The sequence below is a fragment of the Promicromonospora iranensis genome (genome assembly GCF_028994775.1).
In the GTDB taxonomy this organism is placed as follows: domain Bacteria; phylum Actinomycetota; class Actinomycetes; order Actinomycetales; family Cellulomonadaceae; genus Promicromonospora; species Promicromonospora iranensis_A.
On the sequence record NZ_JAJQMN010000003.1, the window covers coordinates 286,618 to 491,729 of the forward strand.

At 71.2% G+C, this 205,112-nt stretch carries 182 protein-coding genes, 5 tRNA genes, 1 other RNA gene and 2 pseudogenes (1 of these 190 running past the window's edge); 84 read left to right on the plus strand and 106 right to left on the minus strand.

What is annotated here, in order from left to right; genetic code table 11:
• The 9 genes from LUU90_RS06675 to LUU90_RS06715 form a co-directional block, all read right to left on the minus strand.
• Nucleotides 1–596 carry the 5' end (the start) of a GTPase gene (locus tag LUU90_RS06675; protein ID WP_275002572.1) on the minus strand. It extends 1,159 nt beyond the left edge of the window, so the window shows 596 of its 1,755 coding nt (coding positions 1–596); its start codon is at nucleotides 594–596; its stop codon lies off the left edge, out of view.
• Nucleotides 593–2,650, minus strand: coding sequence for a dynamin family protein (locus LUU90_RS06680; protein ID WP_275002574.1), 2,058 nt, complete (start codon nucleotides 2,648–2,650; stop codon nucleotides 593–595). Before LUU90_RS06680 ends, LUU90_RS06675 begins: the two co-directional genes overlap by 4 nt.
• Nucleotides 2,651–2,704: 54 nt before the next feature.
• Nucleotides 2,705–3,592: a hypothetical protein gene (locus tag LUU90_RS06685; RefSeq protein WP_275002575.1), complete on the minus strand. Its 888-nt coding sequence runs from the start codon at nucleotides 3,590–3,592 to the stop codon at nucleotides 2,705–2,707.
• Between the two features lie 145 nt (nucleotides 3,593–3,737).
• Complete coding sequence (locus LUU90_RS06690) at nucleotides 3,738–4,691, minus strand: phosphotransferase (protein WP_275002576.1); 954 nt, start codon at nucleotides 4,689–4,691, stop codon at nucleotides 3,738–3,740.
• A 131-nt stretch (nucleotides 4,692–4,822) separates the two neighbouring features.
• Entirely contained in the window at nucleotides 4,823–6,505 is a 1,683-nt protein-coding gene (gene ettA, locus LUU90_RS06695; RefSeq protein WP_275002577.1) for an energy-dependent translational throttle protein EttA, read from the minus strand.
• 127 nt (nucleotides 6,506–6,632) lie between these two features.
• Nucleotides 6,633–7,187: a single-stranded DNA-binding protein gene (locus LUU90_RS06700; RefSeq protein ID WP_275002578.1), complete on the minus strand. Its 555-nt coding sequence runs from the start codon at nucleotides 7,185–7,187 to the stop codon at nucleotides 6,633–6,635.
• Between the two features lie 55 nt (nucleotides 7,188–7,242).
• The gene (locus tag LUU90_RS06705) at nucleotides 7,243–8,823 is read right to left on the minus strand and encodes a GTP-binding protein (RefSeq protein ID WP_275002579.1); all 1,581 of its coding nucleotides are present in this window, start codon (nucleotides 8,821–8,823) and stop codon (nucleotides 7,243–7,245) included.
• Nucleotides 8,820–10,499, minus strand: a complete 1,680-nt coding sequence (locus tag LUU90_RS06710; protein ID WP_275002580.1) for a GTPase — start codon at nucleotides 10,497–10,499, stop codon at nucleotides 8,820–8,822. The genes LUU90_RS06705 and LUU90_RS06710 overlap by 4 nt, the downstream gene beginning before the upstream one ends.
• A 133-nt stretch (nucleotides 10,500–10,632) precedes the next feature.
• A tRNA-Arg gene (locus LUU90_RS06715) sits at nucleotides 10,633–10,706 on the minus strand.
• 100 nt (nucleotides 10,707–10,806) lie between these two features.
• On the opposite strand from LUU90_RS06715, the gene LUU90_RS06720 reads away from it, so the two are divergent.
• From LUU90_RS06720 to LUU90_RS06735, 4 genes are all read left to right on the plus strand, one after another.
• A complete protein-coding gene (locus LUU90_RS06720; RefSeq protein WP_275002581.1) occupies nucleotides 10,807–11,289 on the plus strand; it encodes a group I intron-associated PD-(D/E)XK endonuclease in 483 nt (160 codons plus the stop codon).
• A 139-nt stretch (nucleotides 11,290–11,428) separates the two neighbouring features.
• The gene (locus LUU90_RS06725) at nucleotides 11,429–12,112 is read left to right on the plus strand and encodes a TetR/AcrR family transcriptional regulator (RefSeq protein ID WP_275002582.1); all 684 of its coding nucleotides are present in this window, start codon (nucleotides 11,429–11,431) and stop codon (nucleotides 12,110–12,112) included.
• A complete protein-coding gene (locus LUU90_RS06730) occupies nucleotides 12,109–12,993 on the plus strand; it encodes an alpha/beta fold hydrolase (RefSeq protein ID WP_275002583.1) in 885 nt (294 codons plus the stop codon). Before LUU90_RS06725 ends, LUU90_RS06730 begins: the two co-directional genes overlap by 4 nt.
• A gap of 85 nt (nucleotides 12,994–13,078) precedes the next feature.
• Nucleotides 13,079–14,221, plus strand: a complete 1,143-nt coding sequence (locus LUU90_RS06735; RefSeq protein ID WP_275002584.1) for a winged helix DNA-binding domain-containing protein — start codon at nucleotides 13,079–13,081, stop codon at nucleotides 14,219–14,221.
• A 12-nt stretch (nucleotides 14,222–14,233) separates the two neighbouring features.
• Here LUU90_RS06735 and LUU90_RS06740 read toward each other — a convergent pair whose 3' ends face one another.
• Complete coding sequence (locus LUU90_RS06740; RefSeq protein ID WP_275002585.1) at nucleotides 14,234–15,049, minus strand: ABC transporter permease; 816 nt, start codon at nucleotides 15,047–15,049, stop codon at nucleotides 14,234–14,236.
• Nucleotides 15,049–16,023 carry an ATP-binding cassette domain-containing protein gene (locus LUU90_RS06745; RefSeq protein ID WP_275002586.1) on the minus strand — a complete coding sequence of 325 codons (975 nt, stop codon included), beginning with the start codon at nucleotides 16,021–16,023 and terminating at the stop codon, nucleotides 15,049–15,051. The genes LUU90_RS06740 and LUU90_RS06745 overlap by 1 nt, the downstream gene beginning before the upstream one ends.
• Nucleotides 16,024–16,112: 89 nt before the next feature.
• Between LUU90_RS06745 and LUU90_RS06750 the strand changes: the two genes are divergently transcribed.
• Nucleotides 16,113–17,234 carry a TetR/AcrR family transcriptional regulator gene (locus LUU90_RS06750; protein ID WP_275002587.1) on the plus strand — a complete coding sequence of 374 codons (1,122 nt, stop codon included), beginning with the start codon at nucleotides 16,113–16,115 and terminating at the stop codon, nucleotides 17,232–17,234.
• A gap of 30 nt (nucleotides 17,235–17,264) precedes the next feature.
• Here LUU90_RS06750 and LUU90_RS06755 read toward each other — a convergent pair whose 3' ends face one another.
• Nucleotides 17,265–18,053 carry a helix-turn-helix domain-containing protein gene (locus LUU90_RS06755; RefSeq protein WP_275002588.1) on the minus strand — a complete coding sequence of 263 codons (789 nt, stop codon included), beginning with the start codon at nucleotides 18,051–18,053 and terminating at the stop codon, nucleotides 17,265–17,267.
• A gap of 86 nt (nucleotides 18,054–18,139) precedes the next feature.
• Between LUU90_RS06755 and LUU90_RS06760 the strand changes: the two genes are divergently transcribed.
• From LUU90_RS06760 to LUU90_RS06780, 5 genes are all read left to right on the plus strand, one after another.
• Entirely contained in the window at nucleotides 18,140–18,541 is a 402-nt protein-coding gene (locus LUU90_RS06760) for a nuclear transport factor 2 family protein (protein WP_275002589.1), read from the plus strand.
• 135 nt (nucleotides 18,542–18,676) lie between these two features.
• Nucleotides 18,677–20,320 carry an ATP-dependent DNA ligase gene (locus LUU90_RS06765; protein ID WP_275002590.1) on the plus strand — a complete coding sequence of 548 codons (1,644 nt, stop codon included), beginning with the start codon at nucleotides 18,677–18,679 and terminating at the stop codon, nucleotides 20,318–20,320.
• 154 nt (nucleotides 20,321–20,474) lie between these two features.
• On the plus strand, nucleotides 20,475–21,506 hold the full coding sequence (locus LUU90_RS06770) for a ferric reductase-like transmembrane domain-containing protein (protein ID WP_275002591.1): 1,032 nt from the start codon (nucleotides 20,475–20,477) through the stop codon (nucleotides 21,504–21,506).
• Between the two features lie 128 nt (nucleotides 21,507–21,634).
• On the plus strand, nucleotides 21,635–22,951 hold the full coding sequence (locus LUU90_RS06775) for a hypothetical protein (protein ID WP_275002592.1): 1,317 nt from the start codon (nucleotides 21,635–21,637) through the stop codon (nucleotides 22,949–22,951).
• A gap of 51 nt (nucleotides 22,952–23,002) precedes the next feature.
• Entirely contained in the window at nucleotides 23,003–24,232 is a 1,230-nt protein-coding gene (locus LUU90_RS06780) for a sulfotransferase family protein (RefSeq protein ID WP_275002593.1), read from the plus strand.
• A gap of 57 nt (nucleotides 24,233–24,289) precedes the next feature.
• Here LUU90_RS06780 and LUU90_RS06785 read toward each other — a convergent pair whose 3' ends face one another.
• The 7 genes from LUU90_RS06785 to LUU90_RS06815 form a co-directional block, all read right to left on the minus strand.
• Nucleotides 24,290–26,044: a dipeptide ABC transporter ATP-binding protein gene (locus LUU90_RS06785; protein WP_275002594.1), complete on the minus strand. Its 1,755-nt coding sequence runs from the start codon at nucleotides 26,042–26,044 to the stop codon at nucleotides 24,290–24,292.
• A complete protein-coding gene (locus LUU90_RS06790; protein ID WP_275002595.1) occupies nucleotides 26,041–26,883 on the minus strand; it encodes an ABC transporter permease in 843 nt (280 codons plus the stop codon). Before LUU90_RS06790 ends, LUU90_RS06785 begins: the two co-directional genes overlap by 4 nt.
• Before the next feature lie 8 nt (nucleotides 26,884–26,891).
• Nucleotides 26,892–27,875, minus strand: coding sequence for an ABC transporter permease (locus LUU90_RS06795; protein WP_425596202.1), 984 nt, complete (start codon nucleotides 27,873–27,875; stop codon nucleotides 26,892–26,894).
• Entirely contained in the window at nucleotides 27,872–29,539 is a 1,668-nt protein-coding gene (locus LUU90_RS06800) for an ABC transporter substrate-binding protein (RefSeq protein ID WP_275002596.1), read from the minus strand. The genes LUU90_RS06795 and LUU90_RS06800 overlap by 4 nt, the downstream gene beginning before the upstream one ends.
• 143 nt (nucleotides 29,540–29,682) lie before the next feature.
• Nucleotides 29,683–29,982: a hypothetical protein gene (locus tag LUU90_RS06805; RefSeq protein WP_275002597.1), complete on the minus strand. Its 300-nt coding sequence runs from the start codon at nucleotides 29,980–29,982 to the stop codon at nucleotides 29,683–29,685.
• Between the two features lie 2 nt (nucleotides 29,983–29,984).
• A complete protein-coding gene (locus LUU90_RS06810; protein ID WP_275002598.1) occupies nucleotides 29,985–30,254 on the minus strand; it encodes a hypothetical protein in 270 nt (89 codons plus the stop codon).
• 142 nt (nucleotides 30,255–30,396) lie between these two features.
• Entirely contained in the window at nucleotides 30,397–31,854 is a 1,458-nt protein-coding gene (locus LUU90_RS06815) for a M15 family metallopeptidase (RefSeq protein ID WP_275002599.1), read from the minus strand.
• A gap of 188 nt (nucleotides 31,855–32,042) precedes the next feature.
• Here LUU90_RS06815 and LUU90_RS06820 point away from each other — a divergent pair, with 188 nt between their 5' ends.
• The 14 genes from LUU90_RS06820 (at nucleotide 32,043) to LUU90_RS06885 (ending at nucleotide 46,164) form a co-directional block, all read left to right on the plus strand.
• On the plus strand, nucleotides 32,043–33,263 hold the full coding sequence (locus LUU90_RS06820; protein ID WP_275002600.1) for a toxic anion resistance protein: 1,221 nt from the start codon (nucleotides 32,043–32,045) through the stop codon (nucleotides 33,261–33,263).
• Nucleotides 33,264–33,283: 20 nt separating this feature from the next.
• Entirely contained in the window at nucleotides 33,284–33,859 is a 576-nt protein-coding gene (locus LUU90_RS06825) for a hypothetical protein (RefSeq protein ID WP_275002601.1), read from the plus strand.
• Nucleotides 33,856–35,268, plus strand: coding sequence for an AAA family ATPase (locus LUU90_RS06830; protein WP_275002602.1), 1,413 nt, complete (start codon nucleotides 33,856–33,858; stop codon nucleotides 35,266–35,268). The genes LUU90_RS06825 and LUU90_RS06830 overlap by 4 nt, the downstream gene beginning before the upstream one ends.
• A complete protein-coding gene (locus LUU90_RS06835) occupies nucleotides 35,265–36,569 on the plus strand; it encodes a hypothetical protein (RefSeq protein WP_275002603.1) in 1,305 nt (434 codons plus the stop codon). Before LUU90_RS06830 ends, LUU90_RS06835 begins: the two co-directional genes overlap by 4 nt.
• Nucleotides 36,566–37,591, plus strand: coding sequence for a glutamate ABC transporter substrate-binding protein (locus tag LUU90_RS06840; protein ID WP_275002604.1), 1,026 nt, complete (start codon nucleotides 36,566–36,568; stop codon nucleotides 37,589–37,591). Before LUU90_RS06835 ends, LUU90_RS06840 begins: the two co-directional genes overlap by 4 nt.
• The gene (locus LUU90_RS06845) at nucleotides 37,588–38,691 is read left to right on the plus strand and encodes a hypothetical protein (protein WP_275002608.1); all 1,104 of its coding nucleotides are present in this window, start codon (nucleotides 37,588–37,590) and stop codon (nucleotides 38,689–38,691) included. Before LUU90_RS06840 ends, LUU90_RS06845 begins: the two co-directional genes overlap by 4 nt.
• The gene (locus LUU90_RS06850) at nucleotides 38,688–40,970 is read left to right on the plus strand and encodes a serine/threonine-protein kinase (RefSeq protein WP_275002609.1); all 2,283 of its coding nucleotides are present in this window, start codon (nucleotides 38,688–38,690) and stop codon (nucleotides 40,968–40,970) included. Before LUU90_RS06845 ends, LUU90_RS06850 begins: the two co-directional genes overlap by 4 nt.
• A gap of 119 nt (nucleotides 40,971–41,089) precedes the next feature.
• On the plus strand, nucleotides 41,090–42,202 hold the full coding sequence (locus tag LUU90_RS06855; protein ID WP_275002610.1) for a PP2C family serine/threonine-protein phosphatase: 1,113 nt from the start codon (nucleotides 41,090–41,092) through the stop codon (nucleotides 42,200–42,202).
• A gap of 25 nt (nucleotides 42,203–42,227) precedes the next feature.
• Nucleotides 42,228–43,520, plus strand: a complete 1,293-nt coding sequence (locus LUU90_RS06860) for a VWA domain-containing protein (RefSeq protein WP_275002611.1) — start codon at nucleotides 42,228–42,230, stop codon at nucleotides 43,518–43,520.
• Nucleotides 43,517–44,398, plus strand: coding sequence for an FHA domain-containing protein (locus LUU90_RS06865; RefSeq protein ID WP_275002612.1), 882 nt, complete (start codon nucleotides 43,517–43,519; stop codon nucleotides 44,396–44,398). Before LUU90_RS06860 ends, LUU90_RS06865 begins: the two co-directional genes overlap by 4 nt.
• 158 nt (nucleotides 44,399–44,556) lie before the next feature.
• Nucleotides 44,557–44,736: a hypothetical protein gene (locus tag LUU90_RS06870; protein ID WP_275002613.1), complete on the plus strand. Its 180-nt coding sequence runs from the start codon at nucleotides 44,557–44,559 to the stop codon at nucleotides 44,734–44,736.
• 315 nt (nucleotides 44,737–45,051) lie between these two features.
• Nucleotides 45,052–45,201, plus strand: a complete 150-nt coding sequence (locus tag LUU90_RS06875; RefSeq protein ID WP_275002614.1) for a hypothetical protein — start codon at nucleotides 45,052–45,054, stop codon at nucleotides 45,199–45,201.
• Between the two features lie 179 nt (nucleotides 45,202–45,380).
• Nucleotides 45,381–46,016: an oligoribonuclease gene (gene orn / locus LUU90_RS06880; protein ID WP_275002615.1), complete on the plus strand. Its 636-nt coding sequence runs from the start codon at nucleotides 45,381–45,383 to the stop codon at nucleotides 46,014–46,016.
• Nucleotides 46,017–46,088: 72 nt separating this feature from the next.
• Nucleotides 46,089–46,164, plus strand: a tRNA-His gene (locus tag LUU90_RS06885).
• A gap of 84 nt (nucleotides 46,165–46,248) precedes the next feature.
• On the opposite strand, the gene LUU90_RS06890 is transcribed toward LUU90_RS06885, so the two are convergent.
• Nucleotides 46,249–47,145 (minus strand): ATP-grasp domain-containing protein, encoded by an 897-nt coding sequence (locus LUU90_RS06890; RefSeq protein ID WP_275002616.1) that lies wholly within the window; start codon nucleotides 47,143–47,145, stop codon nucleotides 46,249–46,251.
• A 67-nt stretch (nucleotides 47,146–47,212) separates the two neighbouring features.
• Nucleotides 47,213–48,283 (minus strand): ABC transporter ATP-binding protein, encoded by a 1,071-nt coding sequence (locus tag LUU90_RS06895; protein ID WP_275002617.1) that lies wholly within the window; start codon nucleotides 48,281–48,283, stop codon nucleotides 47,213–47,215.
• A 41-nt stretch (nucleotides 48,284–48,324) separates the two neighbouring features.
• Here LUU90_RS06895 and LUU90_RS06900 point away from each other — a divergent pair, with 41 nt between their 5' ends.
• Nucleotides 48,325–48,984: an ABC transporter permease gene (locus tag LUU90_RS06900; RefSeq protein ID WP_275002618.1), complete on the plus strand. Its 660-nt coding sequence runs from the start codon at nucleotides 48,325–48,327 to the stop codon at nucleotides 48,982–48,984.
• Nucleotides 48,981–49,664 carry an ABC transporter permease gene (locus LUU90_RS06905; RefSeq protein ID WP_275002619.1) on the plus strand — a complete coding sequence of 228 codons (684 nt, stop codon included), beginning with the start codon at nucleotides 48,981–48,983 and terminating at the stop codon, nucleotides 49,662–49,664. Before LUU90_RS06900 ends, LUU90_RS06905 begins: the two co-directional genes overlap by 4 nt.
• 2 nt (nucleotides 49,665–49,666) lie before the next feature.
• Here the strand turns inward: LUU90_RS06905 and LUU90_RS06910 are convergent, their stop codons facing one another.
• Nucleotides 49,667–50,263 (minus strand): TetR/AcrR family transcriptional regulator, encoded by a 597-nt coding sequence (locus LUU90_RS06910; protein ID WP_275002621.1) that lies wholly within the window; start codon nucleotides 50,261–50,263, stop codon nucleotides 49,667–49,669.
• Between the two features lie 62 nt (nucleotides 50,264–50,325).
• Between LUU90_RS06910 and LUU90_RS06915 the strand changes: the two genes are divergently transcribed.
• Together LUU90_RS06915 and LUU90_RS06920 are read left to right on the plus strand one after the other, a co-directional pair.
• Entirely contained in the window at nucleotides 50,326–51,153 is an 828-nt protein-coding gene (locus tag LUU90_RS06915) for an SDR family NAD(P)-dependent oxidoreductase (protein WP_275002622.1), read from the plus strand.
• 129 nt (nucleotides 51,154–51,282) lie between these two features.
• Complete coding sequence (locus LUU90_RS06920; RefSeq protein ID WP_275002623.1) at nucleotides 51,283–52,317, plus strand: glycine betaine ABC transporter substrate-binding protein; 1,035 nt, start codon at nucleotides 51,283–51,285, stop codon at nucleotides 52,315–52,317.
• 142 nt (nucleotides 52,318–52,459) lie between these two features.
• Here the strand turns inward: LUU90_RS06920 and LUU90_RS06925 are convergent, their stop codons facing one another.
• Together LUU90_RS06925 and LUU90_RS06930 are read right to left on the minus strand one after the other, a co-directional pair.
• Nucleotides 52,460–54,058: a dihydrolipoyl dehydrogenase family protein gene (locus LUU90_RS06925; protein WP_275002624.1), complete on the minus strand. Its 1,599-nt coding sequence runs from the start codon at nucleotides 54,056–54,058 to the stop codon at nucleotides 52,460–52,462.
• Nucleotides 54,059–54,181: 123 nt separating this feature from the next.
• Nucleotides 54,182–56,578 carry a Tex family protein gene (locus LUU90_RS06930; protein WP_275002625.1) on the minus strand — a complete coding sequence of 799 codons (2,397 nt, stop codon included), beginning with the start codon at nucleotides 56,576–56,578 and terminating at the stop codon, nucleotides 54,182–54,184.
• Nucleotides 56,579–56,787: 209 nt separating this feature from the next.
• On the opposite strand from LUU90_RS06930, the gene LUU90_RS06935 reads away from it, so the two are divergent.
• Nucleotides 56,788–58,179: an OFA family MFS transporter gene (locus tag LUU90_RS06935; protein ID WP_275002755.1), complete on the plus strand. Its 1,392-nt coding sequence runs from the start codon at nucleotides 56,788–56,790 to the stop codon at nucleotides 58,177–58,179.
• 2 nt (nucleotides 58,180–58,181) lie between these two features.
• On the plus strand, nucleotides 58,182–58,340 hold the full coding sequence (locus LUU90_RS06940) for an MFS transporter small subunit (protein WP_275002626.1): 159 nt from the start codon (nucleotides 58,182–58,184) through the stop codon (nucleotides 58,338–58,340).
• A 68-nt stretch (nucleotides 58,341–58,408) separates the two neighbouring features.
• On the opposite strand, the gene LUU90_RS06945 is transcribed toward LUU90_RS06940, so the two are convergent.
• Entirely contained in the window at nucleotides 58,409–58,900 is a 492-nt protein-coding gene (locus LUU90_RS06945) for a MarR family winged helix-turn-helix transcriptional regulator (protein ID WP_275002627.1), read from the minus strand.
• 30 nt (nucleotides 58,901–58,930) lie between these two features.
• Here LUU90_RS06945 and LUU90_RS06950 point away from each other — a divergent pair, with 30 nt between their 5' ends.
• Complete coding sequence (locus LUU90_RS06950; RefSeq protein WP_275002628.1) at nucleotides 58,931–59,794, plus strand: alpha/beta hydrolase fold domain-containing protein; 864 nt, start codon at nucleotides 58,931–58,933, stop codon at nucleotides 59,792–59,794.
• 223 nt (nucleotides 59,795–60,017) lie between these two features.
• Nucleotides 60,018–60,521: an RICIN domain-containing protein gene (locus tag LUU90_RS06955; protein ID WP_275002629.1), complete on the plus strand. Its 504-nt coding sequence runs from the start codon at nucleotides 60,018–60,020 to the stop codon at nucleotides 60,519–60,521.
• A 27-nt stretch (nucleotides 60,522–60,548) separates the two neighbouring features.
• On the opposite strand, the gene fdhD is transcribed toward LUU90_RS06955, so the two are convergent.
• Nucleotides 60,549–61,361 (minus strand): formate dehydrogenase accessory sulfurtransferase FdhD, encoded by an 813-nt coding sequence (fdhD, locus tag LUU90_RS06960; RefSeq protein WP_275002630.1) that lies wholly within the window; start codon nucleotides 61,359–61,361, stop codon nucleotides 60,549–60,551.
• Between the two features lie 77 nt (nucleotides 61,362–61,438).
• On the opposite strand from fdhD, the gene LUU90_RS06965 reads away from it, so the two are divergent.
• Nucleotides 61,439–63,766: an FdhF/YdeP family oxidoreductase gene (locus tag LUU90_RS06965; RefSeq protein WP_425596203.1), complete on the plus strand. Its 2,328-nt coding sequence runs from the start codon at nucleotides 61,439–61,441 to the stop codon at nucleotides 63,764–63,766.
• Between the two features lie 62 nt (nucleotides 63,767–63,828).
• Here LUU90_RS06965 and LUU90_RS06970 read toward each other — a convergent pair whose 3' ends face one another.
• Entirely contained in the window at nucleotides 63,829–64,647 is an 819-nt protein-coding gene (locus LUU90_RS06970; protein ID WP_275002631.1) for a MerR family transcriptional regulator, read from the minus strand.
• A 104-nt stretch (nucleotides 64,648–64,751) separates the two neighbouring features.
• On the opposite strand from LUU90_RS06970, the gene LUU90_RS06975 reads away from it, so the two are divergent.
• A complete protein-coding gene (locus tag LUU90_RS06975; RefSeq protein WP_275002632.1) occupies nucleotides 64,752–65,570 on the plus strand; it encodes an SDR family oxidoreductase in 819 nt (272 codons plus the stop codon).
• A gap of 39 nt (nucleotides 65,571–65,609) precedes the next feature.
• A complete protein-coding gene (locus LUU90_RS06980; protein WP_275002633.1) occupies nucleotides 65,610–65,987 on the plus strand; it encodes a nuclear transport factor 2 family protein in 378 nt (125 codons plus the stop codon).
• Nucleotides 65,988–66,070: 83 nt separating this feature from the next.
• On the opposite strand, the gene LUU90_RS06985 is transcribed toward LUU90_RS06980, so the two are convergent.
• From LUU90_RS06985 to trmB, 3 genes are all read right to left on the minus strand, one after another.
• On the minus strand, nucleotides 66,071–67,705 hold the full coding sequence (locus LUU90_RS06985; protein ID WP_275002757.1) for a solute symporter family protein: 1,635 nt from the start codon (nucleotides 67,703–67,705) through the stop codon (nucleotides 66,071–66,073).
• An 11-nt stretch (nucleotides 67,706–67,716) separates the two neighbouring features.
• Complete coding sequence (locus tag LUU90_RS06990) at nucleotides 67,717–68,055, minus strand: DUF485 domain-containing protein (protein ID WP_275002634.1); 339 nt, start codon at nucleotides 68,053–68,055, stop codon at nucleotides 67,717–67,719.
• 124 nt (nucleotides 68,056–68,179) lie between these two features.
• Entirely contained in the window at nucleotides 68,180–68,995 is an 816-nt protein-coding gene (trmB, locus tag LUU90_RS06995; protein ID WP_425596204.1) for a tRNA (guanosine(46)-N7)-methyltransferase TrmB, read from the minus strand.
• A gap of 140 nt (nucleotides 68,996–69,135) precedes the next feature.
• Here trmB and LUU90_RS07000 point away from each other — a divergent pair, with 140 nt between their 5' ends.
• Nucleotides 69,136–69,417, plus strand: a complete 282-nt coding sequence (locus tag LUU90_RS07000) for a hypothetical protein (RefSeq protein WP_275002636.1) — start codon at nucleotides 69,136–69,138, stop codon at nucleotides 69,415–69,417.
• A 12-nt stretch (nucleotides 69,418–69,429) separates the two neighbouring features.
• On the opposite strand, the gene LUU90_RS07005 is transcribed toward LUU90_RS07000, so the two are convergent.
• A complete protein-coding gene (locus LUU90_RS07005; RefSeq protein ID WP_275002637.1) occupies nucleotides 69,430–70,032 on the minus strand; it encodes a TetR/AcrR family transcriptional regulator in 603 nt (200 codons plus the stop codon).
• 88 nt (nucleotides 70,033–70,120) lie between these two features.
• Between LUU90_RS07005 and LUU90_RS07010 the strand changes: the two genes are divergently transcribed.
• Nucleotides 70,121–71,119 (plus strand): alpha/beta fold hydrolase, encoded by a 999-nt coding sequence (locus LUU90_RS07010; RefSeq protein ID WP_275002638.1) that lies wholly within the window; start codon nucleotides 70,121–70,123, stop codon nucleotides 71,117–71,119.
• A gap of 37 nt (nucleotides 71,120–71,156) precedes the next feature.
• Here the strand turns inward: LUU90_RS07010 and LUU90_RS07015 are convergent, their stop codons facing one another.
• The 5 genes from LUU90_RS07015 to LUU90_RS07035 all read right to left on the minus strand — a co-directional run bounded on the left by LUU90_RS07015 (nucleotide 71,157) and on the right by LUU90_RS07035 (nucleotide 77,269).
• Entirely contained in the window at nucleotides 71,157–72,392 is a 1,236-nt protein-coding gene (locus LUU90_RS07015; protein WP_275002639.1) for a HupE/UreJ family protein, read from the minus strand.
• Nucleotides 72,389–76,309, minus strand: coding sequence for a metallophosphoesterase (locus LUU90_RS07020; RefSeq protein ID WP_275002640.1), 3,921 nt, complete (start codon nucleotides 76,307–76,309; stop codon nucleotides 72,389–72,391). The genes LUU90_RS07015 and LUU90_RS07020 overlap by 4 nt, the downstream gene beginning before the upstream one ends.
• Before the next feature lie 239 nt (nucleotides 76,310–76,548).
• Nucleotides 76,549–76,624 (minus strand) — tRNA-Lys (locus tag LUU90_RS07025).
• A gap of 106 nt (nucleotides 76,625–76,730) precedes the next feature.
• Nucleotides 76,731–76,806: transfer RNA gene (locus LUU90_RS07030), tRNA-Lys, on the minus strand.
• A gap of 100 nt (nucleotides 76,807–76,906) precedes the next feature.
• Nucleotides 76,907–77,269: a GroES family chaperonin gene (locus LUU90_RS07035; protein WP_425596209.1), complete on the minus strand. Its 363-nt coding sequence runs from the start codon at nucleotides 77,267–77,269 to the stop codon at nucleotides 76,907–76,909.
• 106 nt (nucleotides 77,270–77,375) lie between these two features.
• Here LUU90_RS07035 and bcp point away from each other — a divergent pair, with 106 nt between their 5' ends.
• The 3 genes from bcp to LUU90_RS07050 all read left to right on the plus strand — a co-directional run bounded on the left by bcp (nucleotide 77,376) and on the right by LUU90_RS07050 (nucleotide 79,270).
• Complete coding sequence (bcp, locus tag LUU90_RS07040; protein ID WP_275002641.1) at nucleotides 77,376–77,858, plus strand: thioredoxin-dependent thiol peroxidase; 483 nt, start codon at nucleotides 77,376–77,378, stop codon at nucleotides 77,856–77,858.
• A gap of 87 nt (nucleotides 77,859–77,945) precedes the next feature.
• Entirely contained in the window at nucleotides 77,946–79,157 is a 1,212-nt protein-coding gene (locus tag LUU90_RS07045) for an acyl-CoA dehydrogenase family protein (RefSeq protein ID WP_275002642.1), read from the plus strand.
• Between the two features lie 31 nt (nucleotides 79,158–79,188).
• Nucleotides 79,189–79,270 (plus strand) — tRNA-Leu (locus tag LUU90_RS07050).
• 82 nt (nucleotides 79,271–79,352) lie between these two features.
• Here the strand turns inward: LUU90_RS07050 and trxA are convergent.
• A complete protein-coding gene (trxA, locus tag LUU90_RS07055) occupies nucleotides 79,353–79,715 on the minus strand; it encodes a thioredoxin (protein ID WP_274995804.1) in 363 nt (120 codons plus the stop codon).
• A 157-nt stretch (nucleotides 79,716–79,872) separates the two neighbouring features.
• On the opposite strand from trxA, the gene LUU90_RS07060 reads away from it, so the two are divergent.
• Both LUU90_RS07060 and LUU90_RS07065 read left to right on the plus strand, forming a co-directional pair.
• Entirely contained in the window at nucleotides 79,873–80,445 is a 573-nt protein-coding gene (locus tag LUU90_RS07060) for an NUDIX hydrolase family protein (protein WP_275002643.1), read from the plus strand.
• Nucleotides 80,446–80,588: 143 nt separating this feature from the next.
• Nucleotides 80,589–81,545, plus strand: coding sequence for a hypothetical protein (locus LUU90_RS07065; RefSeq protein WP_275002645.1), 957 nt, complete (start codon nucleotides 80,589–80,591; stop codon nucleotides 81,543–81,545).
• A 48-nt stretch (nucleotides 81,546–81,593) separates the two neighbouring features.
• On the opposite strand, the gene LUU90_RS07070 is transcribed toward LUU90_RS07065, so the two are convergent.
• The 3 genes from LUU90_RS07070 to LUU90_RS07080 form a co-directional block, all read right to left on the minus strand.
• Nucleotides 81,594–83,240 (minus strand): ABC-F family ATP-binding cassette domain-containing protein, encoded by a 1,647-nt coding sequence (locus LUU90_RS07070; RefSeq protein WP_275002646.1) that lies wholly within the window; start codon nucleotides 83,238–83,240, stop codon nucleotides 81,594–81,596.
• A 194-nt stretch (nucleotides 83,241–83,434) separates the two neighbouring features.
• Nucleotides 83,435–85,105: a sodium:solute symporter family protein gene (locus LUU90_RS07075; protein ID WP_275002647.1), complete on the minus strand. Its 1,671-nt coding sequence runs from the start codon at nucleotides 85,103–85,105 to the stop codon at nucleotides 83,435–83,437.
• Nucleotides 85,102–85,446 (minus strand): DUF4212 domain-containing protein, encoded by a 345-nt coding sequence (locus LUU90_RS07080; protein ID WP_275002648.1) that lies wholly within the window; start codon nucleotides 85,444–85,446, stop codon nucleotides 85,102–85,104. Before LUU90_RS07080 ends, LUU90_RS07075 begins: the two co-directional genes overlap by 4 nt.
• Nucleotides 85,447–85,774: 328 nt before the next feature.
• Between LUU90_RS07080 and LUU90_RS07085 the strand changes: the two genes are divergently transcribed.
• The 7 genes from LUU90_RS07085 to LUU90_RS07115 all read left to right on the plus strand — a co-directional run bounded on the left by LUU90_RS07085 (nucleotide 85,775) and on the right by LUU90_RS07115 (nucleotide 92,222).
• On the plus strand, nucleotides 85,775–86,200 hold the full coding sequence (locus LUU90_RS07085) for a hypothetical protein (RefSeq protein WP_275002649.1): 426 nt from the start codon (nucleotides 85,775–85,777) through the stop codon (nucleotides 86,198–86,200).
• A gap of 9 nt (nucleotides 86,201–86,209) precedes the next feature.
• A complete protein-coding gene (locus LUU90_RS07090) occupies nucleotides 86,210–86,563 on the plus strand; it encodes a hypothetical protein (protein ID WP_275002650.1) in 354 nt (117 codons plus the stop codon).
• Nucleotides 86,560–88,323 carry a solute symporter family protein gene (locus LUU90_RS07095; protein ID WP_275002651.1) on the plus strand — a complete coding sequence of 588 codons (1,764 nt, stop codon included), beginning with the start codon at nucleotides 86,560–86,562 and terminating at the stop codon, nucleotides 88,321–88,323. Before LUU90_RS07090 ends, LUU90_RS07095 begins: the two co-directional genes overlap by 4 nt.
• On the plus strand, nucleotides 88,310–89,638 hold the full coding sequence (locus LUU90_RS07100; protein WP_275002652.1) for a histidine kinase: 1,329 nt from the start codon (nucleotides 88,310–88,312) through the stop codon (nucleotides 89,636–89,638). The genes LUU90_RS07095 and LUU90_RS07100 overlap by 14 nt, the downstream gene beginning before the upstream one ends.
• Before the next feature lie 4 nt (nucleotides 89,639–89,642).
• Nucleotides 89,643–90,458 (plus strand): LytR/AlgR family response regulator transcription factor, encoded by an 816-nt coding sequence (locus tag LUU90_RS07105; RefSeq protein ID WP_275002653.1) that lies wholly within the window; start codon nucleotides 89,643–89,645, stop codon nucleotides 90,456–90,458.
• Nucleotides 90,459–90,557: 99 nt separating this feature from the next.
• Nucleotides 90,558–91,763 carry a sulfotransferase family protein gene (locus LUU90_RS07110; RefSeq protein ID WP_275002654.1) on the plus strand — a complete coding sequence of 402 codons (1,206 nt, stop codon included), beginning with the start codon at nucleotides 90,558–90,560 and terminating at the stop codon, nucleotides 91,761–91,763.
• A gap of 54 nt (nucleotides 91,764–91,817) precedes the next feature.
• On the plus strand, nucleotides 91,818–92,222 hold the full coding sequence (locus LUU90_RS07115) for a DUF3054 domain-containing protein (RefSeq protein ID WP_275002655.1): 405 nt from the start codon (nucleotides 91,818–91,820) through the stop codon (nucleotides 92,220–92,222).
• 42 nt (nucleotides 92,223–92,264) lie between these two features.
• On the opposite strand, the gene rdgB is transcribed toward LUU90_RS07115, so the two are convergent.
• Nucleotides 92,265–92,933, minus strand: coding sequence for an RdgB/HAM1 family non-canonical purine NTP pyrophosphatase (gene rdgB, locus LUU90_RS07120; protein WP_275002656.1), 669 nt, complete (start codon nucleotides 92,931–92,933; stop codon nucleotides 92,265–92,267).
• Nucleotides 92,934–92,967: 34 nt separating this feature from the next.
• Nucleotides 92,968–94,398 (minus strand): MFS transporter, encoded by a 1,431-nt coding sequence (locus LUU90_RS07125; RefSeq protein WP_275002657.1) that lies wholly within the window; start codon nucleotides 94,396–94,398, stop codon nucleotides 92,968–92,970.
• 123 nt (nucleotides 94,399–94,521) lie between these two features.
• On the opposite strand from LUU90_RS07125, the gene LUU90_RS07130 reads away from it, so the two are divergent.
• The gene (locus tag LUU90_RS07130; RefSeq protein ID WP_275002658.1) at nucleotides 94,522–95,004 is read left to right on the plus strand and encodes a winged helix-turn-helix transcriptional regulator; all 483 of its coding nucleotides are present in this window, start codon (nucleotides 94,522–94,524) and stop codon (nucleotides 95,002–95,004) included.
• Between the two features lie 2 nt (nucleotides 95,005–95,006).
• On the opposite strand, the gene rph is transcribed toward LUU90_RS07130, so the two are convergent.
• Nucleotides 95,007–95,759 (minus strand): ribonuclease PH, encoded by a 753-nt coding sequence (gene rph, locus LUU90_RS07135; protein ID WP_275002659.1) that lies wholly within the window; start codon nucleotides 95,757–95,759, stop codon nucleotides 95,007–95,009.
• A 71-nt stretch (nucleotides 95,760–95,830) separates the two neighbouring features.
• Here rph and LUU90_RS07140 point away from each other — a divergent pair, with 71 nt between their 5' ends.
• Nucleotides 95,831–96,109: a hypothetical protein gene (locus LUU90_RS07140; protein WP_275002660.1), complete on the plus strand. Its 279-nt coding sequence runs from the start codon at nucleotides 95,831–95,833 to the stop codon at nucleotides 96,107–96,109.
• A gap of 6 nt (nucleotides 96,110–96,115) precedes the next feature.
• On the opposite strand, the gene LUU90_RS07145 is transcribed toward LUU90_RS07140, so the two are convergent.
• The 7 genes from LUU90_RS07145 to LUU90_RS07175 all read right to left on the minus strand — a co-directional run bounded on the left by LUU90_RS07145 (nucleotide 96,116) and on the right by LUU90_RS07175 (nucleotide 102,693).
• A complete protein-coding gene (locus LUU90_RS07145; RefSeq protein WP_275002661.1) occupies nucleotides 96,116–96,943 on the minus strand; it encodes an MBL fold metallo-hydrolase in 828 nt (275 codons plus the stop codon).
• Nucleotides 96,943–97,746 carry a glutamate racemase gene (murI, locus tag LUU90_RS07150; protein ID WP_275002662.1) on the minus strand — a complete coding sequence of 268 codons (804 nt, stop codon included), beginning with the start codon at nucleotides 97,744–97,746 and terminating at the stop codon, nucleotides 96,943–96,945. Before murI ends, LUU90_RS07145 begins: the two co-directional genes overlap by 1 nt.
• A 101-nt stretch (nucleotides 97,747–97,847) precedes the next feature.
• Nucleotides 97,848–98,618, minus strand: coding sequence for a DUF2017 family protein (locus tag LUU90_RS07155; RefSeq protein WP_275002663.1), 771 nt, complete (start codon nucleotides 98,616–98,618; stop codon nucleotides 97,848–97,850).
• Nucleotides 98,615–98,923 carry an ATP-dependent Clp protease adapter ClpS gene (gene clpS, locus LUU90_RS07160; protein WP_275002759.1) on the minus strand — a complete coding sequence of 103 codons (309 nt, stop codon included), beginning with the start codon at nucleotides 98,921–98,923 and terminating at the stop codon, nucleotides 98,615–98,617. The genes LUU90_RS07155 and clpS overlap by 4 nt, the downstream gene beginning before the upstream one ends.
• 127 nt (nucleotides 98,924–99,050) lie before the next feature.
• On the minus strand, nucleotides 99,051–100,499 hold the full coding sequence (locus LUU90_RS07165) for a nicotinate phosphoribosyltransferase (RefSeq protein WP_275002664.1): 1,449 nt from the start codon (nucleotides 100,497–100,499) through the stop codon (nucleotides 99,051–99,053).
• 86 nt (nucleotides 100,500–100,585) lie between these two features.
• Nucleotides 100,586–102,394, minus strand: a complete 1,809-nt coding sequence (locus LUU90_RS07170; RefSeq protein WP_275002665.1) for a DEAD/DEAH box helicase — start codon at nucleotides 102,392–102,394, stop codon at nucleotides 100,586–100,588.
• Nucleotides 102,391–102,693: a DUF3039 domain-containing protein gene (locus tag LUU90_RS07175; RefSeq protein WP_275002666.1), complete on the minus strand. Its 303-nt coding sequence runs from the start codon at nucleotides 102,691–102,693 to the stop codon at nucleotides 102,391–102,393. Before LUU90_RS07175 ends, LUU90_RS07170 begins: the two co-directional genes overlap by 4 nt.
• A 136-nt stretch (nucleotides 102,694–102,829) precedes the next feature.
• On the opposite strand from LUU90_RS07175, the gene LUU90_RS07180 reads away from it, so the two are divergent.
• On the plus strand, nucleotides 102,830–104,218 hold the full coding sequence (locus LUU90_RS07180) for an AAA family ATPase (RefSeq protein WP_275002667.1): 1,389 nt from the start codon (nucleotides 102,830–102,832) through the stop codon (nucleotides 104,216–104,218).
• Nucleotides 104,219–104,234: 16 nt separating this feature from the next.
• Here the strand turns inward: LUU90_RS07180 and nagB are convergent, their stop codons facing one another.
• The 6 genes from nagB to LUU90_RS07210 form a co-directional block, all read right to left on the minus strand.
• Nucleotides 104,235–105,014: a glucosamine-6-phosphate deaminase gene (nagB, locus tag LUU90_RS07185; RefSeq protein ID WP_275002668.1), complete on the minus strand. Its 780-nt coding sequence runs from the start codon at nucleotides 105,012–105,014 to the stop codon at nucleotides 104,235–104,237.
• Nucleotides 105,014–106,078, minus strand: a complete 1,065-nt coding sequence (locus tag LUU90_RS07190) for an ROK family protein (RefSeq protein ID WP_275002669.1) — start codon at nucleotides 106,076–106,078, stop codon at nucleotides 105,014–105,016. Before LUU90_RS07190 ends, nagB begins: the two co-directional genes overlap by 1 nt.
• On the minus strand, nucleotides 106,078–106,929 hold the full coding sequence (locus tag LUU90_RS07195; protein ID WP_275002670.1) for a carbohydrate ABC transporter permease: 852 nt from the start codon (nucleotides 106,927–106,929) through the stop codon (nucleotides 106,078–106,080). Before LUU90_RS07195 ends, LUU90_RS07190 begins: the two co-directional genes overlap by 1 nt.
• Nucleotides 106,926–107,879 (minus strand): carbohydrate ABC transporter permease, encoded by a 954-nt coding sequence (locus LUU90_RS07200; RefSeq protein ID WP_275002671.1) that lies wholly within the window; start codon nucleotides 107,877–107,879, stop codon nucleotides 106,926–106,928. Before LUU90_RS07200 ends, LUU90_RS07195 begins: the two co-directional genes overlap by 4 nt.
• Nucleotides 107,880–107,991: 112 nt before the next feature.
• Nucleotides 107,992–109,284 carry an extracellular solute-binding protein gene (locus LUU90_RS07205; RefSeq protein WP_275002672.1) on the minus strand — a complete coding sequence of 431 codons (1,293 nt, stop codon included), beginning with the start codon at nucleotides 109,282–109,284 and terminating at the stop codon, nucleotides 107,992–107,994.
• 105 nt (nucleotides 109,285–109,389) lie between these two features.
• On the minus strand, nucleotides 109,390–110,541 hold the full coding sequence (locus tag LUU90_RS07210) for an ROK family transcriptional regulator (RefSeq protein ID WP_275002673.1): 1,152 nt from the start codon (nucleotides 110,539–110,541) through the stop codon (nucleotides 109,390–109,392).
• 308 nt (nucleotides 110,542–110,849) lie between these two features.
• Between LUU90_RS07210 and LUU90_RS07215 the strand changes: the two genes are divergently transcribed.
• Entirely contained in the window at nucleotides 110,850–111,821 is a 972-nt protein-coding gene (locus LUU90_RS07215; protein WP_275002674.1) for a DUF4349 domain-containing protein, read from the plus strand.
• 29 nt (nucleotides 111,822–111,850) lie between these two features.
• Here the strand turns inward: LUU90_RS07215 and LUU90_RS07220 are convergent, their stop codons facing one another.
• The 10 genes from LUU90_RS07220 to LUU90_RS07265 all read right to left on the minus strand — a co-directional run bounded on the left by LUU90_RS07220 (nucleotide 111,851) and on the right by LUU90_RS07265 (nucleotide 125,323).
• Nucleotides 111,851–112,615, minus strand: a complete 765-nt coding sequence (locus LUU90_RS07220) for a MerR family transcriptional regulator (RefSeq protein WP_275002675.1) — start codon at nucleotides 112,613–112,615, stop codon at nucleotides 111,851–111,853.
• Nucleotides 112,608–113,855, minus strand: coding sequence for an MFS transporter (locus LUU90_RS07225; protein ID WP_275002676.1), 1,248 nt, complete (start codon nucleotides 113,853–113,855; stop codon nucleotides 112,608–112,610). Before LUU90_RS07225 ends, LUU90_RS07220 begins: the two co-directional genes overlap by 8 nt.
• Before the next feature lie 81 nt (nucleotides 113,856–113,936).
• On the minus strand, nucleotides 113,937–114,341 hold the full coding sequence (locus LUU90_RS07230; RefSeq protein ID WP_275002677.1) for a RidA family protein: 405 nt from the start codon (nucleotides 114,339–114,341) through the stop codon (nucleotides 113,937–113,939).
• A gap of 41 nt (nucleotides 114,342–114,382) precedes the next feature.
• Complete coding sequence (locus LUU90_RS07235) at nucleotides 114,383–115,606, minus strand: alanine racemase (RefSeq protein ID WP_275002678.1); 1,224 nt, start codon at nucleotides 115,604–115,606, stop codon at nucleotides 114,383–114,385.
• Between the two features lie 70 nt (nucleotides 115,607–115,676).
• Nucleotides 115,677–117,257: an N-acyl-D-amino-acid deacylase family protein gene (locus LUU90_RS07240; protein WP_275002679.1), complete on the minus strand. Its 1,581-nt coding sequence runs from the start codon at nucleotides 117,255–117,257 to the stop codon at nucleotides 115,677–115,679.
• Nucleotides 117,254–119,020 carry a beta-N-acetylhexosaminidase gene (locus LUU90_RS07245; RefSeq protein WP_275002680.1) on the minus strand — a complete coding sequence of 589 codons (1,767 nt, stop codon included), beginning with the start codon at nucleotides 119,018–119,020 and terminating at the stop codon, nucleotides 117,254–117,256. The genes LUU90_RS07240 and LUU90_RS07245 overlap by 4 nt, the downstream gene beginning before the upstream one ends.
• A gap of 69 nt (nucleotides 119,021–119,089) precedes the next feature.
• The gene (locus LUU90_RS07250; protein WP_275002681.1) at nucleotides 119,090–120,676 is read right to left on the minus strand and encodes an alpha/beta hydrolase; all 1,587 of its coding nucleotides are present in this window, start codon (nucleotides 120,674–120,676) and stop codon (nucleotides 119,090–119,092) included.
• 90 nt (nucleotides 120,677–120,766) lie between these two features.
• Nucleotides 120,767–122,647: a propionyl-CoA synthetase gene (locus LUU90_RS07255; protein ID WP_275002682.1), complete on the minus strand. Its 1,881-nt coding sequence runs from the start codon at nucleotides 122,645–122,647 to the stop codon at nucleotides 120,767–120,769.
• 110 nt (nucleotides 122,648–122,757) lie between these two features.
• Entirely contained in the window at nucleotides 122,758–123,495 is a 738-nt protein-coding gene (locus LUU90_RS07260) for a phosphotransferase (protein WP_275002683.1), read from the minus strand.
• 31 nt (nucleotides 123,496–123,526) lie between these two features.
• Nucleotides 123,527–125,323, minus strand: a complete 1,797-nt coding sequence (locus LUU90_RS07265; protein ID WP_425596210.1) for an HNH endonuclease — start codon at nucleotides 125,321–125,323, stop codon at nucleotides 123,527–123,529.
• 381 nt (nucleotides 125,324–125,704) lie between these two features.
• On the opposite strand from LUU90_RS07265, the gene LUU90_RS07270 reads away from it, so the two are divergent.
• Nucleotides 125,705–126,358, plus strand: coding sequence for a hypothetical protein (locus LUU90_RS07270; protein WP_275002685.1), 654 nt, complete (start codon nucleotides 125,705–125,707; stop codon nucleotides 126,356–126,358).
• Between the two features lie 549 nt (nucleotides 126,359–126,907).
• On the opposite strand, the gene ssrA is transcribed toward LUU90_RS07270, so the two are convergent.
• The 5 genes from ssrA to ftsE all read right to left on the minus strand — a co-directional run bounded on the left by ssrA (nucleotide 126,908) and on the right by ftsE (nucleotide 131,057).
• Nucleotides 126,908–127,276: a transfer-messenger RNA gene (gene ssrA, locus LUU90_RS07275) on the minus strand.
• 111 nt (nucleotides 127,277–127,387) lie between these two features.
• Nucleotides 127,388–127,864, minus strand: coding sequence for an SsrA-binding protein SmpB (smpB, locus tag LUU90_RS07280; RefSeq protein ID WP_275002686.1), 477 nt, complete (start codon nucleotides 127,862–127,864; stop codon nucleotides 127,388–127,390).
• Between the two features lie 90 nt (nucleotides 127,865–127,954).
• Entirely contained in the window at nucleotides 127,955–129,367 is a 1,413-nt protein-coding gene (locus tag LUU90_RS07285; RefSeq protein WP_275002687.1) for a peptidoglycan DD-metalloendopeptidase family protein, read from the minus strand.
• Complete coding sequence (gene ftsX / locus LUU90_RS07290; RefSeq protein ID WP_275002688.1) at nucleotides 129,367–130,278, minus strand: permease-like cell division protein FtsX; 912 nt, start codon at nucleotides 130,276–130,278, stop codon at nucleotides 129,367–129,369. Before ftsX ends, LUU90_RS07285 begins: the two co-directional genes overlap by 1 nt.
• 2 nt (nucleotides 130,279–130,280) lie before the next feature.
• Nucleotides 130,281–131,057, minus strand: coding sequence for a cell division ATP-binding protein FtsE (gene ftsE / locus LUU90_RS07295; RefSeq protein ID WP_275002689.1), 777 nt, complete (start codon nucleotides 131,055–131,057; stop codon nucleotides 130,281–130,283).
• Nucleotides 131,058–131,256: 199 nt separating this feature from the next.
• Here ftsE and LUU90_RS07300 point away from each other — a divergent pair, with 199 nt between their 5' ends.
• Entirely contained in the window at nucleotides 131,257–132,300 is a 1,044-nt protein-coding gene (locus tag LUU90_RS07300; RefSeq protein WP_275002690.1) for an NAD(P)-dependent alcohol dehydrogenase, read from the plus strand.
• 31 nt (nucleotides 132,301–132,331) lie between these two features.
• On the opposite strand, the gene prfB is transcribed toward LUU90_RS07300, so the two are convergent.
• The 3 genes from prfB to LUU90_RS07315 form a co-directional block, all read right to left on the minus strand.
• A complete protein-coding gene (gene prfB / locus LUU90_RS07305) occupies nucleotides 132,332–133,441 on the minus strand; it encodes a peptide chain release factor 2 (protein WP_275002692.1) in 1,110 nt (369 codons plus the stop codon).
• A 92-nt stretch (nucleotides 133,442–133,533) separates the two neighbouring features.
• Nucleotides 133,534–133,956, minus strand: coding sequence for an ankyrin repeat domain-containing protein (locus LUU90_RS07310; RefSeq protein WP_275002693.1), 423 nt, complete (start codon nucleotides 133,954–133,956; stop codon nucleotides 133,534–133,536).
• A 19-nt stretch (nucleotides 133,957–133,975) separates the two neighbouring features.
• A complete protein-coding gene (locus tag LUU90_RS07315) occupies nucleotides 133,976–134,485 on the minus strand; it encodes a hypothetical protein (protein WP_275002694.1) in 510 nt (169 codons plus the stop codon).
• Between the two features lie 226 nt (nucleotides 134,486–134,711).
• On the opposite strand from LUU90_RS07315, the gene LUU90_RS07320 reads away from it, so the two are divergent.
• Nucleotides 134,712–136,025 (plus strand): endo-1,4-beta-xylanase, encoded by a 1,314-nt coding sequence (locus LUU90_RS07320; protein WP_275002695.1) that lies wholly within the window; start codon nucleotides 134,712–134,714, stop codon nucleotides 136,023–136,025.
• A gap of 118 nt (nucleotides 136,026–136,143) precedes the next feature.
• Here the strand turns inward: LUU90_RS07320 and LUU90_RS07325 are convergent, their stop codons facing one another.
• Genes LUU90_RS07325 through LUU90_RS07350 form a run of 6 tightly spaced genes read right to left on the minus strand, consistent with a single transcriptional unit; the run spans nucleotide 136,144 to nucleotide 140,334 of the window.
• Nucleotides 136,144–136,584: a pilus assembly protein gene (locus LUU90_RS07325; protein WP_275002696.1), complete on the minus strand. Its 441-nt coding sequence runs from the start codon at nucleotides 136,582–136,584 to the stop codon at nucleotides 136,144–136,146.
• Nucleotides 136,581–136,964 (minus strand): TadE/TadG family type IV pilus assembly protein, encoded by a 384-nt coding sequence (locus LUU90_RS07330; RefSeq protein ID WP_275002697.1) that lies wholly within the window; start codon nucleotides 136,962–136,964, stop codon nucleotides 136,581–136,583. The genes LUU90_RS07325 and LUU90_RS07330 overlap by 4 nt, the downstream gene beginning before the upstream one ends.
• The gene (locus LUU90_RS07335) at nucleotides 136,961–137,149 is read right to left on the minus strand and encodes a hypothetical protein (RefSeq protein ID WP_275002698.1); all 189 of its coding nucleotides are present in this window, start codon (nucleotides 137,147–137,149) and stop codon (nucleotides 136,961–136,963) included. Before LUU90_RS07335 ends, LUU90_RS07330 begins: the two co-directional genes overlap by 4 nt.
• Nucleotides 137,150–137,189: 40 nt before the next feature.
• Nucleotides 137,190–138,107, minus strand: a complete 918-nt coding sequence (locus LUU90_RS07340; protein WP_275002699.1) for a type II secretion system F family protein — start codon at nucleotides 138,105–138,107, stop codon at nucleotides 137,190–137,192.
• On the minus strand, nucleotides 138,104–138,961 hold the full coding sequence (locus LUU90_RS07345; protein WP_275002700.1) for a type II secretion system F family protein: 858 nt from the start codon (nucleotides 138,959–138,961) through the stop codon (nucleotides 138,104–138,106). Before LUU90_RS07345 ends, LUU90_RS07340 begins: the two co-directional genes overlap by 4 nt.
• The gene (locus LUU90_RS07350; RefSeq protein ID WP_275002701.1) at nucleotides 138,961–140,334 is read right to left on the minus strand and encodes a CpaF family protein; all 1,374 of its coding nucleotides are present in this window, start codon (nucleotides 140,332–140,334) and stop codon (nucleotides 138,961–138,963) included. Before LUU90_RS07350 ends, LUU90_RS07345 begins: the two co-directional genes overlap by 1 nt.
• Nucleotides 140,335–140,513: 179 nt before the next feature.
• Here LUU90_RS07350 and LUU90_RS07355 point away from each other — a divergent pair, with 179 nt between their 5' ends.
• Complete coding sequence (locus LUU90_RS07355) at nucleotides 140,514–141,761, plus strand: aminotransferase class I/II-fold pyridoxal phosphate-dependent enzyme (RefSeq protein WP_275002702.1); 1,248 nt, start codon at nucleotides 140,514–140,516, stop codon at nucleotides 141,759–141,761.
• A 13-nt stretch (nucleotides 141,762–141,774) separates the two neighbouring features.
• Here the strand turns inward: LUU90_RS07355 and LUU90_RS07360 are convergent, their stop codons facing one another.
• Nucleotides 141,775–142,392, minus strand: a complete 618-nt coding sequence (locus LUU90_RS07360) for a LysE/ArgO family amino acid transporter (RefSeq protein ID WP_275002704.1) — start codon at nucleotides 142,390–142,392, stop codon at nucleotides 141,775–141,777.
• A 90-nt stretch (nucleotides 142,393–142,482) separates the two neighbouring features.
• Here LUU90_RS07360 and LUU90_RS07365 point away from each other — a divergent pair, with 90 nt between their 5' ends.
• Nucleotides 142,483–143,412, plus strand: a complete 930-nt coding sequence (locus LUU90_RS07365; RefSeq protein ID WP_275002705.1) for a LysR family transcriptional regulator ArgP — start codon at nucleotides 142,483–142,485, stop codon at nucleotides 143,410–143,412.
• 97 nt (nucleotides 143,413–143,509) lie between these two features.
• Nucleotides 143,510–144,112 (plus strand): LysE/ArgO family amino acid transporter, encoded by a 603-nt coding sequence (locus tag LUU90_RS07370; RefSeq protein ID WP_275002706.1) that lies wholly within the window; start codon nucleotides 143,510–143,512, stop codon nucleotides 144,110–144,112.
• Between the two features lie 21 nt (nucleotides 144,113–144,133).
• Here the strand turns inward: LUU90_RS07370 and LUU90_RS07375 are convergent, their stop codons facing one another.
• From LUU90_RS07375 to LUU90_RS07390, 4 genes are all read right to left on the minus strand, one after another.
• Nucleotides 144,134–145,444, minus strand: coding sequence for an LCP family protein (locus LUU90_RS07375; protein WP_275002707.1), 1,311 nt, complete (start codon nucleotides 145,442–145,444; stop codon nucleotides 144,134–144,136).
• A 179-nt stretch (nucleotides 145,445–145,623) separates the two neighbouring features.
• Entirely contained in the window at nucleotides 145,624–146,889 is a 1,266-nt protein-coding gene (locus LUU90_RS07380) for an LCP family protein (RefSeq protein ID WP_275002708.1), read from the minus strand.
• A 51-nt stretch (nucleotides 146,890–146,940) separates the two neighbouring features.
• Nucleotides 146,941–149,184 (minus strand): esterase-like activity of phytase family protein, encoded by a 2,244-nt coding sequence (locus LUU90_RS07385; RefSeq protein ID WP_275002709.1) that lies wholly within the window; start codon nucleotides 149,182–149,184, stop codon nucleotides 146,941–146,943.
• A gap of 64 nt (nucleotides 149,185–149,248) precedes the next feature.
• Nucleotides 149,249–150,508, minus strand: coding sequence for a multidrug effflux MFS transporter (locus LUU90_RS07390; RefSeq protein WP_275002710.1), 1,260 nt, complete (start codon nucleotides 150,506–150,508; stop codon nucleotides 149,249–149,251).
• Nucleotides 150,509–150,661: 153 nt separating this feature from the next.
• Between LUU90_RS07390 and LUU90_RS07395 the strand changes: the two genes are divergently transcribed.
• Nucleotides 150,662–151,417, plus strand: a complete 756-nt coding sequence (locus LUU90_RS07395) for an SOS response-associated peptidase (RefSeq protein ID WP_275002711.1) — start codon at nucleotides 150,662–150,664, stop codon at nucleotides 151,415–151,417.
• Nucleotides 151,418–151,420: 3 nt separating this feature from the next.
• A pseudogene (locus LUU90_RS07400) lies at nucleotides 151,421–152,233 on the plus strand (PDDEXK nuclease domain-containing protein); the annotation flags it as partial.
• 236 nt (nucleotides 152,234–152,469) lie between these two features.
• Here LUU90_RS07400 and aroA read toward each other — a convergent pair.
• Nucleotides 152,470–153,729 (minus strand): 3-phosphoshikimate 1-carboxyvinyltransferase, encoded by a 1,260-nt coding sequence (gene aroA / locus LUU90_RS07405; RefSeq protein ID WP_275002712.1) that lies wholly within the window; start codon nucleotides 153,727–153,729, stop codon nucleotides 152,470–152,472.
• A 58-nt stretch (nucleotides 153,730–153,787) separates the two neighbouring features.
• Complete coding sequence (locus LUU90_RS07410) at nucleotides 153,788–154,459, minus strand: HAD family hydrolase (protein ID WP_275002713.1); 672 nt, start codon at nucleotides 154,457–154,459, stop codon at nucleotides 153,788–153,790.
• A gap of 197 nt (nucleotides 154,460–154,656) precedes the next feature.
• On the opposite strand from LUU90_RS07410, the gene LUU90_RS07415 reads away from it, so the two are divergent.
• A complete protein-coding gene (locus LUU90_RS07415; protein ID WP_275002714.1) occupies nucleotides 154,657–156,318 on the plus strand; it encodes a lysyl oxidase family protein in 1,662 nt (553 codons plus the stop codon).
• A 59-nt stretch (nucleotides 156,319–156,377) separates the two neighbouring features.
• Nucleotides 156,378–157,163 carry a crotonase/enoyl-CoA hydratase family protein gene (locus tag LUU90_RS07420; RefSeq protein ID WP_275002715.1) on the plus strand — a complete coding sequence of 262 codons (786 nt, stop codon included), beginning with the start codon at nucleotides 156,378–156,380 and terminating at the stop codon, nucleotides 157,161–157,163.
• Here the strand turns inward: LUU90_RS07420 and LUU90_RS07425 are convergent.
• The 3 genes from LUU90_RS07425 to LUU90_RS07435 form a co-directional block, all read right to left on the minus strand.
• Complete coding sequence (locus LUU90_RS07425; protein ID WP_275002716.1) at nucleotides 157,151–158,230, minus strand: adenylate/guanylate cyclase domain-containing protein; 1,080 nt, start codon at nucleotides 158,228–158,230, stop codon at nucleotides 157,151–157,153. The two genes, LUU90_RS07420 and LUU90_RS07425, sit on opposite strands and share 13 nt — an antisense overlap.
• A gap of 63 nt (nucleotides 158,231–158,293) precedes the next feature.
• Nucleotides 158,294–158,590: a hypothetical protein gene (locus LUU90_RS07430; protein ID WP_275002717.1), complete on the minus strand. Its 297-nt coding sequence runs from the start codon at nucleotides 158,588–158,590 to the stop codon at nucleotides 158,294–158,296.
• A gap of 133 nt (nucleotides 158,591–158,723) precedes the next feature.
• Nucleotides 158,724–159,554: a biotin--[acetyl-CoA-carboxylase] ligase gene (locus LUU90_RS07435; protein ID WP_275002718.1), complete on the minus strand. Its 831-nt coding sequence runs from the start codon at nucleotides 159,552–159,554 to the stop codon at nucleotides 158,724–158,726.
• A gap of 119 nt (nucleotides 159,555–159,673) precedes the next feature.
• On the opposite strand from LUU90_RS07435, the gene LUU90_RS07440 reads away from it, so the two are divergent.
• The 3 genes from LUU90_RS07440 to LUU90_RS07450 are packed head-to-tail and all read left to right on the plus strand — an operon-like array spanning nucleotide 159,674 to nucleotide 162,047.
• Nucleotides 159,674–161,272, plus strand: coding sequence for an acyl-CoA carboxylase subunit beta (locus tag LUU90_RS07440; RefSeq protein WP_275002719.1), 1,599 nt, complete (start codon nucleotides 159,674–159,676; stop codon nucleotides 161,270–161,272).
• Between the two features lie 14 nt (nucleotides 161,273–161,286).
• Complete coding sequence (locus LUU90_RS07445) at nucleotides 161,287–161,811, plus strand: hypothetical protein (RefSeq protein WP_275002720.1); 525 nt, start codon at nucleotides 161,287–161,289, stop codon at nucleotides 161,809–161,811.
• Entirely contained in the window at nucleotides 161,808–162,047 is a 240-nt protein-coding gene (locus LUU90_RS07450; RefSeq protein ID WP_274996345.1) for an acyl-CoA carboxylase epsilon subunit, read from the plus strand. The genes LUU90_RS07445 and LUU90_RS07450 overlap by 4 nt, the downstream gene beginning before the upstream one ends.
• 61 nt (nucleotides 162,048–162,108) lie before the next feature.
• Here LUU90_RS07450 and LUU90_RS07455 read toward each other — a convergent pair whose 3' ends face one another.
• Both LUU90_RS07455 and LUU90_RS07460 read right to left on the minus strand, forming a co-directional pair.
• Nucleotides 162,109–164,307, minus strand: coding sequence for a trypsin-like serine protease (locus tag LUU90_RS07455; RefSeq protein ID WP_275002721.1), 2,199 nt, complete (start codon nucleotides 164,305–164,307; stop codon nucleotides 162,109–162,111).
• Nucleotides 164,308–164,407: 100 nt separating this feature from the next.
• Nucleotides 164,408–164,923 carry a hypothetical protein gene (locus LUU90_RS07460; protein WP_275002722.1) on the minus strand — a complete coding sequence of 172 codons (516 nt, stop codon included), beginning with the start codon at nucleotides 164,921–164,923 and terminating at the stop codon, nucleotides 164,408–164,410.
• Nucleotides 164,924–165,362: 439 nt separating this feature from the next.
• Between LUU90_RS07460 and LUU90_RS07465 the strand changes: the two genes are divergently transcribed.
• Complete coding sequence (locus LUU90_RS07465) at nucleotides 165,363–168,587, plus strand: ALF repeat-containing protein (protein ID WP_275002723.1); 3,225 nt, start codon at nucleotides 165,363–165,365, stop codon at nucleotides 168,585–168,587.
• A 65-nt stretch (nucleotides 168,588–168,652) separates the two neighbouring features.
• On the plus strand, nucleotides 168,653–169,297 hold the full coding sequence (locus LUU90_RS07470) for a hypothetical protein (RefSeq protein ID WP_275002724.1): 645 nt from the start codon (nucleotides 168,653–168,655) through the stop codon (nucleotides 169,295–169,297).
• Between the two features lie 37 nt (nucleotides 169,298–169,334).
• On the opposite strand, the gene LUU90_RS07475 is transcribed toward LUU90_RS07470, so the two are convergent.
• The gene (locus LUU90_RS07475) at nucleotides 169,335–170,522 is read right to left on the minus strand and encodes a S1 family peptidase (protein WP_275002725.1); all 1,188 of its coding nucleotides are present in this window, start codon (nucleotides 170,520–170,522) and stop codon (nucleotides 169,335–169,337) included.
• 446 nt (nucleotides 170,523–170,968) lie between these two features.
• Here LUU90_RS07475 and LUU90_RS07480 point away from each other — a divergent pair, with 446 nt between their 5' ends.
• Entirely contained in the window at nucleotides 170,969–172,651 is a 1,683-nt protein-coding gene (locus LUU90_RS07480) for a DUF885 domain-containing protein (protein WP_275002726.1), read from the plus strand.
• A gap of 82 nt (nucleotides 172,652–172,733) precedes the next feature.
• Entirely contained in the window at nucleotides 172,734–173,384 is a 651-nt protein-coding gene (locus LUU90_RS07485) for a Maf family protein (protein WP_275002727.1), read from the plus strand.
• A 44-nt stretch (nucleotides 173,385–173,428) separates the two neighbouring features.
• Here the strand turns inward: LUU90_RS07485 and LUU90_RS07490 are convergent, their stop codons facing one another.
• The gene (locus LUU90_RS07490) at nucleotides 173,429–174,403 is read right to left on the minus strand and encodes a hypothetical protein (protein ID WP_275002728.1); all 975 of its coding nucleotides are present in this window, start codon (nucleotides 174,401–174,403) and stop codon (nucleotides 173,429–173,431) included.
• A 428-nt stretch (nucleotides 174,404–174,831) separates the two neighbouring features.
• On the opposite strand from LUU90_RS07490, the gene LUU90_RS07495 reads away from it, so the two are divergent.
• The 4 genes from LUU90_RS07495 to LUU90_RS07510 all read left to right on the plus strand — a co-directional run bounded on the left by LUU90_RS07495 (nucleotide 174,832) and on the right by LUU90_RS07510 (nucleotide 178,361).
• Nucleotides 174,832–176,637, plus strand: a complete 1,806-nt coding sequence (locus LUU90_RS07495; protein ID WP_425596205.1) for an acetyl/propionyl/methylcrotonyl-CoA carboxylase subunit alpha — start codon at nucleotides 174,832–174,834, stop codon at nucleotides 176,635–176,637.
• A gap of 124 nt (nucleotides 176,638–176,761) precedes the next feature.
• A complete protein-coding gene (locus LUU90_RS07500) occupies nucleotides 176,762–177,226 on the plus strand; it encodes a hypothetical protein (RefSeq protein WP_275002729.1) in 465 nt (154 codons plus the stop codon).
• Between the two features lie 160 nt (nucleotides 177,227–177,386).
• Complete coding sequence (locus LUU90_RS07505) at nucleotides 177,387–177,887, plus strand: NUDIX domain-containing protein (RefSeq protein ID WP_275002730.1); 501 nt, start codon at nucleotides 177,387–177,389, stop codon at nucleotides 177,885–177,887.
• Nucleotides 177,888–177,896: 9 nt separating this feature from the next.
• A complete protein-coding gene (locus LUU90_RS07510; protein ID WP_275002731.1) occupies nucleotides 177,897–178,361 on the plus strand; it encodes a hypothetical protein in 465 nt (154 codons plus the stop codon).
• A gap of 45 nt (nucleotides 178,362–178,406) precedes the next feature.
• Here the strand turns inward: LUU90_RS07510 and LUU90_RS07515 are convergent, their stop codons facing one another.
• Nucleotides 178,407–179,975, minus strand: coding sequence for an NAD(P)H-quinone dehydrogenase (locus LUU90_RS07515; RefSeq protein WP_275002732.1), 1,569 nt, complete (start codon nucleotides 179,973–179,975; stop codon nucleotides 178,407–178,409).
• Nucleotides 179,976–180,063: 88 nt separating this feature from the next.
• Here LUU90_RS07515 and LUU90_RS07520 point away from each other — a divergent pair, with 88 nt between their 5' ends.
• Nucleotides 180,064–180,903, plus strand: a complete 840-nt coding sequence (locus tag LUU90_RS07520; protein ID WP_275002733.1) for a purine-nucleoside phosphorylase — start codon at nucleotides 180,064–180,066, stop codon at nucleotides 180,901–180,903.
• 5 nt (nucleotides 180,904–180,908) lie between these two features.
• Nucleotides 180,909–182,693 (plus strand): phospho-sugar mutase, encoded by a 1,785-nt coding sequence (locus LUU90_RS07525; protein ID WP_275002734.1) that lies wholly within the window; start codon nucleotides 180,909–180,911, stop codon nucleotides 182,691–182,693.
• 63 nt (nucleotides 182,694–182,756) lie between these two features.
• On the opposite strand, the gene LUU90_RS07530 is transcribed toward LUU90_RS07525, so the two are convergent.
• Nucleotides 182,757–183,827, minus strand: coding sequence for an LCP family protein (locus LUU90_RS07530; protein WP_275002735.1), 1,071 nt, complete (start codon nucleotides 183,825–183,827; stop codon nucleotides 182,757–182,759).
• Nucleotides 183,828–183,982: 155 nt separating this feature from the next.
• Here LUU90_RS07530 and LUU90_RS07535 point away from each other — a divergent pair, with 155 nt between their 5' ends.
• From LUU90_RS07535 to LUU90_RS07560, 6 genes are read left to right on the plus strand one after another with little or no spacing between them, the layout of a single operon-like run.
• Entirely contained in the window at nucleotides 183,983–185,260 is a 1,278-nt protein-coding gene (locus LUU90_RS07535) for a glycosyltransferase family 4 protein (RefSeq protein ID WP_275002761.1), read from the plus strand.
• Nucleotides 185,260–186,990, plus strand: a complete 1,731-nt coding sequence (locus LUU90_RS07540; RefSeq protein ID WP_275002736.1) for a glycosyltransferase family 4 protein — start codon at nucleotides 185,260–185,262, stop codon at nucleotides 186,988–186,990. Before LUU90_RS07535 ends, LUU90_RS07540 begins: the two co-directional genes overlap by 1 nt.
• Complete coding sequence (locus LUU90_RS07545) at nucleotides 186,987–187,886, plus strand: ABC transporter permease (RefSeq protein WP_275002738.1); 900 nt, start codon at nucleotides 186,987–186,989, stop codon at nucleotides 187,884–187,886. The genes LUU90_RS07540 and LUU90_RS07545 overlap by 4 nt, the downstream gene beginning before the upstream one ends.
• Entirely contained in the window at nucleotides 187,876–189,003 is a 1,128-nt protein-coding gene (locus LUU90_RS07550; protein WP_275002739.1) for an ABC transporter ATP-binding protein, read from the plus strand. Before LUU90_RS07545 ends, LUU90_RS07550 begins: the two co-directional genes overlap by 11 nt.
• 14 nt (nucleotides 189,004–189,017) lie before the next feature.
• Entirely contained in the window at nucleotides 189,018–190,196 is a 1,179-nt protein-coding gene (gene wecB / locus LUU90_RS07555) for a non-hydrolyzing UDP-N-acetylglucosamine 2-epimerase (RefSeq protein WP_275002762.1), read from the plus strand.
• On the plus strand, nucleotides 190,193–191,863 hold the full coding sequence (locus tag LUU90_RS07560) for a DUF6270 domain-containing protein (protein WP_275002740.1): 1,671 nt from the start codon (nucleotides 190,193–190,195) through the stop codon (nucleotides 191,861–191,863). Before wecB ends, LUU90_RS07560 begins: the two co-directional genes overlap by 4 nt.
• A 79-nt stretch (nucleotides 191,864–191,942) precedes the next feature.
• Here the strand turns inward: LUU90_RS07560 and LUU90_RS26485 are convergent, their stop codons facing one another.
• From LUU90_RS26485 to LUU90_RS07595, 7 genes are all read right to left on the minus strand, one after another.
• The gene (locus tag LUU90_RS26485) at nucleotides 191,943–192,461 is read right to left on the minus strand and encodes a CatB-related O-acetyltransferase (RefSeq protein WP_425596211.1); all 519 of its coding nucleotides are present in this window, start codon (nucleotides 192,459–192,461) and stop codon (nucleotides 191,943–191,945) included.
• A 128-nt stretch (nucleotides 192,462–192,589) separates the two neighbouring features.
• A complete protein-coding gene (locus LUU90_RS07570; RefSeq protein ID WP_275002741.1) occupies nucleotides 192,590–195,547 on the minus strand; it encodes an FkbM family methyltransferase in 2,958 nt (985 codons plus the stop codon).
• Nucleotides 195,540–196,010 carry a hypothetical protein gene (locus LUU90_RS07575; RefSeq protein WP_275002742.1) on the minus strand — a complete coding sequence of 157 codons (471 nt, stop codon included), beginning with the start codon at nucleotides 196,008–196,010 and terminating at the stop codon, nucleotides 195,540–195,542. Before LUU90_RS07575 ends, LUU90_RS07570 begins: the two co-directional genes overlap by 8 nt.
• 40 nt (nucleotides 196,011–196,050) lie before the next feature.
• Nucleotides 196,051–197,487 carry a glycosyltransferase gene (locus LUU90_RS07580; protein ID WP_275002743.1) on the minus strand — a complete coding sequence of 479 codons (1,437 nt, stop codon included), beginning with the start codon at nucleotides 197,485–197,487 and terminating at the stop codon, nucleotides 196,051–196,053.
• A gap of 41 nt (nucleotides 197,488–197,528) precedes the next feature.
• A complete protein-coding gene (gene wecC / locus LUU90_RS07585) occupies nucleotides 197,529–198,776 on the minus strand; it encodes a UDP-N-acetyl-D-mannosamine dehydrogenase (protein ID WP_275002744.1) in 1,248 nt (415 codons plus the stop codon).
• A gap of 11 nt (nucleotides 198,777–198,787) precedes the next feature.
• Entirely contained in the window at nucleotides 198,788–200,707 is a 1,920-nt protein-coding gene (locus tag LUU90_RS07590; protein WP_425596206.1) for a glycosyltransferase family protein, read from the minus strand.
• A 222-nt stretch (nucleotides 200,708–200,929) separates the two neighbouring features.
• On the minus strand, nucleotides 200,930–201,151 hold the full coding sequence (locus LUU90_RS07595) for a hypothetical protein (RefSeq protein ID WP_275002745.1): 222 nt from the start codon (nucleotides 201,149–201,151) through the stop codon (nucleotides 200,930–200,932).
• A 234-nt stretch (nucleotides 201,152–201,385) separates the two neighbouring features.
• On the opposite strand from LUU90_RS07595, the gene rfbA reads away from it, so the two are divergent.
• On the plus strand, nucleotides 201,386–202,249 hold the full coding sequence (rfbA, locus tag LUU90_RS07600) for a glucose-1-phosphate thymidylyltransferase RfbA (protein WP_275002746.1): 864 nt from the start codon (nucleotides 201,386–201,388) through the stop codon (nucleotides 202,247–202,249).
• 34 nt (nucleotides 202,250–202,283) lie between these two features.
• On the opposite strand, the gene rfbD is transcribed toward rfbA, so the two are convergent.
• Entirely contained in the window at nucleotides 202,284–203,123 is an 840-nt protein-coding gene (gene rfbD, locus LUU90_RS07605) for a dTDP-4-dehydrorhamnose reductase (protein WP_275002765.1), read from the minus strand.
• A gap of 90 nt (nucleotides 203,124–203,213) precedes the next feature.
• On the opposite strand from rfbD, the gene rfbC reads away from it, so the two are divergent.
• On the plus strand, nucleotides 203,214–203,828 hold the full coding sequence (gene rfbC, locus LUU90_RS07610) for a dTDP-4-dehydrorhamnose 3,5-epimerase (protein WP_275002747.1): 615 nt from the start codon (nucleotides 203,214–203,216) through the stop codon (nucleotides 203,826–203,828).
• A gap of 69 nt (nucleotides 203,829–203,897) precedes the next feature.
• Here rfbC and rfbB read toward each other — a convergent pair whose 3' ends face one another.
• Both rfbB and LUU90_RS07620 read right to left on the minus strand, forming a co-directional pair.
• The gene (rfbB, locus tag LUU90_RS07615; RefSeq protein ID WP_275002748.1) at nucleotides 203,898–204,893 is read right to left on the minus strand and encodes a dTDP-glucose 4,6-dehydratase; all 996 of its coding nucleotides are present in this window, start codon (nucleotides 204,891–204,893) and stop codon (nucleotides 203,898–203,900) included.
• Nucleotides 204,894–204,897: 4 nt separating this feature from the next.
• A pseudogene (locus LUU90_RS07620) lies at nucleotides 204,898–205,112 on the minus strand (UDP-glucose 6-dehydrogenase); the annotation flags it as partial.

Sequence of the window (205,112 nt, forward strand, 5' to 3'; positions counted from 1 at the left end):
ACCTCCGCACGCCCCGCGAGCGGACGCAGGAAGCCCTCGTGCAGTGCGGCGTCCGCGTACTTCTGCGGGTCGACCACCCAGACCAGCAGGTCAGCGCGCTGCACGAGCCGCTCGGCCCGCATCCGGTGCTCGGTCACCACCGAGTCGTGGTCCGGCAGGTCCAGCAGCACCAGCCCCGTGGTGTCCCCCACCGGTGTCCGACGCCGGAACGGTCCGGCGTCGACCGGCGGCGGTGACGGCTCGCCCTCCGCGGTCGGGGCGCCCACCTGGTGGCGCCGTCCGACCTCCAGCCAGTCCAGGAGCGGGTCCGCACCCTCGCCCCAGACGGCGGCCATGGGGTGCGACGTCGTCGGGCGCCGCACGCCCGGCTGCGCGACCGCGACACCTGCCACGGCGTTCAGCACCGACGACTTGCCCGATCCGGTCGCGCCCGCCAGCGCCACCACCGTGTGCTCGGCGGACAGGCCGCCCCGTTCCCGCGCCCGGGTCGCGACGGCACGCGCCGCGTCCAGCAGGGCCGGCTCGATACGGCCCTCCGCGACCTCGACGGCCGTCTCGAGGGCAGTGGTCCGGTCGGCCAGGTCGAGCCGGCTCATCGGTCGCCCTCCCCGAACAGGCGCTTCCAGAAGCCCTTCCGGGCCGGTTCCTCGGCGAGGTCGCTCCGGCCCGTCGCGAGGTCTCCGCCCGCCGACCGGGCCCGGACGCCGCGCAGGCCCCGACCCTCGGTGAGGTCCTCGGTGACCGCCGTCGTACCGGTGTCCGGGCCGACGTCGGCGGCGCGAGCCCGGTCGCGTCGTTCCGCCGAGGCGGCCAGGGCGACGGCGTCGGCCGCCGAACGCAGGCCGGCCCCGCCCGCCTCCGCCGAGCCCAGGGCGTCCAGCTGCGCCGTGTACCGGGCCGCCTGCCCGTCCATGACCGCCTGGATGCGGGCCCGCAGCCGGTCGCGGGCCTGCATGGCCAGGCGCCGTACGGCGTCCTCTCCGAATACCGCCTCCAACAGCCGCTGAGCGAGGACCGCCGAACCGCCCGCGATCCCGACCTCGATGCCCGTGAGCCCGCCCGTCGAGGCGAACACGAAGATCATCAGGGTCACACCGAGGCCGTTCACCCCGAGCGACAGGACCCGCGCGGTACCGCGCTTGGCCGCGCCCTGCTCACGCACGAGCTCCAGGACATCGCCCTGCCAGCCGCGGATCTGGCCGGCCACCTCGGCGCGGAGTGCCGCCGGCGTCCGTGACAGCTCCAGACCCTCCAGGAGGGCCGCACCGGCGGCGTCGCCCCGCCACGCCTGGTAGGACCGTTCGGCGGCGTCCTCGGCGGCGTCCAGCACCACGGACTCCAGGCCGTGGGCGATGGCCTGCTCGACCTGGGGCGCCTCCTTCGGCTTGCCGCGGAAGAACCCCGCGACGGCGTCACGGAACCGGCCGATTCCCTCCTCGATCGCGCGGAAGAACTCGCCGGTGCCCACGAAGTCCTGCCAGCGCGCGAGCACCTCGCCCCGCAGCAGCGCACCGTCCGACGTCGCCGCCTCCACATGGGCCACCGCGTCCGCGTAGGCACGGTCCACCGCGTGGCGCAGGCGGACGTCGGCCGCCTGCTGCTCGTCGGCGGCGTCGGCCAGGGCCCCCGCCCGCTCCACGAGGGAGTCCACGACGCCGTCGCGGGTCGCCGCGATGACCCGCCCGCGCGCTTCCGCGTCGCCGCCCAGCCCGGTGAGCCAGCGCGACACGTCCGAGACCGCCTCCTCCGGCAGCATCCCGTCGACCAGCTCGACCTCGGGGATGACGAAGAGCGCACTCTCCGCCAGGCCCTGCTCGACCATCATGTCCCGCAGGTCGTCGGCGGTGGCCTCGGCGCCCGGGTCCACGCGGTCCAGCACCATCGCCACCTGCGCCTTGCGCCCCGCGGCCTGCAGCAGCAGGTCCCACGGCACCGCGTCCGCGTACCGGGCCGACGTCGTGACGAACAGCCACAGGTCGGCCGCCCCGAGCAGCTGAGCCGCGAGGTCGCGGTTGGCCGTGTCCACCGAGTCGATGTCCGGGGCGTCCAGCAGGGCCAGGCCCTTCGGCAGCGCCTCGCTCGGCACGAGACGCAGGGTGCGGCTGGGCTCGGACGGCGTCCCGCCGTCCGACGGCTGGGCCACCCCGGACGCCGTCACGCGCGCCATGCCCGGCAGCACCCGGTCCGTGGAGAACCAGCGCGCGTCCAGCGGGTGGTGCACCAGCACCGGAGCCTTCGTCGTGGGCCGCAGCACACCCGGCTGGGTCACCACGTCGCCCAGCACCGAGTTCACGAGGGTCGACTTGCCGGCGCCCGTCGACCCGCCGACCACCACGAGGAGCGGCGCCTTCTGCGCACGCAGCCGGGGCAGGAGGTAGTCGTCGAGCTGGTCGGTGGCGCGCCGCAGGTCCGTGCGCGCCGTCTGCGCACCCGACGTCTCCAGCGGGAGACGCAGTGCGCCCAGCCGGGCTCGCAGGACCTCCAGGGCGCCGACCAGGCCGGAGCCGTCGCTGATCCGGTCTCCGGTCCCGTCAGCGGGCACCGCGGCCGGTCCGGAGGCGGTCCCCGGCTCGGCGGCTGCCGCCGGCTCGGGGGCAGTCGCCCGATCCGGTGCGCCAGGTGCAGCGGAGTCGTCGGGCTCATCGGTCATGGCGCCCAGTCTGCCGCAGACACCCTGGTCAGGCGCGATAGTGCGGCAAAAAGGTCAGCCGCCGAGGCGGGTACGCAGCCATTCGAGGGCCGCGTGCGCGACCTCGCGCTGCACGGCACGGCCGTGCGGCAGGCCCGGCTGGGGCGGTCGCATCGACTCGAGCACGAGCGCACCGGCGGTGACCGTCACCGCGCAGGTGAGCGCCTCGGGGTCGACGTCGGGCAGCGGATGCCGGTCCATGACGACCTCGGGCGGCGGGGCGCCGTCCACCCGGAGGTGCGGCAGCAGCAGCACGACGTCGAGGAACGACGCGCCGCGGGAGGGCATGAACCAGTCGACGGCGTGGGCACTGGTCGCGTCCCAGCCGTGGTCGGTGATGAGGATCGACTCGCGGCGCAGGGCGCCGTGGACGAGGTTCTTGCCGGACATGGCCTCGTCGGCGTAGCTCGCGATCTCCGCGAGGTGCTCGATCTTGTCGGACAGCCACGGTGTGAAGGCCGAGAGTCCTGGCGGCCGCATGGCGGCGATGGTGGCCCAGGCCTTGCTGTCGATCAGGTCGAGCGCGTCGGGCAGGCCCGGCGGGGCCTCGCTGGAACCGATCTGGATGGCGAGCTCGACCGCCGCGGCCAGGTCCGCCTCGTCCCACGGGTCGTGCGGCGGGCGGATGGGCTCGTTGCGGTAGCCGAGCACCACCCAGCGCCCGGCGCCCGGCAGCACCTCGTCGACGAACCACTCGCGAGGGAGCATCGGGACGTCGTCGGGCAGCGTGGCCACCGAGACCTCCTCGGCGGCCATCCGGTCCTGCGTCAGCGGCGCCTCCGGCCCGACGGCGCGGACGATCGACCGTCCGGAGGCTGTCTGCAGCACCTCCAGGGTGCCGGCCGGCTCGGTCCCGCTCATCGGAGCGGAGCCGATCACGCGTCCCCCCATGGTCTCGCTCACGCGGGAACGGACAGAGGGGGGGAGATCGGACCACGCCGGCCGCCGAACAGCACTCATGGCCGGAGTGTGCCCAACAGAAGTTCACCCTGCAAACCACAAACGGCGATGCGTGCACCACAACCGTGGTGCGCGACCTGCGGTGACGTCAAAATCCGAGCCGCGTCTGCAGCCAGGAGACCGCGGTGCGGGCCAGCCGGTGCTGGTAGGGACGCAACTCGGGCATACCGGCCGGCGGTGGCTCCATCGACGACTTCACGTAGTGGCCGGCGAGCACCGCGATCCAGCAGGTCACAGCATCCGGCTCCGTGCCGGGCGGTACGCCGTACCGGCGCAGCGTCGCCTCGGGCGGCGGCCCGTCGCCGGCCCGGACGTGCACCAGCATCGACACCAGGTCGAGGTACGGAGCCCCGACACTGCCCCGGATCCAGTCCGCGACCAGCGGCTTCTCGTCGGGCACCGCGGGAAGCAGGACGTTCTGCACGCGGAGCGTGCCGTGCTGGAGGCTCGTGCCCGTGATCGCGTCGGGCGCGTGCGAGGCGATCTCCGCGAGCCCTTCCAGCCGGTGCGCCAGCCACGGCGAGTGGTTCGCGAGCCCGTCGGGTCGCGTGTCCGCGAGGATCTCCCAGGAGTTCGTGGGGAACGTCTTCTCCTCGGGCAGGAACATCGGGTCGTCGGGGGCCTCGATCTCGCCGATCGAGCGCACCACCCGGATCAGGGAGGCGACGTCCTCCTCCGGCCACGACAGATCGATCGGCCGCACCTTGGCACGCATCGAGTAACCGATGGCCACCCAGGTGCCGAGGTTGGGCAGCACCTCGTCGATCGACCACAGCAGCTCGGGGTGGGGCGCGGCGTCGGGCAGCAGAGGCGACAGCGCGATCTCCTGGCGCAACAGGCTCAGCGGGCCGGGCAGCTCCGTGCCCAGCGCCTTGATGAAGGTGTTGCCCTTCGTCGTCTGCACCTGGAACTGCGCACCCGGCAGTATCCCGGAGTCGCCGGGATGCCTGGAGCCGATCACGCGGGCGCCGAGCAGGTGGGTGATGCGGTCTCGCAGCGGAGGCGGAAGGTCACGCCACCCGGGACGCAGGGCAGGGCTCACTGCGGCATCTTGTCGAAGATGTCCTAATGCGGCAAGGATAACCCTTTCGGACATATCTCTTTCCTGCGAAAGAGGGCTGTGGTCGGCGTTTGGAACGCCGGCCACAGCCCTCTCTCGTCAACCGTCAGCGGTCAGTCGCGGGTCAGCTTGCGGTAGGTGACCCGGTGCGGCCGTGCCGCGTCGGCCCCGAGGCGCTCGACCTTGTTGGCCTCGTACGACTCGAAGTTGCCCTCGAACCAGTACCAGTTGGCCGGGTTCTCCTCGGTGCCCTCGTACGCGAGGATGTGCGTCACCACGCGGTCGAGGAACCACCGGTCGTGCGAGACCACAACGGCACAGCCGGGGAACTCCAGCAGGGCGTTCTCCAGCGAGCCGAGGGTCTCGACGTCGAGGTCGTTGGTGGGCTCGTCGAGCAGCAGCAGGTTGCCGCCCTGCTTGAGCGTCAGCGCCAGGTTGAGGCGGTTGCGCTCACCACCGGAGAGCACGCCGGCCGGCTTCTGCTGGTCCGGACCCTTGAACCCGAACGACGCGACGTACGCGCGCGACGGGATCTCGACGTTGCCGACCTTGATGAAGTCGAGCCCGTCGGACACGACCTCCCAGAGCGTCTTCTTGGGGTCGATACCGCCACGCGACTGGTCGACGTACGAGATCGAGACCGTCTCGCCGATCTTGAGGTTGCCCCCGTCGAGCGGCTCCAGGCCCACGATCGTCTTGAACAGCGTGGTCTTACCGACACCGTTCGGGCCGATGACGCCGACGATGCCGTTCCGCGGGAGCGTGAACGACAGGCCGTCGATGAGCACGCGGTCGTCGAAGCCCTTCTGCAGGTTCTCGGCGTCCAGCACCAGGGAACCGAGACGCGGGCCCGCGGGGATCTGGATCTCCTCGAAGTCGAGCTTCCTGGTGCGGTCCGCCTCCGCCGCCATCTCCTCGTAGCGGGCCAGACGGGCCTTCGACTTCGTCTGCCGGCCCTTGGCGTTCGACCGCACCCACTCCAGCTCCTCCTTGAGGCGCTTGGAGAGCTTGGCGTCCTTCTTGCCCTGGACCTCGAGGCGGGCCTGCTTCTTCTCGAGGTACGTCGAGTAGTTGCCCTCGTACGGGAACAGACGCCCGCGGTCGATCTCGCAGATCCACTCCGCGACGTGGTCGAGGAAGTACCGGTCGTGGGTGACGGCGAGGACGGCGCCGGCATAGCCCGCGAGGTGCTGCTCGAGCCACAGCACCGACTCGGCGTCGAGGTGGTTGGTGGGCTCGTCGAGGAGCAGCAGGTCGGGCTTCTCCAGGAGCAGCTTGCAGAGCGCGACACGACGGCGCTCACCACCGGAGAGCACCGAGACGTCGGCGTCCGGCGGCGGGCAGCGCAGAGCGTCCATCGCCTGCTCGAGCTGGGAGTCGAGGTCCCACGCGTCGGCCGCGTCGATGTCCTCCTGCAGCGTGCCCATCTCGGCCAGCAGGGCGTCGAAGTCCGCGTCCGGCTCAGCCATGAGCGCGGAGATCTCGTCGAACCGCGCCTTCTTGGCGAGGATCTCGCCGACCGCCTCCTGGACGTTGCCCAGGACCGTCTTCTCCTCGTTCAACGGCGGCTCCTGCAGCAGGATGCCCACGGTGTAGCCCGGCGAGAGGCGCGCCTCGCCGTTCGACGGCTGGTCCAGCCCGGCCATGATCTTGAGGATCGTGGACTTACCGGCACCGTTCGGGCCGACCACGCCGATCTTGGCGCCCGGCAGGAAGTTCAGCGACACGTCATCGAGGATGACCTTGTCGCCGTGCGCCTTGCGCGCCTTGTACATGGAGTAGATGTATTCAGCCACTGCCTGTGTTCCACCGTTCACAGAAGGTACTTCGGACGGGTGCGCTCACGCGGAGCGGGTGCCGGGCAATCCCTGCGCGGAGGTTCTCCCCCGGCACCCGCGGACCGCGGAGCACGACTGCCCCAGCCTACGCGTTCACCAGCTCGCGCTGCCCGACGCCGGCGCCGTCACCCTCGTTGCCCTCGTCACCGAGGAGCTCGTCGCCGTCCGTGGACGTCAGGACGTCGAGGCCGAACGGGTCGACGTCGCCCGGCCGCGTCGCGGTCAGCCCACCGCCGTCCACCGGGGTGACAGGGGCTCCGTCCGGCACCGTGTCGTGGTGCACCACCCGGGTGAAGCCGACCTTGCCGCGCGTCGCGTCGACGCCGATCGCCGTCGCGACGATCACCAGGCCCGCACGCTGCTGACCGTCGGCACCGGTCCATTCGTCCAGCTCGAGCCGGCCCGTGACGACCACCGGAACGCCCTTGTGCACCGACTCGACGACGTTCAGCGCGGCCGTCCGCCAGGCCTTGACGGTGAACCAGAGCGTCGCTCCGTCGGTCCAGTCGCCGTTCTCGTTCACGTAGCGCCGGGTGCTGGCCACGCGGAACGTGGTCCATTCCAGGTTCTTGGCCGCGTTCAGGTGCAGCGCCGGCGTGCTGCCGGCGTTGCCCGACACGGTCACCGTGACATCGTTCATTTCTCAGCCCTCCTGGGTCGACGGGCCGGTCCCAGTGGCCGGCCCGTACCCAGCATCAGGCGCGAACGGTGCCCAGATCCGTGAGGCGGACGACTCCTGGGGACGAAGCCCTCATCGAGCCGCTTGTGGTCGTGTTCTCTTCCAGGCGCAGCGGTGCGGAGGGTCCGTCGTCGCGCGCACTCTGTGCGAGCTCACGCACGGCGCGGTGCTCGTCCAGCAGCTTCTGGGTGGGCGCACCGAGGGTCTGCTGCAGCACTCGTTCGATCGCCGCCCTGCCCGACGCGATGACACCCTGCGCCCGCCGGGCGCCCAGCGCGCGCCGCAGCTGCACGGCCACGAGGAACACCACGAGCGCTGCTGCCGCGGCCACGACGGCGAGCACACCGAGCGCCGTCGTCCAGGTCTCGTCCGCCGGCAGGATGCCCATGGCGGCCAGCACCGTGGCGATCCCGAGCACCACGGCGAACAGCACCGCCCCGAGCGCGAGCCGGCGGGTGAGACGCTGCGTCGTCGGGCCGCGGGTGTCCAGGGTGACGCCCTGCAGTGCTGTCGCCAACGCCGTCGCCACCTCCTGGGCGCTCGCCACGCTCGCCGAGAGCGACCGCTGCCAGCCGGGCTTGAGCGACTCCCCCGATCCGCTGAGCCATCGCGACCGGGACAGTGCGATCGAGTCCGGGTCGGGCGTGCGGAACTCGGGCGAGCCGTACCCGTTGCGCACCGCCGCGCCGACCTGCGCCGCGACGGACTCCAGGCCCGCCGCCCGCGCCAGGGCGTCCACCTCGCGCTCGAGCACCGTGTCGATGTGCCACGGCACCTCGGCGGGCGTCTGGCTCAGCAGCAGAGTCGCGGCCGCGTCGAGCTCACCGGCGGCCCGGCCCGCCGAGACCGACCGGCGGGCGACCGTCTGCTCCAGCAGCCCACGCAGGTCGGCGATGCCGATGTCCGTCTTCGTCGACGCCGCGACCACCGGGACGTTCTCCAGGCCGTCGTCGCGCAGCAGCCGCTTCACGTCGTTGACCAGGTTGTCGCGCTGGCCCACCGGGACCGTGTCGATCTGGTTCAGCACCACCACCGTCGACGCCTGCATCCCCGACGACTCACGCAGGTAGCCCGTGTGCAGCGCGTCGTCGGCGTACTTCTGCGGGTCCACCACCCACACGAGCAGGTCGACCAGCGGCAACACCTTGTCCACCACGTCCCGGTGACCAGGTGCCACGGAGTCGTGGTCGGGCAGGTCCAGCAGCACCAGTCCGGCGAGGCTCGCCTCGTCCGCCGCGTCGAGGTCCCCGGCTCGCGTGATGCGGCGTTCGCGCTCGACACCGAGCCAGTCCAGCAGCGCCGAGGCGTCGTCGCTCCACGAGCAGGCGGTGACCTTGGCGGTGGTGGGGCGCTTCACGCCGACGTCGGCGAACGTGAGGCGGGAGATCTTGTTGAAGGTGCTCGACTTGCCGGACCCGGTCCCGCCCGCGAGCGCCACCACCGTGTGGTCGACCCCGAGAGCGAGTCTTTCCCGTACGCCTGCGACGGAGCTGGCGACCTTGCCGAAGACTGCGTCGTCGAGGCGCGATCCCGCGATCTGGAGCGCTCGTCCGAGGTCCTCGGTGCGCGCGCTCAGTGTCGCGTCGTGGCTCGTCATGTCAGCCTCCTGAGCTCGGCCAGCCGCACGCGGAGCGGAGCGGCCGCGTCGTCGGCTAAGGCGGGGACGTCAAGGGCACTCTGGACAGAACGGGCCTCTTCCGCAACCGCTAGGGCCACCTTGTCGGCAAGTTCGCCCTGTAGTTCCTCGATGGCCTCGCCGACGGTCTCGCCGAGAACCCGGTCGATGAGCCGTGCGGAGTCGTCGTTCCCGAGGGCGGTGGCCAGCAGGAGGGTCGCGAGGCCGGTGTCGCCGAACGTCTTCCGGGCACCGGCGGCGCGGACCGCTGCGGCGGGTTCGGAGCTCTCGGCGGCCGTGGTGTCCATGCGGCTGACGATGTCCTCGGCCCGCGCGGCCCACGCGGCTGCGGTCTCCTGGCCCCAGGCGAGGCGGTCCTTGGCGCGCTCGGGGCCGTTGGGGAGGATCGTCTCCCCGGCGGGTGGTGCGCCGGGGCCGGCGAGGAGGCCGCGCAGGCTCTCCTCGGTGCGGACGCCGGCCGCCACGAACGCGCGGGCCGCGGTGGCCTCGACCTCCTCGCGTAGCCGGGCGAGCGCCGCCTCGCGGGCCTTGCCCGCGCGCTTGGTGGTCCGTGCGACGCCGTCGCGGACCGTCACGCGGGAGATCCGGTGGGTGCTCTCGAGCTCGGCGAACCGGGCGGCGACGGTGCCTTCGCCCGCCGCGCCGGACAGGACGGCGGTCCGTGCCGCCAGCTGCTCGTCCGGGACGACGGAGTCGACGGCGTTGCGCAGGTCGAAGGCGGCGGTGCCCTGGTCCTCGACGGCGGCGACGAGTCCCATCACCCAGTCGGGGAGGGCGCCGAGCGCACCTTTGAGCGTGCGCAGGATGATGGTCCGGGACCGCTCGGGTCCCGCCATCAGCCCGAGCCAACGCTGGATGGGCTCCACGAGCTTCGGGTCGAGCAGCCCTTCGTGCGGCCCGACGTCGGGCACGATGAACAGCGGGACGTCCTTCATGCCCCGTTCCTTCATCCGCGAGTTGAGGTCGGCGCGGATGGTGGTCAGGTTCTCCTTGGGGACCCGGTTGAGCACCATCGCGACGCTCGCCCCGCGCTCCTTCGCGCGGTCCAGGGCCTGCCAGGGCAGTGCGTCGCCGTACCGGGCCGCGGTGGTGACGAACAGCCAGAGGTCGGCGGCCTCGAGCAGCTGGTGAGCGGTCGAGCGGTTCTCCGACAGGAACGAGTCGAGGTCGGGCGCGTCCATCAGCGCGGTCCCGCGCGGTACGCCCTCGTGCTTGACCAGCCGGGCGAGCTCGGTGACGGGGCCCGGCGTGAGGGTGTCGACGTCGCGTGGGTGGACACCCACGACCGGCTCGCGGGTGGTCGGCCGCAGCACGCCGGCCTCGGACACCTCCTCGCGCAGCAGGCTGTTGAACAGGGTGGACTTCCCGGCTCCCGTGGAGCCCGCCAGCACGACGACGGCGGGGCTGGACAGTTCGGCGAGGCGCGGCAGGAGGTGCTCGTCGAGCTGCGCCAGGAGTCGCATCCGGGAGGCTTCGGCTTCTTCGGCGCTGTCGATGGGAAGGGGGAGCGTCGTGGACGCGACGTCGCGGCGCAGATCTCGGACGACGTCGTGCACCGTGAAGCCGAGCTGCTCCGCAACGTTCGGGTCCACACCACCCCGACGGCCGAGCACTGCGGAGCGTGTTCCTGGAGTCACGGCTTCATCCTGATAGGTCAAGTTCGTTCTGCCAACCCGTGCCGCACTGTTGGTATGCAGGAACACAGGAATTGTTGTACTGACAGAGCGGGACGGAAAGGATGAACCGTCGCGCTCCATGACAACAGATCGGTGCCCCCGGCAGGATTCGAACCCGCGACCTAGTCATTAGAAGTGACCCGCTCTATCCAACTGAGCTACGGAGGCAAGCGAAGCGAGTTTAGCCTAGGTCGGGCTGGACTTGACCATGCCAAATGAAGCGGTCGACGAGCCGAGCGATGGAGCACGCGTCCACTAGTTTGAGGCCATGCCACCACACCACACCAAGGACAAAGGCGACCTAGGTGTGGCCAAGGCCCACGCGGATGTTGTCAGCCAGGGCTTCATCGCCCTCTTCCCGGCGACCGAGCACGCGCCGTTCGACCTTGTCGCATACCGGGATGGCGCGTTCCACCGGATGCAGGTGAAGTACCGCACGGCTCGTGCAGGCGCGATCACGGTGCACTTCCGGTCCGTCTGGAACGACCGGCAGGGAACTCACACCAGACCGACGGACAAGAGCGCGATCGACGTCGTATGCATCTACTGTCCGGAGACGGACGCGTGCTACTACATCCGGCCGAGTGCCCACAGAGCCTCCGTCACTCTCAGGATCGCGCCGAGCAGAAACGGCCAACGGAACGGCGTGATCGACGCCCTCGCGTTCCGCAGCCTTGCCGACGCTCTCTCTCCCGCGCCACCGTCCGAGCTGGTCGACAGCGACGCCGCCCCGTTCGTCCAGCACCCCTGAGGTCTGCCGCAATGGGATTGAGTGCAGCCCGCTAGACCCCTGGACCCCGCACCGCCACCTTCTGACGCCACCCTTCTGGGCCCGTGTAGTCTTCGTAGTGACCCGAATATGCGTTTGAGTCACTACGAGAGGTAGCCACATGCCACGTCCGCTCGTCGCCGACCGTCGGGGCCGCATCCTCACGGCCGCGCGGGACCTGATCCTGAGCAAGGGCTGGGCGGACGTCACCGTGGCCGACATCGCGGCCGGCGCCGGGATCGGCAAGGGCGCCGTCTACCTGGAGTTCCCCGACAAGCCGGCCATCCTCGCGGCGGTCCTGAACCGCAGCATGCGACAGCTGACCGCCGAGGTCCACGACAGGGTGCTCACCGCACCCGACCTCGTGGACCTGCCCGCGGTGTACCGGTTCGCCGTCGAGGCCCTGCTGGGCGACCCGATGATGCGCGCGCTCTACCTGGGCGACCAGGCGGTGCTCGGCACGCACGTGCGCGACGTGACCGACGACCGCTACCTGCAGCGCCTCGGCTGGCTGACCGACTACGTCACCGGCCTGCAGCGCGCCGGCGTGCTCGACCCCGCGATACCCGCGGACACCATCGTCCGGGTCCTCAGCGTGTTCACGCTGGGCCTGGCGCATGCGCCCGGCGTGCTCGGCGCGACCGCCGCGACCGACCTGGCCGAGACGGTCGAGCTGTTCGCCGACCTCGTCGGCCGCGGGCTCGCCACGGACCTGCCGACCGATCCCGATGCGGCCCGTGCGGCACAGCTGACCCTGCTCGAACGCCTCGACGCCCAGCTCGACCTACTCAAGGAGCCCACGTGACCAGCCTCTTCGAGACCCACACCGACCTGACCGTCTCCGGCGGGCCGGTGCGGCACTACCAGGCCGGTGGCACAGGGCCGCCGGTCCTCCTGCTCCACGGCGCCATGCTGGACACCGCCCAGGGCGTCTGGCGGCGGGTCGCGCCCGCGCTGGCCGCCGACCATCGGGTGCACCTCGTCGACCTGCCGAGGCACGGCGGCAGCCGACCCTGGCAGGGCGTGCTCGACGACGCCTTCTACCGCCGGTTCCTCGACGAGCTGCTGGACGCCCTCGGCCTGCCACAGGTGGCCATGATCGGGCTCTCGATGGGCGGCGGCATCGCGACCGGCTACGCGCTGGACCATCCGGAACGGGTCAGCTCCCTGATCGCCGTCGGACCAGGAGGGATCGGCGCCCGCCGCCGGGCGCAGCTCCTCACCTGGCTGTTCCTGCGCGCACCCGGAGCCATGCGGCTGACCAGCCGGTACGTCGCCCGCCGTCCGGAGCTGGTCCGGAAGTCCATGCTCACCAGCCTCACCGCCGGCGCGAACACCCGCGACTTCGAGGACATCGTGCGCCTGGCCATCGAGGAAGCCCGGGCGAAGGACACGCACGGCGAGCCAGGGCTCGACGACTGGCAGACCCAGGCCTACGGACCGTTCTCGATGCGGCTGAACCTCCTGCCCGAGCTGTCACGCCTGACCGTCCCGACGCTGTGGGTCCGGGGCGACCAGGACTCGCTCGTGGGGGCCGACGAGCTGACCGCGGCGGCCGCGGCGGCACCCGGGTCCCGGCTGGTCACCGTCGCCGATGCCGGACACATCGTCACCTACGACCAGCCCGACGAGTTCACCCGGCTGGCCCGGGACTTCCTCGCCTCCACGCTCGACCCTCGGGCGTAGCCGGCTTCGGGCGTAGCCGGTGGCTACGCCCCAGCCCCGCGGTCGCCTGCCCGCTGAGTGTCAGACGTGGACGTAACCTTCCCGCATGCCCTCCGGACCGACCGAGCTCTCCCCCGTCGCCGCGCGCCGGCTGCGCCTGCGCACGCAAGGCCTCACCCTGCCCGACGGCGGTGCGGGTACCCCGGACCTCTCACCCGTGGACGTCGTCCGCCGGATGGTCGCGCTCCAGGGCCAGGATCTGCCGGCCGTGCTGCGGGCGATCGCCGTCCGGTCTCGTCAGGGCACCACGCTGGACGACGTCCGCGCCGCGTTCGACGCAGGCGAGCTCGTGCGCGGGTGGACCCAGCGCGGCACCCTCTTCGCGACCACGCCGGACGACCTGGCGGCGCTCCTCTCGCTCACCGGTGAGCGCATGCTGCGCGCGGGTCGCCGGGTCCGCGAGACCGAGGGTCTGGACGGCGACGTGGTGGCCCGTGCCGAGGCGGTAGCGCGGGAGGCGCTCAGGGCGTCACCCGACGGCGGCATCGCGCGCACCGCGATGATCGACCTGTGGCAGCAGGCGGGTGTACCCATCGAGGGGCAGCGGGGCTACCACCTGATCGCCACCCTCGGGGTCCAGGGCGTGCTGCACTGGGGTCCGTTCGCCGGGGCGCAGCAGCAGCTGGTCGAGACACAGGGCGCCGCACTCGGTGAAGTCCTGGCAGAGGAACCACACACGGCGCTGCGCCGCATCGCGCGCTCCTACTTCACCAGCCGGGGGCCTGCCACCACCGAGGACCTCGCATGGTGGCTCGGCCTGCCCAAGGTGCCGGTGCGCACCGCCGTCGCCGAGCTGCGTGCGGAACAGCCGGAGGCCGTCGTCGAGGTGGTCGTGGACGGGAAGGTGATGCTCGTCGGGCAGGAGCCGGACGGCCCTGGCGCCGGGTCGGTGCCCGGCCCCGGCACCGACCTCGACACACCGTCCGGCGTCGTGCTCGCGCCGGGGTTCGACGAGTTCGTCCTGGGCTACCAGGACCGCGAGCTGGTCGCGGACGCCGAGGCGATGCGCACCGTCGTCCCGTTCATCAACGGGATCTTCCGTCCAGCAGTCCTCCTGGACGGGCGCGTGGTCGGGACCTGGCGCCGCGCGCCCAAGTCGGGAGAGGCACCCTTCGAGCTCGTACCGGGGATCCAGCCAGACGCCCGCGCCGCGGTCGAAGCCGCGCTGGCCGGCTGGCACCTGGGCTGACGTTCGCGACCGTCACTGCTGCCGGCCGTAGGCGCGCACGGCGAGCGGGCAGAACACCACGAAGAGCGCCGCGCACCAGATGAGCGTCATGGTGACTGTGTCGCCGGCCGGGGCGCCGTTGAGCAGTGCCCGGCAGGCGTCCATGACATGGGTGACGGGGTTGATCTCCGCCCAGGACCGCAGCCAGCCGGGCAGGGTCTCGACAGGGGCGGCGAGACTGGTACCGAGCTGCAACGGCAGGAAGCTGATGAAGCTGATCGCCAGGACGGTCTCGGCGCTCCTGACCAGGACACCGACGAACACGGTGACCCAGCTCAGGCAGAAGCCGAACAGGATCGCCAGGCCGGCCGCGGCGAGGGCACCCGCGAGCCCGCTCTGCACGCGGAAGCCGAGCAGCGCGCCGATGGCGAAGAGGATGGCGACGGCGAGCAGGTACCGGACGATGTCGGCCAGCACGGAGCCGAGCAGGGGCGCCAGGCGGCTGATCGGCAGGCTTCGGAACCGGTCGGTCACACCGTTCTTGAGGTCGAGGTTGATGGCGCTCCCGGTCGAGACCATCCCGGCGAGCCCTGCGCCCATGACAAGGATGCCGGGAAAGAGGTACTGGAGGTAGGTGGTCGTGGAGCCGGCGACCGACCCGCCGAAGAGGTACACGAACAGCACCATGAACAGGGCTGGAGTGACCACCCCGTTGATGATGGGACCGGGGTTGCGGGTGGTCTTGGCGAGGCTGCGGCCGGCGAGCACGAGGCTGTGGCGGAGCCACGGCAGCGGCCGGGCGCGCGGCAGTTCGGTGGCAGGCGCAGCAGTGGGGGCGGTGGTGGTCATCAGGCGGCCTTCGTCGGTTCGGTGGCGTGCTCGGTGGCGGTAGTAGGGGCCCCGGTCAGGGCGAGGAACACCTCGTCGAGGCTGGGCAGGCGCAAGGACAGCTCCGAGACACCGATGCGCTGCTCGCGCAGTCGCGCGGCGATCTCGAAGAAGGCCTCGTCGCCGGTCACCGGCACGACGAGCTCGTGCCGGGTGGAGCGCTCCGGAGCCCGGCCGGCGACGTCGGCCAGGATGGTGGCGACCGCGTCCGTGTCGGTCGAGTCGTTCGGCCGCACGGTGATGGCATGCCCGCCGACCTGGCTCTTCAGCTCGGCCGGGGTGCCAGAGGCGATCACCCGGCCGTGGTCGATGACGGCGATGGCGTCGGCGAGGGCGTCGGCCTCCTCGAGGTACTGGGTGGTCAGCAGAACCGTGACGCCGTCGGCGCTCAGCCCTCGGATCATCTGCCACAACTCGTCCCGTTTGCCGGGATCCAGCCCGACCGAGGGCTCGTCGAGGAAAACCACCTCGGGACGCCCGACAAGGCTCGCCGCCAGGTCGAGACGCCGCCGCATGCCGCCGGAGTAGCCGGCCACCGGCCTCTTCGCCGCGTCCTCCAGCCTGAAGCGGGCCAGCAGCTCTTCGGCGCGCCGCACCGCCTGCGTCCGGGGTAGATCGAGCAGCCGGCCGATCATGACGAGGTTCGCCGACCCGGTCAGCTCCTCGTCGACGCTGGTGTGCTGGCCCGACAGCGCGATCCGCCGTCGGACCTGCCCCGGCCGCCGCACGACGTCGAACCCTGCCACCGACGCCGACCCGCTGTCGGGGCGCAGCAGGGTCGCCAGGATCCGGATCACCGTGGTCTTGCCCGCCCCGTTGGGCCCCAGCAGGCCCAGCACCTGGCCGCGCGGGACGGCCAGGCTCATGCCGTCGAGCGCGGCGACCTTGCCGAATCTCTTGGTCAGCCCTTCGGCCTCGAACCCATTCTCTGACATCGCAGCACCCTTCGTCCCGAATTCAGATGATGTGAACATCTGAATTTCCACAGTATCCTAATGGCACGAGGTTGAGGAAGGGAGCCGTGATGGTCCGGCTGACTCGGGTCCAGCAGCAGGAGCGCACTCGCGCGGCGGTGCTGGCCGCGGCACGCGAGGAGTTCGTCGAGCAGGGTTATGCCCTGGCGAAGATCGACCGGATCGCCGATCGCGCCGAGCTGACGCGCGGTGCGGTCTACTCGAACTTTCCGAGCAAGCGCGCGCTGTACCTGGCGGTGCTCGTCGAGATGGTCCGGAGCGCCGGGATCTCAGGACCGCCGGAGTCGCCCGCCTCTTTGACCGAGGCGCTGGGCGCGTTCGCCCGCACGTGGCTGGAGCGCCTGCCCCTGGCCGACGACACGGCCTCCGGCGGCCGCCTGCAGCTCCGCTCGCTCGTGGGCGTCGTCGACGAGCAGGGCCGGACCGTGCTGGCGCAGCTCGCCCGGCTGGAGGCGCTGCTGCTCGCCATCGGGCTGGAGTCCTGCGGGCCGGATCGCGAGCGCTCGCCAGATGGTGAGTCGGCGCGCCGGGTACGGCTGGCCGAGCTGGTGCTGACGATGCTGGGCGGCTCGGGCCTGCTGGCCGAGCTGGCGCCGGGGTTCGGCGACCCGTTCGACCGGGCGCGCGCCTGCGAACACCTGGCCGGGCTCGATGTGGCCGACGCCTGGGCGCCGTCGTACCTACCCCACGTCGAGCCCGGCGAGCCGGTGCGGGAGGAGTTGACGCCGCCCACGGGGCTCGTGGATCAGGTCATGGGCGGTCCGGTCCACCTCGGCGCCGACGGCCTGGTCACGGTACTGGGTGCCCACCGGCTGGGTGCAGCCGAGGAAGCCGTCCGCTCCGCCCGGCCCGGCGAGCAGGTCACGATGGTCGTCGTCACGAGCGACCCCGCCGAGACCGGGAACCTCGTGCGGCTCCGGGTCAGCGACCTCGCCGGCGCACTGCGCCGCGCGTTCGGCCCCGAGGCCTGGCAGCGCGTCCGGCTCGTGATCGACGACGATGCCGTAGCGGCGTCGGCCCTGGGCCTGCCGGATATCGACGACGACACGCAGGCAGCCGTGCGTGTCCAGGGCGGCGTGATCACCGCCCGAGCCCACGGGCTGGGCGCCGCATACGCGGCGGCGACGGCTGGCACGGGACAGAGGACACGGTCCCGCGAAGCCAAGACGTGATCCCGGCAAAGGCGGCCCTCGGCGCCGCGATCATCCTCGAACAGGCCGGGAGAACTCCGTGAAGTAGGCGGCGCTCTCCTCGTCCGCCGGGTAGTACGACTCGACAGCGATCTCGTCCAGCGTGATGTCCATCGGGGTGCCGAACGTGGTGATCGTCGAGAAGAGCCGCAGCTCGCGCCCGTCGATCCGGATGATCATGGGGATCACGACGTCGGACTCGGGCTCTATCGACTCGCCCGCCTCATCCGCGGGGCCTGGCGCCAACAGCTCCTCGTAGAGCGCGGTGAGCTCGGCGTCGGGCAGCGTGGCGAGCTGGCGCCTGACCCGGGAGCGGAACATCGCGCGCACGTCGGCCAGGTTGACGACGTACGAGGCGAGCCCGCGCGGGTCCAGCCCCAGCCGCACCAGGTTGACCGGCGGTCGCAGCAGGTCGGGCGCCACTCCGGCGAAGAACGGCTCGACGGCGCGGTTGGTCATCAGGATGTTCCACCGGCGGTCGAAGACCAGCGCCGGGTACGGCTCGTGCGCGCGGAGCACCCGCCCGACGGCGTCCCGGGCCGCCGACAGCGCGTCGCCGTCGAGCGGCCGCTCGGTGTACCGGGGCGCGAATCCGGCGGCGAGCAGCAGCCTGTTGCGATCGCGCAGCGGGACGTCGAGCTGCTTCGCGAGCCGGAGGACCATCTCGGCGCTCGGCCTGGACCTGCCGGTCTCGACCAGGCTGACGTGGCGGGCCGAGACGTCGGCGGCAATCGCGAGATCGAGCTGGCTGAGCCGACGACGGTGCCGCCACTGCCGCAACAGCTCCCCCACGGTTCCCATGGCAGGGAGTGTTGCTCAACTTGCGACCGAGCGCCATGAACTCCCAGTTCATCGACAATCACCGCAGTCACGCAAACACTGCCGTCATGACCACAAAAAACACGAGCACAGACAACAAGAGCATCGTCGCGGCCGCGTTCGGAGGGCTCGTCGAGACGGGGGACGTCGCCTCGGTCGAGCGGGTGCTGAGCGACGGCTTCGTCCATCACCGGCCCGACGCGACCTCCTCGACCAAGGCGGAATGGCTCGCCTCGATGCGAGCGTCGCTGGAGAACATCGCGGGCATGCGGGTCGAGATCAAGCACATGCTGGCCGACGGCGACCACGTCGTCATGCACTCGCGGCGGCGGCTTCCCGCCGGGCCGGAGATCACGGTCGTCGACATCATGCGGTTCGAGGAGGGGCTGATCGCCGAGGCCTGGGAGACGATCGAGCCGACGGCCGAGGCGGCGAGCCACCTGACCTGGTGGGCGCCCGGGGAACGCTGACCCAGCGAGGGCCGCCGAAATGACCTTGCACCTGCTGCCAAGATCCAGCCCAACCTGGCAGCAGGTGCATGGTCATCTCTGCACGATCCGCCGCAACAGAGCCGCGCTCAGCTCGAAACCGCGTCAAGATGGAGCATGCTGCTCGCCGAGGTCGCCGCCACGTCCGACGCCGTCGCCGCCACGCGATCACGCCTTGCCAAGCGCGCGGCCATCGCCGACCTGCTGCGCCGCACGGCCGCGGGCGGCCAGGCGGCGGGCAACCATGCAGCAGGCGACCAGGTCGGCGGCGACCCGAGCGGCGCCGTTGATGCCGCCACGGACATCGAGATCGTCGTCTCCTACATCGCCGGCGCCCTGCGTCAGCGTCGCACCGGCCTCGGCTATGCGGCGCTCCGCGACCTGCCGCCCCCGGCGGCCGACGCCACGCTCACGGTGCGCGACGTCGACGCGGCCTTCGCCGAGATGGCAGCGCTCGAGGGCACGGGGTCGGCGCAGGCCCGCTCGGTCGCGGCCGGAAAACTCTTCGGCGCCGCCACCGAGCGGGAGCAGGCGTTCCTCCGGGGCCTTGTCGCGGGCGAGCTGCGGCAGGGTGCGCTCGACTCGGTGGTGGTCGACGCCGTCGCCGAGGCCGCAGGGGTCCCGGCCGACGCCGTCCGCCGCGCCGTCATGATGCGCGGCGCGACCGGCCCGGTGGCGAGCGCCGTACTCCTCGCGGAGGATCCACAGGCCGTGCCGGCGACGTTCACGCTCGAGGTCGGCCGGCCGGTGCGACCCATGCTCGCCCAGTCGGCGCCGGACATCGCCGCCGCCTTCGAGAAGCTCGGCTCCGGCATCGGAGACGGCGACGACACCGAGCTGTGCGTGGACGTCAAGCTCGACGGCATCCGCATCCAGGCGCACCGCCTCGGCGACGAGGTCCTCGTCGTCACCCGCTCCCTGGACGACATCACCGAACGCGTACCCGAGATCGTCGAGGTCATGCGCTCGCTACCGTCCGATCGCCTCGTGCTCGACGGCGAGGCCCTGGCCGTCGGGGAGGACGGCGTGCCGAGGCCGTTCCAGGAGACCGCCGCGCGGTCCGCGACCCGGGAGGCGACACCGGGGACGACGTCGGAGGCGGAGCTCGCCTCGCAGCTCCAACTGACCCCGTTCTTCTTCGACGTGCTGCACGCCGACGGCCGCGACCTGGTCGACGCCCCGCTCCGCGAGCGCCTGGCGGTGCTCGACGAGGTGGCCGCACCCCACACGGTGCGCCGTCTGGTGACGCGCGACCCTGATGTCGCCGCCGAGTTCTTCGCGGGCGCGCTGCGTGAGGGCCAGGAGGGTGTCGTGGTGAAGTCCCTCGACACGCCCTACGCGGCAGGACGGCGGGGCGCGGGCTGGGTCAAGGTCAAGCCGCGCCAGACGCTCGACCTCGTGGTGCTCGCGGTCGAGCGGGGCTCGGGCCGCCGCCAGGGCTGGCTGTCGAACATCCATCTCGGTGCGCGTGATCCCGAGGGCGGGTTCGTGATGCTGGGAAAGACGTTCAAGGGCATGACCGACGAGACACTGAGGTGGCAGACCGAGCGGTTCACCGAGCTCAAGACCGATGACGACGGCTGGGTGGTGACCGTCCGCCCGGAGCAGGTGGTGGAGATCGCCTTCGACGGGCTGCAGCGTTCCACCCGGTACCCGGGCGGCCTCGCCCTGCGCTTCGCGCGCGTGCTCCGGTATCGCGACGACAAGAGCGCGGCGGAGGCCGACACGATCGAGACGGTGCGGACCTTGGCCGGCTTCTGACCAGCAAGGACGGCCCAGGTCCGTGACGCCCCGTCACGGGATCCGAGGGTTGGCATGCGTCCCGCTTCTCCGTAGGTTGTGTCCTGCTCGGGGCACGTCAGCACGCGTGGGCCGCCCTGTTCCGATCCGCCCGATGATGAGCGAGGGGAACCACATGAGTGACGTCCGGCAGGCCCGCGGCTGGTTCGACGGCGCAGCGTTCCGACAGGATCTCCGGGCCGCATGGCTCGACGCGTCGATCGCGCTGGTGATCACGCTGGCGATCTTCGCCTGGCTCACGTGGCGTGTGCACGCCGGGACGTCGGCGACGCTCGGCGTCATGCCGTACCTGGCGGGAGGTGCCGGGACCTACTGGATGTACTGGATGTGCCAGGCGTTCGGCTGGTCCGGCCTGCTGTGGGCCTGGATCACCGTCCTGTTCGGTCTGCTCCGGTCCAGCCGCCCACAGCCCTGGCTCCGCCTGTCGCCGCCGACCGTCGAGAAGCTCCATCGCACCACCAGCCTGACGACCGTGGTGCTCATGTTCGGTCACGCCTTCTGGTTCTTCGCCGAGGAGGTGCGCGGCAACGCCGAGGGCCTCGACCCGGCCGGCAACCTCTGGTACGCCTTCACGCGGGTCTTCGTGCCCGGTGTCTACCCCAGCGGCACGGGGGTCATCGCGATCGTCATCGGCCTGCTCGCCTTCTACCTGGCGATCCCGCTGGGACTGGCCTACTACGCGCGGCGTCGGATCGGCGCCAAGACCTGGCGGGTGCTGCACGCCTCGATCATCGTCGTCTACGTCCTGAGCGTCTGGCACACGCTGCTGTACGGCACGAACGTCTGGTACGACGGCTGGTTCCGCACCACCGTGTGGTTGCTGCAGCTGCCCGTCGCGGCGCTGCTGCTCGTCCGGCTCCTCGCCCCGGCACACCGGCCGGGTCAGCGACCCCTGGACACGGCGGGCCGCTGGGTGGCCCGCGGCGCGGTGGCGCTCTCGGTCGTCGTCGTACTCGCTGTGGCGGGATCGGGGCGTGATGGCGGCCGAACCCCCGGGGTCGACGGCGCCGAGCTCAACGTCACCCCCGTCATGGTGTGGACCGGCCTGGCCCTGTTCATCGCGGTGGTCGGCGTCGCGGTAATCCGTGCGCACCGCGTCGCCGCGCGGCAGCGCACCGTGGCGCGCGCGCCGGCCGACGTCGGCTGAGCCCTCTACCTGCGGACATCCGGCCGCCGGTTCCGCCGGGATGCCCGACGCCTCTCGACATATAGGTACATATCCGGCAGGGTTTGGCCAGGAACCACCCACCTGTACCCGACCCAGACGGGGACTCGATGCGCTCGACCTTGATCGACGGCGCTGCCGACACCGGCGCTGCCGTCAGCGGTGACTCCGGCGGCAGGCCCATGAAGCTCCACGACCCTGCCACCGTCACGGCCGTCTCCGAGCTGACCAGCTCGCCCGACTCCGGCGTCGTCCACGCCCGCCTGCGCGAGGAATGGGGGGACGTCGCCCCTGTCGAGCTGGCGCCCGGCGCCCGCGCCTGGCTCGTGACGGAGTACCGGACCATCGTCGCGATGGCCAGGGACCAGTTCCCGCTCACGACGACGACCCGGACCTGGAGCGGCCACGAACGCCCCGGACCGTCCGCCGACGCGCCGATGCTCCGGCCCCTCGCGGCCACCGACCGGCCGACGGTGGAGCACACGGACGGGAGCGTGCACGACAGGCTCCGCACCCCGCTCGACGAGGTGCTGGGCGTGATCGACGACGCCGAGGTCGCCAAGACCACGCGCGCCAGGTGCGAGGAGCTCATCGACGGGTTCGCCGCGACCGGCGTGGCGGACCTCGTGCGCGAGTACGTGGCGCCGCTGCCCCACCTGACGCTCGGCGTGCTCCTCGGCTTCGACACCGCGACCGCGCAGGAGGTGTTCGAGGCCGCCACACGCAGGGCGGCGGAACGCGACGCCGCATCGGCGGTGCACGAGGTGAGCTTCCTGCTCTCCGCACAGACGGCGGCCCGCCGACCCGACGGCGGGCCCACCCCCGCCGGACGCCTCGCACGGCACGCCGCCTACGCGAGCACCGCGGAGGCGGCGCACGGCGTCCTGTCGCTCACGGCAACCGCGACCCTCGGCATCCAGGCCTGGCTCGCGCAGACGCTCTACCTCTCTCTCACCGACGCACAGTTCGCCGCGCGACTCGCGGGCGGACGGCTCGGGACCGACGAAGCCCTCGACGAGGTCCTGTGGACGGCCTCACCGGTGAGCTCCCTGGCGCCGCGGATCGCCGTCGAGGACTTCCTGCTCGACGGCAAGCTCGTGCAGGCAGGGGACGCGATGCTGCTCGCCGTCGGGGCGGTCGGTTCGGACCCGAGCATCCGCGGCGCGGGCCCGTGGGACGGGTCCGGCGGCAGCGCCCACCTCGCGTTCGGCGTCGGCACCCACGCCTGCCCCGCGCCGCACCTCGCCCGGCTGATCGTCCGGACGGCGGCCGAGACCTTGCATCGCCGCCTCTCGCCCGCGCTCTCGCTGCGGCCGGAGGAGGTCCAGTGGTTGCCGGACTTCCGTTTCCGGCTGTTGGAAGCGCTCCCAGTTGTCTTCACCCCCGAGCAGCCTTCCCCGCCGGGGCCCGAGCCGTTCGTCCGGTGAACCACGAGGACACCGCACGACACGCCATGCCGATCGCACGAGAGGGACACCGTGAGCCGTACCACCCGAGCCTCCAAGGTTCTCAACACCGTCTTCGCCCCTGCGGGCCGGGGGCGCGAGGATCCGATGAACGCCTGGGCGAAGGCCTCCGCCCAGGTCGAGAGGGACGCGGGCACGCAGGACCGAGAGTTCGCCGACGGTCTCGGCGTCGTGATCTCCAGCATCGCCGCTGAACCCCGTCTGACGCCTCTGGGCTGGACGTTCGTGCTCGGCTCGATCAAGGACCGGTACGCCAACCGGCTGCGCATCAACAGGTTGCTGGTCGAGCACCCCGAGATCGCCGACGAGCCCATTGCCGACCCCGTGTTCGTGCTCGGGCTGCCCCGCACGGCGACCACGCTCGCCCATCGGGTGCTGGCCGCGTCGCCGGCTCACCGGGGCCCGCTCATGTGGGAGATGTCCCACACCGGGCTCGAGGACGCCGCCGTCGCGGCACGCGAGATCAAGAAGCTCAACCAGGGCAGCCAGCTCGTCACCGGCCTGTTCGCGCCAGGGCTCAAGCACATGCACCCGAGCCGTGCCGAGCACCCGGAGGAGTCGATGATGCTCCTTCCGCACGGGACCTTCTGGTCGCTGCTGCACGGCAGCGTGCCGGCCTACCGTGGCTGGTACGCGCGCCGCAGCGCGGAGGACCTGGCCGGCGACTACGCGTACCTGAAGCGGGGACTCCAGGTGCTCCAGCACGGCCGCGAGCGCAAGCGCTGGATCGTCAAGTACCCCGGACACCTGAACGACATGGCGGCGATCCAGGAGGTCTTCCCCGACGCGACCTTCGTGTGGACGCACCGTGACCCGGCCACCGTCCTCGGATCGACCTGCTCTCTCGTGGAGACCATGTGGTCGATGTACCAGAAGGACCCCGACCCCACGGAGGTCGGGCAGCTCGTGCTGGACACCATGGTCACCTGGGTGAACACCGCCCTGGAGTCCCGGCTCAGCATGCCGCCGTCGGCGATCGTGGACGTGCCGTACCACCGGCTGAGCGCCGACCCGCACACGGAGGTGCCGCGGCTCTACGCAGCGATCGGGGCAAAGTGGACGGCGGACGACGAGGCACAGCTCGAGCAGGTGCTCGCCCGGCCGGCGGGGACGCGCCCGCACCAGTACGACATGGGGCGGTACGGGCTGCACCCCGACCACGTCGAGGAGTCGTTCGCGTCCTACCTGCGCCTCCTGAACACGTTCGACGTGCTGGACGCGAAGCCGCAGGCGGAGATGTGACGCCTGCCGATACCGGCGGCTCGGGCCCGCGCGGAGCGGCCACCGTCAGGTGGAGGCTCAGTCCTGGCCGGCTTGGGCAGTGACAGGGGAGGCGTCCCGCAGCAGTCGCACGTAAGGGTGCTGCGGGTCGTCGAAGATCGTCGCCGCGGGACCTGACGCGACGATGCGGCCCTGCTGCATGACGGCGATGTCGTCGCTCATGTGCAGGGCCACGCCGAGGTCGTGGGTGATCAGGAGGTAGGCGAGGTTCCGCTCGCGCTGGAGCCGGTCGAGCAGGTCGAGCACCTGGGCCTGGACGGAGACGTCGAGCGCGGAGACCGGCTCGTCGAGGATCAGCACGCGGGGATCGGCCGCGAGCGCCCGGGCGACGGAGACGCGCTGGCGCTGGCCGCCGGACAGGTGCAGTGGGCGACGGGTGGCCACCGCCGGGTCGAGGCCCACGGTGTCCAGCAGGTCCGCGATCTCCGCACGGACAGATCCGGGACGAGTCGTCCGGCCCCGGGTGAGGGCGTCGGCGAGGACGGCGCCGACGGTCCAGCGGGGGTCGAAGGAGCTCAGGGCGTCCTGGAACACGGCGCCGACGAGGGGCCGGCGCGGGCGGCGCCGGGCCTCGGGCAGCGGGATCCAGGGTTCGCCGAGCAGGGTGACCGTCCCGGCGTCGGGCCGCTCCAGCCCGAGGAGGAGCCGGGCGGTGGTGGACTTGCCCGAACCGGACTCGCCGACCAGCCCGAGGGTCCGGCCGGCGCGGAGCGAGAACGACACGTCGTCGGCGGCGACGATCTCCCGCCCCGTGACGTGAAACGTCCGGGCGAGCCCGGCAGCCTCGATCAGCACGTCGGCGGAAGCAGGGCCAGCGGAAGCAGGGCCGGCGGAAGCAGGGACTGCTGCCTCGGGGGGAGCCTCTGCGAGTGGGGCCGAGAGGGGTGTGCCGCGAGGGCGGCCCGCCGGGACGGCGGCCACCAGCTTGCGCGTGTACGGGTGCCGGGGCCGCTCGAACACCTCCGCCGGGGTTCCCTCCTCGACGACCACCCCGTCGGTCATGACGAGCACCCGGTCGGCGATACCCAGCACCACCGACAGGTCGTGGCTGATGAGCAGCACTCCGGTGCCGTCGTCGCGCAGCTGACCCAGCAGCCGGAGCACACCGGCCTGGACGGGCTGGTCCAGTGCGGTGGTGGGCTCGTCGGCGACGACCAGCCGGGGTTCGCCGGCGATGCCCGCGGCGATGAGGGCTCGCTGCCGCTGCCCGCCGGAGAGCTGCCCGGGGCGCTGGCCGGCCCGCAGCTCGGCGTCGGGCAGGCCCACCCGTTCCAGGAGCTCGATGGTGCGCGTGCGGCGCGCGGCGGCGTCGAGGTCGGTGTGCAGGGCGAGCGTGTCGCCGATCTCGCGGCCGACCGGCCGCAGGGGGTCCAGCGAGACGAGCGCGTCCTGCGCGATGAGGCCGACGGTGCCGCCGCGCAGCCGGCGCAGGCGCCGTCCGGACAGCGAGAGGACGTCCTGCCCGGCGACGGTCAGCTCGGTGGCGGTCACCCGCGCGCCCTCCCCCGCGAGGCCGACGATGCTGCGGGCGGTGACGCTCTTGCCCGAACCCGACTCACCGACGATCGCGACGCACTCGCCGGCCGCCACCTGGAAGCTGACGCCGTCGACGACGCGCCGCTCGCGACGGCGGCCCCTGGCCCGCCGCTCCTGCTCGACGTCCCCCGTCCCCCGCCGGTCCGGGAACGCGACGACCAGGTCCCGGACGCTCAGCACGGGCTCGGCCGGCCCCGCCGGCCCCGTCCGCCCCATCTGCTCGATCGGCCCGCTCATGCGGCGCTCCTGTTCCGCTTCTGGATGCCGCGCCCGATGACGGTGGCCGCGGCGGCGCTGGCGACGATCGCGAGACCGGGGAAGAAGGTCATCCACCAGAAGTTCGCGATGTAGGTGCGGCCGGCGGCGAGCATCGCCCCCCACTCCGCGGCGGGCGGCACGGCGCCGAGGCCGAGGTAGCTCAGGGACGACACCCAGATGACTGCCTGCCCGAGCCCCAGGGTCGCGAGCACGAACAGCGCGGCGGTCACGTTGGGCAGGACGTGGCGGGTGATGATCCAGAACCGTCCGCGGCCCAGGACGCGGGCCGCCTCGACGAACTCGGCGGCCGCCGTCCGGCGGACCTGGGACCGGATGATGCGCGCGTACCCGGGCGCGGTGGCCAGGCCGACGGCGATGGTCGAGCTCAGCACCCCCGGCCCCGTGACGACGATGAACAGCAGCGCGAGCAGCAGGCCGGGGAACGCGAAGAGCACCTCGACGAGGCGCGTCGTGCCGAAGTCGAGCCAGCGCGGCCCGAGCCCCGCGACGAAGCCGAGCACGATCGCGAGGCCGATGCCGATCGCCGTCGCCAGCACGCCGATCCGCAGCGACTCCGCCGCCCCGTGGACCACGCGGGTGTAGATGTCCCGACCGGACTCGTCCGTGCCGAAGAGGTGCCCGGGCGACGGCGGCCGGAAGGCCTCGGTACGCGAGACGGCCAGCGGGTCACCCGGGGCGAGCAGGTTCGGCCAGAGCGCGGCGACGAGCAGGAGCAGCAGGACGACGCCGGCGATCGCCTCGGCGACCGTGGGCCGGAACGCCGTGGCACGGACGACGGCGCTGCGCAGACCGGTCATTCCCGCGCTCATTCGGTCACCGCCCGTCCCCGCGGGTCGATGGCCCGGTCGGCGAGGTCGGTCACCAGCGTCATGACCGTGTACGCGAGCGCCACGACGAGCACGATGCCGGTCACCAGCGTGACGTCGCGCAGCTGGACCGCCGACAGGAGGCTGCGACCGAGGCCCTGGCGCGCGAACACCGACTCGACGACGACCGCGCCGCTGATCAGTGACCCGAAGGCCCAGCCGGAGAGCCCGACGGCGGGGATCGCCGCATGCCGCAGGGTGTGCCGCCAGAAGATCCGGACCTCGCTCTCGCCCCGAGCCCGCGCGGTGGTGACGAAGGGTGACTCCATGGCGGTCAGGAGGGACTCGCGCATGACCTGCCCGAGGAATCCTGCCAGCGGGATCGCCATGGTGAGGGCGGGCAGCACGATACCGAGCGGACCCGGCACGCTGACCGGCGGGAGGATCCCGAGCGTGAGGCTGAAGAACAGGATCAGGACCGTCGCGAGCCAGAAGTGCGGCACCGCCGCCGCGACCAGCTCGAGGCCGGAGCCGATGGCCCAGGCGACCCGGCCACCCCGCACGCTCCAGGCGGCCAGCGCGCACGCGAGCACCCAGGCCAGCGCGAGCGAGCAGAGGGCGAGGGTGAGGGTGGCGCCGAACTGCTCGCCGATCGCCGTCGCCACCGGCTTGTGCAGGGAGTACGACTGGCCGAGGTCGCCGGTCGCGAGCCGGCCGAGGTAGGTCAGGTACTGCACCACGAGCGGCTGGTCGAGGCCGTACTCGCGGCGCACCTGCTCGAGCGCCTCCGGGCCGGCCTGTGAGCCAGGTCCGCCGAGGATCGCCTCGGCCGGGTCGCCGGGGACCAGCCGGAGCGCGAAGAACGTGATGGTCGCGGCGGCCCAGAGCACGAAGACGACCCCACCGGCGCGCAGGAGGAGCCAGCGCCGGTTGCCCGGCACTGGCTTCCTGCGCGCCCCGGTGGTGGGGACCGGAAGCGTCAAGACGCCAGCCAGGCCTCGGCGAACGTCGGCGTCGACACCGTCGGCATCGCCCGCAGACCCTGCACGGTCGACGAGTGGAGGAAGTGGTTCTGCTGGTCGTACAGCGGCAGGATGTGATAGCCCTCGAGGATCATCCGCTGGGTCTGCTCGTACAGGCTCTTGCGCTCGTCGGGGTCGCTCGTCGCGGAGGCGCGCGTGAGCAGGTCGTCGACCGCGGGGTCGTCCACCTGGGCGAGGTTCGCGAAGTAGCCGCTGGGCGCGGGCTCGATGCTCGCCGAGTGGTACAGGATCCGCAGCACGTCCGGGCCGACCTTCGTGTACGGGGCGCTGACGAGGTCGTAGTCGTTCTCGGCGAGCGCTCCGTACCAGCTGGACAGGTCGAGCGGGTGGAGGCGGACCTCGAAGCCCGCCGTCCTGGCATCCGCCTGGATCTGCTCGAACAGGGACTGCTCGGCGGGGATGGACTGGTTGGTGCTCACCGGGAAGTCGAGGGTGAGGCGCTTGCCGTCCTTGACGCGGTAGCCCTCGGCGTCCCGCTCGGCCCAGCCCGCCTCGTCGAGGAGGGCAGCCGCGGCGTCGGTGTCGACGGTGAAGAGCTCGGGCAGGCTCAGGCCGAGGGGCTCGACGCTGGACAGCGGCGAGTACGAACGCTCGGCGGTGCCGAAGAACAGGCTCTCGATGCCGTCGTCCACGTTCACCGACCGGATGAACGCCTCGCGGACGCGCTCGTCGTCGAACGGCGCCTTGCCGGAGTTGAGCTCGATCCGGTTGGCGGCGCCGGGACGGGGTGCGTCCAGCTCCTTGATGGTCTCGCTGGACTCGGCGGACTGGATCGTGTCGGGCTGCGCGTTGTCGATGACCTGCACCTCACCCGACTGGAGCGCGGCGTAGCGGCTCGCGGAGTCGGGGATGAACCGCCACACGATGGTGTCGAGGTACGGGAGGTCGGTGCCCTCGGCGTCGGCCGGCACATCGGCGGGCGGGGAGGTGTAGTCGTCGTTCCGGACGAGGGTCACCGAGTCCTGGCGCTCCCACTCGTCGACGACGAACGGGCCGGTGCCGACCGGTGCGGCGCAGTTCTCCTCCTGGCTGCGCTCCAGGGCCTTCGGCGACTCCATGGCCACCCAGATCTGGGAGAGCGACTCGAGCAGCGCACTGTCGGGCGTGCTCAGCTCCAGCCGGACCCGGTGGTCCTCGACGGCCACCACGTTCTCGATCTTCGCCAGGGCGAGGTAGCCGGTCGACGACGCCGTCGCCGGGTCCTGCACGTGCGCGATGTTGGCGGCCACCGCCTCGGCGTCGAACGGTGTCCCGTCAGTGAACTGCACGTCCTCACGGAGGGTGAACTCCCAGCTCAGGCCGTCGTCGCTCTCCTGCCACTCGGTGGCGAGCCACGGGATGACCTCGCCGCTCTCGTCGAGCGAGACCAGCGGCTCGAGGTACTGGGTCGCGATGAGGGCCTGCGGGTAGTTGCCGCCGACGTGCGGGTCGAGGCACGAGGGCTCCGCGTCACCCGAGGCGTAGGTCAGGGTCCCGCCGGCGACGGGCTCACCGGACGGCTCAGCCGTCGATCCTCCCCCGGGTGAGCAAGCTGCGAGCAGGAGGGCGACCGCGGCCGTGACGACGGCGGTGGCACGCGGACGGGAGAACCGACGCGAGGGCATGGCTACGTGTGCATCCTGTCTGGAAGGTTGTTCCGGAACGACTCCGTTCATGCTCCCAAACCCACGGTCACCGCGGTGATATTCCGCCTGTCGGCGCCACGTGAGGCGCACCACACACGGCGCCGCTGCCCCCGGGCGCTCGATCAGGCTGCGGAGTAGCGCTGGCGAGCGGCCTCGCCCGTCGTTCCCAGTGCCTGACCGACGACGTTCCAGGACAGTCCCTCCGCACGGGCCTGGGCGACCGCGTCACGAACCGCCTTCTCGGCCTGACCCGTCAGATAGATCCGCCTGGCCGCGGCTCGCTGCAGCTCCAGCAGAGCCGGCGGGGTCGGCCGCAACCGCTCGGTGTACCCCTCCGACGCGGCCTTGGCTGCCATCTGCTCGCCCCAGGCCTCCAGCTCCGCCCGCTCCTCGGGCGTCAGGTTCAGATCCTCGATCCTCATGGTCACCTCACCTCGCCTCTCTCCTTCGGCGTCAGGAACTTGTCTCGTGCTTCCATCGCGTGGAAGACCACGAACTGGATGCCCCACTTCGAACGGTGCCCTATCTCCAGCAGCGCCCCTGACTCGGCCGGACCGATGGTCATGACCGAACCGTCCTCGTCATTGTCGAAGCTACGCAACGAGAAACCCAACGCGTGCCCGATATCCGCCTCCATGGTCCCCGGGTGCTTCAACGCACTCGGTAGAACCAGGATGCCCTCAACCTCATCCATTTCGCAAGGCTACTTGCCAAGCCGCCTTGTTGCCTGGGGTGGCTCGGGCTCCTCCATCGACGACGCGGCAGGACAACTCCGTCCGGATCCGTCGTCGAACGGCCCGCCGCCTGCACTCGACCCCTACCCTGGTGCCCGCTCCTCAGTAGCTGTTGGGCGCCAGGACGGACTGCCAGTGCCAGGGCTCGGGGTTACGGCCGGAGGGCTCCGCGAACGGCGGGTGCACCCAGCCGTAGGCCTCGGCGTTCGCCTTGAGCCACTCGTACTGCGCCGACCCGAACGTCTGCACTCCCCCGCCGATGTCGATCGCCAGCCCCGTGCCGTGGTTCGAGCAGCCCGGCGGGGCCGCGGTCCTGGACGACGGGTCGTACAGCGCCTCCTGCTGCGCGTACGTGCGGTAGGACGAGTTGATGGTCAGGTTCACGCCGAACTCGGCCGCGTACGCCGCGTTCAGCTCGACGAGCCCGCCGACGACGTCCGCCCGCACCTGGTGGCTCACCGAGAACGGGACGGTCGCCAGCTCCGACGACGAGAGGTGGCCGTTCTCCGCCGACCACACCTGATCCGGTTCGGGGCACGTACCGGCCGGCGTCGTGCCCGTGGCACCGTCGGTGCCGCCGTCCGTCGCGGCGTCCGTGTCGTCCGCGGAGTCCTCGCCCGCGGCACCTCCGGCCGGTCCGACGACGTCGGACTCGACCTCCATCGCCTCCTCCGGTGCCGTGGAGAGAACCACGGCGACCGCGTCCTCGATCTGTGCCTGCACCGCGGACATGGCCGTGGCCAGCTTCCCGGTCCTGCCGAGCAGGCCCGCCACCTCGTTCCCCCGTGCGGCGGTACCGGCCCGCGCCGGCGCGGCCTGGCCCGGAGCGGCAGCCGTCACCAGGGCTTCCGCCTGCGCGTCCAGGTCCCCGGCCTGGTCCAGTGCCGCGCGCAGATCCTCCCGGTCCGGCGCGGCGGCGGTCTCCGCGGACTCCGCGTAGGCCTTCTCCCCGGCGGCCACGACCTCCCGCAGGGCCGCCCGGGCCTCGGCCAGGTGCGGCAGGGCCCGTTCCAGCCGCACCGCACGCCCGGACTCGACCACCGTCCGGGTCGCCTCGCGCAGGGTGGTGACCACCGCTCCGGCGTCGGCGCGCAGCGTGCTCATGCGTTCCAGGACCGCCCTGGCCTCCTCCTCCGTGCCCGACGGCGACCAGGTCACCGATCCGAGCGACGTCACCAGCCGGCGGGCGTCGTCGAGAGCCGTGTCGAGCGCCAGGCGTTCCGGCTTCTGCGCGGCCCGCCCGTCCGGTCCCTCCCGGACCGCCCGTGCGGACTCCACCTCGCCGGCCAGGTGTGCGCGGAGCGTCACGCTCTCGGTGGCCGCCGCCTGCGCGTCCACCGCCACCGACGACCGCGCCGCGGCCTCCGTCAGCGGGTCGAGCAGCCCGAGCGCGTACGCACCGCCGGAAGCCGAACCCAGCCCCAGGACGACGACGGCGGTGACCAGCCACCTCCGCCTACCTCGTCGTGCCCGCCGCTCCGCGGCACGCCGGGCGCGCGGCGAGGACGGAGCCGGCCGGGTCGTCGGCAGCTCCGGCCACAGCGGGGTCTCGGTCAGCACCGAAGAAATCTACCCCGCCGGGACGAGGAGACCACGGAGCGGGCGAAGTTCGCCGGGACGCGGCGACGCCGGGAACTCTTGTCGTCGCCCCCACGTTCTCACCCCGCCGAGCCGCGCCTTCGCCCCCGGCGGCGAGGGCCCGCGGCATATACTCGCCGCGTTCGGACGCCCTACTGCGAGGAGCACCGATGACCGAGCCGATGCCGCTTCAACCGCCTGCCCCCGCAGCCGAGCCCCTCGTGCTGAGCGCACCCGACCCGGTCCAGCCCGTCGCCGCCACCCAGGCGCCCAGGATGGCACCCAAGGTCGATCCCGCGGTCGCGCCGGCGCTCGACCAGAAGGTCAGCACCTACCTCGACGGCCTGCTCACCGCCGACACCAAGAGCCCCGAGTTCGCCAAGCGCGCCGACGACGTGCGCACCATGGGCGACCAGGACATCCGGCAGGCCGCCGACTCCAGCAACCGGCTCCTCGCCACGCCGGTCCGCGCGCTCAAGGAGGGCGGCCTCGCCGACGGCTCCAAGGTGGGCCAGACCCTGCTGGAGCTGCGGCGCACCGTCGAGGACCTGGACCCGTCCGAGGCGAGCGTGGGCCGCAAGATCCTCGGGATCATCCCGTTCGGCGACAAGCTCCAGGACTACTTCCGCCGCTACGAGTCCGCCCAGGGCCAGCTCAACGCCATCATCCAGGCCCTCTACAACGGGCAGGACGAGCTGCGCAAGGACAACGCCGCGCTCAACCTGGAGAAGCAGAACCTCTGGGACACGATGGCGCGGCTCAACCAGTACATCTACGTGGCCGAGCGGCTCGACGCCCAGCTCTCCGCGAAGATCGCCGAGCTCCAGGTCGCCGACCCCGAACGGGCCAAGGCACTGTCCGAGGACGTCCTGTTCTACGTGCGTCAGAAGCACCAGGACCTGCTCACGCAGCTCGCGGTCTCGATCCAGGGCTACCTCGCGATCGACATCATCATCAAGAACAACATCGAGCTCACCAAGGGTGTCGACCGGGCCACCACCACCACCGTCTCCGCGCTGCGCACCGCCGTCATCGTGGCGCAGGCGCTCGCGAACCAGAAGCTCGTGCTGGACCAGATCGGCGCGCTGAACACCACGACGTCGAACATGATCGCCTCGACCTCCAAGATGCTCGCCGACCAGTCGGCCACGATCCAGGAGCAGGCCGCGAGCTCGACGGTCGGCATCGAGCAGCTGCAGGCGGCGTTCGCGAACATCTACGCCACGATGGACTCGATCAGCGACTTCAAGAGCCGGGCGCTCGACTCGATGTCGCAGACCATCGGCGTGCTGGAGACCGAGACCACCAAGGCCTCGGCGTACGTGGAGCGGGCACGGCGCACCAACACCGACGGCGTGGCGAGCGGTTCTCTCGACCTCAACACCCCGTGACGGCGGGCTCGGAGGCAGGCATGAGCTGGTGGCGGCGACTCTTCGGCGGCGGACGCACCGAGGAAGCGGAGCAGACCGTCACGATCCCGGCCCCGCCCACCACCGAGCAGATCGTGACGGCCGTCGACGCCGTCCTCGAGCGGGCGTCCGGGCGGGCGCCCGCCGCGGTGACCGCCCGGGTGCAGCGCGTGGCCGAGACCGTGCACGAGATGGCGCCCCGCCTGGACCGGCTCGGCGCCGGCTCCCAGCAGGCGCACACGGTGGTCGCCACCGCGACCAGCTACCTGCCCGAGGCTGTCGACGCGTATCTGCGTCTCCCCCGTGACTTCGCCGACCGGCGGGTCGTGGACCGGGGCAAGACATCGCTCATGATCCTGTGCGACCAGCTCGACCTGCTCGGCGCCACGATCGACAAGATCTCCGACGCCGTGTCCCGCGCCGACGCGGTCGCCCTCGTGGCGCACGGCCGGTTCCTCGAGGAGAAGTTCGGCACCTCCGGCCTGACGCTCCCCGGTTCCACCCCGGGCACGCTGCCCGCGCCCGGAGCGTCCGACCCTGGGACGACGTCGGGCCCCGCCCCCCTGGAGGCCCCGTGACCACCGCGGCACTCGGCGCAGCCCTCGACGCTCTCACCGCGACGGCCACCGCCGTCGGCGTGAGCGGCCCCGCGGCGCGTGCCGAGGGCGAGCGACTGGCGGCAGCGGTCGCCGAGTCGTCCCCCGGCGCCCCGGCCGACTGGATCGCGGCCACGGGGCGCCCGACGTCGGGCGGCAGCCTGCAGCCGTTCTTCGACGCGGCGGTGAGCGCCCGCCGCTGGCGCTCCACCCCGACCGACCTGCTCACCGAGCTCATCACCACCGGTTCGCCCCACGCACCGCAGTACGCGGAAGCTCTGGCCACGGTCGTCGACGCCGCGGCCGCCCTGGGCGACCCCAGCATCAGCGCCATAGCGGCGGCCGAGGGCACCAAGGCAGTCCACCGCAGCGCGGCAGCAGGTCGCGACACGGCGCCGACATCACCTCACACGCCGACCCTGATGCCGACCACCCCACCCGACCTGACGCGCCCCCGCGACCCCCGCGACTACCTCCCCTTCCCCACCGCGGAACGCGAGCGCACCGGAAAGGCCGCGGGGTCCGCGGCCGCACCGGCCGAGGTCGCCGAGCCCGTCGCAGAACGCACCCTCGAAGAGCTCCTGGAAGAGCTCGACCAGCTCACCGGACTAGGAAGAGTCAAGGACGAGATCCGCCGCCAGACCGAGCTCCTGCGCATCGAGCGCCTCCGCGGCGAGGCGGGCTTGAGCGCCCCCACGCTGACCCGTCACCTGGTCTTCGTCGGCAACCCCGGCACGGGCAAGACGACGGTGGGCCGGCTCGTCGCCGGGATCTACCGCGCGCTGGGCCTGCTCGACAAGGGTCACCTCGTCGAGGTGGACCGCTCCGAGCTGGTCGCCGGCTATCTGGGGCAGACCGCCGAGAAGACGACGGCGGTCGTGGAACGCGCCCTGGGCGGCGTCCTGTTCATCGACGAGGCGTACGCCCTGGCCGAGGACCAGTACGGTCGTGAGGCGGTGGACACCCTCGTCAAGGACATGGAGGACCACCGCGACGACCTCGTGGTGATCGTCGCGGGCTACCCGGGCCCGATGGCCCGGTTCGTGGGCACCAACCCGGGGCTGGAGAGCCGGTTCGCGCGCACCATCACCTTCGAGGACTACTCCGGCGACGAGCTGCGGCAGATCTTCGCGGGCATGGCCCGGGCCGCCGACTTCGAGCCGGAGCCCGCCACGCTTGAGCATTTTGACCGCCTCGCGGCCCAGCAGGCGCGCGGCGAGGGCTTCGGCAACGGGCGCTGGGCCCGCAATGTCCTCGATTCCGCGATTGCCCGGCACGCCTGGCGCCTGCGGGACGTTGAACGACCGACGCTGGACCAGCTGCGCACGCTGGTCCCGGAAGACCTGGAGGATGTCGTGGACATCGGGACAGACAGCGAGGCCACCGCGTGACCGCATCGCTGACGACGACGAACCCGGCTGCGGCCGGCCCTGCGACCGCGACCGCCACGCCGGCCGGCCGTTTCAGGGCGGGTCTCGCGACCACTCCGGGCCGTCTGGCGCTGGCCACGGCGGTGGCCGTGGCGGCCTGCCTGCTCCTCGGGGTGACCGGCTTCCTCGCGGGCAACGGCCAGTCCGCGGCGCTGCAGGACGCGCAGCGGGACGCGGCCCAGCTGGTGGGCACGCAGGAGCTGCGCAACGACCTGGTGTCGGCCGACGCGACGGCGACCAACGCGTTCCTCGTGGGCGGGCTGGAGCCGACGGAGGCACGCGAGCGCTACGAGGCGAGCCTGTCCGAGGCCGCGGAGGCCGTCCCGGCGCTGGCCGCGACGGCGCGGGGCGAGGGTGAGGCCGCCGACCTCGCCGCGGTCGCCGACTCGGTGCAGCGGTACGCGGGTCTGGTCGAGTCGGCCCGGGCGAACAACCGGCAGGGCTTCCCGGTCGGTGCGGCCTACCTGGACCAGGCGTCGGCCGCGCTGCGCGACGAGGTACTGCCCACCATCGACGAGGTGGCGGTCTCCACGTCGCAGCGGGTCGACGCCGACATGGGTTCCGTCGCCCTCGCCCAGGCCCTCCTGCTGTTCGTGCTGCTGGCCCTGGTGGCGCTGGGCGCCGTCCAGCTCTGGCTCGCGCGGCGCACGCACCGCGTCGTGAACACCGGCCTGGCGGCCGCGAGCCTCGCCCTCCTGGTGGGCGGCGTGGTCGCGGCGGCAGCGGTGCTGGGCGGCAACGGCGTCGCCCGGTCGGTCGCGAGCGGCCCGTACGCGGCGACCGTCGCCACGTCGGAGGCCCTGTCGCTGGCCACCGACGCCAAGTCGATGGAGTCCTTCACACTGATCAAGCGCGGGTCGGGCGGCGACTTCGAGGAGTCGTACCAGACGTCGCTCGCCGGCGCCAAGTCGCTGCTGGCCGAGGCCGCCGAGGCGACCGACACCGGCTCCGACCCCCTGTCCCTCCTGAACGCGTGGGACGAGAAGCACCAGGAGATCCGCACCCTGGACGACGAAGGCAACTGGGACGACGCGGTCAGTGCCGCGACAGCCACCGGCGACGACACGGCGGGCGCTGCCTTCACCGCGTTCTCCGACCAGGCCCAGGCTGACGTCCGGACCACGAGCGACGCCGCGGTCGAGCGGCTCGGCTCCGCGGCGACCACCGCGCAGGTAGCGGCCTGGATCGCCCTCGTGCTCGGGGTCGCAGGGGCCATCGCCGCTGCTGCCGGGATGAACGTCCGCCTGAAGGAGTACCGATGAGCATGCGTGCAGTCCGCAGACCGATCGTCACCGCCCTCGTGGCGCTCGCCCTCGTCGGCACGACGGCGGCGTGCGCTCCCGAGTCGACCACGCACCTGCTCACCGGCGCGGCCGGGGTGGGTTCGACGGCGCAGGAGTCCACGCAGGAGTCGGCCCCCGAGGCCGCGACCGGCGGTGCGGCGCCCAGCACCGCCACCGCGGCCCAGGAGTGCAGCGACGGGCGGCCCGCCGTCGCGTCCATGGCCCCGGGCGGCAGTCCCGAGGTGACGTCCGGCTCCACGATGGCGGCCATCCGGGAGCGCGGCGCGCTCGTGGTGGGTGTCTCGGCGGACACGCTGCTGATGGGCTCGCGCAACCCGTTCTCGGGCAACATCGAGGGCTTCGACATCGACGTGGCCCGGCAGATCGCCGACGCGATCCTCGGCGACCCGGACAAGATCCGGTTCCGCGTGATCACGTCCGGTGACCGCGAGACGGTCCTGGCCGAGCACGAGGTCGACATCGTGACGCGCGCCTTCACCATCAACTGCGACCGCTGGGAGAACATCGCGTTCTCGGCGGAGTACTACCACGCGGGCCAGAAGCTCCTGGTTCCCTCGACCTCCGAGGTCACCGGCATCGAGGACCTCGCGGGGCAGCGGGTCTGCGCGCCCGAGGGCACGACGACCCTGGAGCGGCTCGGGGAGTGGGAGGGCGTCGAGGCGGTGCCCGCTGTCACCCACACCACGTGCCTGGTCCTGTTCCAGCAGGGTGCGGTGGACGCCATCACCGGCGACGACACGGTCCTGGCCGGCTTCGCCGCGCAGGACCCGTACGCGAAGGTCGTCGGCGACGCCGTGAGCGACGAGCCCTACGGCGTCGGTGTCCCGGCCGACCAGCCGGACATGGTGCGGTTCGTCAACGGCGTGCTGGAGGACATGGTCGCCGGCGGGCAGTGGGAGAGGTCCTACGACCGCTGGCTGGGCGGGGCGCTCGGTCCCGCACCCGCAGCGCCCGAGCCCGTGTACGGACGGGCGCCGTGAGCAGGACCGGACGAGCGCCGGCGCCGCCCGGCGCCCTGGGGGTCGCGGCTGAGCCCGCGGAGCTCCTGAGCTATCTGTCGGACCTCCAGGCGTGGCTCGACGCGCGCCGCGCCGACCTGGACCGGCTCGACACCGCGGCGCACCGGTCCGACGAGAGCTCCGTGACGGCCGACGTCGTGCTGGCCCTGACCCTGTGGCAGGCGGTGCGCACGCGCACCGACGAGCTGGTCGCGGTGTGGGACTCCGGCCGCGCGGACGCCGTCGCGCGCGAGCGCATGTCCCAGCTGATCTGGGGGCGTCTGGGCGGCGACCCGGCCACCTCGCTGCTCTCCCTGGTCGACGCCGCGCGCCTGTGCGACGCGCAGGCGGACCAGCTCGCCGCACGCCTCTCCTTCGACCCGCACGCCGCCGACGTCACCGCCCGCCTGCGGTCCGTGGCCGCCGGGATCGTCCGCGCCGAGGACGCGGCGCACGCCTCCGCCGACACCGAGGACGACGCCGTCGTCGCCCGCCTGCGCGACCGGCTGGCCCGCCTCAAGTCCGACGCCGCCCGCGGTGCCGACATCACCGGACCGCTCGGCGCGCTCGAGGACGACGTCGCACGCAGCGAGCGGGACCTCATCGTGGCCACCGCGCGCCGCCGGTCGCTCGCCAAGGACCGGGAGCGCGCCGTCGCGCTGCGCACCACCCTGGCGGACCGGGCACCCGTGCTCCACCAGATGGCGGAGCGCTGCCGCCGGGAGATCGCCGACCCGCCGCGGCTCGCGGTCCCGGACGTGACCCGCCTCGGCGACGTCCCGACCGAGCCCGACCGGCTCACGACGTACGTCCAGCGGCTGGGCGCCGTCGAACGCGCGATGGAGAAGGTCGAGGACGCCTACACGGCCCCTCTGCGCGAGCGCGCCGAGCTGCGCTACCGCGTCAAGAACCTGATGACGAAGGCCCAGGGCAACGGGCGGGCGGCGTCGTCCACCGTGAAGGCGGGCGAGGACGAGGCGCGCGAAGCGCTGGACGCCACGCCCTGCGACCTTGCCCTGGCACGGCACTTCACCGAGCAGCTCGAGACGCTCGTGCGCGATCTCCCGGAGGGACACCGATGACGACACAGGCCTGCGCCGAGCCGGACTGCACCGGCACCATCGAGGACGGCTACTGCAACGTGTGCGGCGCCCCCGCCGGCGGCAACCCCGCCGGGGGCGCGCTCGCCGCGGTGGCGGCCTCGTGGGGCGCCGACGACCCCACCACGCTGCGCGCCTCGGGCGGGATGCCCGAGATGTCGCAACCCTCCACCGGACGCACCAGCTCGTCCCGCCTCGCGTCCACCGCCCTAGGCTCGGCCCGGATGGCTGCCGGCACCTACCAGACCCGGCGCGTCGGCACCGGCTCGACGCGGCTGCGCGGGCACCGGCTCGGCGCGGGCCTCACCACCGTGCCGCACACGCCGGTCGCCGACCCGCTGCAGGCCGTGATGACCACGCCCGAGCTCGCGGAGAGCAAGCGGTACTGCCCCACCTGCGGCCAGCCGGTGGGCCGCGCCCGCGACGGCGTCCCCGGCCGCATCGCCGGGTTCTGCGGGCACTGCGGCGCGCGCTACGACTTCGCACCCGCGCTCAAGGCGGGCGACCTCCTGGCCGGCCAGTACGAGGTGGTGGGCTGCCTCGCCCACGGTGGCCTGGGCTGGATCTACCTGGCGCGCGACCGCAACGTCAGCGGCCGCTGGGTGGTGCTCAAGGGCCTGCTCAACGCGGGCGACAGGGAGGCGTACGAGGCGGCGGTCGCCGAGCGCCAGTTCCTCGCCGAGGTGGAGCACCCGCTCATCGTCGAGATCTTCAACTTCGTCCTGCACGAGGGCCTCGGCTACACCGTCATGGAGTTCGTGGGCGGCAAGTCGCTCAAGGACGTGCTCAAGGAGCGCCGCGACAAGGGCGGCGGGCAGGCCCGGCCGCTGCCCGTGGACCAGGCCATCGCGTACATCCTCGAGGTGCTGCCCGCGTTCAGCTACCTGCACGACCACAACCTGCTGTACTGCGACTTCAAGCCGGACAACATCATCGCCCAGGGCGACGGCGTCAAGCTGATCGACATGGGCGGCGTGCGCCGCATCGACGACATGACGTCGGCCATCTACGGCACCATCGGCTACCAGGCGCCCGAGGTGGCGGAGATCGGCCCGTCCGTGGCGTCCGACATCTTCACGCTCGGCCGGACGCTGGCCTCCCTGGTGCTCGACTTCCGCGGCAACACCACCGTGTACCAGTCGTCGTTCCCGCCGGTCGCCGAGACGCCCGTCTTCCAGAAGTACGACTCGTTCTACCGCTGGCTGGCCAAGGCGTGCGCGCCGGCGCCCGCCGACCGGTTCGGAGACGTCGACGAGGCCCGCGTCCAGCTCCTCGGCGTGCTCCGCGAGGTGGTCGCCACCGACAAGGGCCCCGGGTACACGGCCACGACGTCCGCGGAGTCGGTCCTGTTCGGCGTACCGCCGCTCGACGGCGCCGACGGCGCGCTGGGCTGGCACGAGCTCCCCGTGCTCAAGGTGGACTCCACCGACCCGATGGCGTCCTGGCTGGCCGGCGTGAACGTCGCCGACCCGACCGCCCGCATGGTCGCGCTCTCCGGCGCCGCTGAGGCGACCGTCGAGGTACGGCTCGCCCTGGCCCGGGCCGCCATCGAGGCCGGCGACCTCGGCCGGCTGCGCGAGACGGTCGCGCAGATCCTCGAGCACGACCCGTGGGAGTGGCGCGCCGCCTGGATGGAGGGCCTCGGGCACCTCTCGGCGGGCGACCCCGCGGCCGCCCGTGCCTCGTTCAACGCCGTCTACGGGCAGGTGCCCGGCGAGCCGGCACCGAAGCTCGCGCTCGCCACGGTCTGCGAGGTGTCCGGCGAGCCCGGTGTCGCCGAGCAGCTGTACAGCACCATCGCGCGCGCCGACTCCAACTACACCGGCGCCGCCGCGTTCGGTCTCGCCCGCGTCCGGGCGGGTGGTGATGACCTCGACGGCGCCCTCCGGGCGCTCGACCTCGTCGGTCCCACCCGCGGTTCCTTCCCCGACGCCCGCCTGCGGCGGGCCCGGCTCCTCGTCGACGCGCGGCGCACGCTGCTCGACCTGTCCGACGCCGTCGCCGGGCTCGACAACGCGCACGTCCCCGACCGCCCCAAGGCCGAGGTCACCGTAGACGCCCTCTCGGGCGCGCTCGGTCTGGTCACGCGCAGCGGTCCCGACCCGAGCGTGCGGGTGGCCGGCGCCGAGGCCACCGAACCCGCGCTGCGGGACCGCCTGGAGCAGGCCCTGCGCACCCTCGCCCGCCTCACCGAGGACCGCTCGGAGCGCGTGGCGCTCGTCGACCGGGCAAACTCCGTACGGCGGTGGACCATGCGTTGAGCGGCCCGCCGTACCGGAACCGGTGCACAGAGGCACCGAACGGTGATCCGCTCACGGTGATCCGGTGAAAGACAGTCGCGGGGTGCGAACCCTGACGAGGCAAGGAGACCGACCCAGACATGAGTGCCGACGACAGTAGCCTCGCCCGCTGCCCCAACTGCGGAGAGAACGCGGCGCCCCGCGCCCGGTTCTGCGAGAACTGCGGCACGCCGCTGGGCACCACCGAAGCGTCCGCCCCCTCCGAGGTGACCCTCGAGCTGGCGCCCACCGTCGTGGACCCCGACCCGGCGACCGGCGACTCCGCCGCCCGCCGGTCCTGCGCGGCGTGCGGCGGCATCATCGCCCCGGACGGGTACTGCGCCGACTGCGGCACGCCCGGCCAGTCCGAGCGCGACCACTTCGAGGAACGCCCGGCCGACTGGGTGGCCGGCGTCTGCGACCGGGGTGTACGCCACGCGCGCAACGAGGACGCGATGGCGCTCGCCGCGGGCGGCACCTTCGCGGCTCTCGTGGTGTGCGACGGCGTGTCCAGCGCACCCGACTCCGACGTCGCCTCGCTCGCCGCGAGCCGGGCCGCACGGGACGTGCTCGTCGCCTACGGGCCGGAGGGTTCGAGCTCCGTGGAGGGCGCCACCAGCCGGCGCATCGCCGGCTGGACCGACGCGATGGTCGCCGCGTCCCGCGCGGCGGGCCAGGCCGTACGGGGCGCCGCGGAACAGCTCGCGGCGACGAAGGGCACCGACGTGGCGGACGACCCGCCGTCGTGCACCTTCGTGGCCGCCGTCGTGGACAACGGCCTGATCGTCGCCGGCTGGCTGGGCGACTCCCGCGTGTACTGGCTGCCGGACGCCGGGCAGGCCGAGCAGCTCAGCGTCGACGACTCCTGGGCCCAGGAGATGATCGCGGCCGGCGTGCCGCGCGCCCAGGCCGAGACGTCGCCCCAGGCGCACGCGATCACGCGGTGGCTGGGACCGGACGCGCCGGACACCGACGCGCGCTGCGCCGCCACCCTCCCGACCGGGCCGGGTTGGCTGCTGGTGTGCTCCGACGGCCTCTGGAACTACTGCTCCGACGCGCACGAGATGAGTGACCTCGTGCAGCGGTTCGCCACGTCCGGCGACCCGCACACCACGGCCGCGGCGCTCGTGCGCTGGGCCAACGCACAGGGCGGGCGGGACAACATCACCGCCGCGCTCGCCCGTGTCTCCCCAGCTGTCACCGAGCAGCGATAGCCTGCCGTTACCGAGAGGAGCCACCGTGGCCGAGTTCTCCGCCGAGGTCTTCCAGAACGAGTTCCTGTCCGACGGCGGCACTGATGTGCACGCCGTCGTCACCGTGACCTGCACGGGCGCGGGATCCGCCGCCGCCGCCGGGGCGAGTCCGGGCGCGGCCGGCGTCGCCGAGATCGTCGCCGTCGACACCTCCGGGTCGATGCAGGGCCGCAACATGGAGGCGGCGAAGCACGCGGCGGCGGTGGCCGTGGACCAGATCCCGGACGGCACCCTGTTCGCCATCATCGGCGGCTCCCACGTGGCGACGCGGATCTTCCCGTACCCCAACGCACGGGTACCCATGGTGGCCATGGAGCCGGGGGCCCGGCACGAGGCCAAGCGCGCCATCTCGACCATGGCCGCCGGCGGCGGCACCGCCATCTCGTCCTGGCTCCGCCTCGCCGACGATCTCTTCGCCACCGTGCCGGTGGCCCAGAAGCACCTGATCCTGCTGACGGACGGCAAGAACGAGTCCGAGCCGACGATGCACCTCGACCGGATGATCGCCGACGTCACCGGGCACTTCCAGTGCGACGCCCGCGGCGTGGGCGACCGCTGGGTGGTGGAGGAGCTGCGCAAGATCTCGACCGCGCTGCTCGGCACCGTCGACCTCATCGCCCGGCCGGAGGACATCGCCGAGGACTTCTCCGCCCTGGTCCGCAAGTCCATGGCTCGCGGTGTCGCCGCGGTGGACCTGCGGGTCTGGGCGCCGCAGGGTTCGGACGTCCTGTTCGTCAAGCAGGTCGCACCGGAGGTCGACGACCTCACCGGGCGCCGCACCCAGGTGAACGCCCTGACGAGCGCCTACCCGACGGGCGCGTGGGCCGACGAGACCCGCGAGTACCACGTGGCGGTCCGGGTGCCGGCGAAGCCGGTAGGCTCCGAACAGCTCGCCGCGCGTGTCCAGGTCGCCGTGGGCGACGAGGTCGCGGCGTCGGGCCTGGTCAAGGCGAAGTGGTCGGACGACTCCACGCTCACCGCCCGGATCAGCCCCGAGGTGGCGCACTACACGGGCCAGGCGGAGCTCGCCTCGGCAATCCAGGAGGGCCTCGCCGCGAAGGCGGCCGGCGACGAGGCGACGGCGACGGTGAAGCTCGGCCGCGCCGTCCAGCTCGCCGCCGAGACGGGCAACGACGAGGCGACCTCACGCCTGCGCAAGATCGTGGAGGTGGAGAACGAGGAGGAGGGCACCGTGCGCCTCAAGCGGAACACCGCCAAGCTGGACGAGATGGCACTCGACACCGCGTCCACGAAGACGACCCGGGTACGGCGCGCATGACGGTCGTCTGCCCGGAGGGCCACACCAGCCAGTCCACGGACTACTGCGACGTGTGCGGTACGCCGATCCCGGCCGGCCGGCCGTCGGCCGAGCCGAGCGCGCCCGCGGTGGACCCGGCTGCGACCGCCTCCGCCGAGGCTTCGGCCGAGGGCTCCGGCGGCGGCCCGGTGACCTGCCCCAACTGCGGTGACCTGTCCCCGTCCGGCTCCCTGTTCTGCGAGAACTGCGGGTACGACTTCACCACCGGTACGGCGGCCCCGCAGGCCCCGCCGCCGTCCGCGCTGGACCTGAGCGGGCTGGACACGGCTCCGCCGGTAGCCTCTCCGGTACCGGCCGCACCGCCGCAGGGCTCGCCGGCGCCGTCGTCGTCGGGCGCACCCGCGCCGTCGTCAGGCACGCCTGCGCCGTCAACAAGCGGTGTGCCCGCACCGTCGCCAGGCGGTGGCGGGCTGAGCGCGCCGCCCGTCCCGGGCGACGACACGTGGGTCGCGGAGATCTGGGTGGACCCCGACTGGTACGCGCACGAGCGCCCCGAGGACCCGATGCCGTCGGCGGGCCTGCCCGGCCTCGTGACGCTGCGGCAGCGCAGCCTCCTGGTGGGCCGGCCGTCGCAGTCCCGGAACATCCGGCCCGACGTCGACTGCGGCAGCGACCCGGGGGTGTCCCGCCGCCACTGCCAGCTGACCACCGACGGGCTGCGCTGGTGGGTGGAGGACCTGGGCTCGTCGAACGGCACGTTCGTCGCCGCCACGGGCGATCCCCTGCCCGACACCCCGCTGACGCAGGGGATCCGCCGGGAGGTCGAGGAGAGCGACCGGATCTACCTCGGCGCCTGGACGCGCCTGGTCATCCGGAAGGCCCTGCCGGGCGAGGCCTAGCAGGCCGGAACAAAAAAGCCGTGCGCTGCGCGGGTGCCACCTGCCAGGCTCAAGGCACACCGCGGTGACGTCCGTCCGGTCCCATACCGGGCGGTGGAAGGGCCCGGCCAGGCCCATGTCGGGAGACCGACACATCCAGCGTCACGAAAGGCACTCACGTGCACACCGAGTACGACCTGGCGCTGTCCCTTCACCGGGACCGCCTCCGCGACGCCGAGGAAGAGCGGCGTTCTCACCGGCTCCGTCAGGAGCAGAAGCGACGCAAGGCCGAGGCCCGCGCCGCACACCGCAACGACAGCCGCGCACGGGTTCCCGCCCTGCGCGCCCGGTCGGCATGACCCCCGTGGCGCCCGCCGGAACCCACCGGCCACCCGGCGCCGCTCGACACCCCCGAAGCAGAGCGTGGTCCCAGGACCCGCTCTGCTTCGGCGTCTCCGGCCCGTCCGGGCGACCCGTCGCACCCCGAGCTCCGCTCTGCGCCCGCTGACCTGGGCAAAGGTGCCGCACGTCACCGCTGTCCGCCTTGCGCGGTATTTCCATGATCAGGGAGGATGTAACACGACGGAAACACACGAGGGACGTCCGAGCCGCGACCCGGCGGGCACGCCCTTCCCCACCGTCGCCCTCTCCCCACCCCTGGAAGGACCAGACACATGCATGCCCAGACCGCGTACTACATCGGCCGCGCACAGGTCGCCGAGATCGCCCGCCGCGCGGAGGTCGCCGGTGCCCAGGAGCGCGCCCTGCGCGAGCGCCCCGAGCGCCGCACCACCAAGCGCTCCAAGCGGCTCCGCCTGACCTGACCGCCGATCCGGCCGCCCGTAGCTTCTGACGGCGGTTCGTGACGCCGACCTCGAGGTCGGACACCCTGGCCCTTCCTCGGACGACTTCGGTCGCCTACGGGAGGGCCTTCCTGTGCGCTGCGGCCCGGACCACAGCCCCGGCGTCACCTCGCCGCTCCGGACGCAATAGGCTGAGCGGCGTGAGCCTTCCCAATCCCAACGAGCGCATCGTCTGGATCGACTGCGAGATGACGGGCCTGGACCTGCGCGCCGACGCGCTCGTCGAGGTCGCCGCGATCGTCACCGACTCCGACCTCAACGTCCTGGGCACCGGTGTCGATGTCCTCGTGAAGCCCCCGGCCGAGGCGCTGGCGCAGATGAACGACTTCGTCCGCGCCATGCACACGACGTCCGGCCTGCTCGACGAGCTGGACGGAGGGTTGACGCTCGCGGAGGCGCAGGAGCAGATCCTGGCCTACGTCCGGCAGTGGGTGCCCGAACCGGGCAAGGCGCCGCTGGCCGGCAACTCCGTCGGCACGGACAAGACGTTCCTCGACCTGCACATGCCCGAGCTCGTGGAGCACCTGCACTACCGGATCGTCGACGTGTCGTCCATCAAGGAGCTCGCACGGCGCTGGTACCCGCGTGTCTACTTCGCGTCACCGAAGAAGGGCGGTGGGCACCGCGCGCTCGCCGACATCCTCGAGTCGATCGACGAGCTGCGCTACTACCGCGAGGTCCTGTTCCCCGCCCACCCCGGCCCTGACACGGCCACCGCGCGCGCCGCCGCGCAGCGCATCGCAGAGACGTCCGTCACGAAGCAGCTCGCCCCGTAGTTTTCAGTTCGGTCGGGGGCCACCGACCATGTATGCTTTTCGACGGCCGCCGGTCCACGATCGGCGGGCATGGTGGGCGTAGCTCAGCTGGTAGAGCATCGCGTTGTGGTCGCGAGGGCCGCGGGTTCAAGTCCCGTCGCTCACCCCATGCGGAAGGGCCCCTCACTCACGTGAGGGGCCCTTCGTCGTTGCCGGACGCCGCGGGCGGCCTGCGCCCCGCGGCCGCCCGCGCTCAGCCCAGGAGCTTCACCACGGCGTCCGCGAGCTTGTCCTCGACACCCGTGCCGTACTTCATCCACAGCGACGGCTCGGTGAGCTCCAGCTCGATGACCATAGGGGCGCCGTCGTCACCCGAGACGAGGTCCACGCGCGCGTAGGTGAACTCCGCGCCCGTGGCCTCCCGGGCCACAGCGAGCGCCCGCTCGGCCACCTCGACCTGCGCGGGCGTGGCCTCGAACGCGGACTTCTCCTCCTCCGCGTAGAGCTCGCTGGTGTCCTCCGCGGGGCCGGTGAGCAGCGCGTTCTTGCGGACGGCGTGGGTGAGCTCGCCGTCGATGAAGATGAGGCAGGTCTCACCGGCCGTGTCGACCGAGGTGACGTAGGGCTGGATCATGACCCAGCGGCCGTCGTCGAGCAGGCGGACGGCGTGCGCGATGGCCTTCGCCCGCGACTGCGCGGACACGGGCTGGTAGCGCCCGGTGTTCTTGGCACCGGCGCTCACCACGGGCTTGACCACGAAGTCGCCGAACGCGGGCATGCGGGTGTGCACCGCACGCTTGGACAGGTGCCGCGCGGGGTCGAGCCAGATGGTGGGGATCACCGGGATACCGGCGTCCTCCAGCACGCGGAGATAGCGCTTGTCGGTGTTCCACTCGATGACGTCGGCGGAGTTGGCCACCTTGGGCAGGGACCGCGCCCATGCGAGGAACTCGTCGTGGCGCGGCGAGTAGTCCCAGGTGGAGCGGACCAGGACGAGGTCGTAGGCCTGCCAGTCCACGGCGGGGTCGTCCCACACCGTGGGTTCGGCCGTCACGCCGCGCTCGGCCAGAGCGGCGATCAGCGGCACGTCGTCCTTGTCGAGATCGGGCAGCTGGGAGCAGGTTGCGAGGGCTACACGGGCGTTGGTCACGCACCGAGACTATCGGGACCGGTTCGGCCGGGTCCCGCGCCGGACGCCGCGCTGGGAGCGGCGTCGGTCACACTGCCGGCTGGCGGCCCGGCTCGTCCTCGGGGACGCCGTCGACCGCGTCCTGAACGGCCGGGGCCCCCTGGCCGGTCCCTGCCGCGTCCGCGGCCCGGCGCAGCGCGCCGAGGATCCCGTCGGCCGTGAGCGAGCCGACGACGTCGCCCGACTCCTCCACGACCGGCACCCGGCCCATCGCCGAGCCCGGCAGCGCCGCGACCGCCTCGAACGCGTCGGTCAGGCGGGCACCGAGCCGCACGGGCGCGGGAGCCGGCTGGACGATCCGGTCCGCGCTCTCCAGGTCGGCGCGATCGACGCACGCGAGGGCGAGCATGCGGGAGGCGGCGCCCTCACCGGTGAAGTCCCGCACCCGCTCGGACGCCGGGTGGGCCAGCACCGCGAGCGGGCTCGCGACCTGCTCGAGCTTGCCGCCGCGGGACAGCACGGCGATCCGGTCGCCGAGGCGCGCCGCCTCGTCGATGTCGTGGGTCACGAGGATCACGGTGGTCCCCGTCTCGCGCTGGATGCGCTGGAACTCCGTCTGCAGGTGCCGGCGGAACTCCGGGTCGACGGCGCCGAAGGGCTCGTCCATCAGCAGCACCGGCGGGTCGGTGGCCAGGGCGCGCGCCACGCCGATGCGCTGGCGCTCACCGCCGGACAGCTCGTGCGGGTACCGCTTGGCGTAGGTCGCGGCAGGTAGGCCCACCAGGTCCAGGAGCTCGACGACGCGCGCCCGGGTGCGCCTGCGGTCCCAGCCCAGCAGGGCGGGCACTGTCGAGATGTTCGCCTCGACGGTGCGGTGCGGGAACAGCCCGACGTTCTGGATGACGTAGCCGATGCGGCGGCGCAGTGCCACGGGGTCGGCGGTGGTGACGTCCTCGCCGTTGAGGAGGATGCGGCCCGACGTCGGCTCCACCAGGCGGTTCACCATGCGCAGCGTCGTGGACTTGCCGCAGCCCGACGGGCCGACGAGGGCGAGCACCTCGTGCTCGCGCACAGCGAGGCTCAGCTCGTTGACGGCGACGGTGCCGTCCCCGTAGGTCTTGCGAACGGAGTCGAGCTCGATCACGGTGCGGGCAGCCATGCCTCCGAACCTACCGGGTCATTCGCGGTAGGTTCGGAGCCATGCCCGGCAACCCCTGGTTCTCCTGGTCCTACGTGGTCGACAACGCGCCCGTGCTCTGGCAGCGCACCGTCGAGCACGCCGGGATCACCATCGAAGCGGTCGCGATCTCGGCCGCCATCGCGATCCCGCTGGGGGCGCTGATCTCCCGGTACCGGTGGTTGTCCGGGCCGGTGCTCGGCACGACGGCTGTCCTGTACACGGTGCCGTCCCTCGCGTTGTTCGCGATGCTGACGCCGGCGCTCGGGATCGGCCGTGCGCCCGTCCTGGTGGGCCTGGTGGTCTACGCGCTGCTCATCATTCTGCGCAACACGGTGGCCGGCCTCGCCACCGTGGACCCCGCCGTCCTCGACGCCGCTCGCGGGCTCGGCTACGGGCCCGGCCGGACGCTCGTCCAGGTGGCCATGCCGAGCGCGCTGCCGAGCATCATCGCCGGCCTGCGGCTGGCCACGGTGTCCAGCGTCGCGCTGGTGACCGTCGGTGTGGTGGTCGGGTTCGGCGGGCTGGGGCAGATCATGTTCCAGGGCTTCCGCAACAACTCCTACCGGGCCGAGATCATGACGGCCACGCTGGCGACGATCCTGCTCGCCCTCGTGCTGGACCTCGCCCTCTGGGCGGCGGGCAGGGCCCTGACCCCGTGGCTGCGCAGGAGGACCGCATGAGCGCCCCCACCGGCGTCGTCGATGAGGCCCTCGTGTGGCTCAACGACCCGCTGACCTGGACCGAGCCCGGCGGTGTGCTGGAGCTGGCCGGTGAGCACCTGTACATGACCGTCGTCGCCGTCGCGGCGGCTGCCGCGGTCGCGATCCCGGTCGGGGCCTGGCTGGGGCACAGCGGGCGGGGAGCCGGCCTCGTCGTCTGGCTCACCAACGCCTCCCGGGCGATGCCCACGCTCGGCATCATCCTGCTCCTCGCCGCGACCGGGCTGTTCGGCAACACAGCCACCGTGATCGCCGCGGCGTTCTTCGCCGTGCCGGTGCTCCTGGTCAACACCTACGAGGGGGTGCGCGGCGCGGACCCCGACGCGCGTGACGCCGCCCGCGGCATGGGCATGAGCGGCGGGCGCATCCTGCTGCAGGTCGAGCTGCCGCTCGCCACCACCCTCGTGTCCGCCGGGCTGCGGACCACGATCGTGCAGGTGGTCGCCACCATCCCCCTCGCGGCGCTCGTCGGCGGCGGCGGACTGGGGCAGATCATCGCGCTCGGCATGGGCACGCAGCGGTACGGCGAGGTGCTCGCCGGTGGCGTGGTGGTCGCGGTGCTGTGTCTCGCCATCGACGGGGTGCTGGCGATCGGGCAGCGGCTGGCCACCCCGGCTCCGCTGCGCGTGAGCGCGCGCTAGGGTCAGGCCCGGACGGCCGCGACCGCCGCGTCGAACAGCTCCACGGGGTCTGCCGCGCCGTCCGACTCGCGCCAGGCCTCGACGGCGATGTCGAGGCAGGCGAGCGCCGCGGCGATGATCGCGCGGGCGCGCGGGTCGGCGGTGGCGCCCGGAGCGATGCCGAGCCGGCGCTCGACGTCGGGGGCGAACAGCTCCTGCCAGCGCAGGTGCTTCTCGAGGTGCTTCGCACGGAGCGACGGCGCGTCCGAGTACATGCGGGCGATCTCCAGCTCGGTCACGGCGTCCGTGTCGGGGCCGCTCAGGGTCTTGAGCGCCTCGCTGAGCGCCTCCCACGCCGTCTCGGTCGCCGGGCGCGCCTCGAGCGCGTCGCGCACACGGAGCCCGAGCGCCTCGAGGTCACCCATGACGACGTCTTCCTTGCTCCCGAAGTAGTGGAAGAACGACCGCCGCGAGATCCCGGCGGCGGACGCGATCTGGTCGACGGTGGTCGCCTCGAACCCCTGCTCGGCGAACAGGCGCAGCGCCGTGTCGGTGATCTCGGCGCGGACGGCCCTGCGTGTCCGCTCCCGCAGCGTCAGGTTCTCAGGCGTCGAACTCATGGAGGGATCCTACCGTCGGTGCAAAGCTTGCACTCAGTGTCATGTTCTGCGTACGGTGCAGTATGGCCTCCATCGACTTCACCGCCCAGACCACCCTCGTCACCGGCGCCAGCTCGGGTATCGGCGCCGCGTTCGCCCGAGCACTCGCGAAGCGCGGCTCCGACGTGATCCTGGTCGCCCGCCGCATCGACCGGCTGCAGGAGCTCGCGAGCGAGCTCGAACGTGAGCACGGTGTGCGCGCCACCCCGATCGCCCTCGACCTCAGCCGCCGCGGAGCCGGACAGATCCTCGCCGGTGAGGTCGCGGCGCGCGGCCTCACCGTGACGGGCCTCGTCAACAACGCCGGTTTCGGCACCGACGGACCGTTCCACGAGGAGGACCCGGACCGGCTGCAGGACGAGATCACCGTGGACGTGGCCAACGTCGTCGACATCTCGCGGGCCTTCATCGAGCCGCTGCGGCAGGCGGGACGCGGAATCCTGGTCAACGTCGCGAGCATGGCCGCCTACCTGCCCGGGCCGGACATGGCCGTCTACTCGGCCTGCAAGGCCTTCGTCCTGAACTTCACCGAGGCACTCTGGTTCGAGTCCCGGTCGAGCGGACTCCGCGTACTGTCCCTCGCTCCCGGCCTGACCCGCACCGAGTTCTTCGACGAGCTGGCGGGCGGCGCGTACCGGGGCAGCTACCAGACTCCCGAGCAGGTGGTCGAGACAGGCCTGCGCTCGCTGGACCGCGGCAACCGGCGACCCAGCGTCGTCTCGGGACGGGGCAACGCGATCGCCGCGGGAGCCGGGCGCTTCTTCAGCCGACGCCGCGCCGTGCTGCTCTCCGGTTCGGCCGGCGCCCGCTCACGCAACACCGCGGGCCTGGCCGCCTCGGCGGCCGGGTGAAGCGTCCGTGGTGAATGTAACGACCTTCTCACGAGCGGGTTTACCCCTTGCCATAGTTCCCCGGCCGGGGTCGAATGGGAGCGATCGAAGCCATAGAACAGTTGTACGTCACCCAAATCGGAGACATCGATGAAGTTCCCCCGTACGCACGTGTCCCTACCCAGGGCGCTCGGCGCGGCGGCCGCCGTCGTCAGCCTCACGCTCCTCACCGCCTGCGGTGAGCCGGGCTCCGCCGGAGGGAGCGGCGGCGGCAGCACCTCGACGGGCGGCAGCAGCATGGCTGCCTGCGAGGCGGTCCCGGGCGACGAGCTGGTGGTCCTCGACGACGACAAGCAGCTGCAGACCGTCGACAACATCATCCCGGCGGTCAACGCGGCAGCCGTGGAGGGTGACGACACCCTGATCCCGCTCCTCGACACGGTGTCGGCGGCACTCGACACCGACACCCTCATCGGCCTGAACAAGGCCGTCGACGTCGACCGCCGCACCTCCAAGGAGGTGGCCGAGGAGTTCGTGGCCGACGCCGGTCTCGACAACCCCGAGCAGAGCGGCAGCGGCGAGATCGTCGTCGGCGCGGCCGACTTCGCGGAGAGCGCCACCCTCGGCACCATCTACGTGACGGTCCTGAACGCCGCCGGCTACGACGCCGAGGTGACCACCATCGGCAACCGCGAGACCTACCTCCCGGCGCTGGAGGACGGCGCGCAGGTCCAGGTGATCCCCGAGTACGTGGGTACGCTCACCGAGTTCATCAACAAGGACGTCAACGGCGCCGACGCGGAGCCGGTCGCCAGCAGCGACCTCGAGGCCACCACCGAGGCGCTCACCGGGCTGGGCGAGGAGATCGGCCTCGTGTTCGGCGAGCCGTCCCCCGCGCAGGACCAGAACGCGTTCGCCGTGACCAAGGCCTTCGCCGACGAGCACGGCGTCGCGACGCTCAGCGAGCTCGCCGAGGCCTGTGGCGGTCTGGTGCTCGGCGGCCCGCCGGAGTGCACGGAGCGCCCGTTCTGCCAGCCGGGTCTTGAGGACACCTACGGCCTGGAGTTCGCGGAGTTCCGCTCGCTCGACGCCGGTGGCCCGCTGACCAAGTCGGCGCTCCAGCAGGGTGAGGTCACGCTCGGCCTGGTCTTCAGCTCGGACGGCTCCCTGACCCCGTCCGAGTGACGCCACCCGACGCCACCTGAGTAGCCCCGACACGTAGCCGTCGTGTCGGGGTTACTCCTTTCGAGGCCTAAGTTTCTCCCTCTTGAAACAGTTCAGAGCGGAGCAACTTTGGCCTCGAAGCGGAACATCTCAACGCGCCGGATCAGAGCCCGTACGACTCCAGGAAGCGGAGCCAGACCTCGCTGACCGTCGGGTACGCGGGGACCGCGTGCCACAGCCGCTCCAGCGGCACCTCGCCGACGACGGCGATCGTCGCGGCGTGCAGCATCTCGCCGGCGTCGGGCCCCACGAACGTGGCGCCCACCAGGACGCGCCGCTGCGTGTCGACGAGCACCTGGGCACGCCCCGTGTACCCGGGCGTCTCGACGCTCGCGCCGGCCACCCAGGCCAGGTCGTAGGACACCGCCTCCACCGGGATCCCCGCCGCGCGCGCCTCGCGCTCGGTCGGTCCCACCCACGAGACCTGTGGCTGCGTGAACACGACCTGGACGGGAGCGGTGTGGTCGGCGGTCGCGGCGTACCGCGACCACGCCTTCCCCTCCTGCCCGACGGCGGGCGCCGGGTCACCGTCGGTCGGCGCCCGGTCCCCCGCCTCCGTGCCGTACCGAGCGGCGACCACGTCGCCGACGACGCGCGCCTGGTACTTGCCCTGATGCGTGGTCGGTGCGCGGCCCGTGACGTCGCCGCAGGCGTAGAGCCAGCCGCCTGGCACGCCGGTGACCTGCATCGAGTGGTCCACCACGAGGGCACCGCCGCGGCCGAGGCCCGACTCGTCGAGGCCCACGCTCTCCACGCCCAGGTCGGCGGTGCGCGGCACGCGACCGGTCGCCACGAGGATCTCGGCGCCGGTGATCTTGTCGCCGTCGCTCAGGGTGACGGTCACCGGACCGGTGGCCTCGCCCTCGGCCCCGGAACCCGCGCCGGGACGCTCGACCGACGTCACCTCGACGCCGGTCCGGACGTCCACTCCGAGCGCGCGCAACGCGTCACCGACCATCTCCCCCGCGAACGGCTCGGCGTTCGACAGCAGGCCGCCCCGGGCCACGAGCGTCACCTGCGCGCCGAGGTCCGCGTACGCGTTGGCCATCTCGACGCCGACCACGCCGCCACCGACGACCACCAGGGACTCGGGGACGGCGTCCGCCGCCGTCGCCTCGCGGCTCGACCAGGGGGACGCCTCGGCCAGCCCCGGGGTGTCCGGCAGCACGGGCACGCTACCCGTCGCGACGACGACCGCGTGCCGGGCGCGGAGGAGCCGCGTCACCGGCGTCTCCCCCGTCTCGGCCTCCCCGAAGCCGCCCGCGCCGTCACCGTCACCCTGGCCGTCGGACGCCTCGGACCTGCCGGTACCGGCCGGCGGCACGGTGACCTCGACGAGCCGTTCCCCGGCCAGCCGGCCGTGGCCGCGCACGAGGGTCAGGCCTGCGCCCTCGACCCACGAGACCTGGCCGGCGTCGTCCCAGCCGCTGGTGATCTCGTCCCGCCGCGCGAAGACGGCGGCGACGTCGGGCGCACCCGGGTCCCGCAGGCCTGGCGTGTCCCGGGCGACAGCGCGTACCGCTCCCGCGCGCAGCAGCACCTTGGACGGCATGCAGGCCCAGTACGAGCACTCACCGCCCACCAGCTCGGACTCGACCAGGGCGACGGACAGACCGGTGCGCGACGCGCGGTCGGCCGCGTTCTCCCCGACCGGCCCGCCGCCGATCACGATGACGTCGAACAGCTCCTCAGAAACACTCATGCGGTCATCGTGAACCCCTGGCGGCTCCATCGCCAGAGGGCTCGACGGGGCAGCACCTCACAAACCCCGTCGGACGCACAGTTCACCCGGGTGAGCCGTGCGTCCGACACGTGGTTCAGACGGTCAGGCCAGACCCGCCTTGCGCAGTGCGTCTGCCATCGCGGTGTCCGCGGGCGCGGGCCGGCCGCGTCCGCCCTGCCCGCCTTGACCTTGCCCGCGCCCGTTCCGGCCGCGGCCCTCACCGCCACCCGGACGTCCCCCGCGCTGGCCGCCACCAGAGCCCTGCCCACCAGCGCCCTGCCCACCGGAGCGGGAGCCGCCGGAGGTGCGCCCACCCGGCGTCACGCCGACCTCGTCGTCCAGGCGCAGCGTCAGGGAGACCCGCTTGCGCGGCAGGTCCACGTCCATGACCTTCACCTTGACGATGTCGCCCGACTTCACGACCTCGCGCGGGTCGCTGACGAAGTTCTTCGACATCGCCGAGACGTGCACCAGGCCGTCCTGGTGCACACCGATGTCCACGAACGCGCCGAACGCGGCGACGTTCGTGACCTGCCCCTCGAGCACCATCCCGGGCACCAGGTCGCCGAGCGTCTCGACGCCGTCCGCGAAGGACGCGGTGGTGAACGCCGGGCGCGGGTCGCGCCCCGGCTTCTCCAGCTCGGCGAAGATGTCGGTGACGGTGGGCAGACCGAAGGTCTCGTCCACGAATTCGGTGGGTCGCAGCGTGCGCAGCGCCCCACCGTTGCCGATGAGCGCCTGCACGTCGGTGCCCGCCGCCGTCACGATCCGCCGCGCCAGCGGGTACGCCTCGGGGTGCACCGACGACGCGTCCAGCGGCTCGTCACCGCCCGAGACCTTGAGGAAGCCCGCGCACTGCTCGAACGCCTTGGGCCCCAGCCGCGGCACCTTCTTGAGCGCCGCACGCGACGGGTAGGGCCCGTTGGCGTCGCGGTAGGACACGATGTTCTCCGCGAGCGTCGAGGTGATGCCCGAGACCCGGGACAGCAGCGGCACCGACGCGGTGTTGAGGTCCACGCCGACGCCGTTCACGCAGTCCTCGACGACGGCGTCCAGCGACCGCGACAGCTTGGTCTCGCTGATGTCGTGCTGGTACTGCCCCACGCCGATCGACTTCGGGTCGATCTTCACGAGCTCGGCCAGCGGGTCCTGCAGCCGACGCGCGATGGACACGGCGCCACGGATGGACACGTCGAGGTCGGGCAGCTCGGCGCTCGCGTAGGCGGACGCCGAGTACACGGACGCCCCTGCCTCGGACACGATCGCCTTGGTCAGTCCGAGCTCCGGCGCCTTCTTCATGAGGTCGGCGGCCAGGCGCTCCGTCTCGCGCGACGCCGTCCCGTTGCCGATCGCCACGAGGTCCACGTGGTGCTTCTTCGCCAGGGTGGCCAGCTTCGCGAGCGACTCGTCCCAGCGGTTCGCCGGAGCGTGCGGGTAGATCGTCGCGTACTCCACGACCTTTCCCGTCGCGTCGACCACCGCGACCTTGACACCCGTGCGCAGGCCAGGGTCGAGGCCCATCGTGGCCCGCGTGCCTGCCGGTGCGGCGAGCATCAGGTCACGGAGGTTGGCCGCGAAGACGCGGACCGCCTCGTCCTCCGCCTCGGAACGCAGCCGCAGCCGCACGTCGATGCCGAGGTGCACGAGAATCTTGGTGCGCCAGGCCCAGCGCACGGTGTCGGCGAGCCAGCGATCGCCGGGGCGGCCCTGGTTCGCGATGTTGAACTGGTGCGCGATGGTCGCCTCGTACGACGTCGGCACGCCTGCCTCGATGCCTTCCTCCGGCTCGATCGTCAGGTCCAGCACATCCTCCTTCTCGCCCCGGAAGAGGGCGAGCACCCGGTGTGACGGCAGGCTGGACAGCGCCTCGGAGAACTCGAAGTAGTCCGAGAACTTCGCGCCCTTGTCCTGCGCACCGTCGCGGACGGTGGACAGCATGCGGCCGCGCTTCCAGAGCCGCTCCCGCAGCGTGCCGATCAGATCGGCGTCCTCACCCATGCGCTCCACGAGGATCGAGCGGGCACCGTCGAGCGCCGCAGCCGTGTCGGTGACGCCCTTGCCGGCGTCGACGTACGGGCCGGCGGTCTCCGTCGGGTCGAGCGACGGGTCGCCGAGCAGCGCGAGGGCGAGCGGCTCCAGGCCGGCCTCCCGGGCGATCTGCGCCTTCGTGCGCCGCTTCGGCTTGTACGGGAGGTAGATGTCCTCCAGGCGTGACTTCGTCTCCGCCGACAGGATCTGGGCACGCAGCTCGTCCGTGAGCTTGCCCTGCTCCTCCACCGACGACAGGATCGCCGCGCGCCGTTCCTCCAGCTCGCGCAGGTACCGCAGCCGCTCCTCGAGCGTGCGCAGCTGCGCGTCGTCGAGCGTGCCCGTGACCTCCTTGCGGTAGCGGGCGATGAACGGCACCGTCGCGCCGCCGTCGAGCAGGTCGACGGCCGCCGTCACCTGTCCTTCCCGAACACCCAGCTCCTCGGCGATCCGCCGGTTGATACTTGCCACTTGTTCCCTTACCTCGCTTCTAGAAGGTCGGGACAGATTGTGCCTGGCACCACTGACACTTGTCGCATTCCGCGGTGCGTGTCAGCCGCCCCGGCCCGCAGCACTGACCATTGACCGAAGCAACCCGCCCCCAGTAGCGTGCGCAGCAAATCGGGTGAAACCTCATTTTTGCGGCCGATCCCCCGAGCACGAGGAGGTGCCCCGTGGCGTTGTCGTTCCTCGACCGCGAGCACACGGTGGCCAGGCCCGGCTACAGCAGGTGGCTCATTCCGCCGGCGGCGCTCGCCATCCACCTGTGCATCGGTCAGGCGTATGCCACCAGCGTCTACAAGAACGCGCTGGTCACGCACTTCGAGTCGAGCCTGACGGCGATCGGCGTCATCTTCTCGATCGCGATCGTCATGCTCGGCCTCTCGGCGGCAGTGCTCGGCACCTGGGTGGAGCGCGCAGGCCCCCGGGCCGCCATGTTCGCGTCCGCCTGCTTCTGGGCCTCCGGGTTCCTCGTCGGGGCGCTCGGCATCGCGACGTCGCAGCTGTGGCTCGTCTACCTCGGCTACGGCGTCATCGGCGGGATCGGGCTCGGCATCGGCTACATCTCCCCCGTGTCCACGCTGATCAAGTGGTTCCCGGACCGGCCGGGCCTGGCCACCGGCATGGCGATCATGGGGTTCGGCGGTGGCGCGCTCGTCGCCTCGCCCCTGTCCCGGCAGCTCATGGCGTTCTACGACAGCGGCTACGATCCCACCGACCCCACCTCCGTGGCGTCCGGCAGCGCCGTCACCTCGCTCTTCGTGACCTTGGGCCTCGTGTACTTCCTCGTGATGATGCTCGGGGTGTTCACGGTGAAGGTCCCGCCGCCCGGATGGGCGCCCGCGGGATTCGACGCCGGCGCGGTGACGGCCAAGCCGATGGTGTCGGCCGCCGACGTGTCGGCCGCCAACGCGATCAGGACCCCGCAGTTCTGGTTCCTGTGGACGGTCCTGTTCTGCAACGTGACCGCGGGCATCGGCATCCTCGAGCAGGCGGCCCCGATGATCCAGGACTTCTTCCGGGACGGCGGCACCTCCTCCGTCGCTCCGACCACGGCGGCCGGCTTCGTCGCGTTCCTGTCCCTGTTCAACATGGCGGGCCGCTTCGTGTGGTCGTCGACGTCGGACTACATCGGCCGCAAACCGACCTACATCATGTACCTCGGCGTCGGGATGGTCCTCTACGTGCTGCTTGCCACGGTGGGACACCTCTCCACACTGGTCTTCGTGCTCGTCGCGGCGGTGATCCTCTCCTTCTACGGCGGTGGCTTCGCCACGGTCCCCGCCTACCTGCGCGACCTGTTCGGCACGTTCCAGGTCGGCGCCATCCACGGCCGCCTCCTCACCGCATGGTCCGCGGCGGGCATCGCCGGGCCGCTGATCATCAACGGGTTCCTGGACGCGCAGGGAACGCCGGGCGAGCTGGTCGCCGCCGACTACCGCCCCGCACTGTTCACCATGGTCGGGGTGCTCGCGGTGGGCTTCATCGCCAACGTCCTGGTCCGGCCGGTGGCAGCGCGGTTCCACGAGAAGCCCGGCCGCACCGACACGTTGGCCGAGGGAAAGGTGTGACGATGCCGGAGCAGACCCCTGAGCGGACCGGGCAGCCGGTTCCCGAGCCGACGTCGAACCAGGTCCCGCGGCTGGTCGTCACGTGGCTGGTCGTCACCGTCCCGCTGGCCTACGGCCTCTTCCAGACGATCAAGAGCGTCGTCCCGCTGTTCACGGGCTGAGCGCCGGTCCAGGACACCCGCGCGCGGTGACCGCCGAATCACCTTCCGCGGCCACGCAACATCCCGCCTCAGCCCGTACGCCCCGCCTCCAGCGCCGCGCGCACCGCCGCGAGCACGTGCGCGAGGTGCGCCAGGTCGCCGGCGGGCACACCCGTGCCGCGCAGCACCGCGGCCACCTCACGGTCGAGCGCGGGCAGCGTCTCGTCCAGGATCTGCCGCCCGGCCGGGGTGAGGACGAGCAAGGAGGACCGGCCGTCCTCGGGGTTGGCGTCCCGACGCACGAGCCCGTCACGGACCTGCCGCTCGATCCCCTTGCTGGCCGCGCCCACGGTGATGCCGAGCCGCCGGACCACGTCCGAGACCCGGCAGCCCGGGACCTCCGCGACGGTCCGGAGCAGGTCGATCCGGCCGAGCCCGTGGCCGTGGCGGTCGCGGAGCCGGGCGTCCAGCAGGGTGTGGAGCCGAACCTCGACGCGGACCAGGTCGTCGAGCAGCTGCGCCGGCCCGAATCCGGCGGCGCCCGACGGAATAGATTCTGCGGAATCGTGTTTGGCTTCCATGGAATCTATCTTCGGGCACGGAGGAGAACCATGGACCAGAAATCGCTCGCCGAGCTCCGCGGCTTCTACGCCTCGTTCGGTCAGCTACCGGTACCGGACGGCACCCGCGTGTCGGAGACCGGCCTCGGTGGCGTCCCGGCACTGGAGGTCGACGTGCCGTCAGCCGATGACCACGCCGGTGTGCTGCTCTACCTGCACGGCGGCGGCTACGTGATCGGAACCGCCCGTACCGGGGTGCCTCTCACCGCCGCGCTCGCCGCCCGTGCGGGCCTGCGCGCGCTGTCGCTCGACTACCGCATCGCCCCCGAGCACCTGTTCCCCGCCGCGGTGGACGACGCGCTGGCCGCCTACCGAGCGCTGGTCGACGACACCGACCCGGCGCGCGTCGTCCTCGCCGGCGACTCGGCCGGCGGCGGCCTCGCCCTGGCGACCCTCCTGGCGGCGCGCGACGCCGGCCTCCCGCAGCCCGCCGGGGTGGTGTCCTTCTCCGGCTGGTTCGACCTGACGCTGTCGGGCGCCAGCCTCACCGCCAAGGAGAGCGTGGATCCCGTCTTCGACGCCGCCGACATCCGCGAGTACGCCGACGCGTACCTGCCGGACGGCGTCGACGCCGACTCCCCGCTCGCGAGCCCGCTGCTCGCCGACCTGCGCGGCCTGCCGCCGCTCCTGCTCCAGGTCGGCTCGCACGAGGTGCTGCTCGACGACTCCACGGGCCTCGCCGCCCGTGCCGCCGCCGCCGACGTCGAGGTCACCCTGGAGGTCTACCCGGGCAGCGCGCACGTGTTCCAGCACCAGCACGCCACGGAGCCGACGGCGGCGCGCGCCCTGGGCCGCGCCGCGACGTTCCTCGCGCGCCGGCTCGGGGAGGGCCATCCGGTGAACAGCGCACGCTGAGGCTCCCGCGCCCCGTCTGATACATCGCAGGGAGGTGTTTCGGGCGCCCCGAGGCAAGTTTCGCCGGGTGTCGAACGTCGTCGCGCGGGCAGGGCACCTGGACCAGGGTTCGTGGTGTTCCGCGCAGCGCCCGGCACGGGGTCGGGCGTACGGGACGCGGAGCAGGACGGAAGATGCAATGTCTCCTCAGAAACGAACACTCGCCGCACTGTCAGTTCTGCTGATGACGCTCCTCGGCGTCCTCGGCGGCTCCCAGGCGGCGCTGGCGTCCTCCTCGGAGGACGCCGTGCCCACGGCTCAGGGCTCCAGGACGGCGCTGGAGCCCCTGCCGGCGACCGTCACGCCCTCCAGGGCGGCGGACGAGATCCTGCGGTACCGGAACCAGGCGACCAACCGCTGCATGGATGACAGCAGTGCCGGATTCCGGACGTGGACGTGCTTCCAGAACAGCAACCAGACCTGGACCGCGCACCCGTGGAACGACGGGACGTGGCGGTTCCAGAACCACGCGACCGGTCGATGCATCCAGGCGACCGGCGCGAGCACGCTCCGCACGTGGACCTGTGACTCGTCGGAGAAGCAGAGCTGGTACATCACGTACTGGAACGACGGCACCCGTCGGCTTCAGAACGAGTACTACGGCACGTGCATCGACGACTCCAACGGCAGCGGCTTTCGTCTCAACCTGTGCAACTCCAGCACGTTCCAGAGCTGGTGGCGGCAGTGATGGTCAGCACGCGCACCGCGTGCTGACTCAGCGCACCCGGTCCGCCCAGGTGTATACGTTCATCGAGTCGCCGCGCACGAACCCGAGCAGGGTCAGGCCGCACTCGTCGGCCAGGTCCACGGCGAGCGTGGACGGCGCCGAGATGGCGGACAGCACCGGGATGCCGGCTCGCGCCGCCTTCTGCACCAGCTCGAACGACGCCCGCCCGCTGACCTGGAGCACCCTCCCGGCGGCGGGCAGGGCGCCGTCGCGCAGCGCCGCGCCGACCACCTTGTCGACGGCGTTGTGCCGGCCGACGTCCTCACGGACGTACAGGGGCTCGCCGTCGGCGGTGAACAGGCCCGCCGCGTGCAGGCCACCGGTCCGGTCGAAGGCCCGCTGGCGCTCGCGCAGCAGGTCGGGCAGGGCGGCGATCACGTCCGCATCGACCGTCACCGGATCCTTGGCGACCGGCCAGCGCAGCCCTGCCCGAACCTCCACCACGGTGTCCGACCCGCACACCCCGCACGCGCTGGTCGTCGCGAAGGCCCGCTGCCGCGGCGGCTCGACGCCGCGGGCGAGCGCCACCTCCACCGTGTTGTCCTCGTCGGGACACAGCCGCATCGCCACGATGTCCTCTCGCGCGGCCACAGCGCCCTCCGAGACCAGCCAGCCGGCCACGAGGTCGAAGTCGTCACCCGGCGTACGCATCGTCACGGTCAGCACGCTGCTGCCCTGCTCCGGGCCGGTGTGGACCAGCCGCACCATCAGTGGTTCCTCGACGGCCAGCGTGTCCGGACGTGTCGCACGCGCGCCCTCGCGGACGCGCACGACGCGCCGTCGATCGGTGACGACTCCCATGCCGCCAGTCTCGCACCCGCACGGGGCGAAATGTCCAGGCTCTCCCCACAGGGTGAAGTCCGGCGTAGGGTCGAGCCGTGACCGACGTGAGCGACGAGGCCCGCACCGAAGCCCCCGAGAAGACCCTGCGCATCGGCCCGCCGAAGAGCAGCGCCGCCGGCGTACCCGGGGTGGTGCACGGTCTGGCCCATGTCCTCGACGAGGCGGGTGTCGCACGTGGTCTGCGCACCCTGCCCCTCCTCAACCAGCACCGCGGCTTCGACTGCCCCGGCTGCGCGTGGCCGGAGCCGGGCAAGCCGCACCTCGCGGAGTTCTGCGAGAACGGCGCCAAGGCGGTCGCGGAGGAGTCCACGCGCCGGCGCGCCGACGCGGCGTTCTTCGCGGAGCACCCGATCTCCGAGCTGGCGACCTGGACCGATCACCGGCTGGGCAAGTCCGGGCGGCTCACCGAGCCGATGCTGCGCGACGAGGGCGCCGACCACTACCGGCCCGTCTCCTGGGACGAGGCTCTCGACCTGGTCGCCACCGAGCTCCGCGGCATGGAGTCGCCGGACCAGGCGGCGTTCTACACCTCGGGCCGCACCAGCAACGAGGCGGCGTTCGTCTACCAGCTGCTGGCCCGCAAGCTCGGCACGAACAACCTGCCGGACTGCTCGAACATGTGCCACGAGTCGTCGGGCACCGCCCTCGTCGAGACACTGGGCATCGGCAAGGGCAGCGTGTCGCTGGAGGACATCACCTACCACGCCGACCTGATCGTCGTCGTCGGGCAGAATCCCGGGACCAATCACCCGCGCATGCTCACCGCGCTCGAGGAGGCCAAGGACCGCGGTGCGCGGATCGTGGCCATCAACCCCCTGCCCGAGGCCGGGCTGCAGACGTTCAAGAACCCACAGCGGGTGCGGGGCGTGGTCGGGCAGGGCACGAAGCTCGCCGACCGGTTCCTGCAGGTCCGCCTCGCCGGCGACCTCGCCCTCTTCCAGGCGGTCAACCGCCTGCTCCTGGAGGCGGACGACGACGCCCGCACGGCCGGGCACCCGGGCGTGCTGGACCACGAGTTCATCGCCGAGCACACCTCGGGCTTCCCCGAGGCCGCGGCCGCGTGGCGCAGCCTCGACTGGGCCGACGTGGACGCGGCGACCGGCCTGGACCGGTCCGAGATCGAGGACTTCGTCGGTGACGTCCTGGCCGCCGACAGGATCATCGTCTGCTGGGCGATGGGCCTGACCCAGCACAAGCAGGCGGTGGCGACGATCCGCGAGGTGGTGAGCTTCCTGCTCCTGCGCGGGAATGTCGGCCGACCGGGCGCGGGAGCCTGCCCGGTGCGCGGGCACAGCAACGTGCAGGGCGACCGCACCATGGGCATCTGGGAACGGCCTACCGGGGCGTTCCTCGACGCGCTGGCCACGGAGTTCGACTTCCAGCCCCCGCGCGCCCCCGGGCACGACGTCGTGGACACGGTGCGCGCGCTGCGCGACGGGGAGCTGCGGGTCTTCATGGCGGTGGGCGGAAACTTCGCCGCGGCCACTCCGGACTCCGCCGTCACCGAGGCCGCGCTGCGCGAGGTGCCGCTCACGGTGCACGTCTCGACCAAGCTGAACCGGTCGCACGTCCTGCCGGGCAAGCGGTCCCTGGTCCTGCCCTGCCTGGGCCGCACCGAGCGGGACCACACGGGCGGGCGCGAGCAGGTGGTGACCGTCGAGGACTCGATGAGCGTCGTGCACACGTCCCGGGGCCGGCTGGACCCGGCCTCGGACTCGCTGCGCAGCGAGACCGCCATCCTCTGCGATCTCGCGCGCCGCACGCTCGGGGCCGACGACCCGACCCCGTGGGAGGAGTTCGCCGGCGACTACGCGCGCGTCCGCGACTCGATCTCGCGCGTGGTCCCGGGCTTCGAGGACTTCGAGCGACGCGTGGCCGAGCCCGGTGGGTTCGTGCTGCCACACCCGCCGCGGGACGCCCGCCTCTTCCCGACGACCACCGGCAAGGCGAACTTCACGGTGAACGAGCTGGAGGTGGTCCAGGTCCCGGAAGGCCGGCTGCTGCTCCAGACCGTCCGCTCCCACGACCAGTTCAACACCACGGTCTACGGTCTCGACGACCGGTACCGCGGCGTGAAGGGCGGGCGGCGGGTCGTGTTCGTGCACCCCGAGGACCTCACGGCCCTCGGGTTCGCCGACGGCGACACGGTGGACCTGATCAGCGAGTGGCGGACGGCGGACGGCACGGTCGAGGAGCGCCGGGCGCCCGGGTTCCGTGCCATCGCCTTCCCGACGGCGCGCGGCTGCGCGGCGGCCTACTTCCCGGAGACCAACGTGCTGGTACCGCTGGACCACACGGCGGACCGCAGCAATACCCCGGCGTCGAAGTCGGTGGTCATCCGCCTGGACCGCCCCGCCCGTTGAGTGCTGGCTATTTGTTGGGTTCAGCGGTGCAGACCCACAAATAGCCAGCACTCAACGAGGGGTCAGGTCAGACGGAAGACCGGCCAGGCCAGCTCCGTGCGCCAGGACGCCCGGTCGGAGGTGTCGGCCGGGGCGACGAGATAGGTCTCGCGCACCGGGCCCTCGACCGCCAGGGCGTGGTCGACCACCCATGCGCCGAGCCTGCCGTACGTGACGTCGATGTCGTCGTGCGGGCCGCGGTGGACCACCGTCGCGAGCTCCGCGGCGGGCAGCTCGACCGGCCGCACCCGCCCGTGCTCCGGCGGGTCCGCCACGGGTCGGTACACCAGCACCGACCCATGCCCGTCACTGAACAGCTCGTTCGCGTAGTGCCCGCCGGGCGGCCCCAGGCGGTCGTGGCCGGCGACAGCGGCATCCAGCTCCGCCATGGCCGCCGAGTACCAGGCCAGGACCTCGTCCTGCGCGACCACACCGGTGATCGCCGCGACCCGCCGGGCGGGCTCGGTGCGCAGCGCGACCTCCGGCGGCGTGCTCGGGCTGAGCAGCTGCCGCAGGGAGGCGACGGCGGCCCGGGTCCGATCGAGCTCCGCCTCCAGCCGCCGGAGATGACCGGTGACGAGCTCCGCCCGAGCCTCGGCGTCCTGCGTCGCGAGGATCTGTTGCACCTCCGCCAGGGGCACGTCGAGCTGCCGCAGGCGGTGGATCACCTGGGCGGGCGGGATCTGCGCGCTCGTGTAGTACCGGTAGCCGCTGACCGGGTCGACCCGCTCCGGCTCCAGCAGCCCCGATTCGTGGTACCGGCGCAGGGTGCGCACGCTCAGGTGGGTGAGCTGGGCGAACTCACCGATGGTCAGACCCCGGTCCACCACATGACTGGTCACCGCATCACTTCTCACCGCACCACTGTGCACCCTCCCCCGGGGAGAGGCTCGACCGGGAGCGGCCGGTTGACCCTCTCCCCGGGGGAGGCCGCAGCGTGGGGGCCATGCACACCACCGACGACGCCTCCCCACCGCCCGTGACCATCAGCGACCGTCTCGACGGCCGCCGCGCCCTCGTGACCGGTGCCGGCCGGGGCACCGGTGCCGCCGTCGCGGCACGTCTGCGCGAGGCCGGAGCGATCGTGCTCGGCACGGCCCGCACGGCACCCCCGGTACTGCCTGACCGGCACGACTTCGTCGTCGCCGACCTGACGTCTCCCGACGGCGTCGCGCGCGTGGCCGAGCAGGCCGCCGAACGGCTCGGCGGCCTCGACATCCTGGTGAACACGCTCGGCGGGTCGCGGTCGCCGTCCGGCGGCTTCGCGGCCCTCACCGACGAGCACTGGGCCCACGAGCTGGACCTGAACCTGCTCGCGGCCGTCCGGCTCGACCGGGCCCTGGTCCCCGGCATGGTCGGTGCCGGCCGGGGAGCGGTGGTGCACGTCGCGTCGATCCAGCGCAGGCAGCCCCTGCACGCGGCCACGCTCGGCTACGCCGCGGCCAAGGCCGCGTTGACGACGTACAGCAAGGGGCTGGCCAACGAGGTGGGCCCGTACGGCGTCCGGGTCAACGTCGTCTCCCCCGGCTTCATCCGGTCGTCGGGTGCGGACGGCCTGGTCGAGCGCTTGTCCACCGGTCAGGGCATCACGCGGGAGGAGGCCCTGGGCCAGGTCATGGACTCGCTCGGCGGCATCCCGCTCGGGCGGCCGAGCGAACCCGCCGAGGTGGCAGAACTTGTCGCGTTCCTCGTCGGCGACCGCTCGGCGGCCATCACGGGTGCCGAGCACACGATCGACGGCGGGACGGTCCCGACGGTCGGCTGACACCGCCGTCGGACACACACCGAGGAAAGGAAGAACAGCATGAACGCAGCACAGGAGAGCACCACCACAGGAGGCGACGCCGCCGAGCTCGGCGACGTGCCCACCGTCGTCGCCGCGCACCAGGCGGCCCACGAGGCACGCGACGTCGAACGGGAGTTGGCCTGCTTCGCCGAGCATGCCTCCGTCACCGACGAGGGCCACACCTACCGGGGCCTGGCCGAGATCCGGGCCTGGCTGGGCCGCGCGGCGAACGAGTACACCTACACGAGCGAGCTCACCGCCGTCCGCCAGGACGACGCGGAGCACTGGACAGCCATGCGGCACCTGGAGGGCGACTTCCCGGGTGGCGTCGTCGACCTCCGCTACCGTTACACGCTGGACGCCGACCGCATCGTGCACCTGACCATCGCCCCCTGAAGCCAGTTGAGTGCTGGGTATTTGCGGGTCAGAGCCTCCTGATCGCACAAATACCCAGCACTCAACGAGGGTGGTTCAGCCGGTCAGTGCGCCGTCGCCTTCTCCGCGCCCGCGCCCGTCAGGGAGCGGACCTCCATCTCGGCGTACTTCTCCGGGTGCGACCGCTCCTTGCTCAGGTACGTGCCGACGATGCCGAGCACGAACGCGAGCGGGATCGTCACGATGCCCGGGTTGTCGAGCGGGAACCAGTGGAAGTCGATGCTCGGGTCGCTGATCATCGACTTGCTGAGCCCGGTCACCGGGTCGGCGGGCTTGCCCGACACGACGGGCGAGAAGATGATCAGCACGATCGTCGAGATCAGGCCGCCGTAGATGCTCCACAGCGCGCCGGACGTGTTGAACCGCTTCCAGAACAGCGAGTAGATGATCGTCGGCAGGTTCGCCGACGCCGCCACGCAGAACGCCAGCGCCACGAGGAACGCGATGTTCTGCCCGTTGGCGAAGATGCCGCCGATGATGGCGATGATGCCGATCACGACCACCGTCCAGCGGGCCACCTTGACCTCGCCGTCCGGCGCGACCTGCCCCTTCTTGATGATCGAGGCGTAGATGTCGTGCGAGAAGCTCGCCGCCGCGGTGATCGTCAGGCCGGCGACCACGGCGAGGATGGTCGCGAAGGCGACCGCCGCGATGATGCCGAGCAGGATCTCGCCGCCGAGCTCGAACGCCAGCAGCGGGGCCGCGGAGTTCTGTCCGCCCGGTGCCGCGAGGATCGCCTCGGGTCCGACCAGCGCCGCCGCCCCGTACCCGAGCACCAGCGTGAACAGGTAGAAGATGCCGATCAACCAGATCGCCACGACCACGGACTTCCGGGCCTCCTTGGCGGACGGCACCGTGTAGAAGCGCATCAGCACGTGCGGCAGACCCGCGGTGCCGAGCACCAGCGCCAGCGCGAGGGACAGGAAGTCGAGCTGCGAGACGGCGGTGGCGCCGTACTGCAGACCCGGCTCGAGGATCGCCTCGCCGTTCTCGCCGGCCATGTTCACGGCCTCCTGCATGACAGCGGACAGGTTGAAGCCGAAGAGGGCCAGCACCCAGATCGTCATGGCCCCGGCGCCCAGGATGAGCAGGGTCGCCTTGATGATCTGCACCCACGTGGTGCCCTTCATGCCGCCCACCAGCACGTACAGGATCATGAGGGCACCCACGACGGCGATGACGACGCCCTGTCCGGCCTGGTCGGTGATACCGAGCAGGAGAGCGACCAGCCCGCCCGCGCCCGCCATCTGCGCCAGCAGGTAGAAGAACACCACCGCGAGCGTCGAGATCGCCGCGGCCATCCGGATCGGCCGCTGCTTGAGCCGGAACGACAGCACGTCGGCCATCGTGAACTTGCCGGTGTTGCGCAGCAGCTCGGCGACCAGCAGCAGGGCTACGAGCCAGGCCACGAGGAAGCCGATCGAGTACAGGAAGCCGTCGTACCCGTTGACGGCGATGGCACCCGCGATCCCCAGGAAGCTCGCCGCGGACAGGTAGTCGCCGGCGATCGCCGTGCCGTTCTGGGTGCCGGTGAAGTTGCGGCCGCCGGCGTAGAAGTCCGCGGCGCTCTTGTTCTGCCGGGACACCCGGAAGACGACGATCAGGGTGACGACGACGAACGCCGCGAAGATGCCGATGTTGATCCAGATGTTGCCGACGTTCGTGGCCGCCGCTGCCATGACCGTCCCGTTCACAGCGCGCCCTCCTCGATCTCCTCGCGCAGGGCCTTGGCCCGGGCGTCGAACTTGTTGTTCGCCCACCGCGCGTAGAGCGTGGTGATCACGAACGTGGACACGAACTGCAGCAGCCCGAAGATGAGACCCACGGTGATGGTGCCGCCCACGCGGATGCTCATGAAGTCGTGCGCGTACGTGCTCATGAGCGCGTACAGCAGGTACCAGACGAGGAACAGCGCCGTCATCGGGAAGACGAAGTTGCGGAAGGCCTTGCGGAGACTCTGGAACTCGTCCGATCTCTCGACCCGCTGGTAATCGGTTTCTACAGGCCCTGAAGCCTCTACATCACTCAAGACGCCTCCATTGGCTCATGGGGGCGCGCGCTGTGCCCGCGACCCGGTGCGCCCTTCGCACCGCGGCCCAATGTGCCGCATTTCACATGGCTGAGGCAAACGCCTTTCCCGGCACGTCGCCAGGTCAGCGTCGTACGTACTCCAGGTCGGCGATCTTGCGTCCGGCCTGGTGAGCCTTGCGCTCGAACCCGGTGAGCACGCGCCGCTCGAACCGGGGGGCCAGGGCGCCCGCGCCGTGCGCGTTGGTGAGCCCGGCGTCGGCTTCGAGCACCTCGACCATCTGCTCGGCGTACTCCGCCCAGTCGGTCGCGAGCCGCAGGATCCCGCCGGGCCGCAGCACGCGGGCCGCGAGCGCCGCGAACTCCGCGGTGACCAGACGGCGCTTGTGGTGGCGCGCCTTGTGCCAGGGGTCGGGGAAGAAGACCCAGAGCTCGTCGACGGACCCGGCCGGGATCGTGGTCTCCAGCAGCTCGGCCGCGTTGGCCTGCACGAGCCGCAGGTTCGGCAGCCCGTCCTGGCCGAGGGCCGCTCCGGCCCGCTCGGCACGCGCGATCGTGTGTGCCAGGCCGGGCTGGTAGACCTCGACGGCGAGGTAGTCGCGTGCGGGGTCGGTGACGGCCGCCTCGACGACGGCGTCGCCCAGACCGGAGCCGATCTCCACGACCAGCGGTGCCGTGCGGCCGAACACCGCCGCCGCGTCAAGCACGTACCGAGGGTCGACGGAGGTCCGGGCGATCGCCCGGGGCACGTCGATCAGGTAGGTACCGTGCCGCTCGGCCCACATCCGCTTCTGGCTGTCGGTGAGCCGGCCGGACCGGCGCACGAACGACACCGGCTTCGTCCGGAACCCCGCGAGCTCGGGCCGGTCCGCGGCGTCGGGCCGGTCCGCGGCGTCGGGCTGGTGCGGGGCGTCGGGCTGGGGCGGAACGGGCTGACTCACGGGCACAGCGTACGAGGTGGCGGCCGGGCGTTGCGTATCCGCAAGGATTCGGGGCTCGCCGTGCGGGCGGGCTCCGGCCTACGGAAGGCTGGGAGCGGATCACCTGAAGCACCCCCGGACGACCTCTGATCGGAAGCACCATGACCGACCGCGGCTCGTGCTCCCAGGTCGAGCTCGACGGACGGCGCGTCGTGATCGACCTGTCCGACGCCGACCTCGCACAGCTCACCAGGATCGCGACGAGGCGCCGCGCCTGCGCCCCCGATCTCGTCCTGGACTGGATCCGTCGTGGGCTGTACGGCGAGGGCGCCTGGGCCGAGCTGAGCGGCAGGCCTGACCGGATGGCGCGTGACGTCGCGGTCGCACGACAGATCGACGAGCTGTTCGAGGGCCTGCTCGGCGACCACCGCGACAGTGACTGACCCGCCGGCGCCTCAGAGCCGACCGACCTCCGCCTCGAGCATGCTCACGGCCTCGGCCGGCTCGAGGTCGCCGACCAGGACCCGGAGCGTCAGGCCGTCGGCCAGGGCGAGCAGGCGCCTGGCCTGCTGCAGCGCCGCCGGGTCGTCGGCGTCGTCTCCGGGACCGGCGCCGGCCAGGTCAGCCCGGTCATCCCGGTCGGCCCGGATCAGCCGCACGCACTCCTCCTCCGCGCCCCGGCGGGCCTCGGCCAGCACCTGGCGGACGGCGGAGTCGTTGATCGACTTCGCCACGTAGGCGTACCAGACACTGACGCCCATGCGCCCGGCGTCGTCCCGCGGGATCTGCTGGCTCACGACGTGCAGCAGGCGCTCGCGCGGCGCGGCGTCGGCCGTCTCCCGGTAGCCGCCGTACGCGCTCTGGACCAGCGAGGTGCACCCGGCGAGGACGAGAGCCTCCTTCGTGCCGAAGTAGTGCTGGATCCGCCCCATCGAGACGCCCGCCTCCGCCGCGACGTGCCGCAGGCTGACGCCCTCGATCCCGTGCTGGGCGATCACCAGCCAGAGCGCGTAGACGATCTCCCAGCGGCGTTGTTCATGGTCGACGACTCTCGGCATGCGCCCACGATAACAATACGGTCGCATCGCAACCTGTTACGATGCGATCGTATTGCAAAACAGCCGACGCCCCCGGGAGGACCCTCCGATGCGCACGAACCACTCCGGACCGAAGCGCCGCCGCTGGCCGACAGTCCTGCTGACCCTCGTCGCGGTGGTCTCGACGAGCGGACTGGCGCTGCTCGTCGCGACCGGCGGCCCCGCCGTCGGCCATTTCCGCTCGCCCGACGCGCGCCAGACCTACGCGGACGCGTACGCCGAGGCGCTGGACCGCCTACCCGAGCCCACGGAGACGCACGACATCGAGACGAGCTTCGGCACGGTCCGCGCCTACGCCTGGATCGCGAAGGGGCAGCGTGACACCACCCCCGTCGTCCTGCTTCCCGGGCGTTCGGCGGCCACGCCCATGTGGGGCGACAACCTGCCGCACTACGTCGAGCACCGCACCGTCTACGCCTTCGACGTCATCGGCGACACCGGCCTGTCCGAGCAGACGATCCCGATGCGCAACGTCGGGGACGCAGCACGGTGGGTGGACGAGGCGATGGCAGGCCTGGACATCGAGCGCGCCCACCTGATGGGCCACTCGCAGGGCGGCGGCCTGGCCGCCGCCGTCGCGGTGCGGCACCCGGAGCGACTGGCCAGCCTGACGCTGATCGAGCCGGTCCTCACGCTGGGCTCGTTGCCCATCTCGGTGGTGGTCGACAGCATCCCGGCCTCGCTGCCGTTCCTCCCGCAGTCCTGGCGCGAAGCGGCCCTGAACCGCATCGGCGGCGTCACGGACGAGGAGGTCGACCCGGACGACCCGCTCGCCCGGATGATCGCCGTGGGTTCGCAGCACTACGACTCGTCGGGCCTGCCCAATCCCGTCCAGCTGACCGATGCGGAGCTGAAGGACCTGCCGATGCCGGTCTACGTGGCGATCGCGAGCGACTCCTCCCTGGCCGGCGGCGAGGCCGCGGACAAGGCCCAGCTGATCCCGGACGCCCAGGTGAAGATCTGGCCCGACACCACCCACTCGTTGCCGATGCAGGTTGCCCCGGCGCTCGACGCCGAGCTGGAGGCGTTCTGGCGCACCCACGACTAACCCCACCCAGGATCAGCCGAACGTAGGGGTAGTCGCTTCAGGCGCCTGCCAGCCGCTCCACCACCCAGAAGAGAGCCACTCCCACGATCCCCGCGGTCGCCGCCCCGAGCACCCAGCGCGCGGCCCGCGGGGCCCGGACGCGCAGCAGCACGAGCAGGGGGAACACGAGGGCGATCATGCCGAGCTGCACCGCCTCGATGCCCACGTTGAAGGACAGCAGCGACCACAGCAGGGTCCACGACCAGGCAGCGTCGATGCCGAGCGCACCCGCGAAGCCGACGCCGTGCACCAGCCCGAAGACGAACACGACGGGCAGGCGCCACCGGTCCCAGGCCGTCAGCTGCTCCCGCGACCCGGCCGGCGGCCGCCACCGCAGCGCGTCCCGCACGGTGCCCGGGGACGCGCCGCCGGGCGCGCGCCAGATCAGATACAGGTCCACCGCCGCGACGACGGCGATGGACGCCGCGATCACCGGCTCCACCACGATCGCCGGCACCGAGACCACACCGAGAGCCGCGAGCAGGAACGTCACGGAGTGCGCGACGGTGAAGACGGTGGCGGTCCAGACGACGTCGCGCAGCCTGCGGGCGCCGATCAGCAGCGCCAGCAGGAACAGCACGTGGTCCAGCCCGAACAGCAGGTGCTCGCCGCCCAGCACGAAGAACTCCCCCACCTGCTTGAGCAGGCGGTGCTCCCCCGTGGTGAGGGTGGGCGACGCCGCGGTCAGCACCGCGGAGCCCTCCTCGTCGTCCAGCGTGTACCGGACGATCGTCTCGGTGGAGTGCACGAACGACTCGGCGTCCGGGAACAGGTTGCTGGAGACCTCGTGCACGCCCTCCGGCTCGCCGTCGCACGCGAAGGAGTAGGTCAGGGAGGCGTACGGCCGGTCCCCGCGCTCCACGACGTCGGCGGCGGTCAGAGCGGGGGCGCACGGTTCGCCGTCGTAGGCGACGATGAACCGGTCGGTGACGTACCCGTCGACGGCCCGCTCGTGCTCGTCGATCTGCGCGAGCTGGTCGGCCCGGCCCGTGGCCTCGTACGCCTCGGCCCGCAGCCACGCCGACTTCATCAGCAGGTCGTACTCCAGGTCGAGCACCGCGGTGACGTCCGTCGTCGGGCCGCCGTCCGCCGTCGCACCACCCGCCGGAGCCGCGGGAGCCACCTCCGCGTAGACGTCGCTGGTCGCGTCGTGGGCCCACGCGGCCTGCCCGACGGCGGGGCTGCTCACCACTGCGAGCAGCCCCGCCAGGGCGACGGGGCGCCAGAACCTCAACGCCGCGCCGTGGTGAAGTACGCCGGCGGAGCCGTCGTGGTGCCGCCCCCGGAGGTGCGGGCCGTGACGAACCAGGCGTAGGTGCGGTCGGGCTTGAGACCGGTCCACCGGACCGAGGCGACCTCACCGGACGCGACGGTGTCCTCGCCGATCAGGTGCACCGGGTCGTACAGCACCACGGACTCGGTGGTGAACGACGTGGTGCGTGAGGTCAGGTCGACCGGCAGCACCATGTTGTCCTCGAGCCCGTTGTACCGCTGGTCCTCGTCGTACTCGGTGGCGCCGAACTCGCCCAGCAGCGGCGAGTAGGTGTCGATGGAGACCTCGCCGCGGTCGACGTCGAACTGCAGCATGCGGAAGAACGACGCGCCCAGGCGGAGCCGGTCGGTCGGCTGGTAGCCGCCGATCTCGGTGAGGCCCAGCTGGTCCGCGGACACCGTGTAGAACTGGTAGTCCGCGAGCAGCTCGACCACGCCGCCGCCGATGTCGCCGACCACCGGCGGGCGCACGTTGGTGCCCACGCCGTGGCGGTGCCCGGCGAGCACCATGAAGACGTTCGGGTTGTCCTTGACGAGCAGGTTGTACAGCAGCGGCCCGTCCGACCCACCGAAGTTGGCGCCGCGCCCGTCGGGTGACGTGGACGGCTCCAGGTAGTCGTGGGTGAGCAGGATCCCGTTGCGGTCGGAGTAGCGGTCGAAGATCTCCGCCGCCCACTCGGCCTCGTCCCGCGTCACGCCGTAGGACAGGCCCACCACCACGAAGTCGAGGCCGCCGGCCGAGAACAGGTCGTAGTGGTTCTCGTTCGAGCCGGGCGTCATGGACCCGCCATAGGTGGCGTTCTCCCAGCCCTCGGCGAGCTCCTCGTAACGGTCCGGCCCGAAATGCTCGTCGAACAGCTCCGGGTTCTTGCCCGACTGGTTGTCGTGGTTGCCCGCGACGACGCCGTTGGGGATGCCCGCCGCGTCGATCCGGCCCTGGGCCTCCGAGGCGAACTCGAACTCGCCCGCCACCTGCTCCTCGAGCTCCGGCGGGATCGCCCGGATGTTGTTCTCGGTGATGTCGCCGGTGTGCGCCACGTACGCGATCTTGCGCTCCTCGGCGTTGTCGACGATCCAGTCCATGACGCTCGTGTAGGCACTGCCCCACACGGCGCGCTCCTCGGCCGTCTCCTGCTCGACGGCGCCCTCGGACAGGTACTGCGTGTCCGTGTAGTGGACCATCGAGAAGTCGTACCCGGCGGGGTCGGCGAACGCGTCCGGGTCCCCGGCGTCGATGTCGTCGGCGAAGGGGTCCTCACCTGTGACCATCGCGTGGACCTTGCCACGGTGCACGTAGTCGCGGGTCACGGCACCCTCCAGCACGGTGTGCCCGTCGACCGCACCGCGTGCGGACGCGACGACGTCCCACGCCTCGGTGTCCGGGTTCCAGGCGCGCAGGCTGACCAGGCGGGCCGGGTCGGCCGTGCCCTCCCAGCGCAGCACCGGCGCCTCGACCTTGCCGCGGACCGGCACGTCGAACCGCTGGTAGGTGACGTCACCCGACGCGGGCGAGTCCGCGGACCGGCCGTCGCCCGGCTCCAGGCCCTTGGTGCTCAGCCTCTGCTGGCCCGGGACCTGGAGAGCGGTCGGCACGCCGTCGCTCTCGCCCTGCCAGGCGTTGGTCGGGGTGAGGATCTCGGCGCTGGAGAAGGTGGTGGTGACCTTGCCGCCGTCGGGCTCCGCGACCTTCGTGCTCAGTGTCGCCGTGCGGCCCACGTCCGACGTGCCCGACGCCGGTGCGACGTCGGCCGGCACGTCCGGGATCCCGGCGCTGACGAACGGGATCTCGTGGGTGACCTCGTTGCCGATGCCGTCCGTCGCCGAGACCTCGAGCATGTGGCGGCCGGCGGAGAGACCGGGACCGACCAGGTCGCCCACGGCGATCTTCTTCCCGTCCAGCGTGAGGTCGGGACCCTGCACGACGCCGGAGGCGTCGTCCACCGACACCGCGAGCGGCACGCTGCTCGTGAGCCGGTCGCCCTTGGCAGGCGTCGCGGAGACGAGCGCCGGGCCGGTGTTGTCGGTGAACAGGGCGCGGGTGGCGGTCTCCCCGGTGGTCGACGTCGCGGCGAGCTCGTGCTCGCCGTCGGCCAGCTCGGCGGTGTCGAGCTGCGTGATCAGGCCGCGCGCGGGAGCGTCGACGTGGAAGACCCAGTCGACCTCGACCTCGGGGTTCACGTTGCTCCCGCAATTACCGTCCCCGATGTTGTGGCTCGCGCGCATGCTGACGTGCGTCGCCGTGCCCTCGGCAGGGGTGAGCACGGGGTTCGTCAGCGTGTAGTCGTCGCGGTTGTCGCCGCACGAGCTGCCGTACAGGGTGCCGGCGACCACGTCGATCCGGTTCCAGCCCGCCAGGAGCCACTCGTTCGGGACGGTGATCTCGGCGCGCTCGGACACGTAGTCCCGCTCGTCCATGGTGAGCTCGTGCCCGTTGATCTCCAGGTACGAGCCGTACCGCGCCTCCATCGAGTTGGAGCCCACGTCGAAGGCCAGCACCGCGTCGCCCGCGCCCAGCGACGGGTGCTGGGTGACCGCGGGTGCATCGATCGTGTACGTGAGCGCGACCTCACGCAGCAGGCTGTCGTCGGTTCCGCAGTTCCCGTCGCCCAGCGCGTAGGAGTCGGCGACGCCGTGTCCCGTGACCGTGGCGCCGTCGAACGCCAGGTCGAGGCCGGAGATCACGAAATCGTCGAGGTTGGCACCGCAGGACGACGCGTAGTCGCCGGCCACCAGCGTGATCGCGTTGTCGCCCGGGACGAGCAGGCTCGCCGGGATCGTGACATCCACCCGCTCGCTCGCCCAGTCGCCGCCGAGCTCGACGCGCGAGCCGTTGACCAGCAGGAAGTTGTGGTACGCATCGTCGATGGAGTTCGCGCCGACGTCGAACGAGAAGATGGCGGCGCCGTTGCCGAGAGTGGGCAGCGATTCGGGCTCACCGCCGTCGAGCAGCAGGTCGGCGACGCCGCCGTCAGCACCCGCGGGACGGGCGGCAGCGACGGCCACCGTGCCGTTGGCGAGCGTGCCGTCGACCGGGGTGAGGCGCGGGGCACCCGTCGGGGCGTTGTTCACGCGGACCTCGTGGGCCGTCGTGTCGCCGTCGGCGCTGCGGGCCTCGATGGTGTGCTTGCCGTTCGCCAGCGTCGTGGTGTCGAGGTCGGCCCGCAGGCCGGTGGTGCCCTGCGGGTCGCCCTGCACGAAGAACGAGAGCTCGGCACGCAGGAGCAGGCTGGTGTTGCTGCCGCAGCTGCCGTCGCCGAACGCGTAGGTGTACTCGTTCTCCTCGCCGTCGGCGGTCTCGCCGAGCGGCTCGAGCGTGAAGTCCGAGAGAACGAAGTCGTCGTGGTTCGCGCCGCAGCTGGTGTCGAACGTTCCCGCGACCACCTCGACGGTGTTCTCGCCGGTCACGAGGTACTCGTTGGGGACCTCCAGCTCGACGCGCTCGCTCACGGCGTCGGGCAGGTAGATGGGCTCCGAGCCGTTGACCGACACGTAGCTCTTGTAGCGCGCCTCCGTCGAGTTGCTCCCGACGGTGTAGCCGAGGATCGACGTGCCCAGCGTCTCGGTGGCGCCGGGCACGTCCACGCCGTCGACGGTGAGGCGCTCGACGTCGTCGCCGGGCGCGACGGGCACCGCCGCGACGGGCACCGTCCCCTCGAGAAACTCGCCGTCGGCCGGCGTGAGGACCGGGCCGCCGGCTGCGGGAGCCGCCGGCTCGTGCGGCGCGGTCGCGGTCCGGCCGGCCGCGGTGCGGCCGGTGTCCGCAGGGGCGGCGGACGACGACGTCGCGACCCACCCCGTCATCGCGAGCGTGGCCGCTGTGACCGCCGCGACGAGAGCGGCCTGCTGCCGGCCCCGCTGTTTCCTGGTGACTGGCCGCATGGCCGTCCTCCCTGTGCTCCGTGAAAGGTGGACGGCTCTGAGCACGCCCGGAGGCCAACCTGGACCGGGCGGGTGAACGGAACGGGATCAGCAGGCGACAACCGGACAAACTGTCCACCCGTTCGGCTGAAACCCCAGGTCAGCGGGCACGCTGCGGGTGGGTGAACTTGGACCGCCGGCAGCGCGGATCAGGAACGGGAACGGCGAAGGCCCCCACCGTGGTGGGGGCCTTCGCCGTGTGGTGCGCCATCAGGGACTCGAACCCCGAACCCGCTGATTAAGAGTCAGCTGCTCTGCCTATTGAGCTAATGGCGCCTGCGACGGAAAGATTACCAGGGCCTGAGCCCTCTGGCGCACCGGTTTACTCCGCCTCACGACGGTCCGTGACCACCCTCGGGAGGGGGCCGCCGGACCGCCGTGCTGGTGCGCCATCTAGGACTTGAACCTAGAACCCGCTGATTAAGAGTCAGCTGCTCTGCCAATTGAGCTAATGGCGCGCAACGGGGAGAAACACTACCAGGACCAGCACCGTCATCGGTAACCGAACGAACGGCCCGGCCCTGTGAACTGCGCGACAGGCGGGCCGTCGGCCGACTGCTACAGGTACAGCCCCGTGGCGCCGTCCGCCTCGTCGCGCTCGGCCACGCCGTGCACGTCCCGCTCGCGCAGCAGCACGTAGTCCTTGCCCGCCAGGTCCACCTCGGCACGCTCCTCGGGGTCGTACAGGACGCGGTCGCCGATGGCGACCTGCCGCACGTGCTCGCCCTTGGCCACCACCGTCGCCCACGCGAGCCGCTTGGGCCCGACCGCGGTCGCCGGGATCACGAGACCGGCCGTCGACTGCCGCTCCGCCGAGTCCGTCTCGGGCTCGACCAGGAGCCGGTCGTGCAGCATGCGGATCGGGAGGCTGCCGGGCTTCGTCACAGTGTTCGACACAGCGTTCGACACAGCGTTCGTCACAGCGGGGGTGCTCACAGGACAACGCTACGCGACCACCGGACGAGGCTGTCCACAGGTCCCGCCGGACGGACCGCCGTCGGCCCGCCGGGCGGCTACCGTTACGGGCATGACCACACGTCTCGCACCCGGGGACAAGGCTCCCGACTTCACGCTCCCGACCGCCGACGGCGCGACCGTCCGCCTCGCCGACCTGGCCCAGAACACGACCAAGGGCGTCATCGTGTACTTCTACCCGGCCGCCGCGACGCCGGGCTGCACCAAGGAGGCCTGCGACTTCCGCGACTCCGAGGCATCGCTGCTCGGCGCGGGCTACGCCGTCGTCGGCATCTCGCCCGACAAGGTGTCGAAGCTGGCCAAGTTCGCCGACGCCGAGTCGCTGACCTTCCCGCTCGCGTCCGACGAGGACCACACGACGCTGGAGGCGTACGGCGCCTGGGGCGAGAAGCAGAACTACGGCAAGACGTACGTCGGCGTCATCCGCTCCACCGTCGTGGTGAACCCGGACCTGACGGTGGCCGAGTCCTTCTACAACGTGAAGGCGACCGGTCACGTGGCCCGGATCCGCAAGGTTCTCGGGCTCGATGACTGAGACGGAGGTGCAGCGCAGGCTGGGAGCCGAGGAACGAGGCACCCGGCCGGAGCGGAACCGCAGGATCAGGCACGGAAGGCACAGTTGATGGGCTCGCCCGCCGACCTGCTCGACGTCGACTCGGAGCTGAGCGACGCGGAGCTGGCCACCCGGGACCGGGTGCGGGAGTTCGTGGACCGCCGCGTCCGCCCGAACATCGCGCGCTGGTTCGCCGACGCGCACTTCCCGCGCGAGCTGGTTCCCGAGTTCGGCGAGCTCGGCCTGCTCGGCATGCACCTGGACGGGTACGGCTGCGCCGGCCGGTCCGCCGTCGAGTACGGGCTGGCGGTGCAGGAGCTGGAGGCCGGCGACTCCGGCATCCGCACCTTCGTCTCGGTGCAGGGCTCGCTGGCGATGTCGGCGATCCACAAGCACGGCTCCGAGGAGCAGAAGCAGCGGTGGCTCCCTCGCATGGCGACCGGCGAGGTGGTGGGCTGCTTCGGGCTCACCGAGCCGGGCGCGGGCTCCGACCCGGCGAGCATGACCACGCGCGCCCGGTTCGAGCCGGGCAGCGAGGGCGGCGACTCCGGCGGCGAGTGGGTGCTGGACGGCGCCAAGCGCTGGATCGGCATGGCCTCGTTCGCGGACATCGCGATCATCTGGGCCAAGGTCGCCGAAGCGCAGGAGGGTGGCGGCGCACGGGACCGGGTGCGCGGCTTCATCGTGCCGACGTCGGCCCCGGGGTTCACCGCGGTGCCGATCGAGCCGAAGCTGTCGATGCGCGCGTCCGTGCAGTGCGACATCACGCTGGACGGCGTGCGGGTGCCCGCGGACGCCCTGCTGCCCGAGCATCCCGGTCTGGCGGGGCCGTTCGCCTGCCTGGACGAGGCGCGCTACGGCATCGTGTGGGGCACGGTCGGTGCCGCACGGGACTCCTTCGAGGCCGCGCTGGCCTACGCCAAGGAACGCGAGCAGTTCGGCACGCCGATCGCGGGCTTCCAGCTCACGCAGGCCAAGCTCGTCGACATGGCGCTGGAGATCACCAAGGCCCAGCTCGTGGCGCTGCGCCTCGGCCGGCTCAAGGACGCCGGGCGCCTGGAGGGGCACATGATCTCGGCGGGCAAGCTGAACAACGCCCGCATCGCCATCAACATCTGCCGGGAGGCGCGCACGGTGCTGGGCGGCAACGGCATCACGCTGGACCACTCACCGATGCGGCACGCCAGCAACCTGGAGTCGGTGCGCACGTACGAGGGCACCGACGAGGTCCACACGCTGGTGCTCGGGCGACACATCACGGGGCTCGCCGCATTCCGCTGACCTGCCCCTGGACCCGTAGACTGAGCGCCGCGCGCGAGTGGCGTAATTGGCAGCCGCGCCAGGTTTAGGTCCTGGTGTCTTCGGACGTGGGGGTTCGAGTCCCCCCTCGCGCACAGCGGCCCGGCAGACGGCGACGGCCGCCTCCCCGTAAGGAGGCGGCCGTCGCCGCTGCTCAGCCCTACCGAGCCGGGCGGATCAGTTCTGCTGGGCTGCGAGGTCCTTCTTCACGGCCTCCATGTCGAGCCCGCGCACCGCCTCGACGACCTCGGCGAGACCCTTGGCCGGCAGCGCGCCTGCCTGGCGGAAGACCAGCACGCCGTCGCGGAACGCCATCAGCGTGGGGATGGACGTCACCTGCGCGGCCGACGAGATGCCGGGGTTCGCGTCCGTGTCGATCTTGGCGTGCACGATGTCGGTGTTCTTGTCCGAGGACGCCTCGAAGACCGGTCCGAACATCTTGCACGGCGGGCACCAGGTGGCCCAGAAGTCCACGAGGACTATCTCGTTGTCGCTGACGGTCTTCTCGAACGTGGCGTCAGTGATGTCGACGGTGGCCATGTCTCGTTTCCTCTCGTTGAACGTCTCCTTGGTGCAGCACAGTTCTGCTCTCGGCTATTCCAGGAACAGCGCCTCAGTGAGCGGCACGACACCCCCTGCGGCGGTCCGACGGCGCGGGGTAAGGCAGCGCGAGGCCCGAACTGGTAGAACGGACCCCGTGACGGACACTGCCGACTACCCACCCGACGACGAGTTCTACCGCGACCCCTCCCAGGTATCGGGGTGGCTGACCGACGAGGACCTCGCGGTCGTGCGGGCACAGCTCCCCCTCGTGTACGTCGACGCCGTACCGGTCCGGGTCGACGACTCGGGTGACGTGGTCGCCGTCGGGCTGCTGCTGCGCGTGAACACGCAGGGCACGATGACGCGAGCCGTGGTCTCGGGGCGCGTCATGTACCACGAGCGCCTCCGGGACGCGCTGCTGCGGCACATCGAGAAGGACCTCGGCCCGGTGGCGCTGCCGCAGGTACCGCCGTCGCCGCAGCCGTTCACCGTCGCCGAGTACTTCCCGACGCCGGGTATCACCGCGTTCCACGACCCGCGTCAGCACGCGGTGTCGCTCGCGTACGTCGTGCCCGTCACCGGTGACTGCCGCCCGCAGCAGAACGCCCTGGACCTCGCCTGGCTGACGCCGGAGGAGGCGTGCGCCGACGACGTGCAGGCCGAGATGATGAACGGTCAGGGCATGCTGCTCAAGCAGGCGATGGCCCACGTGGGGCGGCTTCCGTGAGGTAGCTCGTCGCTCCCTGGCGATCTGGGAGTCGCGGGCGCGGCGGTGGGCCGGCCTCCCCCGCACGGGTGACCGGAACCGTTCGCTCGGGTGATGGACGCGGCCGTGCGGCGACCGACAGTGGAGACATGCCACTTCGTCGCGTGATACTTCCACTTCTCGGTTCCGTCGCCCTGCTCGCCGTCGCCGCCGTTAGTCTCCTCGGCGGACACAACGTCCTCGCCGACGCCTCCGACAACGTCGGTCAACCGCTGCTGTTCCTCGGCGAGACGCTCGCCGACGTGTGGTGCGTGGTGGCCGGTACCGCCCTCCTCCTCGGCGCGCTCGTCCTGCTCGCTCCACCCGGGTCCTGGCCGGAACGCCAGCGCGTCCGCCTGCTGGTGTCGCTGGCCGTGGTCGCCCTGCTCACGCTCGACCACACCGTCATCATGGTGTCCGGCTACCTGCCGATGTTCCTCGTGCGCATGGTGACCGAGGGGCCGGAGACCGCTGCGATCCTGGTCTCACCGGGGCTGGGCGTGCAGCTCCTCACCCTGGCTGGTGCGGCCGCGCTGTTCCTCTCCGCTCGCGACGCGCAGGCTCTCCGGCCTGCGGACGCGACGTCCGAGTCGCTCGACCAGGCGACCCGGGCCACCCGGCGATGGGCCCTGATCGCAATCGAGGCGCCGGTGCTCTATGCCCTGAGCCGGGTGTTGATGGCCCTGCACGTGCCGGGATTCCGCTCCCCCGAGTTCACCGACGAGCTGCTGCTGGCAGGCCTGGGGCTCGGCGCCGCCGCCTGTGGCGGAGCCGTCCTCACCTGGGGCCTCATGGCCTCCTGGGGCGAACGCTTTCCCCGGTGGATGATCGGTCTGGCCGGGAAGCGCGTCCCGATCAGGATGGCGGTCGTCCCCGCGCTGGTGGTCGCGATGCTGGTCATGTGCGCCAGCCGGGCGATCCTGATCGGTGGCTTCGCCCCGGGGGAGGAGAACTGGGCCAACCAGCTCGAGCTTCCGCTCATCCTCCTGCCGCAGCTGTTGTGGCCGCTGTGGTCGGTGGCCCTTGCCAAGGCGGCGCTGGCCTACGAACGGCGCCGGCGCATCTCGGAGATGCTCCGATGAGCACGGTTCCCGCCGCGGCCGATACCCGGACCGAAGGTTCCCGGTCCCTCAGCTCAGGTCCAGCACCGGCCAGTCCTCCAGGTCCGACCGCATGCGGCGGTCGTGCGTCGCCACCACCACGGCGCACGGCGTCACCTGCAGCGCGCGGGTCAGCTCGTCGACGAGGTCGATCGACAGGTGGTTCGTCGGCTCGTCCAGGAGCAGCACGTGCGGCGCGTGCAGGAGCGCCCGCGCCAGCTCGAAGCGGCGGCGCTGCCCCGCGGACAGCTCGGCGAGCGGCCGGTCCAGGTCTTCCTCGCTGAGCAGGCCCAGCCCCGCAACGGGTACCACGTGGTCCGGGTCCAGCTCACCGGAGGAGAGCAGGCGGAGAGCCTCGTCGGCGTACGTCTCGAACCCGGTGCGCAGCCGCGCCTTGCCGGTGATGGGCTCACTCTCCTGGCCGACGACGCCGATGCGCGCGCCCGGCGCGACGAACCTGCTCCCCCGGTCCAGCTCCAGCGTGCCGGCCAGCGCACCGAGCAGCGTCGACTTGCCGGTGCCGTTCGGCCCCACGATGAGCAGGCGCCCCGACGGCGGGACGGCGACCCGCGTGCCGGGCAGGTCCAGCCGGGCGCCGTCGTCGTCCCTGCCGTGCGACAGACCGACGCGCGGTGAGCGGACCTCGACCACCGGCTGGGCCGGGTCCCAGCCCGGCGACATCGCCGGCAGGTCCGGGAAGAGCAGCTCCACCGGCGGCACCGGTACCTCGATGGCCTCCGCCTCGAGCTTCTGCACGAGCCGGTCCGCGGCCTTGACGTGGATCCGGGCGTGGGTGGCACGCCGGTGCTTCTGCGAGCCCTTCGCGGGCCGCCACTCGTCGGACAGGCCCTCGTACGACTCGTCGAGCCGCTCCGCGAGCGCCGCCGCCCGCTTGCGCTCCGCCCGGTAGCGCTGCCGCCAGCGGTGCAGGGACTGGTTCTTCGCGAACCGGTAGGCGAGGTAGCCCGGCTGCCCGTAGAGCACGGGCTTGCCGTCCCAGGACGGGTCGAGGTCGAGGATCGCGGTGGCGACGTCGTCGAGCAGCTCGCGGTCGTGCGTGACCAGCACGACGCCGCCGCGCCACGCGACGAGCTCGCCGGTGAGGAACTCGATGGCGGAGTCGTCCAGGTGGTTGGTGGGCTCGTCCAGCAGGAGCAGGTCGGAGCGCTCGGCGAGGCGGCAGGCGAGGCGGACCCGGAACCGCTCCCCCACGCTGAGCCGGTCGAGCCGGCGGCCGTGGTCGCGGGGTGCGCCCAGCCGCGTCAGGGCCACCTCGACGCGCCGGTCGGCGTCCCAGACCGCGAGGTGCTCGGCGTGCGACAGGGTGCGTTCGAGCACCGCGAGGTCCCCCGAGCCGTGGTCGAACGCGGCGGCCGCGGCCTCGAGCTCGGCCGCCGCCGCCCGCAGGCCGTCGAGCGTGCCGGCGACGACGTCGCCGATGGTCTGTCCGGGGGTGGGGTGGAGCTCCTGCTCGACGAGGGCCACGGAACCGTGCCGGCGGACCTCGCCGGACTTCGGCTGCAGGTCACCGGCCAGCAGGTGGAGGAACGTGGACTTGCCGGACCCGTTCTCCCCCACGACGCCGAGCCGCGTGCCGTCGCTCACCGTGCAGCTCACACCGGCCAGAACGTCCCGCCCGGGGTACGCGAAGGCCAGGTCCTGGGCGACAAGATGCATCTGACAAGCCTACGGGCCGTTCCGGAACGGGCCGACAGAGCCTTCGACACAGCCTGCGGCACCGCGCCCGCGGCAGCGCCCGCCGGCACAGCACGGTGCCCGACGCCGTCGCGACGTCGGGCACCGGGGGGACGCTGTGGGTACGCAGCGGGGGGATCCAGGGGCGGATGTACCGCGTACCCACAGCGAGACGATCAGGCAGAGGTCCCCGTCCTGCGGGCGACGGCGGGGTACCTGATGTTCTCGACCATCTCCTGCACCTCGTGCGACGGAGGTCTGGTCGCGAGCGACACGATCACCGTGACCACCAGGTTCACGACCGCACCGATGGCGCCGATGCCCTCGGGGCTCACCCCCATGATGTGGTCGTTGGCCTGCGTGCCGAACACCGGGAGCGTGTAGATCATGTACGTCGCGGTGAACACGAGACCGGTGAGCATGCCGGAGACGGCTCCCGCCGCGTTGGCTCTCTTCCAGAAGATCCCGAGCAGCAGGATCGGGAAGAAGGTCGACGCGGCGAGCCCGAAGGCGAAGGCGACCACCTGGGCCACGAACGCCGGCGGGTTGATGCCGAAGTAGATGGCGACCAGCACCGCGATCCCCATCGCGATCCGGCTGACCAGGAGGCGGCGCGCCTCCGACGCGTGGTGGTCCACGTACCGGAAGTACAGGTCGTGCGACGCCGACGACGAGATGACCAGCAGCAGACCCGCCGCCGTCGACATGGCGGCCGCAAGGCCACCCGCCGCGACGAGCCCGACGATCGGTGCGGGCAGACCCGCGATCTCCGGGCTGGCCAGCACCAGGATGTCGTTGTTGATGATCATGTCGGCACCCGACGTCGGGTCGTTGCTGACCGTGCCGATCGTGTTGACACCCTCACCCACGGTGATCAGCCCGGTCGCCATCCAGTTCTGCACCCAGGACGGTAGGGCGTCCACCGCGGCTCCCTGCACACCGTTGAGCAGGTTGAGCTTGGTGAACGCGCCCACGGCCGGCGCCGTCGTGTACAGCAGGCCGATGAAGATCAGCGCCCACAGGGCCGAGTAGCGCGCCCCGCGGACCGTCTTGGTCGTGTAGAACCGGATGATCACGTGCGGCAGGCCGGCGGTGCCGATCATGAGCGACAGGGTCACCAGGAACACGTCGATCTGCGGCCGGGCGGTGAACGCCTCGGTGTAGACCGGGAGCCCGAACTCGGCGCCGATCCGGTTCAGCTCGGCCAGGATCTCGCCGAACGAGATCTGCGGCACCGGGAACCCGGTCATCGTGTGCGCAACCGCCCACGCCGGGATCAGGTAGGCGACGATCAGCACCGTGTACTGGGCCACCTGGGTCCAGGTGATGCCCTTCATGCCGCCGAACACGGCGTACGCGAAGATGACCGCCGCCGCGATCGCGACGCCCGCCCCCTGCTCCACCTGGAGGAACCGGGAGAACACGATGCCGCCGCCGGCCATCTGCCCCACCACGTAGGTGAACGACACGATGATGGCGACCACCGCGGACACCGAGCGCACCGTCTCGGAGAACCGGTCGCCGACGAACTCGGGAACCGTGAACTTGCCCCACTTGCGCAGGTACGGCGCGAGCAGCAGCGCGAGCAGCACGTAGCCGCCCGTCCAGCCCATCAGGTAGATGGAGCCGTCCGACCCGAGGAAGGCGATGAGGCCCGCCATCGAGATGAAGGACGCCGCGGACATCCAATCCGCGGCGACGGCCGCACCGTTCGCGACGGCGGGGATGTTCTGCTCGGCGACGAAGAAGCCCTTGGTCTCCTTCACCCGGCTGCGCCACGCGATGCCGATGTACAGGGCGAACGACGCCGCGACGAAGATGAGCGCCCAGGTCTGGATGTCACTCATGACCGGCTCCCGTCGTCGTTGCGCTCGCTGACGCCGTACTCGTCGTCAAGCTTGTCCATGCGCAGGGCGTAGATGAGGATCAGCAGGATGAAGGTGTAGATCGAACCCTGCTGCGCGAACCAGAACCCCAGCGGGAAGCCCGCGATCACTATCTCGTTGAGCTGCTCGACGAACAGGATCCCCGCGCCGAACGAGACCGCGAACCAGACGACGAGCAGAACCACCATCAGGCGGAGGTTCTTCTTCCAGTACTCCTTGCGCCAGCCGTTCTCCGGCAGCGCGACACCCCCGCCGTCCGGCGGCGGTGCTCCGCCCGGCGGACTCTCGTTCGTGTCGGCCATGTCTCGACGCTCCTTTGCGTGTCGTGGTGCGTCCCGGCGGCAGCCCCAGCTGCCGGTCGGGACGCCCGGTCGGGACGTACTGTGGTGCGGATCACAGTGCCCCTGAGCCTGAGCCAAGGGCAGACGCCCTCCGCGGCGCAAGAGCCGACCGGCCGGACGGCGGGCGCGACCCCGCGAGCGGTCGTTCAGGGCCACGAACGGTTCCCGGCAACTTCACCCGACCGCTCGAGGGACGTTCTCGACCGTTCGCGGAACCCGACCGGCCGTTCGGCAGAGCGGAGCCCGTGCGGGGGTCCCTGAAGGACCCTGACCGCCCTACGATCACCTCATGTCCTCGACGTCGAGCACTTCCGGTACCGCCGTGCGCCGCCGCGTGTTCCATCCCGGCAGCCTGGCGATGGCCATCGGAGGGCTGTGCGTCATGATCGGGTCGGTCCTGCCCTGGATCAGCACGCCGCTGGGGCACATCCCGGGCCACGCGAGCTACCTCGGCTGGGCGACGATGTTCGTCGCACCGCTCGCGTTCGCCGGAGCCGTCCTGCCGTTCCGGCGGGTGGCGATCGGTCACTGCCTGGTCGTCGCGGCGCCCTGCGTGCTCGCCGTCGTCTGGAACATCGTGCAGATGGTGCAGGTCAGCGCCGGCACCGACTCCTGGGGCAAGATGTGGCCCGGCATGGGCCTGGTGATGATCGCCGGCGGCGCGGTGATCCTCCTGCGCACCGCCTGGCGCCTGCGCCGGACACCTGACGCATAGTCTCGTCCCATGGAGCACGACGACGAGGACGTCGACGAGCACGACACACCGGCCGAGGTCGACGCCACGTTCCGCACGCTGCGGCGCGTCGCCATCACCCACTTCGTGCTGTTCCTCGCCGCCGTGGCGGGCGTGCCCGCCCTGTCACTCACCCTCGACTGGTGGTCGGGCGGGCGCCTGGCCGGCGGGATGAGCCCTGGCTTCGCCATGGCCGCGTTCGGGCTGTACGCCTTCTTCCTGGTGATCGGGCTCGCGGCGGCCACGCTGTCCTCGGCGGTCGAGGCCCGCATGCTCGGTGGCCGGCAGGACGACGAGGACCGCTACGCCGATGACACGTACCCGAGCGACGGCGAGACCTCGTGACCGCGACGAGCATCGGCACGCTGGTGGCCCTCATCGCCCTGGTGGCCCTTATTACGCTCGTCGTGCGGCCGCGGGGCACCTCCACCGTGGACTTCTACCTGGCCGGGCAGCGGGTCGGCGTCGCGACGAACGCCCTGGCCATCTGCGGGGACTACTTCTCCGCCGCGTCGTTCCTCGGGGTCGCCGCCGCCGTGTACGTCTCTGGCCTGGACGGGGTCTGGTACGCCGTCGGGTTCGCGGCCGGGTTCGTCCCCGTGCTGCTCTTCGTCGCCGCGCCGTTGCGCCGGTTCGGCGAGTTCTCCATCCCCGACTTCCTCGGCCGGCGGCTCGCCTCCGAGCGTGTGCGCCTGGTCGCCGTCGGTGTGGTGCAGATCGTGATCCTGTCCTACCTGGTCCCGCAGGCGGTGGGCAGCGGCATCACGTGGCAGCTCCTGGTCGGGCACGGCCTGCCCGGCCTCTCCCCGTACGCCACCGGCGTGGTGCTCTCGACCGCGGTGGTCGCGGGGCTCGTCGCGTTCGGTGGCATGCGCGGCACCACCTGGACCCAGGCCATCCAGTTCCTCGTGCTGCTCGGTGCGCTCGTCTGGCTCGCCGTCGTCGTCGCCGGGTCGGGGTTCCACTACTCGGAGGCGGTCGCGGACCTGTCCGCCGAACCGCTGGCCAACCCGGTGCACGACGAGTCCGGATGGCACCTCCAGCCGGAGAGCAACCAGCTCGACGCGACGCAACCCGCGACCTTCGGGCAGCCCGGTGCCGCCTACGGCCCGCTGGCCCAGTTCGCCCTCATCCTCACGCTCGTCATGGGCACCGCGGGCCTGCCGCACGTGATGAACCGGTACTTCACCAGCCCCACGGGCACCGCCGCCCGCATGACGACCGTGTGGGTGCTCGGCCTGGCCGGGCTGTTCTACGCGCTCGCCGTCATGCTCGGCACCGCCGCACGCCAGCAGATCGCGGCGGCCGTCAAGCACCACCCCTGGCTGGAGGAGCTCACCGTCGACGGTGTGCTGCGCGTGCCCGAGCACGCCCTGCCCGTGCTGGGCCGGATCTACGGCGGTGACTCCGGGCTCGCCGTCGTCGCGGCCGGCGCGCTCGTCGCCGTGATGTCCACGATCGCGGGGCTCCTGCTCGCCGCCGCCGCATCCTGGGGCCACGACGTCTACGAGCGGCACATCAACCCGCGCGCCACCCAGAGCCAGGCGGTATGGGCCGGTCGGGCGAGCACCGCGGTGGTCGCGCTCGCGGCGGGCGGCCTGGCCATCGCCATGCAGCCGGCGGAGATCACGCCGGCCGTCCCGTCCATCGTGGCGGCGATGGTGACCTGGGCGTTCGCGATCGCGGGCTCGGCACTGACCCCGGTCTTCGTGCTGGCCATCTGGTGGCGCGGCACGACGGCGGCGGGCGCCACCGCCGGCATGGTCGTCGGCGGCCTGGTGTCGGTGACGATGTTCGTGGTGGGCGCCCTGCCGATCGGGCCGGGACTCGGGGAGATGCTGATGACCCCGACCCTCGTGGCGGCACCGCTGGCCGCCCTCGTGACCTGGTTCGTCTCCCGGGCGACGACACCCCCTGCCGACGTCGAGCGGCAGTGGCTGGTGCTGCACGGCACGGCTGCCGACCGCCATGCCGAACGTCTGGCGCGCCTCACGATCGCGAGCCTCGGGCCGAAGTCACGCCGGTCCGCGCGATCGGGCGGGTCCGCACGATCGGGCGCGGACACGGCAGGCGGGGACAAGGGGGGACATGATGCGGACGGGTAGCGCACTTCTGGCCGCGACGATCGCCGTCACGTGGACGGTGGTGTACCTGGTGACCCAGGTGTTCGTGTCACCGCCGCTCGGCGTCGGCACGACCGTGGCGGCGGGCGCCGTGGCGTCCGTGCTCCTCGTGCTCGGCTACCCCTCCGCGCTGCGGGGACCGCGCGCGGCCACGACACTGCGGCGCGGCCGCGAGGGGCGCGGCGTCGAGCGCTCCCGCCGTCGGATCGTGGCAGGCGGGAACCGTATGCCGCTCCGGTCCGGGCTGACCGCCGACGCCGCCCGCCGCACCGCCGAGCTGCTGCGCCCGCTGCTCGGCGGGGACGCGGTCGTGATCACCGACCGGGAGCTGAACCTCGCCTTCGTCGGCCCCGGCGTCGACCACCACACGGCGGGCGGTCCGGTGCGGGCCGCCATCGTGCGGAGCGCCATCGCCAAAGGGCGCACCGTGGTGTCCCGCCGTGCGTCCAGCATGGGGTGCGACGACCCGGACTGCCCTCTGCGCAGCGCCGTCGTCGTGCCGCTCGTCGTGGGGACCCGCGTGGTGGGCACCATCGGCGTGTTCCGGACGCACGACGAGCCCGCGCCGCGCGTCCAGGTCGAGGACATGGCGAGCATCCTGTCGCTCCACCTGGAGCTGGCCGAGGCGGACCGCGAGCGCAAGCTGGCCTCGGACGCCCGGTTGGACGCCCTACGCGCGCAGATCAACCCGCACTTCCTGTTCAACGTCCTGAACACGATCGCCTCGAAGTCTCGGACCGACCCGGACGAGGCCCGTCAGCTGCTGCTGCGCCTGTCGGACTTCTTCCGTTACGCCGTGCGGCAGGAGGGCCAGCTCGCGGAGTTCGCGCAGGAGTACTTCTTCGTGCGCACCTACCTGTCGCTGGAGCAGGCCCGGTTCGGGGACCGGCTGCGGGTCCGGTACGACATCGACCCGCAGGTCCTCACCGCGCACGTGCCGGTGCTCGTCATCCAGCCGCTGGTCGAGAACGCCGTCAAGCACGGTCTGGCGGACAAGGTGGCGGGTGGGACGGTCACCCTGAAGGCCCGCGTGGATCCCCTGACCCGCACGACGTCGATCCGCGTGACCGACGACGGCGTCGGCATGACCGCCGACGTGCTCGACACGCTGGGCGCCGGTGGCGGCGCCGACCGGGGCGGAGAGGGTGCGTCCGGCGAGGCCGGCGCACGCGGCGGCATCGGCCTGCAGAACATCTCGGAGCGCCTCACGACGCTGTTCGGCGAACGGTTCACCCTGGACATCCAGTCGACGGCGGGTGCGGGCACGGTGGTGGAGGTGCGCGTCCCGCTACGCTGACCGCATGCGCCCCCGCGCCCTGATCGTCGACGACGAGGCACCGGCTCGTGCCGAGCTGCGCTACCTGCTGGAGGAGCTCGGACAGGTCCAGGTGGTGGGTGAGGCCGCGAACGGTGAGGAGGCGCTTCTCCTCCTGCGGTCGCTCCCCTACGACCTGGTGCTGCTGGACATCCGGATGCCCGGTGGCAGCGGTCTGGAGGTGGCGGGCGCGCTGCGCGACCTGCCGCACCCGCCCCAGGTCATCTTCACCACCGCCTACCCGGACCACGCGGTCGAGGCCTTCGACCTCGCCGCGGCGGACTACCTGGTCAAACCGTTCGACGCCGCGCGCCTGAGCCGCGCGGTGGAGCGCGCGCTCGAGCACGGCGGGGCCGACGACGCGCAGTCGAGCCCGGCGGGCGCCGGCGGCTCTGCCGGTGCGGGGTCGGCGAGCACGTCGAACGGTGGCCAGGCCGGACGGCGGGGCGACGACGCGGCGAAGCCGGAGCCGCTCGCGCGGGTGCCGGTGCAGCGCGACGGCCGCACGATGCTCGTCGACCAGTCGGCGATCGTGTACGCGAGCGCCGCGCGCGGCTACTCCTACCTCAAGCTGGCCGACGAGCGGCTCCTGGTCACGTTCTCGCTGAACGAGCTGGAGCGGCGGCTCCACGGGCACTTCTTCCGGTCGCACCGTTCGTACCTGGTCAACCTGAACCACGTGCGTGAGCTGGTCCCGGACTTCAAGGGTGCGCTGGTACTGGTCATGAACGACCGGCAGCGCAGCCGGGTCGAGGTGTCCCGGCGCCAGGCACGGGAGCTGCGGCGCCGGCTCGGCGTCTGACCCCTGCCCGGGTCGCGCACTTTCCTTTACGAGCAAAAGCCGCCTCAGGGACGATAAGGGGCAGCCGTTCCGCGAGCGAGCGCCCGACCCTGGAGAGACGTGTCCGAGACCACGCCTGCCCTTCGCCTGACCAACCTGCTCCTCACCCCCGGTACCCGCACGCGCAAGGACCCCGACGCCGTCTTCGACAGGATGATCGCGCGTGCCTCCCGCGGCCGCACACCGCTCAGCGCCGAGTACGCGGCCGACCTTGAGCACCTCCGCCTGGTCCTGCGCGCCTTCGCCCGCTTCGCCGGCCTGAGCCCGCTCGGCTGGATGGCGGGGCAGGCGCTGGTGGAGGCCCGTATCCGGAACCGGGTGGTCGTCGGCGACCTGCGTGCCAGGCACCCCCGCATCGCCGACGAGCCGGTGGAGGCGCCGGTGTTCGTGGTCGGCATGCCCCGGACAGGCACCACGCTCACCTACAACATGCTGTCCAGGTCGCCTGCCCATCGCGGGCCGAAGCTCTGGGAGATGACGCACCTGGGCCTCGCCGTCGACAGCGCGACCGAGGCCGAGCTGATCCGGCGCACCCGGAAGAAGTACGCCATGGTGTCGCGGCTCAGCCCCACGTGGGACACCATCCACCCGCTCTTCGCGGAGGCCGAGGAGGAGGACACCTTCATCCGGGCCCACTCGGAGCTCCACTCCTCCGCCGTGCCCGTGCCGGAGTACCTCGAACGTCTGCGGACCTTCGACCACCGGCCGGACTACCGGTTCCTGCGCGACACGCTCCAGTTGCTCTCCTACGGACGTCCCGCGCGTCGCTGGGTGCTGAAGCACCCGGCGAACCTCTTCCACCTGTCCGCGATCCGCGACGTGTTCCCCGACGCCCGCTTCGTCTGGACCCACCGCGCCCCGGAGGTGGCTCTCGCCTCCCTGTGCTCCCTTGCAGAGGCCGCGGAGCGGCTGCACCGGCACCCGGACGCCGTGGACCTGGCCGAGACCGGCCGGACGTGGTTGTCGATCATGTCCCGCGGCGTGTCCCGTGCCCTGGCCGAACGCGCGGTCCTGGGCCCCGACGTCGTGCTCGACCTGCCGTACGAACGCCTCACGGGAGACCCGGGCACCGTGCTGCCGGAGCTGTTCGAGCGGCTCGGCGCCCCATGGGGCGCCGACGACGCGGCGAACCTGGCGGCGGCCCGCGAGGCACCGAGGGAGCGCGCCCCGCACGAGTACAGCCTCGAACGGTTCGGGCTCGACCGGGACGAGGTCCGTGCGGTGTTCGCCGGCTACGTGGAGCTGCTGCCCGCTCTGTCACGGTAGGGCGCCCGGGCTCGCTGCGGGCAGGCTCGCGGCAGACGGGATTACCCTCGACGCGTGAGCACCGCTTCCCCCGCCTCCCGCACGAGACCTGTCTGGCCCGCGGCAGCGGCCGACGCCGTCGCCGTCCTCGCCTTCACCCTCATCGGCATCGCGTCGCACGAGGGGTCGTTCGCGAGCGCCTTCGGCCGGGTCGTGTGGCCGTTCGCACTGGCCGCCGCGCTGGGCTGGATCATGACCCGCGCCTGGCACGACCCCGCCCGCATCTGGCCGACGGGCGTGCTGATCTGGTTCCTCACCGTGGTCGGTGGCCTGGCCCTGCGCGGCGTCTCCGGCCAGGGCCTGGCCTGGACGTTCGCGCTGGTGACGGCACTCTTCCTGGCGGTCACCATGCTCGGCTGGCGTGCACTGGTGGCCGTGCTCCGACGGGGACGGACAGCGCGGAGCGGAACGGACGGCTGACCGAGAGCGAGATCGGTCCGTTGCACGGCCAGGACCAGAGGCTCAGCGCCCGCCCAGCACCTCGAGGATGACCGGGGCCAGGGCGCGGAACGCCTTGCCCCGGTGCGAGATCGCGTTCTTCTCCTCCGGATCCAGCTCCGCCGCGGTCCGCCGGCGACCGCCGTCCGCGCCGTCACCCGCCGGTGCCTCGTCCGGGACCAGGATCGGGTCGTAGCCGAACCCGTTGGCGCCCCGCGGCTCGGTCTCCAGCACGCCCCGCATCTCGCCCAGGCGGACCTCCTCCCGGCCGTCGGGCGTGACCAGGGCGGCGGCACACACGAACCCTGCCTGGCGGTGCTCCGGACGCACGTCGCCGAGCTGGCCGAGCAGCAGCTCGAGGTTGGCCAGGTCGTCCCCGTGTTTCCCGGCCCAGCGCGCCGAGAAGATGCCGGGCGCACCGCCCAGCACGTCGACGGCCAGCCCGGAGTCGTCGGCGACGGCGGGCAGCCCGGTCGCCGCGCACACCGCCCGCGCCTTGATGAGCGCGTTCTCGGCGAACGTCACGCCGTCCTCGACCGGCTCCGGGGCGCCGACCTCGCCGGAGGTGACCAGCCCGCCGTCGGGCAGGTCGAGGCCGGACGCCACGAGGATCGCGCGCAGCTCACCGACCTTCTTGGCGTTGTGCGTCGCGAGGACGATCCGGGCGGCGGGCGGCACGATCGAGGAGCTCATGCACCGATCATGCCAGCCGCCGCCCGGACACCCGTCAGGCCAGGGCGGGGACCGGGTCCGGCTGCCCGACGACGGCGTCGTCGGCGGGCGCCTCGTCCTCCGCCCCGCCGCCCAGGTAGTGCCGGCTCATCGACCGGTACTGGCGGCTGGCCAGCGCCGCCACCGTCAGCACCAGGCCGAGCACTGCGAGCAGCATGAGCACCAGCGCGATCCCCCGGGCCGGCCCGGTGCCGAACCAGCCGCCGATGAGGGCGGCGCCGACGCCGTCGGTCATGAACGGCTGGAACACGAACTCGGTGAGCGGGCTGATGAGGAACGCCGTCAGCGGCGCCGCCACCATCTCGACGCTGTGCGCGAACCCGAGCACGCGCCCCTGCCGCTCGTAGGGCACCACCTTCTGCAGCACGGTCTGCTCGGACGCCTCCGCGAACGGCATGACGAACAGGTACAGGGCGAACCCGGCCACGAGCAGCACGACCGAGTGCTGCACGGGAAGCAGGAAGGTCGCGCCCCACATGACCAGGTTGACCACCAGCAGGGTCCGGAGGGGGTTGCGCCCCACTCCTCGCTTCGCCACGACCAGGCCGCCGAGGATCATGAAGACGCTGATCGCGCCCCAGGCCAGGCCCCACGTCTGGACGGACATGAGCGACAGCCCGTACGGGTCGGCGAGCGCCATGAGCCCGCCGGCCAGGAAGTTGTTCAGGAGCGTGAACCAGATCAGCGCCCACATCCCGGGGATGCTGCCCACGAGACGGATCGTCCCGCGCAGGTCCACCTTCTTCGGCTCGTCCGCTGCCGCGGCTTCGCCGAGGGACTCCGGCAGACGCAACCGCTGCAGGTGTCCGACGGCGGCGGCGAGCACCACCACCGCCAGGACCAGCGCGCCGAGCATCCCGCTCGATGCCACGAGGAGCCCGCTGATGACCGAGGTCACCAGGTGCGAGATCCCCGACGTCGTGCCGGCGAGCCCGTTCGCCCTGTCCCTGCGCCCTTCGTCGAACAGCGCGGTGACGACGGTGGTCATCGCGATGCCCCGCGGGTTGCCCGCCATCACGCCGGCCATCACCAGGAGGACCAGCGCCCACAGGCGGACGCTCGTCGGGTCGGTGAACACGGCCGCAGGGGTCGCGACGTAGAGGCCGAGGGCCGCCAGGTAGAACCCGAGCGACACCAGTGCCGACACCTGCATGACCGTCTTCTTGCGGTGGTGGTCCACGAGCGACCCGAACCACACGCCGGTGCCGACCATCGAGACCAGGAAGATCCCGGAGATCACGCCGGCCGCGAAGACGGAGCCCGTCTCCAGATAGACCCAGAACGTGATGGCGAACCAGACGGTGAAGTTGGTGACCGACACCAGTGATGTGTTCACCAGGAGGTGCGCGAACGTGCGCACCTCGGGGTCCCGCAGGCGCAGCCGACCGGCGCCGTCCGACGCGTTGTGCGTCTCCTTCGTGCTCATCGATGCTCCTCGAGCTCGCGGGTCCTGGTGAACCCTCCGTCAATTAACTACGATGACCGTAGTGATCATGCAGGTATGACGGAGCGGGCCGCGGGAAGTCATCGGTCCGGACGGGAGACGATCGTGAAGCGTGCGAACGGCAGGTCCGCCTGCCCGGTGAGCTTCGGGCTGGAGACGTTCGGCGACCCGTGGTCGCTGCTCGTGGTGCGCGACGTCGTGTACTTCGGCAAGCACACGTTCAACGAGTTCCTGGCGTCGGACGAGGCCGTCTCACCGAGCGTGCTGTCCGCCCGCCTCGAGGCGCTGACCGACGCCGGGATCCTGCACCGGTACCCCGACCCGGCGGACCGGCGCCGCGTGCGCTACGACCTCACCGATCGCGGCCTCGGCCTGATCCCGATCATGGTCGAGATCGCCGAGTGGAGCGCCGCGCACGATCCGGACACGGGGGCGCCGGCGGACTGGATCGCCCTCGTGCGGGACAACAAGCCGGAGATGGTCCGCCGCTACACCGAGACGGTGCGCCGGGGCGGGAGCGTCTTCGTGGGCGAGGACAGCGTCCTGGCGCAGGTCGAGGCCGGGCAGCTCCAGGCCGCCGGAGCCTGAGGTCAGAGCTCCTGCGCGAGCGCTGCCTGCTGGATCTTGGCGAGCTCGGCGGTGCCACCCACGGCGAGGTCGAGCAGCGAGTCGAGCTCGGCGCGGTCGAACGGCGCGTGCTCGGCGGTGCCCTGCACCTCGATGAACGTGCCGGAGCCCGTGACCACCACGTTCATGTCGGTCTCCGCGCGGACGTCCTCGACGTAGGGCAGGTCGAGCATCGGCGTGCCGTCGATGATGCCGACGGACACCGCGGAGACGGAGTCGGACAGCACCTGCTTGCCACCCTTGACGTGCCCGTGGCGACGGCCCCACGCGATCGCGTCGACGAGGGCCACGTAGGCCCCGGTGATCGCGGCGGTGCGGGTGCCGCCGTCGGCCTGGAGCACGTCGCAGTCCAGCACGATCGAGTTCTCGCCGAGCGCGCTCATGTCGACGACGGCGCGCAGCGACCGGCCGATGAGCCGCGAGATCTCATGCGTACGGCCGCCGATCTTGCCCTTGACGGACTCGCGCGCGCTGCGCTCGTTGGTGGCGCGCGGCAGCATCGCGTACTCGGCGGTGACCCAGCCCTCGCCCGAGCCCTTGCGCCAGCGCGGCACACCCTCGGTGAACGAGGCGACGCACAGCACCCGCGTGCGCCCGAACTCCACGAGCACCGACCCCTCGGCCTCGTCGAGCCATCCCCGGGTGATCTTCACGGGGCGGAGCTGGTCGGTGGCGCGGCCGTCGGCGCGGACGATGCTGTCAGTGCTGGAGGTCATGCGCCAAGCGTATGCGGTAGGTTCACACGCCGGGCATACCGCTCGGGCGGAGCGACACCAAGGACGGCACGATGACGGACACCACTCCCGCCGAATCCCCCGCCGCCACGAGCACGGAAGCGGCCCCTGGCTGGACCAGCGGTCCGTTCCCACCGCTGTGGCTCGCGGTGCTGGGCAGCCTCGCCGTCCTCGGTCAGTTCGCCGTGGGCCTGTGCCTGATCGGCGCGCTCGTCTCACTGGTGATCGCACGACGACGACCCTGGGTGGCGGCGGTCGCGATCGTCCTGACCGCCTGGTCCGGCACGATGGTGCTGTTCACCGGTCGGTTGCTGCCGTGGGTAGGGATCTGACGCCCGTCACAGCTCGTAGACGGTGCCCGGCTCCGCGACATCGACCGGGCCGGCGAACGAGCCGCGCGCCTCGGTCAGGGACTCCGCGGGATCGTTCCAGACGGGCAGGTGCGTGAGCAGCAGACGGCGGGCGCCGGCGTCGGTCGCCACCTGACCCGCTCGGCGGCCGGTGAGGTGGATGCCCGGTTCGACGCCGTCGTCGCGGCCCTCGAGGAACGCGGCCTCGCTGAGCAGCAGGTCGGCGTCGCGCGCCAGCTCGACGACCGACGGGCACGCGTCGGTGTCCCCGGTGTACGCCAGCGTCGTCGTGCCGCCCGACGCGGACGGGCCGGTCAGGCGCACGCCGTAGGTCTCGACCGGGTGGAACACCCGGTGCGGCTCGATGGTCAGCGGCCCGATCCGGACCGACGGGTGCTCCGCCCACGACCGGAAGTCGAAGTCGTTCTCCATGGATTCGCCCTCGCTCAGCCCGTAGGACAGCGCGACGTGCCGCTCCGCCGTCGACGGGCCGAACACGGGCAGGGGCGCGTCCCGGCGACCGGTACGGAGCGAACCGCGCTCGGGGTGGTATCGCAGGTACACGTACAGGCCCGAGAGGTCCGCGCAGTGGTCGGGGTGCAGGTGCGAGATCGACACGGCGTCGAGATCCATCGGGTCCATGAAGCGCTGCAGGGCACCGAACGCGCCGTTGCCCAGGTCGAGCAGCACGTTCCAGTCGCGCGCCTCGTGGCCGGCCGCGGCCGCCTCCGCGGCCGGGACCCGTACCAGGTACGACGACGCGGGCGTCGCCGGCCCCGGGAACGAACCGGAGACCCCGATCGGGATCAGGCGCATCAGACGGCCTCCACGAGGGAGACCTCAGGGCCGAGGAACCGGCTCGCGAGCTGCCCGAAGGGCGCCGGGTCGCCGGTGGTCAGGAAGCGGTGCTCGGGAGAGCCGGCGTCGGGCGCGCGCTCCAGGTCGTGCGCGACGAGGGTGCGGTACACGTCCTTCGCGGTCTCGTCGGCGCTGGACACCAGCGTGACCTCCTCACCCATCACGTAGGAGATGGCTCCGGCGAGCAGGGGATAGTGCGTGCAGCCCAGCACGAGCGTGTCGACGCCGGCGGCCTTGACCGGGTCGAGGTACTCGTGCGCGAACTTCTGCACCTCGGGGCCCGAGGTCCTGCCCTCCTCGACGAAGCGTACGAACTCCGGGCAGGCCTGGCTCGTGATGGACAGGCCCGGGGTGACGTGGAAGGCGTCGTCGTACGCCCGTGACTGCACGGTGGTCCGCGTGCCGATGACGCCGATCCGACCGGACCTCGTCGCCGTCACCGCGGCGCGGGCCGCCGGCAGGATGACCTCCACGACGGGGATCCCGTGGCGCTGCGTGTACCGCTCGCGGGCGTCGCGCATCATCGCCGACGACGCCGTGTTGCACGCGATGACCAGCATCTTCACCCCGTCGGCGACGAGCCGGTCCATGGCGTCGAGCGCCATGGCGCGCACGGCGGCGATGGGCTTGGGGCCGTACGGGCTGTTCGCGGTGTCGCCGAGGTACCGGACCTGCTCGTTGGGGAGCTGGTCCAGGATGGCCCGGGCGACCGTGAGGCCGCCGAGACCGGAGTCAAAGATCCCGATGGGCGCGTCGTTCACGGGGTGAAGCCTAGCGACGACAACGTGCGGTCACCCGTGCTCGTGAGCCGCGCCACGCGTGACGCGTGACACGTTACGGCAGGTCAGCGCGCCAGTCCTGGTCACCCAGACCCGGTGGGCGCGCCAGGCGGACGCCGCCCCCGCAGCTCGGAGAGCATCACGTCCATCAGGGTCTCCTGCGCGTAGCCCGCGGCCACGAAAACCCCGGACCAGAAGCGCCGGGCCGCACGGCCGTCCGTCGCGACGGGGATCTCGCGGCCGGCCTGCCGGTCCCACATGATCTCGTCGGTGAGCTGCATGACCTGCTCGTCGGACTTCAGGCCGAGCCGCTCGGCGATCACGAGCCGCACGTCCGTGAGCGCGCCTGCGAACTGCTCGGCGTCCTCACGCGGCACCCGCACCGGCGGCGGAGCACCGTGCCTGCCCAGCGGCGAGGGCGCGTCCTCGCCCGTCGGCAGGTCGAGCAGCGCGGCGAACGCCTCGAGCCGGTCCACCTTCGCCTGGGCCACATCGTTCTGCGTGAGCCGGCGGAACTCGTCGGCCACGTCCGCGTCGTCCTTGCTCGCGTCCGGCAGGAGCCTCCGCGCCGCGGGGTCCGTCGGGATGCGACCCACCCCGGTCACCCCTGTGAGCCGCGCCAGGTCGGCGTCGGTCAGCTCGTCCGGGGCGAGCAGGCCGTTGGCCCATGCCTGCCCCTTGCCCGGTCCGGGATGCGTCGAGAGGCCCGGCACGCCGTCGTCGGGGAAGAGGTCCAGCCCCGCCTCCTCGCGGAGCATGTCCGCGACGTCGCGCGCGACCCGGGCGAGGACGACCCGCTCCACCGGCTCGAACCTGGCCTCGTAACCCCGCCGCATGGCGCGGAACGGTGTCATGCGGCTCCCCGCGCGCCCGACTCCTGCAGCGTCGCCCACAGACCGAACCCGTGCATCGCCTGCACGTCCACCTCCATACGCTCGCGCCCACCGCTGGACACGACGGCACGACCGTTCTTGTGCACCTGAGTCATGAGCCGTTCCGCCTTGACGCGCGAGTACCCGAAGTAGCTCTCGAAGACGTACGTCACGTACGACATCAGGTTCACCGGGTCGTTCCAGACGATCGTCACCCACGGGTCGGCGACCCCCGAGGCGATGTCCGTCTCGGTGTCCTCCTCGACGGCCGTCCCGGCTGACCCCATGGGCGATAGCAGCGGCGGTGGGGAAGAAGTCACAGGTCTCACTCTAGGCGGTTTCGTCCCTGGGCTGGACACCCCTGTCCGAGATTTTCGCGAAGTTGTCGCCGGGCTGTGACCTCCGGCGCAGGGCTCAGTCGAGGAGGTCGTCCAGGCGGAGGTCCACGGTCGGGATCGCGGGGTCACCGTCGGACAGCCGACGGGCGCTGCGCGGCAGCTCGGCGCGCACCATGCCGTGGTTGACCGCCGCGTTCGCGACCCCGTACGGACCCACCCAGCGCGAGTCGACGGCGCCGTCGACGACCATCGGGGCGAGCAGCGGTCGCAGGTCGTCGCTCTGCGGCATCCACTCGGCCACCGCCGTGTCCGGACCGGTCACCATGATCTCCTCGACCGCGTAGCCGTCGCGGCCGTAGCGCCGGGCGGCGGCCTTGCGGCCGCCCACCGACGCCTTGTTCGCGGAGGCCTTCGCCACCGGCTGGAGCACGCCCGACGAGTCGGCGCGGGCCACCAGCTTGTAGACCATGCCGCAGGTCGGCGCACCGGAACCGGTCACCACCGACGTCCCGACGCCGTACACGTCCACGGGCGCGGACGCCAGGGCCGCGATCGCGTACTCGTCGAGGTCGGACGTGACAACGATCTTCGTGTCGCGGGCGCCGAGCTCGTCGAGCTGCCGGCGCACCTCCTGCGCGAGGCCGCCGAGGTCACCGGAGTCGAGGCGCACGGCACCGAGGCCGGTGCCCGCCACCTCGACGGCGGTCGCCACACCCTGCTTCACGTCATACGTGTCGACCAGCAGGGTCGTACCGGGGCCCAGCGACGCGACCTGCGACTCGAACGCGTCCCGTTCGGTGTCGTGCAGCAGCATGAAGGAGTGCGCGGCGGTACCGATGGTGTCCAGCCCGTACCGCATCCCCGCCTCGAGGTTGGACGTGCCGGCGAAACCACCGATGACGGCGGCGCGGGCCGCCGCAACGGCGGCCTGCTCGCTCGCCCGCCGCGAGCCCATCTCCAGCACGGGGCGCCCGCCCGCCGCGCTCGTCATGCGCGACGCCGCCGAGGCCACCGCCGAGTCGTAGTTCAGGATCGACAGGATCAGGGTCTCCAGCAGCACGGCCTCCGCGAAGGTGCCCTCGACCTGCAGCACGGGCGAGCCGGGGAAGAACACCTCACCCTCGACGTACCCCTGGATGGTCCCGGAGAAGCGGTAGTTGGCGAGGTAGTCCAGGGTCCGGCGGTCGACGATGCCGTTCTGCTCGAGGTAGGCCAGCTCCGCGTCCTCGAACACGAAGTGTGGCAGCGCTTCCAGTACGCGACCGGTCCCCGCCAGGACGCCGTAACGGCGGCCTGCGGGCAGGCGGCGCGTGAACACCTCGAACACGCAGTGCCGGTGCGCCGTGCCGTCCGCGAGCGCCGCCTGGAGCATCGTGAGCTCGTAGCGGTCGGTCAGGAGCGCTACCGACGGACGTACCGACGGCAGGGGTGCTGCGGGAAGCGGCCGAGGCTCTTCGACACCGTTGTCGAACGCAGGCCACGAGTCTGTGAGCGAGGCGCCGATGCCCCGGAGCTCGTCGGTCATGCACTCACGGTAGGCCAGTAAACCCACCTCGGCGGTACGAACAGGGCCAAGGTGGCACCTTGTCTCAACATGCGGATCCTCGTTCTCTACTTCTGCCCGACGAACCAGCGTCGGACCTGGGCCACGCGGGCGGCGAGCTGGTCGGCGGTCGCGAGGGGTACCTCCGGCCCGCCGCAGGTACGGCGCAGCTCGTTGTGCACCATGCCGTGCGGCTGGCCGCTCCGCTTGGCCCACGCCGAGACGAGCTTGGACAGCTCCTTGCGCAGCTCGGCCGCACGGCGGTGCTCCTGCTCCGACCGCTCGACCTCCACCTCGCGGGCGGTCGGCGCTCCCCCGCGAGCCTTGAGATGGTCCGCCTGCCGCTGGCGCAGCAGCGTCGCCACCTGGTCGGGCTCCAGCAGGCCGGGCAGGCCGAGGAAGTCCTGCTCCTCCACGGAGCCGAGGTCGGCGCTGGTGCCGAACTCGCCGCCGTCGAAGAGGACACGGTCGAACGACGCCTGGGCGTCCAGCGCCTGGAACGACCCCTGGGTCAGCTCGCTCGACGCCTTCTCCTCCCGGTTGGCCTCCGCGAGGAGCGCGGCCTCCGGGTCGTAGTCGATGCCCTGCTCCTCGGCCGTGCGCGGACGGTCGAGCGCATGGTCGCGCTCCTGCTCCATCGTGCCTGCCAGGTTCAGCAGCGGCGCGACGCTCGGCAGGAAGATCGACGCCGTCTCGCCGCGCTTGCGGGCGCGCACGAACCGGCCGATCGCCTGCGCGAAGTACAGCGGGGTCGAGGCGCTCGTGGCGTACACACCGACGGCGAGGCGCGGCACGTCGACGCCTTCCGACACCATCCGCACCGCCACCATCCAGCGGTCCTCGCTCTGCGCGAACTCCTCGATGCGGCCGGACGCGCCCTCGTCGTCCGACAGGACGACGGTGGGGCGCTTGCCGGTGATCTCGTGCAGGTGCTTGGCGTAGGCGCGGGCGTTGTCCTGGTCGGTGGCGATGACCAGGCCGCCGGCGTCGGGCACCGTGCGGCGCACCTCGGTGAGGCGCTTGTCCGCGGCCGAGAGCACCGACGGGATCCACTGCCCCTCCGGGTCGAGCGCCGTGCGCCACGCCTGGCCGGTCATGTCCTTGGTCATGGCCTCGCCGAGGCGGGCGCTGACCTCGTCACCCATCTTGGTCCGCCAGCGCATGTCGCCCGCGTAGGACATGAACAGCACGGGCCGGACCACGTGGTCGCGCAGGGCCTCGCCGTAACCGTAGGTGTAGTCGGCCTTCGACCGGCGGATGCCCTCGGCGTCGGGCTCGTACTCCACGAACGGGATGGCGGACGTGTCGCTGCGGAACGGGGTGCCGGTGAGCGCCAGCCGGCGGTCCGCCACCTCGAAGGCCTCGCGGACGGCGTCACCCCAGCTCAGCGCGTCACCGCCGTGGTGCACCTCGTCCAGGATCACGAGCGTCGGCGCCGCCTCCGTGCGGGCGCGGTGCAGCGCCGGCTTGGCCGCCACCTGCGCGTAGGTGAGCGCGACGCCGTCGTAGTGCGCGCCGTGCCGGCCCTGCGAGTTCTTGAAGTGCGGGTCGATGCGGATGCCGACACGCGCGGCGGCGTCGGCCCACTGGGTCTTCAGGTGCTCGGTGGGTGCCACGACCGTGACCCGCCGGACCACGCCTTGCTCGAGGAGCTCGGTGGCGATGCGGAGCGCGAACGTCGTCTTGCCCGCGCCCGGGGTGGCGACGGCCAGGAAGTCCCGCGGGTTCTTCTCGCGGTAGAGCTCCAGGGCCTCCGCCTGCCAGGCGCGCAGACTCGACGCCGTGCCCCAGGGGGCGCGGCGTGGAAAGGCAGGGCTGAGCGACGAAGCGGCCGCAGACGACGGTGTGTGGGGCAGCTGCTGCGGCTGGCTCGTCACTTCGAGGAGTCGCCCTCGCCGCCGTCCTGCGGGTCACGGAGACCCTCGTAGATCTCCTTGCACCGGGGACAGACCGGGAACTTGCCCGGGTCCCGGCCCGGGACCCACACCTTGCCGCAGAGCGCGATCACGGGCTTGCCGCTCATGGCGGACTGCATGATCTTCTCCTTGCGCACATAGTGCGCAAAGCGCTCGTGGTCTCCGGGCTCGGTCTCCTCCCGGGTCTCCTCGCGCTCGAGGACGCTCGTACCGCCCTGCGTACTGGGCTCGTCCTGCGGGTTCGAGAGTGGTTCGGTCATGGCGAGAAGTCTACGCGGGACCACCGACAGCCACTCCAGCGGGACACGCCCCGAGGCAGGTCCGGAGGTACGGCGAGAGGACCGAGCCGCGGAAAGCCTTGCGGTGGTGTCGGTGACCACGGCTATAACTGTCTGCATGTCACATCCCCGCCCTGAGAGGAGCCTCACCCTGCCCGACGACGGCGCCGCCTCCGACCTCGCCGACACCCTGGCCACCACCCTGACCGCAGACCTGCCCGAACCCGTCTGGCCCGACTTCGGCGACAACGACGAGGACGCACGCCGCGCGGTGGCCGCCGTCGCCGCCATGCTCGGCCGCACCATCCCCGAACGCCCCAAGGACCCGCGCTCGTCGAGCGAGTGGCTCGCCCGCGCGTGGGACATCGACGAGAGCGTGCTGGTCAACGTCTCGCGCGACATGTCGCGCACCCTGCAGCGGCTGCACGCCTACGCGCTCCAGCGCTGGATCGAGCGCCACCCGGACGACGTCGCCGTGTTCGGCCCGGGCGGAGCGCCCCAGCGGGCGGCGCTCGACCTCGGCAACGGCACCTCCGTGAGCGTGCCCGCCGTGGCCACCGTCCTCTTCCCCGCCGGCTCCGCGTACGAGGCGCCGGTGGCCGTCGAGGTGGCCTACCGGTACGGGACGCCGACGGTCACCGCCTTCACCACGCCGGGCGGTCTGGCACTCGCCGAGCAGGTCCTCGCGGACCTGACCCGCACGCTGGAGGACGAGCACCCCTACCGCGGCGGGGTGCTGTCGGCGCGGGCATCGACCGGCGCCGTCGAGCTGACCCCGGTCAAGCACACCGTGCAGGTGCGCGGCGACGTCGTGCTGCCCGCCGACCTGTGGCACGAGGTCGACCTGTTCTGCTCCAGCGTCACCACGCGCCGGGACGCCCTGCGGGCCCTGGGCCACACGACGTCGCGAGGGCTGCTGCTGGCGGGCAAGCCGGGCGTCGGCAAGACGAAGCTGACCCGGGTGATCGCCACGGAGCTCGCCGGACCACTCACGGTGGTACTCGTCACCGCGGAGGTGCTGCGCACCTGGATGACCGAGCTGTACGAGGAGATCCGCGGCCTGGGCCCGTGCCTCGTCGTGCTCGAGGAGATCGACTCCGTGGCCTCCAAGGGATCACGCGGGGACACGTCGTTCGCCGAGTTCCTCGACGCCCTCGACGGCACCCGCAGCTCGGACGACGTCCTGACCGTTGCCACGACGAACGACCCCGAGGCCCTGGACCCGGCCGTCAAGCGCCCCGGACGGTTCGACACCATCATCGAGGTGCCGCCGCCCGATCTGGCGGGGCGCACCGAGATCCTGCGGCTCTTCCTGCCGCCCGAGACCCCGGTCGACGTCGCCCTGGTGGCCTCGTACCTCGACGGTGCGACGGGCGCCGACCTGCGCGAGGTGGCCCGCCGCTCGATCCTGGAGCACGGCCCCGACGGCCTGACCACCGACCGGGTCACGGACGTGGCGACGTCGGGCCGGTGGAAGCCCGCTCCGGTGGCGGGCAACTACCTGTGACGGTCACGCCCGGCGGTCAGAGTCCCTGCCAGTCCGGCTTGTCGGCGTAGGTCTGCCGGTAGTAGTCGGCGAGCTGCAGGCGGGACGCCGCCGCGTCGTCGACCAGCACGGTGGCGTGCGGGTGCAGCTGCATGATGGTCGCGGGCCACATCGCCGAGATCGGTCCTTCCACCAGCTGGTGCACCGCCTCGGCCTTGGCGCGCCCGGTGGCCAGCAGCACGAGGTGGCGTGCCGACATGATCGTGGCCAGGCCCTGCGTGAGGCAGTGCCGGGGCACGTCGTCGACGGACCCGCCGAAGAACCGCGCGTTGTCCTCGCGGGTCTGTCTCGTCAGGGTCTTGATCCGCGTGCGGGACGCGAGCGACGAGCCCGGTTCGTTGAACGCGATGTGCCCGTCCGTGCCGATGCCGAGGATCTGCAGGTCGACGCCACCGGCGTCCGCGATGCTCGCCTCGTAGGCGGCGCAGGCGGCCGGAAGGTCCGCGGCGAGACCGTCGGGCCCCTGCACCGCACCGGGTGCGAGGTCGACGCGGGAGGCGAACTCCTTCTCGATCACGTTGCGGTACCGCTCCGGGTGGTCGGCGGGCAGCCCCACGTACTCGTCGAGCATGAACGCCCGGGTCCGCGCGAACGAGAGCCCTTCCTTGTGCCGGCGCGCCAGCTCGTCGTACACCGCGAGGGGGGACGACCCGGTGGCGAGCCCCAGGACGGTCTCGGGCCGGGCCCGCAGCAGGCCCTCGATGGCGTCCGCCGCCAGCCGGGCGAGCTCGGCCGAGGGCGCGATCACTACCTCCATCAGCTTCTCCTTCCCAGGACGGCGGCGCCCACCGCCGCGACCGGAACGTGCGTCGGCGCGAGCTGGACCCGGTCCGCCAGCTTGAGCGACCCGAGGAACGGCGAAGCCTTGGCCTGCTCCCGCAGGGCGTCCTGCACCGCGTCCAGCAGCTCCGTGCCCAGCTGCGCCACACCACCGCCGAGCACCACGTGGCGCACGTCGGTGGTCAGCACCAGCAGCCGTACGGCCGACGCCGTCGCGGAGGCGAACCTGTCCTTGACCACTATCGCCTGCTCGTCACCCGCACGCGCCGCCTCGAACAGCTCCACGGGTGACGGCTTGCCGTGCCGGGACGGCCACGCCGCCTCCAGCGCCTTGCCCGACGCGAACCGCTCCAGGCAGCCGCGCTGCCCGCAGGTGCACTCGGGCCCGAGCGGATCCACGGGGATGTGGCCGATCTCGCCGGCCGCGCCGCTCACGCCGCGCCGCAGCTGCCCGTCGAGCACCAGACCGGAGGCGAGCCCGGTGCCCAGCGCGAGGAACGCGAGGTCCTCGTGGTCACGCGCCCCGCCGGCCCGGTCACCCGAGCGCTCCAGCACGTGCGCCGCGCCGACGGCGGCCACGTTGAGGTCGTTCTCGACCACGACCGGCACCCCGCCCAGCTCGGCGGACAGCAGCTCGGCGAGCGGGAGCTCTTCGTCGTGCACGCCGAGGTTGACCGCGTGCTTCACCGTGCCGGACCGGTGGTCGACGATGCCGGGGATACCCAGTCCGACGCCGGCCAGAGCCGCAAGCTCCACCCCGCCCGACGCGACGACGTCCCGCACCGCCCGTGCCGCACCCGTGACGAGCCCGTCGGCGCCGTGCACGGTGGCCCGCCGTACCGTGCCGACCACCTCGCCCTCCGGGTCGAGGAGCGCGCCGAGGATCTTCGTCCCACCGATGTCGAGACCGACCGTGTACTCGGGCACCCGCCCGGACTCGGACCGGGCACTCCCCTTCCCCTTGCCGACCGTTCCCATCCCGACCTTTCCCTTGCTGGACTCGTCCTGGCTGGACGCGCCTGTACCGGACCTGCTGACCATCAGCCCTTCACCGCGCCGGACACCAGACCACCGGTCATCCGGCCCTGCACGATCAGGAAGAAGATCACCGCGGGGATCGCGATGAGCACCGACGCCGCCATGACCGCTCCCCAGTTGGTGGCCTGCGTGGCCTGCACGAACGTACGCAGCCAGAGCGGCAGGGTCATCGCCTCGGGTCGCTGCATGATCACCAGCGCCGTGACGAACTCGTTCCACGCCTGGATGAACGCGAACACGCCGGTGGCGACCAGACCCGGGGCGAGCAGCGGGAAGGTGACCCGCCAGAACGCGCCGGCCCGGGAGCACCCGTCGATCATCGCCGCCTCCTCCAGCTCCTTGGGTACACCGTTGACGAAGCCGCGCAACGTCCAGATGGTGAACGGCAGGACTCCCGCCGCGTACACGAGCGTCAGGCCGATGATCGTGTTGAGCAGCTGCCAGCCGTCGATGATCCGGAACAACGAGATGATCATCGCCTCTCCGGGGATCATCTGGACAACGAGGATCAGGACGATGAACGTCCGGCGGCCCTTGAACTGGAACCGGGTGAGGGCGAGCGCGGCCACGAACCCGACGACCAGGGCGATCACCAGGGTCAGGAACGTGACCCCGATCGAGTTCGCCACGGCGGGCGCGAACGGCGCTCGTGCGTTGAAGATCGCCGCACGGTAGTTGTCCAGCGTGAACACGTCCGGCGTCGGGAAGAACGCGAGGTTCTCGCCCCGGATCCGGTTGTTCGGCAGGAACGACGTGCTGACCATCCAGTACACCGGGAACGCGGAGAACACGAAGACGGCGATGGCCAGGGCACCGAAACCGGTGTCGGCGAGTCGCTTGCGGATCTTGATCACAGCTCTTCCTCCCGCAGCGTGCGCCGCACATAGGGGTAGGCGATGGCCAGCATCACGATCACGAAGATGACGCCGATCGCGCTCGCCAGGCCGTAGTGTCCCTGGGCCATGCCCGTCTGGTAGATGTAGACGCCGATGGTGCTGGTCAGCTCGCGGTCACCGCCGATGTCCTGCAGCACGAAGACCTGCGTGAAGAGCTTCAGGTCCCAGATCATCGACAGCACCACGAGCACCGTGATGATGGTGCGCACGTAGGGCACCTGGATGAGCCGGAAGCGCTGGAACGCGCTCGCGCCGTCGAGCTGAGCGGCCTCGATGACCTCCTCCGGGATCTGCGTCAGGCCCGCGTACAGCGTGAACGCGACGAACGGCACGGCACCCCACACGACGATGCACGCCACGATCACGAAGAAGGACAACGGGTCGAGCAGCCAGGAGTAGCCGAACCACCGGTCCCCGGTGATCGCGGTGAGCAGGTTGTTGATCACGCCGTACTGGGTGTCGAAGAGCCAGCCCCACACCGTGGTCGCGGCCAGCGACGGCATGGCCCAGGCCAGCAGCAGGCCTATCGACATGAGGAGCCGCAGCCCCTTGCCGACCCGCATCATGAGCAGGGCCACGAGCATGCCGAGCGTGATCGTGACGGCCACCAGCACGACCATGAGCACGAAGCTGCGGGCCAGCACGGGCCAGAATCCGTCGACGTCGGTCAGGATCGTCGTGTAGTTGTCGAACCCGACCCACGAGGCGGGCTGGCCCATCAGCTGGGCCCGCTCGTACTCCTGGAACGACATCAGGACCAGGCGAACGAGGGGGAAGCCGGTCAGCACGCCGAGGATGACCATGGCAGCCGAGAGCAGGAGCCACGGCAGGAAGGGCTTCCGGCTCGGCTGCCGGATCTCTTGGCGGGGTGACGTCGGAGGCGCGGGAACGTCCGCGAGAAGGCTCATGTCCGTCTTCCTCAGGGGTCGGGCGAGGGCGCCCCAGCGGGCAGTGGTGTCCCGTCCCGCCCGGGTGTCTGGTGTCGCATCCGGGCGGGACGGGAGGTTGTGCTGACTCGCGTCAGCTGTTGAGGATCTCCTCGATGTCCGCGTCGAGCTTCTCGGCCACGGTCTTCACGTCCTCGCCGGAGGCGATCTTCGTGAAGGCGCTCTGCAGCAGCATCTTGGACTCGACGTCGGCCCACTTCGGGGACGCCGGGGTCAGCTTGGCGTTGGCGGCAGCCTCAGCGGCGGCCTTGCCGATCGACGTCTTCTGGTCGACCTGCTCGAAGAGCGAGGTCTTGGCCGGGAAGAGGCCGATGCCCGCGAGGATCGACTGGTACTCGTCGCTGAGCAGGATCTCGTAGGCGCTCATCGCGAGGTCCGGACGGGCCGACTTCTGCGCGATGGCGATGTTGGAGCCACCGGCGAACACCTGCGCGGCGCCGCCGTCCTTGCCCGGCAGGGCGAGGCCTTCGAGGTCCTTGCCGTACGTCGAGGCGCAGCCCGGGACGCCCTCGGGCTCCTCGGGCTCCTCGGGGGCGTTGATGGACCACTGGATCCAGCTCGGCGCGGAGAGGAAGGCGACCTTGCCCTCGCAGAACGGCACCTGCAGGTCGGTCTCCTGCGCGTCGGACGGGGCGTTGTTGCCCTCGGTCATGATCGTCTGGATCTGCTCGAGGCCGGCGAGCCCGCCCTCGGAGGAGAAGCCGGCGTCCCACGTGCCGTCCTCGGCCTGCTCGGCGATGTAGCCGCCGTTCTCCCAGATGAAGGGCAGGGCGTTGTACCAGTCCTGGCCGGGCCAGTAGACGCCGGACAGGTCGTCGGTACGCAGGTCGACGGCGGTCTCGACGTACTCGTCGAGCGTGGTCGGCACCGGGGTGTCGCCCAGGACCTGCTTGGAGTAGAAGACCACGCGTGAGCCCGAGTAGTACGGCAGGGCGTAGTGCTTGCCCTCCCAGTCACCCGCCTCGACGAAGCCCGGGAGCAGGTCGCTGCCGCCCAGGGTCTCGAACTCGTCGGCGGTGATCTCGCGGAAGTAGCCCGCCGAGGTGAACGCGGCCGCCTGGGTATTGCCGATCTCGACCACGTCGGGGGCGTCCGAGCCGGACAGCGCCGTCGTGTACTTGTCGACCAGGCCGTCCCAGGCCTGCTCCTCGATGACGAGGGTGCTGCCGGGGTTCTCCTCCTCGAAGGTCGTCTTGAGGTAGTCGCGCGCTTCCTCTGGCGTGTCGGTGCCGACGAGCCAGACCCGGACCTCGCCGGGTCCGGTCTCCTCGGCGGTCGCCGCGTCGCCCGCGCTACCGCACGCGCTGAGCGCGAGGGTCAGGGTCATCGCCGACGCCGCGGCGCCGACAAGTCGGTTTCTGTTCACGTGTGAATTCCTCCCGGGATACGACGTTGTGTCGCGGTGGTGCAGGGTGATGGATCGAGTGGAAGCTCGATGGGATGCCCGCCGCCCACACGTGCGCAGTGCTGCTCACGAGACCCCCAGCTGGGCGGAAAGCACGAGGACGGCGGCACCCGCCAGCACCACGTCCTCGTCGAGTGCGGCCATCCGCAGCTGCAGGCCGGAGTTGATGGCCGGCATGGTGCGCTGACGGATGGTGTCCAGCGCGGCCTCGCGCAGGGGGCCGTCGAGCAGGTCGCGTGGACCGCTCAGCAGCACCTCCGTGAGGTTGAGCGCGCTGACGACCGGGGCAAGGGTCACGCCCAGCACCCGGCCTGCCGACGCCAGTGCGGCGTCGGAATCTTCTGTGTTCTTGTCCGCGACCGCGCGCCGCAGCGCCGGCACGGACAGGACGGTCTCGAGGCAGCCGACCCGGCCGCAGGCGCACTCACCGTGGTCGACGACGGTGACGTGGCCGATCTCGCCCGCGGCGTCGCCCTGGCCGTGCACGCGCACGCCGTCGACCACCACGCCCGCACCGACACCGGCACCCACCGTGACCACGAGCATGCCGGAGCTGCCACCGCCGTAGGTGAACTCGCCGAGCGCCGCCGTGTTGGCGTCGTTCGCCACGTGCACGGGCAGGCCCATGCGGTCACCCAGGATCTCGGCGAGCGGCACGTCGTACCAGCCGCGGTTGGGCGCCTCGACGACTCGTCCGTCCAGGTCGATGATGCCGGGCGAGCCGACGCCGACGCCGATCACCGGGTGGTTCGCCGCGGCCACGAGCCGGCGGACGAAGCGGGTGAGCAGGTCGACGAGCTCATCGCCCGTGCGTCCGTCGATGTCGAGCTGGCGGCGCACCACGATCTCGCCGGTGAGGCTGAGGACGGCGCCGCGCATGCGGCCGAACTCCGTGAGGTCGACGGCCACAATCTGGTAGGCGTCCGTGCGCAGGCCCACGAGGATCGCGGGCTTGCCGACGCGCTGGCCGGGTCGCGTGCCGAGCTCCTCCACCAGGCCCTCGGTGATGAGCACCGAGACCAGGTCCGAGATCGTGACGCGGGTGAGCGAGGTCGCTCGTGCGAGGTCGGCCCGGGAGGTGGGCCCCTCGTGGAAGAGGTGCTGGAGCACCAGGGACCGGTTGTGTGCCCTGGCGTGCTCGGGGAGCACCTTGGACGTCGCGCGCAACCGTGCGCCGAGCCCTTGCCCGGTGCCGCTGCGTTCTGTCTGCGTCGCCATGTTTGTTAGTAGACCTCCTTAACAGAGTCGATGTCCATCGCCCGGTATGACCCGTAACAAGACTGTTACCTGGGTCACGTTGGCCCTGACTGATGGATGCACTCCGCCGCCGTATCCGGATTACTTCATGTGCCTGACGAATCTGAGCCTGCCGTACCCGGCCGTGCCGGGCACGGCGTGACCGCAGCGTGATCAAAAACAGCGCAAAACCGAAGAAAAATCGGGTCACCGGGCCCACAAGTTCACAAAGGGATCACAGTTCTCAGGTGGGAAGCGTTCCTGCCCTACCGGCCTCCTACGCTCGTCCCATGAAGCGCAACCGGTCAGCCAGGGGGGACGCGGGCACGCCCCTGCGCCGACTCGCCCAAACCCTCCTGGCAGCGGTCGTCGGAGGGACCCTCGCGGTCTCCCTCGCCGCCTGCTCCGGAGGTGGCGCGAGCGAGTCCGGCGCAGCCGACGCGGGCGACGGGGCACGTGCGGAGGTCGCCACCCCGGGCTCGGCCGAGGGCACCGTCGCCGACGCGGCCGGCGCCGTCGGCCTCGCCGAGGCGCCAGAGGAAGCCGTCAACCGTGAGCTCATCACCACGGGCAACGCGACGCTCGCCGTGGAGGACCCGTTCGAAGCCGCCGAGCAGATCGCCGACCTCGTCGAGGGCGCGGGTGGCCGCGTCGAGGCGCGCGACGAGCGCGCGGAGACCGCCGAGGAGCCGGGCAGCGCGTCGATGACGCTCCGGATCCCCGCCGACCGCGTCTCCGCGACGCTGGACGCGCTCGACAAGCTCGGCGAGGTGCGTGACCGCCACGTCGAGACGCTGGACGTCACCGGCACCGCACAGGACCTCGACGCCCGTATCGCCGCACTGCGCACGTCGACCGACCGGCTGCGCGAGCTCATGGCCGAGGCCGACCGCACCGCCGACCTCATCGAGATCGAGGCGGAGCTCGCCACACGGCAGGCGGAGCTGGACTCCCGGGTCTCCGAGAGGAACCGGCTCTCCGACGAGGTGGCGATGTCCACCCTGCACGTGGAGATCGTCGCGGAGAGCTCCCCGGCGGCGCAGGCGGAGCCGGGCGGCTTCCTCGGCGGACTGTCCGCCGGGTGGAGCGCCCTGGTGAGCACGTTCAACGTGTTCGTCCTGGTGCTCGGCGCGATCATCCCCTGGCTCGCGCTGGCCGGTGTGGTGCTGCTCGTGGTGGTCGGCGTCCGCAGGCAGATCGCCAGGAACCGGCCTTCCGGCCCGGGGCCGATCGTCGCCGAACCGGAGCCCGTCGAGCCCTGACCGGTCGAGCCTGACTGGTCGAGCCCTGCCTACCGGTCCGCGAACCGGGCCTCGATCCGTTCCATCGCCTGCCGCTGCTGATCGTTGAGCAGCTCGGCCGTGTACTCGCTGAGCAGCGGGGACGAGGCGCCGACGTCGAGCAGTTCATGGTCGGCGAACTCGGCGATCAGGCCTCCGAACGCCGTTCCGAAGCTGTCGACGACCGACGAGATGTCCTGTTCGGTGCTGCCCGCTCCGAGGCTGCCGAACTGCTCGGCGAACGCGCTGACGACCTGGATCATGGTGGGGTCGCTCATCCGTTCGTAGAAGTGCGCGAGCTGAGGCATCGCCTCTTCTCCCAGCAGGTGGGCCAGGAGCACCGAGTGCTCCCGGTCGGCCCTGATCAGCTCCGGCGAGATTCCCGACGTCGCCCAGACGGCGAAGAACGGCGCCAGCTCCGGCGGGACGTCGGGCGCGGCGCGGTGATCACGCAGCTGCGCGATCACCGCACGCCGTCTGGTCAGCTGGTCGATCTGCGCGACCAGCTCGGCGTCCAGCTCGTCCAGGAGCGCCCCCGCGTCGCCATCCCCGGCGCTCCCGCCGCCCGCGTCGTCGAGCAGCTCCGACATGCGCTCGAGCGGGATGCCGACCGCCGCCAGCCGTTTGATGCGCAGCAGCCGGACCAGGTCGCGCAGGTCGTAGTTGCGGTAGTCGTTGCTGTCCCGCCGGGGCTCCGCGAGCACCCCGACCTCGTGGTAGTGCCGCAGGGTCCGCACCGTGACGCCGGCGAGGCGGGCCAGCTCCCCGCTACGCACTGCGGACCGCCGGCTGGGTCTCGCCCGTGGGCTCCGTCTCGGGCTCGAGATGCCGCAGCGACCGGGCGAGGAGGCCCAGGACACCGGCGACGAGCCCGATCCCGGCCAGGGCGTACGCAGCGACCTCGACACCGATGTACTCGGTGAGCAGGGCCGCCGTCATGAGGCCGACGGGCGGTGCGGCAGTCATGACCGCATTCTGCGTGCCCATGATCCGTCCCCGCATCCCCTCGCGGATGCGTTCGATCATGAGCACGCCCATCAGGCTGCCGAACAGGCCACTGGCGAGCCCCACCACGAAGGCGCCGGCGAAGACCACCCAGACCGAGGACAGCGTGGCGATGACGCCGAACCCGACAGTGGTCCCGACCACCCCCGCGATGAACCACGGGCGCCTGCCCCCGCGCGCACCGACGACGGCATAGAACCCGGCGCCGACCAGCATCCCGGCGGCAAGCGCCGTCAGGACGAATCCAAGCATCCCGGGCTGGTCGATCTGCGTGAAGTACACGGGCAGGACCAGGCCCTGCAAGGACGCCAGCACGCTCATCGTCGCCACGGTGAGCAAGGTCGTGGCGACCAGGAACGGGCTGCGCAGCAGCACCCGCCAGCCGTCCCGAAGCTGCGTCCAGCTGCCGCCGGCCGGCTCGTCACCACTGACGATCGCCACGGCGCCCACCCGGTACGGGATGAGGAGGGTCAGCAGGGCCGCGGCGAGCGACGTCGCGGCGGTGATCCACAGCACCGTCGAACCGTCGAAGAGCACCATCAGCGTCCCGGCCGCCGCCGGCCCGAGGAGCAGGGCGACCGCACCGAGCCCTTCCCTGATGCCCATGAGCCGATCGGCGCTGATCGAGCCGTGGCGCACGATCGCCGGCAGCAGGGCATCGCGAGCGGTCATGCCCGGTACGTCACCGAGCGACCCGATGATCCCGAACAGGACGAACCACCCGACGTTCAGGCCCGAGACCATGTCGACCACGGGCAGAGCTGCGACCGAGGCCGCCGAGACCAGGTCCGTGACGACGGACGACGTGCGGCGGTTGATCCGGTCGATCACGACGCCCATGACCAGGCCGGCGAGCACGGCGGGTACAGCGGTCGCCGCGGCCACCGTGCCGGCGCTCAGCGCGCTCCCGGTGACCTGCAGGACGATGAGCGGGAACGCCACCCCCGCTATCGAGTTGCCCAGCAGGGACAGCAGGTACGACGACAGGTACGCGAAGGGAATCAGCCTCATGATGCCAGTCAGAACCATCACGTAGGGGCGGGGTCAAGCGTTGCCCGCCGGCGGGCGCGGCGCCGGCGGACAACGCCCCGCTCAGCCGGTGATCGCCAGCGCGTCGATCTCCACCAGCATCTCCTCGCGCGGCAGGCCCACCATCACCGTGGTGCGGCTCGGCAGCACGCCGCCCGGGCAGTGCTTCGTCACGAACTCGCCGTAGGCCTCGTTCATGGCGGCGAAGTCGTCACGCGTCGTGAGGTAGACCCGCAGCATCACGACGTCGTCGAACGTCGCACCGCCGGCCTCGACGATCGCCCGCACGTTCTCCAGGGTGCGCGTGGTCTGCGCGGCGACGTCGCCGGGGTGCACGTACTCCCCCGTCGCCGGGTCCACCGGGCCCTGCCCCGAGACCTGCACGAACGGCCCCTTGCGCACGCCCTGGTGAAACGTGTGCGCGGGGGCGGGGGCGTCGGGGGTGGAGATGGCGGTCTTGTCGGTCATCGGTGCTCCTTGCTCGGGTCGTGCGGTCGGTCAGCTGCTGGTCAGAAGTCGAGAGTGATCTGCTCGGCGACCTCGTCGCCGCGGGTCACGAAGCCGGTGCGGTACTTGTCGAGGGTGGTGCAGGGGTGCGAGATGCCGAACCCGACCACATCACCGGGCGCGAGCAGCCCGTCGTTCCCCGGCTCGATCGCGAGGTAGGCGTGCTGGTCGTTGAGCGCGGTCACGCGCACGCCCGTCAGCTCACGGGCAGCGCCCAGCCGGCCGGCGGCGTCGGCGGCGCGCACGACGAGGGGCGTCGGAAGGTCGATGTCGAACGAGACGTCCCGGCGGCCCATGCCGCAGATGACCAGGCCGGGCTCCGGCGCGGACAGCACGGAGGCCCACACCGTGATCGCGGGCCGCAGCGGCTCGGCGCCCAGCCGGGTCCAGGGGTCGGCCCGCAGGTAGTGGCCGTGGTCGTGGGTCACGTAGGCACCCGAGCGCAGCACCACCCGGGTCGGCACCTCGGCGCCGGTGGCGTCCTGGACCGGCACGGCGAGATGCCGCGTGACGACGTCGGCGAACGCACTGCCGCCCGCGCTCAGCACCGTGGCCCCACCGACGAGCCCGCCGATCTGCGCGCCCACCGCACGCAGGTCGTCGCACCACCGGCCGACGGCCTCGAGCTCCTCCGCGCTGGTGCCGCCCGCGACCGGTCCTTCGTAGCCCGCGACACCGGCCAGCCGGAGCCCGGCATCGTTCACACCGACCGCGAGCACCACGGCGTCGGACACCGTGCGGACGCCCGTACGACCGCCGGGGACGCCGAGCTCCACCAGCACGCCCAGCCGGGCGGTCACCTCGGGGGCGGCGCCGGCGAAGCCTGCCGCGAGGAGGTCGACCCCGCGTGCGGAGTCCACGTAGACCCATACCTCGTCAGCGGCCCGGTCCCCGGCGCCGTCGCCGTCGCTGAGCGCGGCCCGTAGCCACGCGATGTCGCGGGGGTCGACGAGCTCGTTCGCGAGGAAGGCGCGACGCCCGGCGCCCGGGACGCCCCAGCCGAGCGCCGTTCGCAGCTGTGCGGGCGTCGCCACGGTGGCTCCCCAGGCCCCGGCCGCGACCTGGCGCTCCCAGATCTCGCGGGACATGTGCGTCTTCACGTGCGGCGCATGCTCGACGCCTGCCCCGGCGAACGCGTTCGCCACCGTCGAGATGTTGTGGTCCAGCGCCGCCTCGTCGAGCGTCAGCAGGGGCCAGGTGAACGTGGAGTCATCGATGCGCAGCACACCCACATCCTGCCGTGTCCCGGGCGCCGCGCGCACACGTCCGGCGTCCGCTCGCGGTCCGGGACACGGATCAGGCGGCTGCCGGCCGCAGGCCGCGCCCCGGCGTCGCGCCTGTGAGCCGGCCGCCCGCGAGCACCGGCACGCCACCGACGAGCACGTCCTCGATACCCACCGCCGGCGTGCGTGGCGACTCGTACGTCGCCTCGTCGCGGACGCGGGCGGGGTCGACGAGCGCGATGTCGGCGACGGCGCCCGGCACCGTCGCGCCGCGGTCCGCCAGCGCGAAGCGGCGCGCGGCGCGGGCCGAAAGGTGCTCCGCGGCGTCCCACCAGCTCCACGAGCCGCGCCGCACGTGCTCGTCGAGCAGCCTGGCGAACGCGCCCCACCCGCGCGGGTGCGGCCGGCCGCCCCAGTAGATGGCGTCCGAACCGGCGAGATGCCCCTCGTGCCCGGCCAGCGCACGGACGGACTCGGGCGAGTTGGTCGGCGGCTGCGCGAAGACGCAGCTCGCACGCAGCGCGGTGGTCGTCAGGACCTCGACCACCGTGTCGGGTGCCGACCGCCCGAGCCGCGCGGCGACGTCGGGCAGGGTCATGCCCTCCGCCCACTCCAGGCCCGGGACGGAGGCGAAGGTGATGCGCGGCCAGAGGTCGTCGAGGCCCGCGAAGTGCTCGGCGAGGCGCGCGGCGGCCGCGGGGTCACGCAGGGCGTCGACCGTCGCGCGCGCGTCGGCGAGGGGCAGCCACGTCGGGAGCGTGACCATCGACAGGATGGAGCATCCGCGCAGGTAGGGATAGGAATCGTAGGTGACGTCGCGGCCCCCGGCCCGCGCTCCCCCGACATGCTCCAGGAGGTCGCCCGCGGGGCCGTGCAGGTGGGACACGTGCGTCGCGGCGTCGGACGCGCGGGCGATCCGCATCAGCTCGTCGAGCGCCTCGACGCCCCGGTCCTCGTACCCGCGCATGTGGCTCACGTGCGGCAGCCGGCGGGCGGCGACCACCCTGGCGAGCGCGACGAGCTCCCGTTCGTCGGCATAGGCGGCGGGCACGTACTCGAGGCCGGTCGAGAGGCCGCAGGCGCCGTCGTCCAGGGCCTGCTCCAGGAGCCCGACCATCGCGGCCACCTCCTCGTCGGACGCCGACCGCTGCGCGGCCCCGAGCACCCGGTACCGCAGGGTCCCGTGCGGGGCGAGGTACGCGACGTTCACCGGAACCGTGCGGTGATAGGTGCCCAGGAGATCAGCGACGGAGCCGCCGGAGAACGTGGGGTGCGCCCCGTCGATGGCGGCGAAGTACGTGCTCGCCCAGTCGTAGGTCGCGCTGTCGGTCGGGGCGAACGACACGCCGTCCTGCCCGGTCACGACGGTCGTGATGCCCTGGCTCAGCATCGCGAGCTGCACCTCCGGCTCGAAGACGGCGGCCTCCGCGTGGGTGTGCGCGTCCACGAACCCGGGCATCGCCACCCGACCGTCCGCGTCGAGGATCCTCGTGTCCGGGCCGGTGAAGCTCTCGGTGCCCGGAACGGTGTCGCCCGTGCCCGCGCGGGTGATCGCCGCGATCCTGCCCCGCACGACGTGCAGGTCCAGGAGCCCGGACAGGGACCCGTCGGGCTGCGGCACGCGGGCCCCGCGGATCAGGATCGTGCCGGTCATGCGTCCCGCTCCGGATCCGCGGGCGCCGGTTCCTCCGTGGGCAGGTTCTCGACCCCGCCGTCCTCGCGCCAGCCGCCGATCCCTGCCCAGCCGCCGACGGCGGTCTCCGCCGCCAGGTCACGCGGGTAGCCCTCGACCCCGGGCCGGGTCTGCCACGGGTGCGGGCCGGCGAGCGGCCGGTACTCGACGCCGTACGCGTCGAGGCGGGGCAGGTGCCGCCGTTCGAGGCGGTCCAGGAACTCCTTCGACGCGGCGGAGCCCTGCGTGCGGTCGGCCCGGGGCGACCAGGCGACCTCGGCGAACGCCGCGAGCCGGGGGAAGGTCGCGTAGTCGACGCGCCGGGCGCTGTCGAGGTGCTCGGTCCAGACCTGTGCCTGCGTACCGAGCAGCCGGCCCGGAACGCCGGCGAGGTTGGCGGAGGCCGGGGTCAGCGCGGCGGGCAGGGGCTCGAACGCGTACACGTCCTCCACGGTCCGCAGAAAGCCGACGGGGATGGGCTCCGCCGGGTGCTCCCCCGCCCGGTGGTCGAGGTAGACGGCCTGCTCAGGCGCCATGACGACGTCGTACCCTGCCGCGAGCGCCGCCGCGCCCTGGGCGTAGCCGCGCCAGGACGTCACGATCACGTCGCGCGGCAGCATCGGCGACACCGCCTCGTCCCAGACGACGGCGCGGCGGCCGGCGGCGGACACGTGCTCCGCGAGCCGGGCGACGAACCAGCCGTGCAGCTGGGCGACATCGGCCAGACCGAGCGACCGCGCGCGCTCGACGATGGAGGGCGACTCGCGCCAGAGGGTGGGCGGGACCTCGTCGCCTCCGAGGGCGATCCAGGGCGTGTCGAAGACGTCCAGCACCTCGTCGAGCACGTGCCGGAAGAACGCGAGCGAACCCTCGGACGGGTCGAGCACATCCTGGCTGATGCCCCACGTGGTGCGGACGGCGCTGCGGTCCTTGCGCGTACCGAGCTCCGGGTAGGCGGCGACGGCGGCCTCGACGTGACCGGGGACGTCGATCTCGGGGACCACGGTGATGCCTCGGTCGCGGGCGTAGCCGACGATCTCGCGCAGGTCGTCCTGCGTGTAGAAGCCACCGTGCGGGCGGCCGTCCCGCGAGCCGGTGCGCCAGGTGCCGACGGTGGACTCACGGCGCCACGCCCCGGTCCTCGTGAGCTCGGGGTAACGGTGGATCTGGACACGCCAGCCCTGGTCGTCGGTGAGGTGCAGCTGCAGCACGTTGAGCCGATGGGCGGCGGCGAGGTCGATGAACCGCAGCACGTCGTGCTTCGGCAGGAAGTGCCGGGCGACGTCGAGCAGCACACCACGCCACTCGAAGCGGGGACGGTCCTCGATGTGCACGACCGGCAGCACGAGCGGGCGGGTGCCGCTGCGGCGGTACGCGTCAGGGCCCGCGAGCTGACGCAGCGTCTGGGCGGCGGCATGCGCGCCGGCGAGGTCGGCGGCCCGGACCCGGACCGAGCCGCCGGCCTCCGGACGGCGCTCCGCCGGGCGTACCTCGATGCGGTACCCGCCGGCCGGCAGGTCGGGTGCGAGGTCGAATCGGACGCAGTTTCCGGGGCCGCGGCCCGGCGCCGCGGGAACGAGATCGAGGCCGAAGGCCTCCTCCGTGACACGCCGCCACCAGCGTGCGGCCGGCCGGAGGACGGGGTCGGACTCGACCCGGGCGCCGTCCTCGAGCAGCACCGAGCCGCCCGACACCTGCGTCGACGCAGGCTCAGGGACCAGGCCAGGGTCTCCGGGGCGTTGCACGGCGTCACCCTAGCGCGGCGAGAGCGCGCGGTCCCGGAGGACCGCGCGCTCCCCCTCACCCCGGGTCCGTCAGCCGGCTCGGCAGGACACGTCCCGCCGCGGCATCTCACCCTCGACCAGGTAGGTCGTCCCGACGTTCAGCGCACAAGCGTTGCCGCCGAGCACGTAGACGCCGTGGCCGCTGCCGTCGACGGTCACCAGCCGGGACCGGTCGCCGAACTTCTCGTGCAGCCGCTCACCACCGGCCACCGGGGTGACCGGGTCCCGACGGTTCTGCAGGATCAGCACGTTGCGCGCACCCTCGTCGGCGATCTGCACGGGCGGCTCGATCGGCTCGGTCCAGTAGGCGCAGGGCAGGATGTTGGCCGACGCCGCACCGAACAGCGGGAACTTCTTGCGGTCCTCGGCCACAGCCGTGCGGTAGGTGCTGACGTCCTCGGGCCACTCGACGTCGTTGCAGGTGGTGGCAAGGAACACCGACAGGGCGTTGGAGAGCGGCGACGCCTCGGTGTCTGCGGCGACCGGCGCCGGGCTGTCGAAGAGGTCCGTGTCGAGCAGGCTCCGGGCGGCCGCGGCGTCGCCGTCCCGCAGGGCCTGCCAGGTCTGCGCGGTCCGGCCGTAGGTCCGCTCGCTGTAGAGCCCGCCGAAGACGACCTGGCGGAACAGTGCGCCGTCGACCCCCTGCACGGGGACGCGGTCCAGGCGCTCGGCGGTCTCGAGGTAGGCGGCCCGCACCTGCGCCGGCGTCCGGCCCAGGCCGTAGGCGGCGTGCCGCTCGGCCGCCCACCTCGCGAAGTCGGGGAACGTCTGCTCCATGCCCAGGGCGAACCTGCGCAGGCCCTTCTGGTCGAGGTGCGTGTCGCCCACGTTGCTGTCGAGCACCACCCGGTCGACCGACTCGGGGAACATGGAGGCGTACGCGGCGCCCAGCGCGGAACCGTAGGAGTAGCCCAGGAAGCTGGCCTTCTCCTCACCCAGCGCCGCCCGGACGCTGTCCAGGTCACGGGCCATGTTGGCCGTCGACACGTGCCGGAGCAGACCGTTCTCGTCGTTGGCGGCGCACTGCTCGGCCGCTGCCTCGACGACCTTCGCATGCTCGACGACCGCGGCGTCGTCGGCCGCGAACGGGGGGATGTTGCTGAAGTAGTCGCCGCCGGCCGCGAACCCGCAGTCCAGCCGGGTCGAGTGGCCCACCCCCCGGGTGTCCATCCCGATCAGGTCGTAGGCGTCCAGGACGCTGCCGGGCAGGCCCTGGGAGGCCAGGAGCGTCGGCTGGGTGAGCCCGGACCCGCCGGGTCCGCCCGGGTTGAGCAGCAGCACGCCGCGTCGCGCGGCCGGGTTCTCGCTGGCCATCCGGGAGAGCTGGAGCTCGATCTGCTCGCCGTCCGGGTCGGAGTAGTCCAGCGGTACCGGGATCGTGGCGCAGGTCAGGACGTAGGATGCGGCCTCGGTGGCGACGTCCTCGGGGCACGGGCCCCACTCGACCTGCGCGGCCTGCTCGGCACCGGACCGGGCGCCGGGCTCGGCGCCCTCCGGCCGGACGTCGGCAGCCGCCGGCACCGCGAGTGCGCCGGCCAGGCCCAGCACGGCCAGCAGGGCGACGCCCCGGCAGCGAGTCGGTGACGGATGTGGGGACCTGAAGTGGATTCGCTTCATGTCCCCACCCTCGGACGGCGCGGCCGCGCCGGTAAGTGTCACCTATCACCACTGTGCCCGGAGGAATGCCCGGCCGGGGGATGACAGATGTCACTCCCGCCGCAGGACGGGCTCCAGCGCCGTCAGCACTGCCGGGTCCTCGATGGTCGACGGCACCTGCGGGTGCTCGCCGTCGGCCAGCTGACGCATGGTGCGCCGCAGGATCTTGCCCGAACGGGTCTTCGGCAGCCCGGCGACCACCTGGACGTCCTTGAACGCCGCGACCGGACCGATCTCCTCGCGGACCGCCGCGACCAGCTCCGCCGCCACACCCTCGGGGTCGGCGCCCGCCTTGAGCACCACGAACCCGCGCGGGACCTGACCCTTGAGGGCGTCGGCGGCGCCGATGACCGCGCACTCCGCCACGGCGGGGTGCGCTGCGAGCACACCCTCGATGGCCCCGGTGGACAGGCGGTGCCCCGCCACGTTGATGACGTCGTCGGTCCGTCCCATGACGTACACGTACCCGTCGTCGTCCACATAGCCGCCGTCGCCGGAAAGGTAGTAGCCGTCGTACGCGGTGAGGTACGACGCCACGTACCGTGCGTCGTCGCGCCACAGCGTCTGCAGGGTGCCGGGCGGCAGCGGCAGCCGGATCGCGAGGCTCCCCTCCTGCCCGGGCGCCGCGACGGTGCCGTCCGGGAGCAGCACCTGCACGTCGAAGCCAGGCACCGGGACCGACGGTGACCCGGGCCTGGTCGGCATGGGGTCGAGCCCGCGCAGGTTGGCGACGACCGCCCACCCGGTCTCGGTCTGCCACCAGTGGTCGATCACCGGCACACCGAGCACGTGTCCCGCCCACTCGTACGTACCGGGGTCGAGCCGCTCCCCCGCGAGGAACAGGTGCCGCAGGGACGACGTGTCGTGGCCGGCCAGGAGAACCCCCTCGGGGTCCTCCTTCTTGATGGCCCGGATCGCCGTCGGCGCGGTGAACAGCGCCTCGACGCCGTGCTCGGCGACCACCCTCCAGAAGGCCCCCGCGTCCGGCGTGCCCACCGGCTTGCCCTCGTACAGCACGGAGGTCGCGCCCGCGATCAGCGGCCCGTAGACGATGTACGAGTGGCCCACCACCCAGCCGACGTCCGACGCCGTCCACCAGACCTGACCTGCCCCGATGTCGTAGACATTGCGCATTGACCAGGCCAGCGCGACGGCGTGGCCGCCGTTGTCGCGCAGGATCCCCTTGGGCTTCCCCGTGGTGCCCGACGTGTACAAGATGTAGAGCGGGTCCGTCGCCCCGACCTCGGCGCAGGGCGCGGGATTGGTGCGTCCGGCGTGCATGGCGGTGGCCCAGTCCAGGTCCCGCCCCTCGACGAGCGTCGCGGCGGCCTGCGGTCGCTGGAGCACCACGCACGATGCCGGCTCGTGGTCGGCCAGCTCCAGGGCCTTGTCGAGCAGCGGCTTGTACTCCACCACCCGGGTCGGCTCGATGCCGCAGGACGCCGAGACCACCACCTTCGGTTGCGCGTCGTCGATCCGCAGTGCCAGCTCGTTCGCGGCGAACCCGCCGAACACCACGGAGTGCACCGCGCCCAGCCGGGCGCAGGCCAGCATCGCGACGACGGCCTCCGGCACCATCGGCATGTAGATCACCACGCGGTCGCCCTGCCCGACGCCGAGGTCGCGCAGGGCGCCGGCGAACGCCGCGACGTCCTGCAGCAGCGTCGCATAGGTGATCGTCCGGGATCTGCCGGTGACCGGACTGTCGTAGATGAGCGCCGCCTGATCGCCCCGGCCCGCGATCACATGCCGGTCGAGAGCGTTGTAGCAGGTGTTCAGCCTGCCGTCGGGGAACCAGCGGTAGAACGGCGGACTGTCGGCGTCGAGCACCCGGGTGGGCTTGCGGAACCAGGAGACAAGAGCGGCCTGCTCGCCCCAGAACCCCTCGGGATCCCTGAGGCTGCGCCGGTAGACGTCCGCGTAGTCGGCCATGTGATGCCCTTCCGCTCCGGCTCACGGACCTCGGTGTCCGCGCCGTTGTCAGTGTGCCTCGGGCGCGGGGCGCCGTCGAGCGACGGGGCCGGAGCGCACTCGGTCACGCTTCACAGGAGCCGGGCGAGCTCCTCGGCGTGCTCCGTGGTCCAGGCTGCTTGCTGCCGCACGGCGTCGGGTACACCGAGCTCGGCGAGCCGCACCATCGCTGGTTCACCGGCCCGGGCACCCGCGTCGATGCCGTCCGCGCACCGGTGCTGCCACCAGAGCGCCGTCGGCACGAGCTCGGACCGGTCCAAGGGCCCGTAGGCGTCGCACACCGTCGTGAGGGCGCGCGCCGCCCGGCCGACGTCGGTGGCGGGCCCCAGCGGGACGAACTGCCAGACCAGGTGGGCCACGTCCTCGATCCGCCGGCCCGGGCCGGCGATGTCCCAGTCGACGAACGCGACCGGCACGACGCCGCTCGCCCCGTGCCGGAACACCGTGTTGCGCGGGTCGATGTCGTGATGGCACACGACCTCCGAGTCTCCGGCGAGCGCGGTGCCGGCGGTCAGGTCGTGCAGCTCGCGTACTAGCCGGGCGAGCGCGGCCAGGCAGGACGGCTTGGCCGCTGCCCGCCGGACCCCGTCATCGGCGCCGCTGAGGCCGTCAAGGTAGCTGAGCACCTCGGTCGCGGGCGGCTCGACCCGCAGGAGCCGGGGCGCGCCGCTCCAGCCCTGCTCCGCGAGGTACCGCAGCAGCTCATGCACGTACTCGTGCCGCTCAGGCATCGAGCGGTGCACCTCGGCGCCCCGCCGCGTCACGGTCGAGACGAACCCTCCGGACAGGACCTGGTCGTCGTGCTGCACCGCCCCAGTGTCTCGTGAGCAGCTGCCGACGTCAGGAGGATCTCTTCGGCTGCCCCTGCGGAGCGGTGCTCGCCGCGGAGGTAGGCGCGCGGCGGTAGCCAGCTCCGGGTAGATCCGCCCAGACAAGATCGGGTCGAGGCCGCCGTCGGCGCCTGGGGCGAGTCGACCCGCGCCGGCCGAGCGGCCGGTAGGCGATGGCGCCTCGGTCGGGGCGGGTATCGCAGCCGATCGTGTAACGGCTGCGTGGGATGCGTCCGCTGGGGTTGCCCATGCCGACCGCCGGGGTCCACGCCGGTACCGGGTGCGTGGGGCGATTCTGCGCCTCCTCCGGTCCGGGGTCAGTGGGCCTGGGTGCGACCGGCGTGTGCTCGGGTGCCATGGCCGGTTCCGCTGGTGCGGGCGCGCCGGAGACGGACGTGTACCCCGGTGCGGTGTCGCGAGCCGGTTCTGGTGACGTGGGCGCGACGGAGACGGACCTGTCCCCCGGCGCCGTGTCGCGGGCCGGTTCCGGTGGTGCGGGCGCGACGAAGACAGAGGTGTGCCCTGTCGGTGTGATCGTCTCGACCGCGTGTCGGCCGTGGACGTCGGTGGCCTTCTGCCGCCACCCGGGTGCCTGCTTCGCATGATTACACCGGGCACACAGGCCTTGCCCGTTCGCGAGGCTGGTCTCCCCGCCCTCGGCATGCGGGGTGACGTGATCCAGATGCCGTACCGGGGCGTCGCACCACGACGTCGCACAGATCCCCTGCCCCCGGGCACGCAACAGATCCGCCAGACCCGGTGGATGGAACCGCGCCCTCGACGTCGTCGCCAGCAACCGACCCTGAGGGTCGACGTAGATCGAGCGGAGCCACGCCGCGTCCGCGTCGATCCCCTGTGCGGCCAGATGCCGGGCCACCGGGCCCGGGACGACGCCCGCGCCCACGGACATCCCCTCTATGACCACACCCGGCTGGTCACCACCTGCGAGCAGGGTCTGGTCGGAGACCAGCAGATTGAGCGTGACCGGCACGTCGTCAGCATGACCCGGTCCACGGCCGGTGACTCGTTCGATCAGGGTGTCGGCCATGATCTGCCCAGCCCCGCGCTCGTCACCCGCAGCTTTGGCTGCTTCGGCGTGCTTCTTCAGCTGCGCATACGCCTGGACACCCTGCTGCATAGGTACCAGTGCGGTCAGGTACACCATCAGGTCCGGTGCCGGACGCACCGAGACACACCGCTCACCCACCGCCTTCGCGTTCCGCTTCACACACGCGTACACGTCCAACTGACCCGCGAGCTCCTTGATCCGCGCGACCAACCGACGCGTCCCCATCGACGCCAGGGCCACCCGGTGCGCGGGACCGCAGAGCTCCTCATCGATCCGCGCCCGGTCCTCCACACCCAGATGCGACGTCTCCCGCACCAACAACGTGGCACGCCACTGCGACAGGACCCCCGTACGCAGAGCGCCGAAGGTATGCGGCATCTGCGTGACCCACACACGCGCCGCCCCCAAGAACCCAGCCCCGGCATGCGGACTGACCCGCAGCGCCGCACCCACCTGATTCGGCACACCACGACCACGCCGCTCCACCCGAAGACCCTGCACAGCCTCGTCGGCCTTCGTCGCCTCGTCCAACGCCACCGCCAACCTGCCCTGCACCGCAGCGATCGTGTTCTTCACCGCCTCCAGCTCACCGAGCAGATCCACCCACTCCGCCTGCACCCGCCGCGACGTCAGCCCGCCGGAGCCGGAGCCAGCACCCACGCCAGCGTCGATGTCGGTGTCGATGTCGGTGTCGGTGTCGGTGTCGGTGTCGGTGTCGGTAGCCCCTGGCAGGATCATCCCGGCCAGGTACTCCCGCAGCACCCGCACGTCAGCCGCGCGCACCACCGCAGGAACGCCCCCGGAGACGGCTCCGTCGCGAGCCAGGGGCAGCACCGAGCCGGCGGGCAGTTCGCCCGCTCCAGGTGCACCTCCGGCTGATGTCATGCCATCAATCTATGGCACACCTGTTCGTATCGCTCGTCGAACGAGCCCTCTCCGCCCACAGCAGAACCAGCAGCAGAACCGACATCGCAGCATCCACCCACCACCAGGAGCGCGTCGACCCGGCAGCCCCCCCCCCGCGCCGACGCGCAGCTCGACGCCATGGCCAGTGATCACGGCCGCACTGCAGGTTCGGCAGCCTTGCAAGCGCCGTCGCCATGACGACACATGCCGGGTATGAACCTGCTACGAGCACCAGGTCAGCTCCTCGGCGTCGGGCTGGCCGGCGCGCTGCTGCTCGGTACCTGCGCATGCGCGGACCGGGCCGGCTCGGCGTCGGGCAGCAGCGCACCCCAGGGCGGGTCGCCGGCGACCGCGCCGCCCACTCCAGTGGCGTCGGGTCCGGTGACCGCCGTCACGACGGTCCTCCAAGAGGGTGACGGACCGCCCGAGCTCTGCCTGGGCGGAGTGGCCGAGTCGTTCCCGCCCCAGTGCGGCGGTCCGGAGATCGCCGGGTGGGACTGGGACGCCGTCGACGCTGACTCGGCACAGGGCACCACCTGGGGCGAGTACACAGTGGAGGGCACCTGGGACGGCGAGATCTTCCACCTCACCGAGGCCACGGCCCCGACGGACCCGCCCGCGCTCCCGCACGACCCCCGGCTCGATCCGGACAACGCGGGAGCAGTCGGCGACGACACGTCGGAGCCTGAGGCGCAGAAGCTCCAGGACGAGGTGTACGGCGACCTCGGCGGCCTCGGCGGCTGGATCGAGAACGGCTACGTCTGGGCGACCGTCATCTACGACGACGGCAGCATCCAGCGCTACGCCGACGGCAAGTACGGCGCCGACACGGTCGCCGTGCAGTCGGCACTACAGGACGTCGAGTAGCCGCCACGAGCCCGCCGCCCGCGACCCCCGCCGAAGCGACAATCCCGGCAATAGCGACACATTACTCACCGGAGTCGCAGAATTGCATAAATGGCGCCTGATGGGCAAGAAAATGCACGACATCAACGAACGATGAATGCCGACTTTTATCTATGTCATTTACCTTGACGCGCCACAAAGCCACTGGCAGGCTCTCTCCCCCAACGAGTTGAGCGATCATCGGAAGAACGTGAGCTGATCAGCCCGGCCCGAACTGACGACAGAAGGTAGCAGGCTTATGGGCGACGGGATCGCCACGGGCGTCTTGGTGAGGGTCACCGGGGCGTCAAGCACCGAACGAGGCACAGAGGGCATCGTGAAGACCGTCCGACCGGGGTGGGCCGGCAAGGAGGCCGTGCTGGTGGTCGCAGGCGTCCTGCGGTCACGAGAGGTGGCCATACCGGTTTCGGACCTGTCGAAGAAGTAGATCGCGCGAAGCAGTAGGCCGCGCAGAGTTGCGCCCCACACAACAGCAGGCCCGCCTCCGAAGAGGCGGGCCTGCTCACACAGGGGTGGAGCTGCCGGGAATCGAACCCGGGTCCGGTGACGCTTTTCGAGTACTTCTCCGGGCGCAGTCTGCTATGGATTTTCTCGGCCCCCGCACTCGCGCAGACACGTTCGCGGACAGGCCCAGTCATCTGAGTGTTCCCGCAGCCCCGATGACGAGAGCTACGAGCAGTGGCTTCCTAGATGACGCCGGCTACTGGGACGGAAGCATTTCCCAGGCCGACGGAGTTCGGGCTCGCTCAGGCGGCGAGGGCGAACTCGTTGCGCGAGTTATCGGCAACTATGTGTTTGCAGACATCGTTTACGAGATAAGTCTGCATCCTCGGCCCGCTTCTCCTCGAAGCACGACCACCGTCGAAACCGATCAGCCCCTATGTTGTTGTCAACCGTCCCACCCGGGCTACGCCCGTGCGGAACATCTCCAGCCTACGCGACAACGCCGCAGACGGGAACGTTATTTCCGTTACAGCCCGCCAGGACCGGTCAGCGGAGCAGCTCCTTCTGCCGCATCGCACGCTGCGCCTCGCGCATGTCCTGCTGCTCGCGCAGGGTCTGGCGCTTGTCGTACTCCTTCTTACCGCGGGCCAGGGCGATCTCGACCTTGGCCCGGCCGTCCAGGAAGTACAGCGACAGCGGGATCAGGGTGTGCCCCTTCTCCCGTGACTTCGACTCCAGGCGGAGGATCTCCTCGCGGTGCAGCAGCAGCTTGCGCCGCCGCCGCGGCGCGTGGTTGTTCCACGTACCCTGGAAGTACGCCGGGATGTGCACGTTCTCGAGCCACGCCTCACCACGGTCGATGTTGGCGTAGCCGTCGGTGAGGGACGCCCGCCCCATCCGCAGCGCCTTGACCTCGGTACCCGAGAGCACGAGTCCGGCCTCGAAGACGTCCTCGATCACGTAGTCATGACGGGCCTTCTTGTTGTTCGCCACGATCTTGCGCGGATCGTCCTTCTTGGCCATGGTCTCCCTCCGGGATCTGCTGGTGCGCCGTGCCCCGTGCGGGCAGCGCGACGTCCCAGTTTACGCGCCCGACCTCGGTGGACCAGGCTTTTACAGCCAGGTCATCGGGTCCACGGTCGAACCGTTGACGTACACCTCGAAGTGCAGGTGGCACGCGGTGGACGTACCGGTGGTGCCCGAGTAGCCGATCACCTGGCCCCGCGATACCTGCTGACCCGGCGACACGGCGAACGACGTGAGGTGGTTCGAGCTCGTCATCACGCTGCTGCCGCCCGACGAGTAGCCGTGGTTGATGAGCACCTGGTTGCCCAGGCCCTCCAGGAAGCGCGCGTAGAGCACCGTGCCGTCCGCGGGAGCCAGGATCGGCGTGCCGCAGTACGCACGGAAGTCCGTGCCCGCGTGCAGCCTGGAGTACTGCAGCACGGGGTGGAACCGCATGCCGTACGAGGAGGTGACAAAAGGGTTCGCCGTCGGGTAGCCGAGGAACGAGACGGTCCCGGTGCCCCCACCGGTGGAACCGCCACCGGACGACCCACCGGACGACGACCCACCGCCCGACGAGCCACCACCCGAGGATCCGCCGCTCGAGGACCCCTCCTTCGCCTCGCGCTCGGCCTGCTCCTGGGCGAGGCGCTCGTCACGCTCCCGCTGCTCGCGGATGATCCCCTTGAGGTCGGACTCGATCGAGCTGAGCTCCTGCTCGGTGGCCTGCATGTTCTCCATCGCGACGGACTTGCGCCGCTCGATGCGGGCCTTGAGCCGCTCCTGCTCCTCGATCAGACGCTCGATCTCCGCCTTGCGCTCGACGGCGGCCTGCTTGGCCTGCTCCTTCGACCGGACGTTCTCGTCCGCGAGGCGCTTGAGCTCCGTGACGACCTCACGGATGGCGGACAGCCGCGCCTGCAGGTTGCGGGCGGTCGCCTCGGCGTCCTGCAGCTCGGCGAGCGTGCGTGCCCGGATCCGCGCGGCCGACGACGACACCGAGTACCCGTCGATGAACTCCTTGGTGCTCTGCGCCCCGGTCACGAGGCCGATCGTGGAGGCGTTGCCCGCGCCGCGGAACTCCTCGCGGGCCATCTGCGCGATGTCGTCGCGCGCCCCGTCGACCTTGCCGGAACCGTCCTGGAGCTCCTGGCTGACCTTGGCCTCCTCCAGCTGGGCGTCGGCCAGGCGCTGGGCGAGGATCGCCGCCTCCCGCTCCGCCCGCTCCAGCTCTGCCTCCGCCTCGGCGAGCTCCGCCTCGGCGACCGGCAGCCGGCCCTCCACCTGGTTGAGCTCGAGCACCGCGTCGGCCAGCTGCGTGTCGGTGTGCTCCAGCTCGGACTCGAGGCTCTCGCGCTCCGCCTCCTTCGCCTGCTGCTCCCGCTCGGCGGCGGCACGGCGGTCGTCGAGGTCGTCCGCGTACACGGCGGTGGATCCGCCGAGCAGGAGGACGACCGCGAGCACGACGGCGACCGGTCCGCGGCGACGGACCCTGGACTGGAGGCTTCGGGGAGTCGGCATCAGATCCTCGTGTACCGGTTCAGGGTGAAGAAGGACGAGAGAGCCGCCAGGGCGACGGCCATGACCACGAGCAGCGGCGCGACGCGGAGCACGTCGACCTCCGACACGTACGCCACCCAGTCGACCGACCGTTCGAGCCAGTCGCTGACCATGAACCGCACGGCGAGCCAGAGCCCACCTCCGGCCAGCAGCGAACCCAGAACGGCCGCCAGCGCCCCTTCCAGCAGGAACGGGAGCTGGATGAACAGGTTGGACGCCCCCACCAGGCGCATGATCTCGGTCTCCTTGCGCCGCGAGACGGCGCTCAGCCGGATGGTGGTGGTGATCAGCAGCACCGCGGCCAGGAGCATGACGCCGGCCAGCCCGGCCGCGAGCAGGGTGGCGGCGTTGAGCGTGCGGAACAACGGTTCGAAGACCGCCCGTTGGTCCTCCACGATCTCCACGCCGTCGCGCCCCGAGAGCACGTCGCTGACGACGGCGAACTGTTCGGCGTCCGACAGCTTGAGGCGCAGCGAGGCCTGCATGTCGTCCGCGGTCAGCTGCGTGCCCTGGTATCCGTCCGGGTAGCGCTCGCTGAACGCCTCGAACGCCTGCTCCTTCGACTCGAAGTAGACCTTGCTGACCTCGTCGGTCAGCTCGGTGTCGATGATCTGCCGCACGGCGTCCACCTGCGTGTCGGTGGCCTCGCCGCCGGCGCACGTCGGCACCACGGAGCCTTCCGGGCAGAGGAACACGGATACCTCGACGAGGTCGTACCAGTCGTCCTTGAGCTTGCCGATCTGGGCCTGCAGCAGGGCGGCCGCGCCGACAAACGTCAGCGACACGAACGTCACGAGCACCACGGCCACGACCATGGTGGTGTTCCGGCGCAGGCCCGAGAAGACCTCGCCCAGCACGAACTGGAAGCGCACGGTCAGACCCCCCGCACCGTCTGGACCGGCGCGCGGGTACCGCTGCCCGGGGAGTCGAGCACCGGCGACGCGCCGACGTCGGGCAGGATCGCCTCGCGCTCGCCGTAGCCGCCGCGCGCCTCGTCGCGGACGACGACGCCGTCGGACAGCTCGACCACGCGGCGGCGCATCTCGTTGACGATCTCGTCGTCGTGCGTGGCCATGACCACCGTGGTGCCCGTCCGGTTGATGCGGTCGAGCAGGCGCATGATGCCCAGCGAGGTGGTGGGGTCGAGGTTGCCGGTGGGCTCGTCGGCCAGGAGGATCTGGGGCCGGTTCACGATGGCGCGGGCGATCGCCGCGCGCTGCTGCTCACCGCCCGAGAGCTCGGTGGGCATGCGCTTGCCCTTGCCCGCCAGGCCCACCATGTCCAGCACCTCGGGCACGGTGTCCCGGATGACATGGCGGGGCTTGCCGATCACCTGCAGCGCGAAGGCAACGTTCTCGTGGACCGTCTTGTTCTGCAGCAGTCGGAAGTCCTGGAAGACCACACCGAGCTGACGGCGCAGCGTGGGCACGCGCCATCCCGAGAGGTTCGCGACATCCCGTCCCGCCACGTACACACGGCCGCGCGTGGGCCGCTGCTCGCGCAGGACCAACGACAGGAACGTCGACTTGCCCGAGCCCGAGGCCCCCACGAGGAACACGAACTCACCACGCTCGACGTCCACGGAGACCTGGTCGAGGGCAGGTCGTGCGCCGCGCGCATAGACCTTCGACACGTTCTCGAACCTGATCACGAGCCCGAGACTAGGTGGGTGAAGTGGTGGCGTGTCGGGCGGACACGCCGACAAAACTCACCCGGTCCATATGGAACGGCGGCCAGATCCGGTCAAACTAGGCCGCACGCGGCATTTCACCTCCGCGTATCTCGTGCCGGACCGCCACGAGTGCAGTCTCATGGAAGGACCAGCCCCGGCAAGAGGAGCGTGCGTCCCGATGCGTGCTGTCGTGTTCGAGAAGTTTCAGACCTTTCCCTCCCTCAGAGAAGTGGATCGACCGGTGCCCGGGCCGGGCGAGGTCCTGCTCAAGATCGCGGGATCAGGGGCGTGCCACTCCGACGTCGCGCTCTACAAGGAGTTCGCGGAGGGGCAACCCGGCTCGTTCGCCCCGCCCTTCGTGCTCGGGCACGAGGCGTCGGGCTGGGTCGAGGAGCTCGGCCCGGGTGTCAGCGGGTTCCATCAGGGCGACGCGTACCTCGTGTACGGCCCCAACGGCTGCGGACACTGCAAGGCATGCTCGCGCGGCCAGGACACGTACTGCCAGAACGCCGCGGACATGCCGTACGCGGCAACGGGTATCGGGCGCGACGGCGGCATGGCCGAGTACATGGTGGCGCCTGCCCGAAACCTGGTTCCGCTGGGCGATGCCGATCCCGTGGCCGCCGCGCCGCTGGCCGACGCGGGCCTGACCCCGTACCACGCCATCAAGCTGTCCCTGCCCCACCTGGCCGGCGGTGGACGGTTCGCGCTCGTGGTCGGCCTCGGTGGCCTGGGGCAGATCGCGGTACAGATCCTCAGGGCGCTCACCGGCGCCACGGTGATCGCGACGGACATGAAGCAGGACGCCATGGACCGCGCCGCCGCCCACGGCGCGCTCACCGTGCCCGGTGGGCCCGACCAGGCGGCGGCCATCCGGGAGATCACCGGCGGACGCGGCGTGGACGCCGCCTTCGACCTGGTCGGCGCGGGCCCGACGATCAGGACGGCACAGGCGTGCCTCGCTCAGCTGGGCAGGCTCACCGTGGTCGGGATCGCCGGCGGCACCACCGAGTGGAGCTTCTTCACCAACCCCTACGAGGCGGTGATCACCAACACCTACTGGGGCACCATCGAGGAGCTCCACGAGGTGGTAGCGATGTACCGCGCGGGGCAGATCGTGCCCGACGTCGAGCGTTACACCCTGGACCAGGCGCCGGAGGCCTACCGCAAGCTCGAGTCCGGCCAGCTGTCCGGCCGGGCGGTGGTGGTCCCCCACGCGTGAGCCGGCCGCCGCAGCCGGGGCGCACCCGGCGTCAGTGCTGCGATCCGCCCCGGCGCCAACGGATGCCGGCCTCGATGAAGTCGTCGATGGCGCCGTCGAACACCGCCTGCGGGTTGCCCGACTCGTGCTCCGTGCGCAGGTCCTTGACCATCTGGTACGGCTGGAGCACGTAGGAGCGCATCTGGTCGCCCCAGCTGGCCTTGATGTCGCCGGCCATCTCCTTCTTCTTCGCCGCCTCCTCCGCCTTGCGCAGCAGGAGCAGACGCGACTGCAGCACGCGGTACGCCGCCGCGCGGTTCTGGATCTGCGACTTCTCGTTCTGCATGGCGACCACGACACCGGTCGGGATGTGCGTCATGCGCACCGCGGAGTCGGTGGTGTTGACGGACTGCCCACCCGGGCCCGAGGAGCGGTACACGTCGATCTTGAGCTCCGACTCCGGGATGTCGATGTGGTCCGTCTGCGCGATGAGCGGGATCACCTCGACCGCGGCGAACGACGTCTGCCGGCGGCCCTGGTTGTCGAACGGCGAGATCCGGACCAGGCGGTGGGTGCCGGCCTCGACGGACAGGTTCCCGAAGGCGTACGGCACGTTGACCTCGAAGGTCGCGGACTTCAGGCCCGCCTCCTCCGCGTACGAGGTGTCGCCCACCTTGGTGGGGTAGCCGTGCCGCTCGGCCCAGCGCAGGTACATGCGCATCAGCATCTCCGCGAAGTCGGCGGCGTCGACGCCACCCGCACCGGCGCGGATCGTCACGACGGCCTCACGGGAGTCGTACTCACCGTTCAGCAGGGTGCGCACCTCGAGGGCCGCGAGATCCTTGCGGATCTTCGCGACCTCCTCCTCGGCCTCGGTGAGCGAGTCGGCGTCGTCCATCTCGTGACCGAGCTCGACGAGCGTCTCGACGTCGTCGATGCGGGCGCGGAGCTTCTCGACCCGGTCCAGCTCGGCCTGGGCCGCCGACAGCGCGGAGGACACCCGCTGGCCCTCGTCCGGGTCGTCCCACAGGTTGGGCGCCGACGCCTGCTCGGACAGCTCGGCGATCTTCGCCTGCAGGGCGGTGGGGTCGCTCACGGCCTCGATGGAATCGAGGGTGGCGCGGAGCGCCTTGATCTCTGCGGGGAAGTCGTTGGTTGCCACGGTATTCAAGGTTACCCGCGCATCGCCGTGCCCGACGCCGGTAGATCCCGCCGACCGCGCTCGGACCGGCCGGAGGGCCGCCCGCAGCAGCGTCAGCGAGCCCCGGGCTCCGGCAGCTCCCGGCCGAACATCTGTGCCGTCGCGCGGGCGCTCGGGTTCCCCGCCTCGGGGTCGGCACCGTGCTCGACGAGCACCCGGATCACGTCGGTCTCGTTCTTGAAGACGGCCCCCGCGAGCGGCGCCTGGCCCTTGCCGTTCAGGCGGTTCACGTCCGCGCCCCGCTCGGCGAGACCCGCCGTCAGCCCCGCGTGCCCGTGGTAGGCGGCGAGCATCAGCAGCGTGTTGTCCGCCTCGTCGGCCAGGTCCACCGGCAGGCCGGCGTCCACCAGGTCCAGCAGCACGTCAGCACCCTGCCGTGCGAGGTCGAAGATCTGCTGGGGCTCGAGGCGCGTGCCGGCCCCCGGGTCGCTCGTGCCCTGCTGGTCGGCCCGCTGGTTGCCGTCGAGGTCGCTCATGGCCACAACCTAACCCGGCTCACCACGCGCGTGCCGTGGACGACGCCGCCACCGGGATCCCGCCACCGAACCCGTCCGTGAACCAGCGCAGCAACGGCGGCCGGGACACCGCCGTGAGCGTGACCCGGGCCGAGCGTCCGTCAGGCGACGAGGCCTCGGTCACCGCAACGGGGATCCCCGGCGGGTGCTCGTCGAGGTACTGCTCCACGGCGGCGCGCACGTCGGCGTCCGACAGGGTGAGCGAGGCGCCGTCGGCGGGCACGCCGGAACCCGCGTAGAAGGCGTCGGGAGACATCGCGCTCGCGGCGTCGGCCGCTGCGAGGTCCGCGACGTCGTAGACCGTCTTGCGGTCCAGGTGGACCGCGCTCGCGGACGCGACCACCGCGACGAGCATCAGCGCGAACGCGACGAACGCGGAGGTCAGCAGCATGATGCGGCCGCTCTCGACGCTCCCCGGGCCGTTGGGGCTGATCCCGGAGGCGTCCGTGGGACCGCGTCGGGGCGTGTCGGCGTGGTCCGCGGGGCTCATCCCCGCATTCTGTCGCGGGCTGGGAGCGAGCGCCCGGGGGAACGGTGATCGGTGATCTCCCGGCCCACCCCCTGCGTCGAATGGTGTGATGAACCTAAACGTTTAGGCTGGTCAACGGGCTTGAAAACGTTTAGCAGAACCTCTTGACAGCAGGCACCGTGGATCGAAATCCTTTTCCACGTCCGACGGGCCAATGACGGCCCTGTCCAGCACGAAGGGATCAACGATGACCCGAACGCTCACCTCACCGCGCCATCGGCGCAGCCTGCGAGCCATCTCGCTCGCCACCCTGACCGCGGTGGTGCTCGCCGGCGGCATGGCGGCCACCACCGCCCAGGCGGCCGGCAGCACCCTGCAGGCCGCGGCCACGGAGAAGGGCCGGTACTTCGGCACCGCCATCGCGGCGAACAAGCTCTCCGACTCGACGTACACGACCATCGCGAACCGCGAGTTCAACATGGTGACCGCCGAGAACGAGATGAAGATCGATGCCCTGGAGCCCAACCAGAACCAGTTCAACTGGACCAACGGCGACCGCATCGTGAGCTGGGCCCGCAGCAACGGCAAGCAGGTGCGCGGGCACACGCTGGCCTGGCACTCGCAGCAGCCGGGCTGGATGCAGAACATGAGCGGCACGGCCCTGCGCAACGCCATGCTCAACCACGTCACCCAGGTCGCCACCCACTACCGCGGCCAGATCCACTCCTGGGACGTGGTGAACGAGGCGTTCCAGGACGGTTCATCCGGCGCCCGGCGTGACTCGAACCTGCAGCGCACCGGGAACGACTGGATCGAGGCGGCGTTCCGTGCCGCCCGAGCCGCCGACCCGAACGCCAAGCTCTGCTACAACGACTACAACACGGACGACTGGACGCACGCCAAGACCCAGGCCGTGTACAACCTGGTCCGCGACTTCAAGGCCCGCGGGGTCCCGATCGACTGCGTCGGCCTCCAGTCGCACTTCAACGCGCAGAGCCCCGTGCCGAGCAACTACCAGACCACGATCTCCAGCTTCGCGGCGCTGGGTGTCGACGTCCAGATCACCGAGCTCGACATCGAGGGCTCGGGCTCGGCGCAGGCCGACAACTACCGCAAGGTCGTCCAGGCCTGCCTCGCCGTCTCCCGCTGCACCGGCATCAGCGTCTGGGGTGTCCGCGACACCGACTCGTGGCGCGCCAGCGGCACGCCGCTCCTCTTCGACGGCAACGGCAACAAGAAGCCCGCCTACACCGCCACGCTCGACACGCTCAACGGCGGCACCTCGAACCCCCAGCCGGGCGGTTGCACGGTGGCCGTCACCCGGTCGACCGACTGGTCCGACCGGTTCAACGTCTCGCTCGCGGTCTCCGGCAGCTCCACCTGGCGGGTCTCGATCCAGCTGCAGGGCGGGCAGACCCTGCAGAACTCGTGGAATGCCACGGTGTCCGGCTCCAGCGGCACGCTGACAGCGACACCCAACGGTGCCGGGAACAACTTCGGCATCACCGTCTACAAGAACGGCAACACCAACCTGCCCACGGCAACCTGCTCGACCACCTGACCGGGTGCTCGACAAGAACGCTGACCTGACAGAACACTGACCTACCGGTTCCAGGAGCGGCGACGGCGGTCCTTCCCTCGGGAGGAACCGCCGTCGCCGCGCCACCTCCGGCGGAGCCTCACGGCCGGGACTCCGTGTACCGGTCGACCGTGCCGGTCCGGGTCGCCTCGACCGGGACCGACAGCGGCACCCAGCCCCGCACGGCGTCCGGCAGCAGGGGTAGCGGAACCTCGACCCGTACGACGGCACCCACGGCGCCGTCCGGCGTCAGGCACGGGGAGACGGAGCACTCCAGGGTGAGCGTGCCGGCTCCGCGCGCGAAGCCCTGGTCCGCCAGCGCGATGCCGACGGCGGTCTCGGCGCGCGCCGCGCCCACGGTCGACGACTCGGCGGTGACCATCGCGCGGACGGCGTCCCGTGCCGCACCCTCGGCCGCGAACGCGCCGGCCTGGACCCGTCCGAGCGTCACCACGAGGCAGACCAGTGGGATCAGCAGGAGCAGCGCGGCCCCGAGGAACTCGACCATGGCGGAACCGCGCTCGCGCTCCCCCGGGCTCATGGCACCTCCTCCAGGGCGCGGCCCCGCACCGTCAGCACCCCGCCCGGTCCGAGGAGCCCGACGACGGGAAGCGGCGTGCGCACGGTCACCTCGGTCACGGCCGCGCCGTCGACGGTGGTGCGGCCGGCGGTGACGTCGCGGGCATAGTCCCCGGTCAGGGCCTCGGCCAAGAGCGCACGGGTACGCGCGACGCCGTCAGCCGGCCCGCGGTCGGCGCGGGCCGCCACGCGGGCACCCTCGGCCGCGGCATCGATGGCGAGCGACCGCACGTGCACCGCGAGCGCCACCTGGACCACGCCGAGCAGCAGCGCCAGGACCAGTACGGACACCAGGAGGAACTCGACCGCGGCGGAGCCCTGCTCCGGCCGGCGCGAGCTCACCCCTGGCCCGTGACGCTGCTGATCGCCTGGCGGAACGCGTTCTCCAGCAGCGGGCCAGCGACGGCCCAGAGGGCGACCACCAGCCCTGCCGTCATCAACGTGACGAGCACCCAGCCCGGCACGTCGCCGCGTTCGCCGTGCTGCTCGCCGTGCTGCTCGCTGTTCAGCTCGATGTCGTCGCGCATGACACTTCCTTTCGTCGGCCGACCCGTTCGCAGAGTCATGTCAGAGCCCGATCCGGAGGGTGGCCAGGCTGGGGAAAACGGCGAAGACGACGGTCACCGGGAGCACGAGGAACACGACGGGGACCATCATCAGGATCTCCTTGCGTCCGCCCGCCTCCAGGAGGGCGCGGCGACCGGCCTCGCGGACGTCGTGGGCCTGGTGGCGCAGGACGTCCGCCAGGGGCGTGCCACGTTCCAGGGCGACGACCACCCCCTCGGCGAACCGTGACAGGGGCGGCAGGCCCGAGCGGTCGGCGAGCGCCGTGAGCGCGGTGGTCACCGGTGCGCCCGCCCGGACCTCGGCGACCATGCGCCGGATCTCGCCGGCCAGCTCGCCGCGTGCGGTCGAGGCCACTCGTTCGAGCGCGGCGGGTGGGCTCTCCCCCGCGGCGACCGCCAGGGCCAGCAGCTCGGCGATGGTCGGCAGCTCGGCCAGCAGCCTTTCCTCGCGCCGCCTGACCCGCACCGTGAGCGCCTGGTCGCAGGCCACGTACCCGCACGCGCCCGCGACGACGACCAGCGCCACCAGCGGGACCACCGCCGCGCCCCGGGTCGCGGCGAGCAGCAGCGCGAGCCCGAGTCCTGTCGCCAGCCCGGTCACCGTCCACACGACCTGGCGTGCCCGGAAGTGGTCCACCGACTCGGCGGACCCTGCCCGGTCGAGCCTTCGCCGTATCTCGTCGCGGGGCGAGCCGAACCGCTCGAGGCGTGCGCCGACATCGTGCAGGCCGAGCAGGCGGACCACCGCGGAGGTGCGGCTGACCTCCCGGAGGAGCGTCGAGGTCGCGTCGCGCGGCCGGAGATACGGTGCGAGCCGTTCGTCGAGGGTGACGGCGCGCGACCGCAGGCGGTCGAGCACGATCAGGAGACCCAGCGCGACGCCGAGGCCGGCGAGGGCGCCCGTAGCCCAGCCGGTCACCGCAGCACCCTGCGTTCGGCGGGCAGGCGGCCGATCCGCAGCATCAGCCGATAGGCGACCACCGCGCAGAGGCCGCCGATGACCAGCACCGCGACGCCTGCGGGCGAGTCGTAGGCGCGCGCCGTCTCCGGCCGGGTGGAGAGCAGCGCGAGCACCACCCACGGTCCTGCGACGGCGACCCGGGCGCCGTTCACCGTCCAGCTCTGGCGTGCCTCCAGCTCACCGCGGGTGGCGGCGTCCTCGCGGAGGAACCCGCTGAGCGTGCGCAGCAGCCGGCCCAGGTCCTGCCCACCGACCTCGCGGGTGAGCCGCAGGGCCTCGACGATGCGGTCGGCCACGGGGTCGGCGAGGCGTTCCTTGAGCGCGTCGAGCGCGTCCCCGAACCGGCCGCCGGCCCGGTAGTCGTGGGCGAAGCGCCCGAACTGCTCCCGGAGCTCCACCGGGCCGCGGTGCCCGAGCTGGGCGACGGCCTCCGGCAGGGACAGTCCCGCACGCACGCCGGACGCGAGGTGGTCCACGACCTCTGGCCACACCTCCCGCAGTGCCCGACGGCGGTGACGTGCTCGTGCCCGGACCAGCACGACGGGGCCGGGCGCCGCCAGGACGGCGAAACACGCGGCGATGGCGGGCGAGCGGGTCAGGGCGAGCCCGAGCAGCAGCGTCACGAGGCCGAGCGCCACGCAGGCGCCGACGAGCATCCCCGGCGTGACCGACGGCGCACCGGCCTGGGTCAGGAGGTCCCGGGTCCGCATCTGCCACGTGACCCGGCCCGCGGGCCGCGGCGCCGGGGTCCAGCACGACCACCAGACGCAGAACAGCCCGGCACCCAGGAGCAGGCCCACCACCACGCCCATCAGCGTGCCGCCCAGGGGCCGGCGCCCACCCGGCGGCCCAGGCCCGTACCGGCACCGGCACCGGCACCGGCACCGGCACCGGCCCGGGGTCCGGCGGACGTGCCCGCACCAGGACCGGCCGGAACCGACCTCTGGTCCGCGAGCAACGCCCGTACGTCGAACCCGGCGCGCTCGAACCGGTCCTCGCCCGGCGGCATGCCGTCGCCGCGCCGTAGGTCGCCGTCGGCGTCGCGGTCGAAGAGGCCCGCCGTCTCGATGCGGCCCTCCTCGACGCGTCCGGTGACCGCGACGATCTCGCGCACCTGCCGCCGGACCACGCCGTCCGCGGCACGGCTCAGGCCGAGGTGCACCACGAGGTCCACCGCCGAGGCGACGGTGGGCACCACGAACCGGTCCGACACGTTCTCTCCCGCGAGCAGCGGGAGCGTCGTCATCTTCGCGACGGCCTCGCGTGCCGTGTTGGCGTGCAGCGTGCACATCCCGGGCACTCCGCTGTTCAGCGCGATGAGCAGGTCGAACGCCTCCGCCTCGCGCACCTCGCCGATCACAATCCGGTCGGGGCGCATCCGCAGCGCCTCCTTGACCAGACGCCGCAGCGGCACCTCTCCCGTGCCCTCGAGGCTCGCCGAGCGCGTCTGCAGAGCCACGTGGTCACGGACCGGGAGGCGCAGCTCCCAGACCTCCTCGGCCGAGATGACGCGCTCGGACCCGGGGATCGACCCCGCCAGGGCGTTCAGCATCGTCGTCTTGCCCGCCTGGGTCTGTCCCGACACCAGCACGTTGAGCCCGGCTCGTACCGCGGCGTCGAGGAACGTCGCGGCCTGCCCGGTCAGCGACCCGAGACGCACCATGTCGGCCAGCGAGTGGGCCCGCACGACGTGCTTGCGGATGTTCACGGCAAAGTGCGCAGGCGTGATGTCGGGGATCACCACATGAAGGCGTTCCCCGCCCGGCAGCCGCGCGTCCACGAACGGGCTCGACAGATCGAGCCTCCGCCCGGACGTCTTGAGCATCCGTTCCACCAGGTCGCGGACCTGCTCGGCGGTCAGCACGGTGCTGGTCAGCTCGGGGACCCCGCGCCGCGCGACGTACACGTGGGTGGGAGCGTTGAGCCAGATCTCCTCGATCTCCGGGTCGTCGAGGTAGGGCTGCAGCGGGCCGAACCCGCCGACGGCGTCGGTCACCGCCCGGGCCGCGGCCACGGGGTCGGCGAGAGGCGGCACCACGCCGACGCTCGCCCGGGTCGCGTAGTCACCCACCGCATCGGTGACGAGGCTCGACAACCCCGCCCGGTCACCGATCGGGTCCAACCCCTTGCGCCGCACCAGCTCGCGCACCTCGTTCTCGAGGATGCGCGCCCCCTCTTCGCCCATGGCCGACAACGCTAGAGCCAAATGTTCACCTTCGCCCGGCGCCCTGTGGATAACTTTCCTCAGGAGCCGGAGTTATCCACCGCATCCACAGGGTTGTCCACAAACGTGCAGGTAAAGAGGGTTGTCCGGCATGCCGGAGATGAACCTGAGGTGGACGGGCGATGGATATCGTCGTCCCCATGAGCTCCCTCCATTCACCCGGCCGCGGCCGGGACCGCTGGCAGGACACCGCGAGCGCGGCGGGCCTCCTCGCCGAGGACGGCACCGTCGCCGCGACGATCTTCGCCGAGATGTCCGCCCTGGCCGTCCGCACCGGCGCGATCAACCTCGGCCAGGGCTTCCCCGACGTCGACGGCCCTGAGTACGTCAAGCAGGCGGCGATCCGGGCGATCGAGGAGGGGCGCAACCAGTACGCGCCGGGTGACGGCGTGCCGGAGCTGCGCACCGCGATCGCGGACCACCAGAAGCGGCACTACGGGCTGGACGTCGACCCCGGTACCGAGGTGCTGGTGACCACGGGTGCCACGGAGGCGTTGGCCGCCTCGATCCTCGCACTGACCCGGCCCGGCGACGAGGTGCTCACCCTGGAGCCGTTCTACGACTCGCACGCGGCCTCGATCGGCATGTCCGGCGCGACGCACGTCACCGCTCCCCTGGTCCCCGGTCCGGACGGGTTCCGCCTCGACGTCGAGGCGCTCCGGGCCGTCGCCTCCCCGCGCCTGCGGATGATCGTGCTCAACTCACCGCACAACCCGACGGGGGCCGTGCTCACGCGCGACGAGCTGGACGCCGTCGCCGCGGTGGCCAAGGAGCGCGACGCGATCGTCGTGACCGACGAGGTCTACGAGCACCTGACGTTCGGCGCCGAGCACATCCCGATGGCCACGCTGCCGGGCATGGCCGAGCGGACGCTGACCATCTCGTCGTCGGGCAAGACGTTCTCGTTCACGGGCTGGAAGGTCGGCTGGCTGCACGGCCCGGCCGAGCTGGTCACGGCGGTGCGCACCGTCAAGCAGTTCCTCACCTACACCTCCGGAGCGCCGTTCCAGCCCGCCATCGCGCAGGCCCTGGCCGACGACGACACCCCGCGCGCGCTGGCCACGTCCCTCGCCGGCCGCCGCGACCTCCTGTGCGCCGGCCTGGAGGCGGCGGGCTTCACGGTGAACCGCCCGGCCGGCACGTACTTCGTGATGGCCGACGCGTCGAACCTGATCGGCCGCCTCGGGCTGCGCGACGGCGTCGACCTGTGCCGGCGGCTGCCCGAGCTGGCCGGCGTCGTGGCGATCCCGGCGTCTGCCTTCTGCCGCGCCGGTTCGCCGACGGCGCAGGCACTGGCCTCGCACGTGCGGTTCACCTTCGTGAAGCGCGAGGAGGTGCTGCGCGAGGCGGCGACCCGGCTGGCCCGCCTGGGGGTCCCGCTGAGCTGACCGACCCTCAGGGCTAGCCCGTGAGCAGCGAGACCGCCACGGCCAGCATGATCAGCGCGATCACGCCGTCGACCACCCGCCACGCACCGGGGCGCCGCAGCACCGGTGCGAGCAGCCGCGCGCCGTAGCCGAGCGCGGCGAACCAGGCGACGCTGGAGACCATCGCGCCGGCCGTGAACAGCCAGCGGGTGTCGCCGTAGGTCGCGGCGACCGAGCCCTGGAGCATCACCGTGTCGAGGTACACGTGCGGGTTCAGCCAGGTCAGGGCGAGCGTCGTGAGGACAACAGGCTTGAGGCGGCGGCCCGGGCTGTCGCCCAGCGCGCCGTCCTCGGCGGCAGCGAGCTTCGTGTCGCCGCGCACGGCCCGCCAGGCGGCCATGGCCCCGTACCCGAGCACGACGGCGGCGCCCAGCCAGCGCATCACGACCACGGCGTCGGGCCACCGCTCCACGAGCGGCCCGAACCCGGCGCCGCCCGCCGCGTAGAGCACGGCGTCGGACACCGCGCAGATCGCCGCGACGACGCCCACGTGCTCACGGCGCAGGCCCTGACGCAGCACGAAGGCGTTCTGGGCTCCGATGGCGACGATGAGCGAGAGGCCGAATCCGAGTCCGGCGAGCAGGGTGAGCATGCCCCTCACGCTAGGTAGCGACGGGCCTGAAGACCAGTTCACGTTTTTGAATCTGCCTAAGCAGAACTGAAGTTGGGTCAGACTGGTGGCATGCGATGGGACTCCCGCCAGCTCGAAGCCCTGGCCGCCGTGGTGGCCGAAGGCTCGTTCGACGCCGCGGCCCGGGCGCTGCACGTGACGCCGTCGGCCGTGAGCCAGCGCATCCGCGCGCTGGAGAACGCGGCAGGGAGTGTGCTGGTGCGGCGCGCCCGGCCGGTGGTGGCCACGACGTCGGGCCAGGCACTCCTGCGCCTCGCCCGGCAGACGGAGCTGCTGGGCGCCGAGGTCGCGGCGGAGCTGGGCGCCGACGATGATGCGCGCCCAGGCGGGCAGGAGCCCGGCGGCGGCAGGCCGGACAGCCTTGTGACCGTGCCCCTGGCCGTCAGCGCGGACTCCCTGGCCACCTGGGTGCTGCCCGCCCTCGCTCAGGTCGACGGGGTCACCTTCGACCTGCACCGGGCCGACGACAGCCGCACCGCCGACCTGCTCCGCGAAGGCGTCGTGATGGCTGCGGTCACCTCGCAGACCGCGCAGGTACAGGGCTGCCGGAGCACGCCCCTCGGGATCATGCGCTACCGCCCGGCGTGCACGCGCGCTTTCGCGCGGCGCTGGTTCCCCCACGGCCCGACGCCGGAAGCGCTCGACGCGGCGCCGGTCGTCGTCTTCGACCGGACCGACGATCTGCAGGACATGTTCCTGCGCGAGCGAGCGCCGGGAGCCAGGCCGCCGCGGCACCACGTACCGAGCACCGTCGAGTACGAGGAGACCATCCGCCTGGGCCTCGGCTGGGGCATGCTGCTGGACCGCCCGACCATCGGCGGGCTGCACGACGGCACCGGTGGCGGGATCACGCTCCTGGAACCGGACGTCGTCCTCGACATCCCACTCCACCTGCAGCAGTGGAAGCTGCGTTCCACCGTGCTGGACCGCGTCACCGCTGCCCTGCGAAAAGAAGCAACACGCGAACTGCTCCCCGCGTGAAATAAGGACGTACCCCCATCATTAGCCCTGATTCAGTCCTTCCGCACTTCCAAATCATGAACCGGACATTCAATGTCCGACTTCTTACCGTTCAGCCATGCTCTCCGCGCTCGCCGGCATGGCTTTTGGTCTGTCGCTCATCGTCGCCATCGGGGCACAGAACATCTTCGTTCTCCGCCAGGGCCTGCGCCGGGAGCACGTCGGGCTCGTGGCCGGCATCTGCGCGGTCAGCGACCTCGTACTCATCTCGGCAGGGGTCGGCGGGCTCGGCACCATGATCCAGAGCGCGCCGCTCGTCGTCGAGATCGCCCGCTGGGCGGGCGCCGTCGTCGTCCTCGTGTACGGCGGTATGGCCGCCTACCGCGCCGTTAAGGGGCAGCGGGTGGTCATGGGGCGGCACAGCGTCACCAACCGCACGGTGGGCGCGGCCGTGGCCACCACGTTCGCCCTGACCTGGCTCAACCCCCACGTCTACCTGGACACCGTGGTGCTCGTGGGCGGGCTCGCCGCCACGCACGGCGACGACCGCTGGTGGTTCGGGCTCGGCGCCTGCATCGCCAGCACCGCCTGGTTCGTCGCCCTCGGGTACGGGGCGCGCTACCTGGCGCCGCTCCTGGAGAAGCCGGGCGCGTGGCGGGTCCTGGACAGCGTCGTCGCGGCGACCATGGTGATCGTGGCGGCCTCGCTGGTCCTGGGCTGACGCTTCGGCCCTCGGCCGCGGTCAGGCGCAGACGCCGTCGAGCACGACCTCCGGGCTCGGGCTGGGCTTGGGCTTGGGCTTCTTTCCCGTGTCACCGCCGGCCGTGCCGGACTCGTTCCCGGTCCCGCTCTCGCTGCCCTCGTTCGTCTCGGCGTCGCCGGCGTCACCGGTGTCCCCGGTGCCGGTTTCGGCATCGCCGGAGTCGTCCGTGCCCGCGTCGCCCCCACCGTCCTGAGGACCGCCGCTCGCGCTGGGCGACCCGGACGGCTCAACGTCGGGCAGCACCACCTGCTCCGGCGGCTGGTCCGCAGCGAGGCGCTGGAAGATCTCGGCGGACTCCGGGCTCCAGGCCAGCCCGCTCGCGGTCCCCTCGACGGTGTCGTAGACCGGGACCTTCGTCATGATGATGTTGCGCTTCTCGATCTCCCGGAGCGACCAGGCGAGGCCCGCGACCTTGCCGGGGTCGGCGATGGCCGGGTCGGCGCTCAGCGAGCCCAGGGCCGCGTTGATCAGGCGGAAGGTCTTGGTCGGGTCGGCAAGCGTCTCCGCGGAGAGGATCTGCCGCAGGGTGGCGTTGATGAACGCCTGCTGCCGCTCGATCCGGGTCAGGTCGCTCCGCATCTCGAGGCCCATACCGGTGCCCTTGCGCACCCGGAGGAACTGGATGGCCGTCTTGCCGTCGAGCCGGTTCTCCCCGGCCGGCAGGTCGATGCGGGCCGACGCCGGGTCGCCGTGGATCGCTTCCGGCAGGCACATCTTCACACCGCCGATCGCGTTGACGACGTCGATCACCCCGTTCATCTTGACGACCGCATGGTTCGTCACCGTCACGCCCGTCATGGCGTTGACCGTGTTGATCGTGCAGGCGGACGCGTGCTTGAGCGACGTGCCGCCGCTGCCGACCTCGAACGACGCGTTGAACTTGTCGCGGTAGGGCTGGGACTGGCTGCCGTCCGGGAGCTGGCACGACGGGATGTCCACGAAGGTGTCGCGCGGCAGCGACACGATCTCGATCCACTGCCGGTCCGCCGAGATGTGCACCAGCATCGTCGTGTCCGACCGCATACCGGAGACCTCGCCGCCGATGTCCGCGTTGCTGCCGTCCCGGATGTCCGTGCCCATGAGCAGCAGGTTGACCGGTTCGTCCTTGAACGGGTCGGACGGGTCCTTCGGGGTGACCTGCTCGGCCACCAGGCCGTCCAGGTCCTGCACATCGATCTGCGAGAGCGCGTTGTGGTACGCCGTCGCCGCTGCCGCCGAGCCGAACGCCATGACCCCGACGACGCCCATCGTGACGCCGCGGAACATCAGCATCTTGCGCCAGCTGCGCACGTGACGCGGCTGCCGTTCACCCGATCGAGCGTGCCGGGGTACCCCATGGATAATCTCGCCGACAGGTCGGACTGCCGTCCAGAAGTCAGTCGCCACGCACCGGAGACTATGGCCTCGGTGCAACATTCGTGTAAATAAGTCCTCGCGCTCCCAGCCAGCTTCCAGGGCACGTCAGGGCTTCAGTCGGCGCAGACCCCGGGTAGCAGCGAGGGCGACGGCGACGAGCTCGGCGTGTTCGACGGCGACGTCCCGCGCCTGCCACCGCCCTCCGAGCCACCTTCCGAGCCACCTTCCGAACCGGCGCCCGGGTCGTTCTCCTGGTCCGATGCCCCGCCGGACGGCTCCCCCGACCCCTTGCCGGCGCCGGATCCCGGCGCCGGTGTCTCGTGCCCGGGAGGCGGCTCGTCGGCCGCGATGCGTGCCCAGATCGCCGTCGCGTCCTCCGTCCAGACCACCCGGTTGGGATCGGTCGGCGCGGCCGCGACGGGCAGCTCGGTGAACACGATCTTGGCCGGGTCGATGTCCCGGATGCTGAACGCGAGACCCGCGAGCGCCGTCGGGTCGGCCAGTGCCGGGTCCGCGGAGATGGCACCGAGCACCGCCCGGATGGTGCGGTAGAGACGGGGTGAGTTGGTCACGACGTTCTGGTCCAGGACCTGACGCACGAGGGCGTCGACGAACGCCTGCTGCCGGGTGATCCGCGTGAGGTCGCTGCCCTGTTCGAGGCCGAGGCCGGTTCCGTGCCGGGCACGGAGATAGCCGATCGCCTGGCGCCCGTCGAGGGTCTGCTCGCCGGCGGGCAGCTCGAACCGGCCGTACGCCGGGTCCTGCACGAGCGGCTCGGGCAGGCACATGCGCACCCCGCCGAGCGCGTTGACGACGTCGACCACACCGTCCATCTGCACGACCATGTGGTTGGTGACCGGGATGTCCGTCAGCGTCTGCACCGTCGAGATGGTGCACGCCGCGGCGTGCGTGAGGTCCTCCTCCGCGCCGCCGCCGACGGTGAACGCTCCGTTGAACATGCCGTAGGTGGCACCGGACTCGGTGCCGTCGGGCAGCTTGCAGGAGGGGATCTCGACCAGCGAGTCCCGCGGGATGGAGACCACCTCCATGCGCGACCGGTCACCCGAGATGTGCACGAGCATCGTGGTGTCCGACCGCATACCGCCGTCGCCCTCGCCGGCGATCTCGGTGTTCTCGCCGCCGCGCAGGTCGGTGCCGAGCACGAGGATGTTGAGGCTGCGCCCGGTGAACGGGTCGTCCGGGTCGGGCGGCTTCGGTCCCTCGACGAGGTCGGAGACGTCGCTGACGCCGATCTGGTCCTTGAGGTCCAGGTAGGCGGCCGCGCCGCCGACCGCTACCAGGGCGAGCGCGCCGACGACGAAGAGCGCCGCGGCTCGCGCGACGCGATGACTTCGCAGGGTATGGACGTGCCGGGGCACATGCGGAGCATAAGCATGTACCCCGGCACGGGGCCTCTTAAGTGGTGCGGGTCAGCTCAGCGCGGCAACCCCGAGGTCTGGGTTGTCCGTGAAGAACCCGTCCAGGCCGGCGTCCAGGAACACCCGCGCCTCGCCCACCATGTCGCCGATGCCGTTCGGGTCGGTCGACGAGCGGAAGTCCGCGGCGAGGAACTGGTTCTCCCGCCGGAAAGTCCAGGTGTGCACCTCGAGGCCCGCGCGGTGCGCGTCCCGGATCACCGTGCTGGGCGCGCCGAGCGTGCCGTCGGCCTCGCGCGGGATCAGCACGTTCTTCTCGGCGCCGACGCCGTCGGCGTAGCCGGCGATCTCTCGCAGCCCCCGGCGGGTGACCAGGTCCGCATACGTGCGTGGGTCGCCGGCGGCCACGAGGTCGTAGGGTGCGCCGCTGTTGCTGACGAGCTGGGCGAGCGGCACGTCGGTCATCCGGTCGAGGTCCTTCAGGTTGCCCACCTCGAACGACTGGATGACCACCGGGGCGCCGGCGCGGTCGAAGCCGTTCCGGCGGAGCTCACGCACGAGCGGCTCCTCCAGGGACAGCCCGATCGAGTCGAAGTAGGTGGGGTGCTTGGTCTCCGGGTAGACGCCGACGGGGGCACCGTCGCACGTGCGGCTGTTGCGGGCGAGGTCGAGCACCTCGTCGAGGGTCGGGACCAGGTAGAGCCCGTCGAACGGCGTGTTCTGCGGACGGACCTGCGGCAGACGCTCCTTGGCGCGCAGGGTGCGCAGCTCGGCGAGCGTGAAGTCCTCGGTGAACCAGCCGGTGATCCGGGCGCCGTCGATCGTCTTCGTGGTGCGCCGGTCCGCGAACTCCGGGTGCGCCGCGACGTCGGTGGTGCCGCCGATCTCGTTCTCGTGCCGGGCGACGAGCACGCCGTCCTTGGTCGGGACCACGTCGGGCTCGATGTAGTCGACGCACTGGTTGATCGCGGTCTCGTACGCGGCGAGCGTGTGCTCCGGCCGGTAGCCGGAGGCCCCACGGTGCCCGACGACGGTCACCCCGTCGTCGGTCACGCGCTTCTTCTTCAGGTCGACGAGGGCCATCTCGGTGTCGTCCGGCGTGCCGGTGACGCGCGAGTCGTTGCCCGGGTAGTTGTTGTCGTTGCCGATCAGCAACGTGTCGCGGTCGACGAACAGGACCGTCTCGAAGGACTGCACGGGCAGCGCGAACGTCTCGCCGAGCCCGTAGCCCTCGCCGGCGTCGATGCCGCGCGGGTTCTCGATCCGCAGGGCGTCGACGACGAGCTCCTTGCGGACGTAGCCGTCACGGTCGGTGCGGCTCAGGTCGATCTCGTACACGCGCTTGGTGACCGACTGGTCACCCTCGAAGTCGTCCCGTTCGATGAGCAGCATGGAGTCGCGGCCGGTCGCGAACGCGTCGCCGATGACGTTGGCCACCTGGTCGGTCTGGTACGCCCAACGCTTGCCGGTGTACTCACCGCGACGGGTGTCGAACTGGTAGATCCAGCGGCGGCGCGTGTCGGCGTCGTCGGCCAGCGCACCCTCGACCACGGGGTAGAGGTAGCGGCCGCTCGAGGCCATCGCCTCGAAGCCACGGCTGCTGCCGACGTTCGGCTTCTCGCCCGGCTCCAGGTAGGGGCTGGCGGGCGACTTGCCGTCCGGAAACTCGTACGGGGCCTCCAGCAGGGTGCCGTCCGCGTCGAAGTGCAGCAGGAACGGACCGAACTCCTCGCCCACCCAGAACGTGCCGTCGGCGGCTCGGACCAGCGACTCGATGTCGAAGTCGGCGCCCGTGAGCAGACGCTCCTCGGTGTCCTCGTTGACGATGTCGAAGTCGAGGACGTCGTTGCGGTCGTTGTACTCGATGAAGTCGAGCACCTTGATCTCGCCGGAGCCCTTGCGGCCGGTGTCCCACTGCGGGCGCACCAGGTAGTTGCGCAGGAGGAAGTCGGCGGAGTTGCCCTTGGCCCCGAAGCCGTTGTCCGGCTGGGCCCAGAAGGTGCCGTCGTGGTTGTCGACCATCGCGGAGAAGCCAGGGATGACCTGGCCGCCCCACGGCCCCTGCCGCCCGTTGGCGGGAGAAGCCGCGGCGCCCGACGGCGGGCCCTCGGCGAGGTAGTCGGCCGACAGCGTGGCGCGGCCGGCCAGGGTCGCGGCGAGGTGGGAGCCGCGGTGGTGCTCAGGACCGGGGCCGTGCTGGGGCTCCGCGCCGACGGCGACGGCCGCGGGGAACAGCAGCGATGCCGCTGCCGCGGCGGCCACCACGCGCGCGGCGCGGGTACGCAGGGGTGTACTCATGCGTGCGAGCCAAGACCGCGGAGCCGACATCCTGGTGAATCCCGCCCGACCGCGGGATGAACACTCAGATCGGCGTGTGCCAGCCACCCTTGCGGTACGCCGGGGTGGCGACGGCCAGCACGACGAACGCGGTGACACCCGAGCCGAGCATCACGGCCGACATGGCGACCGTGTCGCTGCCGAGCAGCCCCACGATCGGCGAGACGAGGCCGGCCAGCAGCGACTGCACCGCGCCGATCATCGCGGCCGACGTCCCCGCGATCTCGCCGTGCCTCGACAGCGCCAGGGCCGAGGCGTTGGCGGGGATGAGCCCCTGGAACGCGAGCACCAGCCACAGCGCGACGAGCAGACCGATCAGGCCGCCCACCTGCGTCACCGCGACCACGACCAGCACCACGGACATCACCACCTGCGCCACGATCGCCGTCCGCAGCAGCCGGATGGGGGCGACCCGCCGGACCAGCGACGCGTTCACCTGCGCGGAGAGCACCAGGCCGAGGCCGTTGATGGCGAAGAGGAGGGAGAACTGCCCGTGCGTGAGGCCGTAGCCCTGCTGGAACACGAACGGTGAGCCCACCACGTAGCTCATCACGACACCCATACCGAGCCCCGGGATGAGGGCGAGCGCCATGAAGTGCTTGTCCCGCAGCAGCGTGCGATAGCCGCGCAGCACCGAGGACGGGCCGCCGGTGGTACGACGGGCGACCGGGTTCGTCTCCGGCATCACGAAGAACACGATCACCGCGAGCGTCGCGCCGATGAGGGCGAGGACCACGAAGATCCAGCGCCAGGCGAACGCCTCGAGCACTATCGACCCGAGCGACGGCGCGAGCATCGGGGCCACGCCGATCACGAGCATGAGGCGCGACAGGATGCGGGCCGCCTCGGCCCCTACGAACCGATCGCGCACCGTGGCCATCGCCGCGACGCTCGCCGCCGAGTTGAAGAAGCCCTGCACCAGGCGCAGCCCGATGAGCAGGTGGATGTCGTCCACGATGGCGCAGGCCAGGGAGACCAGGACGTGCATCCCGATGCCGATCATCAGCGGCAGACGCCGCCCGAAGCGGTCGGTCAGCGGGCCGATGACCAGCTGGCCGAGCGCACCACCGACGAGCATGCAGGAGACGGTGAGCTGGGCCAACGTGTCGGAGGTACCGAGATCGGAGGCGACCTGCGGGAGCGCAGGCAGATACATGTCGACGGTGAGGGCGGGCAGGCACGCCAGCGCACCGAGCATGATCACCCACTTGAGGGCGGATCGAGACGACGGAGCGCGGCGCACGGGCATGACTGAGGACACGCCCGACGGCGCTTCGGTTGGCATGCCCAACATTCTATCGAATCGATACGACCCTGAACAGAGTGACCTCCCTCTCCCACCCTCGCTCCTAACCCGAACCCGCTGCCCCGACCCGCGGCGGCGCAGCCAGGACGCGCACCCAGGCGCATTGTCAGTGGCACCGGGCATGCTGGTCCCATGTGCGGACGCTTCGCCTCCTTCACGGACACCCAGAACCTCGCTGACGAGCTCGCGATCGCCGAGATCGCGGAGGACGCGCGGCTCCTGCCGCCGTCCTGGAACGTGGCACCCACCGACCCGGTGCGCATCGTCGTCGAGCGTGCGGCCCGCGGCTCGGACGAGGTGACAAGGTCCTTGCAGCTGGCCCGGTGGGGGCTCGTGCCCTCCTGGGCCAAGGACCCCGGCGTGGGCGCGCGCATGATCAACGCCCGCTCCGAGACCCTCCTCGACAAGCCCGCGTTCGCCAAACCGTTCGCGGCACGGCGCTGCCTAGTGCTCGCCGACGGCTACTACGAGTGGCGCAAGCTGTCACTGCCGGCCACCGGCTCGAAGAAGGTCCCGAAGCAGCCGTACTGGATCCACCCAGCCGACGCCGGCGTCGCCGCCTTCGCGGGCCTGTACGAGTTCTGGCGCAACCCCGCCGCGAGCGAGACCGACCCGGACCGCTGGCTCGTGTCGACCACGGTCGTGACCCGGCCGGCGTCCGACAGCATGGCTCCGATCCACGACCGGATGCCGCTCGTGCTGCCTCGGGACGCCTGGGACACGTGGCTCGACCCGACCGTCCGCGATGCCTCCGACCTCCTGCAGGTCGACAACGCGCCGCTGACGACCCGCCCGGTGGGCGACGCGGTGGGCTCGGTGCAGAACGACGGGCCGTCGCTGATCGAGCGGGATCCGGAGCCGAGGGACCCGGAGCCGGTGCTGGTTTGAGCCATGACGATCGAGACTGGCCTCAGGTCGGAGCCCGCGGGCTACAGAGAGTTCATCGCGGACCTGAAACATCGGGTCCGGACCACGCAGATCCGCGCGGTGCGTGCTGCCAACACCCAGGTGCTGCGGCTGTACTGGTCCGTTGGCCGCGACATCCTCGACCGCCAGAAGAACGAGGGGTGGGGCGCCAAGGTCGTTGACCAAATTTCGGCTGATATGCAGCGCGAGTTCCCAGGTCAGCAGGGATGGTCGCGCCGCAGCCTCTTGTACATGCGGAAGATTGCTGAAGCGTGGCCGACCGAGTCGGAGTTTGTGCAACAGCCTGTTGCACAATTGCCGTGGGGCCACATCACAATCCTGCTGACGAAGCTCCACACCCGCCAGGACCGCGACTGGTACGCCGCCCGGGCAGTCGAGAACGGTTGGTCCCGCGCCAGCCTCGAGTTCGAGATCAAGATGGACCTCAAGAGCCGGCTGGGTTCCGCCCCCTCCAATTTCGCGACGACCCTCGAAGCCGCCGACTCCGACCTCGCCCAGCAGGTCGTCAAGGACTCCTACGTCTTCGAGCACCTGGACCCGGGCAAGCAGATTGCGGAGCGCGACCGCGAGCAGGCTCTCATGGACCGCATACAGGCCACCTTGCTGGAGCTCGGGCGTGGCATGGCGTTCGTCGGGCGCCAGTTCCGGATCGAGGTCGGCGGTGACGAGTTCTTTGTCGACCTGCTCTTCTTCCACCTCGCCCAGCTGCGCTATGTCGTCGTCGAGCTGAAGATCGGCAAGTTCCAGCCGGCCCACATGGGCCAGATCGGCACCTACGTCGAGATGGTCGACGGCGAGGTCCGGGATCCAGCGATACATGCACGGACGGTAGGGATCCCTCCTGTGCACCGAGCGCAACGGGGCCACGCTCGACTATGCGCTCGCGAGCACCGCGTCCCCCGTTGCTGTAGCCCTCTACGAGGGTCTGACGCCGAAGGAGCGCGCCGAGCTACCAGACCCGGAAGAGCTGGAAGCTGTCATCGGCGAGGAGATCCGGACCCACGAATCACTCGTCACCGCGCTCCCGGAGCCAGGAGGTCCGGCCTGAACGAACGGATCACGTCGGCGAGTACCGCGTGGAAGGTCGGGAAGGTCTTCTTCACGCAATCCGGATCGTCCAGCGTGACCCCCGGGGCGCGCAGGCCGGCGATGCTGAAAGCCATCGCGATCCGGTGGTCGCCGAAGCAGCGGATCTCCGCACCGTGCGGCGCGGCCGGCTGGATCTCGATCCAGTCGGGCCCCGTCTCTACCTGGACCCCCATAGCCCAGAGGTTCGCCGCGCACGCGTCGAGACGGTCGCACTCCTTGACCCGGGTGTTCGCGACGTCGACGATCCGGGTCGACCCGTCGGCGAAGGGCGCGATCGCCGCGAGCGTCGGCATCGTGTCCGAGATATCGCGCATGTTGACCGTGACCCCGCGAAGCCGTCCGGTCCCGGTCACGGTCGTCGCTCCGGCGCTCTTGTCGACGTCGGCGCCCATGCGGGCGAGGACGTCGACGAACCCGTAGTCCCCCTGCAGGGCTCCCGGGCTCAGGCCGGGCACGGTGATCGACTCGCCCAGCAGCGCCGCCGCCGCGAAGAAGTAGCTCGCGGACGATGCATCCGGCTCGATCTCGTACCGGTTCGCGACGTAGGTTCCTGGCTCGACCCGGTAGATCCGGCCGGTCCGGGCGACGTCGATCCCGAACGCGCGCATCATCGCCGTCGTGATCGCGACGTACGGTTCCGAGACGAGGTCGGTCACCTCGACCGTCAGACCGTCGCGCATCAGCGGCCCGGCGAGCAGTAATGCGGTGAGGAACTGCGACGACGTCCCGGCATCGAGGCGGACCGCCCCGCCGGAGAGCCCCGCGGCGTGCACGGTCAGGGGGTGGTGGTCGGATTCGCCGCCGAACTCCAGGGTCGCCCCCAGCTCGCGCAGCGCCTGGGTGAGCGGAGCCATCGGCCGACGCCGCATCTGCGCCGAGGAGTCGAACGCGTACCGGCCGCTGCCGGTCGCCGCCAGGACGGGCAGGAAGCGCGACGTCGTCGCGCCGTCCCGCGTGAACACGTCGGCGGACCCTCGCGGCGGACCTGCGGGCGCACCGTCGATCTCCCACTCCGAGGTGCCCTGCTCGACCACGTACCCGAGCGCCCGGAGCCCTTCGACGAACGCCTCGGTGTCATCGGAGGCCAGTGGTCGCACCAGGGTGGAACGCCCCCGCGCTGCCGCCGCGAGGAACAGTGCTCGCGCGGTGATCGACTTCGAACCGGGGATCTCGACGACAGTCACGTCCCCGACCGTAGCGCCCCTCGGGCCAGAGGTCCGGAGGGACCACCCCTCAGGCCGGCTAGTCCCCCAAGAGCAGCTCGTCCAGCGTCCGGATCCGGTCCACGACGTCCGGATACCGGTCGTTCCGGTCCAGCAGCACGGCGCCCAGCCCGGCGTCGAGCGGACCCTGGAAGTCCTTCTCCAGGTCGTTGCCGACCATCAGCACGTCCCCCGGCGCGACACCGAGGATCTCGCACGTCGCGGCGTACGCGCGGGGGTCGGGCTTACCCGCGGGCAGGTCGTCGGACGCGACGACGACGTCGAGGTGCTCGGCCAGGCCCGTCCGGTCGAGCTTGCGCCGCTGGTGGACGGAGTCGCCGTTGGTGAGCACCGCGACGACGAGGCCGGCATCGCGCACCCGGCGCAGGGCGGGTACGGCGTCGTCGAACGCGATCCAGGCCCGCTCGTAGCGGGACAGGTAGCCGGTGAAGAGCTCGTCGGCCTCGTCGTCGGTGGCGTCGGCGCCCAGGAACTCGCGCACACGGACCCGCCGCTGGTCCTGGAACGTGATCTCGCGCCGCTGGTAACGCGCGTAGGCGTCCTCCGCGATGGTGTGCCACGCGGCCACCAGCTCGTCCGGGTCGTCGAGGTCCAGACCCAGCTCGGGCAGCCAGTCCAGGAGCGCCGTGCGCGAGGCCCCCTCCTGGTCCACGAGTGTGTCGTCGAGATCGAAGAGAACGACTTTCAGCACGCTCGCATCGTGTCATACGCGCACGGACCGGCGGGCCAGAACTCACCTAGGTGACTTTATGAGGGTGAACTGGGTACTTGGGGACAACGTAATGCGACGCCCACCCGTCCCTAGCGGTGACAGATCTCTGTCCTTGACCCACCGGGGGACCCATGACCGCACGCCGTTTGTCCCGACCATCCGCTCGACTGCTCACGATGGGCGTCGCCGCAGTGCTGGCACTCGGGCTGATCGGAGAAGGCGGTGCGACCGACGTCGCACCCGCATCAGCAGCAACGACCACGGCCAATCAGGCCAAGAGCGACATCACGACCTCTGCGAAGATGCGTGGACTCCGCTTCGCCCCGGCCTCGAACACCGTGCAGGCCTACACCTACGACGGCCACGTCTACTTCGACTCAGCCGTGTGGCTGGCCGCGTACGGCGAGACCCACGAGTTCTGGGCCAAGCGCGACAAGGCCTCCGACCGCGCCAAGCTGACCAGGACCGTGATCCGCGGGGACGAGCGCACCACCACTCGGGCGCCCGCCAAGATCGTCGCCGGGCTCGACGGCTTCAAGAACGGGCTCACCGTCCGGGTGCGCACCCCGAGGGGCAAGGTGCTCGCCAAGGACACCCGCAACCTCTGCCTGAACGGGTCGGACCGCCAGCGCGTCGCTCCCGCGGGCAACACGGAGCCGATCTACCCCTCGTTCTGCGGCGGCAACTGGTTCACCCGATCCAGTGTGTCCGGCGTCGAGGAGGGCTGGGCCACCCGCCTCGACACGTTCTTCGAGCTGCGGACCAAGAACACGAAGCTCGTGATGACCGTGTCCATCAGCGACCCCGTCGCCGACTTCCTCGGCCTGCCCGCCGACCGCCGTACCGTGACCCAGCGGGTCGAGGTCGTCGACGAGTGCGAGATGTGGGGCTGCGACGAGATCGCGGAAGAGCTGCTGGGTGAGCCCTCCGTGGGCTTCAGCACCCAGGAGGAGGGCGACCCGTCGTCCGCCCGGGCAGCACAGCTGCGCGGACACAGCGCCGGCTCGCACGGCAGCCACGCCGACGACACCGGGTCCGAGCGTCGCACGAACCTCTTCACCCTGTCGGACCAGGAGCACGGCGGCGACCACCCGGCGCTCGGCGAGCCGGGGTCCGCGCCGTCGAACGCCGAGCCGGCCAAGGACACCCTGCCCGACCTGATCTCCGTACCCGCGTGGCAGATCGGCGCCGAGAAGGACGAGGACGGCATCGACCGGCTCACGTTCAACGCGCACGAGTGGAACGCCGGACCCGCGCCTCTCGTCGTCGAGGGCTACCGCCGCCGCGGCGGCCAGAGCGACACCATGGACGCCTACCAGTTCTTCTACAAGGACGGTAAGCAGGTCGGCAGCGCCAAGACCGGCACCATGGAGTACCACGCCGCGCCGGAGCACAACCACTGGCACTTCCTCGACTTCGCGAGCTATGAGCTGGTGACGCCCAAGGGACGCCTGGTGACGACGAGCGGCAAGCAGTCCTGGTGCCTCGTGCCCACCGACCCCGTCGACCTCACGGTGCCGGGTGCCGCCTGGCGCCCCGAGGCGACCGGACTCGACAGCGCCTGTGGCGACCGGTCCGCCCTCTGGCTGCGCGAGGTCCTGCCCGCGGGCTGGGGCGACACCTACAGCCAGTACCAGACCCAGGCGTTCGACCTGACCGGGGTCCGCAACGGCACCTACCAGATCAAGATCACCGTGAACCCGAACGGCAACCTGCACGAGCGCACGACGTCCAACAACGTCAGCTACCGCACGGTCGTCCTCGGCGGCAAGGCCGGCAAGCGCACGGTGACGGTCCCGCCCATCGAGGGTGTCGACACGGAGATCGAGGAGCAGTGACACCCCTCCGATCCGCACCATCGCGTTCCTGACGACGGGCGCTGCGTAGGCTGCGCCCCATGAACGCGAGCACCACACCGTCGACGGTCCCGTCCGGGAGCCGCATCACCTGCGGCTTCTCGGACGGGATCGCCGACGTCCGTCTGAACCGGCCGGACAAGCTCAACGCACTGTCGCTCGACATGCTCGGCGACCTCCGTGCGACCGCGCGCAGGCTCGGGCGGACGCCCGGTCTGCGGGCAGTGGTCGTCTCCGGCAACGGCCGCTCGTTCTGCGCGGGGCTCGACCTCGGTGCCGCGGCCCGCAACCCCGCCGCGGTGGCGAGGGCGTTCGTGCCGTCACCCCGCGGCACCAACCTGTTCCAGGAGGCCTGCTGGGCCTGGCGGCGGCTGCCCGTACCGGTGATCGCCGCGGTCCACGGCCACGTGCTCGGCGCCGGCGTGCAGATCGCCCTCGCCGCCGACCTGCGCCTCACCACCCCGGACGCCCGCTGGTCCGTCAAGGAGGTCGAGCGCGGCCTGGTCCCCGACATGTCGGGGATCCGCGCGCTGACCCAGCTGGTGGGCATCGAGACGGCGAAGCGCCTCACCTTCACCGCCGAGGAGTTCACCGGGGCCGACGCCGGCCGCCTCGGCCTGGCCGGGACCGTCACGGACACGCCGCTGGACGAGGCCTTCGCACTGGCCGGCCGGATCGCCGAGCGGCGGCCCGAGGCGGTCGCGGCCGCGAAGCGGTTGTTCGACCGGCGGTGGTCGTCGGGCGACCGGCGCACGTTCGCCGCCGAACGGCGGGCACAGCTGCGGCTGCTGCCGGGTGCGCTGCAGGCGCTGCGTCAGCCGCGGTAGGCGCGCTGCAGCCGGACCGGCGCTATCGGGCCGATGCCAGGGACGTCGCGGACGGGCTGCGCGGTGAGCGCGTAGCGCGAGCTCGTGGCGAGCTTCGCGGCGGTGTCCTTGTCGACCAGGACCGTCGAGGGGTCCGACTGCTCGGTGAGGCGCGAGGCCAGGTTCACCGTCGGCCCGAAGATGTCGCCGAACCGGGACAGCACGCGTCCCCACACGAGGCCGACCCGGACCGGGATCTCGGGGTCGCCGGGGGCGGCGGTCCCCAGCGCCTCGCCCGAGGTCTCGGCCAGGCCGAGGGCCACCTCGGCACCCGTGGAGATGTCGTCGGTCACGAAGAGGACCGCGTCGCCGATGGTCTTCACCACGCGGCCGCCCGCGTTGACGATCACGTCGCGCGCACCGGCCTCGAACCGCTGCACGAACTCCGCCAGCTCCTCCGAGCCCAGACCCGCCGTCCGCTTCGTGAACGACACGATGTCCGCGAACCCGACCGCGCGGAGCAGCGGCAGCTGGTGGCTGTCGTTGCGGTCGTCGCCCCGGGAGCCGGCGAACTCGATGGCGGTGCGCCCCGTCAGCGCCGCGAGCTGACGCCGCCAGGCGTGCTCGAGCTGCCGGCTGAGCATCTCGGACATCTCGGGGAGCCGGTCCAGTGCGAGCAGGCGGGCCGACGTCTCGTCCAGCTCGTACCGTCGCGCCAGGTGCTCCACGAGCGCCTCGACCTGCCACAGCGCCAGCCGTTCGGTGGTGTGGCCGACGGACCGGATGAAGGTCATCTGGGCGCGCTCGTCCATCTGCTCGGCGTCGAACAGGCTCGCGGCGTCCTTGAGCGCCTCGACGTCGGCGTCGGTGAACCACGTCTCGGTCGGGTGCGTGACGGGCAGCCCGATCCAGCGCCAGTAGCGCGTGACGAACTGCTTGTCGAGCCCCGTCAGCTCCACCACCTGCGACAACGTGTACCGACGGGCGCCACCGAGCAGCGTCTCGTCGAGCCGCGCCGCGGTGTCGGCACCCGGCGCGTCGTGGTGCGCGTCGTGGTGGGCGGGAGGGGTCTCGGAATTGTGGAGCACATCACCACTGTAGGCGGGGGCGCCCTATGCACATGCATACACCCCTGGGACGGACCCGCGGGATCAGGTCCAGAGCGTCAGCGCGAGCGGGATCCCCATGAGCACGAGCAGCATCCCGACCACCGTGATCACGTTCCACAGCCCCAGCCGGACACCGGGTACGCCGTCGTCCCGGTAGAGCAGGACCCACACGACCAAGAGCCAGGCGATACCGGCCGCTACCAGGCCCGCCGTCGGTGTGCCGCCCGACTGGACGATCCCCCGGTCCAGGCGGACCGTACTGATCAGATACACGGCGATGATCGCCGCCGCGCACACGATCGCCTTCGCCACCCCGAGCGTGGCTCGACCTGCCTCCATGGCGTCTCCCCGCTGTCACGCGCCTTCGCGTGGCTGCCGTCGCTTACGGCAGACGTTACCGGAGGCAACGTGTCGCGCGGCAGGGATTGCCGCCGACTTCACCCCGTCCGACCGGCCAGTTCACCCGCGGGGGTCAGCGCAGGTGCCAGACGTCGCCCGCGGTCACCGCCCGCTCCTCACCTGACTCCGAGCGCACGACGAGGGCCCCCGAACCGTCCAGGCCGACCGCCTCGCCCTCCAGGACGTCCGTCCCCCCGGCCAGCTCGGCCCGGACCCGGGTGCCCAGCGTCGCGGACACCGCCGCGTACTCGTCCAGCAGGCCCGCCGTGGCGGCGTCGCCTCCGGCCTTCTCCCAGCGCCGCACGACGGCGTGCACCTCGCCCAGGAGCCGCACCAGCACGTCGGTCCGGTCCGGCCGCAGGTAGCCCGCGAGCGCCAGCGACGTCGCCGTCGGCACGGGCAGCTCCTCCGCGGACTGCGACACGTTGAGCCCGATCCCGAGCACCACGGCCAGCGGCTCCTGCCCGGGTGTGCCGGGGACGACCTCCGCGAGGATGCCCGCGACCTTGCGGTAGAGCCCGAGCCCGGCGATCGTGTCGACGGCGGGCAGCAGCACGTCGTTGGGCCACTTCACGGCGGCGGTGACGCCGCCGGCGGACACCGTGCGGACCACCGCGAGCCCGGCTAGCAGGGGGAGCCAGCCCAGGGTCTCGGCGGGGACCCGGGGGCGCAGCAGCACGGACACGGTGAGGCCGGCCCGCGCGGGCGTCTCCCACGAACGTCCGGCGCGCCCTCGGCCCGCGGTCTGGTGCTCGGCGACGAGGGCCGACGGCGGCGGCCATGCGGCCGGGTCGGCCCGGACCGCCGCGGCGAGCTCCGCGTTGGTGGAGGGCGAGGTCTCGACCACCTCGACCCGGGAGTATCCGGGGACGGTCAGCTTGTCGAGACGCAGGGACTGGTGCACTCCCTCATCCTCTCCCCTCCCGGCCGGCCCTGCCCTTGGAGGAAACCCACAACGCAGCGGCGTGACCCGCTGGACCCTCACGCATCGAGCCGGAGGCATCCGACAACTACGCTCGAACTGTGAACGACGCCATCACCACCCTCGCCGGCACGCGCGCCAAGCTCGACGACCTCGACGCGCGCCGGGCAGCCGCCATCGACATCCCGGAGGAGACGGCCCAGGAGAAGCAGCACAAGCGGGGCAAGAAGACCGCCAGGGAACGCATCGACGCACTCCTGGACGAGGGGAGCTTCACCGAGCTGGACGCGCTCGCCAAGCACCGCAGCCGGAACTTCGGTCTGGAGAAGAAGCGGATAGCGGGCGACGGCGTGGTCACCGGCTACGGCACCATCGACGGCCGTCAGGTGTGCATCTACTCCCAGGACTTCACGGTGTTCGGCGGGAGCCTCGGCGAGGTGCACGGCCAGAAGATCACCAAGGTGCAGGACCTCGCGCTGCGCACGGGTGTGCCGCTCATCGGCATCAGTGACGGCGGCGGCGCCCGCATCCAGGAGGGTGTCGCGGCCCTGACGCAGTTCGCGGAGATGTTCCGGCGCAACGTCGCGGCGTCGGGCGTGATCCCGCAGATCTCCCTGATCCTGGGCCCGAGCGCGGGCGGCGCGGTATACTCCCCCGCGCTGACGGACTTCATCGTCATGGCCGACCAGACGTCGAACATGTTCATCACCGGCCCGGACGTGATCCGCACGGTGACCGGCGAGGACGTCGACTTCGAGACGCTGGGCGGTGCCCGCACGCACAACTCGAAGTCCGGCGTGGCGCACTACATGGGGCAGGACGAGGACGACGCGCTGGACTACGTGCGCCACCTCGTCGGCTACCTGCCGCAGAACAACCTCTCCGACGCGCCGTCGTTCCCGCCGGAGGACGAGACGCTGCTGGAGGTCACCGCCGAGGACGAGGCCCTCGACGAGCTGATCCCCGACAGCGACAACCAGCCGTACGACATGCGCACGGCGATCGAGGGGGTCCTGGACCCGGAGTCGTTCCTCGAGGTGCAGCCGATGTTCGCGACCAACGTGCTGATCGGGTTCGGGCACGTGGAGGGCCAGTCGGTGGGCATCGTGGCCAACCAGCCGCAGTCGATGGCGGGCACCCTCGACATCGACGCGGCGGAGAAGGCCGCACGGTTCGTGCGGACCTGCGACGCCTTCAACATCCCCGTGCTGACGTTCGTCGACGTGCCGGGCTTCCTCCCCGGCGTCGGGCAGGAGCACCAGGGCATCATCCGCCGCGGTGCCAAGCTGATCTACGCGTACGCCGAGGCCACGGTGCCGCTCATCACCATCATCACGCGCAAGGCGTACGGCGGCGCGTACATCGTCATGGGCTCCAAGCAGCTCGGCGCGGATGTCAACCTCGCGTGGCCGACCGCCCAGATCGCGGTCATGGGTGCGAGCGGGGCCGTGAACATCCTGCAGCGTGGTGCCCTGCGCACCGTCCAGGAGGCGGGCGGCGACGTCGAGGCCGAGCGGGCCCGGCTGACCGCCGAGTACGAGGACGCCATCGTGAACCCCTGGGACGCCGCCGAGCGCGGGTACGTCGACGCGGTCATCCGCCCGTCCGAGACGCGGGTGCAGGTGGTGCGTGCGCTTCGCGCGCTGCGCACCAAGCGATCTACGCTTCCCCCGAAGAAGCACGGCAACATCCCGCTCTGAACCCGGAGGACTACATGACCCACGAGGACGCCACCCACGGCCCGGCGCCGATGGGCCGCGTCGACGCGGAGCCCATGCATCGTGCGGTCGACGCACTGGCGGCGGCGCTGCACGACTACGTGGGGACGGCTGTGGGCGTCCGCGCCGAGTTCGGCGCCGCGGAGGCGGACGAGGACCCGCGGGTGCTGGCCCTCGAGTCGAAGGTGGGGCACCTGAACGCCGCCCTGTTCGACACGCTGCACGGCTCGCTCGGCATGCACCCGGACCTGACGTCGTCGGTATGGGAGCCCGAGGAGGGCGCGGACGTCGACGAGATCATCGAGTCGGAGCTGCCCGAGGGCGGCGAGTCCTTCTACCTGGGCTTCGTCGTCGCCGCACGTGGTGGCGACGCCACCCTGGACGGGGTGATCGACCTGCTCGACGCCGCCGGTGAGTCCGTCGCCGCGCACCTCACCGACGGCGGCTACGACATCGCCGAGTGGGCCGCCTCACGCGGCGAGGCACCCGGTTTCGGTTTCTACGAGGAGGACGACGAGTGAGCCCCCAGGTACGCGTGGTGCGCGGCGAGCCCGACGACGTCGAGGTGGCGGCCCTGGTCGCGGGCCTCGCCGCCGTGACGGCGGCCGGTCCCGAGCCCGAGGACGCCGCACCGCTCGACGAGTGGACCAACCACGCGCGGGTGCTGCGGGGGAACGGCGCCGCGACGGCCAACAACTTCGGTGGGCGGTCGGGGCGGCACAACGCCGACGCGTGGCGCTGGAGCCTGCGGTCCTGAAACCAACGTGGTGGGGCACCGCCGGAGCGGCGCCCCACCAGCGATCGGCGTGACCGTCACGTCAGCCGATCGCAGCCCCGAAGGACACCCCGCCGGTCGGGACACCACCCGTGCCTGGCGCGTACGTGACCAGCGGTTCGCCGCCCGACGCCTCCGTGACACGGGACCACGGGAGTGCCCAGGCCCGACCTGCCGCGAACTGACCGTCCGGAAGTCCGAGGTACAGGTGCGAGGCCGTGCCGTGGACCACGGCACCGAGGTTGGCGTTCCCGGTCGTGTTCTGCCCCGGCAGGTAGTCGCTGGGAAAGTAGATCCACTTCTGGAACGCGCCCGGTGCCTCGAGGGCGGAGAAGACGGTGACGCTGCCGGAGGCCTGGTTCGCGGATCCCGCTCCGGTCGGTACCACGTCGCCGGGCGCCCCGACGGCCAGCACGACCCGGGGTGCGCCCGATGCGCCGGAGCCGGTGAAGCTCACGGCCACGTCCGCCCCGAACCGGTCGCCGGAGCCTGCGGTGCCATCCACTCCAGCGACGTCCTGGTGGTACTCGTTGAGCTCGCTCCAGGTGCCGTCGGCGCCGACCCGAACGGTGAGCGCCCGTCCCTGGTTGGCCGCCGTCCCGGTGACTGTCTCGCCCGGTACACCGATGGCGATGACTGAGTCACCTCGGTCGAACGCCCCTGAGTCGCTGTACCGGGTGATGTCGAGCGATGCCCCGAACCGGTCGTTGCTCTCGGCCGTGTCCGAGATGCCCGCGGAATCCTGGCTGAACGCGGCCACCTCGGTCACCGCCCCGCTGCGGTCAGCCGGATGCGTGAGCACGTGGACGTAGCCCGTGCTGGTCGGGCCGGAGAGGAGAGACTCCCCCGGGGTGCCGATCACGAGATGCCTGCCGTCTGCCGCGACCGAATAGCCGAACGCGTCGTTCCGCTCACTCGTGCCGAACACCTCCGGCTGGTCCTCGGTGATAACGATGGACGGTTCGAATCCCCGGACGTAGTACACGACACCGGCGTTCACGTCGTCGGTGCCTTCGCCCGTGTTCTTGCCCGGCGCGCCCATGGCGAGGTACGCGGTGCCGGAGTCGGTCCGTCCTGCCGCCAGCGACCAGCCGAGCTGGTCCCCCGACACATCAGTGGTCCTGGCGAGCGCCCCGTTGCCCTGACCTTGCCGGAACGCGGCCTCGCTCGGGCCGTTGAGCAGTCCGGCCGGCGAGCCGTAGACGATCTGGACCAGGCCCCTGCCCGCCGACTCGTACGGGGTGCCGACGGCCAGGTCGGTACAACCGTCGGTGTTGCGCTCGAAGGTGGCGAGGCTGAACCCGAACTGGTCGTTCGTCGAAGCGATGTCCCCGACCCCGGGCGAGTTCTGGCTGATGGCGACAGTTCCCTTGTTGCCGCCGTAGATGACTCGGACCAGACCGGCACGGGCCACCCCGTCGACGGTCGCGTCGGGATCACCGATCGCGGTGTCACGGATGCCGTCGCAGTTGAAGTCCACCCAGCCGTCCCGGTACACCGTCGTGGCGACCCAGTCACGCACGTCGTCCACCCGGACACTGACCGCCCCGGTGCGGGTCTCTGCCGGATCGGCGCCGAAGCAACCGCCCTGCCACGACCTGCTGCTGACCGCTACTAGCGCTACGCCGGTGCCCGTGGTGCGCAGCGCGGGGCCTCCCGTGTCCCCGGCACAGACAGCGGCCCCGTTCAGACCGGTCAGTGCCACGTCGCCGCCGGTGACGGCATCGACGGCGAAGCGGCCGGTGTGCCGTTGCAGCGGCGCCCACTCGGTCGCGGTACGTCCGAACGCGAGAACGTTCAGCTCCTCGCCCGGCACGGGTGCGCCGGCGGCGACGGCGACGGGGGCGATCCCGGAGACCGGCCGGTCGAGCTTGGCCATCATCAGGTCACGGCTCTCGTGCGGGACGAGCTCGATGACCGCACGCTCTTGTCCGGCGGTCGTCGTCAGGTCGGCGCGCCCGATCGTCGCCGTGGTCGCCTGAGGGGGCGGCCCGCTCGGCGCCGGCGACCCGGTGGCCGGGTCCGCGACGAAGCAGCTTGCGGCGGTGACGACCCACTGCGGCGCCACCAGGGCACCGGAGCAGGCACGCTGGCCGTCGCCGATGTCCAGGCGGGTGGCGAATGTGTGCGCGTCAGCGGAGGGAGCACCGACGACTGCCGTAGCGATCGGTGCGGCCAGCGGGGCAACGAGAAGGAGCGCGATACTCGCGGCCGACCAGCGCGCAGCGAATCTCCGGGGCACTCTCGCTCGCGGACGGCGTGTTGACGGAACGAGATAAGGAACGTGATCAGCGTGATTCATAGCACCGCTCCGTTGCCACGGGCGACGTGGTGAGCCCTGGTCACTGGGTCACCCTGATCTCGACGAGCACGTGTTCGCGCCGGTCCGGATCGGCCGACTCACCGATCGCTTCTACGGTGTTCGCCGGAATCTCGACGGTTGACTGCTCACCGTCGACCGTCAGGTCGAGCGTCGTCATGTCGTAGTCATTGGTCTCCACACCGAAGACAGCCGGGAGCTCAAGAGTCAGGTGACCTTCGGGACCGGTGATCCGGAAGCAGACATGATCCGACTGGTTGCGTGCGTAGATCAGAAGAAGGTTGTCCTGGCTCCCGCACTCGGCCAGAACGATGTGTCCGTCACCGCGCTTCAGCAGGAATCCGCGTTCGGCCAGGATCTGGTCAGCCTGCGGGTACTCGAAGTCCTCGACCGCGAAGGGTGGTAGTTCGTCGGCAGCTGCGGCGGGTTGATCGACTGACTGCACGGCCCCGGCAGGTGCCAACGCGCCGACGACCATGGCGATGGCTCCCGTGCTGGCCAAAATCGCGATTGTCGCAATCTTCGAAGTTCGTCTCATGATCCCACTTCTACTCGTTGTCGGGCTGATTCCGCGGCCACTCGCCAGGACAAGTCCGGGCAAAAAGGACGCTAGCAGCGAGGGCTCACTCCGTGGAGCGGGCAGGGCAAATTTCATCCGGTGTGGGCCAGCCGCTGCTCCGAGATTCACCCGCTCTGGCTGTTGACCCGGAACCAGCCAGTCGAAAACATCCCATATGCAAGGAGTTGTCCGACCAGCGGCTGGAAACGCCCGCACGGTCAGGACCGCACCGGCCTATACGAGGGGGAACATCGAGATGCCGCCCACACTTTGGAACAGACGTCAGGTACTGACCGCTCTTGCAGCCGGTGTGGTAGCGGCGCCGATCTTGCCGTCGTGCTTGCCGGCGGTTGCGGCACGAGCCGCGGAGGGGCCGGGCACCAGTGAGACTGGTCTACCTGACACCGAGCGTGGTCAGGTGGTCTGGGCGTACAAGACCGGCGGTCGAGCAGTTCGCACTGCCGCCGCAGGTGCTTTGGCGGGGACCGCCGCGGAGGTCAGCAGGTTCCTCACGGAGAGTCTCCCTACGGCCAAGGCCGAGGATGCGCGCTTCGCGCTGTTCGCGGCCCTGCCCTTCGCAGGACCAGCCCTGCGTGCGTCGATCGCGGGCGCGCTGCCTGGCGACCACGACTCGCTGAGGGCCTACCTGAAGGACGGCGCCTATGGGGCGGCGGTAGACGAAGATCTGCGCGTAGACGTCTTGACCGTACTGGCAAATGGCGGCACTGCCGTAAGACGGGAGGCGACCGAAGCTCTGGACGTCGGTACGTCCGACGCTCTACGCGCATTCCTGGAGGTCGGACAGTTCACTGCCTTGGACGAGGACCAGCGCGTCGAAGTGTTCTCCATTCTTGCGAACGCGAGCCCACAGGTCGCGACGTACGCACAGCGCGCGCTGAGGGACGGCTCACCAGCTGCGATCACCCGGTTCCTGCAGTCAGGGCAATACATCGCGCGGGCGCGGGACGAGGAAGCTGCGACGATCGCTCATCTGGTGTCGATCGTCGAGCACGAACGCAAGCGAGCGCGGGTGCATACAGACGAGGCGGTCAAGCTGTCCGAGAAGGCCGGCCAGGCAGCGATGCAGGCGAAGGCCTCTGCCCTCGAGGCCAAGGCAGAGGCGATCGCGGCGGAGAATGACGTCGAGCGGTCGGCGAAGGCCGCGTCCAAGGCCGCGAAAGCCGCTCAGGGCGCTGCCAAGGCTTCGGAGACAGCCGTTTCCGCCTCACGGACGGCTCAGGTCGCCGCGCAACGCGCGGCGACGGCAGCACAGTCGGCGGCAGCCGCAGCAGCAGCAGCAGGAAACGCCGCTTCGAGGGCCTATAGCGCGGCCAACGCAGCTCTGGGCGACGCCAGCAAGGCCTCAGCCGCCCGTGGAGCTGCGGAGGCGGCACGCGATGCAGCAGCCCGCGCGAACGCCGCCGCCGATGCGGCCGACCTGGCTGCAGTCGCCGCCGGGGAAGCTCGCAGCGCGACGAACGCCGCCGCCGCGGCGGCGACGAACGCCGCCGCCGCCGCCCAGGCATCGGCCGACGCCGCGATCGCGGCGGGTGCCGCGAAGTCGGAGGCCGCTGAGGCGACACGCGCCGCGAATCAGGCAGATGCCGCCGCAGCGATCGCCAACCGGGCCGCTGCGGCAGCCGGCCGCCTGGCCCAGGTGGCGGCGGCTGCTGCGGCGGATTCCCGCAACGCCGCACGCAGTGCTGCCCGCCATGCATTGGCCGCCGCGGCCGCCGCCGATGAGGCGGTGAGGTACGCGGGTAACGCTGCCAAGTTCGCAGAACTGTCCACCGGACACGCCGAGAAGGCGTCCGAGGCGGCGGTGGCGGCCGATGCCGCGGTCGAGCGGGCGAAGGCAGCCTTCGCCGAGAGTCGCGAGGAGGAGGTGGAACGGCTTGCCGTGGAGACGGACTCGGCGATCGCACTGGCTGAGGCTCGAGCGACAGCCGAGAACGAGCTGCTTGAGCGGGCGGCCGGTGACCAGACGCAGGAGGCCCTGCTCTCTGAGGAGATCCAGAACCTGATCACCGAGGCCGAGGCCGCTTTGCAGAGCGGGGACACGGCGGTCGCCGTCAGGACAGCCCGTCGGGCGGCAGTCAAGCTTGTCGACCGGCCCGGCACGTGGACCAGAGAAGCGGCTGAGTTCGCCCTGTCAGGAACCGATGTGGACGTGATCAACTGGCTCGACGCGGACCGGCTCGTCGCGGCGCACCAGGACGATCGGGAGTCCGCGACCGCGGTTGCCCAGCTCTCGACGGCGAACGTCGTCTCCGCCGCTGTTGCGGCTCTGGAGAGCGATGACCCAGCTGCGGTCAATGCATTCCTCTCGCGAGGGGCGGTCCACGCGGCAGCCGAGGACAATCGAGTCAACACGTTCGCGATCATCGCGGAGAACCTGGGGCCCGCAGTGAACGCCGCGGCCGAGGCTGCCCTCGCCGACGGTAGCCCGGAAGCGTTGCACCATTTCGTCAAGGTCGAGTTCATACGAGCCCTGAATGAAGACGATCTGGTGGAAGTGCTCCGCGTCAGCGATTCTGGCGGACCGTACGCCCAAGCGGGTGCCCGCGCAGTTCTCAAGGGAACTCCTGGGATGCGACGCGCATTCGTATCCGAGCTGCAGTTCGACCTTGCGCAGATCGACTTCGACCACTTCGCCCACATCGAAGCGATGAGTGCTGCGATCAAGCGCGCAGAGAAGCTGGTCCACGATGCCTTCAAGGACGCAGCCCTGGCCCACAAGGCTGCCGCCGAGGCACGGGACCACGCAGACGACGCCGCACGCTGGGCGGCCGAGGCTGTTCGCTTCGCCGACGCCGCACAGGTCTCCGCGACCCAGGCTCGGGCGAACGCTGACAGAGCTGATGACTCGGCTGAATCAGCCGCGGAATCGGCAGCGACCGCACGCCGGGCGGCTGTCGTCGCCAAGGAGGCTCGCAGGTCGGCCAACTATTCCATGAAGCAGGCGCTGACCTCTGCTCGCGAGGCAGTCGGCTACGCAGCGTCAGCTCAGACATCAGCCAGCACCGCACGTGCCGCGGCGCTCCAAGCGGGCGAGGATGCAGAGGCAGCGGCCACCGCCGCCAGCGAAGCCCGGCAGATCTCGATCAACCTGGCACGGCAGGAGGAGATCGCACGGCTTCGAGCGCTCGCGACGCGTCGCCGTCAACATCAGGAGGCCGGGACCAACCCGGCGGACGATGATCCGGATGTCAGCGGCGACGACAGGTGGATCGGCCCATGCATGGCACCAGCACCGAACGATGCGGTGACTGACGCGGAGCGGGCCCAGGGCTGGGGTACGGCCAGTACCTGGATCGGGGTCGCGGCACTGGCGGCGGCCATCGTCACCGCGCCGCTCACGGGAGGAGCAAGCATCGTTCTCCTGCTGGGCGCCGCTTCGGTCGTTGCCGGTGGCGTGAGCACCTACTACAACGCGCAGGCGTACGGTACCGAAAGCGAACAGTTCAGATACTCGCTGGGCACCACCGCCGTAGGGGCCCTCTTTGTAGGACAAGGGAGCGCAGTCATGGGTGCTGCGAGGTCCATCCCCAAGAGCGGCACTGTCTGGGGCAACGTGGCGGAGGGCTCGCATGATGTCGTCACCGGCGGGCTCAGCACGTACCTCGGTTTCAACAGCCCCTGAACCGCACGCTTACCTCTGGCCAGCGAAAGGAAGCCAAATTGCCGGCGCGCATCGGGTCGAGAAGCATGTTCACCCGTGAGGGCTGGTTCGTCTTTCCAGTTGTCATCGTCCTCGGCCTGCTCGCGATCGCTGGTGCGCTCGCGGCCAACTACGGCACGGTAGGCGCGCTTCTGAGCGATGTGCCGTACGCCGTACCCGGCATCCTTGCTCTTGTCGCAGTTACCGCTGCTGCGGTCGAGGTGACCAGAGACGTCAGGACCGGCAAGCGGCTACGGCACATCGCTCGGCTGCGCCCGAACGCGACTGTGCGGCCCGTGCAGTCATTCGGCTCGATGCTCGTGACTGCCCAACGCCTGAGGGTCGGCACCCAAGGCGTCGGGTACAGCGAGTGGTCGTGCCAGGTGCTCGTGATCCTTCCGGATCGCGTGGAGTTCTGGGCGACCAGCGGCGACGAACCGCGCTGGTCCGTGCGCCGCGCGCACATGGATATCAGCCTCGTTCTCCTCAGGGTCGACCTGAGGAGAATCGATGTGCTCCGTTTGGCTGACGCCTTATCACCGACAAAGATAGAGGTGCGCCCCGTCAGCCGGCCGGTATGGACCTCGTACCGGGCGAGATACCGCCAGGAAGCGATGGAACAGCTGGTCCGGAATCTCGATCACGATCCCCAAGAACTCCTCGTAGAGGACGCAGGCCGCTCGGATCGGTAGACGGCAGGATTTGCATGCCCGGACGACACCGTTCAGTTCACGGAAGTGGTGTCGGCCCCACAGGCTCGACCCCGGCAACCTCGAAGTTGTCCGCATGCTCCAGGGTGAAACGCTCCCAACTGCCCGCGGCGCGGTCTGATCGCGCACGCAGGAGACCCTCGTACGCTCCGGTGAATGCACCCTCCACCGCGACGAACTTGCCGCTCTGCACCGACTTGAGTGCGTAGACACCAGCCTGGGCCTGCGGCACGAGCGTGAACCGCTCCCAGCCGAAGGCAGCCTCCGATCGGGCACGCAGCATTCCCTCCTGGTTCCCCGTACGAGCGATCTCCGGTGCTACGAAGAGGCCGTTGGCCTCGGACTTGAACGACACGGAAGCGCCGGCATCGCGGGTGTGCAGGGTGAATTGCTCCCATGTGTACTTGGTGTCGGAACGTGCACGCAGCATCGCCGCGTCCTGACCGGTTACGTTGATCGCCACGCTCACGTACTTGTCGTTCGACAGCGACTTCAGCGACCACCGAGCTACCTGCGTGCCGATCCATGTCGTGATGTCGTCCACACGAGTCGCGACGGCGGCCCGGCTCGTCGTCTCCGAGCCGAAGCATCCACCCTCGGCAGACCGACTGCTGACACCAAGCAGCAAGTCCCCGCCGGAGCCGCTGCGCACCGCCGGGCCTCCCGAGTCACCCTTGCAGATCGTGGCACCAGCCTGACCCTCGACGTGGAGGTCAGGACCGGTGGCGCCAGTGACGGCGAAGGCTCCGGTGTGCAGACTTACCGGCGCCCACTCGTCCGCCGTCCGCCCGTAGCCGGCGATCTGAAGCCGCTCACCAGTGGTGGGCGCCTCAGCGCTGAGCCGCACCGTGGCGATGCCCTGGACCGGAGCAGACAACTTCGCCAGGACTAGATCCCGGTCCTGGCGCGGAACGAGCTTCACGATGTCACGAACCTGACCATCCCTGGTGGTCAGGTTCGTGCGTCCGACGACCGCCTGTGCCGGCAGCGCGGGTTCCCCGGGGGCCAGCGACGCATACTGCGCCGGGTTGTCGACGAAGCAGCTCGCTGCCGTTACGATCCATGACTTCTCGATGAGCGCGCCAGAGCATGCACGGTCCGTGTCACCGATCTCGACTCGCACGACGTACCCGCGCTGCCCGTCCGCGACGGTGTCTCCCACCACAGCGCTGGCCGGGAGCGAGCCAAGCACTCCCAGGCCCACCATGAGGCTGATGCTCCAAGAGAGCCATCTGGTTCCGGATGCAACGCTCCCTCCTCGCGCAATCCGCTGGGCTCCAGGTCGGTGGGGATGGGTCCAAGGCAGGCGGCGCACAGCACCTTCCAAGTGAGACGAGGGTGGGGTCCACCCGGCTGACACGAGCTGACGCTGACCAACCCGGCTTGGGTGGTTTAGCTACGTCGCCTACTGATCTTCGACCGAACTAAGTGAAATGTCCATATATGCGGTGTTGCGGATTGCTCGCTCGCGGAGCGGGACGGGCTGAACCACCCCGCGAGCACTGACCCTCCGGGACAAGGGCCGGAAAGGGACCACCCTCGTCGTCCGCCACGCTGCAGGCTCCACACCGTTGATCCCAGGGTGCTGCCCAGAACCGTTGGAAGCTCGTAAGCGAGCCGCCACAGCTTCTTGGCCACCGTAGGCTCGCCCTCATGACCAGTCCTGTGCGCACCCCCACGCAGATCGACGTCGTCGCCGATGACTACGTCAGCCGCCTCACCGAGCTCTCCCCGCTGTCCGCGACCGCCATGGGCCTGCCCGGGCACGACCACGAGATCGGCGACCTCTCGCCGGCCGGCCACGACGCCGTCGCGCAGGCCGGGCGCGAGGTCCTCGCCAAGCTCGACGGGCTCGAGCCCGCGGACGACGTCGACCGGGTCACCCTCTCCGCCATGCGCGAGCGGGTGGGGCTCGACCTCGAGCTGCACGAGGCAGGAGAGGGCCTGCGCAGCCTCAACAACATCGAGTCACCGGTGCAGCAGCTGCGCGATGTCTTCGACATCATGGCCACCGACTCGGCCGAGGCGTGGGAGAACATCGCATCCCGCATGAGCGGCCTCCCTGGCGCCGTCGACGGGTACATCGAGTCCCTCACCGCGGCAGCGGCCCGGGGCGACGTCGCCGCCGTCCGCCAGGTGCGCGAGTGCGTCACACAGGCCCGGGCGCTGGCCGCCGGCGACTCCTTCTTCACGTCGTTCGTGACGGGCGAGGCCGCTAGCGCCACGCTCGGCGAGGGGCACGCGCTGTCCGGTGACCTGGTGCGGGCGGCGCAGGGTGCGCAGGCCGCGTACGGCAGACTGGCTGACTTCCTGGAGCGTGACCTCGCGCCGCAGGCACCCGAGGCCGATGCCGTGGGCCGCGACCGGTACACCCTCTGGTCGCGGTACTTCCTGGGCGCGAAGGTCGATCTCGACGAGACGTACCAGTGGGGCCTCGAGGAGCTGGCCCGCATCGTCGCCGAGCAGGAGTCGGTGGCCGCGACGATCGCCGGTCCGGGTGCGTCGGTCGAGGAGGCCGTGGCGATGCTCGACGCCGACCCGTCGCGCAAGCTGCTCGGCACCGCGGCGCTCAAGGCCTGGATGCAGGAGACGTCCGACGCGGCGATCACCGCGCTGAACGGCACGCACTTCGACGTGCCGGAGCCCGTGCTGGACCTGGAGTGCATGATCGCGCCGACCCAGTCCGGCGGTATCTACTACACCCCGCCGAGCGACGACTGGTCCCGGCCGGGCCGCATGTGGTGGGCAGTGCCGGAGGGCGTCACGGAGTTCAACACCTGGCGCGAGAAGACGACGGTCTACCACGAGGGCGTCCCGGGCCACCATCTCCAGTGCGGCCAGGCCGTGTTCGCGCGCGAGACGCTGAACAACTGGCGCCGCCTGGCCTGCTGGGTGTCCGGCCACGGCGAGGGCTGGGCCCTGTACGCGGAGCGGCTCATGGCCGAGCTCGGCTACATGGAGGACCCGGGCGACCGCCTCGGCATGCTCGACGCGCAGCGCCTGCGGGCGGCCCGCGTCGTGTTCGACATCGGCGTGCACCTCGGTATGCCGGCCCCCGAGGAGTGGGGCGGCGGCACCTGGACCGCCGAGAAGGCCTGGCCGTTCCTCAAGGCCAACGTGAACATGCCCGAGTCGTTCGTCCGCTTCGAGTTCAACCGGTACCTCGGCTGGCCGGGGCAGGCGCCGTCCTACAAGGTGGGCCAGCGACTGTGGGAGCAGACGCGGGACGCCGCCAAGGCGGCAGCCGGCGACAGCTTCGACGCCAAGGCCTTCCACGCGCGGGCGCTCAACCTGGGCTCCGTCGGCCTGGACACCCTCCGTGAGGCGATGGCCTGACGCCCTGGAGTGACGTGGGTCACGTCTCGCGCGTCGGGATTCCCCTGTTTCGCCGGCCCGCATACTCGTTACTGTGGCGCGCGTGCCACGCCTGGTCCTCGCCTCACAGTCCCCCGCCCGACTCACGACGCTGAAGTCCGCCGGAGTCACCCCTGAAGTCGTCGTGTCCGGCGTGGACGAGGACAAGGTCCTCGCCGACGCCACCCAACGGTTCGGTGAGCTCGATCCCGCCGACGCCGTGCTCGTGCTCGCGCAGGCCAAGGCCGAGGAGGTGGCGTCCCGGCTGGAGGAGAGCCCCGACCCGGCCGACGTCATCGTCGTGGGCTGCGACTCCATGCTCGAGTTCGACGGCGCCGTGGTGGGCAAGCCCGCCGACGCCGCTGCCGCGCGCGATCGCTGGCGGGCCATGCGTGGCGGCAAGGGTGTGCTGCACTCGGGCCACTGGGTGGTCGACCTGCGGGAGGACGACGCCGGGGGCACCGGCGGCACCCTCGGCTCGACCAGCTCGACCACCGTGTGGTTCGCCGACATCGACGACGACGAGATCGACGCCTACGTCGCCACCGGCGAGCCGCTGCACGTGGCGGGCGCGTTCACCATCGACGGCCTCGGCGGCCCGTACGTCGAGCGCATCGAGGGCGACCACCACGGCGTCGTCGGTATCAGCCTCCCCCTGCTGCGCGAGCTGCTGGCCGAGCTGGGCATCCAGTGGCGCACCCTCCGCACCCCGTAAAGGGAAAGTCGGCACGCCAACCGGCCGAGTGCTGATCTGGTTGCTCAACGGGGCCTGGTTTCGCTACCGGCACGGCGCTCGGCCACGGGGGCGCTGCCCAGCTCCACGGTTTCTGCAACCGGTGCTCCCATCCAGCTCAAGGCGGCCAGGCGTTCAGCGATCTCCCGGCCGACGCCGCCGTTGGCCAGGCTCTGGGTGGCCGGGAACCTGAGAATGATCAGCCTGTCCGTGCCGACGAGCCCGTTCTGCCGCAGTGAGTCGTCAGCGAGCATCGCGGCCCCGGAGTGGAACGCCCGCCCGTCGATCTCGACCACCAGGTACCGCCCGTCCGCGAGACTCCAGACGAAGTCGACCCGGCCGAGAAAGACCCCGCCCGAGGTGAAGGTGATCTGCTGACCGTCGGGCGGGACATCGTGCTCGATGCAGGACAGTCGGGTTGCCGTCTCAGCGGGAGACGCGTCGCGAGCCTCCACCAGCCCGAACCAGTCGTGCACCTGCGCGGCGCCCCGCCGTCCGCGAACCAGCTCACGCACCCGCCGCAAGCCGCCCTCGTCGATGTGGCCCTCGTGCAGAGCGTTGCTGAGTACTGCCACCGCCTCATCGCGGGTGAGGTTCGGAAGAGCCTGCGCCAGCGCATGGACGAAGCCCGCGATCCAGCGCCCGCGGTAGCGCTCCACCGGGAAGGCCGCGTACCGCCGCAGGACGACTCCTCCGGTCACCGCCACGTCCTTGCCCTGGGGCCGAGCCGCCTCCGGCACGAGCTTCGCGGGCAGCCCGGCCACGCCGTACAGGGCCAACGCACAGGCGCCGGTCGCGATCCCGTCGGGCACTGCCAGCATGGCGATCCAAGCCGCTCGCCGCCTGACATGGTCGTGGTAGTCGACGCGCCGGCGCTGCTCCACCGGCACGGGATCGGTGTCGTAGACGCAGCGTGCGACGCGCTTCCAGGCACCTTTTCTCACCAACCTCGCCACCGCATGCTTGTCCAGTCCGGCGGCGTCGCACTGCGCCTTGCTCACCAAGTCTTCCTGTGTGGCGGCGTCGGACCGCAGCCGCGATGGAAGGGCTCTCGGGGATCTCATGCCAAGATTCCACCCGCTCTTGCGGACCGACGAAGGCCCGCGGAACCGCAACTGTGCACAACCCTCAAAACAACCACCCTGTGGTCAACCTCGGGGGCCGCCGAGCGCCGTGCCGGTTGCGTTCCGAGCCGCTATTCCGCTACTGCCACGGCGCTCGACCAATGCGGCCGCCAGGCCGCCCGGCCGCCACCGGCGCTCCTTCTGCCGGATGTGCACAACGGAGGTCGGGGCAGCCGACGTTCCAGGGCCGACGCCATGTCTGAACCCTCCAAACGGCCCGCGTCGGGGTTGGTCTGCTCTCCAGACTTTTCGCCGGGTACCCGGAGGCGGTACGTCGGCCCCATGCCACCGGGTTACGGTGAGCCGTGCCCAGTTCCAGCCTGCCCCGAACCATCTCGAAGGTGCTCATCGCCAACCGCGGTGAGATCGCCGTCCGCGTGGCCCGAGGATGCGCCGACGCGGGCCTGACATCCGTCGCCGTCTACGCCGACCAGGACCGCGAGTCGCTGCACGTCCGCCTCGCCGACGAGGCCTTCGCGCTGGGCGGTGCCCGTGCCGCCGACACGTACCTGGACCCGGCCAAGCTGCTCGACGTCGCCCGCCGCTCCGGCGCCGACGCCGTGCACCCGGGCTACGGCTTCCTGTCCGAGAACGCGGAGTTCGCCCAGGCGGTGATCGACGCCGGCCTCACGTGGATCGGCCCGCCGCCGTCGGCGATCGAGTCGCTCGGCGACAAGGTGAGCGCGCGGCACATCGCGCAGCGCGCCGGCGCACCCCTGGTTCCCGGCACGCCCGACCCGGTCAAGGACAGCAGCGAGGTCAAGGCCTTCGCCGAGCAGTACGGGCTGCCCATCGCCATCAAGGCGGCGTTCGGCGGCGGCGGACGCGGCCTGAAGGTCGCGCGCACGTACGAAGAGATCGACGAGATGTTCGACTCCGCGGTCCGTGAGGCCGTAGCGGCCTTCGGGCGGGGCGAGTGCTTCGTGGAGCGCTACCTGGACAAGCCGCGACACGTGGAGACCCAGTGCCTCGCGGACACCCACGGCAACGTCGTCGTGGTCTCCACCCGCGACTGCTCCCTGCAGCGCCGCCACCAGAAGCTGGTCGAGGAGGCGCCCGCGCCGTTCCTCACGCCGGAGCAGGAGAAGTCCCTGTACGCGGCGTCGGAGGCGATCCTGCGTGAGGCGGGCTACGTCGGCGCCGGCACGTGCGAGTTCCTCGTCGGGGTGGACGGCACCATCTCCTTCCTCGAGGTGAACACGCGCCTCCAGGTGGAGCACCCGGTGACCGAGGAGGTCACCGGCATCGACCTGGTCCGCGAGCAGCTCCGCATCGCGGCCGGCGAGGCGCTCGGCTACGACTCTCCCGTGGTGCGGGGACACTCCATCGAGTTCCGCATCAACGGTGAGGACCCGGCCATGGGCTTCCTCCCGGCGCCGGGCCGCCTGAACACGATCGCGTGGCCGACGGGCCCCGGCGTGCGCGTCGACACCGGCGTCGTCGCGGGCGACTCCGTGTCCGGCGCCTTCGACTCCATGATCGCCAAGCTGATCGTCACGGGCGCCACGCGCACCCAGGCCGTCGAGCGGGCTCGTCGCGCCCTGCGCGAGCTCGTGGTCGAGGGCATCCCGACGGTGATCCCGTTCCACAGGGCGGTCCTCGAGGCGGACGCGTTCGTCCCGGCCGACGGCTCTCCGTTCCGGGTGCACACCCGCTGGATCGAGACCGAGTTCGCCGAAACCCTCAAGACGCTGGCCCCCGCCACGCCCGCGGCCGCCCCGGAGGCCCCCGAGGAAGAGATCACCGCCGAGCGCGTGGTCGTCGAGGTCGGCGGACGCCGGCTCGAGGTGGTCCTGCCTGCCGGCCTGGGCGTCGCCGCGGGGCGCGCGCGTTCCGCGAACGCCGCTCGTCGTCCTGCCCGGCGCGCCGCCGGCGCCAAGGCCTCGGGGACCGCCGGGAACACGCTGGCCTCCCCCATGCAGGGAACCATCGTCAAGGTGGCGGTCGAGGACGGCGCGACGGTGGCCGAGGGCGACCTTGTCGTCGTGCTGGAGGCCATGAAGATGGAGCAGCCGATCCTCGCGCACCGCGCCGGCACGGTGCGGTCCCTGACCGCCGCGCCCGGCGTCGGCGTGACGGCGGGCGCCGCCATCTGCGAGATCGTCGACTGAACCGGGAGCCTGCGACCACTTGCCGGGTGAATTCGCCATCAACGAGGGTGAAAAAGGCTCAGTAGGTCATTTTAGCGATGGAACGTGGCCAGAAAGTCGCTTTTGATCGGCTAAGTTCTGCGACGTGACACACGTCGTAGTACTCAGCCCTGAAGAGGCCATCGCCCTCGTCCGCCCGCGCAAGTCGCTCCCGTCGTTCGTCAGCGAGCTGACCTGCGACGACGGCGTCATCTCCCTGACCGGAGACCTGCGCCGTCTGACCTATGCCCCGCTGCCCGTCAAGATCGCGGCCAAGGCCGTCCCGGTCATGCACGGTTCGGCCCGGATCACGTCGTTCTGGCAGAACATCGCGGTGCTCCAGGTCGACGCCGACGCCGCCGGCCTGCCCGCCACCAAGCTGCTCCCGCTCGCCGCCGGGACCATCGCGAAGATGGCCCGCAAGAGCGGGCTGCCCGAGCACGCCGTGCAGCTCCGCAAGGACGGGACCATCTCCCTTGACGTGCGTGCCCTGATGCGCGGGTCGTTCGCCGAGGTGACCGGCTTCCGGTTCGAGGACGGCAACGTGATCGTCGAGGGTGTCCCCGCCTGAGCCGGAGGTGCAGCGCAGGGTGCGGGCCGAGGAACGAGGCACGCGCCCGAAGCGGAACCGCAGGCTCAGGCGGTACGAGCAGAGCCGGAGCCTGACCCGGCGGCCGGCATGCAGCAGCGGGTCGCTGACACGCACTGCCCGAACCTGACAGACTGACGCAGTGCCGAACGCGACTGTGCCCCCGACCGACCTGCACCGGCATGGCGGGGACGGCTGGGTGACCTGCGGGGACCACCGGCACTGGGGGCTGTTCGGCGCTGCCGGGCTGCTGCTCGTCCGCCGGGACGACGACGGGGCGCCGTCGGACGTGGTGCTCCAGCACCGTGCCCTGTGGTCGCACATGGGCGGCACCTGGGGCATCCCCGGCGGCGCTCTGGCGCCGGACGAGAAGCCGGCGACGGGTGCACTGCGCGAGGCCGCCGAGGAGGCGGCCATCGACCCGGCGGCGGTGCACGTCGTCGGTACGCACGTGCTGGAGCACCCGGCCTGGACATACACGACGGTCGTCGCCGACGTCGCCCCCGGGTACCGCATCGAGCCGCGCGCCGCCGATCCCGAGAGCCTCGAGGTGCGTTGGGTGAGGCTGGGGGATCTCGGCTCGCTGACCCTGCTCCCCGCGTTCGGCGAGGCCCTGCCGCGGCTGCTCACGATGCTGGGTTAAGGTCGATCCGTGCACATCCGGATCGCACCCGAAGAGGTGCTCGGCCTGGCAAGGATCGCCAAGCAGGCCCCGCCCATCATCACCTCCGTCGTCGGCGACGGGGACGTGATCCGCGTGGTCGCGGACCTGCGCCGCCTCGAGACCCTGCCCGGCGCGCTCAAGCTGGCCGTGAAGATCGCGCCGATCGTGCGGGCCGACGTGAAGCTGGCCGGCTTCGAGCGCGGCGTCGCCACGCTCTCGGTCGAGGTGAACGCCGCGGGCCTCCCGGCACATCGGCTGCTCAGCCTCGCCGCCGCGCCGATCGAGCAGGAGGTCGCGAAGCAGGGCCTGCCGCCGGGCGTCGTGGACGTTCAGCCGGACGCGCGGATCGCCGTCGACGTCGAGCGCCTGCTCGAGGCGAAGGTTCCGGGCCTCACGGTGTCGAACGCGCGGGTCGAGGGTGGCCAGATCGTCTTGGACGCCTCTGTGGCCTGAGCCGTCGTAGGCTCATCCCCGCCGCCTCGGCCCGGGCGAAGCGACCTACTTGCCGACCCGTGAGTCGAGCACCCGTGCGCCCTCGGCGATCGAGCCCGACAGCGACGGGTAGATGGTGAACGCGGAGGCCACGTTCTCCACGGTGAGCCGGTGCTGTACGGCGAGCGTGATCGGGAAGATCAGCTCGGACGCCCGCGGTGCCACCACGACGCCCCCGAGCACGACGCCCGCCTCGGGGTGCGCGAAGAGCTTCACGAAGCCGTCCCGGATGCCGAGCATCTTGGCGCGCGGATTGCGCGCGAGCGGCAGCGTGGTCGTGATGTACCGGGAGTTCTGCGCGCGCAGCTTCTCCTCGCTGTAGCCGACCGTGGCGATCTCGGGCGCGGTGAAGATGTTCGAGGCGACCGTGCGGAGCGCGAGCGGCTGGACGGCGTCGCCCAGGGCGTGCGCCACGGCGATGCGACCCTGCATGGCAGCCACCGACGCGAGCGGCAGGACGCCGGTGCAGTCGCCCGACGCGTAGATGCCGCGCACCGAGGTGCGGGACACCCGGTCCACGACGACGTGCCCCGTCTCCGACAGCCGTACCCCCGCCTCCTCGAGCCCGAGGCCCGAGGTCGAGGGCACGCCGCCGACCGCCACGAGCACGTGCGAGCCGTGCACGACGCGGCCGTCCGACAGGGTCACCTCGACGCCGTCGTCGGTACGCGCCGCCGATGCGGCGCGCGAGCGGGACAGGACGGTCATGCCCCGGGAGCGGAACACGCCCTCGAGGAGCTCCGCGGCGTCCTCGTCCTCGCCGGGCAGCACGCGGTCACGGCTGGAGACGAGCACGACGTCCGACCCGAGCGCGTTGTACGCGCCCGCGAACTCCGCGCCCGTGACGCCGGAGCCCACCACGATCAGCCGCTCGGGCAGCTCGCGCAGGTTGTACATCTGCGTCCAGGTGAGGATCCGCTCGCCGTCGGGCACCGCGGTGGGCAGGGTGCGCGGGGTGGCGCCGAGCGCGAGGAGGATCGAGTCCGCCTCCAGCACCTCGGTCGTACCGTCGGGCAGCTCGGCGACCACGCGAGCCGGGCCGTCCAGGCGGCCCCTGCCGTGGATGATCCGGATGCCCTCGCGCTCCAGGCGGCCGCGGATGTCCGCACTCTGTGCGCGGGCGAGCGCGAGCACGCGCTTGTTCACCGCCTGCAGGTCGACGAAGTGCTTGCGCTTCTCCTCCGCCGTCCCGGCCGCGGACGCCGCTGCCTGCACCCCCGCGCCACCCAGCGTGTGCCCCTGCGCGGACGCAGGTGCCGCGTAGGCGGACACCACGGGGATGCCGCCGGTCGCCAGCGAGACGTCGACGTCGGACAGGGGGTCTACCTCGTCGTGAGGCGTGCGGATGCCGAGCTCGGGGGCGCGGTCGGCGATGGTCATCCACTCGGCGGTGGCGATCAGGGTCTTGGAGGGGACGACGTCGGTCAGGACCGCCGCACCACCCAGGCCCTGCTGTTCGACCACCGTGACCTGGGCGCCGTGGCTGCGGGCCACGAGCGCCGCCTCGTAGCCGCCGGGCCCACCTCCCACGACGACGACATGGGGCGGGACAGCTGCGGGATCGAGGGGGGTCACGGCCCCATTCTCGCATCGTCCGTGCGCGTCGGGAATCCGCTGGGCCTGTGGGCGCGTGCCAGGAGGAAAGTGGCGTTAACCTCGGACCATGAGCACGGAGCCAGATCTTGACGACCCGACGACCGACCCGTTCGACGTCGCTGCCGCGGCCGCGGAGTACATCGCTGCCAAGACGGGGGTGCCAGGGCACGACGTCGCACTCGTCCTCGGTTCCGGATGGGGTGGTGCGGCCGAGCTGGTCGGCGACGTCGTCGCGGAGATCCCCACTGCCGAGATCCCTGGCTTCATCCAGCCCGCGGTCAAGGGCCACCTGAGCACCACGCGTTCCATCCGCTTCGAGCGGCCCGACGGCGCGGTGCGGCACGCACTGGTCCTCGGTTCCCGGACGCACCTCTACGAGGGCCTCGGCCCGCGCCGCGTGGTCCACGGCGTCCGCACCGCCGCGGCCGCCGGCTGCGAGACCGTGATCCTCACCAACGGCTGCGGCAGCGTCCACATCGGCTGGCGCCCGGGCCAGCCGGTCCTCATCAAGGACCACCTGAACCTCACGGGTCAGACGCCTCTCGAGGGCGCGAAGTTCGCCGACATGACGGACGTCTACACGCCGCGCCTGCGCGACGTCGCACGCAGCGTGGACCCCGACCTGCCCGAGGGTGTGTACGCGCAGTTCCGCGGCCCGCAGTACGAGACGCCCGCCGAGGTCAAGATGGCGTCGCTGATGGGCGCGGACCTGGTCGGGATGTCGACGGCGCTGGAGGCCATCGCCGCCCGGCACTGCCGCATGGACGTGCTCGGCATCTCGCTGGCCACCAACCTCGCCGCCGGAATCAGCCCCCACCCGCTCTCCCACGAGGAGGTGCTGGAAGCGGGCCGGGAAGCCGGGCCGCGGATCAGCGACCTGCTCGCTCGGGTGATCAAGCAGATCTGACGCCCATGTCCGCCAACCTGCCGACCACCACGGCGGCGCTCTCCGCGCCCGATCTCGTCGCACGCGCCGAGGCCTGGATGGCCGCCGACGTCGACGCGGCCGACGTCACCGAGCTGCGCAACCTGGTCGCTCGCACCACCGACAGCAGGGTGGGCGAGCTGGCCGTCGCCGAGCTCGCCGACCGGTTCTCCGGCCTGCTGCAGTTCGGCACGGCCGGGCTGCGCGGCGCCATGGCCGCCGGTCCGAACCGGATGAACCGCGCGGTGGTGATCGCCGCCGCCGCCGGCCTCGCCGCGTTCCTCACCAAGGAGATCGGCCGCGGCAGCACCCCGCGCGTGGTGGTCGGGTTCGACGCCCGGTACCGCTCTGCCGAGTTCGCCCGCGACACGGCGGCGGTGCTGGTCGCCGCCGGCGCCGAGGTGCTGCTCATGCCCGCGCCGGGGCCCACGCCCGTGCTCGCGTTCGCGGTACGCCATCTGTCCGCCGACGCCGGCGTCATGGTCACGGCCAGCCACAACCCCGCCGCCGACAACGGCTACAAGGTGTACCTCGGCGGGCGGGTCGTCGACGACGCCGGCCAGGGCGCGCAGATCGTCCCGCCGTACGACGCCCTCATCGCCGGTGAGATCGCGCTCGTGCGTGCCGCCAAGGACGTACCGCGCGCCGAGTCCGGCTGGACCGTGCTCGGCCCGGAGATCACCGAGGAGTACCACGTCGCGGTGGCCGCCCTGCACGACGGCGAGCCGCGCAACAAGCTCCGGATCGTCACCACGTCGCTTCACGGGGTGGGCGGCGCGGCCGTCGCACGGGTGCTGGCCGACGCCGGCTTCCACGACGTCGTACCGGTGGAGGAGCAGGCCGAGCCCGACCCGGACTTCCCCACCGTGGCCTTCCCCAACCCGGAGGAGCCGGGGGCCATCGACATGGCGCTCGCCCTGGCGCAGGACGCCCACGCACAGCTCGTCATCGCGAACGACCCGGACGCCGACCGCTGCGCCGTCGCCGTGGTCGACCCGCAGTACGGGACGTACCAGGGCGCGGAGACCGCCTTCTCGCAGGGCTGGCGCATGCTGCACGGCGACGAGGTCGGCATGCTGCTCGGCTGGGACGCCGCGGAGCGTGCGGCGCGTTCCGGCAAGGGCGGCACGCTGGCCTGCTCGATCGTGTCCTCGCGGGCGCTGGCGGCCATCGCTGCCCACCACGGGCTCGCGCACGCCACGACGCTGACCGGTTTCAAGTGGATCTCGCGCACGCCGGGCCTCGTGTTCGGGTACGAGGAGGCGCTCGGCTACTGCGTCGACCCCGAGCACGTGCGGGACAAGGACGGGCTGTCGGCAGCGGTCGCCGTCGCACAGCTGGCGAACCGGCTGGCCGCGGACGGCCGCACGCTCCTGGACCGCCTCGACGACGTGGCCCGCGCCTGCGGGCTGCACGTCACCGGCCAGCTCTCGGCCCGGTTCGACGACCTGAGCCGGATCGAGTCGACCATGGCGGCCCTCCGCACGGCGCCGCCGTCCGTCCTGGCCGGCTCACCCGTCGACTCGGTACGTGACCTGGCCGAGGGCCTCGACGGGCTGCCCCCGACCGACGGCGTCGTGCTGCTGACCGCCGACGACACCCGCGTCATCGTGCGGCCCAGCGGCACCGAGCCCAAGGTCAAGTGCTACATCGAGGTCGTGTCCCCGGTCGCGCCGGACGCCACCGCCGACACCCTGTCCGCGGCGCGCGTCGCCGCGCGGGACCGCCTGGCCCAGGTGCAGGCAGACCTCCGGGCAGCGCTCGGCCTCTGACGACGACGGTCCCGTCACCCCTCGGGGTGACGGGACCGTCGTGCTCGGTCAGGCGCAGGCGCCCTACTGCACGACCGCGGGCAGCACGTCCACGGCGTCCGAGTTGGCGGCCACGAAGTCCGGCACCTCATCCTTGGCCACCGCCTTCATGAGCGGATCGAACGTCGCGCGGTCGAGCACCACGATGGACTGCCCGTCGGCGCTGCGCCCGGTGCCGGAGTACGGCGCGGTCATGAACGTGATGTCGTTCGTCGCCATGTCCCCGGCACCCATGACGAGATCCTGGATCCGGTCGATCGTGAGACCCTCGTCGACCGCCACCGAGCTGGTGATGGCCTCGAGGAAACGGCCCATCTTCAGCGGCTCCGTCATGCTGTTCTTGGCCTTGGCCACGATGGCCCGCATCCACGCCTGCTGCCGCTGCACGCGGCCGAAGTCGCCGTTCGCCAGCGCGTACCGCTCGCGCGCGAAGGTGAGCGCCTCCTCGCCGTTCATCTCCTGCCGCACGGAGCCGCCGTTGCCGTCGGGCACAGTGATCTCGACCCCGTCCAGGGAGTCGGTCAGCGCCTCGAACGACTCGAAGTCGGTCACCGCGAAGTGGTCGATGCGCACGCCCGTGAGGTTCTCGACGGTCTGGATCATGAGGGCCGGGCCGCCGTAGGAGAACGCGGCGTTGATCTTGGCCTCGCCGTAGCCCGGGATGGGCACCCAGGAGTCGCGGGGGATGGAGATCGCCGCCGCCGACTTCCGGTCCGCGGCCAGGTGCACGAGCATGATCGCGTCGGTGCGCTGCGCGCCCGCCTCCCACGCGGTCGGGTCGCCGGCCGAGATCCGGCTGTCGGACCCGAGCACGAGGATGTTCACGGGCGCCGTCGGCCCCTCCACCGCCGGCGCGCTGGGCCGTGTCGTGGGATCGATGTCGGCGAACGCGTCGACCCGCTCCATGTTGTTGTCGAGCGACATCCGGTAGCCGAAGTAGGCAGCGGCTCCTCCTCCACCGACCAGCAGGAGGGCACCTACGACGATTCCGGCGACAAAGCCGCGGCCTCGGGGCGTACGTCGGGCGTGCCGGACATCCCCGTCCACGGGGTTGGGTGCGGCGAGAAGATCGTTCATGCGATCGGGGGCGGCCATGAGCGATGATCCTAGTGGCGAATTCGGCTACTACTCTTAAGCCTGGCCCGCAACCGGAAAGGGGCCTCAAGGGTGAAATTCGGTATCCGCTGACGCGGCACCGAACGGAGAGGGGAGTCGCAGTGAACGCTGGCGTGAGACAGCCGCAGAACCGCATGATTCTCCTGGTCACACACCATTTTGCGCCCGAGACGGGTGCCCCCCAGCGACGCTGGGGAGCACTTACCGGGCACCTTGTGCCGGCCGGTTTTCCGGTGACTGTTCTTGCGCCCCCACCGCACTACCCTTCGGGAAAGTTCACCCATTCTTCACCCGCATTCCGGCCTGGTTCGGTGACCACAGGCAGTAATGGGGAAAAGATCATCCGGGTGAATTTCCGCGAACATTCTCACGGGCTCGGCTCGCGCGCCACGGACCAGCTGGTCGCCGCGATCAGCTCCGTGCTTCGCGGCGTCCGACCGTCCGCGGGCCGGCCCGCGGTGGTCATCGCGACGGTGCCGGGGATCCCGAGCGTCGTCGCCGGCTGGGCGCTCGCCCGCTGGCACCGGGCCCGGTTCGTCGTGGAGATGCGCGACGCCTGGCCGGACCTCATCGAGCCCAGCGGCATCCTGCTGCGCAGGAGCCGGACCGGCGGCCTGCGCCGTCGGCTCCGTGATCTCGCGGCGCGCGCGGTGCACCGCACCGTCACCCGGATCCAGACCCGGGCGGACCTCGTCGTCACGACCACCGCGGCGTTCGCCGAGGTCCTGCGGGCACGCGGCGTCCGCGACGTGGCGGTGGTGCGGAACGGGACCGCCTTCGCGCCCGTTCGTGGGAACGCTCCCGTAATCCTGGAAGGCCGCCCGCTGCGAGTCGTCTACGCGGGCACCGTCGGCCGGTCGCAGGGACTGGACGTCGCCGTGCGCGCCGCCGCCCTGGTCCAGGCACGCGGCTACGCCCTGGACGTCCGCATCGTGGGGCACGGCAACGAGCTGGCACCGCTCCGGCACCTGGCGGCCGAGCTCGGTGCACCTGTCCGGGTAGAGCCCTCCGTGCCGTCCACCGAGGTGCGTGACCTGTATGCCTGGGCGGACACCGTCGTCGTCTCCCTGCGGGACTGGGAGCCGTTCGAGTGGACGGTCCCGTCCAAGCTGTACGAGGTCATGGCGTCCGGCGTCGTCGCCTCGGCGTGCCTCGCCGGCGAGGCCGCGAGCCTGGTCGCTGCCAACGGCGCGGGCGCCGTCGTACGCCCGGGCGACGTCGAGGGCCTCGCCGACCTGTGGTGCGGCTGGCTGTCCGACGGTGTCGTGCCCGCCGCGTCGCCCGATGCCGCCGCCTGGGTCGCCGAGCACGCGAGCGACGAGGTGCTGGGCCACCGGTACACCGAGCTCCTCGACACCCTGCTCCCCAGTCCGCTGCCGGACGCCCCGCTCGACCGGAGGGCCCGGTTCTGATGGCACCACCGTTCCGGCGCGCGGGCGAGCTCGCGCGCAACCTCCGCTTCACCATGTCCTTCGTGGCTCGCACCCTCGTCGAGGATCCCCTGTGGCTCGCGATCCAGGCGACCCGGCGGGCGCCCGAGCCGCTGCGGCGGCCGCTCGTGCGCGCGCTCGGGAGCGCGCCCACGCCGTCCGCGCCGCATGCGCTGGGGCGGATGCTGGCCGGCGACACGGTCCGCGCCGCCGAGGAGGCCGAACAGCTCCTGACCCGGCGTGACGGCCGCGCCCTGCGGGTCGCGGCCGAGGTCGCCGTCGCGGTGGGCAGGCCCGAGCTGCTCGACGACGTCGAGGCGGCCGGACCGGCTCGCAACCGCGCAGCCTGGCTGCTGGGTGACGTCGAGGCCATCGGGCCGGACGCGCCCGCCGGTCTCCGCGCCCAGGTGTCCGTGCTGCGGCCCGAGCCCATGGACGAATCCGCCGGCTCCCGGGTGACCGGCACCGAGCCGGAACCACACTCGGGCACGCTCACCGTGCTGCACCATTTGACCAACTCCCTGCCGCACACGCAGAGCGGCTACACGCTCCGCTCGCACGCGATCCTGGTGGCACAGCGCGCCGCGGGGATCCCCGCGGTCGCGACCACCCGGCCCGGCTACCCGCTGACCATCGGGTCGCTCGCGGCGCGCGGGACCGACGTCGTCGACGGTGTGGCCTATCGCCGCCTGATCCCGGGTGGCGTCGCGTCCGACGTCGCACGCCGGGCCGCGCAGGAGACGGACCTGCTGACCGAGGCCGCGCGGGAGGCGGGAGCGGACGTGCTGCACACCACCACGCCGTCGGCCAACGGGGTGCTTGCGCGTGCCGCCGCACGCCGGCTCGGGATCCCGTGGGTCTACGAGGTGCGCGGTCTGCCCGAGGAGACGTGGGTCGCCTCGCACGGCACGCCGGCGGCGCGGGCCCGCGCGGCGTCGTCCCGCCGCCGCGAGCTGATGCGCGCGAAGGAGACCGAGCTCGCGCTCGCCGCCGACGCCGTGGTGACGCTCAGCGGCACCATGCGTGACGAGCTCGTCGCGCGCGGCGTGCCCGCGGACCGCATCACCGTGGTGCCGAACGCGGTGCCGGACGCCCTGCTCACGGCCCAGCACCCGACGCCGGAGGCGGCTCGGGCGACCCTCGGTCTCCCGGCCGGGTTCGCCGTCGGCACGGTGAGCAGCCTGGTCGACTACGAGGGCCTGGAGACGGTGGTCCGTACGGTCGCCACGCTGCGCGCCCGCGGGCACGACGTCACGGGCCTGCTGGTGGGCGACGGCGTCTCGCGGCCGGCGCTGGCGCGCCTCGCCCGCGAGCTGGGTGTGGCCGACCACGTGCTGCTCCCCGGACGCGTGCCGCCCGACGTCGCCCTGACCTGGCTGGCCGCGCTCGACGTCGTGCTGGTGCCGCGCCGTGACCACCAGGTCACGCGGCTGGTGACGCCGCTCAAGCCCGTCGAGGCGATGGCGGTCGGCCGCCCGGTCGTCGCGAGCGCCCTCCCGGCGCTCGTCGAGGCGGTGGGTGGCGCCGGGCTGCACGTCGACGCCGACGACATGGAGGGCTGGGCCGACACGGTCGGCTCCCTCCTGAACGACGCCGGATGGCGCGCCGAGCTGGTCGAGCGCGGCCGCGGGGTGGCCATCGAGAGGACTTGGGTGAGGAACGCGGAGACGTACATGGGTATCTATCGGCGGTGCCTCGGGGTGACGGTATGAGCGCGGGGCCGGAGACCGGGACGTACGCGGCTCTGTTCGACGCGTCACCCACGACCACGAAGCTGGTGACGCTCGGGAACCTGTCCCGGGTCGGGGCACGGCCGCCGCTCGGCCAGTACATCCAGCTGCTGTGGGCGCGGCGTCATTTCCTCTGGGCGGACGCACGGGCGAAGGTCGCCAGTGGGACCCGGCAGAGCCTGCTGGGCAAGGCGTGGCTGGTGCTGAACCCGCTGATCGACGGTGCGGTGTACTTCCTCATCTTCGGACTGCTGATGAAGAACGCCCGCGAGATCGAGAACTTCGTCGGGTACCTGCTGATCGGCGTGTTCCTGTTCCAGTTCACCACGCAGTCCATCAACGGTGGCGCACGATCCGTGCAGACCGGCAAGAACCTGATCCGCGCGTTCACTTTCCCGCGCGCGGCCCTGCCGATCTCGGTGGTGCTGCGCAACCTGCTCAACCTGGGCCCGACGCTGGTGACGCTGGCCGGGCTCATCTACTTCCTGCCACCCGCCGAGGAGTACACCTGGCGCATCATGCTGGTCGCCGCGGCACTGGCACTGCAGGTCATGTTCACCACCGGCCTGTCCCTCCTGGTGGCTCGGTGGGCCGCGGCGCTGCCCGACATCACCAACCTCATCGGCATGGCGATGCGCGTCTGGCTGTACGCGTCGGCGGTGTTCTTCTCGTTCGAGAACCTCGTGGACGACCCCGACCTGCTGGTGTGGCTCGAGGCGAACCCGATGTTCATCGTGCTCGACATCGTGCGGGACTGCGTGCTGTACGCGACCACACCCGACCCGATCCGCTGGGTATGGCTCGGCGGCTGGGCCGTCGGCACGCTGCTGATCGGGTTCGTCACCTTCTGGCAGGCGGAGGAGAGCTATGGCCGCTGATCTCGACTACCCGATGCCGCCCCAGCTCGGCCAGGGCGGTCCCGCTTCGATGCCGGTGCCGGTCCAAGGCCCGCTCTCGGGAGCGATCCCGATGTCGGTGCAGGCCCCGCCGCACACCGGTCAGCTCGCCGCCGTCGCGCCGCGGTCCGGGAGCACTCCCGTGCTGTGGCCGACGGTCGCCGTCCAGGGCCTGCGGATGTTCTACCGGACGCCGTCGACGGACACGACGCACAGCCGCCGCGCCAAGCTGAAGCGCACGGTACTCAACGCGCTCGGCCAGGAGCCCAAGGTGACGGTGCGTGCGCTGACGGACATCTCGTTCGTCGCGAACTCCGGCGAGCAGATCGGCCTGGTGGGCCAGAACGGTTCCGGTAAGAGCACGCTCCTGCGGATCATCGCCGGCCTGGAGAAGCCCACCAAGGGCCAGGTGCTGGCCGAGAGCACACCCGTGCTCATCGGCGTGAACGCGGCCCTGGTACCGGACCTGCCCGGTGAGGAGAACGTGCGCCTCGGCTGCCTGGCCATGGGCCTGTCCCCCGCCGAGGCGAAGGCCGCCATCCCGGACGTCATCGAGCTGGCCGGCCTCGGCAAGTCCATCTACCTGCCCATGCGGACCTACTCGTCGGGCATGGCGGCTCGCCTGCGCTTCGCCATCGCGACGGCGGCCCGCCCGCACATCCTGCTCATCGACGAGGCGCTGGCCACCGGTGACGCGGCGTTCAAGGAGCGCAGCGAGGCCCGCATGGAGCGGCTGCGCAAGGAGGCCGGGACGGTGTTCCTGGTGAGCCATGCGGCTCAGACCATCGAGGAGTCGTGCACCCGCGCCATCTGGCTGCACCACGGCCGCCTCGTGCTCGACGGCGAGGCGCAGGACGTCGCCGTCCGCTACCGCAAGTGGGCGTGGGCCCACGCGAAGGACAAGCCGGACGAGGCCAAGCAGATCCTCGACGACGCGTTCGCCGAACGACGGGAGACGCAGGTGCGGTTCGACACGCCGGAACCGCCCAAGGGGCGGGTACGGGAGCGGCATGCCCGGCCTACGGGACGTGACGCCAAGCAGGCTCAGGCCACGGCGGCACGCGCCGCCGCCCTGCGGGCAAGGATGGAGGGCCAGTGAGCCGCCCCCTCGTCATGACGATCTACGGGACGCGTCCCGAGGCCATCAAGGTGGCTCCGGTCATCGCGGCGCTCGAGGCCGACGAGCGGTTCGACTCGCTGACGGTCGTCACGGGCCAGCACCGGGAGATGCTCGACCAGGTCAACGAGGTCTTCGGCATCGTGCCCGACCACGACCTGGACATCATGAGCCACGGCCAGACGCTCGGCGAGATCTTCGCTCGCGTCATGACGCTGCTCGACCCGATCCTGGAGCAGCGTCGGCCCGACGCCGTCATCGTGCAGGGCGACACGTCGACCTCGACGGCTGCCGCGCTGGCCGCTTTCTACCGGCAGATCCCCGTGATCCACCTGGAGGCCGGCCTGCGCAGCGGCGACATCATGTCGCCGTTCCCGGAGGAGGCGAACCGCAAGATCACGTCCCAGATCGCGTCCCTGCACCTCGCTCCGACCCTGCGGAGCCTGGCCAACCTCGTGGCCGAGGGCGTCCAGCTGGAGGATATCGTCGTGACCGGCAACACCGTCATCGACGCCCTCTACCTGGCGGTCCAGCGCCGGACGGCGTTCACCGATCCGGCGGTCGCCCGGGTGGCGGCGTCGGGCCGCCGGGTCGTGCTGGTGACCACCCACCGGCGCGAGAACTGGGGCGACGCCATGGAGGGCGTGGGCCGTGCTCTGGCACGGATCGCCCGTCGGTTCCCCGACACCGAGATCGTTCTCCCCGTGCATCGCAACCCGGTGGTGCGCGACGCCGTGCTGCCGCATCTGGAAGGGCTGGCGAACGTCACGGTCACCGAACCGCTCGCCTACGGCGAGTTCACGCACCTGCTGGCGCTGTCCACGGTGGTTCTCACCGACTCCGGCGGACTCCAGGAAGAGGCGCCGAGCCTCGGCAAGCCGGTGCTGGTGATGCGGGACAACACGGAGCGTCCGGAGGCTGTGGAGGCCGGCACCGCCCGGCTGATCGGTACCGCCGAGGACCGGGTTGTGGCCGAGGTGAACCGGCTGCTGACGAACGACGCGGCCTATGCCGCCATGGCCCAGGCCGTCAACCCGTACGGCGACGGGCACAGCGCAGAGCGGGTGCTGGACGCGACGGCACGTATGCTCGCGCCGGTGCTGCCCGACGTGCTGCCCGACTTCGATCTGGTGGACGAGAAGTTCACCGTAGTTTCCGCAGAGGGTGGGGTATGAGCAAGACCAGGGTCTTTATCTACGGTTCGTGCGTGTCACGAGACACGTTCGAGCATCTTGATCCCGAGCACTTCGAGCTGGTGGAGTACGTGGCACGGCAGTCGGTGCTCAGCGCCTACACGAAGCCGGTGGAGCTCATGGCGCCCCCGACTCTCAAGTCGCGCTTCCAGCAGCGAATGATCACCGGCGACTTCTCGTCCAGCCTGCGTTCGCTGCTGGCGACGCACAGCTCGGCCACCGACTTCGTGCTCGTCGACCTGACGGACGAGCGGCTCGGGGCGTACATGCTTCCGGACGGATCGTTCGTGACCCGCTCGGTGGAGCTCATCGAGTCGGGAGGGGAGCAGTACCTCCCGCAGGGCACCAAGCACATCGCGTTCGGCACCCAGCAGCACTTCGACTACTGGACCACCGCGATGGAGTACGTCGGCGAGCAGATGCGGACGCGGATGCCGCAGGCCACGATCGTGCTGCTCGACATCCCGTGGGCGGAGTGGTCCGAGACCGGATCGCAGACACCGGGCAGCTTCGGGATGCAGGCGCCGGACGCCAACCCGGTCTTCCGGTCGTACGCCCGGATGGCCGCGCAGGCGCTGGGCGCCCATGTCATCTCGATGGAGCCGTCAGAGGTTGTCTCCAGCCCGCACCATCCATGGGGCGATGCGCCGTTCCACTACGCCGAGAAGGTGTACCTGGAGATCGTCCGGCGCCTGACCGGTGCCGAGGGGCGCGTCGTCTGGGGTGCGGAGGCCCAGCGCAGCGCCTCGGCGACGGGGTCGGGAGCGACCGCCACGCTCACTGAGCGTGCACCTGCCGAGGAAGTCCGCAGCTCCCAGTCGTCGAGCAGCCTGCACCGCCTCCCCGAAGGGCGTGGCCCCAACTTCCTCATAGCAGGGGCGAAGCGAAGTGGTACCGCCTGGATCGAGAAGCAGCTCTCCTATCATCCCGATGTCTTCGTGACCTCCGGGGGGCCGGCAAGCAACTTCTTCAACGATCAGAAGCGTTTGGCCGATCCGAAAGAGAGGGAAGCCTACCTCGGCGCTTTCGACTCGGGCGCTTCAAAGTACCGGCGCGGTGAACGCTCAGTGCTCTACTTCTGGGAAGGGCTTGGGAACTACCGGTCACCTCGCAGGGCACCGACCGCATCAAATGTCGCGGAGATGCTGGACCCGAACGCTCCGGTCCTCCTGACATTGCGCGATCCAGTCTCGCGAGCAGTCTCCGCATACTGGACCGCGGTCTCCAATGGTCAGCTCGATCTCTCCCAGCAGTCCATCTTCCGTGCCCCCGCGTCGCTGGGCATCATCGATCTCAGCCACTACCGGCGGCACTACGAGGCCTGGTCCACAGCGATCAGTGCAGGCAGGCTGCACATCAGCCTCTACGACGACATCGTCAATGATCCCCAGGCCGTGGTCGCCCGCGTCCTGAACGCCCTCGAACTCCCCGAAACGCCTGAGTTCTGGGCGAAGACAACGCTCAAGCGCCGAGTGAACCACAAGTCCTGGGTTGCGGCGATGAAAAAGTCGGGCCAGGTGTCAGCACAGGAGATCGCGGTGCTCCTCGAGCTGTTCGAAGACGATATCGCCTTCCTGGAAGACGTCCTCAACCGGCGTCTCGACGCCTGGCGAGACCTCAAAAAGCTGGTCGCGATCAACACAAAGTAGCCGTCCGAGTGGCACGGGTGCTGCGCCTCCGTCCGGAGGCGCAGCACCCGTGCCACTCCGACCGACAGCAAGCGTTCGGCTAAGTTCCGCTACCAGGTCGCAGCACTGTGCGTGGGAATGTTCCAGCTGGCGCAGGCGACTGGTCGTGAGCCCATTCGATGAATTCCTCAACCGACAGTTCCGACACTGATCTGAGACCGTGCGGATCGCACTCCCACCATTCGCTGGCGAGGAGCTTCGAAGCGATCTCGGCCGGAGCCCGCGGACGGATGAGGCGGGCCGGGACTCCACCCACGACGGAGAACGGCGCCACGTCCTTGGTGACGACAGCACCAGCACCGATTATTGCCCCCGTGCCGACTCGAACCCCAGAGACGATCTTCACACCGTCGCCAATCCAGCAGTCGTGACCAATCACCACTCGGCGCGGCGGTTCGTCCTGAGCGAGCCGCATTGAACCACTAGGCATAGTCCGGGCAAGCCACGGCGACGTCGAGAAATGATCCAGATCGTGGTGGGCCGTACCGATCGTTACGTCCCTCCCGATCGAGCAGAACCGGCCAATCTCCGTGTATCCCCTGATCCTTCCACCGTTCATGTATGTCGCGAATCCCACCCAGACAGTCCCATTGATCTGGACGTCTTTCAGGACGACCTCGGGCTCGGCATGAACGATGCCGACCGTCCCGGAGATACCTTCGAGTCGCGGGTCGCGATGAGGTTTCGTCACCGTGCAACCGACTTCGCGATGCGCAAGAGCTGCACGTAGAAGTACCCGGAGGTGGATCCCAGCCGAAGGCTGCGGGCACGATGCCGGCCGGCGTCGCTAAAGGAGCGCCAAACCATGGGGTTGTGGTACACCTCGCCGACCAGTGCAGCCAGGTCTTCAGGCGTTCCGACCTCGAGCGCAGACACGCCGAAGTATTCGGAGAGCGAGTGCGGCATAACCCGGTGGACGACCGGGACGCCGAGTGACGCCACCTCCAGGGGAACCATCTCGAAGGTCAGGTTCGCCGCGAACGAGACCATCATCCTCATCGACGACATCCTCTGAGACATGTCGTTCTTCATGAACGGCCAGACGTGGTCGATACCCAGATCGACCTCGTACTTGGGCTTGTACTGCTGTACCCCGTACAGCGGAACACCCGGCAGCGCCTTCCGAAGCGCACCCAACCACTCGTGGATGTCGCCGTCGATGATCCGCGGGTCAACGAGCTTCGCGATGTCGCCGACGAACACGCCGCTCGTACCCTCGAACGTCACCGGTTCCGGAGCGAGCGCCTCGATGGTCTTCGGGATGACGACGATCTGGTCCCGGACGGTCGCGAACTCTGGAAGATGCTTCGCCGCGTTCGTGAACACCATCGCGTAGACCTGCCCGGGATACACCCCGCGCCAGTAAACCAAGCGTTCGCGGATCCATTCCGTCCGCTCCTGGTGCCCCTCGAGGGACATGTTCACGATCAGCGCACGCCCGAGCGCCGCATGATGGGCGATGTACTCGTCGACCTTGGCGTAGTCGGGGCGGTTCGGGTCGCCGACATAGATCATCACGACGTTCGGCTCGAAGCCTCCGAACCCGGTCGGGTCTCCCGTCTCGATGTCCGCGAGAGCAGTCTCCGCGCCGAATCGGCGCAGAGTCTCCGCCATCAAGTGACACGACTTGAGGATCCCTCCCTTCTTCCATCGGACACGGTCTGTCCGTCCGATGATCCCCAGCCGCAGCTGCGCCGTGGGCGCCGGCGCTGGCCCGTCCAGCTGTGGCCAAGGCATCCGGGTCGCAACCTCGTCGGTGACGATCGCCCGCATGTCGAGGGTTGCCTCTGTGTCGCGCCGACCGAGCGACGAGTTGGAGATCGACGGGGCTTCCTTGTCGAGCGGTGTCGCCCAGTCGCGGTCGTGGGCCAGCACGGTCAGCCCGACCGACTGCTCTCGGGCGCGGATCGCGAACCACACGTCCGCCATGTTCGCCACGGGCATGTCAGCCATCGCGAACTCGATCGTCGACGTGTGGAAGCCGGTGACACCGGTTCCGACGAGATGGACCGGAGTGTCTCCCGGTCGATGGGCGTAGTAGGCGAAGACACGCCTGCAGGTTGGGTCGTAGTAGTTGTCGAACGGCTCCTTGAACACCGACCCGTGCCACGAGACCGCCCGACGCCGGCCGTGCCGTTCGATGCCCGCGACGATGTGGTCCACGTAGAACTTCGGGTAGGCGATGTCGTCGTCACACGTGAGGTAGTAACCGGAGAAGCCGTCCAGCGCGACGAATTTTCCGCGGTCACCCAGATCGTCGCCGGTCAGGTACGTCACGTTGGTGTAGGCCGGGAGGCTGTCCGAAGGGCGCTCATACCCGTTCAGGTAGACGAAGATCTCGTCGGCCTGGGAGTGAAGGGACGCAAGCACGGCGGCGAGCCCTTCCTCACGGCCAGGCATGGTGGCAATTCCGACACGGGTCCGCTCTCGGTCGCGCTGCGGCGTGACGTCACGGGGCCCGTTCGGCGTCTGTGGCCCGTCGGGCCGAGCTGCGGCTACCTCGCCGTCCATCTCGACGTGCGTCCACACCTCGGGCGCCAGATCACCGGTCAGGCGCGACAAGCTCTGGTATGCCGCCTGCCAGGTCTTCACCTCTGTGCGCCGCTCGAGGTCTGCCTGCTTCTGCCCGGCAGCCAGCGCCTCCATCTGGGACTGCATCGACTGGCGCCACTCCAGATCGCCAGCCATGTGGCCCTCAACCTGCCTGGTCAATTCCATCTCTCCGACAAACCTGCTCTCCATACGATCTCGCCAGGCCTCGTCGACCGTCCTCGCCTCGCTCAGCGACTCATCGACTGCCGACCTGACCTCATCCGCCGTGACACCACCCCTCTGGACGTCGTCGATACGCCGGTAGACCGTGTCGAAGCCGCGGGCGACCTCGCGCCTTTCTAGGACCAGCGTCTCGATCCCGGCTCTCTGCGTGATCGCCCGGACCTCGTCTGCGCCGAGAATCTCACCGGCGGCCAGCCACACGAAGTTGCGTGAGCGACCGCGGATCGCGATGGCCTCGTAACCGAGCGGAACGAGGATCTCCTCGAGATCCCGAAGTGCCACGGAATCGTGCGCCTCCGTGACGACGACCGGGTGGCTCGTCTCCAGAGTGCGAGACGCACCCCGCAGCACCTCCGCCTCGTGACCCTCCACATCGATCTTGACCATCGCCACGGGGCGACCGGCCACGTGGTCGTCCATCGTCCCGGAAGTCACCGTGGGGCGGTCAGCCACCGGCTCCGACAGCGAGATCGTCCCCAGGTTGCCCTCGATACCCTGCGAGAGGGAGTACTCCTGGTTGCCACTGCTCCACGGAACGGCGATGACGTCGACCCGCTCGCCCAGGCCGTTCTCGCCGACATTGCGGCGCAGGAGACTGAGGTTCTTCTCGAACGGCTCGACCGCAACCACCCGTAACTCCGGATAGGCCAGGGCCAGGGCCAACGTGTGATTGCCGAGATTCGCCCCGACATCGACAATAAGGCCGTTCTTCACGTTGATGGACGTGAGCAGATCCAGCAGGTCCTGCTCGTAGAACTTCTCGTGGCGGCGAATCTGCTCGAAGACATAGTCGCCGGAATAGCCTGAGATCCGGACCGTGGTCCCGAAGGCGTTCACACGGCAGGTGGCCACGGCGGGTTCATCAGACATCGCGGGCCTCCTCGCCACTGGAGTTCCGGTCTGCCGAGACCACGGCGACGCCCTGCCGCTCGCGGATCAAATGGGTGAGCACCGTCGAGACCTGCTTACGCTCGTGAGCGTTGGCATGCACAGACTTCGTCACGGCTTCCTGGATGCGCTTGGTGTGTTGACTCAGGTCGTTCAGCACACGTGCGTCACGTCCGCGAACTCGGACCAGTTCGCTCGTCGCCTCAGTGGACTTCTTGCGCAGGTCGTCCACCTGCCTCTGCAGCCGGGTGATCTCACCGGAGATGCTCGTCTTCGCACGCTGGGTCTGCTTGATGGTGGCGTACCCCGTACCGACGACAACACACGAGACACCCGTCACCGCAATGACGACCTGAGCCTGGATCGGCAGATATACCGCGCTGACGACCATGGCCGCGATGAATACACCGACGCCCGTGACAACCAGCACTCGCAACCTGTTCACAAATGCTCCTCTGTTGATTCTTTCAAGATTGTTCCTTGGATCAGGCCCGGTCTGCCCCGGGACGGCCAGCGAGCGCGGAACGTATCCGGTCACCGATCTTCTCGGCACCGTTGATCAACGCGAATTCCTCGATGCGACCCGATATCTGGTCCCGCATCGCTGATGAATTGAACCGACGCACCACGTCGCCAAGCTCGTCGGAGTCATCGGTACAGACACCGAGACCGAGCTCATCGACCTTCTCCGCACGTCGGACCTGGTCGTCCGTAATCGTCGATCTGCTCGGAAGGTAGATTCCCGGCACTCCGGTGTGGAGGTTTTCATGGACCGAGTTGTAGCCGGCCCCGGTCACCGTGAACTCCCAGGCAGCGGCCATGTCGACCAGGGGGAAGTGCGCGTCGATGGTCACGGCGTCGTGCGTCGCCGCGGAGGACAGCAGCGGTGACCTCACCACGACCGGGACAATGTCACCGGCGTCGCGAACCGCCTCGACGGCAGCAGCTGTCGCAGACCCGTCTCCGTTGCCGCCGGAGAGCTGCACGAGCGCGTACTGCCGCTCCGGGTCCAGCCCGAGCAAGGCAAGCGCCTTCTCTCGCGGTATGAGGGGGGTCGGCGCGAGCGACACCGGGTCCACCCAGGTCGCGTCCTGAAATACCTCGGGTGCGTCCTGACGCTTCTCAGCGAGGTCACCCGGCACGATCACCGAGGTCACATGGTCACGCCAGTTCTTCACCTGGGTCAGGTCGGTGCCTTCACGCCACAGCCCGCGGCGCAGCCACACCAGAGGCAGGCCCACCAGGTCGGCGACGTCTGTCAGCGAGGGGTACACCCACGTGCCGTCGAAGACGATCGACTCCGGACGGTATGCGGCGACCTCGTCGAGGAGCCGGCGTGTGAACTGCCGGCGCCATCGGTCGTGACTGACACCGGCGGTGGTGTGACTCGGAAAGTACGTGACGTCGTAGCCGGCGGCAGCGACCGTCGAGGCCGCCGTCGAAAGCGTGAGGATCCGGCCGTCCAGCATGGGGCCTGCGTGTCGCAACACTGCGGCGCACCGGGCGATATGCCCCATACCGCCACCGTTGCTCGTGACGAACAGCACGCGTGGCGCCGCGCCCGCAGTCTGAGCCGCGTCAGCGGGAAGGTCCTGGCGCGATGCGGCCCACACCATCTGCGAGACGCCGGTCGCCGACTCCCGGCTCGTCCACTCGATCCGCTCGAGCGCCTTCTCCTGCAACCACTCGTGACGTGAGGCCTTCCCACGTGTGTCCTGCACTGCCGCCTCGAGCTGATCGACCCGACGACGAAGCCGCGCTTCGGTCCGCGCAGTCGCCCACGACACGACTACGGCCACAAGGAGGCCAACCGACAGCAGCACGCCCAGCACACCCGCGAACACCAGCCAGGCACTCGGTCGCGTCGCGACCAAGCTGAGCGTCAAGGTAGCCGCGGACACGACCACCAGGGCTGCGGTCACAGCGACGACCACCCATCGACGTCGGAACCGGGCGAGACGACTCAACGCAGCATTCCCCGCGTGTCCACCACGTGCTTACCCGTCAGGGGGCCTGCAAGCGCACGAAACTGTGCATGGTCCACCAGCAGTACATGCACCTGCGCGGCCTCGAGCGCCTCCTGGGTCCCCGCCAGCCGGACGTTTGCCAGACCTGCGAACTCCGCCGGAACCGTCTCCACGTGCGGCTCCACGGCCAGCACCGTCGCGTGGGGTAGCGTCCGCGCGATCTCGGTGGTGATCTCCAGGGCCGGCGACTCCCGCAGGTCGTCGATGTTCGGCTTGAACGCCAGTCCGTAGGTAGCGATCACCGGGTTCGTCGCGCCGAGGTCCGCGACCGCATCGACCACCTTGTGCAGCACCCAGCGGGGCTTGGCGTCGTTCACTTCACGCGCCGTGCGGATCAGACGCGCCTCTTCGGGCGCCGCGTCCACGATGAACCACGGGTCGACGGCGATGCAGTGCCCACCCACGCCCGGACCCGGCTGCAGGATGTTGACGCGAGGGTGGTGGTTGGCGAGTCGGATGAGCTCCCACACATCGATTCCGAGCTTGTCCGCGACGAGCGACAGCTCGTTGGCGAAGGCGATGTTCACGTCGCGGAACGAGTTCTCGACGAGCTTGGCCGTCTCCGCGGTCGCGGCGTCCGTCAGCAGGATCTCGCCCTGGCAGAAGACCTGATAGAGGTCCCTGGCGCGCTGCGCGCCCTCCGGGGTGAGGCCGCCCACGATCCGGTCGTTCGTCACGAGCTCGACCATGATCCTGCCGGGCAGCACCCGTTCCGGGCAGTGCGCGAAGTAGATGACGGGGCGTCCGTCTAAACCGTCCAGGCTGAGGTCGGGGCGCGCGTCCAGGATCCACTCCGCCATGCGCCGCGTCGTCCCCGGCGGTGACGTGGACTCGAGGATGACCAGCTCTCCGCCACGCAGCGCGGGGGCGAGCGCCTCGGCCGCCGACCGGATGTAGGAGAGATCGGGCTTGTGGTCACCCGTGAAGGGGGTGGGCACCGCGACGATGTACGCGTCGGCGGCCTCGGGCGCCAGGGCGGCCGTCAGCTTGCCGGACGACACGCCCTCCGCCACGTAGCCCGCCAGGTCAGGCTCCACGAACGGCACCTCGCCGCGGTTCACCGCGCCGACGGTCTCCGGGTTCACATCGATCCCCGTCACCGCCACGCCGTTCGCGGCAAGGATCGCCGCGGTCGGGAGCCCGATGTACCCGAGCCCGACCACGCCGACAGTGCTGATCCCCATAGTTCCCCGCCTCAGAAGACGACGTGCGTCGCCGCACGGCCGTAGTGCTTGACCTCGCCGCTCGCGAGCAGCTCGGCATCGGTCACGTCCCAGGAGTGCCCACCGACGGCGGACCGCACCTGGACGAAGTTGAACCGGTCGGCGGCGTAGACGATCCCGCCGGCCTCGGTGACGTCCTCGAGGAACGCCGTGTCCTCCCCACGGGGGAGCGCCCGGAAGCGCACGGTGGTAGCGATCTCACGCGCAGCCACGATCGTCGGCCCCATCACGCGGTCGGTGTACCGGTGCTCGCGGTCCGCGAACCGCAGGATGGTCGCGTCCGGCCCTTCGAGGTACATGTAGTGCGCCTGCTTGCCCACCACGTCCGCGCCGGAGTACGCCATCGCGTACAGCTGGTCGGACAGGTACTGCGGGCCGTACAGGTCGTCGTCGTCGATCTTGGCCACGACGTCGCCGTCCGCGGCCTCGACCAGCAGGTTCAGGCACGAGCCCAGCGGCACGTCGGACGGTGCCGACAGCAGTTCCAGACGCTCGACGCCGGCCTCCTTGGCTCGCGCCCGCAGGTCGGCGTCGTCCACCTCGAAGCCGTGCGTCAGCAGCGCGACCTGGAGGCCCACGCCCTCCTGCGCGCCGAGCGCGGCCAGCACGTGGTCGAGCTGGTGCGGGCGGTTCGTCGAGACCAGTGCGGTCACGCTCGGCCGGGGCACCACGGAAGAGTCGGCCAGCCCGACGTCGTGCAGCACCTTCTGCGAGCGGACGCCGTAGGTGTGCTCGCGCCAGATGCGGCGCTGCGCCTTGTGCACGGCTCGGTCGCGCAGTTCCGGCGAGCGCACGAGCGCACGGATGGTGTGCGCGGCGTTCTCGCGGGTGGCGGCGACGAACACCTCGTCGGCCGGGAAGTACTCCCCCACCGCCGCGCTCGGCGTGGAGACGACCGGGGTACCGCTGGCGCTGATCTCGAAGATCCGCCGTGCGCACATCGACGGCGAGCCGACCACGGAGTTCACGTTGAGGAAGACCCGGTACTCGCGGTACGCGGTCAGCATGCGGTCGTAGTCCAACGATCCGACGACGCGACCGTCCAGCGGCGCGGGGAACTGGTACTTCTGGTCCTTCCCGCGGAACCGGCTGAAGATCTCCAGGCCGTGCTCCATCTTCGGGGACACGTCCAGGGCCGCACCGAGCAGCAGGTCCATCTGCTCGCGCCGCTCCGGGTACTTGTGCGCGAAGTACATCCCCGCGAACGCCACGTCACGCTCCGGCCCACGACCGTGCAGGCGGACCGGGTTGTGGATGGCCGGCTGCGCGGCGAACTCCAGCACGCCCACGCGCTCGTGGCCCAGCGCCTCGGTATAGGCGGGGACCCGGTCGACGTCGGTCGTGTAGACGCGGTCGAACAGCCGCGCGGTATCGAGGAAGTCCTCGAAGTGAACAGGGTCTTCCTTGTTCCAGAAGACGGTCGGGACGCCTGCCGCCCGACAGGTCTCGACCAGCTCGACGAAGGCCGGGCGCGGTGCCGACGTCCCCGTCAGGTGGTACTGCCAGGCGCCACCGTTGCCGTTCCAGGCCGACTCCACGAACAGCAGGTCGAGACCCTCAGCGAGGTCAGCACGCCAGGTCGCGGGGGTGAGGACCACCTGGTCCCACTCGGAGGCGAACGCCAGGCGGGAGAAGTCGTCCAGGACGACGCCGACCCGCAGGTCCCGACGACCGGACGCGCCGGCACCCGCCGTCGCGATACCGGACACCGTGCGAGCCGGCCACGGGTCGAAGGTCAGGCCGTGCTTCGTCAGGCGCGCCCCACCAGTCTGTGCCGCCATCGGCACCCGCTGCCGTCGCAGGTACGTGCGCAGCTGCGCGGGCCCGCCCTGACGGAGGTGCCACACCGCGCGACGGAGCTGAGGCACCACGCCCGGCGCACGATCCTTCACGGTAAGAATGTCCTTGTCTGCTTGAAAGCAATAAGCCAGAAAGGGCACCCCACCAGGCGCGAAACGAAGGTGCCGGAAGTACAGGATGCGCCATTGGTCGGCCCATGCTACAAGCGACATCCACCCCTTCATCACCGATCTCGGGTGAAATATCTCAGGTTCACCCGGGCAACTACGGGGTGTGCCCCTGCCGGCGCGCCAGGGCGCGTCAGCCGCTCGACGTCAGCGAACCTGCTCGACGGTTCCGGACGTCTCGTCGAGCGAGATCTGGTAGCCGAAGTAGGCCATCGCCCCGTTGGCGCACAGGAGCACCACGGCGCCGGCCACGAGCGCCGCGACGCGTCCCTTGCGGCGACGGGCGCGTCGCACGGGACGCGGCGCGGAGTCGGGAGACTCCGGAGCGGCGAGGAGGCCAGTGGTCCCACGAGATTCATGCATATCCATGTAACTACAGGCTCAGATGCCTCCGCCGCATCAGTCTCGCCAAGAGATCACCCCTCATTCACCCCCCGCCACACGCGCTTCGACAGCGGTAGAAGCAGACAACTGATTTCATCCGGGTGAACTTCTCGCCAGCATTTTCGGACGGGAGCAAGACACAGGCGGAAGAGCAGGAGAATTCATTTCCGCAGGCCAACAGGCAGCCCGCCGCGCCACGCATCGTGGGAAGATTCGCCCATGCGCGGAATCATTCTCGCCGGTGGCTCAGGCACACGCCTGCACCCGATCACCCAGGGCATCAGCAAGCAGCTCGTCCCGGTCTATGACAAGCCGATGATCTACTACCCCTTGTCGACCCTGATCCTGGCTGGGATCAATGACGTCCTGGTCATCACCACTCCGCACGACGCCGAACAGTTCCACCGCCTGCTCGGTGACGGCTCGCAGTTCGGCATCTCGATCAGCTACACGACCCAGCCCTCGCCGGACGGGCTCGCGCAGGCCTTCGTGCTGGGCGCTGACTTCCTCGGCGACGAGTCCGCCGCCCTGGTGCTGGGGGACAACATCTTCTACGGCCCCGGCCTGGGCAACCAGCTCACCCGGTTCGCCGACCTCGACGGCGGCGCCGTCTTCGCCTACCGCGTCGCCGACCCGACCGCCTACGGCGTGGTCGAGTTCGACGAGGACGGCAGGGCCCTGTCCCTGGAGGAGAAGCCGGTCCGGCCCAAGTCCAACTACGCCGTGCCAGGTCTGTACTTCTACGACAACGACGTCGTGTCCATCGCCAAGGACCTCAAGCCCTCGGCACGGGGCGAGTACGAGATCACGGACGTCAACGCGGAGTACCTGCGCCAGGGCCGGCTTCAGGTCGAGGTGCTGCCCCGGGGGACGGCCTGGCTCGACACCGGGACGTTCGACTCCTTGCTGGAAGCCTCCGACTACGTCCGCACGATCGAGCGCAGGCAGGGCCTGAAGATCGGCGCCCCCGAGGAGGTGGCCTGGCGGCGTGGCTTCCTGTCCGACGACGAGCTGCGCACCCGTGCGGAGAAGCTCACCAAGTCCGGCTACGGCACCTACCTGCTGAGCCTGCTCGACGAGTAAGCCCTCTGGCCGAACGCGTCCCGCCGACGCGCGGCTACAGTGCCCCGAGGACCACAGGGGCCGCTGACTTCCAGCGCTCGGCCCAGTCGCCGATCGGCTCGACGCCGATCTCCCGAAGCCGGTCGTGCCCGAGGACCGAGTATGCCGGGCGGGGTGCCGGCAGCTGGTAGGCGGCGCTCGTCGTCGCGTCGACAGGCGTCACGTGGCCGGACGCCGCCACCACCTCACGCGCGAAACCCCACCAGGTCACCTCACCCGACGACGTGCCGTGGTAGATGCCGCCGGGGGCCTCCGCGGCGACGAGCCGCACGACGAGGTCGGCCAGGTCGGCGGTCCAGGTGGGCTGCCCCGTCTGGTCGTCCACGACGCTCAGGCGGTCCCGCTCGCCCGCGACCCGCGCGATGGTCCTGGGGAAGCAGCGCCCGCCCGCCCCGTACAGCCACGCGGTACGTACCACGAGCGCGTCCGGCGCCTCCGCGCGAACCGCCCACTCGCCGGCTGCCTTGGTCCGGCCGTAGGCCGAGCGCGGCCGGACCGGCGCGTCCTCCCGGTAGGGCTCGGTCGCCCCGCCGTCGAACACGTAGTCCGTGGAGACGTGCACCAGGCGGGCGCCCGACGCCGCGGTGGCACGGGCCAGGTTCGCGGCGCCCGTCGCATTGACGGCGAAGGCATCTGCCTCGTGCGTCTCCGCGTCGTCCACCGCCGTCCAGGCCGCACAGTTGACGACGACGTCGTAGCCGGCGACGGCGGCACGTGTCGCCGCGGCATCGGTGATGTCCAGGTCGAAGCGCCGCAGCCCTGTCACCTCGTGCCCGGCCGCGACCGCGGCCGCCGCCATGTCCTGGCCGAGCATGCCCGCGGCCCCGAGGACCATCCACCGCTGCGTCGTGCTGTGTCCGCTGGTCACCCTAGGATCCTAACCAGGGGTCCAGCCGGGGGCTCCGACGACCACGCAAGGAGCCTCATGGAGTACCGCGAGCTTGCCGTGCCAGGCGCGTTCGAGATCACACCTCGCCAGTTCGGCGATCCCCGTGGTGTGTTCCTCGAGGCGTTCAAGGCCGATGCCTTTGCCGAGGCCGTCGGGCACTCGTTCGACCTCGTCCAGGCCAACTGCTCGGTGTCCGCAGCGGGTGTCCTGCGGGGCATCCACTTCGCGGACGTGCCGCCCAGCCAGGCCAAGTACGTGATGTGCGCCAAGGGAGCCGTGCTCGACGTCATCGTGGACATCCGTGTGGGTTCGCCCACCTTCGGCACCTGGGACGCCGTGCTCCTGGACGACGTCGACCGCCGCGCCGTCTACCTGTCCGAAGGCCTCGGACATGCCTTCATGTCCCTCGAGGACGGCTCGACGGTGCTGTACCTCTGCTCGTCCGGCTATGCACCGGGCCGCGAGCACGGCATCCACCCGCTGGACCCTGAGCTCGGCATCGAGTGGCCGACCACCGCCCGCGACGGCAGCCCCCTGGCCCCGCTCCTCTCGGAGAAGGACGAGGCGGCCCCCACCCTCGCGGAAGCAAGGGCCCAGAACCTCCTCCCCACCCAGGAACAGGTAGACACCTACCTCGCGACCAGGCACTGACACTGACGCTGACGCCCGGCTGACGACCAGGCACTACCCTCGCCCCCGGCCGCACCAAGCCGCAGGTAACTACTGCCCGGAAGCCGCGTACTTGGCCTCGGTCAGCGCCTTCGCACCCCTCCACCACGCCTCGTTCGCCCGGTACCAGTCGACCGTGGCCGCCAGCCCTTCCCGGAAGTCCGTGTAGCGCGGTGCCCAGCCGAGCTCGTTGCGGAGCCGGCTCGCGTCGATCGCGTACCGCAGGTCGTGCCCGGGCCGGTCGGTGACATGGTCGAAGTCGTCGGCGTCCCGGCCGAAGATCTCCAGCAGGGTCCGCACGACGTCCAGGTTGCTGGTCTCGCCGTCCGCGCCGATCAGGTAGGTCTCGCCGACCTGACCCTTCTCGATGATGCTCCAGACCGCCGAGTTGTGGTCCTCGACGTGGATCCAGTCGCGCACGTTGAGGCCCGCTCCGTACAGCCGGGGGCGCACGCCGTCGATCAGGTTCGTGACCTGACGCGGGATGAACTTCTCGATGTGCTGGTACGGACCGTAGTTGTTGGAGCAGTTGGAGATGGTGGCCTGCACCCCGAAGGACCGCACCCACGCCCGGACCAGCAGGTCGGACCCCGCCTTCGTCGACGAGTACGGGGACGACGGGTTGTAGGGCGTCTCCGGCGTGAACCGGTCGGGGGTGTCCAGCGGGAGGTCGCCGTAGACCTCGTCCGTCGAGATGTGGTGGAACCGCACGCCGTGCTTGCGCACCGCCTCCAGCAGCGTGAACGTACCCACGAGGTTGGTCTGCACGAACGGCGACGGATCGTTCAGCGAGTTGTCGTTGTGCGACTCCGCGGCGAAGTGCACCACGAGGTCCGACTCCCCGACGAGCCGGTCCACGAGCGGCGCGTCGGTGATCGATCCCTCCACGAGCTCCACGCGGTCGGCGACGGCAGCGAGGGAAGACCTGTCACCCGCGTAGGTGAGGGCGTCGAGCACGGTGACCCGCACGTCAGGGCGCTCGCGCACCGTCTGATGGACGAAGTTCGCACCGATGAACCCGGCACCGCCGGTGACCAAGATCTTCATGGGCTCAGTCTCGCCCGTAGATGTCGCGGGTGTAGACCTTGTCGGCGACGTCGTCGAGGGCTTCGGTGCGGCGGTTGGCGATGATGACGTCGGATCGGGCCTTGAACTGGTCCAGGTCGCGGACGACTTCGGAGGCGTAGAACTGGTCCTCGTCCAGGGTGGGTTCGTAGACGATGACCTCGACGCCCTTGGCCTTGATGCGCTTCATGATGCCCTGGA

Excerpts from the sequence above, each read along its gene's own strand:
- LUU90_RS07175 (WP_275002666.1), bottom strand. The coding sequence starts at position 102,693 with ATGACCGAACCACTCTCGAACCCGCAGGACGAGCCCAGTACGCAGGGC.
- LUU90_RS06720 (WP_275002581.1), top strand. The coding sequence starts at position 10,807 with ATGCCACCACACCACACCAAGGACAAAGGCGACCTAGGTGTGGCCAAG.
- LUU90_RS07530 (WP_275002735.1), bottom strand. The coding sequence starts at position 183,827 with ATGGCCGCCCCCGATCGCATGAACGATCTTCTCGCCGCACCCAACCCC.
- clpS (WP_275002759.1), bottom strand. The coding sequence starts at position 98,923 with ATGGGGTCAGCCGGGACGGCCGTCGAGGAGGACACCGAGACGGACATC.
- wecC (WP_275002744.1), bottom strand. The coding sequence starts at position 198,776 with ATGGGGATCAGCACTGTCGGCGTGGTCGGGCTCGGGTACATCGGGCTC.
- LUU90_RS07230 (WP_275002677.1), bottom strand. The coding sequence starts at position 114,341 with ATGACCGACAAGACCGCCATCTCCACCCCCGACGCCCCCGCCCCCGCG.
- LUU90_RS07225 (WP_275002676.1), bottom strand. The coding sequence starts at position 113,855 with ATGAGGCTGATTCCCTTCGCGTACCTGTCGTCGTACCTGCTGTCCCTG.
- LUU90_RS07310 (WP_275002693.1), bottom strand. The coding sequence starts at position 133,956 with ATGAGCGACCTCGACGGCAACCAGCGGGCCGACCAGCAGGGCACGAGC.
- LUU90_RS07125 (WP_275002657.1), bottom strand. The coding sequence starts at position 94,398 with ATGAGCACGAAGGAGACGCACAACGCGTCGGACGGCGCCGGTCGGCTG.
- LUU90_RS06895 (WP_275002617.1), bottom strand. The coding sequence starts at position 48,283 with ATGGCTGCCCGCACCGTGATCGAGCTCGACTCCGTTCGCAAGACCTAC.
- LUU90_RS06705 (WP_275002579.1), bottom strand. The coding sequence starts at position 8,823 with ATGACGAGCCACGACGCGACACTGAGCGCGCGCACCGAGGACCTCGGA.
- LUU90_RS06790 (WP_275002595.1), bottom strand. The coding sequence starts at position 26,883 with ATGACCGGTCTGCGCAGCGCCGTCGTCCGTGCCACGGCGTTCCGGCCC.
- LUU90_RS06915 (WP_275002622.1), top strand. The coding sequence starts at position 50,326 with ATGGCCTCCATCGACTTCACCGCCCAGACCACCCTCGTCACCGGCGCC.
- LUU90_RS07385 (WP_275002709.1), bottom strand. The coding sequence starts at position 149,184 with ATGAGTACACCCCTGCGTACCCGCGCCGCGCGCGTGGTGGCCGCCGCG.
- LUU90_RS07335 (WP_275002698.1), bottom strand. The coding sequence starts at position 137,149 with ATGCGCGACGACATCGAGCTGAACAGCGAGCAGCACGGCGAGCAGCAC.
- LUU90_RS07045 (WP_275002642.1), top strand. The coding sequence starts at position 77,946 with ATGGGCTCGCCCGCCGACCTGCTCGACGTCGACTCGGAGCTGAGCGAC.
- LUU90_RS06785 (WP_275002594.1), bottom strand. The coding sequence starts at position 26,044 with ATGAGCGGGCCGATCGAGCAGATGGGGCGGACGGGGCCGGCGGGGCCG.
- LUU90_RS07325 (WP_275002696.1), bottom strand. The coding sequence starts at position 136,584 with ATGAGCCCGGGGGAGCGCGAGCGCGGTTCCGCCATGGTCGAGTTCCTC.
- LUU90_RS06680 (WP_275002574.1), bottom strand. The coding sequence starts at position 2,650 with ATGACCGATGAGCCCGACGACTCCGCTGCACCTGGCGCACCGGATCGG.
- LUU90_RS07525 (WP_275002734.1), top strand. The coding sequence starts at position 180,909 with ATGTCCGCCAACCTGCCGACCACCACGGCGGCGCTCTCCGCGCCCGAT.
- LUU90_RS07545 (WP_275002738.1), top strand. The coding sequence starts at position 186,987 with ATGAGCGCGGGGCCGGAGACCGGGACGTACGCGGCTCTGTTCGACGCG.
- LUU90_RS06840 (WP_275002604.1), top strand. The coding sequence starts at position 36,566 with ATGAGCATGCGTGCAGTCCGCAGACCGATCGTCACCGCCCTCGTGGCG.
- LUU90_RS06770 (WP_275002591.1), top strand. The coding sequence starts at position 20,475 with ATGAGTGACGTCCGGCAGGCCCGCGGCTGGTTCGACGGCGCAGCGTTC.
- LUU90_RS06850 (WP_275002609.1), top strand. The coding sequence starts at position 38,688 with ATGACGACACAGGCCTGCGCCGAGCCGGACTGCACCGGCACCATCGAG.
- nagB (WP_275002668.1), bottom strand. The coding sequence starts at position 105,014 with ATGGAGGTAGTGATCGCGCCCTCGGCCGAGCTCGCCCGGCTGGCGGCG.
- rfbC (WP_275002747.1), top strand. The coding sequence starts at position 203,214 with ATGGAGTACCGCGAGCTTGCCGTGCCAGGCGCGTTCGAGATCACACCT.
- LUU90_RS07285 (WP_275002687.1), bottom strand. The coding sequence starts at position 129,367 with ATGCCGACTCCCCGAAGCCTCCAGTCCAGGGTCCGTCGCCGCGGACCG.
- LUU90_RS06955 (WP_275002629.1), top strand. The coding sequence starts at position 60,018 with ATGACGCTCCTCGGCGTCCTCGGCGGCTCCCAGGCGGCGCTGGCGTCC.
- LUU90_RS07215 (WP_275002674.1), top strand. The coding sequence starts at position 110,850 with ATGAAGCGCAACCGGTCAGCCAGGGGGGACGCGGGCACGCCCCTGCGC.
- LUU90_RS07350 (WP_275002701.1), bottom strand. The coding sequence starts at position 140,334 with ATGGGCGAAGAGGGGGCGCGCATCCTCGAGAACGAGGTGCGCGAGCTG.
- LUU90_RS07005 (WP_275002637.1), bottom strand. The coding sequence starts at position 70,032 with ATGCCGAGAGTCGTCGACCATGAACAACGCCGCTGGGAGATCGTCTAC.
- LUU90_RS06920 (WP_275002623.1), top strand. The coding sequence starts at position 51,283 with ATGAAGTTCCCCCGTACGCACGTGTCCCTACCCAGGGCGCTCGGCGCG.
- LUU90_RS07395 (WP_275002711.1), top strand. The coding sequence starts at position 150,662 with ATGTGCGGACGCTTCGCCTCCTTCACGGACACCCAGAACCTCGCTGAC.
- LUU90_RS07155 (WP_275002663.1), bottom strand. The coding sequence starts at position 98,618 with ATGACACCGTTCCGCGCCATGCGGCGGGGTTACGAGGCCAGGTTCGAG.
- LUU90_RS07270 (WP_275002685.1), top strand. The coding sequence starts at position 125,705 with ATGAACCTGCTACGAGCACCAGGTCAGCTCCTCGGCGTCGGGCTGGCC.
- LUU90_RS07360 (WP_275002704.1), bottom strand. The coding sequence starts at position 142,392 with ATGCTCACCCTGCTCGCCGGACTCGGATTCGGCCTCTCGCTCATCGTC.
- LUU90_RS07520 (WP_275002733.1), top strand. The coding sequence starts at position 180,064 with ATGAGCACGGAGCCAGATCTTGACGACCCGACGACCGACCCGTTCGAC.
- LUU90_RS06800 (WP_275002596.1), bottom strand. The coding sequence starts at position 29,539 with ATGCCCTCGCGTCGGTTCTCCCGTCCGCGTGCCACCGCCGTCGTCACG.
- LUU90_RS07250 (WP_275002681.1), bottom strand. The coding sequence starts at position 120,676 with ATGAAGCGAATCCACTTCAGGTCCCCACATCCGTCACCGACTCGCTGC.
- LUU90_RS06755 (WP_275002588.1), bottom strand. The coding sequence starts at position 18,053 with ATGGGAACCGTGGGGGAGCTGTTGCGGCAGTGGCGGCACCGTCGTCGG.
- trxA (WP_274995804.1), bottom strand. The coding sequence starts at position 79,715 with ATGGCCACCGTCGACATCACTGACGCCACGTTCGAGAAGACCGTCAGC.
- LUU90_RS26485 (WP_425596211.1), bottom strand. The coding sequence starts at position 192,461 with ATGAACGGTGGAAGGATCAGGGGATACACGGAGATTGGCCGGTTCTGC.
- LUU90_RS06865 (WP_275002612.1), top strand. The coding sequence starts at position 43,517 with ATGACGGTCGTCTGCCCGGAGGGCCACACCAGCCAGTCCACGGACTAC.
- LUU90_RS07345 (WP_275002700.1), bottom strand. The coding sequence starts at position 138,961 with ATGGGCGTGGTGGTGGGCCTGCTCCTGGGTGCCGGGCTGTTCTGCGTC.
- wecB (WP_275002762.1), top strand. The coding sequence starts at position 189,018 with ATGACGATCTACGGGACGCGTCCCGAGGCCATCAAGGTGGCTCCGGTC.
- LUU90_RS06925 (WP_275002624.1), bottom strand. The coding sequence starts at position 54,058 with ATGAGTGTTTCTGAGGAGCTGTTCGACGTCATCGTGATCGGCGGCGGG.
- LUU90_RS07560 (WP_275002740.1), top strand. The coding sequence starts at position 190,193 with ATGAGCAAGACCAGGGTCTTTATCTACGGTTCGTGCGTGTCACGAGAC.
- LUU90_RS07540 (WP_275002736.1), top strand. The coding sequence starts at position 185,260 with ATGGCACCACCGTTCCGGCGCGCGGGCGAGCTCGCGCGCAACCTCCGC.
- LUU90_RS06825 (WP_275002601.1), top strand. The coding sequence starts at position 33,284 with ATGAGCTGGTGGCGGCGACTCTTCGGCGGCGGACGCACCGAGGAAGCG.
- LUU90_RS07390 (WP_275002710.1), bottom strand. The coding sequence starts at position 150,508 with ATGCCAACCGAAGCGCCGTCGGGCGTGTCCTCAGTCATGCCCGTGCGC.
- smpB (WP_275002686.1), bottom strand. The coding sequence starts at position 127,864 with ATGGCCAAGAAGGACGATCCGCGCAAGATCGTGGCGAACAACAAGAAG.
- LUU90_RS07145 (WP_275002661.1), bottom strand. The coding sequence starts at position 96,943 with ATGCGCCTGATCCCGATCGGGGTCTCCGGTTCGTTCCCGGGGCCGGCG.
- rfbA (WP_275002746.1), top strand. The coding sequence starts at position 201,386 with ATGCGCGGAATCATTCTCGCCGGTGGCTCAGGCACACGCCTGCACCCG.
- LUU90_RS07320 (WP_275002695.1), top strand. The coding sequence starts at position 134,712 with ATGACCCGAACGCTCACCTCACCGCGCCATCGGCGCAGCCTGCGAGCC.
- LUU90_RS07265 (WP_425596210.1), bottom strand. The coding sequence starts at position 125,323 with ATGATCCTGCCAGGGGCTACCGACACCGACACCGACACCGACACCGAC.
- LUU90_RS07075 (WP_275002647.1), bottom strand. The coding sequence starts at position 85,105 with ATGAGTGACATCCAGACCTGGGCGCTCATCTTCGTCGCGGCGTCGTTC.
- LUU90_RS07190 (WP_275002669.1), bottom strand. The coding sequence starts at position 106,078 with ATGGTCAGCAGGTCCGGTACAGGCGCGTCCAGCCAGGACGAGTCCAGC.
- LUU90_RS06945 (WP_275002627.1), bottom strand. The coding sequence starts at position 58,900 with ATGGAAGCCAAACACGATTCCGCAGAATCTATTCCGTCGGGCGCCGCC.
- LUU90_RS06975 (WP_275002632.1), top strand. The coding sequence starts at position 64,752 with ATGCACACCACCGACGACGCCTCCCCACCGCCCGTGACCATCAGCGAC.
- LUU90_RS06700 (WP_275002578.1), bottom strand. The coding sequence starts at position 7,187 with ATGAACGATGTCACGGTGACCGTGTCGGGCAACGCCGGCAGCACGCCG.
- LUU90_RS06810 (WP_275002598.1), bottom strand. The coding sequence starts at position 30,254 with ATGGATGAGGTTGAGGGCATCCTGGTTCTACCGAGTGCGTTGAAGCAC.
- LUU90_RS07315 (WP_275002694.1), bottom strand. The coding sequence starts at position 134,485 with ATGAGCCCCGCGGACCACGCCGACACGCCCCGACGCGGTCCCACGGAC.
- LUU90_RS06875 (WP_275002614.1), top strand. The coding sequence starts at position 45,052 with ATGCATGCCCAGACCGCGTACTACATCGGCCGCGCACAGGTCGCCGAG.
- LUU90_RS06910 (WP_275002621.1), bottom strand. The coding sequence starts at position 50,263 with ATGAGTTCGACGCCTGAGAACCTGACGCTGCGGGAGCGGACACGCAGG.
- LUU90_RS06855 (WP_275002610.1), top strand. The coding sequence starts at position 41,090 with ATGAGTGCCGACGACAGTAGCCTCGCCCGCTGCCCCAACTGCGGAGAG.
- LUU90_RS07415 (WP_275002714.1), top strand. The coding sequence starts at position 154,657 with ATGGGCGTCGCCGCAGTGCTGGCACTCGGGCTGATCGGAGAAGGCGGT.
- rfbB (WP_275002748.1), bottom strand. The coding sequence starts at position 204,893 with ATGAAGATCTTGGTCACCGGCGGTGCCGGGTTCATCGGTGCGAACTTC.
- LUU90_RS06725 (WP_275002582.1), top strand. The coding sequence starts at position 11,429 with ATGCCACGTCCGCTCGTCGCCGACCGTCGGGGCCGCATCCTCACGGCC.
- LUU90_RS07210 (WP_275002673.1), bottom strand. The coding sequence starts at position 110,541 with ATGGCGACGCAGACAGAACGCAGCGGCACCGGGCAAGGGCTCGGCGCA.
- bcp (WP_275002641.1), top strand. The coding sequence starts at position 77,376 with ATGACCACACGTCTCGCACCCGGGGACAAGGCTCCCGACTTCACGCTC.
- LUU90_RS06740 (WP_275002585.1), bottom strand. The coding sequence starts at position 15,049 with ATGACCACCACCGCCCCCACTGCTGCGCCTGCCACCGAACTGCCGCGC.
- LUU90_RS07255 (WP_275002682.1), bottom strand. The coding sequence starts at position 122,647 with ATGGCCGACTACGCGGACGTCTACCGGCGCAGCCTCAGGGATCCCGAG.
- LUU90_RS07105 (WP_275002653.1), top strand. The coding sequence starts at position 89,643 with ATGCGCCCCCGCGCCCTGATCGTCGACGACGAGGCACCGGCTCGTGCC.
- LUU90_RS07090 (WP_275002650.1), top strand. The coding sequence starts at position 86,210 with ATGGAGCACGACGACGAGGACGTCGACGAGCACGACACACCGGCCGAG.
- LUU90_RS07470 (WP_275002724.1), top strand. The coding sequence starts at position 168,653 with ATGTTCACCCGTGAGGGCTGGTTCGTCTTTCCAGTTGTCATCGTCCTC.
- LUU90_RS07180 (WP_275002667.1), top strand. The coding sequence starts at position 102,830 with ATGTCACATCCCCGCCCTGAGAGGAGCCTCACCCTGCCCGACGACGGC.
- LUU90_RS07475 (WP_275002725.1), bottom strand. The coding sequence starts at position 170,522 with ATGGTGGGCCTGGGAGTGCTTGGCTCGCTCCCGGCCAGCGCTGTGGTG.
- LUU90_RS07020 (WP_275002640.1), bottom strand. The coding sequence starts at position 76,309 with ATGCGGCCAGTCACCAGGAAACAGCGGGGCCGGCAGCAGGCCGCTCTC.
- LUU90_RS06775 (WP_275002592.1), top strand. The coding sequence starts at position 21,635 with ATGCGCTCGACCTTGATCGACGGCGCTGCCGACACCGGCGCTGCCGTC.
- LUU90_RS06735 (WP_275002584.1), top strand. The coding sequence starts at position 13,079 with ATGCCCTCCGGACCGACCGAGCTCTCCCCCGTCGCCGCGCGCCGGCTG.
- LUU90_RS07165 (WP_275002664.1), bottom strand. The coding sequence starts at position 100,499 with ATGACCGACGAGCTCCGGGGCATCGGCGCCTCGCTCACAGACTCGTGG.
- LUU90_RS06950 (WP_275002628.1), top strand. The coding sequence starts at position 58,931 with ATGGACCAGAAATCGCTCGCCGAGCTCCGCGGCTTCTACGCCTCGTTC.
- LUU90_RS07535 (WP_275002761.1), top strand. The coding sequence starts at position 183,983 with ATGATTCTCCTGGTCACACACCATTTTGCGCCCGAGACGGGTGCCCCC.
- LUU90_RS07140 (WP_275002660.1), top strand. The coding sequence starts at position 95,831 with ATGACGGACACCACTCCCGCCGAATCCCCCGCCGCCACGAGCACGGAA.
- fdhD (WP_275002630.1), bottom strand. The coding sequence starts at position 61,361 with ATGGGAGTCGTCACCGATCGACGGCGCGTCGTGCGCGTCCGCGAGGGC.
- LUU90_RS06765 (WP_275002590.1), top strand. The coding sequence starts at position 18,677 with ATGCTGCTCGCCGAGGTCGCCGCCACGTCCGACGCCGTCGCCGCCACG.
- LUU90_RS07445 (WP_275002720.1), top strand. The coding sequence starts at position 161,287 with ATGACCCACGAGGACGCCACCCACGGCCCGGCGCCGATGGGCCGCGTC.
- LUU90_RS06905 (WP_275002619.1), top strand. The coding sequence starts at position 48,981 with ATGAGCGCCCCCACCGGCGTCGTCGATGAGGCCCTCGTGTGGCTCAAC.
- LUU90_RS07070 (WP_275002646.1), bottom strand. The coding sequence starts at position 83,240 with ATGCATCTTGTCGCCCAGGACCTGGCCTTCGCGTACCCCGGGCGGGAC.
- LUU90_RS07460 (WP_275002722.1), bottom strand. The coding sequence starts at position 164,923 with ATGAGACGAACTTCGAAGATTGCGACAATCGCGATTTTGGCCAGCACG.
- rph (WP_275002659.1), bottom strand. The coding sequence starts at position 95,759 with ATGACCTCCAGCACTGACAGCATCGTCCGCGCCGACGGCCGCGCCACC.
- LUU90_RS07595 (WP_275002745.1), bottom strand. The coding sequence starts at position 201,151 with ATGGATATGCATGAATCTCGTGGGACCACTGGCCTCCTCGCCGCTCCG.
- LUU90_RS07300 (WP_275002690.1), top strand. The coding sequence starts at position 131,257 with ATGCGTGCTGTCGTGTTCGAGAAGTTTCAGACCTTTCCCTCCCTCAGA.
- LUU90_RS06745 (WP_275002586.1), bottom strand. The coding sequence starts at position 16,023 with ATGTCAGAGAATGGGTTCGAGGCCGAAGGGCTGACCAAGAGATTCGGC.
- rfbD (WP_275002765.1), bottom strand. The coding sequence starts at position 203,123 with ATGGTCCTCGGGGCCGCGGGCATGCTCGGCCAGGACATGGCGGCGGCC.
- LUU90_RS07010 (WP_275002638.1), top strand. The coding sequence starts at position 70,121 with ATGCGCACGAACCACTCCGGACCGAAGCGCCGCCGCTGGCCGACAGTC.
- LUU90_RS06805 (WP_275002597.1), bottom strand. The coding sequence starts at position 29,982 with ATGAGGATCGAGGATCTGAACCTGACGCCCGAGGAGCGGGCGGAGCTG.
- LUU90_RS07550 (WP_275002739.1), top strand. The coding sequence starts at position 187,876 with ATGGCCGCTGATCTCGACTACCCGATGCCGCCCCAGCTCGGCCAGGGC.
- LUU90_RS06760 (WP_275002589.1), top strand. The coding sequence starts at position 18,140 with ATGACCACAAAAAACACGAGCACAGACAACAAGAGCATCGTCGCGGCC.
- LUU90_RS06985 (WP_275002757.1), bottom strand. The coding sequence starts at position 67,705 with ATGGCAGCGGCGGCCACGAACGTCGGCAACATCTGGATCAACATCGGC.
- LUU90_RS07085 (WP_275002649.1), top strand. The coding sequence starts at position 85,775 with ATGTCCTCGACGTCGAGCACTTCCGGTACCGCCGTGCGCCGCCGCGTG.
- LUU90_RS07480 (WP_275002726.1), top strand. The coding sequence starts at position 170,969 with ATGACCAGTCCTGTGCGCACCCCCACGCAGATCGACGTCGTCGCCGAT.
- LUU90_RS07430 (WP_275002717.1), bottom strand. The coding sequence starts at position 158,590 with ATGGAGGCAGGTCGAGCCACGCTCGGGGTGGCGAAGGCGATCGTGTGC.
- LUU90_RS07000 (WP_275002636.1), top strand. The coding sequence starts at position 69,136 with ATGACCGACCGCGGCTCGTGCTCCCAGGTCGAGCTCGACGGACGGCGC.
- LUU90_RS06940 (WP_275002626.1), top strand. The coding sequence starts at position 58,182 with ATGCCGGAGCAGACCCCTGAGCGGACCGGGCAGCCGGTTCCCGAGCCG.
- LUU90_RS07240 (WP_275002679.1), bottom strand. The coding sequence starts at position 117,257 with ATGACCGGCACGATCCTGATCCGCGGGGCCCGCGTGCCGCAGCCCGAC.
- LUU90_RS07365 (WP_275002705.1), top strand. The coding sequence starts at position 142,483 with ATGCGATGGGACTCCCGCCAGCTCGAAGCCCTGGCCGCCGTGGTGGCC.
- LUU90_RS06900 (WP_275002618.1), top strand. The coding sequence starts at position 48,325 with ATGCCCGGCAACCCCTGGTTCTCCTGGTCCTACGTGGTCGACAACGCG.
- rdgB (WP_275002656.1), bottom strand. The coding sequence starts at position 92,933 with ATGAGCTCCTCGATCGTGCCGCCCGCCGCCCGGATCGTCCTCGCGACG.
- LUU90_RS07200 (WP_275002671.1), bottom strand. The coding sequence starts at position 107,879 with ATGAGCCTTCTCGCGGACGTTCCCGCGCCTCCGACGTCACCCCGCCAA.
- LUU90_RS07100 (WP_275002652.1), top strand. The coding sequence starts at position 88,310 with ATGCGGACGGGTAGCGCACTTCTGGCCGCGACGATCGCCGTCACGTGG.
- LUU90_RS07420 (WP_275002715.1), top strand. The coding sequence starts at position 156,378 with ATGAACGCGAGCACCACACCGTCGACGGTCCCGTCCGGGAGCCGCATC.
- LUU90_RS07370 (WP_275002706.1), top strand. The coding sequence starts at position 143,510 with ATGCTCTCCGCGCTCGCCGGCATGGCTTTTGGTCTGTCGCTCATCGTC.
- LUU90_RS07080 (WP_275002648.1), bottom strand. The coding sequence starts at position 85,446 with ATGGCCGACACGAACGAGAGTCCGCCGGGCGGAGCACCGCCGCCGGAC.
- LUU90_RS06980 (WP_275002633.1), top strand. The coding sequence starts at position 65,610 with ATGAACGCAGCACAGGAGAGCACCACCACAGGAGGCGACGCCGCCGAG.
- LUU90_RS06820 (WP_275002600.1), top strand. The coding sequence starts at position 32,043 with ATGACCGAGCCGATGCCGCTTCAACCGCCTGCCCCCGCAGCCGAGCCC.
- LUU90_RS06750 (WP_275002587.1), top strand. The coding sequence starts at position 16,113 with ATGGTCCGGCTGACTCGGGTCCAGCAGCAGGAGCGCACTCGCGCGGCG.
- LUU90_RS07355 (WP_275002702.1), top strand. The coding sequence starts at position 140,514 with ATGAGCTCCCTCCATTCACCCGGCCGCGGCCGGGACCGCTGGCAGGAC.
- LUU90_RS07570 (WP_275002741.1), bottom strand. The coding sequence starts at position 195,547 with ATGTCTGATGAACCCGCCGTGGCCACCTGCCGTGTGAACGCCTTCGGG.